This window comes from Microbacterium sp. LMI1x-1-1.1, from assembly GCF_040676205.1.
GTDB classification, from domain to species: domain Bacteria; phylum Actinomycetota; class Actinomycetes; order Actinomycetales; family Microbacteriaceae; genus Microbacterium; species Microbacterium aquilitoris.
This window is the reverse complement of record NZ_JBEGHM010000001.1, coordinates 443,084-661,985: the sequence shown is the minus strand read 5'-3', so window position 1 is coordinate 661,985 and position 218,902 is coordinate 443,084. Positions and strand designations below refer to the sequence as shown.

Annotated in this window: 232 protein-coding genes and 3 tRNA genes (2 of these 235 cut by a window edge); 115 read left to right on the top strand and 120 right to left on the bottom strand. The window is 69.5% G+C overall.

Annotated features, from left to right (window positions below):
• The 3 genes from MRBLMI1x_RS03300 to MRBLMI1x_RS03290 form a co-directional block, all read right to left on the bottom strand.
• On the bottom strand, positions 1-2,208 hold the 5' portion of the coding sequence (locus MRBLMI1x_RS03300) for an efflux RND transporter permease subunit (RefSeq protein WP_363456004.1). Its footprint begins 1,083 nt before the window's first position; the window shows 2,208 of its 3,291 coding nt (coding positions 1-2,208); its start codon is at positions 2,206-2,208; its stop codon lies beyond the left edge, outside the window.
• 88 nt (positions 2,209-2,296) lie between these two features.
• Positions 2,297-3,259, bottom strand: coding sequence for a DNA topoisomerase IB (locus MRBLMI1x_RS03295; RefSeq protein WP_026302957.1), 963 nt, complete (start codon positions 3,257-3,259; stop codon positions 2,297-2,299).
• A 1-nt stretch (position 3,260) separates the two neighbouring features.
• Entirely contained in the window at positions 3,261-3,530 is a 270-nt protein-coding gene (locus tag MRBLMI1x_RS03290; RefSeq protein WP_336125536.1) for a DUF7218 family protein, read from the bottom strand.
• A 185-nt stretch (positions 3,531-3,715) separates the two neighbouring features.
• Here MRBLMI1x_RS03290 and MRBLMI1x_RS03285 point away from each other — a divergent pair, with 185 nt between their 5' ends.
• Positions 3,716-3,874, top strand: a complete 159-nt coding sequence (locus tag MRBLMI1x_RS03285; protein ID WP_018187927.1) for a hypothetical protein — start codon at positions 3,716-3,718, stop codon at positions 3,872-3,874.
• Positions 3,875-3,981: 107 nt separating this feature from the next.
• On the opposite strand, the gene MRBLMI1x_RS03280 is transcribed toward MRBLMI1x_RS03285, so the two are convergent.
• Complete coding sequence (locus tag MRBLMI1x_RS03280) at positions 3,982-4,737, bottom strand: MerR family transcriptional regulator (RefSeq protein ID WP_363455999.1); 756 nt, start codon at positions 4,735-4,737, stop codon at positions 3,982-3,984.
• Between the two features lie 137 nt (positions 4,738-4,874).
• On the opposite strand from MRBLMI1x_RS03280, the gene MRBLMI1x_RS03275 reads away from it, so the two are divergent.
• Both MRBLMI1x_RS03275 and MRBLMI1x_RS03270 read left to right on the top strand, forming a co-directional pair.
• Positions 4,875-5,726, top strand: a complete 852-nt coding sequence (locus tag MRBLMI1x_RS03275; protein WP_363455996.1) for a DUF4097 family beta strand repeat-containing protein — start codon at positions 4,875-4,877, stop codon at positions 5,724-5,726.
• Between the two features lies 1 nt (position 5,727).
• Positions 5,728-6,330, top strand: a complete 603-nt coding sequence (locus MRBLMI1x_RS03270) for a PadR family transcriptional regulator (protein ID WP_363455993.1) — start codon at positions 5,728-5,730, stop codon at positions 6,328-6,330.
• Here MRBLMI1x_RS03270 and MRBLMI1x_RS03265 read toward each other — a convergent pair whose 3' ends face one another.
• Positions 6,331-6,891 carry a universal stress protein gene (locus MRBLMI1x_RS03265; protein WP_363455990.1) on the bottom strand — a complete coding sequence of 187 codons (561 nt, stop codon included), beginning with the start codon at positions 6,889-6,891 and terminating at the stop codon, positions 6,331-6,333. It lies immediately after the preceding gene.
• Between the two features lie 146 nt (positions 6,892-7,037).
• Here MRBLMI1x_RS03265 and MRBLMI1x_RS03260 point away from each other — a divergent pair, with 146 nt between their 5' ends.
• Positions 7,038-7,247, top strand: a complete 210-nt coding sequence (locus MRBLMI1x_RS03260) for a DUF3073 family protein (protein ID WP_311858544.1) — start codon at positions 7,038-7,040, stop codon at positions 7,245-7,247.
• 16 nt (positions 7,248-7,263) lie between these two features.
• On the opposite strand, the gene MRBLMI1x_RS03255 is transcribed toward MRBLMI1x_RS03260, so the two are convergent.
• From MRBLMI1x_RS03255 to purM, 3 genes are read right to left on the bottom strand one after another with little or no spacing between them, the layout of a single operon-like run.
• The gene (locus tag MRBLMI1x_RS03255) at positions 7,264-8,499 is read right to left on the bottom strand and encodes an MFS transporter (RefSeq protein WP_018187921.1); all 1,236 of its coding nucleotides are present in this window, start codon (positions 8,497-8,499) and stop codon (positions 7,264-7,266) included.
• 18 nt (positions 8,500-8,517) lie between these two features.
• Positions 8,518-9,981 (bottom strand): amidophosphoribosyltransferase, encoded by a 1,464-nt coding sequence (gene purF, locus MRBLMI1x_RS03250; RefSeq protein ID WP_020097678.1) that lies wholly within the window; start codon positions 9,979-9,981, stop codon positions 8,518-8,520.
• 9 nt (positions 9,982-9,990) lie between these two features.
• Entirely contained in the window at positions 9,991-11,109 is a 1,119-nt protein-coding gene (gene purM, locus MRBLMI1x_RS03245; protein WP_363455984.1) for a phosphoribosylformylglycinamidine cyclo-ligase, read from the bottom strand.
• A 79-nt stretch (positions 11,110-11,188) separates the two neighbouring features.
• Between purM and MRBLMI1x_RS03240 the strand changes: the two genes are divergently transcribed.
• On the top strand, positions 11,189-11,797 hold the full coding sequence (locus MRBLMI1x_RS03240; RefSeq protein WP_363455981.1) for a zinc-binding alcohol dehydrogenase: 609 nt from the start codon (positions 11,189-11,191) through the stop codon (positions 11,795-11,797).
• Here the strand turns inward: MRBLMI1x_RS03240 and MRBLMI1x_RS03235 are convergent, their stop codons facing one another.
• From MRBLMI1x_RS03235 to MRBLMI1x_RS03225, 3 genes are read right to left on the bottom strand one after another with little or no spacing between them, the layout of a single operon-like run.
• Positions 11,798-12,115 carry a potassium transporter Trk gene (locus MRBLMI1x_RS03235; RefSeq protein ID WP_363455978.1) on the bottom strand — a complete coding sequence of 106 codons (318 nt, stop codon included), beginning with the start codon at positions 12,113-12,115 and terminating at the stop codon, positions 11,798-11,800.
• A gap of 22 nt (positions 12,116-12,137) precedes the next feature.
• Positions 12,138-12,890 carry an HtaA domain-containing protein gene (locus tag MRBLMI1x_RS03230; protein ID WP_363455975.1) on the bottom strand — a complete coding sequence of 251 codons (753 nt, stop codon included), beginning with the start codon at positions 12,888-12,890 and terminating at the stop codon, positions 12,138-12,140.
• 48 nt (positions 12,891-12,938) lie between these two features.
• Positions 12,939-13,292 (bottom strand): sterol carrier family protein, encoded by a 354-nt coding sequence (locus tag MRBLMI1x_RS03225; protein WP_018187915.1) that lies wholly within the window; start codon positions 13,290-13,292, stop codon positions 12,939-12,941.
• A gap of 44 nt (positions 13,293-13,336) precedes the next feature.
• Here MRBLMI1x_RS03225 and purD point away from each other — a divergent pair, with 44 nt between their 5' ends.
• Entirely contained in the window at positions 13,337-14,608 is a 1,272-nt protein-coding gene (gene purD / locus MRBLMI1x_RS03220) for a phosphoribosylamine--glycine ligase (protein WP_363455971.1), read from the top strand.
• A 7-nt stretch (positions 14,609-14,615) separates the two neighbouring features.
• Here the strand turns inward: purD and MRBLMI1x_RS03215 are convergent, their stop codons facing one another.
• The 3 genes from MRBLMI1x_RS03215 to MRBLMI1x_RS03205 form a co-directional block, all read right to left on the bottom strand.
• A complete protein-coding gene (locus MRBLMI1x_RS03215) occupies positions 14,616-16,106 on the bottom strand; it encodes an MFS transporter (RefSeq protein WP_018187913.1) in 1,491 nt (496 codons plus the stop codon).
• Positions 16,103-16,726 carry a PadR family transcriptional regulator gene (locus tag MRBLMI1x_RS03210; RefSeq protein WP_018187912.1) on the bottom strand — a complete coding sequence of 208 codons (624 nt, stop codon included), beginning with the start codon at positions 16,724-16,726 and terminating at the stop codon, positions 16,103-16,105. The genes MRBLMI1x_RS03215 and MRBLMI1x_RS03210 overlap by 4 nt, the downstream gene beginning before the upstream one ends.
• A gap of 64 nt (positions 16,727-16,790) precedes the next feature.
• Positions 16,791-17,339 (bottom strand): hypothetical protein, encoded by a 549-nt coding sequence (locus MRBLMI1x_RS03205; RefSeq protein ID WP_363455966.1) that lies wholly within the window; start codon positions 17,337-17,339, stop codon positions 16,791-16,793.
• On the opposite strand from MRBLMI1x_RS03205, the gene MRBLMI1x_RS03200 reads away from it, so the two are divergent.
• The 3 genes from MRBLMI1x_RS03200 to MRBLMI1x_RS03190 all read left to right on the top strand — a co-directional run bounded on the left by MRBLMI1x_RS03200 (position 17,338) and on the right by MRBLMI1x_RS03190 (position 20,621).
• On the top strand, positions 17,338-18,273 hold the full coding sequence (locus MRBLMI1x_RS03200) for a phosphoribosylaminoimidazolesuccinocarboxamide synthase (RefSeq protein ID WP_363455963.1): 936 nt from the start codon (positions 17,338-17,340) through the stop codon (positions 18,271-18,273). The genes MRBLMI1x_RS03205 and MRBLMI1x_RS03200 overlap by 2 nt on opposite strands.
• Before the next feature lie 78 nt (positions 18,274-18,351).
• On the top strand, positions 18,352-19,710 hold the full coding sequence (locus tag MRBLMI1x_RS03195) for a uracil-xanthine permease family protein (RefSeq protein WP_020097670.1): 1,359 nt from the start codon (positions 18,352-18,354) through the stop codon (positions 19,708-19,710).
• 38 nt (positions 19,711-19,748) lie between these two features.
• Positions 19,749-20,621, top strand: coding sequence for a VOC family protein (locus MRBLMI1x_RS03190; RefSeq protein ID WP_363455959.1), 873 nt, complete (start codon positions 19,749-19,751; stop codon positions 20,619-20,621).
• A 37-nt stretch (positions 20,622-20,658) separates the two neighbouring features.
• Here the strand turns inward: MRBLMI1x_RS03190 and MRBLMI1x_RS03185 are convergent, their stop codons facing one another.
• From MRBLMI1x_RS03185 to MRBLMI1x_RS03165, 5 genes are all read right to left on the bottom strand, one after another.
• Positions 20,659-21,693 (bottom strand): LacI family DNA-binding transcriptional regulator, encoded by a 1,035-nt coding sequence (locus tag MRBLMI1x_RS03185; RefSeq protein WP_018187907.1) that lies wholly within the window; start codon positions 21,691-21,693, stop codon positions 20,659-20,661.
• A complete protein-coding gene (locus tag MRBLMI1x_RS03180) occupies positions 21,690-23,135 on the bottom strand; it encodes a GH1 family beta-glucosidase (protein WP_363455955.1) in 1,446 nt (481 codons plus the stop codon). Before MRBLMI1x_RS03180 ends, MRBLMI1x_RS03185 begins: the two co-directional genes overlap by 4 nt.
• Positions 23,136-23,178: 43 nt before the next feature.
• Positions 23,179-24,096, bottom strand: a complete 918-nt coding sequence (locus MRBLMI1x_RS03175; RefSeq protein ID WP_018187905.1) for a carbohydrate ABC transporter permease — start codon at positions 24,094-24,096, stop codon at positions 23,179-23,181.
• The gene (locus tag MRBLMI1x_RS03170) at positions 24,093-25,121 is read right to left on the bottom strand and encodes a carbohydrate ABC transporter permease (RefSeq protein ID WP_363455951.1); all 1,029 of its coding nucleotides are present in this window, start codon (positions 25,119-25,121) and stop codon (positions 24,093-24,095) included. The genes MRBLMI1x_RS03175 and MRBLMI1x_RS03170 overlap by 4 nt, the downstream gene beginning before the upstream one ends.
• 79 nt (positions 25,122-25,200) lie before the next feature.
• Positions 25,201-26,475: an ABC transporter substrate-binding protein gene (locus MRBLMI1x_RS03165; RefSeq protein WP_363455948.1), complete on the bottom strand. Its 1,275-nt coding sequence runs from the start codon at positions 26,473-26,475 to the stop codon at positions 25,201-25,203.
• 230 nt (positions 26,476-26,705) lie between these two features.
• Here MRBLMI1x_RS03165 and purS point away from each other — a divergent pair, with 230 nt between their 5' ends.
• Both purS and purQ read left to right on the top strand, forming a co-directional pair.
• Positions 26,706-26,951, top strand: coding sequence for a phosphoribosylformylglycinamidine synthase subunit PurS (purS, locus tag MRBLMI1x_RS03160; protein WP_018187902.1), 246 nt, complete (start codon positions 26,706-26,708; stop codon positions 26,949-26,951).
• Positions 26,948-27,655: a phosphoribosylformylglycinamidine synthase subunit PurQ gene (purQ, locus tag MRBLMI1x_RS03155; RefSeq protein WP_116227857.1), complete on the top strand. Its 708-nt coding sequence runs from the start codon at positions 26,948-26,950 to the stop codon at positions 27,653-27,655. Before purS ends, purQ begins: the two co-directional genes overlap by 4 nt.
• A gap of 6 nt (positions 27,656-27,661) precedes the next feature.
• Here the strand turns inward: purQ and MRBLMI1x_RS03150 are convergent, their stop codons facing one another.
• Positions 27,662-30,208 (bottom strand): excinuclease ABC subunit UvrA, encoded by a 2,547-nt coding sequence (locus tag MRBLMI1x_RS03150; RefSeq protein ID WP_363455943.1) that lies wholly within the window; start codon positions 30,206-30,208, stop codon positions 27,662-27,664.
• A gap of 68 nt (positions 30,209-30,276) precedes the next feature.
• Here MRBLMI1x_RS03150 and MRBLMI1x_RS03145 point away from each other — a divergent pair, with 68 nt between their 5' ends.
• Complete coding sequence (locus tag MRBLMI1x_RS03145) at positions 30,277-31,194, top strand: 2-hydroxyacid dehydrogenase (protein ID WP_363455940.1); 918 nt, start codon at positions 30,277-30,279, stop codon at positions 31,192-31,194.
• Here the strand turns inward: MRBLMI1x_RS03145 and MRBLMI1x_RS03140 are convergent, their stop codons facing one another.
• On the bottom strand, positions 31,195-31,713 hold the full coding sequence (locus tag MRBLMI1x_RS03140; RefSeq protein ID WP_018187898.1) for an adenine phosphoribosyltransferase: 519 nt from the start codon (positions 31,711-31,713) through the stop codon (positions 31,195-31,197).
• Positions 31,714-31,777: 64 nt separating this feature from the next.
• On the opposite strand from MRBLMI1x_RS03140, the gene MRBLMI1x_RS03135 reads away from it, so the two are divergent.
• Genes MRBLMI1x_RS03135 through MRBLMI1x_RS03120 form a run of 4 tightly spaced genes read left to right on the top strand, consistent with a single transcriptional unit; the run spans position 31,778 to position 36,515 of the window.
• Positions 31,778-33,451, top strand: coding sequence for a glycoside hydrolase family 13 protein (locus MRBLMI1x_RS03135; protein ID WP_363455936.1), 1,674 nt, complete (start codon positions 31,778-31,780; stop codon positions 33,449-33,451).
• Between the two features lies 1 nt (position 33,452).
• Positions 33,453-34,478, top strand: coding sequence for a LacI family DNA-binding transcriptional regulator (locus MRBLMI1x_RS03130; protein ID WP_363455933.1), 1,026 nt, complete (start codon positions 33,453-33,455; stop codon positions 34,476-34,478).
• Positions 34,479-34,488: 10 nt separating this feature from the next.
• Positions 34,489-35,703, top strand: a complete 1,215-nt coding sequence (locus MRBLMI1x_RS03125; RefSeq protein WP_363455930.1) for an amidohydrolase — start codon at positions 34,489-34,491, stop codon at positions 35,701-35,703.
• A complete protein-coding gene (locus MRBLMI1x_RS03120) occupies positions 35,700-36,515 on the top strand; it encodes a hypothetical protein (protein ID WP_018187894.1) in 816 nt (271 codons plus the stop codon). Before MRBLMI1x_RS03125 ends, MRBLMI1x_RS03120 begins: the two co-directional genes overlap by 4 nt.
• Here MRBLMI1x_RS03120 and MRBLMI1x_RS03115 read toward each other — a convergent pair.
• Complete coding sequence (locus MRBLMI1x_RS03115) at positions 36,509-37,573, bottom strand: VanZ family protein (RefSeq protein WP_363455927.1); 1,065 nt, start codon at positions 37,571-37,573, stop codon at positions 36,509-36,511. The two genes, MRBLMI1x_RS03120 and MRBLMI1x_RS03115, sit on opposite strands and share 7 nt — an antisense overlap.
• Positions 37,574-37,635: 62 nt before the next feature.
• Between MRBLMI1x_RS03115 and MRBLMI1x_RS03110 the strand changes: the two genes are divergently transcribed.
• The 4 genes from MRBLMI1x_RS03110 to sufU are packed head-to-tail and all read left to right on the top strand — an operon-like array spanning position 37,636 to position 42,273.
• Entirely contained in the window at positions 37,636-39,687 is a 2,052-nt protein-coding gene (locus tag MRBLMI1x_RS03110) for an APC family permease (protein WP_018187892.1), read from the top strand.
• A 35-nt stretch (positions 39,688-39,722) separates the two neighbouring features.
• Entirely contained in the window at positions 39,723-40,469 is a 747-nt protein-coding gene (locus MRBLMI1x_RS03105) for a hypothetical protein (RefSeq protein ID WP_363455923.1), read from the top strand.
• A 50-nt stretch (positions 40,470-40,519) separates the two neighbouring features.
• Positions 40,520-41,815 carry a SufS family cysteine desulfurase gene (locus tag MRBLMI1x_RS03100; RefSeq protein ID WP_363455920.1) on the top strand — a complete coding sequence of 432 codons (1,296 nt, stop codon included), beginning with the start codon at positions 40,520-40,522 and terminating at the stop codon, positions 41,813-41,815.
• Positions 41,812-42,273: a Fe-S cluster assembly sulfur transfer protein SufU gene (sufU, locus tag MRBLMI1x_RS03095; protein ID WP_018187890.1), complete on the top strand. Its 462-nt coding sequence runs from the start codon at positions 41,812-41,814 to the stop codon at positions 42,271-42,273. Before MRBLMI1x_RS03100 ends, sufU begins: the two co-directional genes overlap by 4 nt.
• A gap of 33 nt (positions 42,274-42,306) precedes the next feature.
• Here the strand turns inward: sufU and MRBLMI1x_RS03090 are convergent, their stop codons facing one another.
• The 4 genes from MRBLMI1x_RS03090 to MRBLMI1x_RS03075 form a co-directional block, all read right to left on the bottom strand.
• Positions 42,307-43,275 (bottom strand): SRPBCC family protein, encoded by a 969-nt coding sequence (locus MRBLMI1x_RS03090; protein WP_363455915.1) that lies wholly within the window; start codon positions 43,273-43,275, stop codon positions 42,307-42,309.
• Positions 43,276-43,297: 22 nt separating this feature from the next.
• Entirely contained in the window at positions 43,298-43,639 is a 342-nt protein-coding gene (locus tag MRBLMI1x_RS03085) for an ArsR/SmtB family transcription factor (protein WP_363455912.1), read from the bottom strand.
• 61 nt (positions 43,640-43,700) lie between these two features.
• Entirely contained in the window at positions 43,701-43,994 is a 294-nt protein-coding gene (locus tag MRBLMI1x_RS03080; RefSeq protein WP_363455909.1) for a metal-sensitive transcriptional regulator, read from the bottom strand.
• A gap of 577 nt (positions 43,995-44,571) precedes the next feature.
• Positions 44,572-44,928, bottom strand: coding sequence for a hypothetical protein (locus tag MRBLMI1x_RS03075; protein WP_363455906.1), 357 nt, complete (start codon positions 44,926-44,928; stop codon positions 44,572-44,574).
• A 158-nt stretch (positions 44,929-45,086) separates the two neighbouring features.
• Between MRBLMI1x_RS03075 and MRBLMI1x_RS03070 the strand changes: the two genes are divergently transcribed.
• Positions 45,087-46,409: an HNH endonuclease gene (locus tag MRBLMI1x_RS03070; RefSeq protein ID WP_363455903.1), complete on the top strand. Its 1,323-nt coding sequence runs from the start codon at positions 45,087-45,089 to the stop codon at positions 46,407-46,409.
• A gap of 16 nt (positions 46,410-46,425) precedes the next feature.
• Here MRBLMI1x_RS03070 and MRBLMI1x_RS03065 read toward each other — a convergent pair whose 3' ends face one another.
• Positions 46,426-46,764 (bottom strand): TraR/DksA family transcriptional regulator, encoded by a 339-nt coding sequence (locus tag MRBLMI1x_RS03065; protein ID WP_363455900.1) that lies wholly within the window; start codon positions 46,762-46,764, stop codon positions 46,426-46,428.
• Between the two features lie 98 nt (positions 46,765-46,862).
• Between MRBLMI1x_RS03065 and MRBLMI1x_RS03060 the strand changes: the two genes are divergently transcribed.
• Positions 46,863-47,057: a hypothetical protein gene (locus MRBLMI1x_RS03060; protein WP_363455897.1), complete on the top strand. Its 195-nt coding sequence runs from the start codon at positions 46,863-46,865 to the stop codon at positions 47,055-47,057.
• Here MRBLMI1x_RS03060 and MRBLMI1x_RS03055 read toward each other — a convergent pair.
• Together MRBLMI1x_RS03055 and MRBLMI1x_RS03050 are read right to left on the bottom strand one after the other, a co-directional pair.
• Positions 47,045-47,587 (bottom strand): septum formation family protein, encoded by a 543-nt coding sequence (locus tag MRBLMI1x_RS03055; protein WP_363455894.1) that lies wholly within the window; start codon positions 47,585-47,587, stop codon positions 47,045-47,047. The genes MRBLMI1x_RS03060 and MRBLMI1x_RS03055 overlap by 13 nt on opposite strands.
• Positions 47,588-47,638: 51 nt before the next feature.
• Positions 47,639-48,226, bottom strand: a complete 588-nt coding sequence (locus MRBLMI1x_RS03050; RefSeq protein WP_363455891.1) for a septum formation family protein — start codon at positions 48,224-48,226, stop codon at positions 47,639-47,641.
• A gap of 137 nt (positions 48,227-48,363) precedes the next feature.
• Here MRBLMI1x_RS03050 and purL point away from each other — a divergent pair, with 137 nt between their 5' ends.
• The 3 genes from purL to MRBLMI1x_RS03035 are packed head-to-tail and all read left to right on the top strand — an operon-like array spanning position 48,364 to position 51,568.
• Positions 48,364-50,697 carry a phosphoribosylformylglycinamidine synthase subunit PurL gene (gene purL / locus MRBLMI1x_RS03045; protein WP_363455887.1) on the top strand — a complete coding sequence of 778 codons (2,334 nt, stop codon included), beginning with the start codon at positions 48,364-48,366 and terminating at the stop codon, positions 50,695-50,697.
• Positions 50,694-50,828: a hypothetical protein gene (locus tag MRBLMI1x_RS03040; protein WP_018187880.1), complete on the top strand. Its 135-nt coding sequence runs from the start codon at positions 50,694-50,696 to the stop codon at positions 50,826-50,828. The genes purL and MRBLMI1x_RS03040 overlap by 4 nt, the downstream gene beginning before the upstream one ends.
• Positions 50,829-50,836: 8 nt before the next feature.
• Positions 50,837-51,568 carry a YqjF family protein gene (locus tag MRBLMI1x_RS03035; RefSeq protein ID WP_363455884.1) on the top strand — a complete coding sequence of 244 codons (732 nt, stop codon included), beginning with the start codon at positions 50,837-50,839 and terminating at the stop codon, positions 51,566-51,568.
• Positions 51,569-51,574: 6 nt separating this feature from the next.
• Here MRBLMI1x_RS03035 and MRBLMI1x_RS03030 read toward each other — a convergent pair whose 3' ends face one another.
• Complete coding sequence (locus MRBLMI1x_RS03030; RefSeq protein ID WP_363455881.1) at positions 51,575-51,973, bottom strand: DUF4259 domain-containing protein; 399 nt, start codon at positions 51,971-51,973, stop codon at positions 51,575-51,577.
• A gap of 83 nt (positions 51,974-52,056) precedes the next feature.
• Between MRBLMI1x_RS03030 and MRBLMI1x_RS03025 the strand changes: the two genes are divergently transcribed.
• Together MRBLMI1x_RS03025 and MRBLMI1x_RS03020 are read left to right on the top strand one after the other, a co-directional pair.
• Positions 52,057-52,923 (top strand): hypothetical protein, encoded by an 867-nt coding sequence (locus tag MRBLMI1x_RS03025; protein ID WP_018187877.1) that lies wholly within the window; start codon positions 52,057-52,059, stop codon positions 52,921-52,923.
• Between the two features lie 10 nt (positions 52,924-52,933).
• Entirely contained in the window at positions 52,934-53,686 is a 753-nt protein-coding gene (locus tag MRBLMI1x_RS03020; protein ID WP_018187876.1) for a hypothetical protein, read from the top strand.
• Between the two features lie 13 nt (positions 53,687-53,699).
• On the opposite strand, the gene MRBLMI1x_RS03015 is transcribed toward MRBLMI1x_RS03020, so the two are convergent.
• Genes MRBLMI1x_RS03015 through MRBLMI1x_RS03005 form a run of 3 tightly spaced genes read right to left on the bottom strand, consistent with a single transcriptional unit; the run spans position 53,700 to position 56,896 of the window.
• A complete protein-coding gene (locus MRBLMI1x_RS03015; protein WP_020097649.1) occupies positions 53,700-54,620 on the bottom strand; it encodes a glycine betaine ABC transporter substrate-binding protein in 921 nt (306 codons plus the stop codon).
• Between the two features lie 51 nt (positions 54,621-54,671).
• Complete coding sequence (locus tag MRBLMI1x_RS03010) at positions 54,672-55,598, bottom strand: ABC transporter permease (RefSeq protein WP_311868657.1); 927 nt, start codon at positions 55,596-55,598, stop codon at positions 54,672-54,674.
• Complete coding sequence (locus MRBLMI1x_RS03005) at positions 55,598-56,896, bottom strand: quaternary amine ABC transporter ATP-binding protein (protein ID WP_363455876.1); 1,299 nt, start codon at positions 56,894-56,896, stop codon at positions 55,598-55,600. Before MRBLMI1x_RS03005 ends, MRBLMI1x_RS03010 begins: the two co-directional genes overlap by 1 nt.
• 380 nt (positions 56,897-57,276) lie before the next feature.
• Here MRBLMI1x_RS03005 and MRBLMI1x_RS03000 point away from each other — a divergent pair, with 380 nt between their 5' ends.
• From MRBLMI1x_RS03000 to MRBLMI1x_RS02980, 5 genes are all read left to right on the top strand, one after another.
• Entirely contained in the window at positions 57,277-58,443 is a 1,167-nt protein-coding gene (locus MRBLMI1x_RS03000; RefSeq protein ID WP_363455873.1) for a MalY/PatB family protein, read from the top strand.
• Positions 58,444-58,585: 142 nt separating this feature from the next.
• Positions 58,586-58,963 carry a GntR family transcriptional regulator gene (locus tag MRBLMI1x_RS02995; RefSeq protein WP_116227837.1) on the top strand — a complete coding sequence of 126 codons (378 nt, stop codon included), beginning with the start codon at positions 58,586-58,588 and terminating at the stop codon, positions 58,961-58,963.
• The gene (locus MRBLMI1x_RS02990; RefSeq protein WP_363455870.1) at positions 58,960-59,856 is read left to right on the top strand and encodes an ABC transporter ATP-binding protein; all 897 of its coding nucleotides are present in this window, start codon (positions 58,960-58,962) and stop codon (positions 59,854-59,856) included. Before MRBLMI1x_RS02995 ends, MRBLMI1x_RS02990 begins: the two co-directional genes overlap by 4 nt.
• Positions 59,853-60,551, top strand: a complete 699-nt coding sequence (locus MRBLMI1x_RS02985; RefSeq protein WP_363455867.1) for a hypothetical protein — start codon at positions 59,853-59,855, stop codon at positions 60,549-60,551. The genes MRBLMI1x_RS02990 and MRBLMI1x_RS02985 overlap by 4 nt, the downstream gene beginning before the upstream one ends.
• A 96-nt stretch (positions 60,552-60,647) precedes the next feature.
• Positions 60,648-62,549, top strand: coding sequence for an alpha-amylase family protein (locus tag MRBLMI1x_RS02980; RefSeq protein WP_363455865.1), 1,902 nt, complete (start codon positions 60,648-60,650; stop codon positions 62,547-62,549).
• Positions 62,550-62,644: 95 nt separating this feature from the next.
• Here MRBLMI1x_RS02980 and MRBLMI1x_RS02975 read toward each other — a convergent pair whose 3' ends face one another.
• From MRBLMI1x_RS02975 to MRBLMI1x_RS02925, 11 genes are read right to left on the bottom strand one after another with little or no spacing between them, the layout of a single operon-like run.
• The gene (locus MRBLMI1x_RS02975) at positions 62,645-62,935 is read right to left on the bottom strand and encodes a chorismate mutase (RefSeq protein ID WP_018187867.1); all 291 of its coding nucleotides are present in this window, start codon (positions 62,933-62,935) and stop codon (positions 62,645-62,647) included.
• A 41-nt stretch (positions 62,936-62,976) separates the two neighbouring features.
• A complete protein-coding gene (locus tag MRBLMI1x_RS02970; RefSeq protein WP_363455861.1) occupies positions 62,977-64,518 on the bottom strand; it encodes an alpha-L-fucosidase in 1,542 nt (513 codons plus the stop codon).
• A gap of 53 nt (positions 64,519-64,571) precedes the next feature.
• The gene (locus MRBLMI1x_RS02965; RefSeq protein ID WP_363455858.1) at positions 64,572-65,336 is read right to left on the bottom strand and encodes a ComEA family DNA-binding protein; all 765 of its coding nucleotides are present in this window, start codon (positions 65,334-65,336) and stop codon (positions 64,572-64,574) included.
• The gene (locus tag MRBLMI1x_RS02960; protein ID WP_363455855.1) at positions 65,333-65,839 is read right to left on the bottom strand and encodes a hypothetical protein; all 507 of its coding nucleotides are present in this window, start codon (positions 65,837-65,839) and stop codon (positions 65,333-65,335) included. Before MRBLMI1x_RS02960 ends, MRBLMI1x_RS02965 begins: the two co-directional genes overlap by 4 nt.
• The gene (locus tag MRBLMI1x_RS02955; protein ID WP_363455852.1) at positions 65,836-66,573 is read right to left on the bottom strand and encodes a 4Fe-4S single cluster domain-containing protein; all 738 of its coding nucleotides are present in this window, start codon (positions 66,571-66,573) and stop codon (positions 65,836-65,838) included. Before MRBLMI1x_RS02955 ends, MRBLMI1x_RS02960 begins: the two co-directional genes overlap by 4 nt.
• The gene (locus MRBLMI1x_RS02950; protein WP_018187862.1) at positions 66,570-66,776 is read right to left on the bottom strand and encodes a DUF2997 domain-containing protein; all 207 of its coding nucleotides are present in this window, start codon (positions 66,774-66,776) and stop codon (positions 66,570-66,572) included. Before MRBLMI1x_RS02950 ends, MRBLMI1x_RS02955 begins: the two co-directional genes overlap by 4 nt.
• 32 nt (positions 66,777-66,808) lie before the next feature.
• Positions 66,809-68,428 (bottom strand): AAA family ATPase, encoded by a 1,620-nt coding sequence (locus MRBLMI1x_RS02945; protein WP_018187861.1) that lies wholly within the window; start codon positions 68,426-68,428, stop codon positions 66,809-66,811.
• Positions 68,429-68,451: 23 nt separating this feature from the next.
• Complete coding sequence (locus MRBLMI1x_RS02940; RefSeq protein ID WP_018187860.1) at positions 68,452-69,213, bottom strand: hypothetical protein; 762 nt, start codon at positions 69,211-69,213, stop codon at positions 68,452-68,454.
• Positions 69,210-70,019 carry a hypothetical protein gene (locus tag MRBLMI1x_RS02935; protein ID WP_363455847.1) on the bottom strand — a complete coding sequence of 270 codons (810 nt, stop codon included), beginning with the start codon at positions 70,017-70,019 and terminating at the stop codon, positions 69,210-69,212. The genes MRBLMI1x_RS02940 and MRBLMI1x_RS02935 overlap by 4 nt, the downstream gene beginning before the upstream one ends.
• A gap of 37 nt (positions 70,020-70,056) precedes the next feature.
• Entirely contained in the window at positions 70,057-71,178 is a 1,122-nt protein-coding gene (locus MRBLMI1x_RS02930) for a lactonase family protein (protein ID WP_363455844.1), read from the bottom strand.
• Positions 71,179-71,181: 3 nt separating this feature from the next.
• On the bottom strand, positions 71,182-72,468 hold the full coding sequence (locus MRBLMI1x_RS02925) for an adenylosuccinate synthase (RefSeq protein WP_018187857.1): 1,287 nt from the start codon (positions 72,466-72,468) through the stop codon (positions 71,182-71,184).
• A 106-nt stretch (positions 72,469-72,574) separates the two neighbouring features.
• Here MRBLMI1x_RS02925 and MRBLMI1x_RS02920 point away from each other — a divergent pair, with 106 nt between their 5' ends.
• The 3 genes from MRBLMI1x_RS02920 to MRBLMI1x_RS02910 are packed head-to-tail and all read left to right on the top strand — an operon-like array spanning position 72,575 to position 74,588.
• The gene (locus MRBLMI1x_RS02920; protein ID WP_363455839.1) at positions 72,575-72,913 is read left to right on the top strand and encodes a PadR family transcriptional regulator; all 339 of its coding nucleotides are present in this window, start codon (positions 72,575-72,577) and stop codon (positions 72,911-72,913) included.
• Positions 72,910-73,851: a hypothetical protein gene (locus MRBLMI1x_RS02915; RefSeq protein ID WP_363455836.1), complete on the top strand. Its 942-nt coding sequence runs from the start codon at positions 72,910-72,912 to the stop codon at positions 73,849-73,851. Before MRBLMI1x_RS02920 ends, MRBLMI1x_RS02915 begins: the two co-directional genes overlap by 4 nt.
• 29 nt (positions 73,852-73,880) lie before the next feature.
• A complete protein-coding gene (locus tag MRBLMI1x_RS02910; RefSeq protein ID WP_363455833.1) occupies positions 73,881-74,588 on the top strand; it encodes a Pr6Pr family membrane protein in 708 nt (235 codons plus the stop codon).
• An 8-nt stretch (positions 74,589-74,596) separates the two neighbouring features.
• Here MRBLMI1x_RS02910 and MRBLMI1x_RS02905 read toward each other — a convergent pair whose 3' ends face one another.
• From MRBLMI1x_RS02905 to MRBLMI1x_RS02880, 6 genes are all read right to left on the bottom strand, one after another.
• Entirely contained in the window at positions 74,597-75,604 is a 1,008-nt protein-coding gene (locus MRBLMI1x_RS02905; RefSeq protein ID WP_311858475.1) for a LacI family DNA-binding transcriptional regulator, read from the bottom strand.
• Entirely contained in the window at positions 75,601-77,124 is a 1,524-nt protein-coding gene (locus MRBLMI1x_RS02900; protein ID WP_363457799.1) for a sugar ABC transporter ATP-binding protein, read from the bottom strand. The genes MRBLMI1x_RS02905 and MRBLMI1x_RS02900 overlap by 4 nt, the downstream gene beginning before the upstream one ends.
• A 49-nt stretch (positions 77,125-77,173) precedes the next feature.
• Positions 77,174-78,202 (bottom strand): ABC transporter permease subunit, encoded by a 1,029-nt coding sequence (locus MRBLMI1x_RS02895; protein WP_020097628.1) that lies wholly within the window; start codon positions 78,200-78,202, stop codon positions 77,174-77,176.
• The gene (locus MRBLMI1x_RS02890; protein WP_363455829.1) at positions 78,199-79,248 is read right to left on the bottom strand and encodes an ABC transporter permease; all 1,050 of its coding nucleotides are present in this window, start codon (positions 79,246-79,248) and stop codon (positions 78,199-78,201) included. Before MRBLMI1x_RS02890 ends, MRBLMI1x_RS02895 begins: the two co-directional genes overlap by 4 nt.
• The gene (locus MRBLMI1x_RS02885) at positions 79,245-80,837 is read right to left on the bottom strand and encodes a sugar ABC transporter ATP-binding protein (RefSeq protein WP_363455826.1); all 1,593 of its coding nucleotides are present in this window, start codon (positions 80,835-80,837) and stop codon (positions 79,245-79,247) included. Before MRBLMI1x_RS02885 ends, MRBLMI1x_RS02890 begins: the two co-directional genes overlap by 4 nt.
• 93 nt (positions 80,838-80,930) lie before the next feature.
• Entirely contained in the window at positions 80,931-81,914 is a 984-nt protein-coding gene (locus tag MRBLMI1x_RS02880) for an ABC transporter substrate-binding protein (RefSeq protein ID WP_363455823.1), read from the bottom strand.
• Positions 81,915-82,256: 342 nt separating this feature from the next.
• On the opposite strand from MRBLMI1x_RS02880, the gene argG reads away from it, so the two are divergent.
• The 4 genes from argG to MRBLMI1x_RS02860 are packed head-to-tail and all read left to right on the top strand — an operon-like array spanning position 82,257 to position 86,938.
• Positions 82,257-83,687 carry an argininosuccinate synthase gene (gene argG / locus MRBLMI1x_RS02875; RefSeq protein WP_018187847.1) on the top strand — a complete coding sequence of 477 codons (1,431 nt, stop codon included), beginning with the start codon at positions 82,257-82,259 and terminating at the stop codon, positions 83,685-83,687.
• 52 nt (positions 83,688-83,739) lie between these two features.
• Complete coding sequence (locus MRBLMI1x_RS02870) at positions 83,740-84,351, top strand: TetR/AcrR family transcriptional regulator (protein WP_018187846.1); 612 nt, start codon at positions 83,740-83,742, stop codon at positions 84,349-84,351.
• Entirely contained in the window at positions 84,348-85,046 is a 699-nt protein-coding gene (locus MRBLMI1x_RS02865) for a hypothetical protein (RefSeq protein ID WP_116227818.1), read from the top strand. Before MRBLMI1x_RS02870 ends, MRBLMI1x_RS02865 begins: the two co-directional genes overlap by 4 nt.
• Positions 85,043-86,938 (top strand): YhgE/Pip domain-containing protein, encoded by a 1,896-nt coding sequence (locus MRBLMI1x_RS02860; protein WP_363455818.1) that lies wholly within the window; start codon positions 85,043-85,045, stop codon positions 86,936-86,938. The genes MRBLMI1x_RS02865 and MRBLMI1x_RS02860 overlap by 4 nt, the downstream gene beginning before the upstream one ends.
• Positions 86,939-86,941: 3 nt before the next feature.
• On the opposite strand, the gene mnhG is transcribed toward MRBLMI1x_RS02860, so the two are convergent.
• The 7 genes from mnhG to MRBLMI1x_RS02825 form a co-directional block, all read right to left on the bottom strand.
• Positions 86,942-87,298: a monovalent cation/H(+) antiporter subunit G gene (mnhG, locus tag MRBLMI1x_RS02855; RefSeq protein WP_018187843.1), complete on the bottom strand. Its 357-nt coding sequence runs from the start codon at positions 87,296-87,298 to the stop codon at positions 86,942-86,944.
• Positions 87,295-87,570 carry a monovalent cation/H+ antiporter complex subunit F gene (locus MRBLMI1x_RS02850; protein ID WP_018187842.1) on the bottom strand — a complete coding sequence of 92 codons (276 nt, stop codon included), beginning with the start codon at positions 87,568-87,570 and terminating at the stop codon, positions 87,295-87,297. Before MRBLMI1x_RS02850 ends, mnhG begins: the two co-directional genes overlap by 4 nt.
• Positions 87,567-88,157 (bottom strand): Na+/H+ antiporter subunit E, encoded by a 591-nt coding sequence (locus MRBLMI1x_RS02845; RefSeq protein WP_336125433.1) that lies wholly within the window; start codon positions 88,155-88,157, stop codon positions 87,567-87,569. The genes MRBLMI1x_RS02850 and MRBLMI1x_RS02845 overlap by 4 nt, the downstream gene beginning before the upstream one ends.
• Complete coding sequence (locus MRBLMI1x_RS02840) at positions 88,147-89,718, bottom strand: Na+/H+ antiporter subunit D (protein ID WP_116227816.1); 1,572 nt, start codon at positions 89,716-89,718, stop codon at positions 88,147-88,149. The genes MRBLMI1x_RS02845 and MRBLMI1x_RS02840 overlap by 11 nt, the downstream gene beginning before the upstream one ends.
• Positions 89,715-90,236: a Na(+)/H(+) antiporter subunit C gene (locus tag MRBLMI1x_RS02835; protein WP_363455813.1), complete on the bottom strand. Its 522-nt coding sequence runs from the start codon at positions 90,234-90,236 to the stop codon at positions 89,715-89,717. Before MRBLMI1x_RS02835 ends, MRBLMI1x_RS02840 begins: the two co-directional genes overlap by 4 nt.
• Positions 90,233-93,148 carry a Na+/H+ antiporter subunit A gene (locus tag MRBLMI1x_RS02830; RefSeq protein ID WP_363455810.1) on the bottom strand — a complete coding sequence of 972 codons (2,916 nt, stop codon included), beginning with the start codon at positions 93,146-93,148 and terminating at the stop codon, positions 90,233-90,235. The genes MRBLMI1x_RS02835 and MRBLMI1x_RS02830 overlap by 4 nt, the downstream gene beginning before the upstream one ends.
• Before the next feature lie 81 nt (positions 93,149-93,229).
• Positions 93,230-94,270, bottom strand: a complete 1,041-nt coding sequence (locus tag MRBLMI1x_RS02825; RefSeq protein WP_363455807.1) for a LacI family DNA-binding transcriptional regulator — start codon at positions 94,268-94,270, stop codon at positions 93,230-93,232.
• Between the two features lie 67 nt (positions 94,271-94,337).
• Here MRBLMI1x_RS02825 and MRBLMI1x_RS02820 point away from each other — a divergent pair, with 67 nt between their 5' ends.
• Positions 94,338-95,552, top strand: coding sequence for an MFS transporter (locus MRBLMI1x_RS02820; RefSeq protein WP_363455804.1), 1,215 nt, complete (start codon positions 94,338-94,340; stop codon positions 95,550-95,552).
• A 6-nt stretch (positions 95,553-95,558) separates the two neighbouring features.
• On the opposite strand, the gene nucS is transcribed toward MRBLMI1x_RS02820, so the two are convergent.
• On the bottom strand, positions 95,559-96,245 hold the full coding sequence (nucS, locus tag MRBLMI1x_RS02815) for an endonuclease NucS (RefSeq protein ID WP_065571979.1): 687 nt from the start codon (positions 96,243-96,245) through the stop codon (positions 95,559-95,561).
• Positions 96,246-96,289: 44 nt separating this feature from the next.
• Between nucS and MRBLMI1x_RS02810 the strand changes: the two genes are divergently transcribed.
• Positions 96,290-96,967: an HAD hydrolase-like protein gene (locus tag MRBLMI1x_RS02810; protein ID WP_363455800.1), complete on the top strand. Its 678-nt coding sequence runs from the start codon at positions 96,290-96,292 to the stop codon at positions 96,965-96,967.
• A gap of 4 nt (positions 96,968-96,971) precedes the next feature.
• Here MRBLMI1x_RS02810 and MRBLMI1x_RS02805 read toward each other — a convergent pair whose 3' ends face one another.
• On the bottom strand, positions 96,972-97,178 hold the full coding sequence (locus MRBLMI1x_RS02805) for a cold-shock protein (RefSeq protein WP_018187833.1): 207 nt from the start codon (positions 97,176-97,178) through the stop codon (positions 96,972-96,974).
• Positions 97,179-97,363: 185 nt separating this feature from the next.
• Between MRBLMI1x_RS02805 and MRBLMI1x_RS02800 the strand changes: the two genes are divergently transcribed.
• From MRBLMI1x_RS02800 to MRBLMI1x_RS02790, 3 genes are read left to right on the top strand one after another with little or no spacing between them, the layout of a single operon-like run.
• Positions 97,364-99,019, top strand: a complete 1,656-nt coding sequence (locus tag MRBLMI1x_RS02800; RefSeq protein ID WP_363455795.1) for an FAD-dependent oxidoreductase — start codon at positions 97,364-97,366, stop codon at positions 99,017-99,019.
• A gap of 9 nt (positions 99,020-99,028) precedes the next feature.
• Positions 99,029-99,424: a VOC family protein gene (locus tag MRBLMI1x_RS02795; protein WP_336125421.1), complete on the top strand. Its 396-nt coding sequence runs from the start codon at positions 99,029-99,031 to the stop codon at positions 99,422-99,424.
• 38 nt (positions 99,425-99,462) lie between these two features.
• On the top strand, positions 99,463-99,834 hold the full coding sequence (locus MRBLMI1x_RS02790; RefSeq protein ID WP_018187830.1) for a VOC family protein: 372 nt from the start codon (positions 99,463-99,465) through the stop codon (positions 99,832-99,834).
• A gap of 14 nt (positions 99,835-99,848) precedes the next feature.
• Here the strand turns inward: MRBLMI1x_RS02790 and MRBLMI1x_RS02785 are convergent, their stop codons facing one another.
• Both MRBLMI1x_RS02785 and MRBLMI1x_RS02780 read right to left on the bottom strand, forming a co-directional pair.
• Positions 99,849-100,880 (bottom strand): FUSC family protein, encoded by a 1,032-nt coding sequence (locus MRBLMI1x_RS02785; protein WP_363455790.1) that lies wholly within the window; start codon positions 100,878-100,880, stop codon positions 99,849-99,851.
• 77 nt (positions 100,881-100,957) lie between these two features.
• Positions 100,958-102,433 carry a DHA2 family efflux MFS transporter permease subunit gene (locus tag MRBLMI1x_RS02780; RefSeq protein WP_363455787.1) on the bottom strand — a complete coding sequence of 492 codons (1,476 nt, stop codon included), beginning with the start codon at positions 102,431-102,433 and terminating at the stop codon, positions 100,958-100,960.
• Between the two features lie 110 nt (positions 102,434-102,543).
• On the opposite strand from MRBLMI1x_RS02780, the gene MRBLMI1x_RS02775 reads away from it, so the two are divergent.
• Positions 102,544-103,209 carry a TetR family transcriptional regulator gene (locus MRBLMI1x_RS02775; RefSeq protein ID WP_363455784.1) on the top strand — a complete coding sequence of 222 codons (666 nt, stop codon included), beginning with the start codon at positions 102,544-102,546 and terminating at the stop codon, positions 103,207-103,209.
• Between the two features lie 68 nt (positions 103,210-103,277).
• Here the strand turns inward: MRBLMI1x_RS02775 and MRBLMI1x_RS02770 are convergent.
• Positions 103,278-103,361 (bottom strand) — tRNA-Leu (locus MRBLMI1x_RS02770).
• Positions 103,362-103,504: 143 nt separating this feature from the next.
• Between MRBLMI1x_RS02770 and MRBLMI1x_RS02765 the strand changes: the two genes are divergently transcribed.
• The 7 genes from MRBLMI1x_RS02765 to pknB all read left to right on the top strand — a co-directional run bounded on the left by MRBLMI1x_RS02765 (position 103,505) and on the right by pknB (position 112,456).
• Positions 103,505-104,236 (top strand): DUF3662 and FHA domain-containing protein, encoded by a 732-nt coding sequence (locus tag MRBLMI1x_RS02765; RefSeq protein WP_363455781.1) that lies wholly within the window; start codon positions 103,505-103,507, stop codon positions 104,234-104,236.
• Positions 104,233-104,769 (top strand): FHA domain-containing protein FhaB/FipA, encoded by a 537-nt coding sequence (locus MRBLMI1x_RS02760; protein ID WP_311858455.1) that lies wholly within the window; start codon positions 104,233-104,235, stop codon positions 104,767-104,769. Before MRBLMI1x_RS02765 ends, MRBLMI1x_RS02760 begins: the two co-directional genes overlap by 4 nt.
• Before the next feature lie 12 nt (positions 104,770-104,781).
• Complete coding sequence (locus MRBLMI1x_RS02755; protein WP_018187824.1) at positions 104,782-106,011, top strand: PP2C family protein-serine/threonine phosphatase; 1,230 nt, start codon at positions 104,782-104,784, stop codon at positions 106,009-106,011.
• Positions 106,008-107,384, top strand: coding sequence for an FtsW/RodA/SpoVE family cell cycle protein (locus tag MRBLMI1x_RS02750; RefSeq protein WP_020097615.1), 1,377 nt, complete (start codon positions 106,008-106,010; stop codon positions 107,382-107,384). The genes MRBLMI1x_RS02755 and MRBLMI1x_RS02750 overlap by 4 nt, the downstream gene beginning before the upstream one ends.
• Positions 107,381-108,835: a peptidoglycan D,D-transpeptidase FtsI family protein gene (locus MRBLMI1x_RS02745; protein WP_020097614.1), complete on the top strand. Its 1,455-nt coding sequence runs from the start codon at positions 107,381-107,383 to the stop codon at positions 108,833-108,835. Before MRBLMI1x_RS02750 ends, MRBLMI1x_RS02745 begins: the two co-directional genes overlap by 4 nt.
• Entirely contained in the window at positions 108,832-110,670 is a 1,839-nt protein-coding gene (locus tag MRBLMI1x_RS02740) for a protein kinase domain-containing protein (RefSeq protein WP_363455774.1), read from the top strand. Before MRBLMI1x_RS02745 ends, MRBLMI1x_RS02740 begins: the two co-directional genes overlap by 4 nt.
• 88 nt (positions 110,671-110,758) lie before the next feature.
• Positions 110,759-112,456 carry a Stk1 family PASTA domain-containing Ser/Thr kinase gene (gene pknB / locus MRBLMI1x_RS02735; protein WP_336126442.1) on the top strand — a complete coding sequence of 566 codons (1,698 nt, stop codon included), beginning with the start codon at positions 110,759-110,761 and terminating at the stop codon, positions 112,454-112,456.
• A 10-nt stretch (positions 112,457-112,466) separates the two neighbouring features.
• On the opposite strand, the gene MRBLMI1x_RS02730 is transcribed toward pknB, so the two are convergent.
• From MRBLMI1x_RS02730 to MRBLMI1x_RS02720, 3 genes are read right to left on the bottom strand one after another with little or no spacing between them, the layout of a single operon-like run.
• On the bottom strand, positions 112,467-113,105 hold the full coding sequence (locus MRBLMI1x_RS02730; RefSeq protein WP_363455771.1) for an anthranilate synthase component II: 639 nt from the start codon (positions 113,103-113,105) through the stop codon (positions 112,467-112,469).
• Positions 113,102-113,269 carry a hypothetical protein gene (locus tag MRBLMI1x_RS02725; RefSeq protein WP_020097610.1) on the bottom strand — a complete coding sequence of 56 codons (168 nt, stop codon included), beginning with the start codon at positions 113,267-113,269 and terminating at the stop codon, positions 113,102-113,104. The genes MRBLMI1x_RS02730 and MRBLMI1x_RS02725 overlap by 4 nt, the downstream gene beginning before the upstream one ends.
• Complete coding sequence (locus tag MRBLMI1x_RS02720; RefSeq protein ID WP_363455767.1) at positions 113,269-114,054, bottom strand: class E sortase; 786 nt, start codon at positions 114,052-114,054, stop codon at positions 113,269-113,271. Before MRBLMI1x_RS02720 ends, MRBLMI1x_RS02725 begins: the two co-directional genes overlap by 1 nt.
• A gap of 55 nt (positions 114,055-114,109) precedes the next feature.
• On the opposite strand from MRBLMI1x_RS02720, the gene MRBLMI1x_RS02715 reads away from it, so the two are divergent.
• Entirely contained in the window at positions 114,110-114,346 is a 237-nt protein-coding gene (locus MRBLMI1x_RS02715; RefSeq protein ID WP_018187816.1) for a cell division protein CrgA, read from the top strand.
• 73 nt (positions 114,347-114,419) lie between these two features.
• On the opposite strand, the gene MRBLMI1x_RS02710 is transcribed toward MRBLMI1x_RS02715, so the two are convergent.
• Together MRBLMI1x_RS02710 and MRBLMI1x_RS02705 are read right to left on the bottom strand one after the other, a co-directional pair.
• Positions 114,420-115,295 (bottom strand): rhomboid family intramembrane serine protease, encoded by an 876-nt coding sequence (locus MRBLMI1x_RS02710; protein ID WP_363455763.1) that lies wholly within the window; start codon positions 115,293-115,295, stop codon positions 114,420-114,422.
• Positions 115,296-115,302: 7 nt separating this feature from the next.
• Positions 115,303-115,860: a peptidylprolyl isomerase gene (locus MRBLMI1x_RS02705; protein WP_018187813.1), complete on the bottom strand. Its 558-nt coding sequence runs from the start codon at positions 115,858-115,860 to the stop codon at positions 115,303-115,305.
• A gap of 100 nt (positions 115,861-115,960) precedes the next feature.
• On the opposite strand from MRBLMI1x_RS02705, the gene MRBLMI1x_RS02700 reads away from it, so the two are divergent.
• The 3 genes from MRBLMI1x_RS02700 (at position 115,961) to MRBLMI1x_RS02690 (ending at position 117,744) form a co-directional block, all read left to right on the top strand.
• Positions 115,961-116,527 carry a hypothetical protein gene (locus tag MRBLMI1x_RS02700; RefSeq protein ID WP_018187812.1) on the top strand — a complete coding sequence of 189 codons (567 nt, stop codon included), beginning with the start codon at positions 115,961-115,963 and terminating at the stop codon, positions 116,525-116,527.
• Complete coding sequence (locus MRBLMI1x_RS02695) at positions 116,520-117,017, top strand: aminoacyl-tRNA deacylase (RefSeq protein ID WP_414685563.1); 498 nt, start codon at positions 116,520-116,522, stop codon at positions 117,015-117,017. Before MRBLMI1x_RS02700 ends, MRBLMI1x_RS02695 begins: the two co-directional genes overlap by 8 nt.
• 73 nt (positions 117,018-117,090) lie before the next feature.
• A complete protein-coding gene (locus MRBLMI1x_RS02690) occupies positions 117,091-117,744 on the top strand; it encodes a hypothetical protein (protein ID WP_018187810.1) in 654 nt (217 codons plus the stop codon).
• Between the two features lie 16 nt (positions 117,745-117,760).
• Here the strand turns inward: MRBLMI1x_RS02690 and MRBLMI1x_RS02685 are convergent, their stop codons facing one another.
• The 3 genes from MRBLMI1x_RS02685 to MRBLMI1x_RS02675 all read right to left on the bottom strand — a co-directional run bounded on the left by MRBLMI1x_RS02685 (position 117,761) and on the right by MRBLMI1x_RS02675 (position 118,637).
• Positions 117,761-118,180, bottom strand: coding sequence for an NUDIX hydrolase (locus tag MRBLMI1x_RS02685; protein ID WP_363455753.1), 420 nt, complete (start codon positions 118,178-118,180; stop codon positions 117,761-117,763).
• Between the two features lie 296 nt (positions 118,181-118,476).
• Positions 118,477-118,549 (bottom strand) — tRNA-Ala (locus MRBLMI1x_RS02680).
• A gap of 14 nt (positions 118,550-118,563) precedes the next feature.
• A tRNA-Ile gene (locus MRBLMI1x_RS02675) sits at positions 118,564-118,637 on the bottom strand.
• 114 nt (positions 118,638-118,751) lie between these two features.
• Between MRBLMI1x_RS02675 and MRBLMI1x_RS02670 the strand changes: the two genes are divergently transcribed.
• Positions 118,752-119,462 carry a VIT1/CCC1 transporter family protein gene (locus MRBLMI1x_RS02670; protein WP_363455750.1) on the top strand — a complete coding sequence of 237 codons (711 nt, stop codon included), beginning with the start codon at positions 118,752-118,754 and terminating at the stop codon, positions 119,460-119,462.
• Positions 119,463-119,483: 21 nt separating this feature from the next.
• On the opposite strand, the gene MRBLMI1x_RS02665 is transcribed toward MRBLMI1x_RS02670, so the two are convergent.
• From MRBLMI1x_RS02665 to dnaA, 7 genes are all read right to left on the bottom strand, one after another.
• Positions 119,484-119,891, bottom strand: coding sequence for a DUF3566 domain-containing protein (locus MRBLMI1x_RS02665; RefSeq protein ID WP_018187807.1), 408 nt, complete (start codon positions 119,889-119,891; stop codon positions 119,484-119,486).
• Complete coding sequence (gyrA, locus tag MRBLMI1x_RS02660; RefSeq protein ID WP_020097606.1) at positions 119,888-122,464, bottom strand: DNA gyrase subunit A; 2,577 nt, start codon at positions 122,462-122,464, stop codon at positions 119,888-119,890. The genes MRBLMI1x_RS02665 and gyrA overlap by 4 nt, the downstream gene beginning before the upstream one ends.
• A gap of 54 nt (positions 122,465-122,518) precedes the next feature.
• Positions 122,519-124,561, bottom strand: a complete 2,043-nt coding sequence (gyrB, locus tag MRBLMI1x_RS02655) for a DNA topoisomerase (ATP-hydrolyzing) subunit B (protein WP_026302949.1) — start codon at positions 124,559-124,561, stop codon at positions 122,519-122,521.
• 124 nt (positions 124,562-124,685) lie between these two features.
• Positions 124,686-125,180 (bottom strand): DUF721 domain-containing protein, encoded by a 495-nt coding sequence (locus MRBLMI1x_RS02650; RefSeq protein ID WP_018187804.1) that lies wholly within the window; start codon positions 125,178-125,180, stop codon positions 124,686-124,688.
• Entirely contained in the window at positions 125,167-126,333 is a 1,167-nt protein-coding gene (gene recF, locus MRBLMI1x_RS02645) for a DNA replication/repair protein RecF (protein ID WP_018187803.1), read from the bottom strand. The genes MRBLMI1x_RS02650 and recF overlap by 14 nt, the downstream gene beginning before the upstream one ends.
• Positions 126,334-126,387: 54 nt before the next feature.
• Positions 126,388-127,530 carry a DNA polymerase III subunit beta gene (gene dnaN, locus MRBLMI1x_RS02640; protein WP_018187802.1) on the bottom strand — a complete coding sequence of 381 codons (1,143 nt, stop codon included), beginning with the start codon at positions 127,528-127,530 and terminating at the stop codon, positions 126,388-126,390.
• A gap of 452 nt (positions 127,531-127,982) precedes the next feature.
• Positions 127,983-129,407, bottom strand: coding sequence for a chromosomal replication initiator protein DnaA (gene dnaA / locus MRBLMI1x_RS02635; RefSeq protein ID WP_018187801.1), 1,425 nt, complete (start codon positions 129,405-129,407; stop codon positions 127,983-127,985).
• Between the two features lie 304 nt (positions 129,408-129,711).
• Between dnaA and rpmH the strand changes: the two genes are divergently transcribed.
• The 10 genes from rpmH (at position 129,712) to MRBLMI1x_RS02585 (ending at position 136,342) form a co-directional block, all read left to right on the top strand.
• The gene (gene rpmH / locus MRBLMI1x_RS02630) at positions 129,712-129,849 is read left to right on the top strand and encodes a 50S ribosomal protein L34 (protein WP_026302947.1); all 138 of its coding nucleotides are present in this window, start codon (positions 129,712-129,714) and stop codon (positions 129,847-129,849) included.
• A 9-nt stretch (positions 129,850-129,858) separates the two neighbouring features.
• Entirely contained in the window at positions 129,859-130,197 is a 339-nt protein-coding gene (rnpA, locus tag MRBLMI1x_RS02625) for a ribonuclease P protein component (protein ID WP_026302946.1), read from the top strand.
• A gap of 41 nt (positions 130,198-130,238) precedes the next feature.
• Entirely contained in the window at positions 130,239-130,550 is a 312-nt protein-coding gene (gene yidD / locus MRBLMI1x_RS02620) for a membrane protein insertion efficiency factor YidD (RefSeq protein ID WP_018187798.1), read from the top strand.
• Positions 130,551-130,556: 6 nt separating this feature from the next.
• Positions 130,557-131,654: a membrane protein insertase YidC gene (yidC, locus tag MRBLMI1x_RS02615; RefSeq protein ID WP_363457795.1), complete on the top strand. Its 1,098-nt coding sequence runs from the start codon at positions 130,557-130,559 to the stop codon at positions 131,652-131,654.
• An 18-nt stretch (positions 131,655-131,672) separates the two neighbouring features.
• Entirely contained in the window at positions 131,673-132,179 is a 507-nt protein-coding gene (locus tag MRBLMI1x_RS02610) for a protein jag (RefSeq protein ID WP_363455739.1), read from the top strand.
• Positions 132,145-132,816: a 16S rRNA (guanine(527)-N(7))-methyltransferase RsmG gene (rsmG, locus tag MRBLMI1x_RS02605; protein WP_363455736.1), complete on the top strand. Its 672-nt coding sequence runs from the start codon at positions 132,145-132,147 to the stop codon at positions 132,814-132,816. The genes MRBLMI1x_RS02610 and rsmG overlap by 35 nt, the downstream gene beginning before the upstream one ends.
• Positions 132,817-132,985: 169 nt before the next feature.
• A complete protein-coding gene (locus MRBLMI1x_RS02600; protein ID WP_363455733.1) occupies positions 132,986-133,915 on the top strand; it encodes a ParA family protein in 930 nt (309 codons plus the stop codon).
• Positions 133,915-134,898 carry a ParB/RepB/Spo0J family partition protein gene (locus MRBLMI1x_RS02595; RefSeq protein ID WP_028497429.1) on the top strand — a complete coding sequence of 328 codons (984 nt, stop codon included), beginning with the start codon at positions 133,915-133,917 and terminating at the stop codon, positions 134,896-134,898. Before MRBLMI1x_RS02600 ends, MRBLMI1x_RS02595 begins: the two co-directional genes overlap by 1 nt.
• Before the next feature lie 50 nt (positions 134,899-134,948).
• Positions 134,949-135,284, top strand: a complete 336-nt coding sequence (locus MRBLMI1x_RS02590; RefSeq protein WP_018187792.1) for a hypothetical protein — start codon at positions 134,949-134,951, stop codon at positions 135,282-135,284.
• A gap of 50 nt (positions 135,285-135,334) precedes the next feature.
• The gene (locus MRBLMI1x_RS02585) at positions 135,335-136,342 is read left to right on the top strand and encodes a hypothetical protein (protein ID WP_363455728.1); all 1,008 of its coding nucleotides are present in this window, start codon (positions 135,335-135,337) and stop codon (positions 136,340-136,342) included.
• 62 nt (positions 136,343-136,404) lie between these two features.
• Here the strand turns inward: MRBLMI1x_RS02585 and trxA are convergent, their stop codons facing one another.
• The 4 genes from trxA to MRBLMI1x_RS02565 all read right to left on the bottom strand — a co-directional run bounded on the left by trxA (position 136,405) and on the right by MRBLMI1x_RS02565 (position 141,599).
• Positions 136,405-136,728 (bottom strand): thioredoxin, encoded by a 324-nt coding sequence (gene trxA / locus MRBLMI1x_RS02580; protein WP_018187790.1) that lies wholly within the window; start codon positions 136,726-136,728, stop codon positions 136,405-136,407.
• 74 nt (positions 136,729-136,802) lie between these two features.
• Positions 136,803-137,801: a thioredoxin-disulfide reductase gene (trxB, locus tag MRBLMI1x_RS02575; protein ID WP_020097599.1), complete on the bottom strand. Its 999-nt coding sequence runs from the start codon at positions 137,799-137,801 to the stop codon at positions 136,803-136,805.
• Positions 137,802-137,883: 82 nt separating this feature from the next.
• Positions 137,884-139,500 carry a murein biosynthesis integral membrane protein MurJ gene (gene murJ, locus MRBLMI1x_RS02570; protein ID WP_018187788.1) on the bottom strand — a complete coding sequence of 539 codons (1,617 nt, stop codon included), beginning with the start codon at positions 139,498-139,500 and terminating at the stop codon, positions 137,884-137,886.
• A complete protein-coding gene (locus MRBLMI1x_RS02565) occupies positions 139,500-141,599 on the bottom strand; it encodes a DUF6049 family protein (protein WP_363455721.1) in 2,100 nt (699 codons plus the stop codon). The genes murJ and MRBLMI1x_RS02565 overlap by 1 nt, the downstream gene beginning before the upstream one ends.
• 79 nt (positions 141,600-141,678) lie before the next feature.
• Here MRBLMI1x_RS02565 and MRBLMI1x_RS02560 point away from each other — a divergent pair, with 79 nt between their 5' ends.
• Together MRBLMI1x_RS02560 and MRBLMI1x_RS02555 are read left to right on the top strand one after the other, a co-directional pair.
• The gene (locus MRBLMI1x_RS02560; protein ID WP_363455718.1) at positions 141,679-143,202 is read left to right on the top strand and encodes a DUF7059 domain-containing protein; all 1,524 of its coding nucleotides are present in this window, start codon (positions 141,679-141,681) and stop codon (positions 143,200-143,202) included.
• A gap of 66 nt (positions 143,203-143,268) precedes the next feature.
• Positions 143,269-144,696 carry a CCA tRNA nucleotidyltransferase gene (locus MRBLMI1x_RS02555; RefSeq protein ID WP_363455715.1) on the top strand — a complete coding sequence of 476 codons (1,428 nt, stop codon included), beginning with the start codon at positions 143,269-143,271 and terminating at the stop codon, positions 144,694-144,696.
• 1 nt (position 144,697) lies between these two features.
• Here MRBLMI1x_RS02555 and MRBLMI1x_RS02550 read toward each other — a convergent pair whose 3' ends face one another.
• The 4 genes from MRBLMI1x_RS02550 to MRBLMI1x_RS02535 all read right to left on the bottom strand — a co-directional run bounded on the left by MRBLMI1x_RS02550 (position 144,698) and on the right by MRBLMI1x_RS02535 (position 146,589).
• A complete protein-coding gene (locus MRBLMI1x_RS02550; protein ID WP_018187784.1) occupies positions 144,698-144,898 on the bottom strand; it encodes a helix-turn-helix transcriptional regulator in 201 nt (66 codons plus the stop codon).
• Positions 144,899-144,900: 2 nt separating this feature from the next.
• Positions 144,901-145,377, bottom strand: a complete 477-nt coding sequence (locus tag MRBLMI1x_RS02545; RefSeq protein WP_336125384.1) for a hypothetical protein — start codon at positions 145,375-145,377, stop codon at positions 144,901-144,903.
• A 78-nt stretch (positions 145,378-145,455) separates the two neighbouring features.
• Positions 145,456-145,848, bottom strand: coding sequence for a DUF6992 family protein (locus MRBLMI1x_RS02540; RefSeq protein ID WP_363455710.1), 393 nt, complete (start codon positions 145,846-145,848; stop codon positions 145,456-145,458).
• Between the two features lie 93 nt (positions 145,849-145,941).
• Entirely contained in the window at positions 145,942-146,589 is a 648-nt protein-coding gene (locus MRBLMI1x_RS02535) for an FMN-dependent NADH-azoreductase (protein WP_363455707.1), read from the bottom strand.
• A 72-nt stretch (positions 146,590-146,661) separates the two neighbouring features.
• Between MRBLMI1x_RS02535 and MRBLMI1x_RS02530 the strand changes: the two genes are divergently transcribed.
• From MRBLMI1x_RS02530 to MRBLMI1x_RS02515, 4 genes are all read left to right on the top strand, one after another.
• Positions 146,662-146,991 carry a winged helix-turn-helix transcriptional regulator gene (locus tag MRBLMI1x_RS02530; protein WP_018187780.1) on the top strand — a complete coding sequence of 110 codons (330 nt, stop codon included), beginning with the start codon at positions 146,662-146,664 and terminating at the stop codon, positions 146,989-146,991.
• A 68-nt stretch (positions 146,992-147,059) separates the two neighbouring features.
• Entirely contained in the window at positions 147,060-148,370 is a 1,311-nt protein-coding gene (locus tag MRBLMI1x_RS02525; RefSeq protein ID WP_363455703.1) for a helix-turn-helix domain-containing protein, read from the top strand.
• 226 nt (positions 148,371-148,596) lie between these two features.
• The gene (locus MRBLMI1x_RS02520) at positions 148,597-150,147 is read left to right on the top strand and encodes an aldehyde dehydrogenase family protein (RefSeq protein ID WP_026302942.1); all 1,551 of its coding nucleotides are present in this window, start codon (positions 148,597-148,599) and stop codon (positions 150,145-150,147) included.
• Positions 150,148-150,158: 11 nt separating this feature from the next.
• The gene (locus MRBLMI1x_RS02515) at positions 150,159-150,545 is read left to right on the top strand and encodes a DUF779 domain-containing protein (RefSeq protein ID WP_363455699.1); all 387 of its coding nucleotides are present in this window, start codon (positions 150,159-150,161) and stop codon (positions 150,543-150,545) included.
• Between the two features lie 51 nt (positions 150,546-150,596).
• On the opposite strand, the gene MRBLMI1x_RS02510 is transcribed toward MRBLMI1x_RS02515, so the two are convergent.
• Positions 150,597-151,139 (bottom strand): hypothetical protein, encoded by a 543-nt coding sequence (locus tag MRBLMI1x_RS02510; RefSeq protein WP_018187776.1) that lies wholly within the window; start codon positions 151,137-151,139, stop codon positions 150,597-150,599.
• Positions 151,140-151,337: 198 nt separating this feature from the next.
• On the opposite strand from MRBLMI1x_RS02510, the gene MRBLMI1x_RS02505 reads away from it, so the two are divergent.
• The 5 genes from MRBLMI1x_RS02505 to MRBLMI1x_RS02485 all read left to right on the top strand — a co-directional run bounded on the left by MRBLMI1x_RS02505 (position 151,338) and on the right by MRBLMI1x_RS02485 (position 157,148).
• Positions 151,338-152,315: a glycosyltransferase family 2 protein gene (locus MRBLMI1x_RS02505; protein WP_231370911.1), complete on the top strand. Its 978-nt coding sequence runs from the start codon at positions 151,338-151,340 to the stop codon at positions 152,313-152,315.
• Entirely contained in the window at positions 152,312-153,664 is a 1,353-nt protein-coding gene (locus MRBLMI1x_RS02500) for a polysialyltransferase family glycosyltransferase (RefSeq protein ID WP_363455694.1), read from the top strand. The genes MRBLMI1x_RS02505 and MRBLMI1x_RS02500 overlap by 4 nt, the downstream gene beginning before the upstream one ends.
• Positions 153,661-154,827, top strand: a complete 1,167-nt coding sequence (locus MRBLMI1x_RS02495; RefSeq protein WP_363455691.1) for an acylneuraminate cytidylyltransferase — start codon at positions 153,661-153,663, stop codon at positions 154,825-154,827. The genes MRBLMI1x_RS02500 and MRBLMI1x_RS02495 overlap by 4 nt, the downstream gene beginning before the upstream one ends.
• Before the next feature lie 105 nt (positions 154,828-154,932).
• Positions 154,933-155,805 (top strand): N-acetylneuraminate synthase family protein, encoded by an 873-nt coding sequence (locus MRBLMI1x_RS02490; protein ID WP_363455688.1) that lies wholly within the window; start codon positions 154,933-154,935, stop codon positions 155,803-155,805.
• On the top strand, positions 155,802-157,148 hold the full coding sequence (locus MRBLMI1x_RS02485; protein ID WP_363455685.1) for a DUF6716 putative glycosyltransferase: 1,347 nt from the start codon (positions 155,802-155,804) through the stop codon (positions 157,146-157,148). Before MRBLMI1x_RS02490 ends, MRBLMI1x_RS02485 begins: the two co-directional genes overlap by 4 nt.
• On the opposite strand, the gene MRBLMI1x_RS02480 is transcribed toward MRBLMI1x_RS02485, so the two are convergent.
• On the bottom strand, positions 157,138-158,310 hold the full coding sequence (locus MRBLMI1x_RS02480; protein WP_363455683.1) for a hypothetical protein: 1,173 nt from the start codon (positions 158,308-158,310) through the stop codon (positions 157,138-157,140). The two genes, MRBLMI1x_RS02485 and MRBLMI1x_RS02480, sit on opposite strands and share 11 nt — an antisense overlap.
• An 87-nt stretch (positions 158,311-158,397) precedes the next feature.
• Positions 158,398-158,862 (bottom strand): VOC family protein, encoded by a 465-nt coding sequence (locus MRBLMI1x_RS02475; protein ID WP_363455680.1) that lies wholly within the window; start codon positions 158,860-158,862, stop codon positions 158,398-158,400.
• 90 nt (positions 158,863-158,952) lie between these two features.
• Between MRBLMI1x_RS02475 and MRBLMI1x_RS02470 the strand changes: the two genes are divergently transcribed.
• The 5 genes from MRBLMI1x_RS02470 to rplI all read left to right on the top strand — a co-directional run bounded on the left by MRBLMI1x_RS02470 (position 158,953) and on the right by rplI (position 161,689).
• A complete protein-coding gene (locus MRBLMI1x_RS02470; protein ID WP_363455677.1) occupies positions 158,953-159,906 on the top strand; it encodes a helix-turn-helix transcriptional regulator in 954 nt (317 codons plus the stop codon).
• A gap of 112 nt (positions 159,907-160,018) precedes the next feature.
• A complete protein-coding gene (gene rpsF / locus MRBLMI1x_RS02465; protein ID WP_018187768.1) occupies positions 160,019-160,384 on the top strand; it encodes a 30S ribosomal protein S6 in 366 nt (121 codons plus the stop codon).
• Positions 160,385-160,389: 5 nt separating this feature from the next.
• Positions 160,390-160,917, top strand: a complete 528-nt coding sequence (locus MRBLMI1x_RS02460) for a single-stranded DNA-binding protein (protein ID WP_018187767.1) — start codon at positions 160,390-160,392, stop codon at positions 160,915-160,917.
• Between the two features lie 53 nt (positions 160,918-160,970).
• Positions 160,971-161,225: a 30S ribosomal protein S18 gene (gene rpsR, locus MRBLMI1x_RS02455; protein WP_005054609.1), complete on the top strand. Its 255-nt coding sequence runs from the start codon at positions 160,971-160,973 to the stop codon at positions 161,223-161,225.
• Between the two features lie 11 nt (positions 161,226-161,236).
• The gene (rplI, locus tag MRBLMI1x_RS02450; RefSeq protein ID WP_018187766.1) at positions 161,237-161,689 is read left to right on the top strand and encodes a 50S ribosomal protein L9; all 453 of its coding nucleotides are present in this window, start codon (positions 161,237-161,239) and stop codon (positions 161,687-161,689) included.
• A gap of 257 nt (positions 161,690-161,946) precedes the next feature.
• On the opposite strand, the gene MRBLMI1x_RS02445 is transcribed toward rplI, so the two are convergent.
• Together MRBLMI1x_RS02445 and MRBLMI1x_RS02440 are read right to left on the bottom strand one after the other, a co-directional pair.
• A complete protein-coding gene (locus MRBLMI1x_RS02445) occupies positions 161,947-163,593 on the bottom strand; it encodes an LPXTG cell wall anchor domain-containing protein (protein ID WP_363455672.1) in 1,647 nt (548 codons plus the stop codon).
• 96 nt (positions 163,594-163,689) lie between these two features.
• On the bottom strand, positions 163,690-164,835 hold the full coding sequence (locus MRBLMI1x_RS02440) for a hypothetical protein (protein ID WP_363455669.1): 1,146 nt from the start codon (positions 164,833-164,835) through the stop codon (positions 163,690-163,692).
• Between the two features lie 439 nt (positions 164,836-165,274).
• Here MRBLMI1x_RS02440 and dnaB point away from each other — a divergent pair, with 439 nt between their 5' ends.
• Both dnaB and MRBLMI1x_RS02430 read left to right on the top strand, forming a co-directional pair.
• The gene (gene dnaB / locus MRBLMI1x_RS02435; RefSeq protein ID WP_018187763.1) at positions 165,275-166,645 is read left to right on the top strand and encodes a replicative DNA helicase; all 1,371 of its coding nucleotides are present in this window, start codon (positions 165,275-165,277) and stop codon (positions 166,643-166,645) included.
• A gap of 146 nt (positions 166,646-166,791) precedes the next feature.
• Positions 166,792-167,007, top strand: a complete 216-nt coding sequence (locus MRBLMI1x_RS02430) for a hypothetical protein (RefSeq protein WP_363455666.1) — start codon at positions 166,792-166,794, stop codon at positions 167,005-167,007.
• A gap of 50 nt (positions 167,008-167,057) precedes the next feature.
• Here the strand turns inward: MRBLMI1x_RS02430 and MRBLMI1x_RS02425 are convergent, their stop codons facing one another.
• The 3 genes from MRBLMI1x_RS02425 to MRBLMI1x_RS02415 are packed head-to-tail and all read right to left on the bottom strand — an operon-like array spanning position 167,058 to position 170,847.
• The gene (locus MRBLMI1x_RS02425) at positions 167,058-168,722 is read right to left on the bottom strand and encodes an ADP-ribosylglycohydrolase family protein (RefSeq protein ID WP_363457792.1); all 1,665 of its coding nucleotides are present in this window, start codon (positions 168,720-168,722) and stop codon (positions 167,058-167,060) included.
• A gap of 32 nt (positions 168,723-168,754) precedes the next feature.
• Positions 168,755-169,456, bottom strand: coding sequence for a DarT ssDNA thymidine ADP-ribosyltransferase family protein (locus MRBLMI1x_RS02420; protein ID WP_363455663.1), 702 nt, complete (start codon positions 169,454-169,456; stop codon positions 168,755-168,757).
• The gene (locus MRBLMI1x_RS02415; protein ID WP_363455660.1) at positions 169,453-170,847 is read right to left on the bottom strand and encodes a 3'-5' exonuclease; all 1,395 of its coding nucleotides are present in this window, start codon (positions 170,845-170,847) and stop codon (positions 169,453-169,455) included. Before MRBLMI1x_RS02415 ends, MRBLMI1x_RS02420 begins: the two co-directional genes overlap by 4 nt.
• Before the next feature lie 481 nt (positions 170,848-171,328).
• Between MRBLMI1x_RS02415 and MRBLMI1x_RS02410 the strand changes: the two genes are divergently transcribed.
• The 3 genes from MRBLMI1x_RS02410 to MRBLMI1x_RS02400 are packed head-to-tail and all read left to right on the top strand — an operon-like array spanning position 171,329 to position 174,561.
• Entirely contained in the window at positions 171,329-173,290 is a 1,962-nt protein-coding gene (locus MRBLMI1x_RS02410) for an MDR family MFS transporter (RefSeq protein WP_363457789.1), read from the top strand.
• A 46-nt stretch (positions 173,291-173,336) separates the two neighbouring features.
• Entirely contained in the window at positions 173,337-173,963 is a 627-nt protein-coding gene (locus MRBLMI1x_RS02405; RefSeq protein ID WP_363455657.1) for a hypothetical protein, read from the top strand.
• A 25-nt stretch (positions 173,964-173,988) separates the two neighbouring features.
• Entirely contained in the window at positions 173,989-174,561 is a 573-nt protein-coding gene (locus MRBLMI1x_RS02400; protein WP_363455655.1) for a dihydrofolate reductase family protein, read from the top strand.
• 6 nt (positions 174,562-174,567) lie between these two features.
• On the opposite strand, the gene MRBLMI1x_RS02395 is transcribed toward MRBLMI1x_RS02400, so the two are convergent.
• The 9 genes from MRBLMI1x_RS02395 to MRBLMI1x_RS02355 all read right to left on the bottom strand — a co-directional run bounded on the left by MRBLMI1x_RS02395 (position 174,568) and on the right by MRBLMI1x_RS02355 (position 183,050).
• Positions 174,568-175,956: a phytoene desaturase family protein gene (locus MRBLMI1x_RS02395; RefSeq protein ID WP_363455652.1), complete on the bottom strand. Its 1,389-nt coding sequence runs from the start codon at positions 175,954-175,956 to the stop codon at positions 174,568-174,570.
• A complete protein-coding gene (locus MRBLMI1x_RS02390; protein ID WP_026302960.1) occupies positions 175,953-176,840 on the bottom strand; it encodes a UbiA family prenyltransferase in 888 nt (295 codons plus the stop codon). Before MRBLMI1x_RS02390 ends, MRBLMI1x_RS02395 begins: the two co-directional genes overlap by 4 nt.
• 241 nt (positions 176,841-177,081) lie before the next feature.
• Positions 177,082-177,999, bottom strand: coding sequence for an NmrA family NAD(P)-binding protein (locus MRBLMI1x_RS02385; RefSeq protein ID WP_363455649.1), 918 nt, complete (start codon positions 177,997-177,999; stop codon positions 177,082-177,084).
• Positions 177,996-178,547 (bottom strand): MarR family winged helix-turn-helix transcriptional regulator, encoded by a 552-nt coding sequence (locus MRBLMI1x_RS02380; RefSeq protein WP_256335328.1) that lies wholly within the window; start codon positions 178,545-178,547, stop codon positions 177,996-177,998. The genes MRBLMI1x_RS02385 and MRBLMI1x_RS02380 overlap by 4 nt, the downstream gene beginning before the upstream one ends.
• Positions 178,548-178,606: 59 nt before the next feature.
• Positions 178,607-179,188 (bottom strand): class I SAM-dependent methyltransferase, encoded by a 582-nt coding sequence (locus MRBLMI1x_RS02375; RefSeq protein WP_363455646.1) that lies wholly within the window; start codon positions 179,186-179,188, stop codon positions 178,607-178,609.
• A gap of 188 nt (positions 179,189-179,376) precedes the next feature.
• Positions 179,377-179,871, bottom strand: a complete 495-nt coding sequence (locus MRBLMI1x_RS02370; RefSeq protein ID WP_363455643.1) for a gluconokinase — start codon at positions 179,869-179,871, stop codon at positions 179,377-179,379.
• Positions 179,868-180,890 (bottom strand): L-idonate 5-dehydrogenase, encoded by a 1,023-nt coding sequence (locus MRBLMI1x_RS02365; RefSeq protein ID WP_363455640.1) that lies wholly within the window; start codon positions 180,888-180,890, stop codon positions 179,868-179,870. The genes MRBLMI1x_RS02370 and MRBLMI1x_RS02365 overlap by 4 nt, the downstream gene beginning before the upstream one ends.
• Positions 180,891-180,907: 17 nt before the next feature.
• Positions 180,908-181,675: an SDR family oxidoreductase gene (locus tag MRBLMI1x_RS02360; protein ID WP_020098341.1), complete on the bottom strand. Its 768-nt coding sequence runs from the start codon at positions 181,673-181,675 to the stop codon at positions 180,908-180,910.
• Positions 181,668-183,050, bottom strand: coding sequence for a GntP family permease (locus MRBLMI1x_RS02355; RefSeq protein ID WP_116227766.1), 1,383 nt, complete (start codon positions 183,048-183,050; stop codon positions 181,668-181,670). The genes MRBLMI1x_RS02360 and MRBLMI1x_RS02355 overlap by 8 nt, the downstream gene beginning before the upstream one ends.
• Positions 183,051-183,188: 138 nt before the next feature.
• Here MRBLMI1x_RS02355 and MRBLMI1x_RS02350 point away from each other — a divergent pair, with 138 nt between their 5' ends.
• From MRBLMI1x_RS02350 to MRBLMI1x_RS02325, 6 genes are all read left to right on the top strand, one after another.
• Positions 183,189-183,893: a FadR/GntR family transcriptional regulator gene (locus tag MRBLMI1x_RS02350; protein ID WP_363455636.1), complete on the top strand. Its 705-nt coding sequence runs from the start codon at positions 183,189-183,191 to the stop codon at positions 183,891-183,893.
• Positions 183,894-184,100: 207 nt separating this feature from the next.
• A complete protein-coding gene (locus MRBLMI1x_RS02345; RefSeq protein ID WP_018187744.1) occupies positions 184,101-184,382 on the top strand; it encodes a metal-sensitive transcriptional regulator in 282 nt (93 codons plus the stop codon).
• Between the two features lie 19 nt (positions 184,383-184,401).
• Positions 184,402-184,683, top strand: a complete 282-nt coding sequence (locus MRBLMI1x_RS02340; RefSeq protein ID WP_018187743.1) for a heavy-metal-associated domain-containing protein — start codon at positions 184,402-184,404, stop codon at positions 184,681-184,683.
• Positions 184,680-186,857: a heavy metal translocating P-type ATPase gene (locus tag MRBLMI1x_RS02335; RefSeq protein WP_363455631.1), complete on the top strand. Its 2,178-nt coding sequence runs from the start codon at positions 184,680-184,682 to the stop codon at positions 186,855-186,857. Before MRBLMI1x_RS02340 ends, MRBLMI1x_RS02335 begins: the two co-directional genes overlap by 4 nt.
• A gap of 262 nt (positions 186,858-187,119) precedes the next feature.
• Positions 187,120-187,632: a GNAT family N-acetyltransferase gene (locus MRBLMI1x_RS02330; protein WP_363455628.1), complete on the top strand. Its 513-nt coding sequence runs from the start codon at positions 187,120-187,122 to the stop codon at positions 187,630-187,632.
• Positions 187,625-188,137, top strand: a complete 513-nt coding sequence (locus tag MRBLMI1x_RS02325) for a tetratricopeptide repeat protein (RefSeq protein ID WP_363455625.1) — start codon at positions 187,625-187,627, stop codon at positions 188,135-188,137. The genes MRBLMI1x_RS02330 and MRBLMI1x_RS02325 overlap by 8 nt, the downstream gene beginning before the upstream one ends.
• Here MRBLMI1x_RS02325 and MRBLMI1x_RS02320 read toward each other — a convergent pair.
• From MRBLMI1x_RS02320 to MRBLMI1x_RS02310, 3 genes are all read right to left on the bottom strand, one after another.
• A complete protein-coding gene (locus MRBLMI1x_RS02320; protein ID WP_363455622.1) occupies positions 188,134-189,420 on the bottom strand; it encodes an MFS transporter in 1,287 nt (428 codons plus the stop codon). The two genes, MRBLMI1x_RS02325 and MRBLMI1x_RS02320, sit on opposite strands and share 4 nt — an antisense overlap.
• Before the next feature lie 40 nt (positions 189,421-189,460).
• Entirely contained in the window at positions 189,461-189,844 is a 384-nt protein-coding gene (locus MRBLMI1x_RS02315; protein ID WP_018187738.1) for a cytidine deaminase family protein, read from the bottom strand.
• Between the two features lie 92 nt (positions 189,845-189,936).
• Positions 189,937-190,578, bottom strand: coding sequence for a GNAT family N-acetyltransferase (locus tag MRBLMI1x_RS02310; protein ID WP_363455618.1), 642 nt, complete (start codon positions 190,576-190,578; stop codon positions 189,937-189,939).
• Between the two features lie 75 nt (positions 190,579-190,653).
• On the opposite strand from MRBLMI1x_RS02310, the gene MRBLMI1x_RS02305 reads away from it, so the two are divergent.
• Complete coding sequence (locus MRBLMI1x_RS02305) at positions 190,654-191,289, top strand: VanZ family protein (RefSeq protein ID WP_363455615.1); 636 nt, start codon at positions 190,654-190,656, stop codon at positions 191,287-191,289.
• 73 nt (positions 191,290-191,362) lie between these two features.
• Here the strand turns inward: MRBLMI1x_RS02305 and MRBLMI1x_RS02300 are convergent, their stop codons facing one another.
• Both MRBLMI1x_RS02300 and MRBLMI1x_RS02295 read right to left on the bottom strand, forming a co-directional pair.
• Positions 191,363-191,533, bottom strand: a complete 171-nt coding sequence (locus MRBLMI1x_RS02300; RefSeq protein WP_018187735.1) for a CsbD family protein — start codon at positions 191,531-191,533, stop codon at positions 191,363-191,365.
• A gap of 86 nt (positions 191,534-191,619) precedes the next feature.
• Positions 191,620-191,922, bottom strand: a complete 303-nt coding sequence (locus MRBLMI1x_RS02295) for a hypothetical protein (protein WP_363455611.1) — start codon at positions 191,920-191,922, stop codon at positions 191,620-191,622.
• 250 nt (positions 191,923-192,172) lie between these two features.
• Here MRBLMI1x_RS02295 and MRBLMI1x_RS02290 point away from each other — a divergent pair, with 250 nt between their 5' ends.
• A complete protein-coding gene (locus MRBLMI1x_RS02290) occupies positions 192,173-192,601 on the top strand; it encodes an SRPBCC family protein (RefSeq protein ID WP_018187733.1) in 429 nt (142 codons plus the stop codon).
• 79 nt (positions 192,602-192,680) lie between these two features.
• Positions 192,681-193,118: a hypothetical protein gene (locus tag MRBLMI1x_RS02285; protein ID WP_336125318.1), complete on the top strand. Its 438-nt coding sequence runs from the start codon at positions 192,681-192,683 to the stop codon at positions 193,116-193,118.
• Between the two features lie 7 nt (positions 193,119-193,125).
• Here MRBLMI1x_RS02285 and MRBLMI1x_RS02280 read toward each other — a convergent pair whose 3' ends face one another.
• On the bottom strand, positions 193,126-193,863 hold the full coding sequence (locus MRBLMI1x_RS02280) for an SDR family NAD(P)-dependent oxidoreductase (protein ID WP_363455607.1): 738 nt from the start codon (positions 193,861-193,863) through the stop codon (positions 193,126-193,128).
• 14 nt (positions 193,864-193,877) lie between these two features.
• Positions 193,878-195,428 (bottom strand): cryptochrome/photolyase family protein, encoded by a 1,551-nt coding sequence (locus MRBLMI1x_RS02275; RefSeq protein ID WP_363455604.1) that lies wholly within the window; start codon positions 195,426-195,428, stop codon positions 193,878-193,880.
• A 137-nt stretch (positions 195,429-195,565) separates the two neighbouring features.
• On the opposite strand from MRBLMI1x_RS02275, the gene MRBLMI1x_RS02270 reads away from it, so the two are divergent.
• The 5 genes from MRBLMI1x_RS02270 to MRBLMI1x_RS02250 are packed head-to-tail and all read left to right on the top strand — an operon-like array spanning position 195,566 to position 199,297.
• Positions 195,566-196,552: an aldo/keto reductase gene (locus tag MRBLMI1x_RS02270; protein WP_018187729.1), complete on the top strand. Its 987-nt coding sequence runs from the start codon at positions 195,566-195,568 to the stop codon at positions 196,550-196,552.
• Positions 196,553-196,604: 52 nt separating this feature from the next.
• A complete protein-coding gene (locus tag MRBLMI1x_RS02265; protein WP_363455601.1) occupies positions 196,605-197,597 on the top strand; it encodes an alpha/beta fold hydrolase in 993 nt (330 codons plus the stop codon).
• Between the two features lie 16 nt (positions 197,598-197,613).
• Positions 197,614-198,411: a DNA-formamidopyrimidine glycosylase family protein gene (locus MRBLMI1x_RS02260; RefSeq protein WP_363455598.1), complete on the top strand. Its 798-nt coding sequence runs from the start codon at positions 197,614-197,616 to the stop codon at positions 198,409-198,411.
• 57 nt (positions 198,412-198,468) lie between these two features.
• Positions 198,469-198,843, top strand: a complete 375-nt coding sequence (locus MRBLMI1x_RS02255; protein WP_018187726.1) for a DUF2256 and DUF3253 domain-containing protein — start codon at positions 198,469-198,471, stop codon at positions 198,841-198,843.
• A 1-nt stretch (position 198,844) separates the two neighbouring features.
• Positions 198,845-199,297: an MSMEG_6728 family protein gene (locus tag MRBLMI1x_RS02250; protein ID WP_020098359.1), complete on the top strand. Its 453-nt coding sequence runs from the start codon at positions 198,845-198,847 to the stop codon at positions 199,295-199,297.
• Position 199,298: 1 nt separating this feature from the next.
• On the opposite strand, the gene MRBLMI1x_RS02245 is transcribed toward MRBLMI1x_RS02250, so the two are convergent.
• The 4 genes from MRBLMI1x_RS02245 to MRBLMI1x_RS02230 form a co-directional block, all read right to left on the bottom strand.
• Positions 199,299-200,303: an adenosine deaminase gene (locus tag MRBLMI1x_RS02245; protein WP_363455594.1), complete on the bottom strand. Its 1,005-nt coding sequence runs from the start codon at positions 200,301-200,303 to the stop codon at positions 199,299-199,301.
• Between the two features lie 130 nt (positions 200,304-200,433).
• The gene (locus MRBLMI1x_RS02240) at positions 200,434-200,703 is read right to left on the bottom strand and encodes a GlsB/YeaQ/YmgE family stress response membrane protein (RefSeq protein ID WP_018187723.1); all 270 of its coding nucleotides are present in this window, start codon (positions 200,701-200,703) and stop codon (positions 200,434-200,436) included.
• Between the two features lie 48 nt (positions 200,704-200,751).
• Positions 200,752-200,967, bottom strand: coding sequence for a hypothetical protein (locus tag MRBLMI1x_RS02235; protein WP_363455591.1), 216 nt, complete (start codon positions 200,965-200,967; stop codon positions 200,752-200,754).
• Between the two features lie 2 nt (positions 200,968-200,969).
• On the bottom strand, positions 200,970-201,422 hold the full coding sequence (locus tag MRBLMI1x_RS02230; RefSeq protein ID WP_363455588.1) for an Asp23/Gls24 family envelope stress response protein: 453 nt from the start codon (positions 201,420-201,422) through the stop codon (positions 200,970-200,972).
• Between the two features lie 272 nt (positions 201,423-201,694).
• Here MRBLMI1x_RS02230 and nhaA point away from each other — a divergent pair, with 272 nt between their 5' ends.
• Positions 201,695-202,969, top strand: a complete 1,275-nt coding sequence (nhaA, locus tag MRBLMI1x_RS02225) for a Na+/H+ antiporter NhaA (RefSeq protein ID WP_363455585.1) — start codon at positions 201,695-201,697, stop codon at positions 202,967-202,969.
• Between the two features lie 8 nt (positions 202,970-202,977).
• Entirely contained in the window at positions 202,978-203,316 is a 339-nt protein-coding gene (locus MRBLMI1x_RS02220; protein WP_363455582.1) for a DUF6804 family protein, read from the top strand.
• Between the two features lies 1 nt (position 203,317).
• Here MRBLMI1x_RS02220 and MRBLMI1x_RS02215 read toward each other — a convergent pair whose 3' ends face one another.
• Genes MRBLMI1x_RS02215 through MRBLMI1x_RS02205 form a run of 3 tightly spaced genes read right to left on the bottom strand, consistent with a single transcriptional unit; the run spans position 203,318 to position 205,463 of the window.
• Entirely contained in the window at positions 203,318-203,707 is a 390-nt protein-coding gene (locus MRBLMI1x_RS02215) for a hypothetical protein (protein ID WP_018187718.1), read from the bottom strand.
• A 5-nt stretch (positions 203,708-203,712) separates the two neighbouring features.
• Positions 203,713-204,648, bottom strand: a complete 936-nt coding sequence (locus MRBLMI1x_RS02210) for an aldo/keto reductase (protein ID WP_363457785.1) — start codon at positions 204,646-204,648, stop codon at positions 203,713-203,715.
• The gene (locus tag MRBLMI1x_RS02205; RefSeq protein ID WP_363455579.1) at positions 204,648-205,463 is read right to left on the bottom strand and encodes an EI24 domain-containing protein; all 816 of its coding nucleotides are present in this window, start codon (positions 205,461-205,463) and stop codon (positions 204,648-204,650) included. Before MRBLMI1x_RS02205 ends, MRBLMI1x_RS02210 begins: the two co-directional genes overlap by 1 nt.
• Before the next feature lie 94 nt (positions 205,464-205,557).
• On the opposite strand from MRBLMI1x_RS02205, the gene MRBLMI1x_RS02200 reads away from it, so the two are divergent.
• The 4 genes from MRBLMI1x_RS02200 to MRBLMI1x_RS02185 are packed head-to-tail and all read left to right on the top strand — an operon-like array spanning position 205,558 to position 208,475.
• Positions 205,558-206,028, top strand: coding sequence for a DUF2975 domain-containing protein (locus tag MRBLMI1x_RS02200; RefSeq protein WP_363455576.1), 471 nt, complete (start codon positions 205,558-205,560; stop codon positions 206,026-206,028).
• Positions 206,029-206,084: 56 nt separating this feature from the next.
• Entirely contained in the window at positions 206,085-207,458 is a 1,374-nt protein-coding gene (locus MRBLMI1x_RS02195; protein WP_363455573.1) for an APC family permease, read from the top strand.
• A 34-nt stretch (positions 207,459-207,492) separates the two neighbouring features.
• A complete protein-coding gene (cmtR, locus tag MRBLMI1x_RS02190) occupies positions 207,493-207,828 on the top strand; it encodes a Cd(II)/Pb(II)-sensing metalloregulatory transcriptional regulator CmtR (protein ID WP_018187713.1) in 336 nt (111 codons plus the stop codon).
• Positions 207,810-208,475 (top strand): cation transporter, encoded by a 666-nt coding sequence (locus tag MRBLMI1x_RS02185; protein WP_363455568.1) that lies wholly within the window; start codon positions 207,810-207,812, stop codon positions 208,473-208,475. Before cmtR ends, MRBLMI1x_RS02185 begins: the two co-directional genes overlap by 19 nt.
• A gap of 10 nt (positions 208,476-208,485) precedes the next feature.
• Here MRBLMI1x_RS02185 and MRBLMI1x_RS02180 read toward each other — a convergent pair whose 3' ends face one another.
• Both MRBLMI1x_RS02180 and MRBLMI1x_RS02175 read right to left on the bottom strand, forming a co-directional pair.
• Positions 208,486-209,577: a sensor histidine kinase gene (locus MRBLMI1x_RS02180; RefSeq protein ID WP_363455565.1), complete on the bottom strand. Its 1,092-nt coding sequence runs from the start codon at positions 209,575-209,577 to the stop codon at positions 208,486-208,488.
• Complete coding sequence (locus MRBLMI1x_RS02175) at positions 209,574-210,239, bottom strand: response regulator transcription factor (RefSeq protein WP_020098373.1); 666 nt, start codon at positions 210,237-210,239, stop codon at positions 209,574-209,576. Before MRBLMI1x_RS02175 ends, MRBLMI1x_RS02180 begins: the two co-directional genes overlap by 4 nt.
• Positions 210,240-210,325: 86 nt before the next feature.
• On the opposite strand from MRBLMI1x_RS02175, the gene MRBLMI1x_RS02170 reads away from it, so the two are divergent.
• The gene (locus tag MRBLMI1x_RS02170) at positions 210,326-210,895 is read left to right on the top strand and encodes a M15 family metallopeptidase (protein ID WP_363455561.1); all 570 of its coding nucleotides are present in this window, start codon (positions 210,326-210,328) and stop codon (positions 210,893-210,895) included.
• 39 nt (positions 210,896-210,934) lie between these two features.
• Positions 210,935-212,185 (top strand): FAD-binding protein, encoded by a 1,251-nt coding sequence (locus MRBLMI1x_RS02165; protein WP_363455558.1) that lies wholly within the window; start codon positions 210,935-210,937, stop codon positions 212,183-212,185.
• An 89-nt stretch (positions 212,186-212,274) separates the two neighbouring features.
• Here the strand turns inward: MRBLMI1x_RS02165 and MRBLMI1x_RS02160 are convergent, their stop codons facing one another.
• Positions 212,275-213,591: an HNH endonuclease signature motif containing protein gene (locus tag MRBLMI1x_RS02160; protein ID WP_363455555.1), complete on the bottom strand. Its 1,317-nt coding sequence runs from the start codon at positions 213,589-213,591 to the stop codon at positions 212,275-212,277.
• 187 nt (positions 213,592-213,778) lie between these two features.
• Here MRBLMI1x_RS02160 and MRBLMI1x_RS02155 point away from each other — a divergent pair, with 187 nt between their 5' ends.
• Positions 213,779-214,336: an NUDIX domain-containing protein gene (locus tag MRBLMI1x_RS02155; RefSeq protein WP_363455553.1), complete on the top strand. Its 558-nt coding sequence runs from the start codon at positions 213,779-213,781 to the stop codon at positions 214,334-214,336.
• A gap of 3 nt (positions 214,337-214,339) precedes the next feature.
• Here the strand turns inward: MRBLMI1x_RS02155 and MRBLMI1x_RS02150 are convergent, their stop codons facing one another.
• Complete coding sequence (locus MRBLMI1x_RS02150; protein ID WP_020098378.1) at positions 214,340-214,582, bottom strand: hypothetical protein; 243 nt, start codon at positions 214,580-214,582, stop codon at positions 214,340-214,342.
• A gap of 201 nt (positions 214,583-214,783) precedes the next feature.
• Between MRBLMI1x_RS02150 and MRBLMI1x_RS02145 the strand changes: the two genes are divergently transcribed.
• The 4 genes from MRBLMI1x_RS02145 to MRBLMI1x_RS02130 form a co-directional block, all read left to right on the top strand.
• The gene (locus tag MRBLMI1x_RS02145; RefSeq protein ID WP_363455550.1) at positions 214,784-215,791 is read left to right on the top strand and encodes an SDR family oxidoreductase; all 1,008 of its coding nucleotides are present in this window, start codon (positions 214,784-214,786) and stop codon (positions 215,789-215,791) included.
• Positions 215,792-215,832: 41 nt separating this feature from the next.
• The gene (locus tag MRBLMI1x_RS02140) at positions 215,833-216,612 is read left to right on the top strand and encodes a thioesterase family protein (protein WP_018187703.1); all 780 of its coding nucleotides are present in this window, start codon (positions 215,833-215,835) and stop codon (positions 216,610-216,612) included.
• On the top strand, positions 216,609-217,469 hold the full coding sequence (locus MRBLMI1x_RS02135; RefSeq protein WP_363455546.1) for an SDR family oxidoreductase: 861 nt from the start codon (positions 216,609-216,611) through the stop codon (positions 217,467-217,469). The genes MRBLMI1x_RS02140 and MRBLMI1x_RS02135 overlap by 4 nt, the downstream gene beginning before the upstream one ends.
• A 349-nt stretch (positions 217,470-217,818) precedes the next feature.
• A protein-coding gene (locus tag MRBLMI1x_RS02130) for an FAD-binding dehydrogenase (protein ID WP_363455543.1) crosses the window boundary here: on the top strand, positions 217,819-218,902 show its 5' portion. Its footprint extends 569 nt past the window's final position; 1,084 of the gene's 1,653 nt are visible here — the first part of the coding sequence; the start codon lies at positions 217,819-217,821; the stop codon falls past the right edge of the window.

Here is a 218,902-nt window from a genome sequence, read left to right as displayed (position 1 = left end):
GACGAGACCGCCGACCGCGACCTCGGAGAGCCCGAGTTCCGCTGCCTTGTCGCGGTCGACGGCGACCGAGACGAAGGGGAGGGATGCCGACAGGTTCGAGTCGACCTGGTCGACGCCGTCGGCGTCCTTCAGCTGGGCGACCACCTTGTCGGTCGCGTCGCGGAGGACCCCGGCGTCGGGCGCCGTGATGTCGACCTCGATGTCGCTCGAGCCGAAGCCGCCCTGTGCAGCGGCGACGGTGACGTCACCGGCATCCTTCAGGTCGGCGACGGCCTTCTGCACGTCGGTCCGGATCTGCTCCTGATCGGCGTCGGGGTCGGTCGTGATCGAGTAGGTGATGCCCGTGCCGCCGCCCGAGAAGGCGTCGCGGAGCGCGGAACCTGAGGAGCCGATGGAGGTCTGGACGGTGTCGACGCCGTCGACGTCGAGGAGTACCGCTTCGACGCGCTTCGCGGCGGCGTCCTGGCTGCTGAGGCTCGCCGTCGCGCCGATGTTCTGGGTCACGGTGAACGTGTTCTGGCCCGAATCGCCCAGGAAGTTGACCTTCATGAGCGGCACGGCGAGGATCGTGCCGCCGAGTACGAGGACGGCGAGCAGCAGGGTGACGACGGAGTGGCGGAGCGTCCAGCGCAGCACCGGCAGGTACGACTTCTGCAGGCGGCTCGGCGGGGCGGTCGGGTCCTCGGGATCGACGACCCGGCCCGCGGTATCCAGGACCGGCTTTCCCGGCCGCAGGAACCAGTACGCGAGCACCGGGACGATCGTGAGCGCGACGAACAGCGAGGCGAGCATCGCGATGGTGACGGTCAGGGCGAACGGACGGAAGAGCTCGCCCGTGAGGTCGCCGACGAAGGCGATGGGGAGGAAGACGGCGACGGTCGTGAGAGTGGATGCCGTGATCGCCGCCGCGACCTCGCGCACCGCCAGGCGGATCGAGGCCAGCTTGTCGGCGTCGCCGACGTAGTGCCGCTTGATGTTCTCGATGACGACGATGGAGTCGTCGACGACGCGGCCGATCGCGATCGTGAGCGCGCCGAGCGTCAGGATGTTGAGCGAGTAGCCGAAGGCCTGGATGCCGATGAACGTGATGAGCACGCTCGTCGGGATCGAGATGGCGGTGACGAGGGTCGACCGCACCGACAGCAGGAAGATCAGGATGACGACGACCGCGAACGCGAGGCCGAGCAGGCCCTCCTGAGCGAGGGCCTCGATCGACTGCTCGATGTAGGGGGCCTGGTCGAACACGACCGTCACGGTCGCGCCGTTGCCGAGGTCGTCCTTGATCTTCGTGAGCGAATCGCGGACGAGGTGCGAGACGTCGACGGTGTTGGCGGCCGGCAGCTTCGTGATCGACACGGTGAGGGCGGGTTTGCCGTCGACGCGCGAGATCGAGGTGACCGGGTCGGTGTCGAGCACGACCGTGGCGACGTCGCCGACCGTGAGTGCGCCGGCGGCGATCTGGTCGGCGTTGGTCGGGACGAGCGGGAGTGCGGCGATGCCGTCGACGGAGTCGAGCTTCGTGCCCGTCTGCACCGTGAGGGTCTGGTCGCCCTCCGAAACCGTGCCGCCGGGGAAGAGTGTGCCGTTCTGGTCGAGCGCGTCGGTGATCGCCGTCTGGGTGTACCCGGCGGCCGCGAGCTTCTCCTGGTCGGGCGTGATCGTGACGCGGGACGTCCGGCCACCGACGATCTGGGCGGCCGCGACCCCGTCGAGGTCCTCGACGTCGGGGATGACCGCGTTCTCCAGGCGGTCCTGGACGGCGGCCTCGTCGTCGTACCCCGTCACGGCGAGCGAGATGACCGGGAGGTCGTCGGTCGAGAAGGCGAGGACGTTGGTGTCGAGGCCGTCAGGCAGCGAATCGATCCGGTTGATCGCCTGCAGGATCTTCTGCTCGGCCGTCGCGAGGTCGGTGCCGTACGCGAAGGATGCCTGGACGATCGACGCGTTCGTCGTGCTCGTCGACGATGTGGACTCGAGGTCGGGGACCGCCTGGATCGCCTGCTCGATGGGCGTCGACACATCGTTGTTGACGACGTCGGGTGAGGCACCCGGGTAGGTCGTCAGGATCGACAGCTGCGGCAGCTGGATCGGCGGGATCAGCTCCTGCTTGAGGCTCGTGAGAGCGAGGCCCCCGAAGATCGCGGCGACGATCGTGATGAGGGCGATGAGCGCACGGTTCTTGAGGCTCAGGACGGCGAGGTGAGACAACGAAGGCCCATTTCCACAGTGCAGGGGGCGGTGCGGGGATGCGCGCAAGTATCCCACGCGCCGCAGGGCCCGAGGCTGGGAGGGCGTGTCAGGACAGGATGAGCGTCCGGATGGCGGATTCGGGCGACACCGAGGTGTCGAGGAGGATGCCGCGACGGTACCGGTCGAACACGCGCGGATCGATGTACGAGCTGCGGGCGACCGAGGGGGTGTTGCCGAGCGCCTCGGCGGTCACCTTCACCGCGAGCACCTCGGCGCGCGCGAGTTCGCTCTTCTTCGTCGTGGGGCCGATCCGCGCGAGGGCGTCGGCCGCGGTGATCGTCCCGCGGAGCGTCCGGAAGTCCTTCGCCGTGAAGGTTCCGCCGGTCATGGATCGGACGTAGAGATTGACGTCGCGAGGGCTGAGAGCGACGCGCCGCCGCCCGCGCAGATAGGCGAGCAGCGGCGAGGCGGGCCGCCCGCCCACGAGCAGTTCGACGGCCGCTGCGAGGTCGACATCGTCGACCTCCATCTCCTGTCGCTGACCGCTCTTACCGGGGAAGCGGAGGGAGACCACAGTGCCCTCGACGACGGCGTCCCGGCGCAGGAGGGTCGTGAGTCCCCGGCTGCCGTGCTTCACGAGGTAGCGCTCGGCGCCCACGCGCGGCGCGGCGAGGTCGAGAAGCCGGAACGCGGCGGCGAGCACACGCTCCTGATCGATGTCCTGTCGGCGGAGCGATGTCGTCACCCGGCCGCGCGCTCGCGGCAGAGCCTCGGCGAGCTGCAGCGCACGCGCGTACTTGCCCTTGTCCCGACCCGCGGTCCACTGCGGGTGGTAGCGGTACTGCACCCGCCCCGCCTCGTCGACGCCGGTAGCCTGCACGTGGCCGTTCGCGTCGGCGCAGATCCACACGTCCTGCCAGGCCGGCGGCAGCACGAGGGCGCGGACCCGTTCGGCCTCCTCCTTCGGGAGGGGATTGCCGTCGGCATCCAGGTATCGGAACCCGGTGCCCGAACGCAGTCGGCGGTAGCCGAGGTCGACACCGGGCCGCACCCGCTTCAGGCGAGGCACGTCAGTGCGATCGGAGCATGTCGATGAGGTCGGCCTTGCGCGCCCGGGAGTACCCGCTGAGGCCGAGCTCCTTCGCTCGCGCACGAAGGTCGGCCACCGTCCAGTCCTCGTAGTCGCCGGCTGCGCCGCCGCGCTTCCCGACCGCCTTCCGGCCGTCGCGAGCCGCCGCGTTGGAGATGCGGGCGGCCTTCTCCTTCGAGGCACCGTCGGCGCGGAGCTCCTCGTAGAGCTCGGGGTCTTTCAGGCTGTTCGAGCCGCGTCCTGCCGGCATGGTGCATCCGCCTCACGTGTCGATCGCGGGTAAGGATCGCCCGCGTGCGGCCACGTTATGTCACCGCAGGGCCAACCTGTCAAGGGCCTGTGATCACCTGAAAGAACGCTGATAACAATGTCTAGACGCACACCCGCGTCACCCCCGCCCCGGCGGACAACGGAGACAAACAGAGGGAGCCTCCAATGAACCTCGCACTCATCATCATCATCGTGATCGCCATCGTTTTGGCGATCGTGGGTGGCATCACGGAAGGCCTCCAGTTCCTGCTGTGGGTCGCCATCATCGTTGGTGTCATCGCTCTGATCGCATTCTTGCTGCGAGTACTCCGCAAGAACGCCTGATCGTCTGACGCACTCCCCCAGGTGCGTCAGCGGCGCTCTCCCCCAGGAGCGCATCGAGGCCCCCTCCCGACCACGGTAGAGGGGGCCTCGTCACGTCCGGCATCCGATCACGCGCCGACGTGATGGCGGAGCGCCTCCCTGACGAAGGCTGCACCGGTGGCTCCGCCGTAGTTCGTCGCGAAACGGTCGTCCGCCACGTACATGTCGGCGAGCCCGAGGACGTAGCCGCGAACGTCTCCACCCTCGGATGCGGGTGTCCCCGGAATCGTGCGGAGCCACGCGACGTGCCGCGCCGCGAGCTCCTGCGCCTCATCGGAGTCGGGACGGATGCCGCGCTCCGCCGCGCGTGCCCATTCCTGGCCGAGCTGCGCCGTGTCGTCCTGCCACTGCTTCTTCTCGGCGGACGGCATCCCGCGCCACCAGGCGTCTGATCGTGCGTACGCGTCCGCGCCCCAGCGGTCGGTGACCTCCTGTCGGTGGGCGGTGTGATCGAAGCCGTCGAACATGGTCTCGGCCATGGGTTCCTCTCCTCTTCTTCTCGCGTCGAGGGTCGACGCGACGGCGGCGATCTGCCGCTCGATGCGATCCCGCTCGGATTCGAGCAGCTCGAGGTGGGCGCTCAGCGCCTGCTCCTCGGGGACGTCGTCGGCGAGCATCTCGGCGATGCGCGGCAGGCCGAGACCCCACTCGCGCAGCAGCAGGATGCGTTGCAGTCGACGCAGGGCGGCGGCGTCGTAGAACCGGTAGCCGCCCGACCCGACCCGCGTCGCCGGCAGCAGACCGACGTGGTCGTAGTGGCGGAGCGTTCGGCTCGTCGTCCCGGCGAGCCGGGCGAGCTGCTGGATCGACCATTCGCGCGTCATGGAGATCACGCTAAGAGTTGACGCCGCGTCAAGGTCAAGTGCGCACCGTCGCTGACCATCTCGACACTCGAGATATATCGTGTTATCGTCCTTCCAACGCGATATATCTTGATTCGCGCTCATTCGCAGGAGACAACATGACTCTCGAGAAGTGGCTGGTCCAGCCCGGGGAGACCCGCATCATCGACCTCGACGGCATCCGTCGACTCAAAGTGGGACTCGTCGGCGGTCAGATCGACGTCGTCGCCCATGACGAACCGGGCGTCCGCATCGAGGTGCACTCGGTCACGCAGAAGGAACTGCGCATCGAGGCTCAGGACGGCGCGATCGAGATCGACCACGCGCAGCTGCGCTGGGACAACTTCCTCACGTCCTTCCGCAACTTCGGCAGCGGCGGCCCTCAGGCCGAGATCAGCATCGCGGTCCCCCGGGACATCGCCCTCACCCTCGGCGTCGTGAGCGCGAGCGCACTCGTCGCCGGACTCACCTCCGACGCGAAGCTGAACACCGTCTCGGGCGACATCATCGTCGACGGTCTCACCGGCGACGTGACGGCGAACTCCGTCTCGGGCGACGTGCAGATGCGCGGGCTCACCGGGACGCTCAACGCCAATGCCGTCTCGGGCGCCGTCACCGCGGTCGGCACGATCCGCACCGCCTTCGCCGATACGGTCAGCGGAGCCGTCCTCATCGACTCCAGCGGCCCCACCCAGAACGTGTCGTTCAACACCGTGAGCGGAGCCGCGACTCTGCGCCTCGACGAGGCCGTGGCCGCGAAGTACACCCTCCGCACCGTCAGCGGAAAGCTCCACGTCGACGGCATCGACCGCTCGCAGAGCGGGATCGGCTCGAACTACACCGGAACCGTCGGCGAGCTCAGCGGCTCGTTCGCCGAGGTGCGCGCCAACACGGTGTCGGGCGACGTCACCGTCATCCGTCGGGTCACCGCCGCGATCTCCGACGACGCGCCCGTCGCCGAGGAGTACTGACATGCCCCCCGTCTTCTCGCACGGTGATCTGCGCCTCTACCTGCTGAGCCTGCTCGACGAGGCGCCTCGACACGGCTACGACCTCATGCAGGCGCTGTCGGACCGCACCGGAGGCACCTACACGCCGAGCGCCGGCACCGTCTACCCGCGCCTCTCGAAGCTCGAAGAGGAGGGGCTCGTCACGAAGACGGTGGACGGCCGCAAGACCGTCTACGAGATCACGGATGCCGGTCGCGCCGAAGTCTCGGCCCGTTCGGGTGATCTCGCCGGAATCGAAGCGGGTCTCGCCGACAGCGTGCGCCTCATCGCCGACGAGGTGCGTGCCGGTGTCCGCGAGGCCATGCGCAGCCTGCAGGCCGATCTCGCCGCGGCATCCCAGCCCTCGTCCTCTCCAACGCAGCCCGCGGCGCCGGATCCGCGCTCGGCCGCCCGTGAACAGGTGCGCCGCGCCGACGAGCTGCTGGCGGAGTTCCGTGCCGAGCTGCGCGCCGACCTCCGCAGTCATGTCGCGCGGGGCGGCGACCTCGCGGCATCCGTCATCGACGACCTCAAGGTCGCTCTCGACGACGCGGCCGAGGCCGTCCGCCGGGCGACGCGGGGCTGATCAGGCCCCGGGCCAGAGCTCCTCGGGCCAGGACTGCCGTTCGCGCCACGGGTCCTCGTCGTCCTTCACCGGTTCGCCGGTGGGGACGACGAGGACCGGTCGGGGCTGACGGTGAGCCAGCCGTGCAGCAACCGAGCCGGTGAAGAACTCCCGGATCGAGTCGCCGATCCCGCGCTTGCGGGTGCCCACGACGATCAGTCGCGCCTCGGTGCGGTCGGCGAGATCCTTCATCGCCAACGCCGGGTCCCCGGCGAGCATCTCGAGCTGCCACGCGATGTCGACGCCCTCGAGCGCACGTGCGGCCTCGTCGCGGAGCTGGGACTCGAGCGCCTCGCCGGGGACCGCGTCCAAGTTGATGGGCGCGGTGTGGACGTACCCGTCGGGGTCCTCGTAGGAGACGAATCGGGTGACATCGACGTGGACGGCGAGCAGCGACGCCCCGTGCAGCCGGGCGTAGTGGGCGGCCTCGCGCAGCACCCGGGACGGTTGCCGCGGCACGATCCCCACGATGACGGGCCGATGAGGGCGACGGGCGGTCGGCTGCGACGCGGCATCGGACATGGCAGATCACCTTCCTGCTCGCCGCCCGCGAGGGCGGTGGGAACGCTCCGTGGTACCCTGAATGCTACTCTTCCCGGCCTCTGCCGGACTGTGACTGCGTCGGGCTGCCGGACCAAGCCCGCACTCGTGAAATGAGGGGGTTACGCATGGGGCGTGGCCGTCAAAAGGCGAAGAACACCAAGATCGCCCGTGAGCTGAAGTACGACACCTACAGCTTGAACATCAACGCGCTCGAGCGGGAGCTCGGCGCGCCTGGTGACGAGCAGTACGAGGACAAGTGGGCCGATCAGTACGCCGATGAGGATGACGAGGACGACGAGTCCGAACCCTCCTCGCCGTCGCTCGAGAAGGCCTGACCTCCCCGGGTCGTACTCACCACGATCCGTGGCGCTGTTCCCACTCCTGTTCGACCGTCTTCCGTCGCGCGATCACGACGCCGGCCGGGAGTGCGAGCAGCGAGATCACGATGAGGATGACGAGGGGCGCCGTCCATGACCCGCTCGCGTCGTGCAGCAGCCCGATGCTCAGCGGGATGAACATCGTCACGCCGTAGCCGAGGCTCTGCGCGAATGCGCTGAGCGCGACGGTCGCATCGTGCGTGCGCGTGCGAAGACCCACCGAGGTCAGCACCAACGGGAACAGCAGCGGCAGCGTGCCCAGCAGCGACACCCACAACCAGGGGGCGGATGCCGGGGCCACCAGCAGCCCGCCCGCGCCGAGCACCCCGCACGCCGACGCGATGACGAACAGCGGCAGCACGATGTCGCGGCGTGCGACGAGCGCCGGCACGACGAGCGACGCCGGCAGACCGATCAGCGCGAACAGCGAGAGCAGGACGCCGGCGACCTGCGGGGTGACCCCCGCCGTGTCGACGAGGATCTTGGGCAGCCACGCGAACGACGTGTACGCGACAGCGCTCGATGCGAAGAACGTGGTGGCGAGCGCCCACGCGGTGGGGAGACGCCACATCCTCCCGAAGACACGGGTGCTGACCGGCGCGAGGTCGACGTCGGCGGCCGCCGCGAGCCGCCGGGCCTGGAGTGCCAGCACGATCCACGGCGCGAGCCCGGCCAGGGCGAAGACGGCCCAGAGCCCGAGCGAGACGCGCCAGCCCGCGGCATCCGCGATGGGCACCGCGATCAGCGGGGGCAGGAAGGTCGAGAGTGCCATGGTCGTCGTGTAGACGGTCGTGAGCAGGCCGATGCGGTCGGCGAAGTACTTCTTCACGAGCGCGGGCACGAGGACGTTGCCGACACCGACGCCGGCGAAGATCAGGGCCGACCCGAGGAGCAGCCCGGACGCGTCGATCGCTGCGGCCCGGGCGACGAGCCCGAGTCCGACGACCCCGAGCGCGACGAGGGTCGTGCGCTCCAAGCCGAAACGGCGCTCGAACCCCGAGGCGAGCAGACCGAACACCGCGAAGCAGAGCGGCGGCACGGTGCCGATGAGACCGAGGACGGCGGCGGGAAGGTCGAAGTCCTCGCCGATCGCATCGAACAGGGGCGACAGCGACGCGACCGCCGACCGTAGCGAGAACGCGAGCAGGACGATGCCGACGAGGGCGAGGATCCGACCCCGTCGCACGGCGATGAGATCGGAGGACGTCACCGATTCAGCCTAGGCGGCTCAGGACTCCTGCGTGCCCTCGACCCAGGCGAGGTACTCGTCACTCACGGTTCCCGTGACGTACCGGCCGTCGAAGCAGCTCATGTCGAGGTCTTCGACGTCGGGCGCGCCCTCGAGGATCGCCGCCTTGAGGTCGTCGATCTCCTGGTAGACGAGGTAGTCGCAGCCGAGTTCCTCGGCGATCTCGGGGATCGTCCGGTTGTAGGCGACGAGTTCGTGACGCGACGGCATGTTGATGCCGTAGACGTGGGGGAAGCGGATGGGCGGCGCGGCGGAGGCGAACGTCACCGACTTGGCCCCGGCATCCCGAGCCATCTGGATGATCTCCTTCGAGGTCGTGCCGCGCACGATCGAGTCGTCGATGAGGAGGACGTTCTTGCCCTTGAACTCGGTCGACATCGCATTGAGCTTCTGGCGCACGCTCTTCTTGCGGATCGCCTGCCCCGGCATGATGAACGTCCGGCCGATGTAGCGGTTCTTGTAGAAGCCCTCGCGGTACTCGATGCCGAGCTTGCGCGCGACCTGCATCGCGGCGGGACGAGACGAGTCGGGGATCGGCATGACGACGTCGATCGACCCCTCGGGGGTGTACTTCGCGATCGTGTCGGCGAGGCGCTCGCCCATGCGCAAACGCGCCTCGTAGACCGAGATGCCGTTCATGACCGAGTCGGGACGCGCGAGGTAGACGTACTCGAACGAGCACGGCACGAGCTGAGGGCTCGGCGCGACCTGCTGCGTGAACAGGTTTCCCTCGAGGTCGATGAACACGGCCTCGCCCGGCTCGACGTCGCGGACGACCTCGAAGCCGGCGTTCTCGAGGACGAGCGACTCGGAGGCGACCGTCCACTCGTACCGGCCGTTCTCGGCCTTCCGGGTGCCGAGGATCAGGGGGCGGATGCCGAAGGGATCACGGAAGGACAGCAGCCCGTAGCCGGCGATGAGGGCGATCGCGGCGTACGAGCCCTCGACGCGCTGGTGGACGCGCGTGACGGCCTCGAAGATCTGCTCGTGGTCGAGCTCGAGGCCCGAGATGACCTGCTGCAGCTCGTTCGCGAGGACGTTCACGAGCAGCTCGGTGTCGGAGCTCGTGTTGAGGTGACGACGGTCGGTGCGGAAGAGCTCCTCGGTGAGCTCGCGCGTGTTCGTCAGGTTGCCGTTGTGGACGAGGACGATGCCGTACGGGGCGTTGACGTAGAACGGCTGCGCCTCCTCCTCGTTCGAGGCGGTGCCCTTCGTCGCGTAGCGGACGTGGCCGAGGCCGATCGTGCCGAGCAGCGAGCGCATGTCGCGGGTGCGGAACGCCTCGCGGACCATGCCGCGGTTCTTCGCGATGTGGAAGATGCCGCTGGCCTCGGCGGTCGCGATGCCGGTCGAATCCTGCCCGCGGTGCTGCAGCAGCAGCAGGGCGTCGTAGACCTCTTGGTTGGCGGGTCCCTGAGCGACGACGCCGACGATTCCGCACATAGGTGTAGCTCAGTCCGTTTCTGCGTAGGAGCCGACCAGGCGCACTGCGCCCCCGTCGACGCCCTTCGCGCCCTGCTCGTAGTCGCCGGCGGGCAGCGTCGTGTCTGACACCGTCCCGACCTGCCAGGTGTGGATGCCCTCTGCAGAGAGGGTGGATGCCGCGGCTTCGGCGGTCTCGGCGGAGACGACTGCGAGGAAGCCGACGCCGAGGTTCCAGGTGCCCTCGGTCTGCTCGAGTGTCAGCCCGCCGATGTCGGCGAGGACGCGGAACACGGGTGACGGCGACCAGGTGGAGCGGTCGACGTCGACCCAGGTGCCGACCGGCAGCACGCGCGCGAGGTTGGCGGCGATGCCGCCGCCGGTCACGTGGCTGAGGGAGTGGATCGCCCGGGGGTGCGCGTCGATCGCGCGCAGCAGCGGCGACGTGTAGAGGCGCGTCGGCTCGAGGAGCTCCTCGCCCCACGTCCGGCCGAAGTCGGCGGCGTTGTCGCCGTAGCCGATGCCGGCGTTCGCGATGATGTGGCGGATGAGCGAGTAGCCGTTCGAGTGCGGGCCGCTCGAGGCGAGGGCCAGCACGACGTCGCCCGAACGCACGCGGTCGGCACCGAGGACGGCATCCGCTTCGACGACACCCGTCGCCGCGCCCGCGACGTCGTAGTCGTTGATGCCGAGGAGGCCGGGGTGCTCCGCCGTCTCGCCGCCGACGAGGGCTGTTCCGGTGGCGGAGCAGCCGTCGGCGATGCCGCGGACGATGTCGGCGATCCGCTCGGGGAAGACCTTGCCCGTCGCGATGTAGTCCGTCATGAAGAGGGGCTTCGCCCCGACCACGACGATGTCGTCGACGACCATGCCGACCAGGTCCTGGCCGATCGTGTCGTGCTTGTCGATCGCCTGCGCGATGGCGACCTTCGTGCCGACGCCGTCGGTCGAGGTCGCAAGCAGCGGCTTGGCGTAGCCGAGCAGAGCGGATGCGTCGAAGAGGCCGGCGAAGCCGCCCACACCCCCGAGGACCTCAGGGCCGTGGGTTCGACGGACGGCCGATTTCATCAACTCGACGGCGAGGTCTCCCGCCGCGGTGTCGACGCCGGCAGCGGAATAGGGATTGGTGGGGGTGGAGGCCACCCGCACAGCCTACCGGCCACCGGACAGGGTGATCCGCCATCGTCGCCACGGGACGCCGACCACAGGGGAGCCATAGGATGTCGCCATGAGCGGGGCTGAACGGCCCGAGTGGGTCGTACGGGAGGACGCGAGCGCGACGGTGATCGTCGCGCTGTTCGTGCGCCAGGCGCTCGGCATCCGCGCTCCCGAAGAGCTGCCGCACCTGCGGGGCGCTCCCGCCGCGCAGCCCGTCGACGACGATGACGCGGCGGTGCTGCAGCGGCAATGGCTCGCGTACTGGGCGATGTCGGTCGAGCCGCAGGCGCATCCCTCCCCCGTCCCGCTCGACCTGGTCGACGGGTTCGAGACGCTCGCCGTGCTGCCCGTCGAGGGGTTCGACGAGCTGCGGGCGGCCATGGCTCCGCTGGCGGGGGACGCCGTCGCCTACGCGAACTGGGCGAGCGAGCGATACGCCGCGCAGGCCCGGTCGGGGTCGGCCAGCAGCTACCGCGCCTATGCGAGCGCGATCGCCGAGCACGAGCGACGCGTCGGTCGGCGCGCGCACTCGTTCGAGCTCAACGTGCAGGTGCTCCCACTGACGCAGCGGGGCGTGTGGTGGATCGGTTCCCTCACGATCGCGGTCACCGACGGCCTGCGCGGCGACGTCGCGGCCTTCGACCCGGCGATCCAGCCGATCATCGCCGAACTCGCCTGATCAGTCGGACTCTTCGACGCGTTCCCGCTCGATGCGCACCGTCCGGTGTCGACGCGCAAGGACGCGGTCGAAAATCAGCGCGATGACGCCGCCGAGCGCGACTCCGGCGGGCACGCAGCCGAGCAGGAGGAAGCCGAACACCTGACTCTGCGAGTAGGTCGCGCCCGTGCTCTCGCTGATCTGACCGTCACCGAAGGCGAAGGTCAGGATGAGGGCGACGAGGATGCCGAGGGCAGCGCCGACGCCGAAGAAGGCGGCGAACTTGGGACTCCGACGCAGCTCAGCGGACTCGACGTGCGATTCGGAATGCTCGGCCATGCTCCCATTGTCCACCCGCGCCTCAGGGAAGCGGGTCGACGATCGGCTCGGGCTGCGCCGAGCGGGCGCTGTTGCGCTTTCGCCGCTGCACCGACCCGACGGCCAGCAGGGCGGCGAGAAGGGCCGCGATCCCCACCACGACGACCGGGACCAGGATGCCGGTGCCCCCGGCATCCGCTTCGTCACCGGCCGGCGCCACGGCGGGCTCGGCGGTCGTGCAGGTGGCGACGACGGTCAGGTCGAACGTGCCGGCGACTCCCGACCAGAGGACATCGCGGCCCTCGGCGGTCAACTCGGTCGCCGCGCCCACGCCGTCGAGGTTGACGGTGTCGCCCGACTCCGAGACCGCGGCGGCCCGCAGATCGACCGTCGCCAGCGGAGCCTGCGGCATCTGGTCGGCGCCCTCGGGTTGCACGTCGAAGAGGAGGGATCCCTGGTCGCCGTCGATGACGAGGGTCGGCGCGGAGAGGGTCGTCTTCACGCCGGCTGCACTCGTGTACGCGAGCGTGCCGTCGAAGCTGGCGCTGCCCGACGGAGCCACCGGCTCGAGCACGCCCGTGCCTTTGTCGAAGGTGAGGATCCCGTCAGCGGCAGCGAGGGACCCGCTCGCCTGCACGTCGGAGCCACCGGCATCCCACACCGCCGTCGCCTGCGAGACGGTGCACGTGCGGGGCGCGGCCTGGGCGGGGAGCGCGGTGACGGGGAGGAGAGCGGCCGCCAGTGCGATCACGAGGATCGCCGATCGCGCGTCCACCCCGAGGTGTCGTGCCTGCATGCGGTTCCTCTCCGCAGGCGATCGTACCGGCGGGCGGGTGCGGAGATGTCAGGGGCGGAGCGGCAGGAGCCCGTCGAGGTTGGCGCGCACGCCCGACGCGCGGACGGAGCCGGCCGTGACGGCGTCGGCCCAGGCGGTCTGGCCCGTCGCGAGCGCGATCCAGGTCGCGGCATCCGTCTCGATCACGTTCGGAGGGGTACCGCGCGTGTGGCGCGGTCCCTCGACCACCTGCACGGCACCGAAGGGAGGGACGCGCACTTCGACCGAGTTGCCGGGCGCCTTCTCGACGAGCAGTTGCAGCAGATAGCGGACGGCGGTGGCGAGGTCGGTGCGCGCCGCCCCGCCGGCGGCGACGGCGGCGAGCGCGTCGCGCCCGTCTCCGGTGGTGATGGTGCGGGCCATGGATGCCACCGTAACGCGCGGGCGGCGCTCGGTAGTCTGGCGGGGTGAAGATCCTGGTCCTCGGCTCGGGCGCGCGCGAGCACGCCATCATCCTCGCTCTGGTCGCCGAAGGCGCCGGGCACGAGATCTTCGCGGCCCCCGGCAACGCCGGCATCGCCGCCGACGCGACTCTCGTCGGGAACCTCGACCAGAACGACCCCGCGGCCGTCACCGCCTTTGCCAACGAGGAGCACATCGACCTCGTCGTGATCGGCCCCGAAGCGCCCCTCGTCGCGGGCGTCGCCGATGCACTGCGCGAGCGCGGCATCCCCGTCTTCGGACCTGGCAAGGCTGCCGCGCAGATGGAGGGGTCGAAGGCGTTCGCGAAGCGGATCATGGATGCCGCCGGTGTCCCGACCGGACGCGCGGCGCGCGCGCAGACCCGCGACGAGGTCGCCGCCGCGATCGACGAGTACGGCGCCCCCTACGTCGTGAAGGCCGACGGACTCGCTGCCGGCAAGGGCGTCATCGTCACGTCCGACCGCGAGGCGGCCCTCGCCCACGCCGACACGTACCTGCCGAGCGGCCCCGTGCTCGTCGAGGAGTTCCTCGCCGGTCCCGAGGTTTCGCTCTTCTTCCTGAGCGACGGTGACACCGTCCGCGCGCTCAGTCCCGCGCAGGACTTCAAGCGCGCGCTCGACGGCGATGAGGGCCCCAACACGGGCGGCATGGGTGCGTACTCGCCCCTCCCCTGGCTGACCGACCGCTTCGGCAGCGAAGAGGCGTTCGTCGCGCAGGTCACCGCCGAGGTCGCCGAACCCGTCATCCGTCAGCTGGATGCCGAGGGCACCCCGTTCATCGGACTGCTCTACGCCGGGCTCATCCTGACCGACGCCGGCGTGAAGGTCATCGAGTTCAACGCGCGCTTCGGCGACCCCGAGACCCAGGTCGTCCTCCCCCGGCTGACGACCCCGCTGTCGCGGCTGCTGCTCGCCGCCGCGAGCGGCACGCTCGAGTCGGAGCCCGCTCCCGAGTTCTCAGCCGAGGCAGCCGTCACCGTCGTGCTGGCCAGCGAGGGATACCCCGAGCAGCCGATCACGGGTCGCCCCCTCACGGGAACGGATGCCGCGGCATCCGTCGACGGCGTCCACCTCGCCCACGCGGCGACGAAGAGCGCCGACGGCGGACTCGTCGCGACCGGCGGCCGCGTCCTGAACGTCGTGGCCGTCGGCAAGGACCTCGCCGATGCGCGCGGCCGGGCGTACGCCGCCCTCGAGCAGATCTCGCTCGAGGGGGCGCACTACCGCCGCGACATCGCGCTCAGCGCCTCGAACTAGGCGAACCTCAGCGCTTCGCGAGGTGCGCCGGGCGGCGCAGGAACAGCACCAGCACGACGCCCACCGCGATGACGGCGGCCGGCAGCAGCATGGCCTGACCCATGGCGGTCGAGAATCCCTCGGCGACGGCGGGCGGCATCCCGCCACCGCCTCCGAAGTCGCCGCCGGCGGCATCTCCGGCACCGGGCAGGTTCGCCTCGAGGCGCGCCTGCATGACGGCGGCGATCGCGGCGGAGCCGATGACCGAACCGATCGTGCGCGTCGTGTTGTAGATGCCCGAACCGGCGCCCGCCTGCTTCGGCGGGAGGTTGCGGGTTGCGGTGGTCGCGAGCGGTCCCCACATGCCGGCGTTAGCGACGCCGATGATGGCCGAGGGGATGAGCAGCAGCAGGACGGGCGCCTCGGTGTTCATGAGGAGCACGTATCCGATGAGCCCGATCACCATGAGCGACAGGCCGGGAACGAGCAGCACGCGCGGGTCGACGCGATCGAGGATGCGACCCGCGAAGGGTGCGAGCACACCCGACAGCACCGCCATCGGGATGAGCAGCAGCGCCGACTCGGTCGGGGTGAGACCGCGGGCGAGCTGCGTGAAGAAAGCCATCGGCAGCGCCATGCTCGTGACGGTGAAACCGACGGCGGCGATCGCGAGGTTCGAGATCGCGAAGTTCCGGTCGCGGAACAGCTCGAGCGGCACGAGGGGTTCGCTTTTGGTGCGCGCCTGCGTCCACACGAAGACCGCGAGCACGGCAACGCCGGCGACGATCATGACCCAGACCCACGCGGCCCACTCGTAGTGCTGACCCTCCTGCAGTCCGAAGACGATGAGGAACAGGGCGACCGCGCTCAGGACCACGCCGAGGACGTCGAAGCGGTGCGGATGCGTCTCGAGCTGCGGGACGAGCCGCACGGCGAGGACGAAGGCGATGATGCCGACCGGGATGTTGACGAAGAAGATCCATTCCCAGCCGAAGCCGTCGACGAGCAGCCCGCCCGCGAGCGGTCCGACGAGGGTGGCGACACCGGCGGTCGCACCCCAGAGGCCCATGGCCGCTCCGCGCCGCTCGGCGGGGAAGGTGCGGGTGATGACGGCCATCGTCTGCGGCGTCATGAGCGCGGCGCCCAGGCCCTGCGCGGCGCGCGCGAGGATCAGCATCTCGAGCGAACCCGACAGGCCGCAGGCGAGCGAGGCGAGCGTGAAGATCGCGAGCCCGATGAGGTAGATGTTCTTCGGCCCGAACCGATCGCCGAGGCGTCCGGTGACCAGCAGCGGCACGGCGTACGTCAGGAGGTAGGCGGACGTGACCCACACGACGTTGTCGAGGTTGCTCGTCGACGGGTCGAGGGCCGCCTTGATGGCGGGGTTCGCGACCGAGACGATCGTGGTGTCGACGAGGATCATGAAGAACCCGAGGACGAGCGCCCAGAGGGCGGGCCACGGATTCGATGGGGCGGGGGGTGCGCCCGGCGTGCGGACGGTGGTCGTGCTCTCGCTCATGTGCGTGCGGATTCTCTCTGTGCCAGATAGCGGTCGGTGACGGGGATGTCGACGACACCCCAGACAGTGTCGGGACGACGGATGAACTCGACCGCTTCGTCGAGCCAGGCGATGTCGGCGGCGAGCAGGGCGGCCTGCCGGTGGACTTCGATGAGGAACTGGGGGTGGGACCCGTGCGCGATCGCGGACTCCCGGGCGTTCTCGTGAGCGTCGAAGGATGCCGCGAGCCGCCCGCGTCGCTCCGCCAGCAGCGCGATCACCTCGTCCCGGCCGAGGTTGTGCGCCTCGGTGAGCGCGATCCGGAACCGCTCGGGGTCGTCGATCGAGACCAGCTCGCGACGGATCCAGACGAGGAGCGCGGTGTCACCGGCATCCGTCAACGTGTACGTCGTGCGTTCGGGCCGGTTGCCGGCGCGGTCGCTGCCGACCTCGGCGATGTGGCCCTGCCGCTCGAGGCGGGCGACCGTGTGGTAGATCGTGCCGTGCGTCAGGGCGATCATGCGATCGGCTCGGCGCTCGCGCAGCAGGCGCACCATCTCGTAGGTGTGCATGTCGTCCTCGTGCAGCATCGCGAGGAGCATGATCGCGGTGGGGGTGAGCCGCGAGACGGCATCCGTCATGGGGCTCCCTCCGAGCGATTAGTCCATGTGGACTATACGCCTGTTCGGGACCACGCTGCAGTCGTCAGTCGGCCACGTGCAGGATGGCCCAGGCCCGATCCACGCCGTCGGTGATCGCCGTGATCTGGATGCCGACCATCCGATCGACGGTGATGCCCGTCAGACGCCCCGGGGCACCGCACCCCTGCGTGATGTTGACTGGCCCCTTGATCGTCACGGGCGGCTCGTCCTCGCCCGCCGCGGGACTCAGCGAGAGGGTGATGGTCGCGTCCCGCGGGATGCAATCGAACTCGAGGGTGTACTCCTGGCCGCGCACGGCGCTGGCCGCGACGTTCAGGGCCGTCTCAGGCTCGACGCCGACCGCGTCGCCGTTGAACACGAGGCGACTCGCCTCGAGCGGGCTCTCGACGGGGACCCCGTACGAAGGATCCGCCGGCGCCTCGGCCTGCGGGGACGCAGACGGGGACGGAGTCGAGGACGGCGACGGCGCGGACGACACCGGCATCGACGGACTCGGCGAGGGCGCCGCGTCGTCCACCCCCGTCGTGGAGATGCAGCCGCTCAGACCGAGCGACAGCGCGAGGGCGGTCAGGGCGAGGAGCGGGCGGCGCATGACGACAGGGTACGCACGGGCGCGCGCCGCCCGCGATAATGGCCGGGTGACGGATGCCGCGACTGCCCTGCCCGGATGGACCCACGTGTACTCGGGCAAGGTCCGGGACCTCTACCGCCCCGCCGACGGCACGGACGGACGGATGCTCGTGGTCGCCAGCGATCGCGTCAGCGCCTTCGACCAGGTGCTCGACCCCGGCATCCCGGGCAAGGGCGAGCTCCTCACGCGCTTGAGCCTGTGGTGGTTCGCTCAGCTCGCGGGTGCCGACGGCGGCCGGCCGATCCCGAATCATCTGATCGAGGGCGTCGAGCCGCCCGCCGAGGTCGCCGGCCGCGCCATGGTGGTCCGCGAACTCGACATGCAGCCGATCGAGTGCGTCGTGCGCGGGTACCTCACCGGGTCGGGGTGGGCCGAGTATCAGGCCGACGGCACGGTCTGCGGCATCCCGCTCCCTTCGGGCCTGCACAACGGGGATCGCCTGCCCGAGCCGATCTACACCCCCGCGTACAAGGCACCGCTCGGCGAGCACGACGAGAACATCTCGTTCGAGCGCAGCGTCGAGCTCGTCGGCGAGGCCCGCGCGGCCGCGCTGCGCGACGCGTCGCTCGAGATCTACCGCCGCGCCGCCGCCCTCGCCGAGGCGAAGGGACTGATCCTCGCCGACACGAAGTTCGAGTTCGGCTACGACGCCGACGGCGTCCTCACCCTCGCCGACGAGGTCCTCACGAGCGACTCGTCGCGGTACTGGGATGGCGAGACCTGGCGCACCGGCTCGACGCCGGCCGAACGCATGGCGAGCTTCGACAAGCAGATCGTCCGCGACTGGCTCGCGGCGAACTGGAACAAAGAGGGAACGCCTCCTGCCGTGCCGGCCGACGTCGTCGAGCAGACCGCGGCCAAGTATCGCGAACTCCTGGAACGCCTCACGTCCTGACAGCGTCGCTGCCGCACGTACAGCCTGCTCCCAGGTAGCCTGACCCCAGGCATCCCCCACCATCTGAGGAGCACGCGCATGCCCATCTGGACCCTTCACGGCGACGGACGCCGCGTCGCCCCCGGAGCCGTCGTCACCCCGAGCGAGCGTCTCGGCTGGGGCAGCACGATCGCGATCGGCGCACAGCACGTCGTGGCCATGTTCGGCGCGACGTTCCTGGTGCCGCTGCTGACCGGGTTCCCCGTCAGCACCACGCTGCTGTTCTCGGGACTCGGCACGCTCCTGTTCCTGCTCCTCACGCGCAACAAGCTGCCCAGCTACCTCGGCTCGTCGTTCGCGTTCATCGCGCCGATCACCGCCTTCGGCCCGGGCCAGGGCAAGCCGCTCGACAGCCCGGAGCAGATCGGCCAGGCGCTCGTCGGCGTGTTCGTCGCCGGCATCCTGCTCGCCGGCATCGGCTTCCTCGTGCAGGCGACGGGAACGCGGTGGCTCGAGAAGCTCATGCCGCCCGTCGTGTCGGGCGCGATCGTCGCCCTCATCGGTCTCAACCTCGCGCCGGCCGCGTGGAACAACTTCAAGACCGACGCCGTGCTCGCGACCATCACCCTGGTCGCGTGCATCCTGTTCGCGGTGCTGTTCCGCGGCATCCTCGGACGCGTCTCGATCTTCCTCGGCGTCGTCGTCGGTTACATCGCCGCGCTCATCATGGGCAAAGTCGACTTCTCGGGCGTCACCACGCTGATCGACCAGGGGCAGTGGATCGGCCTTCCGACCTTCCACCTGCCCTCCTTCGGCGATCCGGTCGCGTGGGGCCTCCTGCCGATGTTCCTGCCCGTCGTCCTCGTCCTCGTGGCCGAGAACGTCGGCCACGTGCGCGGCGTCGCGACCATGACCGGCGACCCCACGGTCAACAAGCGGACCGGCCGCGCCCTTCTCGCCGACGGCCTTGCGACGACCCTCGCCGGCGCGTTCGGCGGCTCGGGCACGACCACCTACGGCGAGAACATCGGCGTCATGGCCGCGACCCGCATCTACTCGACGGCGGCGTACTGGGTGGCCGGCATCATCGCCGTGCTGCTGTCGTTCTCGCCCGTCGTCGGTGCTGTGCTCTTCACGATCCCGAGCGGCGTGATCGGCGGCGTCACGACGGCGCTCTACGGCCTCATCGGCGTCATCGGCATCAAGATCTGGGTCGACAACCAGGTCGACTTCTCGCGCCCGGTCAACCAGTACACGGTCGCGGTCGCCTTCGTCATCGCGATCGCGAACTTCACGATGGACCTCGGTCAGCTGCAGTTCGGCGGTATCGTCCTCGGTACCGTGGCAGCGCTCGTGATCTATCACGCCGGCAATGCGATCGCCCGGGCCCGCAAGACCGGAGCGGATGACGGCGGTCCCATCGTCCCGATCGGACAGCTCGGCGGCGACCCGGACTGACGGGAACAACGCCGGTCGCGGCCGCGTTGCATATTCACATGAATACGTCCGCGCTCGACCGGCTCGCCCCCGCCACCTCGATGGGCGCGGTCACCTTGCTCGTCGGCGACCTCGACGGGATGACGCGGTACTACCGTGACGTCGTCACGCTCGCGGTGCTCGACGCGGCGGGCGACACCGTCACGCTGGGCCGCGCCGGGCGCCCGATCGTCGTCCTCCGTCACGAGCCGTCGCTCCGCCACGCACCCGCCGGCGCCGCGGGCCTGTTCCACACCGCGATCCTCTTCGAATCGCAGACGGCACTGGCCGCCGCGCTGTTCTCGCTCGCGCAGCACGCTCCGCAGTCGTTCACCGGCAGCGCCGACCACCTCGTGAGTCAGGCCTTCTATGCCACCGACCCCGAGGGCAACGGCATCGAGCTCTACTGGGACCGCGAGCGCACCGCCTGGTCGTGGACCCACGGCCAGGTCGAGATGGACACCCTCTACCTCGACCCCAATGCCTTCCTCCGCGAACACCTGACGGATGCCGCGACCCAGGGCGCGAGCGCCGATGATGCGGCATCCGTCGGTCACGTCCACCTCTCGGTCGGTGACGTGCGGACCGCGCGAGAGTTCTACGTCGACGCGCTCGGCTTCGACGTGACGGCCGAGCTCGGCGGCTCAGCGCTCTTCGTGAGCGCGGGCGGCTACCACCACCACATGGCGATGAACGTCTGGAACTCTCGCGGCGCGGGGCCGCGGATGCCCGCCCTCGGTCTCGGTCGGGTCGACCTGGCCCTGCCCGATCAGGACAGCCTCGGTGAGCTCGGCGAGCGCTTGAGTCACCACGGCGTGCAGATCGCCGACGACGGACGCACGGTGTCGTTCACCGACCCGTGGCGCAACGTCCTCCACGCCGCCGTCCGGTAGCCCGACGCGCAAGCCGGCGCGCCCGGCGCAGGAACCCTCAGGCGGACTCGCGGACCACGAGCTGCGTCTCGAGCAGCGTCTCGCGCGGCGGGAGACCGCCCGCCAACAAGGTCAGCAGCACGTCCGCCATGACCTCGCCCTGCTGGAGCGACGGCTGCCGCACCGTCGTCAGGGTCGGTGAGACCGACGTAGCGACCGGCGAATCGTCGTACCCGACGATCGCAACGTCCTCGGGGACGCGGAGTCCCGCACGAGCGAGCTCGACGAGGATCCCCCGCGCCATGAGGTCGCTCGCCGCGAAGAGGCCGTCGAACGCCGCACCGGAGTCGAGGATCCGCCGGACGGCCGCGGCCCCCGCCGCGGCGGTGAAGTCGCCGTCCTCGACCGCGACGGGCGCCAGGCCCGCGGCATCCAGCGCTTCGAGGAAGCCCGTCAGACGGTCGATGCCGCCGGGCATCGTCGTGGGGCCGGTGATCGTCGCGAGGCGGGTGCGGCCTTGGTCGAGCAGGTGCTGCGTCGCGAGCCGGCCACCCTCGACATTGTCGACGTCGACGTAGTAGTCCCGCTCCCGCTCCCGCACGGGACGGCCGCCGTAGACGACGGGCACGGCCGCGGCGATCCGGTCGATGAAGGCGTCGCTCGTGTGGTGCGAGACGATGATGGCGCCGTCGACGGCGCCGCTGCGGAGGTACTCCGTCGCCTTGTCGTTCGGATCATCGCTCGCGATGATCAGGTTGAGGACGTAGTCCGACTTCGAGACGCGCTTGTTGATGCCCGTCACGATGGCCGCGAAGAACGGGTCACCGAAGAACCGGGTCGTGTCCTCGGGGACGACGAGGGCGATCGCCATCGTCGCGCGGCTCGCCAGCGACCGCGCCGCGCGGTTGGGCACGTAGTTGAGCTCGTCGATCGCACGGCGGACGGCCTCGAGCGCGGCAGGGCTGACGGCCGTCGATCCGTTGACGACGCGCGAGACGGTGGACCGGGAGACCCCCGCCGCCGCGGCGACTTCTTCGATCGTCACCGGAGAGTGAAGGGTATCGGGCACGGCCACCTCGGAGAGTGCTGTCATTCGATCGCTCGGGCAGCGATGACCCGACGATACTCCAGAGCACTGTCCTTGAACGTCCGCTCCTGCGTGGCGTAGTCGACCCGGATCAGCCCGAACCTCTTGTCGTACCCCCACGCCCACTCGAAGTTGTCCATGAGTGACCAGTAGAAGTAGCCGCGCACGTCGACACCGGCGTCGGCGGCGTCGAGGATCGCCGCGAGGTGGCCGCGCAGGAACTCGACGCGGTCCGCGTCGTGCACCCGGACCTCGCCGCCCTCGACGACCCTCTCGTCGTCGTAGGCCGCGCCGTTCTCGGTCACGAACAGGGCGGTACCGGCATCCTTCGCGTACTCGTCCCACACCCGCTCGAGCAGCACCGTGAGCCCGGCGGGTTGCACCTCCCAGTGCATCGCCGTGCGAGGGAGTCCGCGCTCGTACCAGTGGATGCCGTCGCCCGCCGGCCACGGCGAACCCACCACGCGGTCGGTCGGCGCATCGCCCGGCAACGGCGGGTCGGCCGGGGCGGTGCCGCCGACGAACTCGCCGTGGTAGTAGTTGACGCCCAGCGCGTCGAGTGGCCGCGAGATCGTCTCGAGGTCGCCGTGATGGACGGATGCCTCGAACCGCGCGACGGCCTCGGGATCGACGGCGCGGATGTCCTCGACGATGTCGGCCGGGTAGCTCCCGCGGAAGATCGGATCGAGGAACCAACGGTTGAACTGGCCGTCGATCCGGCGTGCGGCGTCGACGTCCTCGGCCTTCGCCGGATCGGCCGCCTCGGCGACCGTGAGGTTCAGCGTGATGCCGAGGTTCAGCGCGGGATCGCGGCGGCGCAGCTCGTCGACCACGAGACCGTGTCCGCGCAGCAGGTGGTGGGATGCCAGCATCCCGTCACCGATGCTGAACCGGCCGGGGGCGTGGATCCCTCCCGTGTAGCTGAGGAACGACGAGCACCACGGCTCGTTGAGGGTCGTCCAATCGGTGACCCGGTCCCCCAGGGCGTCGTGCACCGAGAGTGCGTACTCCGCGAACCGCTCGCTCGTCTCGCGCGCCGTCCACCCGCCCTGCTCCTCGAGCGCCTGCGGCAGATCCCAGTGGTAGAGCGTGAGCCAGGGACGGATGCCCGCGCCCAGGAGCTCGTCGACGAGACGCTCGTAGAAGTCGATGCCCTTCGGGTTGACCGGGCCGCCGTCGGGACGCACGCGCGACCATGACGTCGAGAACCGATACGTGTCGAGGCCGAGCTCCTTCATGAGGGCGACGTCGCCACGGTAGCGGTGGTAGTGATCGCACGCGACGTCGCCGTTGTCGGCGCCGATGACGGCGCCCGGCACGCGGCTGAACGCGTCCCAGATCGACGCGGTACGACCTTCTTCGAAGGCGGCTCCCTCGATCTGGTAGGCGGCGGTCGCCGCTCCGAAGAGGAAGTCGGTCGGGAAAGGACGCGGGGTTCGAGCGGGCACGGGGGCAGAGTACTCCTGCGAAAGCACGTTCACGGGATGACCCTCAGCCCTTGACCGCGCCGGCCATGATGCCGCTGACGAGCTGCTTGCCGGCGAAGACGAACAGCAGGATCAGCGGCACGGTGGCCAGCAGGACACCGGCGAGGACGATCGAGTAGTCGACGAAGTAGTTCGCCTGCAGGAGCGACAGCGCGACCGGGAGGGTCGGGCTCTGCCGGTCGAGCACGATGAAGGGCCAGAAGAACTGGTTCCACGCCCCGACGAAGGTGAAGAGGAAGAGCATGGCCGCGGCGGGCCGCGCTGCGGTGACACCGACCGTCCAGAAGGTGCGGATCTGACTCGCGCCGTCGACGCGGGCCGCCTCGATGAGCTCATCGGGAACCGTCTGGCCGATGTACTGGGTCATCCAGAACACGCCGAAGGCGCTCGTGAGGGCCGGGATGATGATCGCGCCGATGGTGCCCGTCCAGCCGAGGTCGGCGAACAGGATGTACAGCGGCACGACGCCCAACTGCATCGGAACGGCCATGGTGGCCACGACGAAGGCGAGCAGGAACTTGCTGCCGCGGAAGCGCAGCTTCGCGAACGCCCAGCCTGCGAGCGTCGAGAAGACGACGACGGATGCCGCGATCAGCGTCGAGCTGAAGACCGAGTTCCACAGGGCCAGCCAGAAGTTGACGGCCGGGTCGTTCATGACCGAGAGGGCATTCGTCACGAAGTTCGCGCCGGGGATCCACGACATGTTCGGGTCGTTGATCGTGAACTGGTCACCCGAACCGATGAGGAACGACCAGTAGTAGGGGAAGATCGCCGACACGGCGACGACGCCGAGCCCGACGTAGACCCAGAAGCCGGCACGGACGCCGCGGATGCGGGTGGTGCGCTCCCCGCGCCGACGGCGGGCGGCGTTCGGGATGTTCTCTTCGACGATGGCCAGGGGCGGCTCGCTGACGGTGGTCATCGTGCGGTGTCCTTCCGTGCGCGGCGGGGCGTTCTCACGCCACGGCCGCCCTCGTCGCGGACGAGGCGGCGGGTGATGAGGAGGTTCGCGAGACCGATCACCACGATGATGATGAAGAGGATCCACGCAAGGGCGGCGGCGCGACCGAAATTGAACTCGCCCCAGCCGATGTTGTAGAGGTACAGCGTGATCGTCAGCCACTGCTGGGCGGGTCCGCCCTCGCCGGTGTTGTCGAACATGCGCGGCTCGTCGAAGATCTGCAGACCGCCGATCGTCGAGGTGATGATCACGAAGATGAGGGTCGGGCGGAGCGAGGGCAGCGTGATGCTGACGAACTGGCGGAACGCGCCGGCGCCGTCGACCGTGGCCGCCTCGTAGTACTCGCGCGGCACCGCCTGCATGGCCGCCAGCAGGATGAGGGCGTTGTAGCCGGTCCAGCGGAAGTTGACCATGGTGGCGATCGCGACGTGGCTCCAGAACGGGTCCTTGTGCCAGGCGATCGGGTCGAGCCCGATGGTGCTCAGCGCGTTGTTCACGAGGCCGTGGACGTCGCCGAACATGTTGCTGAAGATCAGGGCGACGGCGACGGGGGCCATGACGAACGGGAGCAGCACGCTCATCCGCCAGAACGTCTTGGCGCGGATGTTGCGGTCGAGCATCGCGGCGATGAACACCGCGAGCAGCAGCTGGGGGACGGTCGAGAGCAGGAAGATGCTGAAGGTGTTGCGGAGGGCGACCCAGAACTTCGGGTCGTTCAGGATCCAGGCGTACTGATCGAACCCGACGAAGGTGCCGGAGTTGCGGATCAGGTCCCACTCCTGGAACGAGATCACGGCGGTGAACCCGATCGGGAACAGGCCCACGATCGCGAACAGGATGAAGAACGGCGAGATGTAGAGGTAGGGCGAGACCTTCACGTCCCACCGGCTCAGCCGCTGGCGGAACGAGAGCACACGGATCGGACGACCCCCGGCGGCCGGGCGGTCCTCCACGGAGGTCTGTGGTCGGATGTCGGTGGTGGTCACGTGGCGTCTCCGTCGTGGTCGAGCGATGGGGGGGATGCCGGCCGCCGCAAGCGCGGCCGGCATCCCGGTCAGGGACGGATCAGAAGGCCTCGACCTCGGCGACCCAGGTCTTCCACGCGGCATCCTCGGACTCCGACTTGTCGAAGACGCGGTTCACGGCGTTCTGCAGCGCGTCGTGGTACTTGAAGTAGTTCGCGCTCTTGAACGGGAGGACCGTGACGGCCTCGGCGCGGTCGGCGCCGATCTGGCCGGTCTTCGCACCGTTGTAGTAGTCGTTCACGTACCCCTGCAGGTCTGCGTTCTCGTACGCGTCGACCTGGCTGGGGAAGGCTCCGACGTTCACGAACGCCTCGACCTGCTGCTCCGGTGCGGACAGCCACGCGGCGAGCTTCTGCGCTTCCTCGACGTGCTTTCCGTTGGCCGGGATGGTCAGGTACGAACCACCCCAGTTGCCGCCGCCGTTCGGGAACGTGTTGGCGATCTTCCAGTTCTTCTGGTCGGGTGCGTAGCCCGAGATGATGCCCTGCATCCAGCCGGGGCACAGCACGGTCGCGAAATCGTCGCCCTGGAAGGACGCGATCCAGTCGTCGCCCCACTGAGCGGAGTATGCCGAGTTGGGGACGGCGCGCTCGATGACGCTCTTGTAGGCGTCGGCGATCTCGGGGTTCGAGGTGGCGATGACGGAGCCGTCGGGCTTGTCGTAGGTGTACTCGATCTGGTTGACGATGCCCTGCAGGACCGAGTTCGCCGAGTCGATCATCGACTTGCCCGATGCTTCGCGGTACTTGTCGGCGACGTCGAAATAGTTGTTCCAGTCGCCGTCGAACAGCGCCTCGACCTCGGCGGGCTCGGACGGGAGGCCGGCGGCCTCGAAGAGGTCGGAGCGGTAGCAGATCGCCTGCGGACCGATGTCGGTTCCGTAGCCGATGAGGTTGCCCTCGGGGTCGGTCGCCGCCTTCTCCTTCCAGTCGAGCCAACGACCCTTGAGGTCGTCGGGGACGGGAGCGAGCAGGTCGGAGTACTGCATGGCCTCGCTGAGCCAGTCGACCTCGACGGCCTCGATGTCGGCGAGCCCGCCCTTGCCGAGCTTCTGGAAGAAGTTCTTGCGGGCGTCGCCGGACTCGGCCGCCTTGTTGTGGACGATCGTGACGCCCGGGTTGGCGTCCTCGTACTTCTGGAGGAACTCGTCGGTGTAGCCGAAGTTGTTGAAGGTCGCGATGGTCAGCGTGACCTTCTCGCCTTCGGCTCCGGTGCCGCCCTGGTCGCCGCCGCCGGCGCAGCCGGCGAGGACGAGAGCGGAAGTGGTGGCGACGCCGGCGATCAGACCGACGCGGCGCAGGGCGCGTGCGTTCACAGAACACTCCTTTGTGGTGTGGCGAGAGCGAGGTGCAGGGTCATCCCCATGGGAGCGCTCTCATCGAGTGGGTCTGACGCTATGGGATCGCTCCCACGACTGTCAAGGGAGCGCTCCCACCATCGCCATCACGGTTTGGTCACAGCACACGACGCCCGCGGACGGTGCGCTGCGTCCGCGGGCTCTAGACTGGTCGCGCACCCCTGCCCGCGACATCCCGGAGCTTTCTGATGCCCACCATCGTCGTCGACGTCATGCCCAAGGCCGAGCTTCTGGACCCGCAGGGGAAGGCCGTCTCCGGAGCGCTGCAGCGCCTCGGCCACGCCGGATTCGGGGACGTCCGCATCGGCAAGCGGTTCGAGCTCACCGTCGAGTCGGCCGACGAGCAGACCCTCGCCGCGGTCCGCACGATCGCCGAGGAGATCCTCTCGAACTCCGTGATCGAGGACGTCGTGGGCATCGAGGTCGTCGAGTGACCGTCCGCGTCGGGGTCATCACCTTCCCCGGCTCGCTGGACGACGGCGACGCGCGTCGCGCCGTCCGCCTCGCCGGCGCCGAGCCCGTCGCCCTCTGGCACGGCTCGCACGACCTCGAGGGCGTCGACGCCCTCGTCCTGCCCGGCGGCTTCAGCTACGGCGACTATCTGCGCGCCGGGGCGATCGCGGCGCTCGCGCCGATCATGTCCGAGGTGAAGGATGCCGCGGCCAAGGGCATGCCGATCCTCGGCATCTGCAACGGCTTCCAGATGCTCGTCGAGGCCCACCTCCTGCCGGGCGGCCTGATCCGCAACGCGCACCAGCAGTTCATCCGCCGCGACCAGCGCCTGGTGGTCGAGAACGCCGACACCGCCTGGACGAACGAATTCCGCCGCGGCCAGGAGATCGTCATCCCGCTCAAGAACGCCGACGGCGGCTACATCGCCTCCGACGAGACGCTCGCCCGCATCCAGGGCGAGAACCTCGTCGCGTTCCGGTACGCGGGCGTCAACCCGAACGGGTCGATGGACGACATCGCGGGACTCACGAACGAACGCGGCAACGTCGTCGGACTCATGCCGCACCCGGAGCACGCGATCGAGCCGGGCTTCGGCCCCGACACCGCCGCGGCGATGCGCTCCGGCGTGGACGGACTGCGCTTCTTCACCGCGGCCGTCTCGGCCGTGGTGCACTCCGCGGCCTGACCCGGCTCAGCCGCCGAGCCTGCGGGCGAGGTGCGGGCCCGTGCGGCTGTCGGGCGCTGCCGCGACGGCTTCGGGCGTCCCCTGCGCGACGATGCGACCTCCGGCATCCCCGCCAGACGGACCGAGGTCGATGACCCAGTCGGCCGCCGCGACGACGTCCATCTCGTGCTCGACCACGACGACGGTGTCGCCCGAATCGACGAGGGCGTGCAGCTGCGCGAGCAGCAGCCGGACGTCGGAGGGGTGCAGACCGGTCGTCGGCTCGTCGAGCAGGTACAGCGTGTGGCCGCGCCGCGCGCGCTGCAGCTCCGTCGCGAGCTTGATCCGCTGGGCCTCGCCGCCCGAGAGCTCGGTCGCCGGCTGGCCGAGGCGCAGGTAGCCGAGGCCGACGTCCTGCAGGGTCCGGAGACTCCGGGATGCCGCGGGCACCGCCGCGAGGAACGGTGCCGCCTCGTCGACCGTCATCCCGAGCACGTCGGCGATGTTCTTGCCGTCGTAGGTCACCTCGAGGGTCTCGGGGTTGTAACGCGCGCCGTGGCACGTCGGGCACCGGCCGTAGCTGCCGGGCAAAAAGAGGAGTTCGACCGAGACGTACCCCTCGCCGAGGCACGTCTCGCAGCGGCCGCCCGCGACGTTGAACGAGAACCGGCCGGGCGCGTAACCGCGTTCGCGTGCGAGGTCGGTCGCGGCGAACACGGTGCGGACGGCGTCGAACAGGCCCGTGTACGTCGCGAGGTTCGACCGCGGGGTCCGACCGATCGGCTTCTGGTCGACCCGCACGAGGCGGTCGACGCCGTCCATCCCGGTGACCGAGCCGACGCGCAGGGTGTCGGTCGACGACGACGGGAGCGTCGCCTCGGCGATGCGCTCGGACGGGTCGTCGGCGTCGAGCGCTGCGTCGTCGGCATCCGTCTCGTCGACGTCGCCGCGCACGTGCCGCTCGACCACCTGGCGGAGCACCCGACTCACCAGCGTCGACTTGCCCGAGCCCGAGACACCGGTCACCGCGGTGAACACGCCGAGGGGGATCTCCACGTCGAGGCCGTCGAGGTTGTGCAGCGAGACGCCCTGGAGCGAGAGGATGCCGGTGGCCTCCCTGCGCTCGCGGCGCACGGCTGCGCTCTCGTCGGGGAACAGGAACGGGCGCGTCGCCGAGTCCTCTACTCCGGCCAGGCCCGCGACCTCGCCGGAGTACAGGACGGCGCCGCCGGCCTCACCCGCGCCGGGACCGACGTCGACGATCCAGTCGGCGCGACGGACGACGTCCATGTTGTGCTCGACGACGAAGACCGAGTTGCCCGAGGCGCGGAGCTGCTCGAGCACGTCGAGGAGCGGAGCCGCGTCGTCGGGGTGGAGCCCCGCCGACGGCTCATCGAGGACGTAGACGACGCCGAACAGTCCCGACCTCAGCTGGGTCGCCAGGCGCAGCCGCTGCATCTCGCCGGGCGAGAGGGTCGTCGTCACCCGGCCGAGTCCGAGGTAGCCGAGACCCAGGTCGAGGAGCACCTGGATGCGGGCGACGAGGTCGGTCGTGATGGCCACGGCGACGTCGGTGCGCTCACCGGATGCGGTGGTCGGGAGGGCGGGTGCAGCATCCCGGATCCGCGTCGTCGGACGCAGGACCTCGGCGAGTTCGCGGATCGGCAGGGCGTTCAGCTCGGCGATCGAGTGCCCCGCGAACGTGACGGCGAGCGCCTCGCGGCGCAGGCCCGTGCCGCCGCAGAGCGGGCAGACGCCGGTGCGGACGAAGCCGAGCACGCGGCTGCGCATCGACGCGCTCTGCGAGTCGGCGAGGGTGTGGAAGACGAACTTCTTCGCGCTCCAGAACGTGCCCTTGTAGGGCTTCGCAACGCGGTCGCGCTGCGGCGTGATCTGCACCACGGGCTGCTCGTCGGTGAACAGGAGCCAGTCGCGGTCGGCCTGGTCGAGCTCGCGCCACGGGCGATCGACGTCGTAGCCGAGGGCGATCGTGATGTCGCGGAGGTTCTTGGCCTGCCACGCCCCCGGCCAGGCGGCGATCGCGCCGTCGCGGATGCTCAGCGACGGGTCGGGCACGAGGGTGTCCTCGGTCACGGTATGCGCGACGCCGACACCGTGGCACTCGGGGCAGGCGCCGGCGGCCGTGTTCGGCGAGAATGCGTCGGAGTCGAGGCGTGTCGTGAAACCGGCCGGGAAGGTGCCCGCGCGCGAGAACAGCATGCGCAGCGAGTTCGACAGGGTGGTGACGGTCCCCACGCTGGAGCGCGAACTCGGCGCGCCCCGCCGCTGCTGCAGTGCGACGGCCGGCGGGAGCCCCGTGATCGACTCGACGTGCGGGTCGTGACCCTGCTGGATCAGCCGCCGCGCGTACGGCGCGACCGACTCGAGGTACCGGCGCTGCGCCTCGGTGAAGATGGTGCCGAACGCGAGCGACGACTTGCCCGAGCCCGAGACGCCCGTGAAGGCGACGATCGCGTCGCGGGGGACGTCGACGTCGACGTGTCGCAGGTTGTTCTCGTTCGCCCCGCGCACGCGGACGAAGGCATCGGCGTCGCCGCGGGGGTTTTCAGGCATCGAACCAGCCTAGGTGTCCTGACCGCGACGCGGGCCGAGGCCCCGGGCCGGGCGATAGCCTCGAACGCATGGCTTCGATCAGCGTCAGCGTCCCCTCCGCCCGCCTCGCCGAGGACCTCTCGGACATCGAGGGGGCCGATGTGTTCGTCTGGAAGATGGATGCCCCCTCCCCCCGCCCGCGCATCGACGTCGTCGTCCCGCCGTACATGTCGAAGGGCAGCCCGCTCCCCCTGTTGGAGGGCGTCGAGGTCGGACTCGTGCAGGGGCAGGCGATCGGGTACGAGGGCATCGAGGACCGGCTGCCCGCCGGCTCGGTCTTCGCGAACGCGGCGACCGTGCACGAGGCGGCCACCGCCGAGCTCGCCGTCGCTCTCACGCTGACGGCGCAGCGCGGCATCGACCGGTTCGTCCGCGCCCAGGCGACGGGCGACTGGGCCCCCTTCCAGGCCACCGGACTCGCCGACCGGCGCGTCATGCTGCTCGGATACGGTGGCGTCGGCAAGGCGATCGCGGCGCGCCTCGCCCCCTTCGAGGTCGAACTGGTGCCGGTCGCCTCGAGCGCGCGCGACGAGGACGGTATCCGTGTGCACAGCGTCGACGAGCTACCGGAGCTGCTTCCGGACGTCGACATCGTCGTGGCCTCGCTCCCCGGCGGCGACCGGACGCGGCACATCATCGACGACGCGTTCCTCGCCGCTCTGCCCGACGGCGCCCTCGTCGTGAACGTGGGACGCGGGTCGCTGATCGACACGGACGCCCTCGTCGCCCACGTCCGCAGCCGCGGCATCCGTGCGGCCCTCGACGTCACCGACCCCGAGCCGCTGCCCGCGGATCACCCGCTCTGGACGCTCGACGGCGTCGTCATCGCGCCGCACGTCGGGGGCGCGACCGACGCGATGCACCCGCGGATCGTACGGTTGCTGCGTCGGCAGATCGGGCACCTGCTCGCGGGCGAGGAGCCCGAGAACGTCGTGATCCGGACCTGATCAGACGGTGAACACGCTGTGCACGGGACCGCAGACGGAGCGGCCCTCGAGCGCAGTGAGCTCCATCAGCACGGACGTACCGGCAAGGCTGTAGCCGAGCTGCTCGAGCAGCTGCTGTCCGGCGCGGAGCGTGCCGCCGGTGGCGAGGACGTCGTCGACGAGCAGGACGCGGGCGCCCGAGGAGAGGTCGTCCGTCATCTCGATCGTCGCGCTGCCGTACTCGAGGTCGTAGCTCACCGAGCCGGCGGGGCGCGGCAGCTTGCCCGCCTTGCGGATCGGGGCGAGACCCGTGCCCGAGGCGATCGCGATCGCGCCCGCCAGCAGGAAGCCGCGCGCCTCGACGCCGGCGACCACGTCGAACGAGCCGACGAACGGCTCGGCCATGGCCATCGCGATGGTGCGCAGCGCCGCCGGGTCGGCCAGCAGCGGCGAGATGTCGCGGAAGAGGATGCCGGGTTCGGGGAAGTCGGGGATCGTCGCGATGAGCGATTCGGCTCGGGCGAGTGCGTCGGGATTCACTGGGTCGAGAGTACTCGCCCTGCCTGATGCACCGTGCGCAAGCGCTTGCGCTAGGCTGGCGCGCATGACTTCGACCCCCTCCCCGACCGCCACGTCGACGCTGGCACCGATCGGCGAGAGCCGCCCCGGCGCCGAGTGGTGGCGCACCGCCGTCATCTACCAGATCTACCCCCGCTCCTTCGCGGATGCCTCGGGCGACGGCATCGGCGACCTGCCCGGCATCACGTCGCACCTCGACGACCTCGCCTCGCTCGGCGTCGACGCCGTGTGGCTGAGCCCCTTCTTCACCTCGCCGCAGAAGGATGCCGGCTACGACGTCGCCGACTACCGCGACGTCGACCCGCTCTTCGGCACCCTGGGCGACTTCGACGACATGCTCGAGGCGGCGCACACCCGCGGCATCCGGGTCATCATCGATCTCGTCCCGAACCACTCCTCCGACAAGCACGTCTGGTTCCAGCAGGCCCTCGCCGCCGCCCCCGGCAGCCCGGAGCGCGCCCGCTACATGTTCCGCGACGGCCAGGGCGAGAACGGCGAACTGCCGCCCAACAACTGGGAGTCCGTCTTCGGCGGTCCGGCCTGGACCCGCATCCCGGACGGCCAGTGGTACCTGCACCTGTTCGACAGCTCGCAGCCCGACTTCGACTGGAACAATCCCGAGGTGCGTGCCGCGTTCGAGAAGACGCTCCGCTTCTGGCTCGACCGCGGCGTCGACGGCTTCCGCGTCGACGTGGCGCACGGCCTCATCAAGGCCGACGGCCTGCCCGACTACACCCCGCCGGCCGAGGCCGACTCGATGGGCGGCGCCGAGCCGGTGCCCTACTGGGGCCAGGAGGGCGTCCACCAGGTGTGGCGCGAGTGGCACCGCGTGCTCGACGAGTACGAGGGCGACCGTGCGCTCTGCGCCGAGGCGTGGCTCCCGACCGTCGACGAGACCGCCAAGTGGGTCCGCTCCGACGAGATGCACCAGGCCTTCAACTTCCCCTATGCGATGAGCGAATGGGATGCCGCTCAGCTGCGCGAGATCATCAGCGAGTCCCTGCGCGCCTTCCCCGCCGTCGGGGCCCCGGCGACCTGGGTGCTCTCGAACCACGACGTCATCCGCCACGCGACCCGACTCGCGATGCCCGGCCACCCGCAGGGCCACGGCGTCGGGCCGAACACGCCCGGCAAGCCCGACCCGGCCGCAGGCCTGCGTCGCGCCCGCGCGGCGACGGCGCTCATGCTCGCCCTTCCCGGCTCGTCGTACCTGTACCAGGGCGAGGAGCTCGGCCTTCCCGAGGCGATGGAGCTGCCCGACGACGTCCGCGAGGACCCGACCTGGTTCCGCACGAACGGCGAGCGCTACGGGCGTGACGGATGCCGCGTCCCGCTGCCCTGGACCGCCGATCAGGGCGCGTTCGGCTTCAGCCCGACCGGCGAGAGCTGGCTGCCCCAGCCGGACGAGTGGACCGCTCTGGCCCGCGACGTGCAGGAGGACCAGCCGGATTCGACGCTGTGGCTGTACCGCACGCTCCTCGCGACCCGTCGCGCCCACGAGCTGGGTGCGGGATCACTCGAGTGGCTGGACGGCTACGGCGACGACGTCATCGCGTTCCGCAACGGCGACGTCACCGTCGTCGCCAACGTCGGCACGACCCCGGTCGCGCTCCCCAAGGGCACGCTGCTGGTCGAGAGCGACGCGTTCGCGGGTCGCGAGTTGCCGGCCGACACCACGGTGTGGATCGCCGCGGACTGACGTGACCGGCATCGACGACGTCGCCCGCGCCGCAGGCGTGTCGGCGGCGACCGTCTCCCGTGCGCTGAGCGGACGCGGGCGCATCTCGGATGCGACCCGCGCCCGCGTCCGCGCCGCCGCGGCCGACCTCGGCTACGTGGTGTCGGCCGCGGCATCCGCTCTCGCGACGGGCCGCGCCTCGAACGTCGGTGTCGTCGTGCCGCTGCTCGACCGGTGGTTCTTCGCCAACGTCCTCGACGGCATCGCGAGTCGCCTGGCGCCCGAGGGCTACGACATGACGCTGTACAGCATGAGCGACGACCGCGCGCAGCGCGACGGCGTGCTCGACACGTCGCTGCGCCGCGGCCGGGTCGACGGGCTCATCGTCCTGTCCGTCACGCTCGCCGATGACGAGGTGGACCGGATGCTGGCGCTCGAGCTGCCCGTGGTGGGTCTCAGCGCGACGACCTCGCGGTTCCCCGCCCTGCGCGTCGACGAGCTCGCCGTCGCCCGCGCCGCGACCGAGCACCTGCTGGGCCTCGGCCACCGGCGCATCGCCCACATCGGTGCGGGGTACGCGGGCGATCCGGGACTCGACATCCCGTCGCTGCGTCGTCACGGGTTCGCCTCGGCGATGGCGGATGCCGGCATCCCCGACGCCCCCTTCGCCGCCGCGGACTTCACGATCGAGGGCGGCCATCGCGCAGCGCTCGCCCTGCTGGAGCGCGACGATCCGCCGACGGCGATCTTCGCGGCATCCGACGAGATCGCCTTCGGCGCCCTCTTCGCCGCGCGCGACCGGGGCCTCGACGTGCCGGGGGACCTGTCGGTCGTCGGCGTCGACGGGCATGAGATGGGCGACTTCTTCGGTCTGACGACGGTCGCGCAGTTCCCGCACGAGCAGGGTGAGCGCGCAGCGAATGCCGTCCTCGCGGCCATCGACGGCCGCGACGAGATCGGCGATCTGGCCTTCCGGCTGGTCGAGCGCACCTCGACGAGCGCTCCCCGTGGAGGACTCGCTGAGGTAGCAGGCCGTCCCTCGCCGTAGGCTCGAAGGTATGCCCCTCGATCTCGAAGCGATCTACACCGATCTGCACCGGCACCCGGAACTCTCGTTCCAGGAGACCCGCACGGCCGGCGTCATCACGCGCGAGCTCGCAGCGCTCGGCCTCGACTACGAGGAGGGCGTCGGCCGCACCGGCGTCGTCACCGTGATCCGCAGCGGCGACGGCCCCGTCGTCTGGCTGCGCGCCGACATGGACGGCCTCCCCGTCCCCGAGCAGACCGGGCTCCCCTACGCGAGCACGGCCCGAGGCGTCGACCCCGCCGGGCAGGACGTCCCGGTCATGCACGCGTGCGGCCACGACATGCACGTGACGGCGATGCTGGGCGCGCTCGAGAAGCTGCAGGCGACCCGCGGCGAGTGGTCCGGCACGGTCGTCGCCGTCTTCCAGCCCGCCGAGGAGTACGGCGCCGGCGCGCAGGCGATGATCGCCGACGGCGTCCTCGACCGGTACCCGAAGCCCGACATCGTGCTCGGACAGCACCTCACCCCGTTGCCCGCCGGCACGATCGGTGTGCGCCCGGGCACGCAGATGGCGGCATCCGACGGCATCACCGTCACCCTCCACGGCCGCGGCGGACACGGCTCGCGCCCGCATTCGACGATCGACCCGATCGTCATGGCGGCGGCGACCGTCATGCGCCTGCAGACCGTCGTCTCGCGCGAAGTCGACCCCCGCGAGATGGCCGTCGTCACCGTCGGCTCGATCCACGCCGGCCTGAAGAACAACATCATCCCGGCCGAAGCGACCCTCGAGTTGAGCCTGCGCTACCCGGACGACGCGGCGCGGTCCGACATCCTCGCCCGCGTCGAGCGCGTCGTCCGCGCCGAGGCCGCGGCATCCGGCGCCGAGCAGGAGCCGACGATCACGACCCTCCACACCCTGCCGCCGACCATCAACGACGCGGACGCGACCGCCCGACTGACGGCGGCGATGGACCGCGCATTCGGCGAGGGGACGGTCGTCGACCCCGGCATGTTCACCGGCAGCGAGGACGTCTCGTGGTTCGCCCGCGAGGCCGGCGCCCCGCTCGTCTACTGGTTCTGGGGCGGTGTCGACCCGCAGCAGTACGCGGATGCCGCCGCTGCCGGCACGATCTCGCGCGACATCCCGACGAACCACTCCCCGTTCTTCGCCCCCGTTCTCCACCCGACCATCGAGCGCGGCGTCGACGCCCTGACCGTCGCCGCGCGGGAGTTCCTCACATGAGCAACGACGACTGGCTGCCCTTCGCCCCCCTCGACCCGCAGGAGCACCGCGAGCCCGAGCGCCGCGAGAACCCCAACCGGGTCCCGATGATCCTCGGCGCCGTCGCCGGCGTCCTGCTCGTCGCCGTCATCGTCGTCGTCAGCGTGTATCTCGTGCGCGCGACCGAGCCGACCACGGCGGCGCCCGCTCCGGCGCAGAGCTCGCAGTCCGCACCGCAGCCGGCACCCTCGACACCGCAGGACCCGCAGCCGTCGGAGACGCCCGCGCCGGAGCCTCCCGCCGCGGCATCCACCATCGCCCTGAACGGCTCGGGTTTCACGGTGAAGACCGCGGACGGCACGTTCACCCACACGTGGGCGGACGACTCTGGCCCGGCGATCGCCGCGTTGACCAAGGCCTTCGGCACGGCGCCGAAGGAGGACTTCGTCAACGGCGACGCAGAGAACTGGGCCTACGACATCTACGTGTGGCCCGGCTTCCGCTTGTACGACGTGTTCCTCGGCGACGGCGGCCGCTCGCGCAGCGAGGTCCCCGCACCGACGTGGGTCACCGTGACCTCCGGGCTGCCGCAGTCCGTCCAGGTGACGAACGAGTTCGGCGTCGCTGTGGGCGACACCCTCGACCAGGCGCGGAGCAAGGGTCCGTTCGACGAGTTCGCGCTCACCAACGGCCACGTGCGCCTCACCTTCGGCGAGGGCCGCGGCACGTTCTACAGCAACGGCAAGCGCGAGTTCAGCGCCTTCGTCGAGTCGGACGACGCGACGCAGAAGGTCGCGTCGATCACGTACACGTTCCGCGCCCGGGGTCAGTGAGCGACCGGCTCGCTCGCACGCGCGTCGACGAGCTGACGGCCGCTGATCAGTCCCGGTAGGCCCCGCCCTGCGGGCGTCGTGAACAGCAGCACGAGCCACGCCACGACGAACGCGACGACGAGGATGCCGCCGACGGCCCCGAGCTCGCCGAGCAGGAGGTAGCCGCCGATCCCGCCCGTGAAGCGGAGCAGGCGGCCCACCGGCTCGGGGAACCGCCCGCCGTCGTAGCGCAGCTCGACGCACAGATCGCCGACCGTGCGTCCCGTCGCGAGGGTCACGCCGAGCCAGACCACGATCGGCACCCATCCCGACGTGACGTCGGCGATGACCCCGTCCGACACGAGGTCCTCGCGTCGGAGCGCGAACTGCAGGAACAACTGCACGACCGTGCCCGCGGCCCCGGCCAGGATGGCCGCGCCCAGCACGTCGCAGACGGCGCCGAGGAGGCGACGTCCGCGCGTGACGGGGCGGGGAGCCCCGGCATCCGCTGCCTTCTCGACGCCGCGGAGCCGCGCCGGGACGATGAGCCCGAGCACCGACCCGATGAGGGCTCCGAGCGTGTTGGTCAGCAGGTCGCCGACGTCGAAGAGGCGGTAGCCGCACGGGAAGATCCCCCAGACGCCGGTGAGCTGGGTCGTCTCGATGAACAGCGACAGCACGAGTCCCGCCAGCACGCCGAGGACGACACCGCGACGCCCCACGACCCGGATGAGGAAGCCGAGGGGGACGAAGAGGAGGACGTTGAAGACAACCTGCAGCAGGCGGACGTCGGTGAGGGGCGACCCGTCGGCGAACGCCCCCACGACGTCGTCGACGGTCGGCGCGAGCGACAGGACTGCACCCGCGCACCGGTAATCGTCCGAGGCGGGGATCGGGAGGAGGGTGTAACTCCAGATCGCCAGGAAGTAGACGAGGGATGCCGCCCAGAACCCCAAACGGCCGACGCTGAGGCGGCCCCGGCGACGGTAGCTGAGGGCGACGACGGGCACGAAGAGGACCAGCCCCGCCACCGCGCCGAAGAGGATCGCGACGACCGCGGGGAAGACCTGTCCACTCATGGCGCGAGTCTAGGGAACACGGCGCGACCCGCCCGCGTTGCGGCGGGTTCGCGGGAGGCGTAATGTCGCCCGCCGTGACCACTGACAGCCGCGATCCGAACGCGGCCTCCTCCCCCGCCGTCAAACGGATGCTGATCGGTGAGCCGCTCGACTCCGAGAAGCTCGACGCGCAGCTGCTGCCGAAGAAGCGCGCGCTGCCGATCTTCGCCTCCGACGCGCTCTCGTCGGTGGCCTACGCACCGCAGGAACTGCTGATGATCCTGCTCATCGGCGGCACCGCGTTCATGGCCTTCGCGCCCCCGGTGGCTGCGGCCGTCGTCGTGCTCCTCATCGTCGTCGTGCTCAGCTACCGGCAGCTCATCAAGGCCTATCCGTCGGGCGGTGGCGACTACGAGGTCGCCCGCACCAACCTCGGCGAGAAGGCGGGTGTGGTCGTCGGGTCGGCGCTCCTCGTCGACTACGTCCTGACCGTCGCCGTCTCGGTGTCGTCGGGTGTCGACAACATCATCTCCGCGCTCCCCGTCCTCGACCCGTGGCGCGTCGAGCTCGCGGTGGGCTTCGTCATCCTGCTGGTCATCGTGAACCTGCGCGGCGTCCGCGAAGCCTCGCAGGCGTTCGCGATCCCGACGTACGTCTTCATCGGCTCGGTCGCCGTCATGATCGGCACCGGACTGTTCCGCTGGCTCATGGGCGACGCGCCCGTCGCGTCGAGCGCGGCATACACGGTCGAGCCCGAGAGCCTGTCGCAGGTCGCCTTCGTCCTGCTGCTACTGCGTGCCTTTTCGAGCGGATGCTCCGCCCTGACCGGTGTCGAGGCCGTGAGCAACGGCGTGCCCGCCTTCCGCGCCCCGAAGGTCAAGAACGCGCAGACGACCCTGGTGCTCATGGGCGGGATCGCGATCGTGCTCTTCGCCGGACTCACGACGCTCGCCCTGGTCGCGAACGTCCACTACGCCGAGAACCCGTGCTCGCTCATCGGGTTCGACTGCGCGTCGGGCCCCCAGCCGAGCCTCATGGCGCAGGTCGCCGCGGCGACGTTCGGCGGCGATTCGATCTTCTTCTTCATCATCCAGGCGGCGACGGCGTGCGTCCTGCTGCTCGCCGCCAACACGGCGTTCAACGGGTTCCCCCTGCTCGGCTCGGTCCTCGCCCGCGACAGCTACGCGCCGAAGGCGCTGAACTCGCGCGGCGACCGTCTGGTCTTCTCGAACGGGATGCTGATCCTCGGCGGTGCGGCCATCGCGATCCTCGTGGTCTTCCAGGCCAACCTGACGACCCTCATCCAGCTCTACATCATCGGTGTGTTCGTGTCGTTCTCCCTGGGCCAGATCGGCATGGTCCGCCACTGGCGGCGTGAACTGAAGCTGCTGAAGGGGAACACCCCCGAGCGGCGCGCGGCGTACTCGGGCCTCGTCATCAACACCGTCGGCGCGGCGTTCACCGTCGCGGTCCTCGCGATCGTGACGGTGACGAAGTTCACCCACGGTGCCTGGCTCGTCTTCCTCGCCATGCCCGTCCTCGCGTTCCTCATGATCGGCGTCAACCGGTACTACCGCGACGTCGAGCACGAGATCGAGATGGACGACACGGTCAAGTACGGCTCGTCGGGCGACCTCGCGATCATCCTGGTCGGCAAACTGCAGAAGCCCGTCGCGAAGGCGATCGACTACGCCCTCGCCGCCAAGCACGAGAAGACGCTCGCCGTCCACGTCGCGGTCACCTCCGACGACATCGCCGAGCTGAAGGCCGATTGGGAGTATCACCGGATGCCGGTGCCCCTCGTCGTCGTCGACTCGCCCTACCGTCACTACGCGTCTCCGCTGATCGGGTTCATCGAGAAGTACCGCGAGAAGCACGGGCCGTCGGTCGTCACCGTCTACCTGCCGCAGTACATCGTGGGCCACTGGTGGGAGACGCCGCTGCACAACCGTCGTGCGCGGCGCATCGCGCAGCAGCTGATGATGGTCCACGGCGTGACCGTGACCCTCGTGCCGTGGCTGCTCGACTCGTCCGAGATCGTCTACGGCCGGCGCTCGCGCCCGCTCCCCGGCGACGACCGCGGCGGCCGGATCGACCAGCGTCATTACGGTTTGGTAGAGCATTCCGACAACTGATGGAGTTATGACGGTCGCCCTGCCACGATGACGGAATGGCCGAGTCCCGCCGCCCCCGCAACCTCATCCCGCTGCTGACCTTGGCGGGCGCGCTCGCAATCGCCGCCGTCGTCGCGATCGTCCTCCTGATGAATCGGATGCCGGAACCCACTGCCGCCCCTGCGCCAGGGTCTCCGACGCCCGAGGCGTCCACTCCGTCCGTCACGCCCAGCCCGACGCCGACCGAGGCGGAGGAACCGACGGCGAACGAGGTCGCGCTGGGAGAGGAGGGCTTCACGATCGTCGCCGACGACGGGTCGGAGCTCTTCGCCTACGGCTGGCGCGACGATGCCGCAGGAGCGGTGTCCGCGCTCACCGACGCGTTCGGTTCGGAGCCGTCGGAGTCGGTCTACGAAGGCGACGGCACGCACTTCCCCGACTACACGTCGTACGAGTGGGACGGCTTCACCTACTTCGACATGATCCCGACCGAGGGCGGGAAGTCCCGGGACGAGTACTCCATCCCGTCGTACGTGAGGATGACGGGCCAGGCCGTGGACGGCGTCGCCGTGACGCCCGAGTTCGACCTGGCGATCGGCCTGACCGCCGACGAGGTCCGCGCCCTCGGACCGGACAAGGAGCTCGCGATGCCGGACGGCGAGCCGCGCTTCTTCTTCGCCATCGACCGCGCCGACGGGGCGGGGGAGAACGGAGAGCTCGACGGGTACTCACCCTGGGTCGACACCGACCCCGCGGACGAGACGGTCGTGTCCATCTCCTACCGTCCGTACTACGACTTCTGACCGACCGGGCCGGCCGACCCGGTGACCCGCCACCGGCGTAGCCTAGGGGGGTGACTTCTCCCGCCCTGTCCGAGCCCGCCACGCTCGACGCCACCCGGTTGCGCGAGGACTTCCCGATCCTCCAGCAGGAGGTCAACGGGCATCCGTTCGTGTACCTCGATTCCGCTGCGACGAGCCAGAAGCCGCGTCAGGTGCTGCAGGCCGAATACGATTTCCTGACCCGCAGCAATGCCGCCGTCCACCGCGGTGCGCACACGCTCGCCGCCGAGGCGACGGACCTGTTCGAGGATGCCCGGGCCGCCGTCGCGCGCTTCGTCGGCGCCCGCGAGGAGCAGCTCGCCTGGACGAGCGGTGCGACGCAGGGGCTCAACCTCGTGGCCTACTCGATCGGCAACGCGACGCTCGGGCGGGGGGCACCGGCATCCGCTCGGTTCGCGCTGCAGCCCGGCGACGAGATCGTCGCGACCGAGGCCGAGCACCACGCGAACCTCATCCCGTGGCAGGAGCTCGCCGCGCGCACCGGCGCCGTGCTGCGGCACATCCCCGTGCAGGACGACGGCCGGCTCGACCTGGATGCCGCCGCGCAGATCATCGGCGAGCGCACGCGGATCGTCGCGTTCTCGCACGTGTCGAACGTGCTCGGGATCGTGAACCCGGTCGCCGAGATCGTCGCCCTCGCGCAGGAGGTCGGCGCGCTGACGGTGCTCGACGCCTGCCAGTCGGCGCCGCACATGCGGCTCGACCTGCCCGCCATGGGCGTCGATCTCGCCGTGTTCAGCGGGCACAAGATGCTCGGCCCGTACGGCGTCGGCGGCCTGTACGGCCGCAGCGACGTGCTCGAGGCTCTGCCGCCGTTCCTCACCGGCGGGTCGATGATCACGACCGTGACGCTCGACGAGGCCGGCTACCTGCCGCCGCCGCAGCGGTTCGAGGCGGGCACGCAGCCGATCGGTCCCGCGATCGGCCTCGCGGCCGCCGTGTCGTACCTGGAGGATGCCGGCATCACCGCCGTCCACGCGCACGAGGCCCGGCTCGCGGCCCGGATGCGCGAAGGGCTCGTCGACATCCCCGGCATCCGTCTGCTCGGAGACGCCGAGGGCGCCGAGCGCGTGGGCCTCTGGAGCTTCGTCGTCGACGGCGTGCACGCGCACGACGCCGGCCAGTTCCTCGATGCGCAGGGCATCGCCGTCCGCGTCGGACACCACTGCGCCGCTCCCCTGCACCGACGGTTCGGCGTGACGGCATCCGTCCGCGCCTCGGCCGCCCTGTACAACACCGACGCCGATGTCGATGCCCTGATCGATGCCGTCAGCGGCATCCGGTCCTACTTCGGAGTGAACGAATGAACGGTCTCGACTCGCTGTACCAGGAGCTCATCCTGGACCACTCGAAGCACCCCCACGGGCAGGGCCTGACTCCGGAAGAGGGCCGCACGGCGAGCTCGCACCAGCACAACCCGATGTGCGGCGACGACATCACCCTGCGGGTGCGCGTCGACGAGGCCGGTGAGCGCATCGTCGACCTGTCGTGGGAGGGCTCGGGCTGCTCGATCTCGCAGGCGTCCGCGTCGATGCTCGCCGCGCTGATCGAGGAGGACGGCGGCGACGCCGGCCTGCCGCGCGAGGACGCCGTGAAGCTCATCGACGGGTTCCGCGAAGCGCTGCGCTCGCGCGGCACGATTCCGCTCGACGAGGAGACCTTCGCCGACGCCGCAGCGTTGTCGGGGGTGTCGAAGTTCTCGGCCCGCGTCAAGTGCGCGATGCTCGCGTGGGTCGCACTCGAGGACGCCCTCGCCCGGGCCTGAGCCGGCGGACGAGGGCGTCGTCTCGGAGGCGCGTCACGCCGCCTGCAGCACCTCGCGCTCGAGTCGAGCGTAGGACGCTTCCATGCCGTCGGCCATGCCGGTGGCGAGGATCATGTCGCGGGTCTCTTTGTCGGGGTACTCGATGAGGAGCGTCAGCAGCGTCGCGCCGTCCTCCTCGTAGAACTGCAGGTCGTTCGTCGTCGACGGACCCTCCATGCCGATCATCTTCTCGGTGCTGACCGAGCGGCGCGGCTCGTCGAGGAGCAGGGTCTCGCCCTCGAAGCCGAAGCGTGTCTCGGGTTGACCGTCCTGTTCCCACACCGTCCGATAGTGCTGGCCGACGACGCACTCGACCATCGACCACCCGTCGGGCCCCAGCATCCACTTCTTCATCAGGTCGGGATCGTTGTGAGCGCGCCACACGAGCTCGCGCGGACCGTCGACGAGGCGGGTGATGCGGACGTGGACGTCGTCGAGCAGCTCGACGTTCGTCCCCTTGCCCTGGAACCAGTCGCGCAGGTCGTGGAGCACGGTGTCGAGCTGGCTCATCGCCAGGCGCGACCCCTCGACGGCGCCCATCGCGACGACCTGCTCGAGCGCCTCGACCGAGGTGAAGTACGTGATGTTCGAGAGCCGCGAACCGGTCGCGGTCTCGTCGAACGAGAAGCGCATCCGCATGGACGGGAACTCGGCGAGCGGCTCGCCGTTCTCGTCGGCGAACGCGTCGAGGACCTCGAAGCCGCGGCCCTCGTCGATCGCGAGGAACTCCCACGTGCCGCGGGAGGTCTCGCCCGTCGGGCTCGTCATCGCGTAGTGCGCGTGACCGCCGACCGTGAAGTCGAAGGCGGTGAAGGTGGCCGGCCACCCTGGAGGGCCCCAGAACCGCTCGAGCTGTCGCGGCTGCGTGAACGCACGCCACAGCCGGCCGACGGGGGCGTCGACGTCGGCCGTGAGCGTCATGGTGAGGTTCTCGGTGTCGGTGGTGATGTCGGTGACGGGCATGTCTCACTCCTTCGTGGATCGGTCAGTGCTCGGGCTCGGCCAGCAGTGCGTCGAGTCGGTCGACGCGGGAGCGCCAGAGGTCTTCGTAGCGGCCGAGCAGCGCACGGGCGCGGGCGATCATGTCGGGGTCCGCTCGGACGAGACGCTCGCGGCCCTCGGCGCGCTTGACGACCAGTTCCGCCGCCTCCAGGACGGCGACGTGCTTCTGGACGGCTGCGAACGACATGTCGTAGTCCGCGGCGAGCGCGGAGACGGACTGCTCGCGTTCGAGCGTGCGACGCAGGATGTCGCGCCGCGTCGCCGTCGCCAGGGCGTGGAAGACGCGATCGATCTGATCATCGCTGAGCTCCGTTTGTGCAACCATTTGGTTGTACGTTAGAACAGCGGATGCCTCGCGTCAAGAGGTCCCGGTGTCGGCGGGCCGATCAGGCCAGGGAGAGGAAGAGCTTCTCCAGCTCATCGGGGTCCAGGTCGGCGGATCCGTCGGGGTCGGTCAGGCACTCCCGCAACGCCGTCGAGATGACAAGGAACCCGGCTCGATCGAGCGCTTTGGACACGGCGGCGAGCTGCTGGACGACGTCGCGGCACGAGGCATCCCCCTCGACCGCGGTGATCACTGCGGCGAGCTGGCCCTGCGCGCGCTTGAGGCGATTGACCACCTTGCGCTTCGCCTCGGCATCGTGCGTGTCCGGATCGCCGACCTGTGCAGCCTCATCCATGTCGGCATCCTCTCGTTCTCGTCGAAGTGCCACTCACTATACCCCCCTGGGTATTAGTTTGGAGGCTTCGGGCCGATGGTGCACGAAAGAGGTGGCCGTGTTCGTCGACCTCAGCCGCGGCATCCACGTCTCGCAGGACCTCCGGACATACGCGGATGTCGCGCCGGCGCGGACGGTCGAATGTGAGCAGCAGGCGCGGGTATCTCGCTCGCATCGGTTTTCCGCACCAGGCTGTCTTCGCGCGGAGCGAGGGTCAGTTGTGAGAGGGACTGTAAGACGAGGCATCCGTTCTCGCGCTGGTGCGCCGCGGAGCCAGCGTCCTCGAACCGGACCTCTGTGGGCACCTCAACCCGGAGCACCGGCGCACGCTCCGCCGCCTGTCGTGGATGAGGGCGGCACTCCTGCGGATGCCCGGGGTTCGGGCTCGTGGACGTGCCGCGCGGCGCCGCGTGCTGAGCCGACCGCGCAGATCAGCGCGGACGTCCACGGGTGCGCTGTGTGCGACGAGCGCGAGCTGCGGACTCGGGCCGTCTCGGCCGCAGACCCCGCGACGTGCGCGGCGTGCAACCCGTGAGGGTCAGGCGTCGCCCGTGATGCCCCATCGGTCGGTCGGAAATTGCCCGGTCTGAAGGTCCTCGATGGCGTCCAGCACCTCGCTGCGATCGAGCACGTACTCGCGGGGGTAGTCGATCGCCTGGTCTCCGACGGTCAGATCGATCGTGTCGTCATCGTCATCGTCGTCGTCCTCCGTCGCCGCAGCGGCCGGCGAGATCGCGTTGACGATGCGCGTTCCCGACGGGTTCTGCGCGGTGAGGACGTACCTGTCGGGCCCACCGCCGATCATGACCTCCCACTCGCCGATGCGGTGCGTGATGAGGGTGTTCGCGATGCCGTCGAGGTCGTCGAGCCCCCACGGGTCAGTCTCGTCCGTCACCCCGCCATTATGAGACGTCAGCCAGTGCGTCGCCATCGTGTTCTTCGGTGCGGGGCCTTTCACGGGTGAGACGTTTCTCATCTGCGGGCCTGTTCGCGGCGCGTGATCTCGTTGGTTTTCGGGGTCTCGATGTCGGAGGTTGGTGGCAGAGTGCAGGTATGACGGAAGCGATGGAAAACCCCGGTGGTGAGGCGTATCTCGCCACCATCGCGGGGATCGTTGCGGACGTCGAGGACGTTGCTGTCGAACTCGCTCGCGCACAGATCCGGGAGCTTCGAGTACTCGCCGCGGCGGGTCGGTTGGCCGAGGAGCAGGGCGCGCACCCGAACGCGAAAGTGACCCTCCACGACATGGTGCTGCGGTCGATCTCAGCCGAAGTCGCCGGGGCGATGCGGACCACCGACCGGACAGTGCAACGCCGCATCGGGGAAGCCCGGGTGACGATCGAGGGGTTCCCGGCGGCGGTGGCGGCGTGGGAGTCCGGCCGGATCGTGCGCGGGCATGTGAAGGCGATAGTCGAGACCGGGCTGAACCTGCCCGCAGAGTTATGGGCGGAGTTCGAGAAGGTCGCGATCGAACGGTGCGAAGGTGAGACACCGAACCGGGTTCGAGGTGAGCTGGAGATCCTCGCCCACCGGATGCATCCACGGACCTTCGCCGAACGGCACGAGGAGGCGGCCGCGGGGCGGTGCGTGCGGTTGATCCCCGGGCGGGACGGAATGTCGGACCTGATAGCGACCCTCCCAACCGTGATTGCTGAAGGGATCCACGACCGGCTGACGCAGCAGGCGCGGGCGATCATCGATACTCGGGACGATCGCAGCACGGGCGAGAACGCCGACGTCGCCGCGACCGATGCGCGCACCACCGATCAGGTCCGCGCGGACGTGTTCGCCGACCTTCTCCTCGCGGGGACACCAGCGCTTGATGACACTCGTGACACGAGCGCCGGGCCGCTAGGCGCGATCCGCGCGCGGGTTCAGGTGCTCGTGCCGGCCGCCACACTCGCCGGTGCCGACGACGGGCCGTGCGACCTGACCGGCCGCTCCCCCATCGATCCCGCAACCGCCCGCACGCTCGCCGGGGCGACGCAGATCTGGGAGCGCCTGTTCCACGACCCCACCACCGGAGTCACCGTCTCAACCGACTCCTACCGGGTGCCGTCCGGGATGCGCAGATTCCTGCAAGCCCGCGACCAGCACTGCCGGTTCCCCGGCTGCCGGGTCGCCGCGATCCGGTGCGAGGTCGACCACACCCACGATCATGCGCTCGGCGGGCGGACAGAACTGTCCAACCTCGCCCACCTATGCCAACGGCATCATTCGATGGAGCAGTTCACCGCCTGGAAAGTGCGACAACTGAAGGGTGGTGTCCTCGAATGGACCTCACCCCTCGGCAGGATCTATCGCGAAGACGCACCCACCCCGGCCGTCGCCTTCACACCTGCCGCCACATACCCCGGCGACCCCGCACCCTTCTGAACCGCTCCGCCGCGCCTCAGTCGAGAGACGCACACGCGACGCACATCGTCGCCTGCGGCCGAACCTCCAGCCGGGCCTCGGGGATCGGACGACCGCACCGTTCGCACACCCCGTAGGTGCCGGCATCCACTCGCGAGAGCGCCGCCGCGACCTGCGCCAGTTCGTCACGGGTCGACGAGCGCAACGCATCGACCCGCTGCCACTCCCCCGACAGTGTCGAACCCTCGGGGTCGTGCTCGTCGTCGGCCGTCGCATCCGATCGGTCGACGCGCAACGCCGCATCGTCGGCATCGAGCCGGGCCAACTGCGCCTGCAGCTCCCGCTCGCGCGCACGCAACCGCTCGATCGAATCCATCCGGTCAGCGTAGGCCTACCCACCGACCCGGCGACCGTCAAGACCGTCGCGGCACCGGCATCCGCCCTCCAGAGTGGGGTGCAACGGAAGGAGCCCTCATGGCTGACAACGACGGCACCACGCACGACGACCCCGAAGAGATGCCCGACACGGAGGAACTCGAGGAGCCCAGCGTCGCGAAGGAGCCCGGCGAGGAGCCGAAGGCCTCGACTCCGCAGGATGGCGAGCCCAGTCACCACGCCGTGGGCATCGGCGTCATCGACTCCGACCCGGACGACTCTCAGGACGACTGACGGCCGTCGTCGGCGGCGCTGCCCGTCACGCTCACGCCCTCGTCACCGATGAAGCACTGCACCATGCGGTCCTTATCGATGCCGTCCCACCCGCTCTCGGTCGGCGTGTAGAACGAGTACTCGAGTAGGGAGTCCTCCCAGGGTTGTCCGACGAAGTCTTCGAAAGCCGGCAGACAGCCCTCATCGGCCGCTGTCGCTGTCCCGTCCTCACCGGGATAGTCACCGGCGGGAAGCACGAACACGTGGTAGACCTCGTAGGTGTGCGGGTCGCCGCACGGGATCGCCCGCACGACGTACACCGAATCCTCCGTGGCCCGAGGATGCACGGCGTCCGATTCGTCGAAGCAATCCCCCGCGACGAGATCGAACACGTCGAGTTCACCGCCGACCGTGATCACGCCGGAGGTGTCACGGTAGACCGCGCCCGAAAGCTGGTAGAGCGCGGCTTCCGAGCAGCCGGACAGCAAGGGGACCGCGACGACCACCCCCACCGCTCCGAGCGCAAGCGAGCGTCGGCGATGTGTCGACATGGGTCCCCCAGGAGTACGCATCGAACTGATGGCGTCAGAGTATCGGAGCCGTCACGAGGCGGTGCGACCCGAGCCCTCCACGCTCCAAGAGATCGTCTCGTCGTCGTAGCCGACCGCGCATCGGACCAGCCGGTCGCCGTGCGCCCACGACTCGGCGACAGGCGGGTAGTACCAGTAGTCGAGGGTCGAATCCTCATACGATTCGCCGACGAAATCGTCGAACGCGTCATAACAGACCTCGTCCGCCGCCTCGCCGACCTCGTCGTCGCCGGGGAACTCCGCCGTCGGCGACATCGCATCGGGGAAGTGGGATGCCCCGAGGTCGCTCTTCGCGTACAACTCGAATGAGTGCGGATCGTCGCATGGGATGAGCAGGACCGGCCACGGGCCGTCGCCGGCCATCCCACCCTCGGCGTAGGGATCGTCGAAGCAGTCGCCCACTCCGAGGTATTGGAACGCCATGTCGTTGTCGGTGTCCTCCACCTCCACAGGCGGCTGCGGCGGCGCCTCCTGCGCCCGCACCATCGCGCCCGCGACCGCGAGCGCGACCTGACTGCATCCCGACAGCACGGGTGTCATCGCCACGGCGACGACGACGGCAGCGACGATGAGCCGGCGCCGCGAGTGACGTATCGACATGATTCCCCCAGGAGCGCTCGTCGAGCTGACGGCGTCAGCGTATCGGAGCGCGGCCCTCGCAGACACGACGGGATGCCGGTGCCCCGCCGATAGGATGAGGGCGTCCCCCGGCATCCCGAGTCTTGGAGCCCAGCCGCGTGAGCACCCCAGTCACCCCCTCCGTCGCAGACACCGTCGAGAACGCCATCGCCACGCCGGAGCGGGAGCAGCCCTACGGCGCCCTCGGCCTGAAGCCCGATGAGTACGACAAGATCCGCGAGATCCTCGGCCGGCGCCCCACCTCGGGCGAGCTGGCGATGTACTCCGTCATGTGGAGCGAGCACTGCTCCTACAAGTCCTCGAAGATCTACCTGCGCCGCTTCGGCCAGAAGGTCTCGGACGAGATGAAGGAACGGCTCATGGTCGGCATGGGCCAGAACGCCGGCGTCGTCGACGTGGGGGAGGGCTGGGCCGTCACCTTCAAGGTCGAGTCCCACAACCACCCGAGCTACATCGAGCCGTTCCAGGGCGCCGCGACCGGCGTCGGCGGCATCGTCCGCGACATCATCTCGATGGGCGCGCGCCCCGTCGCGGTCATGGACCAGCTGCGCTTCGGCGACATCGACGACCCCGACACCGCCCGCGTCGTGCACGGCGTCGTCAGCGGCATCAGCTTCTACGCGAACTGCCTCGGCCTGCCGAACATCGGCGGCGAGACCGTCTTCGACAAGGTCTACCAGGGCAACCCGCTCGTCAACGCGCTCGCGGTCGGCGTCCTCCGCCACGAGGACATCAAGCTCGCCAACGCCACCGGCGCCGGCAACAAGGTCGTCCTGTTCGGCGCCCGCACCGGCGGCGACGGCATCGGCGGCGCCTCGATCCTGGCGTCCGACACCTTCGCCGACGGCGGCCCCACCAAGCGTCCCGCCGTGCAGGTCGGCGACCCGTTCGCCGAGAAGGTGCTCATCGAGTGCTGCCTCGAGCTCTACCAGGGCGAGCTCGTCGAGGCCATCCAGGACCTCGGCGCCGCCGGAATCTCGTGCGCGACGAGCGAGCTGGCCGCCAACGGCGGCTCGGGCATGAAGGTCGACCTCGAGAAGGTGCTGCTGCGCGACCCGTCGCTCACGCCCGAGGAGATCCTCATGAGCGAGAGCCAGGAGCGCATGATGGCGATCGTCGCTCCCGAGAAGCTCGACGCGTTCCTCGCCGTCGTCCAGAAGTGGGATGTCGAGACGAGCGTCCTCGGCGAGGTCACCGGAGACGGCCGCCTGCAGATCTTCTGGCACGGCGAGCAGATCGTCGACGTCGACCCCTCGACCGTCGCGGTCGACGGCCCCGTCTACGAGCGTCCCGTCGCCTACCCGACCTGGATCGACGCGCTCCGCGAGGACTCCGCCGCGTCCCTCGAGCGCAGCGATGACCCCGAGGTGCTGCGCGAGCAGTTCCTGAAGCTCCTCGGCAGCCCGAACCTCGCCGACACGTCCTGGGTCACCAACCAGTACGACTACTACGTCATGGGCAACACGGCCCTCAGCTTCCCCGACGACGCCGGCATGATCCGCGTCGACGAGGAGTCGGGTCTCGGCTTCGCGATCGCAACCGACTGCAACGGCCGTTACTGCCAGCTCGACCCGTACGCGGGTGCGCAGCTCGCCCTCGCCGAGGCGTACCGCAACGTCGCCGTCACGGGCGCCGAGCCCACCGCCGTCACCGACTGCCTCAACTTCGGCAGCCCCGAGAACCCCGAGGTCATGTGGCAGTTCGGGCAGACCGTCGACGGTCTCGCCGACGCCTGCTTCGAACTCGGCGTCCCCGTCACGGGCGGCAACGTCAGCTTCTACAACCAGACCGGCGACCAGCCCATCTTCCCGACCCCCGTCGTGGGCGTGCTCGGCATCATGGACGACGTCTCGCGCCGCATCCCCAGCGGCTGGCAGGATGCTGGCGAGAACATCTACCTGCTCGGTACGACCTCCACCGAGCTCGACGGCTCGGCCTGGGCCGACACGATCCACGACCACCTCGGCGGTCGCCCGCCGAAGGTCGACCTCGCCGGCGAGAAGACCCTCGCGGGCCTGCTGCAGGCCGCGCGCGACGAGATGCTCGTCTCGAGCGCGCACGACCTGTCGGCCGGCGGCCTCGGTCAGGCTCTCGCCGAGGCGACGACCCGGTTCGGCGTCGGCGCCCGCGTGTGGCTCCGCGAGATCATGGAGCGCGACGGTGTGGATGCCGCGACCGCCCTGTTCAGCGAGTCGACCGGCCGCGTCATCGTGTCGGTGCCGCGCGAGGAGGACGTGAAGTTCCGGGGCCTTTGCGAGGGACGCGGCTACCCCGTGCTCCGCATCGGCGTGACCGACGACGCCGCCGAGGGCGAGCAGGCGGCCCTCGAGATCCAGGGTGTCTTCACCGTCCCCGTCGCCGAGCTCCGTCAGGTCTCGAAGGCGACGCTTCCCGCCGCCTTCGGAGCCATCGTCGACGAGGCCACCGCGTGAGCGACGACCCGGAATACGCCGACTTCGTCGGGCGCAAGCGCGCCCGCACGAAGGTGGTCGCGTGGACCGTCATCGTCGCGATGGTGCTCGTGGGCGGCGGCGCGACCGTCCTCACCCTGCTGTTCGGCTGACCCGGACCATGGATGCCACCGCGCCTGCCCTGCCGGGTCGCGCGGTGCTGCAGCAGCGCTGGAGCGGCGCCTGCTTCCTGCACTGGCGGGTCGATCCGGCACGGGTCGAACCCCACCTGCCGCCCGGAACTGAACCCGACCTCTTCGACGGGTCGGCGTGGGTCGGGCTGATTCCGTTCGTCCTCAGTGAGTTCCGCTTCCTGCCGCTGCGCCCGGTCCCCTTCGTCGGCCGGTTCGTCGAGATCAACGTCCGCACCTACGCGAAGGATGCCGACGGCCGCCGCGGCGTCGTCTTCCAGACCCTCGAGGCCGAGCACCTCCTGCCGGTCCTCGGCGCGCGTGCCGTCTTCGGCCTGCCGTACCGCTGGGCGAAGGCCGCGATGCGAACGGACGGCGACGCGCTCGAGTACGCCTCGCGGCGGCATCCGGGGTTCGGTGACCGGACGCGCACCCGCATCCGCGTCGTCCCGGGGACCGAGGTCGTCGACGACGATCTGAGCCGCTTCCTCACGGCACGCTGGGGCTTCCACGAGCGGCACCTCGGCCGCACGATCTGGGCCGCCAACGAGCACGAGCCGTGGCCGCTGGTGCGCGCCGAGGTCGAGCGTCTCGACGACGGCCTGCTGGCGGATGCCGGCTTCCCCGACCTCGCCGACCGCGCGCCGGACTCGGTGCTCGCGATGCCCGCACGGCATCCCGGCGTCGTCACGCGCTTCTCGGGCGCCCAGCGGGTGCGCTGACGCGCGTCAGGCGGGGAGCGCGTCCCGCAGCCGCGCGAGGGTCGCCCGCCAGTCGTCGATCTCGTCGGACTCATCCCAGAGTTCGGCGAGCTCGGAGTCGCCGCCGACCTTGTCGAGCGCGGCGCGCGCCAGTGCCACGACGGATGTCGGCGGCGCGCCGACCCGCGCGAGGAAGCCTTCCACCGACTCGGCGTCCTCCTCCTCCGAGAGCGGAAGACCGGAACCGTGTGCGACCACGGCGGCCGCCGCGACGGCGATGGCGTCGCGGTCCGCGTCGTCCTCATCACCCGCCGCGTAGCCCTGCAGGACGTCGGTGACGAAAGCCCACGAGTCCGCCTCGTCGAGTTCCCACGCCCAGTCCGCGGCGGTGTCGTTGCCGAACGGTTCCTCGCTCCATGTGCCCATGCGGCAGAGCGTAGCGAGCCCGAGCGACATCCCGACATCCGATCCCTGGGAACGCGACCATCCGTCGCGGCTAGCATGGCGGCATGCAGCTCTGGATCGTGGGGGTCGGAGCCGCGCTGGCGGAGTTCTGGTGGGTCGCACCCGCCGCCGCAGGTGCCGGCGCGGTCGGGTTCGTCGGCGTCCGCCGCGGCCGGACGACCCGCGCCCGGCGCCTCGGGCTCACGGCCGCCCAGCATGAGCTGCAGCAGGCCCGATCCGACGCGGTCAGCGCGCGCGCCGCAGCGCGCGTCGCGCAGGCGGAACTCACCCGCGCCGAGGCCGAACGCGCCGTCGGCCGCGCCCACCCCGACGACGTCCGCACCGCGCGGCGCGCACTCGAGACGGCGCAGCGCGCCAAAGCCGCGGCGATCGCGACCATCCGCGTCGCCCGCGCCCGCGTCGGCGCCGAGCGCGCCGCCGTCCCCGCCCGCGGCACCGACCCGAAGCACCTCCCCCTCGCGCGCCTCATGGCCGCGCACGACGCGATCGCCGCACGCTGGATGGAGTACGAGACGGATGCCGCCCGCCGCCTCGCCTTCCCCGCGCTCAGCGACGTGCGCGTCCCCGCCACGGCCGAGTTCCTGCGCCTCGAGGGAATCGCCCGCGAGCACCGCCCGGCATCCGCCACCGCCACCCTGACGCCCGAGCAGTTCTCGACCTACCGGGCTGCCGTCGACGACACCGGGCGCGCGTTCGCCGCCGCGGAGCAGGAGGCCTGGCGCCTCGCCGGACACCGACCCGACGACGCCCCCGCGGACCACTCGACCGCTGCCCGCTGGACGATCGTCGCGACCGAGGCGATCGCCCGCTCGGTGGACGGGATCTCGCGTGCCGCCGAGGGCGCGGCATCCGCTCTGGACGCCTACCGCTCACGGCGGGACGGTCGCGACCGCGACCAGCACCGCCCGTAAGGTGTAGCGAGTGACCGATTTCTGGCAATTCGCGGGCCACTACTGGTGGCTCGTGTTCCCGCTGTTCGGGCTCGCCTCCGCGGCGAGCGGATCGTTCGCCGCGTCGTCGAAGCGGCGACACAAGCAGCGCCTCGAGATCATGAAGGCCAAAGCCGAACTCACGGCGGCGCGCGCGGCGGCCAAGCGCGGCATCGGGTCGGCCTCCGCCGCCGAGATCGACGCCCCCTCGCAGTCCGTCGCGGACCAGGCCGACGACCTGCGCGCCGTCCACGACGAGGTCACGCACCGCTGGCTCGACTACGAGCTCGACGTCGCCAAGCTCATCGCGTTCCCGTCGATGAGCAACGGGCGCGACCCCCTCACCGCCGGGTTCCTCCGCGCCAAGAAGATCGCCGACCGCGCCCGCCCCGCCGACGGCTCGAAGCCCACGGCCGAGCAGGTCGCCGAGTACCGCCGGGCCGTCACCGACTTCGAGGTCGCCTTCGACCTCGCCGAGCGCGAAGCGCGTCGCACCCGTGACTCGGGACTGACGGATGCCGAGCGCAAACGGCTCGCGACGGCATCCCGCATGCTCGCCGTCGCCACCGATGACGCCGCGACGCCGGCGGAACGCCACCTCGCCTATCAGCGCGTTCGCGAGGAGATCGACGGGCTCATCGCCCTGTCGGATGAGGCGGTCGAGGTGCTCGAGAAGAAGGTCGCCCAGCCGCTGACCGAGCGCCCGAACGACAACGGGGACCCGGCCGAAGCCGGATCCCCGTGACCTCACCGACCGATCAGTCGGTGACGATCGTGTCGTAGGCGTCGGGGTTCTTCGTCAGCCACTCGTCGATGGCATCGGCGTACTTGCCCTCGCCGTACTTATTGACGACGGTGTCCTCGAGGCTCGCGTACTCCTCATCGTCCAGCTTGATGCCGGCGATGAGCTTCGCCGCCTCGGGGTTCTCCTCCTTGAAGCCGTCGGTCGCGAGGAAGTGCAGGGCCTCAGCCTCGCCCATCGCGCCCTTCGGGTCCTCGAGGTCCTTCAGGTTGTACTTGTCGTTGGCCCAGAACGGACGCCACGACGTCACGACGATGTCGCGCTGCGCGGCCTCGGCGCTGTCGAGCTCGGTGAGCATCGCCGCCGTCGACGACGTGACGAGCTGGTAGGTGTCCTCCAGCCCGTACTCGGGCAGCATCGACTCCTGCGTCTGCTTCGTCAGACCAGCGCCGGGCTCGATGCCGTAGATCTTGCCGCCGAAGCGGCTCGCGTTCGCCTTCAGCTCATCGATCGAGTCGATGTCGACGTAGTCGGGCACCGCGATCGTCAGCTTCGCGCCCTCGTAGTACGCACCGAGGTCCTCGATCTGGTCCTTGTACTGGTCCATGTAGGACTTGTGGGTCAGCTCGGGCCAGGCCGACGGGTAGATGTCGACGTCACCCTGCGCGAGACCGGCGTAGAGCGGTCCCGCCTCGGTGAGCTCCTGCATCTTGACCGTGTAGCCGACCTTCTCGAGCTGGTCCTGGAGCAGGTACGCGGTGCTGAGGCCGTCGGTCCACGAGGGCAGGTAGCCGAGCGTGATGGTGCCGAGGTCGCCCTCGCCACCCCCGTTGGATCCGCCGCCGTTCTCGACGTCGTTGCCGGTCGCGCAGCCGGCCAGGGCGAGGGATGCCGCAGCGCCGATCGCGAGGATGCCGGTCAGGTGTCGCTTGTTCATGTGTGCCTTCCGTATGTGATTGCTGGTTCCGTATCGAGCAGGTCAGGTGGGTCAGACGCCCACGGGCTCCGGTGCGGGAGTCGGGGTCGAGACGCGAGCGTCCTTCGGTGCGCGACGACGCGCGATCGCACCGAGCAGCGAGCCGCGCTGCGTCTTCAGAGCGCCGAGGGCTCCCGTCAGGCGGTCGAGGTAGACGGCGAGGATGACGACGCTGAGGCCGGCCTCGACGCCCTTGGCGATGTCGACGGTCGACATGGCCTGGACGATCTCCTTGCCGAGGCCGTCGGCGCCGGCGATACCGGCGATGACCGCCATCGACAGGGCCAGCATGATCAGCTGGTTGACGCCGGCCATGATGCTCGGCATCGCGAGCGGCAGCTGCACGCCGCGGAGGATCTGGCCCGGGGTCGCACCGAACGCGTGGCCGGCCTCGACCGTCTCGCTGTCGACGCCGCGGATGCCGAGCTCGGTCAGACGCACGCCCGGGGGCAGCGCGAAGATGACGGTCGCGACGACACCGGGCACGACGCCGATGCTGAAGAACACGATGGCGGGGATCAGGTAGACGAACGCCGGCATGCTCTGCATGAGGTCGAGCACGGGGCGGAGGATCGCGCTGAACGTGTCGTTGCGGGCCGCGGCGATGCCGAGGGGCACGGCGATGACGACGGCGATGATCGCCGCGACCAGGACGAGCGCGAGCGTCTGCATCGAGGTCACCCACTGGCCGACCCCGAGGATGAGGACGAAGCCGACGACCGTGCCGATCGCGAAGCGCCACGAACGGAGCACCCAGGCGAGCGCCGCGAAGATCACGATCACGGCGACGATGGGCAACGACAGGAGACCGTTCGCGAGCGCGTCGACGAACCAGCCGACGACGGCCGAGACACCGGACAGCAGCCAGCCGAGCGTGTCGCGGATCCACGCCACGCCTGCTTCGGCCCACTCACCGATCGGGATGCGGAAACCACCCATCAGCGCACCTCCTCCTTCTCGGTGGCCGGTCCGTCGACCGCGCCGCCGGCCAGTGCCTCATCGATCACGGAGCCGGGCACCGGGTCGAGGATCACGGGGATCTCCGTCGTCTCGGTCGTCGACGGGCCGAGCGCGGTGAGCAGCGTGATGCGCGGGATGACGCCGACGAGGCGACCCTCGGCATCCGTCACCGCGAGCGGCAGCGGCGACTCGGCAGCGGGGACGAAGAGGTCCATGAGGACGTCGTCCTGGCCGACGGCCTGCGGCACCGGCCGGAGCGCGGAGGCCAGCGAGCTCTCGCCGCGGCGGACCAGCTTGAGCGCGTCGCGGTCGCTCACCATGCCGATGAGCTTGCGGCTGCGGTCCGTCACGTAGACGGCGGCCATGCGGGCGTCGCGCATGGTGCGCAGAGCCCGGCGGGGGCCGGCGGCATCCGTCACCGAGACGGAACCCGGACGCTCCATGACGTTGGCGGCGGTGAGGACGCGAGCGCGGTCGACGTCCTGCACGAACTGCTCGACGTAGTCGTTGGCGGGGTCGGTGAGGATGTCCTCCGGCGTGCCGATCTGCACGATGCGGCCGTCCCGCATGACCGCGATCCGGTCGCCGAGGAACATCGCCTCGTTGAGGTCGTGCGTGATGAAGATGATCGTCTTCTGCAGCTTGTGCTGCAGCTCGAGCAGCTGCTCCTGCATCTCGCGACGGATGAGCGGGTCGAGCGCGCTGAACGCCTCGTCCATGAGCAGGATGTCGGTGTCGGCGGCGAGCGCACGGGCGATGCCGACGCGCTGCTGCATGCCTCCCGACAGGGCCGACGGCAGCTTGTCGCCCCAGCCCTCGAGGCCGACGAGCCCGAGGATCTCCTCGGCCTTCGCGAGCCGCTCGGCCTTGCCGACGCCCTGCAGTTCGAGCGGGTAGGCGACGTTCGCCGCCACCGTGCGGTGCGGCAGCAGCGCGAAGTGCTGGAACACCATGGCGATGCGCTCACGACGGATGCCGCGGAGCTTCGCGGCCGGGATGCCGGTGATCGGCTCGCCGTGCACGAGCACCTCTCCGCCGGTCGCGTCGTGCAGCCCGTTGAGCATGCGGATGATGGTGGACTTCCCCGAGCCCGACAGGCCCATGATCACGAAGATCTCGCCCCGCTCGACGCGGAAGCTCGCGTCGATGACGGCGGCGGTCCCGGCATCGCGGACCTGGTCTCGGGGTTCCCCGGCCTTCAGGCGCTTGACCGCCTGGCCGGGATTGCGTCCGAAGACTTTGAACAGATTCTTCGCTTCGACAGCGGCAGTTGTCACGTGCTTCCCTCGGCGGGCGCGCACGCGTCCGCATCGGTAGCGCCCGGGTGGCGATCACCGGCATCCGCACGAGCGAAACCTCACTCGAGTGCAGAGCTTCGGCGACGAACATCGGGTCCATCGCCCAGACCGCCGACCATACGTCCGCTCGTCACCACGCCCTGAGGCGCCGGCTCGAACGGCCGCGGACTGGTCGTCGAGGGCACGAGGCCCACGTTCGACGGTAACGAAGTCGGTTGACGTGGATCAAATCGAGCCACCCCCTTGACCTCCTCCCGAAGCGCGGATATCACGCGCGCGCACCCGCCGCGAGAGCACCCCGTCCACGCCCGCGGGGGTGCAGAGTGGAGGGAGTCCACCCGGAATGAGGAGCACCACGCATGAGCGATTTCGCCCGACGCATCGACGCCACGACGATCGACCACCTGAGGTCGACGGGCGCCACGAAGTGGTCGGCCGACGACGGGTCACTGGGTGCCTTCGTCGCCGAGATGGACTTCGGGATCGATCCCGCGATCACGGCGGCTCTCCACCGCGCGGTCGACGCCGGGTCGTTCGGGTACATGCCCAGGGGGATCAGCTCCGATCTGTCCGAGGCGACCGCCGAGTTCGTGGCGCGGCGGTACGGCTGGCAGGTCGCGGCATCCGACGTCCAGCCGGTTCCCGACGTGATCATGGGACTCGAGCTGGCCATGGAGCACTGCTCCGCGCCGGGCTCGAAGATCATCGTGCCCACGCCGTCGTACATGCCGTTCCTCTTCGTGCCCCCGATGCGCGGACGCGACGTCATCGAGGTGCCGCTCGCCGTCCGCGACGGGCGGTACGAGTTCGATCTCGATGCCCTGCAGCGCGCCTTCGACGACGGCGGGAACCTCCTGCTGCTCTGCAACCCCTACAACCCCGTCGGCCGCGTGTTCTCGCGGGACGAGCTGATCGCGATCTCGGAGGTTGTGGAACGCAACGGCGGGCGCGTCTTCTCCGACGAGATCTGGGCGCCTCTCGTCTACAGCGGATCGACCCACACCCCCTATGCGACGGTCTCCCGCGCCGCGGCCGCGCACACGATCACGGCGATGAGCGCCTCGAAGGCGTGGAACCTCCCCGGGCTCAAGTGCGCGCAGCTCGTGCTCACGAACGACGCCGACCGCGAGACCTGGGAGAGGCTCGGCCCGTTCGCCGGGCACGGAACCAGCAATCTCGGCGCCATCGCGAACGCCACGGCTTACCGCGAAGGCGACCCCTGGCTCGCCGACCTCGTGCCCTACCTCGAGCACAACCGCGACACCCTGCTCGACCTCGTCGCCGAGGAGATCCCCGACGCATGGATGCCGAAGCCCGAGGGGACGTACGTCGGGTGGATCGACCTCCGCGCGGCCGGGCTCGGCGATCGCCCCGCCGAGCTCCTCACCCGCGAAGCCGGCGTGGCGCTGACCGAGGGGTCGATGTGCGGCGTCGCCGGCACGGGTTTCACCCGGCTGATCTTCGCGACGCCGCGACCGATCCTGGAACAGATCGTGCGCCGGGTCGGCGCCGCCGTCCGGGGCTGATCCGGGGCTGACTTCTCTGACGACGAACCCCGCGGCACCCATCAGGGGTCGCGGGATTCGTCGCATCCGGCTGTTGACAGCGTCGAGGTTCAGTGGTTACCTACTCATGTAACTAACCAACGAACGAGAACGCGGAGTCGGAATGGTCGACGAAGGACGCCCGCTCTTCCTGCAGATCGCAGAGAGCGTCGAGGACTCGATCATCGACGGCAGCCTGTCCGAGCAGGAGCAGGCTCCGTCGACGAATGAGCTGGCGGCCTTCCACCGCATCAATCCGGCCACCGCGGCGAAGGGAATCGCGATGCTCACCGACAAAGGCGTCCTCGTGAAGCGCCGCGGCATCGGCATGTTCGTCGCCGACGGCGCTCGCGAGCTGCTCCTCACCGAACGGCGTTCGGCCTTCGCCGACCGCTACCTCGACCCCCTGATCGCCGAGGCACGCAAGCTCGGCCTCGGCCCCGATGACCTCGCGCGCCTGCTGACCGAGCGCGCCACGACCACGAAAGGAACGTCACGATGACCGCCGTCATCGAGGTGAAGAACCTCACCAAGCGTTACCGCGACACCACCGCCGTGGATGACATCTCGTTCACGATCGAGCGCGACGCCATCTATGGCCTCCTCGGCCGCAACGGCGCAGGCAAAACGACCGTGATGTCGATCCTCACGGCGCAGAACTTCGCCACCGCGGGCGATGTCCGCGTCTTCGGGGAGGCCCCCTACGAGAACGCCGCCGTCCTCAGTCGGATGTGCTTCGTGCGCGAGAGCCAGAAGTACCCCGACGACGCGACGCCGACGCACGCCTTCCGCATCGCCCGGCTGTTCTACCCGAATTGGGACCAGGGGGCCGCCGACCGGCTGATCCGCGAGTTCCGCCTGCCGATGAAGACGCGCATCAAGAAGCTCTCGCGCGGCCAGCTCTCGGCCGTCGGCGTCATCATCGGCATCGCCGCCCGCGCCGAGGTCACCTTCTTCGACGAGCCGTACCTGGGGTTGGATGCCGTCGCCCGCCAGATCTTCTACGACCGCCTCCTCGAGGACTACGCCGAGCACCCGCGCACGATCATCCTCTCCAGCCACTTGATCGACGAGGTCGCCAACCTCCTCGAGAAGGTCCTCGTCATCGACGCCGGCCGCATCGTCATGGACGAGGACACCGAGTCCATCCGGGGACGCGCGTCGACGATCGTCGGCGAGACCTCCGTGGTCGAGGAGTTCGTCGCGGGTCGCGAGGTCATCCACCGCGAGAGCCTCGGACGCACCACGAGCGCCACCCTCCTCGGCGCGCTGAGCTCCGAGGACCGCGCCGAGCTCTCGCTGGCGGGCCTCGACGTCCTGCCGGTCTCGCTGCAGCAGCTCATCGTGCGGCAGACGCAGAACGCCGTCCACACCGACGAAGGAGCACTCCGATGAACCGCACCCTCAACGTCGTGCGCATGCAGCTCGTCAACCGCGCCACCTTCATCTGGGTGCCGCTGATCGTGCTGGGCGGCACGCTCGCCATCAGTCTCCTCATCTTCGGCATGCTCTCGACGAGCGCCATCGACACCACGACGATGTTCGGCGGCGGAGCGCAGGCTCCGCTCTGGTACTTCCTGGCCGTGGGCGTCCAGGCACTCACCCTGAGCTTCCCGTTCTCGCAGGCCATGAGCGTGACGCGGCGAGAGTTCTACCTCGGCACGCTCCTGACCGCCGCGCTGACCTCCGTCGGTCTCGCTGTGATCTTCGTCATCGGCGGGTTCATCGAGCAGGCCACGCGCGGGTGGGGCATGAACGCCTACATGTTCCGCCTCACCTGGATCTGGTCGCAGGGGCCGCTCGTGGCAGGGCTGTTCTTCGCCGTCGTCGCGATGCTGTTCTTCGTCGTCGGCTTCTTCTTCGCGACCGTCTACAAGCGCTGGGGCAACCTCATCCTCACCGTCCTGCTGATCGGACTCGGGCTGGTCCTCGTCGGCGGCCTCTGGATCGTCGGACGGATGGATGCCTGGGGTCCGGTGTTCACCTGGTTCGGCTCGCTGACCCCGATCGCCCTGACGGGTGCACTCGTCCTCGTCACCGCCGCTCTGTCGGCCGTCTCGTACGGGACGCTCCGACGAGCCATCGCCTGAGGACGACACCCTCCGACGGCCGCGGCCGGGGATCGCCTGGCGCGATCCCCGGCCGCGATACGATTCGATCCACTCGACAGGGCGGTGGGGAGCACGATGGCACGTCTGACACCGGGTACGCAGAATGACAGGGATGCCGCCGTCGCCGCCGCATCCGCTGCGTCAGGCCGACCCGACCCGGAGTTCGACGCTCGCCTCGACGACGTGTTCCCCGTCCTGCACGGCCTGTTCCTGCAGCTCTACGGCGAGCGCGAGGACGGCCAGGAGGCCCTTGCCGACGTCATCGCCGCCGCCGCCGCGAGCTGGCGCGACCGCCCCGCCGATCTCAAGGCCCTCGACCGGCGACGCCTCGCCGACCCGTACTGGTTCCTGTCGGAGAAGATGCTTGGCGGCGTCTGCTACGTCGACCGCTACGCGGGGTCCCTCCGCGGCATCCGGGATCGCATCCCGTACTTCCAGGAGCTGGGTCTCACCTACCTGCACCTGATGCCGCTGTTCGATTCCCCCGAGGGCAACAACGACGGCGGCTACGCGGTGTCGAGCTACCGCGCGGTCGACGACCGCCTCGGCACGATGGAGGACCTCGCCGCCCTGTCGGCGGAGCTGCGCGGGGCGGGGATCTCGCTCGTCGTGGACTTCATCTTCAATCACACGAGCAACGAGCACGAGTGGGCGCAGAAGGCGATCGCCGGCGTCCCCGGGTACGAGGACTTCTACCTGATCTTCCCCGACCGCACGATGCCCGATCTCTACGAGCAGACGGTCCGCGAGATCTTCCCCGACGACCACCCCGGCGCGTTCGTGCAGCTGCCCGACGGCCGCTGGATCTGGGCGACGTTCTACCACTTCCAGTGGGACCTCAACTATGCGAACCCGGCGGTCTTCCGCGCCATGGCGGGCGAGATGCTGTTCCTCGCGAACCAGGGCGTCGAGGTGCTCCGCATGGACGCCGTCGCGTTCATCTGGAAGCGGCTCGGCACCACCTGTGAATCGCTTCCCGAGGCGCACCTGCTGCTGCAGGCGTTCAACCAGGTCCTCGCCCTCGGTGCCCCGTCGGTGCTCTTCAAATCCGAGGCCATCGTGCACCCGGACGAGGTCATCACCTACATCTCGCCCGACGAGTGCCAGCTCTCCTACAACCCGCTGCAGATGGCGCTCGGCTGGGAGGCGCTGGCGACCCGCGACGGACGCCTCCTGCAGAAGGCGCTCGACGAGCGGCACGCCCTGCCCGCCGGCACCGCGTGGGTGAACTACGTCCGCAGCCACGACGACATCGGCTGGACCTTCGCCGACGAGGATGCCGCGACCCTCGGCATCGACGGTTACTCGCACCGCCGGTTCCTCAACGACTTCTACGTGGGGCGCTTCGACGGCACGTTCTCGCGCGGCGTGCCGTTCCAGGAGAACCCGAAGACCGGCGACGCCCGCGTCGCGGGGACCACGGCGTCCCTCGCCGGCGTCGAGGCTGGCGACCCGGGCGGCGAGGACCGCGTCATCCTGGCGCATGCGCTCGCGCTGTCGACCGGCGGCATCCCTCTGCTCTATCTCGGTGACGAGCTCGGGCAGCTCAACGATCACTCGTACCTCGACGACCCCGCGCACGCCGGCGACAGCCGCTGGGTGCACCGTCCCGCAGCGGATGCCGCGGCGTTCGCCGCGCGGCACGACACCGCCACGGTCGCGGGGCGCATCCACGCCCGGCTCACCGCGCTCATCGCGGCCCGCCGCCGGACGCCCGAGTTCGCGGGCAATCCACTGACGCCGTTCCACACGCCGCATCCGTCGGTGGTCGGGTTCCAACGCGTCGGCGCCGGCGTCGTGCTCGTGCTCGCGAACGTGGGGGACGACGCGGTGACGGTCGGCCGAGAGACGCTCTCGGGGTTCGAGGCGACAGCGATCGACGTCGTCACGGATGCCGCCGTGGATCTGACCGACGGCCTCGAGCTCGCGCCGCACGGCGTCCGCTGGCTGCGGGTACAGCGTCAGCGGATGCAATAGATTCCGCGCGGCGCGCCGCGGCATCCCTCGCCTGATTGGCGTGTCGCCGCCGAAACTGTTGCATCCGCTGGCGGGTCGCGTCGAGGACCCGTCCGTCAGCGCTCTTCGGCGGCCTCGGTGTGGTGTCGGATGACCTCGGCGACGACGAAGTTGAACCACTTCTCGGCGAACTCGGGGTCGAGGTCCGCCTCTTCGGCGAGGCGTCGCAGGCGCGCGGTCTGCTGCTCCTCGCGCGAAGGATCGGATGCCGGCATGCCGTGCTCCGCCTTGAGGACGCCGACCTGCTTCGTGCAGCGGAATCGCTCGGCGAGCATGAACACGAGGGCGGCGTCGATGTTGTCGATGCTGGATCGCAGGGTCTGCAGCTGGACGTTCGGGTCGGTCATGATTCCTCCGGCGACGAGAGTACCGCGGTCGGTGATGAGACTCAGCCGTGCAGGAAGTCCTTGCGCGCCGGCTCGTGCACGGGCTCGAGCCAGAGCTTCACGACGACCCCGACGGCGGACGGCGGTGTCTCGGGCAGCGTGACGCGGAGGGCGTCGGCATCCTGGGTCCATTCGGCCGAGCCCGCGCCGAGCACCGTGAGCTCCGCGATGCGGCGTCCGAGCAGACCGCTCGAGCGTCCCCACGAGCGGATCGACGCGACGCCGTCCTCGGGCCAGCGGAGCACCGTCGCGTAGACGTAGTCGCCGGTGACGTCGGTGCGGGTCGTGAAGCGGACGTCCTCGGACGTGTACGGCGCGAACGCGTCGTCGATCATCGACCCCGCGACGACCTCGGTGGGTCCCTCGCCGGGGATGAGCCAGGGCCGGGTCCCGAAGATCGCCTCGCCGTTGACGGTGAGCCAGTCGCCGATCCCCTCGAGCATCTCGCGCTCGGCCGGGGCGATCGTGCCGTCGGCCTTCGGCCCGATGTTCAGCAGCAGGTTGCCGTTCTTTGCGACGACGTCGACGAGTTCGCCGATCAGGTCGTCGACGCTCTTGTAGTCGTGGTCCTCGATCCAGCCCCACGACGTCTTGCCGACCGAACTGTCGTTCTGCCACACGTCGGGGCGGATGCCGGGCATCGCCCCGCGTTCGATGTCGTAGACCGCGCTCCCCTCGGCGAACGCCGTCCACTTGTAGTTGATGACGACGCCGCGGCCCCACTCGGCCGCACGGTTGTAGTAATACGCCGCGAGCATGCGGATGTAGGGCTCGAAGGCGGGCTGCTCGAGCCACCAATCGAACCACAGCACCTGCGGCCGGTATTTGTCGATGATCTCGACGGTGCGCAGCAGCCAGTCCTCGAGGAAGAGCTCGTTCGGCGCGGTCTCCTCGCGCTGGGCGGGCCCGTACAGGTCGAAGAAGCGCGCATCGCGGACGTCGGAGTCGAACCGCATCCCGCCGTTCTGGAAGAACCAGTGCTCGGCACGGTGCGAGGAGGCCCCGCGCACCATCCACGCGTCGTCGACGGCCGTCATGAGGTCGCCGAACACGTCGCGTCTGGGCCCCATCTGGGCCGCGCTCCACCGCGACCGGTCGGTGTCGTACATCGCGAACCCGTCGTGGTGCTCGGCGACGGGCACGACGAACTGGGCGCCCGCGCGGCGGAACACCTCGGCCCACTCGGCCGGGTCGAAGCGGTCCATCGTGAACGAGGGGATGAAGTCCTTGTACCCGAACTGATCGTGCGGCCCGTAGGTCGCGCGGTGGTGCTCGAACGCGCGATCGGCTTCGAGGTACATCGTGCGCGAGTACCACTCGCCCTGGGCGGGGACCGAGGGGATGCCCCAGTGGATGAAGATCCCGAACTTCGCATCGCGGTACCAGAGCGGCGGTTCGTACGCCCGCAGCGATTCCCACGTCGCGTCGTACGGGCCGGCGTCGATGACGTCCTGCACCGCGGCGATCGCCGCCGAGTTGTCGCTGACGTCGACCCGAGGGGGGAGGGATGCCGGGTCGAGGGGCTCGAGAGGGGAGTCGGCCATGCCCCCGATCCTGGACCCCGCGCGACCGAATTGCAACGTTGGAAAAGCGTCGGTCAGAGATCCACCCGTCGGCCGAACCGGCGTTCGCCGCGGGGCCGGGGCGAGCAGGTCGCCACCGATCGCAGTCGGACGATCTCGTGCGGCTGCAGGCCGGCGGCCTCGCCGAAGTCCTCGAGCGAGGTGAACCCGCCGTTCTTGCCGCGCGTCCGCACGGCGCGACGTGCCTTGGTGCGGGAGAGGCCCGGCAGCTCGGCCAGCTCGTCCGCCGTCGCGTTCTGCACGTCGACGGGTTCGGCCGGCTCCGCCGTCTGCAGCAGGTCGGCGGACGACGCGCCGACCGAGGCGGCCAGGCGCGTCGCCTCGGTCGAGCGCGTCGGAGCCGCGGAGCGGGTCGAGGCCGCAGAGCGGGCCGAGCCGGAGGATGCCGCGGTCGTGGCGCGCTTCGAGGACCGCTGGGTGGATCGCCGTCCGCGCGAGCCGTGGGTCGATGTTCGCGCCGCTCCCCGCGACGTGCGGGCCTCCCACCGCGACCGCAGCCACCCGGGGTTCAGGATGAGTGCGAAGACGATGCCCCCGAGGTGGGCGACCGCGTTGACCATGCTGGTCAGCCCGCCCCAGAGCTCGGTGATCACGGAGATGTACAACAGCCCGCTCACGGCGGTCGCCACGAACGCGGCACGTCGACGAGAGACCAGCCCCACGATGAGGAAGCCGATCCACGCCGACCCCGGCCCGAAGAAGACGAGGAGGAGCCACGAACTGACGCCGAGCAGCCAGCCCCAGCTCGGCACCCCGCCGTCGCGGGCGGGCGTGCTCACGCGTAGTCCCGCACGTTCAGCACCATCGTCACGGTGTCATCCTCGTCGCGCGTCTCGGAGACGAGTTCGAACCCCGCCTGATCGGCGCGGGAGCGGATGCGCTCGGCGACCGCACGCTGTACGTGACGGGCGTAGGCGGCATCCACTCGCATCATGAGGGCGGTCGCCTCGGCCTCGGTCACCTCGTGGCCGTCGAGCCGCGACAGGTGGGCGCCCCAGACCCCGTCGTCGGTCCGCGACATGACGATCTCGACGCCGTCGATCGTCGCCGTCAGCACCCCGTCGACGAGCGCGGCATCCGCCCCGCCCAGGTCGGCGAGCGCGGCCGCGAGCAGGTCGGGGTCCTTCATGCGGGTCTGCACGGCGATCGGGACGGCCTCCGACTCGCCGCGGGGGCCGGACGTCGCCCGCGAGTTCAGGGCGATCGCGCCGAGGGCGCCCGTACCGCCGACGGCCGCGGCGGCGGCGAGGGCGGCGGGGAGGAGGATCAGCGAGATGCTCATCGGGAGGTTCCCTTTCTGATGGATGCCACGCGGTCACCGCGCACGCCCAGATCGTCCAGCAGGTCGGCGAGCGCGGCATCCGTCGCCCACCCGTTGACGGCGACGGCGCCGTCGGCGGAGATGCGCACTTCGAGGGCGTCCCGGCCGCCGTCGCGCGCGATGCGGTCGACCTCCGCGGCGTACCGGGGCGTGAGGGCGCGGATCGACTGGTTCTGCGACCCGATCCACGGCCGGCGCGTGTCGGGGAGGTCGGCGAGGTACGGTCCGTCGCACAGCAGGTCGGTCGCGGCGAGCAGGCGCGCGACGCCGTCGCGCTCCGCGGCCCAGGCCTGCAAACGGTCCAGCGTGTACCCCGAGAACGCCATGACGCCGAGTCCCGCGTCGCGGAACGCCTCGGCGACCGTGGCGAGCGCGTCGGCCTGATCGAACGGCTCGCCGCCGAGGAGTGTCACGCCGTCGGCGCCGGCGGCACGTGCGTCCTCGACCCACCGCGACGCGAGATCGGCGGGGTCATCGAGCAGCGCCCCCCGCTCGGCCCACATGTGCGGGTTGAAGCATCCGGGGCAGCGGACCGAACACCCCTGCACCCACACCGCCGCCCGCAGCCCCGGGCCCTCGGCCGCGGTGGCCGGCACGAAACGCGACCACCGCAGCGCTGCACCGCCGCGCGGGGGCGACGTCGTCCCGAGGAGGCTGCCCTCCCCGCCGACGCCGAGCGACTGGGTGACGATCACCGGTCCCGATCCTCCTGCACGAGGGAATCGGATGCCGCCGACGCGACGCGCGTGTAGTCCTCGGTGAACTGCGACGAGGCCGTTTCGGCGTCGAGCAGCGCCTCGAGCTGCTCGATGTAATCGAGGCACTCGGCCCCCGTCATCCCGAAGGTCTCGGCCGCGACCGACCCGTCGGAGCGCAACTGCACCACGAGCTTCTTCATGTCCGACTCCCGTTCCTGCGTGTCTCGACCGGTCAGTAGTCCACGGTACGACCGCCGCGACGCGACGACAGGGCCCCGTGGGTCTCCGTGCCGCTCGCGGTGACGTCGTGCGCGTCGAGGTCTTCGGTCCCGGTCGCGCCGACGGCGCGCTGGGCGGCCCAGGCGCGGATGCGCTGGACCTCCTCGGCCTGCGTGACCGCGAGAGGGATCATCGTCTCGACGACGCGGGTGACGACATCGGTGGTGATCGTCTTCCGGCCGCTGAAGCCCTCGTACAGGGCGGCGACCACGGCCTGCTCGATCTCGGCGCCCGAGTGGTTCTCGCTCGCGGCGACGAGGGCGGCGACGGCCGCCTCATCGTTCGCGATCGCGTCGAGCCCGTTGGCCGGGGTCGCGTGCGCGGCGAGCTGCAGCGACCAGATGACCTCGCGCTCGACGGTCGTGGGCAGGTCGACGAAGAAGATCTCGTCGAAGCGCCCCTTGCGCATGAACTCGGGCGGGAGGGCGTCGATGTTGTTCGCGGTCGCGACGACGAAGACGGGGTGCTTCTTCTCCTGCATCCAGGTCAGGAACGTGCCGAACACGCGTGCCGTCGTGCCCGAGTCTCCCTGCCCCGTGGTGTTCGAGAAGCCCTTCTCGATCTCGTCGACCCACAGGATGCAGGGGGCCACCGCCTCGGCGGTCGCGATGGCCGTCCGCAGGTTCTGCTCGCTCGAGCCGACGAGGCCCGAGAAGATCCGGCCGATGTCGAGCCGCAGCAGCGGCAGCCCCCACGAGGCCGCCGTCGCCTTCGCGGTCATCGACTTGCCGCAACCGGGGACGCCCGTGATCAGCACGCCCTTCGGCGAGGGCAGCCCGTACTCGTGTGCGCTCGGCAGCCACGACCCGTTGCGGCGCTCGAGCCAGCGCTTCAGGTTGTTGAGGCCGCCGACATCGTCGAGGTCGAGGTCGCCCGTGACGAACTCGAGCACGCCGGACTTGCGCACCACCTGGCGCTTCTCGTGCAGCACGACGCGGATGTCGTCGCCCGTCAGCTTGCCGTCGTTCACCATCGCCTGCGCGAAGGCGTTCTCGGCTTCGGCCATCGTGAGGCCGAGCGCGGCCTGGACGAGCGATTCCCGCGCTGCGTCGTCGGCGTCGACACGGATGTCACCCGAGTTGTTCTCGATCATCGTGTCGAGGAGATCGCGGATCTCCGCGGCGGTCGGCAACGGGAAGTCGAACAGGTGGGTCAGCTCGTCGAGCTCGGGCGGGATCACCCGCACCGGCGCCGTGACGACGAGCGTCCGCGACACGTCGCCGTGGCGGAACTCGAGTGCGGTCTCGCGCACCGTCCGCACGATCGCAGGGTCGCCCTGCCGGTGCTCGCCGCCGAAGTAGGCGTGCAGGTCGCAGAAGATGAAGACGCTCGGGTCGGTCACCCCCGCCGCGTGCTGCAGCGCCCGCGCGGGGTTCGTCGTGTTCGAGACGCTCTTGCCGTCAGGGTCGATGAGCCCGAGCGCCGACGTCCACGTCCAGACGCGGCGACGGTTGCGCTGGGCGTGCGCGGCATCCGTGATCGCGGCCACCGCCCGGACCTCCTCGGCCGTCTCGAGGTACAGCAGGGGCAGACGGGCCTTGAAGGCCGCATCCAGCGTGGCGTCGAAGGTCACGTCGGTTCCTTTTCGTGTGGTGGTCATGGTGAGTCGGATGCCGGTTCGTCGAAGCGGATCGTCCACTTCCCCGATCCCTCGTCGGAGTCGACGCGGAGGACGACCCGGTCGCTCGGCGGCCAGGACGATCTCGTGTCGACGGCGTCGAACCCCTGCACGACGTCGAGGGCGGCCTCGCCGGGGTAGACGGCCTCGACGCCGAAGAAACCGTCACCGGCGTAGACGAACCGCGCGCTGAGGGCCTCGCCGTCGTAGACGAGGAGGGCAGATCCCTCGCCCGACACCGTCGCACCGTCGACGGGCGTGGGAGTCTCGCGGGTGACCGTCGCGCTCCAGTCCGTCAGCCGAGGGGCGAACCAGAGACGGCTCGCGTCGTCGCCGGCCACGAACGTGAGCGACCGCGACCCGCTCACGAGGCCGATGTAAGCCGGACGATCGTCGGCGGTACTCGCGTCGGCGTCGATCTGCTGATGGATGCTGAGGTAGTCCTGCTGACCCTCGGTGAGCGGGCCGATCACCCAGACGTCGTCCCCCGCGGGGATGTCCAGATAGCGGGTGCCCGCGGCCCCGATCAGCGTGTCGCCGTCGCGACCGACCTCCTGCGCGGCGGGGTCCGCCCACGGGCGGTACTCGTACTCGTTCGGATCGTCGAGCAGCAACTCCCCCGTGGCGGGGTTGATGCCCACGAACGGCACGACGATGAACGCCAAGACGACCGCGACGACCGACCCCGCGAGGAACGTGATCGTCGAGAAGCGCCGGATCCGGGCATCCGCGGTCGTCATGGCGTCCCCTCCGGGGTCGGGGTCGGCGTGGATCCGGCGTTGGTCGCGAACTCGATCCGCCAGGCCGTGTCGTGCCAGGACTCGATGTAGAAGAGCACGAGCGGCGCGTCGCGCCAGGCGATCGACCGGTCGAACGGCGAATCCTCGGTGAGCGGTCGTTCGCTGCCGTGGGCGGTCACGGCCTGGATCGAGAGGTTGTCACCGCCGCGTGCGCTCACGCGCGCCGTCGTCGCGCCGCCGTCGTGGGTGAACATGAGGGTCTGCGAGCTCGAGAGGACGTCGTCGGCGCGCAGTCCCCGGTCGAAGCGCAGCGACGCCTCCCACGGCTCGTCGCCGGAGCCGTCGATCCACAGTTCGACGTCGGGCTGCTCGACGAGGATGACGATCTGACCGTCCCACAGCGTCGAGAAGCGGGGCGGCTCACCCCCCTCGCCCTCCGTGACGATGCGGCCATCGGCACCCGTGACCCAGACGGCGCTGACGCGGGTGTCTTCCGCGGGGGTGAGGACGATCGGGGTGTCGACGTCGAGACCCGTCAGCCGGATGACGGCGCCGTCCGGGCCGCGGTACGTGTCGGCGTCGCTCTCGTCCGCGACGACGGGATCAGGGTTCGTCCAGGGCGAGAGGGCGTAGTCGCCGCCACCCCCGCCGGCCCCGATCCGATCGAACTCGAAATCGCCGGCATCCGCGTACGCGAGACCGATGATGGCGGCGACGACGAGGCCGAGGGTCGAGACGAGCACGGTGAAGCCGTCGAGGTTGGGCCCCACGGACCTGCCCGCCCTCGTCCGTCCGCCCGCGCTCATGAACCCCTCCGAGCCGACACGTTACCGGGCCGCCGGATCACGCCGGAAAGGCTAGGAGGGCCGTCGGTGCCGGTGCTATTGTCCGGTGCCGCACGCGGCCCGGGACACCCGTCCGCTCGTCGATCGCGAGCGAGACGATCTCGTCGGCACGCTGACCTGCGACCAGCACGGTGTCACGGGCGACGACGTGGTGGCGGGGCCAGACGGTGCCGCACTCGGCGAGCGCGACGGGCTGCAGCATCTCGCCGCCGCCGCGCACCCGGACGGTCGCGATGGTGTCGCTCCCGCGCAGCCCCGCATAGAGGAACACGCCGTCCCGCGACATCGCGAGCTCGGCCCCGGCATCCCCCGGGTAGGCGCCGAGCTGCGCGCCGCCGACGAGCCGCCAGGATCCGGACGCGTCGGGGGCCAGGGCGAAGACCTCGCCGGAGTGCTCGGTCACGACGTAGATGTGCCCGCTCGGGTGCGGGCGCAGGTGCCGAGGCCCCGTCCCTGCCGGCAGGTCGAGGCGCTGTATCTCGCGGCCGCCGCGCCAGAAGCGCACGAGGTCGAGGCCGGTGTCGGTCGTCGCGACCAGTCCGCCGGGGAGGGATGCCGCCTGGTGCGCGTGCGAGGGTCGCGCCGACGAGTCGGGTGCAGCGTCGGGCTCGGGCTCGGTCTCGTCGGCGTAGGGCACGACGTCCGCGTACTCCGCGCCGACGGCTGCACGCAGGGCCCGAGCCGCCGCGGCGAGATCGGATGCCGGGTCGCCCGCGGCGGCATCCGTCCACCGTCGCGCGGCGCCGGGTCGCCCGTCGGCCGCCAGCGCAACCCGGACGACACCGCCGTCGCCGTAGCAGGAGACGATCAGCGCGTCCTCGAGCGCGAGGACGTGGCAGGGACTCTCGCCGACGGCGACCTCGGCACCGAGCGGAGCGTAGGCGGTGTCACCCGTGCGCCGGTAGGCGCGCACGGTGCCCCGGCCCTCGAGCGCCGCGTACACGACGTCGAGGGACGGATGCCGCGCGATCCACGACGGCGATTCCGCCGCGACGACGTCAGGGCCCACCCCGAGCGGACCGCTCGCGAGCGGGGAGTCGGGGCCACCGGCATCCAGCAGTCCGATGCCCGTCGCCGACCCGCCCATGTCGGCGGAGTACCCGCCGAGCAGGAACCGCACGGGTCAGTCGAGCAGGTCGTGGCGCACGATGACCGCGTCGCGCGCGGCGCCGACGCCGATCACCGAGATGCGCGTGCCGCTCATCTTCTCGAGCGCCAGCACGTAGTCCTGCGCGGTCTGCGGCAGGTCCTCGAAGGTGCGGGCGGTCGAGATGTCCTCATCCCAGCCGGGGAAGTTCTCGAGGATCGGCGTCGCGTGGTGGAAGTCGGTCTGGTTGACCGGAACCTCGTCGAACCGCTCGCCGTCGACGTCGTAGGCGACGCAGACGGGGATCTCCTTCAGCCCGGTGAGGATGTCGAGCTTGGTGAGCACGAGGTCGGTGATGCCGTTGATCCGCGTCGCGTACCGCGTGATCGGGGCGTCGTACCAGCCGACGCGGCGCGGACGGCCGGTCGTCGTGCCGAACTCGAAGCCGCGTGAGCGCAGGAAGTCGCCGTTCTCGTCGAAGAGCTCGGTCGGGAAGGGACCGGAGCCGACACGGGTCGTGTACGCCTTCACGATGCCGACGATGCGGTCGAGGCGGTTCGGACCGACACCCGAGCCGGTCGAGGCGCCGCCCGCCGTGGCGGACGACGACGTGACGAACGGGTACGTGCCGTGATCGATGTCGAGCATCGTGGCCTGGCCGCCCTCGAAGACGACGACGTCACCGGCATCCAGCGCCTTGCTGAGCATCAGCCCGGTGTCGGCGACCATCGGGCGCAGGCGCTCGGCGTACGAGAGCAGATCCTCGACGACCTCGTCGACCGTGATGGCGCGACGGTTGAAGACCTTCACCAGCAGGTGGTTCTTCTGATCGAGCGCGCCTTCGACCTTCTGGCGCAGGATGTTCTCGTCGAAGAGGTCCTGCACGCGGATGCCGGTGCGGTTGATCTTGTCGGCGTAGGTCGGGCCGATGCCGCGACCGGTCGTGCCGATCATCTTCTTGCCGAGGAAGCGCTCGGTCACCTTGTCGAGGGTGCGGTGGTACTGCGTGATGATGTGCGCACTCGCGCTGACCTTGAGCCGCGAGACGTCGAGGCCGCGGGCCTGCAGGGCGCCGAGCTCGGCGAAGAGCACCTCGAGGTCGATGACGACGCCGTTGCCGATGACGGCGTTGACGCCGGGCGACAAGATGCCGCTGGGCAGCAGGTGCAGGGCGTACTTCTCGTCGCCGATCACCACGGTGTGGCCGGCGTTGTTGCCGCCGTTGAACTTGACGACCCAGTCGGTGCGCTCACCCAGGAGGTCGGTGGCTTTGCCCTTGCCCTCGTCTCCCCATTGAACTCCGACGATCACGATGCCTGGCATGGGCTCTCCCCCGTTTATCGGACGGTTACACCCCATCCTATCGGGCCGGGTGTCGGGAGCCGACGGAGGGTGGCGGATACTCTGTCTGTCAGAGTATGGTCGCCCCATGACGCAGGAGATGCGGGAACCGACGTTCCTCATGCTGACGGCTCTGGCCGACGGCCCCAAGCACGGCTACGCGCTGATCGAAGAGGTCGACCGCGTCTCCCGCGGCCACGTCCGCCTGAAGGTCGCGACCCTCTACGCCGCCCTCGACCGCCTCGAGAAGGAGGGCACGATCCGCATCGCCCGCGAGGAGCGGGTGCAGGGGCGCGTCCGCCGGTACGTCGAACTCACCCCCAGCGGGGTCGATCTGCTCGCCGAGGAGGTCGCCCGACGCGAGGTGACCGTGGCGGAAGCCCGACGCCGCCTCGCGCTGCGCCCCGCGTTCGGAGGCGCCCTGTGACCACGATCGACGACACCCCCTGGCGCCGCGCGCTCCGCGCGTACCCCTCCTCGTGGCGCGACCGGCACGGCGAGGCCATGCTCGGCACGCTGCTCGACGAAGCCGAGGCGCGGGGACGAGACGAACCCTCCCGCGGCGAGCGCATCGCGCTGATGCGGAGCGGCCTCGCCGTCCGCATCCTGGGGTGGATGCCGCACCCCGCCCGCGAAGCCCTCGCCACGGCATCCGCGGCCACCGGGTTCGCCCTCGCCGTGATGTTCGCCGTGTTCAGCGGGTTCGGCGAACGCGTGGATTGGCGCCTCCCCGCCGAGGGACAGAACCTCGACCTGCAGGCGAGCCCGGGACTCGTGCCCGCCGGGCTGTGGGTGATCGCGTTCGTCCTGATCCTGTGCGGCGCCGCGCGGGCGGCGCGCATCGCCCTCGCGGCCACGGCCGTGGCCGGCGCCGGGGCGTTCGTCTACGCCCAGCTCGACCCGCTCGCCGGTCCCCGCGCGATCACGACGGTGACGATGACGGTCTTCGCCCTCCTCGCCCTGCTCGCCCCGGTCCGGGCCCGTCTCGCGGCGGCTGCGACCGCGGCGATGACGACCGGCATCCTCGTCTTCTTCCACCTCTTCTTCGAGGTGCCGCCCGGCAGCCCGTCGCGCGCGATCTGGCTGCGGGTCCTGACGGAGGAGTTCACCGGTTTCCTGGCAGGTGCCGTCTGGGTGCTCGCCCTCCTGGCGGCGATCGTGCGTGCTCGCGCCGTCGCCCGCAGCATCGGCGCCGCCGCGACGGTGTGGACGATCGTGTGGCTGATCCGGCTGACGATGTGGGACGTCGTCACCGGGATGCTGGGCCTTGCCGCTGTCCTCGCCGTCGTCGCGATCGGGGCCGGGATCTTCCGCGCGGGAGCCCGATGGGGACGCGGAACGCACCCGCGGGAAGGCGCCGCCTGAGGCGGCGCGGCGCGCGCTAGGGTTCGGTCATGCGTACCCGAACGTGGCCGACGGTGTGGTCGGCACTGAGGCTCGTCGCGGCGGCCACCATCACGGTCGCCGTCGTGGCCCAATTCATCACGACCGTCCGCACCGCGATCTCGCAGGACCGCGACGTCGCGACGACGATCGCCAACTTCTTCAGCTTCTTCACGATCCTGTCGAACATCGTCGGGGCCCTCGCCCTGTTGGCCGCTGTCGTCTGGTTCTGGATGCGGCCGCACCACGAGCAGCGCGAGCCGGCGGGGGTCGCGCTCGGACTCGCCGCCGCGACGAGCTACCTGTTCATCACGGGCGTCGTCTACAACCTGCTGCTGCGCGGCTATCCGACGTCGGATGATCACGTCGCCTGGGCGAACGAGATCGTGCACGTCGTCGCACCGCTGTTCCTGCTGCTCGACCTGTTCCTCGCCCCCACCCGTCGGGCCCTTCCATGGCGCGCGGTGATCGCGATCCTCGCCGTCCCGATCGCCTGGATCGGGTACACGCTCGTGCGCGGACCCCTCGTGATCGACCCGACCGACGGGGTGGCGTTCTGGTACCCCTATCCGTTCCTCGACCCGAACGGCATCAACGGGTGGGGCGGGGTCGGCGCGTACGTCGTCGGGATCTCGACAGCGTTCGTCGTCGTCGGTTCGCTCGTCGTCGGGGTCGGGCGCCTGCGCACCCGCGCGCCTCGGGTCCCCGCCCCGGCCTGAGCCGACGCTCAGCGGCGGGACGACTCCCGCACGATCAGGTGCGTCGGGAGCGGAGTGTCCTCGGTGAGGCCGTCGGGCTCTTCGACGGCGAGGAGCACCTTCTGCATCATCAGCTCGCCGAGGGCGCGGAAATCCTGCCGCACCGTCGTCAGCGGCGGCGAGAGGTAGGCCGCCTCGGGCACGTCGTCGAAGCCCACGACGGCGACGTCCTCCGGCACCTGCAGCCCTCGCGCGCGAAGGGCGGAGAGCAGGCCGATCGCCATGTGGTCGTTGCCCGCGAAGACCGCATCCCCTCGGGCGACGTCGAGGGTCCGGCCGATCTCGGCACCGCTGGCCGCCGTCCAGTCGCCGTGCGGCGGCTCCGCGACCGCGAGCTGACGCGCCGCGAGCTCGTCGCGCCAGCCTCGGATGCGTTCGATCGCGTCGGGATTGCGGGGCGGGCCCGCGATGTGGAGGATGCGGCGGTGCCCCAGCTCCGCGAGGTGCCGGACGGCCGCCCGCGCCCCCCGGTACTGGTCGATGGACACGAGCTGCGGGTGACGCCGCTGGGTCGCCGCCGCGGCGACCATCGGCACACCGAGGTCGAGCCCGCGCACGACCTCGAGGACACCCAGGTCCGTCACGACCAGGACGATCGCGTCGACGCGCTGGCGGAGCAGTCCCTCGACGACCGAGCGGATGCTGGCGGCATCCGTGTCGGGCGCGGTCACCGAGTCGACGGAGTACCGCTCCACGCGCGCGGCGACGTTGAAGTGCATGGCGATGGACGTCGGCCCGAAGTCCGCCGTGCCGGGGGTGACGAGGCCGATCGTCCGCGTGCGCTTGGTGACGAGCGCGCGGGCGGCCGGCGACGGGCTGTAGCGCAGTTGCGCCATCGCCTGCTCGACCCGGGCCCGCGTCGCGGGCCGCACGTTCGGCAGGTCGTTGAGGACCCGCGACACCGTCTGGTGCGAGACCCCCGCCAGACGCGCGACGTCGAAGATGTTCGCGGACTTCGCGCCGCGCTCGTCGCTCACGACTCGTCCTCGGGGCGGGCGACGAGCGCGAGCAGCGAGTCCACGGTCAACGAGTCGGCCGGGATCGTGTCGACGAGGCGGCCCGCGCGCATGACGGCGATGCGGTTCGAGACGCGCAGCACCTCTTCGAGCTCGGCCGAGATGAACAGCACCGACAGTCCGTTGTCGGCGAGGTCGGCGACGAGCCGCTGGATCTCGACCTTCGCTCCGACGTCGATGCCGCGGGTCGGCTCGTCGAGCACCAGGACGCGCGGTGACAGGGCGAGCAGCCGAGCGAGCAGCACCTTCTGCTGGTTGCCGCCCGACAGCGTGCCGGCCGGCCGGTCGGGGTCGGCGGGGCGGATGTCGAGAGCCTCGATCCAGCTCATCGCGAGCTCCCGGCGGCGCGCGCTGCCGAGCCGGTGCAGGATGCCGCGATCGGCCTGCAGCGCGAGGGTGATGTTGTCCTGCACGCTGAGCTCGCCGATGATCCCCTCGGTCCGGCGGTTCTCGGACGAGTAGACGATGCCCTGACCGATCGCCCGGCGCGGGGTCGGCAGGTGGGCGGGAGCACCACGGACCTCGAGGACACCGGCATCCGGTCGGTCCACGCCCGTGAGGGCACGCGCCAGTTCGCTGCGGCCCGACCCGAGCAGCCCCGCGAGCCCGACGACCTCGCCCTCGCCGATCGACACGGTCGCGTCGGTGAGCCCGGTACCCGAGGCGAGTCCCCGTCCGGCGAGCGCGACGGGGACGGATGCCGCGGCATCCTCCCTCTGGTGGACGTCCATCTCGTCGGCACCGCGACCCAGCATCTTCTCGACGAGGTCGATGCGCAGGAGCTCGGCGGGGACGTACTCGCCGATGAGGCGCCCGCCGCGGAGGACCGTGATGCGGTCGCAGATCTCGTAGACCTGGTCGAGGAAGTGCGAGACGAACAGCACCGCGACCCCGCGCACGGTCAGCTCGCGGATGACGCGGAAGAGCTCGGCGACCTCATCGAGGTCGAGGCTCGAGGTCGGTTCGTCGAGCACGACGACACGCGCGTCGACCGAGATCGCGCGGGCGATCGCGACGAGCTGCTGCACGGCGAGCGAATGACCTGACAGGCGCGTCCGCGGGTCGATGTCGAGTCCGAGGCCCTCGAGGATCGCCCCCGCTCGGCGATGGGTCTCACGCCAGTCGATCGCTCCGAAGCGTCGACTCTCGCGCCCCAGCAGCACGTTCTCGCCGACCGACAGGTTCGGGAGCAGATCGATCTCCTGGTAGACCGCGCTGATCCCGGCCGCGAGGGCATCGGCGGGCGAGGCGAAGTGCACCGGCTCTCCGCCGACGCGGATCGTCCCGGCGTCCGGGCGGAGCGCCCCCGTGATCGCCTTGATGAGCGTCGACTTGCCCGCCCCGTTCTCGCCCATGAGCGAGTGGACCTCGCCCGGCAGCAGCCGGAAGTCGACGGCGTCGAGCACCGTCTCGGCGCCGAAGCGAACGGTCGCGCCGGTCACTTCCACGACCGGCGCGACCGCTGCTTCGCGCGCATCCATACGGACCATCATGCCCGCGGTGAGCCTCCCCCGAGGTTCACGCCTGACATCACCGTGACGTTCGCGCCGTCCGCGCGACCAGCAGGCGCTGCACGACCACGAAGACGAGCAGCAGCGCGCCGATCGTGATGCGCGTCCAGGACTGGTCGACGCCGAGGAACGAGATCGCCGTCTTGATGGTGCCGTAGACGAACACGCCGATCATCGAGCCGAGCACGAACCCGCTGCCGCCCGTGAGCAGCGTGCCGCCGATCACCACCGCGGCGATGGTGTCGAGCTCGGTCCCGATGCCGTTCAGCGGGTAGGACGCCCCGGTGTACGCCGTGAAGACGACACCCGCGAGCCCCGCGCACACCCCGCTGATGACGTACGCCAGCAGCTTCGTCCGCACGACCGGCAGGCCCATGAGGCGTGCCGACTGCTCGTTGCCGCCGATCGCGTAGATCGTGCGTCCGAACCGGGTGAACTGCAGGATCAGGATGCCGACGACCACCACGACGAGCGCGAGGATGCCGGTCGGTGTCAGGTAGAAGCTGCCGGGGCCGCCCTGCATGCGGGTCGACTGGAGCCACAGGATCGCCGGCTCCTCGACGCGGATCGACGAGAGGCTCACCATGAACGCGAGCCCCCGCGCCGCGAACATCGCCGCGAGCGAGGCGATGAACGGCTGCACCCCGAAGTACTGCACGAGCACCCCGACGAACAGTCCCATCAGCGCACCGAGGACGAGCATGACCGGGATGACGATCGCGACCGGTGTGCCCTGGCTCAGCATGCTCGCCCCCAGCATCCCGGTGAACGCCATGACCGCGCCGACCGACAGGTCGATGCCGCCGGTGAGGATGACGAAGGTCATGCCGACCGCGAGGATCAGCAGGTACGCGTTGTCGAGCAGGAGCGCCGACAGCACACGCGGGGTGACGAAGTTGCCGAAGTAGGCCTGCGCCCCGATGAGCATCGCGACGAGGATGACGACGGCGGCGAACACGGGCACCCACGAGGCGTGCCGGCTGCGGAAGCGCTGGATCGTGTCGGCGAACCCGCCGGTGCGACCGAGGTCTGCGGTGACGGCGCTCACGAGGCCACCTCCACGGTGCGACGGCCGCCGCCTCGGACGGCATCGACCCCCTTCGCGACCAGCGACCGCGTTCGCGGGGACTGGACGAGCACGACGATGACGACGACGATCGCGAGGAACAGCGGGCTGACCGCCGGCGGGACGCCGAGGAAGGTGATCGTCGACTTCAGCGTCTGGATCGTGAAGACGCCGACGACGGTGCCCGCGATCGTGAACTTGCCGCCCATGAGGCTCGTGCCGCCGAGGACGACGGCGAGGATCGCGTCGAGCTCGATGTAGAGGCCCGCCGCGTTGGCGTCGGCCGCCATGATGTTCGACGAATAGAGGATGCCGGCGAATCCGGCGAGCAGGCCGCTCGCCGCGTACGCGCCCCAGATGATGCCGCGCGACCGCACGCCCGCGAGGCGGCTGGCCTCGGGGTTGATGCCGACGGCCTCGGTGAGGACGCCGAGCGCGGTGCGACGCTGCAGCACCGCGACGATGACGATCGCGACGACCGAGACGTAGAAGGCGAACGGCAGGCCCACCAGGTAGCCCTGCGCCATGAAGCGGTACGGCGCGCTCGTGATGGTCGTGATGAAGCCGCCCGTGATGAGGAGGGCGACACCGCGACCGGCGAGCATGAGCACGAGGGTCGCGATGATCGGCTGAACGCCGACGACCGCGACGAGGAAGCCGTTCCACACCCCCAGCAGCAGCGCCACGAAGACGGCGAGCGCGATCGCGATGAGCACGGTCGACAGGTCCCCCGGCGACGAGGAGTTCGAGATGACGGTCAGGGCCACCGCCCCCGAGACCGCCATGATGGCTCCCACCGAGAGGTCGATGCCGCGCGTCGCGATCACGAGCGTCATGCCGAGCGCGACGAGCATGAGCGGTGCGCTGTTGCGCAGGATGTCGAGCAGCGGGCCGTACAGCTGACCGTTCTGCACCGTGATCGAGATGAAGGACGGCCGCGCGATCGTGTTGACGATGACGAGCACGAGCAGTGCCGCGATCGGCCAGACGAGGCGGTGCGCCAGGAAGCGCTTGAGGGTCGGGTTCATGCCGCTGTCTCCGGGTTGAGGCGAGACGACGTCGTCTCGCCGGACTCTTGCGCGATGAGGGCGACCAGATCGTCGACCGTCACGTCGGTGGCGTCCAGTTCGCCGATCTTAGAACGGTCGCGCAGCACCACGATGCGCTGGGCGATGCGGACCACCTCCTCGAGCTCCGAGGAGATGAAGACGACCGAGAGGCCTTCCGCCGCCAGCTCGGTGACCTTGCGCTGGATGTCGGCCTTGGCGCCGACGTCGATGCCGCGCGTCGGCTCGTCGAGGATGATCAGCTGCGGCGCGGTGGCGAGCCATCGGGCGAGCAGCACCTTCTGCTGGTTGCCGCCCGAGAGGTTGCGCACGAGCGCGTTCGGGTCGGCGGGGCGGACGCCGAGCGCCGAGATGTACTCGGCGACGATGGCGTCCCGCTCGGTGCGGCCGATGGGACGCATGGCGCCCCGCTTGGCCTGGATGCCGAGCACGATGTTCTCGGCCACGGTGAGGTCGGCGATGATCCCCTCGGCGCGACGGTCCTCGCTCGAGAAGGCGATGCGCTTGTCGATCGCGTTCCGCGGGTTCGTGATGCGCGCGGCATCCCCCCGCACTTCGTGCGTACCGGCGTCGGCGCGGTCGGCGCCGTAGACGAGGCGGACGAGTTCGCTGCGGCCGGAGCCCAGCAGACCCGCGATGCCGACGACCTCGCCCTCGTACACCTCCATGTCGACGGGTTCGATGACGTTCTTGCGGCCGAGGCCCGCCACCCGCAGGACCGGGGTCGCGGTGCGGTCGATCTCGCGCTCGGACGCGCGCGAGAGAGCCTCGAGTTCGTCGAGCTGGCGGCCGATCATCTTCGCGATGAGTTCGCCGCGCGGCAGCTCGGCCGGCAGGTACTCCCCCACCAGCTGACCGTTGCGGAGGACCGTGAGGCGGTCGGAGATCTCGTAGACCTGGTCGAGGAAGTGCGTGACGAAGAGGATGGCGACGCCGCGGTCACGGAGACCCCGGACGACGGTGAAGAGCTGCTCGACCTCGCTGCGGTCGAGGCTCGAGGTCGGCTCGTCGAGGACGAGCACGCGGGCGTCGGCGACCGTCGCGCGGCTGATGGCGACGAGCTGCTGCACCGCGATGGAGTGCGACGACAGGGCCGAGCGCGGGTCGATGTCGAGCCCGAGGGCCGCGAGGTAGCGCGTCGCCTCGCGGTGGGTCGCGCGCCAGTCGATGAAGCCGGCCCGCCGCACCTCGCGGCCCAGCATGACGTTCTCACCGACCGACAGGTTCGTGCAGAGGTTGACCTCCTGGTAGACCGTGGAGATCCCGGATGCCTCTGCGTCGGCGGTCGAGCGGAAGACGCGCTGCTCGCCGGCGACCTCGATCGTCCCGCCGTTGATGGCGTAGACGCCCGTGAGCGCTTTGATGAGCGTCGATTTGCCGGCGCCGTTCTCGCCCATGAGGGTGTGGACCTCGCCGGCGCGGAGCGTCAGATCGACCCGGTCCAGCGCGAGGACCCCGGGGAACCGGATGGTGACGTCCCGCATCCGCACGACCTCGTCGTGCTGCGGGGCGGTGGCCGGCGAGGCCGGCGTGGCTGCGACATCGACCATGAGGCGCGCCTTTCCGTGATGACCGCCGGGGACCGGAATCCGGTCCCCGGCGGTGGTTCGGTGATCGTTGAGGATCGTGAGGGTGGCGATCGATCAGTAGGGGCGGGAGTCGAGGACCTCGGCGGCCTGCTCCTGCGTGAACGACTGGTCTTCGACGATCGTGCGCTTCTCGACCGACTTGCCGTCGACGACGGACTTGACGAGGTCGGCGGCCTTCTCTCCCAGGAGCGGGTTGCACTCGACGATGAAGTTGAACTCGCCGTTCGCCAGGGCGGTCATGCCGTCCTTCACCGCGTCGATGGTGACGATCTGGATGTCCTTGCCGGGGGTCAGACCTGCCGCCTTGATGGCGTCGAGAGCACCCAGGCCCATGTCGTCGTTGTGCGCGAAGAGGACGTTGATGTCCTTGCCGTACTTCTGGAGGTAGCCCTCCATGACCTTCTTGCCGCCGTCACGGGTGAAGTCACCCGTCTGCGAGTCGAGCACCTTCACGTCCGTGCCCTTGATGGCCTCGTCGAAGCCGGTGGCACGGTCGAGCGCGGCGGACGAACCCGTCGTGCCCTCGAGGACGACCAGGTTCGCGCCCTTGCCGTCGAAGTTCTCCTTGACCCACTCGCCCGCGGTGCGACCCTCCTGCTCGAAGTCGAGACCGACCCACGAGGCGTAGAGGTCGTCACTCGCCGAGACCGTGCGGTCTTCGAGGATCACCGGGATGCCGGCATCCTTCGCTTCCTTCAGGACGTCGTCCCAGCCGTCGACCGTGATCGGCGCGATGACGATGGCGTCGACGCCCTGGTTGATGAAGTTGCGGACGGCGGAGATCTGCGCCTCCTGCTTGTTGTCCGCCGCGTTGAACGTCAGCTTGAACCCGTTCTCCTCCGAGAACGCCTTCTTCATCGACTCGGTGTTGGCTGCGCGCCATCCGGACTCGCAACCGGTCTGTGCGAACCCGACCGTGATCAGGTCGCCGCCACCCCCGTTGCCCCCTGCGCCGGGTGCGCCGTTGCCCGCGCATCCGGTGACGACGAGTGCCAGTGCCCCCAGCATGGCCGCTGCTGCGAAAGCAGTCTTCTTCATCCCAAAACCTCCTTGTTCGGGTCCGGCTGACCGCCGGTGTTCCGGGCCGCCGTGGCCTCCGGTTGCTCGAATGTTAGCCTTCACATTTCTCGCGGCGCTAGATTGTGAGCGATAACATTTGCGTAACGCGGGTGCCACCACCGAAGGACATCCACGTCCCCCTCCGTCGCCCGCCTCCACGGATGTGAGCACTCACATCCGCCGTCGAGCGAACGGCGGAGATCCCGGCCGCCGCGCCGGGTCCCGGCATCCGCCCCACGGCGCGTCGGGCGGATCTCCGCCACACGGTCCCCCGCGTAACCGCGCCGATCGCGGCACGGCCCCCTCGATAGGATGGGGACCATGTCGAAGGTCCTTCAGTCCCTGCCCGTCGGCGAGCGCGTCGGCATCGCCTTCTCGGGGGGTCTAGACACCTCGGTCGCCGTCGCCTGGATGCGCGACAAGGGCGCCGTCCCCTTCACCTACACCGGCGACCTCGGTCAGTACGACGAGGACGACATCGCGTCGATCCCCGGCCGTGCCCTGCAGTACGGCGCCGAGGGCTCCCGCCTCATCGACTGCAAGCCGATGATGGTCGAGGAGGGCCTCGTCGCCCTCTCGTGCGGCGCCTTCCACATCCGCTCGGGCGGACGCACCTACTTCAACACCACCCCGATCGGCCGTGCCGTCACCGGCACGATGCTCGTCCGGGCCATGAAGGAGGACGGCGTCGACATCTGGGGCGACGGCTCCACCTACAAGGGCAACGACATCGAGCGGTTCTACCGCTACGGGCTGCTCGCCAACCCCGCCCTGCGCATCTACAAGCCGTGGCTGGATGCCGACTTCGTCACCGAGCTGGGCGGCCGCACCGAGATGAGCGAGTGGCTCGTCGCGCACGGCTTCCCGTACCGCGACTCGGTCGAGAAGGCGTACTCCACCGACGCGAACATCTGGGGCGCGACCCACGAGGCCAAGACCCTCGAGCACCTCGACGTCTCGCTCGAGATCGTCGAACCCATCATGGGCGTGCGCTTCTGGGACCCGGCCGTCGAGATCGAGACCGAGGACGTCTCGGTCACGTTCGAAGCCGGTCGCCCCGTCGCGATCAACGGTGTCGAGTACTCGGATGCCGTGGCTCTGGTCATGGCCGCGAACGAGATCGGCGGGCGCCACGGCCTCGGCATGAGCGACCAGATCGAGAACCGCATCATCGAGGCGAAGTCCCGCGGCATCTACGAGGCGCCGGGCATGGCGCTGCTGTTCATCGCGTACGAGCGCCTGGTCAACGGCATCCTCAACGAGGACACCCTCGCGACCTACCACGAGCAGGGTCGGCGCCTGGGCCGCCTCATGTACGAGGGCCGCTGGCTCGAGCCGCAGTCGTTCATGCTGCGCGAGTCGATCCAGCGCTGGGTCGGCTCCGCCATCAGCGGCACGGTGACGCTGCGCCTGCGCCGCGGCGAGGACTACACGATCCTGAACACCGAGAGCCGCAACCTCTCGTACTCCCCCGAGAAGCTCTCGATGGAGCGCGTCGGCGACGCCGCCTTCGGTCCCACCGACCGCATCGGGCAGCTCACGATGCGCAACCTCGACATCGCCGACTCCCGCGCGCGCCTCGAGCACTTCGTGTCGCTCGGCATGATCGGCGGCGCCACGGCCGAGCTCGTCGGCGAGCTCGAGCAGGGCGGCGCTGCGGCCATCACGGGGAACACCGGTGAGGTCGACGAGCTGGCGGGTGCCATCGACGAGTCGGGCGACTCGGCATCCTTCGACTTCGGCGCCGACTGAGAGGTCGCTGAATTAAGTTGCACACGACTGTGCAACTTCGTACGATCGTGGGGTGACCACGACCGCATCGCCGCGTCGTCCGCGAAAGGATGCCGCGTCGAACCGCGCCGACATCCTCGCGGCGGCGGCGGCCACCATCGCCCGCGACCCCCACGCCCCGATCGACGCCATCGCGCGCGCCGCAGGGCTCAGCCGACGCGCGCTCTACGGGCACTTCGACGACCGTGACGCGCTGCTGCGCGCCATGATCCTCGGCGGCGCGGAGCGGTTCAACGCCCTCGCCGACGGCGTCGACGACAGCGGTCCCGCCCCTCTCGCCCTCGCCCGCCTCGCCCTGGCGCTCTGGGACGGCGCAGCCGACGTGCAGTTCGCCGCGACCGTCGCCCTCGACGATTCGCACATCGAGGAGACCGCCGCGGTGCTGACCCCCGTCCGCCGCCGGGTGCTCGCGATCGTCACGCGGGGGCGCGACGAAGGCACGATCCGCACCGACATGCCCGCGGCCACGGTCGCCCGGCTCGTCGAAGAGGCGGCCCGCACCGTCATCACCCGGCTCGACACCGGCCGCCCCGAAGCCGCCTCGGTCGCGGTGCGGACGATCCTCGGGGTCGCCGGTCTCGGCTGGCGCGAAGCCGACGAGGTGCTGGAAGGAGCCCGCGCATGAAGATCGTGCTCGACGACGTCTCGAAGGGACGCAACGGCGGCGTCCTGCCGTCGACCCGGCTCGCCTTCGCCTCCGGCCGCGTCACCCTCACCACCGCCGAGACCGAGCAGCGGCCCTCCGTGCTCGGTCTCATCGCGAGCGGCCGCATGCGCCCCGCCACCGGAACCGTCACGATCGACGGCCGCCACAGCCCTCGCCGGATGCGGAAGGTCGTCGCGCTCGTCGACGCCCCCGACGTCAACGACCCAGCGCCCGACATCGCCGTCGTCGGCGTGGTGGAGGAGGAGCTGATGTTCGCCGGGCGCCGTGCCGATCCGCTCTCGGCGCGCCGGTGGCTCGACGACCACGGCTGGCGGACGCTCGCCCGCACGCCCATCGGACAGCTCGAGGCGGACGACCGCATCCGGATGCTGCTCGAACTCGCCGCCCTGCGCCGCGGGATCGAGGCGCTCGTCCTCGTCTCGCCCGACCGTCACGGCGGCGACCCGCGGCACTGGCAGCGCATCGCCGAGGACTTCGCCGCGCGCGGCTTCGCGGTCCTGGTCATCGCCGGCACCGCCGCCGCGACCGCGCTCGAGGCCGAACCGCCGGCCCCCCGCGGCCGCGTCGGCAGGCCCCGCATCCGGCCCACCTCGGCGCTTCGCCCCCGGCGCCGCCCGCTCACCCCCACGTCTACCGAAGGCATCCTCTCGTGAAGATCCCCGCTCTGTTCGCGGCCGAGCTGCGTCGCCTCACCTCGACGCGCATGCGGGTCATCGCACTGATCGCGCTCATCCTCGTGCCCGTCCTCTACGGCGGCCTGTACCTGTGGGCGAACCAGGACCCGTACGGAAACCTGTCGGAGGTGCCGGTCGCCCTCGTCGTGCAGGACGACGGCGCCTCGCTCAACGGCGCCGACCGCAACCTCGGCGACGAGGTCGCCGACTCGTTGATCGAGGACGGCAGCTTCGACTGGCATGAGGTGGATGCCGCCGGTGCCCACCGGGGCCTCGACGACGGCACTTTCGACTTCGCCGTCACACTGCCTGCCGACTTCACCTCCGCCGTCGCCTCCATCTCGTCGAAGGACCCGCGTCAGGCCGAGATCGACCTGACGACGAACGACGCTAACAACTACCTCGCCTCGACCATCGGGTCGCAGGCGGTCCAGCGGATCCGGACCACCGTCACGGAGAAGGTGGTCCGCGAGGCCGGCCTGACCATGCTCGACGCCCTGAACACCGTCCGCGTCAAGCTCATCGACGCCGCCGACGGCGCGGGAAAGCTCACCGACGGGCTCGGAAGCGCCGGTGACGGCGCCGACACCCTCGCCGACGGCGCCGGGACCCTCGCCGCGGGGACGTCGAAGCTCCGCACGGGCGCCGCGTCGCTCGCGTCGGGCGTCGACACGCTCTCGAGCGGCCTCTCCTCGCTCACGTCGGGCGCCGAGCAGGTCTCCGGAGGCACAGCGAAGCTGCGCAGTGTCGCCGACCGCGTGGGATCGGCCGCCGACCGCGTCTCGTCCGCCGTGCCGACCGTGCGCAAGGACCTCACGGCCGCCCTGAAGAAGCGCGGGCTCGACGACGCGCAGATCGCGGACGTCCTCGAGGTCGTCGATCCGATCGGCAGGCGGGTGGGTGAACTCGACTCCCGCGTCCAGCAGGCCGTCGCCCAGATCGACGCGCTCGACAACGGCGCCGCCCAGGTCGCCCGCGGCAGCGCGAAGCTCGCCGCGGGTGCCGCCACCGCGGCGACCGGAGCGCACACGCTCGCCGACGGCGTCGCGAGCGCCGACAGCGGTGCCCACAAGCTCAATGACGGGGCGCACACCCTGGCGACCGGCATCCACAAGCTCGACGACGGCGCGGCCACGCTGCGCGACGCCCTCCGCGCGGGTGCCGAGAAGCTCCCCGACGACAGCGCCGACACCCGCAAGGCGCAGGCCGCGACGCTCTCCGACCCGGTCGGGATCGCCGAGGACTCCCTCACCCAGGCGCAGAATTACGGCGCCGGTCTCGCGCCCTTCTTCGCCGCCCTCGCCGGCTGGATCGGCATCTACGCGCTCTTCCTCATCGTGAAGCCGATCTCGAAGCGGGCGGTCACGGCGCTCCGCTCCCCCATCCGCGTCACCCTCGCCGGCTGGCTGACGCCGGCCGCCCTCGGCGCGGTGCAGATGGTGTCGCTGTTCGGCGTGCTCTCGATCGCCCTGGGGTTCTCGTTCACGCATCCGCTGCCGACCCTCGGCATCCTGCTGCTCGCCTCGGCGACGTTCGCGGCGATCATCCTCGCGCTCAACGTCTGGCTGGGGTCGGTCGGCCAGTTCGTCGGACTCGTCCTCATGGTGCTGCAGCTCGTTACGGCCGGCGGCACGTTCCCGTGGCAGACGCTGCCGGCACCGCTCGCGGCGCTCCACCACGTGCTGCCGATGGGGTTCGTCGTCGACGCGATGCGGCAGGTGATGTACGGCGGTGTCGCCGGCAGGGCATGGACGGATGCGGCGGTCCTCGCGACGTGGCTGGTCGGCGCGCTGCTGGTCGCCATGGCCGGCGTGACCCGGATGACGTTCCGGCGCACCATGCGCGACCTGCAGCCGAGCCTCATCGGCTGAGGGTCAGCCGCCCGCTCCCGGCGGGGTCTCCTTCGCGTCGGCGAGTTCGTCGACGTGCAGGTTCCGGCGGTCGATCGTGCCGTTGCGGTACGCCTGCCGGCCGACCATGTGCGCCGACAGCGGTGCGGTCGCGAACTGGATGAGCAGCACCGGGACGAGGAAGGCGACGACCGGCCAGGACTGCAGCTCGAGTCCGACGGCGATCGCGATGAGCAACAGGCCGAGCACCTGCGGCTTGGTCGCGGCGTGCAGACGGGTCGGGACGTCGCGGAACCGCAGCAGACCGATCGCGGCAGTGAGGCAGAGGAGGGCCCCGGCGAGGATCAGCAGCAGCGACACGACGTGGAGGATCTCGGTCATCGGTCGACCTCCGAGTCGCGACGAGCGACGAAGCGGGCGATCGAGACCGACCCGAAGACGCCGACCGCGGCGACGATGAGGAGCACCGGCAGCGTGCGGGTGTGGTGGTTGATCGCCATCTCGGCCCCGAGGGCGCAGATGAGCAGCGTCAGCAGGACGTCCGAGGCGACGGCGCGGTCGAGGATCGACGGGCCGACGATGATGCGCCAAACCGTGAGCAGCGCGGCCACGCCGAAGACGGCGCTGATCACGACGATGAGGACGGCGGTCACGAGCGCTCTCCCTTCACGGAGGTCCGGACGTCCGCCTGGGATGCGCGGATGGCGCCGAGCTGGGCCCGCGACCCGACGGCCCGAACGAGCCGGGCCTCCCACCGCTGCACCAAGCGACGCTGCGCCTCGACCTCGGCATCCGTCGACGCTCCGAGGACGTGCAGGTACAGGATCCGTCGGTCACGGTCGGTCTCGAGGACGAGCGAGCCCGGGATGAGGGATGCCGTGACCCCGACGTGCGCCATGATCAGGTCGTCGTCGGTCACGAGCGGGACGGCGACGACCGAGACGCCGGGCTGACTGCGCGGCGAGACGACCTGCCACGCGACGACGAGGGAGCCCTTCACGACCGCGCCCAGGAACTGGAGCAGGAAGATGAGCAGCCACCACGGGTTGAGGCGTCCCGACAGTTCGACGGGGGGCAGACGGAAGACGCTCGTGACGAAGACGGCCACGACGACGCCGGTGAGGAAGGCGAGCACCGTGAACTGCCCCCACAGCAGCATCCAGAGGGCGATGAGCCACAGGAAGAACGGCAGCTGCCGCCAGATGCCGGTCAGCGCACTCCGTCGGATGTCAGTTCCCACCGTTCACCTCGTCCTGCAGCTGGGTGAGGCTCACGGGGTCCAACAGTGACGCTCCCATGCTCGCGCACAGGTGGTAGAGCGGCCCGGCGAAGACGGTGAGGGCGATCGTGACCGCGACCATGCCCGTCGTGGAGGCCGTCATGATCTTCGGGATGACGCGACGCTCGGTCTGCACACCGGCGGCGGGAGCGTCGTCGAGGTACGAGATGCGGTCGATGACGCCGGACTCCTCGTTCGCGTCCTCCTCCTCGCGCCAGAACGACAGGTTCCACGCGCGCATGAGGGCGTACAGGGTGAGGAGCGACGTCACGATCCCCGCGACGATCAGGGCGTACATGATCGGTGTGCCCACCGCGGCGGCCGCGTCGAACAGCGCGTACTTGCCGATGAAACCCGAGAAGGGCGGCAGGCCGCCGAGGTTGATCGCCGGGATGAAGTAGAGCACCGCCAGCAGGGGCGCTGCCCGCATGAGGCCCTTGACCTTGAGGATCGAGGTCGATCCCGCGCGACGCTCGACGAGCCCCACTGCGAGGAAGAGCGTCGTCTGCACGACGATGTGGTGGACCATGTAGTAGACCGTCGCGCCAAGCGATTCGGGCGTCGCGATCGCGAGCCCGAAGACCATGTACCCGATGTGACTCACGAGCGTGAACGACAGGATGCGCTTGAGTTCGGCCTGTGCGACGGCGCCGAGGATGCCGACGATCATGGTGGCGAGCGCGACGATCAGCAGCAGCTGATTCACGTCGTTGTCGCGGAAGATCTGCGTCTCGGTGCGGATCATCGCGTAGACGCCGACCTTGGTCAGCAATCCCGCGAACACCGCGGTGACGGGAGCCGGCGCGGTCGGGTACGAGTCGGGCAGCCAGAACGACAGCGGGAAGACGGCGGCCTTGATGCTGAAGGCCAGCAGCAGCATGAGGTGCAGGACGAGCTGCACCTCATCGGGGAGCTCCCCCATCCGGTCGGCCAGCTGCGCCATGTTGACCGTGCCGAGGGCGCCGTAGATCGCCGCGATCGCGGCGAGGAACAGGATCGACGAGACCAGCGAGACGACGATGTAGACGACGCCGGTGCGGATGCGGGACTCCGTCGACCCCAGCGTGATCAGCACGTACGAGGCGACGAGCAGGATCTCGAAGCCTACGTAGAGGTTGAAGAGATCACCGGCGATGAACGCGTTGAAGATGCCCGCGGCGAGGATCAGGTACGACGGGTGGAAGATCGAGACCGGCGTCTCCTCGTCGCCGTCGGCGGCACCCTGTCCGACGGAGAAGAGCAGGACCGCGAGGAGCACGATGCTCGAGACGAGCACGAGCAGTGCGGCCAGTCGGTCGACGTAGAGGACGATGCCGAACGGGATCGGCCACCCGCCGACCGAGACGGCCAGCGGCATCCCGCTCACGTCGACGTAGTAGAGCAGCACGGCGGCGATGGCGGCGGCCACGGTGAGGGTGACGATCGAGACGCCCACCTGCACGCGCCGGCGCCGACCGAAGATCAGCGCAATGCCCGCGCCGAGCAGCGGCAGGGTGACGAGGAGGGGGACGAGTGCGCTCACCGGTGGCCTCCCGGCTTGTCGAGGCCCGCGTCGTCGCGAAGTTCGGCGATGTCCTGCGCATGGAGGATCAGGATGGGGGAGGTCTCCGTCCCGATGAAGTCGGTCGTGGCGTCGTCATCCTCTTCGGTGATCTCGTCGTCCATCGTCTCCTCGTCGCGGGCGCCGCGCTCGCGCACCTCGCGGTCGGCCTCGTCATCGGCGACCGTGTCGGCCTGCCCGAGCTGCCACGACCGGTAGATCAGGGCGAGCAGGAAGGACGAGATCGCGAACGTGATGACGATGGCCGTCAGTGAGAGGGCCTGCGGAAGCGGATCGCTGAAGGTCTCGCCCTCGGTGGTGCTGCCGAAGAAGGGGGCGACGCCCGGCGCGCCCATGACGATCAGGAGGAAGAGATTGGCCGCGTTGCCCAGCAGCAGGAAGCCGATGAGGACGCGCGTGAGGCTGCGCTCGAGCATCGCGTAGACCCCGGCGGCGAACAGCGCACCCATGATGATGACGAGGACGAGCGAGACGGTCATGCGCTCACCCGATCCCGCTGCGCCTGCGTCTGGCGGTCGACCTCAGCGCCCAGTGAGCGCAGCACGTCGAGCACGAGACCGATGACGACCAGGTACACGCCGACGTCGAAGATCGTCGACGTGACGAACTCGACGTGACCGATGACCGGGATGTTCGCCTCCCAGAACGTGCTCGTGAGGGGTGCGGCGCCGAAGAAGAGCGGCACGATCGCGCACGACAGCGCGAGGACCATGCCCGCTCCCAGCAGCCGACCGGCATCCGTCGGCGCGGCCGCACCCAGCTCCCACCGCCCTCCCGCGACGTAGCGCATGACGAGGGCCATACCGGCGACCAGGCCGCCCGCGAATCCGCCGCCGGGCAGGTTGTGGCCGGCGAAGAGCAGATAGACCGACACGACGATGATCGAGTGGAAGAGGACGCGGACGATCACCTCGAGCAGCAGCGACCGGTTCTCGGGCTTCACCTTGAGCCCGCCCACGAGCCATGCCTGCCGGGTCGACCCCGGTGCGGTCGAGCGGGGGCGAGGACCGTCGGCCGTCTCGACGAGCGGGCGACGGCTGCGACCCGTGCTCGACGGGAGCGACGGCAGGACGCGGCTGTCGGAGCGGTTGGTGACGAACACGAGGGATGCCACGCCCGTCGCCGCGAGGATGAGCACCGACAGCTCGCCCATCGTGTCCCACCCGCGGAGGTCCACGAGGGTCACGTTGACGACGTTCTTGCCGTGCCCGATCTCGTAGGCGAGGTCGGGGAACGGGCCCGAGACCGGGTCGGCGACGCGTGCACCCGTCGCGATGAGGGCGACCGCCGCCATCGTGACGCCGACGCCGATGCCGATGACGGCGCGGACGACCGGGAGCACCGAGGCGTTGTGGTCTCCCAGGCGAGCCGGGATGCGGCGGAGGACGAGCGCGAACGCGATGAGCGTCACCGTCTCGACGAGGATCTGCGTGAGCGCGAGGTCCGGTGCACCGCTGGTCGCGAACAGCAGCACCATGCCGAGACCGGTCACCGAGACGAGCACGACGCCCGTGTAGCGCTTGCGCGCCCGGATCGCCACGATGCCCGCCAGGATCATGACGGGAGCGGCGAGCAGCTGCGCCGGGCTCTGCCAGGCGTCGACCGCGATGCGCCATTCGGTCGTCGCCGCCAGCGCGGTGGCCTCGGCAGCGATGAAGACGACGAAGATCGTGCCGACGTAGAAGGGCAGCGATCCGCGTTGGGTCAGCGACGTCGTCCAGACCGAGAGCTTCGCGATGCCGCGCAGCGCCAGGTTGTAGATGTCGTTCGCCGTGAACGGCAGCATGCGCGCCGAGAGCGGACGCCGCTGCGTCGCCCAGAAGAAGACTGCACCCAGCGCGATCGACCCCAGCGACAGGAAGAGCGCCGGTTCCCACCCGTGCCAGAGGGCGAGGTGGTACGCCGTGCCGTTGTCGTCGAGCGGGATGCCGTCGGCATAACCGGCGAGGGCCGAATCGAGCACGGGCGCCGCAAGGCCGGCGACCATCGTCAGACCGCTGAGGACGACCGGGGCCACGAGGAAGCCGATGGGCGGGTCGGGCCACTCGGTGCGCTCGCGCGGCGAGCCCGAGGCATCCTTCTTCGTCCAGAAGGCGCCCCACACGAAACGGATGCCGTACGCCGCCGTGAGCGCCGACCCGCCGAGGATGCCGATCAGCGGGATGAGGGCCGCGGGAGACGCGCCGCCCTCGAGGAAGGACGTGAGAGCCGCCTCCTTCGCGACGAAGCCGACCGTCGGGGCGACGCCGGCCATCGACGCGATCGCGATGATCGAGAACGTGGCGAGGGTCGGGGCCTGCCGCCCCACCCCCGACAACTCCGTGATGTCTCGGGTGCTGAGCTGCCGGTCGATCACGCCGACGATGAGGAACAACGCGGACTTGAAGAGGGCGTGGCCCACGAGCAGAGCGAGGCCGGCGAGCGCGCTGTTGCGTTCGCCGTAGCCGAGGACGACCGTCAGCATGCCGAGCTGGCTGACGGTGCCGAAGGCGAGGATGCGCTTGAGGTCGGATTCGCGGAGAGCCTGGAAGCCACCGAGCACCATCGTGAAGACCCCGAGGCCGATGACGATCGGGCGCCAGGGGTCGGTGTCGGCGAACGCGGGCGCGAACCGGGCGATGAGATAGATGCCGGCCTTCACCATGGCCGCCGCGTGCAGGTAGGCGCTGACCGGTGTCGGCGCGGCCATGGCGCCGGGCAGCCAGAAGTGGAACGGGAAGATGGCCGATTTGCTGAGGGCGCCCACCAGGAGCATGACGATCGCTGCATCCAGCGCGACCGCTTCGCCGCCCTGGAAGACGGGTCCGGTCTCGATCATCGTGGTGATGCTGGTCGTGCCGTAGAGGACGACGAGCATGACGACGCCGATCAGCATGACGAGTCCGCCGAGGGTCGTCACGAGCAGCGCTTGCAGGGCGGCGCGCCGGCTCGCGCCGCGGCGGTGATAGAACCCGATGAGCAGGTACGAGAGGACGCTCGTGACCTCCCACAGCATGATGAGCACGACGATGTCGTCGGTGAGCACGAGTCCGTACATCGCGCCGGCGAAGGCGAGGAGGACCGCGGAGAACGTCGCGAGGCCCTCGCGCTTGCCGGCGAAGTACCAGCGGCAGTAGATCATCACGAGCGCACCGACGCCGGTGACGATGAGCGCCATGACCCACGAGAGAACGTCCATCCGCATCGAGAGCTGGACGTCGAGATCGGGGATCCAGACGTATGTCTCGAACGGGATATCACCCGAGAGGACCTGCGGCGCCTGCATCGCCGTGTGGAGGAACGCCGCGATCGGCACGAGAGCGGCGACGAGGAAGGTGCGCGATCCCAACCGGGCGACGAGCGTCGGCAGAACCAGGGGGACGAGCGCGAACGCCGCGAGGAGGATCAGCAACCTGGCCTCCTCTGCGCAATCGGGGGTCGAGGATTTCAGTCTACCGGCTGAGGCAAAGGCGGCGCCCGGTTGCCTCTCAGGTCAGACCGTTAACGGACCGGTTGTGTTCCCCCGGCGGAATGTGCACGTCAGGGTGACCGATGCCGGATCCCGCCCGTCGAGCATCGCCACAACCGCCTCGCCCGCAGCGCGACCCTTCGCGAGGGAATCCTGCTCGAGGGTCGTGAGGGCGTACGGCGCGAGACCGTCGACCGTGATGCCGTCGAAACCGGTCACGCTGAGGTCCTCGGGCACACGCAGGCCGGCCTCTTCGGCTGCGCGGATGACTCCGGCTGCGAGCAGGTCGCTCTGCGCCATGATGGCGGTCGGTCGATCACCGGCGAGCAGGACCCGGCCCGCGGCGAGGCCCTCGTCGATCGAGCTCTCGCTGACCGCGTACGCCGGCGCGTCGGGGAAGACCGCTCGCGCGCCGCGCAGGCGGTCGCGGGTGACCTCGACGGTGATCAGGGCGGAATCGTCGATGAAGCCGCGGGCCCGCGTGGCGTCGGTGGACAGCGTGACGAGCGCCACGTCGTCGTGGCCCAGGGAGCGCACGTGCTCGGCCGCGGCGCGCTGCGCATCAACGTTGTCGAGCAGGACGCGGGGAACGTCGGATCCGGCATCCCCCTCGATCACGACGACCGGGATGCCCCGTCGACGGAGGACGTCGACCGAGGACTGCAGAATCTCGTTGCAGCCGAGCAGGATCGCCGCGTCGAGCGGGGCGGTCGTGAGCGTAGGGCCGGACTCGGCGGGCCCCTCGTCGGTGAGGAGCAGGATGCCGGCGCCGATAGGACCGAGCGCGTCGGTGAGGCCGTCCATCATGGCGGTCGTCACGGGGTCGCGGAACGCGACGCCGAGACGTTCGCGGAACAGCACCGCGACGACGCCGGCCCGGCCGGTGCGCAGGGAGGCGGCGCGAGGATCGGGGCCTGTATAGCCCAGCGCGTCGGCGGCCTGCATCACCTTCGCGCGGGTCGTGTCCGAGACGGCGACCTTGCCGCTGAAGACGACCGATGCCGTGGAGGCCGACACTCCGGCTTCGCGCGCGACATCCGAGATCGTCGCTCGGCGGCTGCTCATGTTTTCGATCGTAGCCGCCGGAATCCGTTTGTCGAATCGATTCGGAGATCCCGCTAGAGTGACCGTCATGACCCTCGAGCTCACCTCCGCACGCCTGTGGACCTGGCGTCTCGCCGTGTTCGCGATCTTCACCGCGAGCGGTCTGAGCATCGCCACGTGGGCGTCACGGGTTCCGTCCATCAAGGCGGCGCTCGACATCGACAACGCCACGATCGGGCTCCTGCTGCTCGGCATGGGTGCGGCCTCGATCATCGGCCTCTCGGTCTCCTCGATGATCGCGGCACGCATCGGTACCCGACGCGGCATGCTCGCGGTCATGCTCGTCCTGTCGGTAGGGCTCTTCCTCATCGGCGTCGGCACCGACGTCATCCCGTCGCTCCCCCTCGTCCTCATCGGGCTCGCCCTGTTCGGTTTCGGCAACGGCACCCTCGACGTCCTCATGAACGTCGACGGTGCCGCGATCGAGGTCGAGGTGAAGAAGACGATCCTGCCGCTGTTCCATGCGTTCTTCAGCCTCGGCACCGTGATCGGTGCCGGCATCGGCGCCTTGGCCGCGAGTGCGCGGCTCGCGGTGTTCCCCCACACCGCCGTGATCGCGATCTCGATCGTGGTCCTCGCATTCGTCGCCTTCCGCTACGTGCCGCACCGGGAGTTCGGTTCGCCCGAGGACGCACCCACGGGGTGGCGCAACCGACTCGCGACCGCACTGTCGGCGTGGCGCGAGCCGCGCACCTACGTCCTCGGTGTCGTCATGCTCGGCATGGCGTTCGCCGAAGGCGGCGCGAACGACTGGCTCGCCCTCGGCGTGAGCGAGGATCACAAGGGCGGTTTCGCGCTCGGCGCGGCAGCCCTGACGGTGTTCTCGATCGCCATGACGGTCGTGCGCGTCTTCGGCGGCCCGCTCGTCGACCGCTTCGGCCGGGTCGCGACGCTCCGGGTCCTCGCCGTGACGGCGGTGGCCGGCATCCTGCTGTTCATCCTGGCGCCGAACCTGCCGCTCGTGTTCGTCGGCGCGGCCCTGTGGGGCATCGGCGCCTCGCTCGGCTTCCCGCTCGGGATGTCGGCGGCGGCCGACGATCCGGCCCGCGCGGCGGCACGAGTGAGCGCGGCGGCGACGATCGGCTACGTCGCGTTCCTGTGCGGCCCGCCGGTCCTCGGCCTGATCAGCACGCACATCGGTCTGCTGAACACGCTGTTCATCATCGCGGCGCTGGTGGCCGCGTCAGGGTTCGCCTCCGGTGCGGCGAAGCCGCTGCCGGGCACGCGCGGCACCAGCCACTGACGGGGATCAGAAGAGGCGGGGCGCCCCTGACTCGATGCCCTTCATCTCGTCGTAGTCCAGGGTGACGCAGCGGATGCCGCGATCGGTCGCCAGGACCTTCGCCTGCGGCTTGATCTCCTGCGCAGCGAACACCCCTGTGACAGGGGCGAGGTGCGGGTCGCGCCCGAGAAGTTCGAGGTAGCGCGTCAGCTGCTCGACACCGTCGATGTCGCCGCGGCGCTTGACCTCGACCGCGATCGTGCCGCCTTCGGGGTTGCGCAGCAGGAGGTCGACCGGACCGATCGCCGTGGGGAACTCGCGTCGCACGAGAGTCAGGTTCTCGCCGATCACGCCGACCTGCTCGGCGAGCAGCCGCTGCAGGTCGGCCTCGACGCCGTCCTTCACGAGACCGGGATCGACGCCGAGTTCGTGCGACGAGTCGTGGAGCACCTCGTAGATGCGGATGGTGAGCTCGTCGCCGGTCTTGGCGTGGGTGACGCGCCACTTCTCGACGACGTCGATGTCGTCCTCGCCGGGCTCGATCACCGTCAGGGTGCACGGCGGGCTCATCCAGTTCAGCGGTTGGTGCTGGATGTCGCGGTGGAACGCGACCGTACCGTCCGCCTTCACCATGATGAGACGGGTGGCGGGGGGCAGATGCGTGTTCAGGCGACCGGTGTAGTCGACGGAGCAGCGGGCGATGACGAGACGCACGGCGACGAGCCTACCCGCGGCATCCGTCCCCGTAGGCTGGACGCATGACGACGAGCTCCCCCTGGTCCTGCATCCTCTGGGACGTGGACGGCACGATCGTCGACGCGTCCGTCGGCATCCTGAGCCGCCTCGACCGCTGCCTCACCCACTTCGGGTACGCGGCGCCGACGCGCGCGGAACTGGTCCACTGGATCGGTCCGCCGATGTACGACTCGTTCCAGAAGAACGTCGGGATGACGCCGGAACAGGCCACCGAGACGGTCGCCTACTACCGGGCTCTCGGCAAGGCCGACGGCTACACCGCGAACGTGGAGCTCTACCCGGGAGTCGGGGAGCTGATCGCGGATGTCGCGGCAGCCGGCATCGCGCAGGCGACCGCGAGCTCGAAGCCCGAGGTGCAGGTGGTCGCGCTCATGGAGCACTTCCGTCTGTCAGAGCACATGCAGGCCATGGCCGGTGCGACTCCGGACGAGATGACACTCGCCACGAAGGCGGACATCGTCGCCGAGGCACTGCGCCGCCTGAAGGCGGCGGGGGCGGACACGAGCCGCCCGGTCCTCATCGGAGACCGCCATCACGACGTCGACGGGGCCGCCGCGAACGGCGTCCCCGTCATTTTCGTACGGTGGGGCTTTAGTTGGCCCCACGAGAGTGAAGGGGCGCAGGCGGCGGTCGACACGATGGCCGAACTCCGCCGCCTGCTCCTCACTGCTGAGGTGTAAAACCTCAGACGGGGCGAATGTTCTCCGCCTGCAGGCCCTTAGGGCCCTGGGCGATGTCGAACTCGACTCGCTGGTTCTCTTCCAGCGAGCGGTAGCCCGAAGATTCGATGGCTGAGTAGTGGGCGAAGACGTCGGCGCCGCCTTCATCGGGGGCGATGAACCCGAAGCCCTTTTCCGAGTTGAACCACTTGACGGTACCGCTGACGCTCATGAACTGCCTTACTGATTGTTGCCGGCGACACGTCCGCCGGTCCTTCCCCAACCTAGCCCCCGCAACCTGTACAGTCACCCCCTCCGTAGGAAGGTGACACAAACGTTGCCCGCAAGACACCGATCGGTGACCAATATGACAAGCCCGCGACATGTCTTAATACCCCCCGGGGTATAGTCAGAGGTATGCGCACCATCATCATCGGTGGCGTCGCCGCCGGCATGTCCGCGGCGACCCGACTCCGCCGGCTCGACGAACACCGCGAGATCGTGGTCTTCGAGCGCGGCTCCTACGTCTCTTTCGCGAACTGCGGACTCCCCTATCACGTGGGCGGAGTGATCGAGGATCGCTCCTCGCTGCTGCTGCAGACACCGGCATCCCTCGCCGCGCGCTTCGCGCTGCAGGTCCGCGTCCGCCACGAGGTCGTCGCGATCGATGTGGCCGCGCGGACCGTCACCGTTCGCGACCTCGACGCCGGCGACGAGCGGGTCGAACCGTTCGACGACCTCGTCCTCGCTATGGGTGCGACGGCAGTCGATCGCCTCCCCGGTGACGGGATGCCTGTGGTCACCCTGCGCAGCGTCGAAGACGTCGACGCGATCACCGATGCCCTCGCCGATGTCGCGTCGCCTCGAGCGGTCGTCGCGGGGGCCGGGTTCATCGGCATCGAGGCGGTCGAGAACCTCGTCGCCCGCGGCGCGCACGTGACGCTCGTCCAGCGAGGACGCCAGGTGCTCAGCCCTCTCGACCCCGAGATGGTGTCGCCCGTCCATCGCGCACTCGCCGACGCCGGCGTCGACCTCCGCACCGGTGTCACGGTATCGAGCGTCGACACGGAGGCTGTCACGCTCTCCGACGGCACCCGGGTGCCCGCCGATCTGGTCGTCGACGCTCGCGGCGTCCGTCCCGACGTGCGGATCGCCGAGGCCGCCGGGATCGCGCTCGGGGCGACGGGCGGCATCGCCGTCGACGAGCGGCACCGCACGAACATCCCGGTGGTGTGGGCCGTCGGCGACGCGGTCGAGAAGACCGATCACCTCGACGGGCAGGCGACCCTCGTCACGATGGCGGGTCTCGCGAACCGCCACGGGCGCGCCGCAGCCGACGACATCGCCGGCGCACCCACCCCGGCCGTGACTCCCGCCCTCGGCACGACCATCGTCGGGGTGCTCGGTCTCACCGTCGGGCTCGTCGGCTGGAGCGAACGCCGACTCGTCGCGGCATCCCGGCCGCATCGGGTCGTTCACACGCATCCCTTCTCTCACGCGACCTACTACCCCGGCGCGGAGCAGATGGCGATGAAGCTCCTCATCGACCCCGAGACCGACCTCCTCCTCGGCGCTCAGATCGTCGGGCGGGCCGGCGTCGACAAGCGGCTCGACGTCCTGGCCGTCGCGATGACGACCGGGCTCACGGCATCCGCTCTGACCCAACTCGAACTCGCCTACGCACCGCAGTACGGGTCGGCGAAGGACGCGATCAACATGGCCGGGTACGTCGCCGAGAACCTGGCGACGGGCGCCGATCGCACGATCCAGTGGCACGAGGTGGATGCCGCCCGCGCGGCCGGCGCCGTCGTGGTCGACGTCCGCACGGCCGGCGAGCACGATGCCGGCTCGATCCCCGGCTCGATCCTGCTCCCGCTCGACGAGCTCCGCGAGCGGCACGGCGAGCTCCCCGCTGCGCCGCTCATCGTCCACTGCAAGGTGGGCCAGCGAGGACACACGGCCAGCCGCCTCCTGCAGCAGCTCGGTCACGACGTCCGCAACCTCGACGGCGGATGGCTCACGTGGACCGATGGCGTCGAGGCAGGGCTTCCGCGGAGAGGATCCGCCCAATAGCGTGACCGGATGACCGGACTCACTCCGTATCTCCACTTCCCCGGCGTCGCGCGCGATGCGCTCACCTTCTATCAGGAGGTCTTCGGCGGTGACCTGGTGCTGCACACCTTCGGAGATTTCGGACGGGAGGACGGGCCGAGCGACTTCATCGCGCACGGAATGCTGAGCGGGCGCGTCGAGCTGTTCGCCGCCGACGGTGTGCCGGGCGATCCGCCGCTGGAACTGCGCGGCGTCATGTTCTCTCTCCTGGGCACCACCGAGCCGGCGGAGCTCGAGACCTGGTTCGCGACGCTCGCCGACGGCGGCAGCGTCATCGATCCGCTGCAGCTGCGCGCGTGGGGCGACCATGACGGCACCGTGACCGACCGCTTCGGGGTCGCCTGGCTCATCGGTTATCAGGGCTGACCTGCTATCAGGGCGGACCAGGCCCCGGGCGCGTGAGTATGCTCGGCCGCGTGAGCGTACTAGGGATCGGCGGGCTCTTCTTCCGCAGTCGTCATCCGCAGGCACGGGCGGAGTGGTATCGCCGACACCTCGGCATCGATGCCGGCGCCGAAGGCCAGGGAGCCGTCTGGCAGCAGGATGCCGGGATGACCGTCTTCGCGCCGTTCTCCGCCGACAGCGACTACTTCGGGGCGGACCAGCCGTTCATGCTGAATCTTCGGGTGAGCGAGCTCGACGCCCTCGTCGCGCGTCTGGAGGGCGCCGGGGTCCCGGTCCAAACCCGCCCGGAGTGGGAGACGGAGTACGGCCGGTTCGTCCGGATCGTCGACCCGGAGGGACTCGAGATCGAACTGTGGGAGGCGCCCGGGTAGAGCCCGGCGCGAGATCAGCGGGCCGCCCGACGGCTCCGGACGAACGCCGAGACGACGGCGACGGCTGTTCCCGCAACGATGCCGATGAGCGTCTCCCCCAGTCGGTCGCTCAGCAGCACGCCGACGGTGGTCGGTGCCGCGAGCTGGACCATCAACAGCGCGAGCGGCGTGATGAAGATCATCGCGATTGCGTAGTTGCGACCCACGAACAGTTCGGCAGTCGCCTGCAGACCGACGGCGATCAGGATGACCCCGAGGGGAGGCACGCCCAGGGCGAGGATGGCTGCTGCCACCAGAACTCCGAGCGCGGTCCCGATGAGCCGCTGCAGTCCGCGGATGATGCGCGCCTTCACGTGCGGACCGCTCACCGCCGCGACCGCGCCGACCATCGCCCAGTACCAGTGGGAATCCAGGAGCAGAAGCCCCGCGATCCCGCCGAGGAGCGTCGCCACCGCCACCGTGACGGCCATCTCCGTGGCCACAGCGCCGACGGCGATGCAGTTCTTCGTTCGCGCCAGGCGCGGAAGCCCTCGGGCCGAGACTGCCTCGTACACGAGTGTGATGAGGATCGAGAAGACCACGGCCGCGAGACCCACAGCGAGGACGTCGATCAGCCGTGTGGCATCGGCGGGAACGGATGCCGTCGCCCCCGCGGCGAACACGATGAACAGCGCTCCCGGCGGATGCCACTGGGCCGAGTACGCGAGCAGGGTGACGACCGAGGCGACCGCCGACACGACGACGATCGCCCACGGCGCCGCCAGCTGGGCGACTGACGTGGCCGTGCCGATGAGCATGGCGGTGACCAGGACCGCGCCCGCGGCCGCCTGCATCCTGACGCGATCGCCGATCGGATCGGTGCGCCCGTAGAGCGAGGCGAAGGCTCCGAAACTCGCGTAGATGCTGAGATCGAGCCGGCCCATCGCGCAGAGGACGAGCAGGGGGACGCCGACGCTGATCGCGGCACGGATCGCCACCGTGTGATCGCGGTCGTAGGGTGCGACACGGATGACCCCGGTCCAGATCCGGCCACGCGATGCACCCACCTCAAGAGCCTACGCGCGACGGACGACCGTCTGAGGGCCCGAGCGTGAGAGGGAACCGGGCGATCCCCGGAACCTCCTCAGCGCACGGCGTCCTGTGCCTGCGACTCACTGACGGGCTTCCGCACGAACGCAGCCAGCACGACGGCCACGGATGCGACCACCGCGCCGACGAAGAAAGCGGTGTGCACGCCCGATGCGACGGCACCGACCGGATCGGCACCGGATGCCGCCGCGGCAGCGCCACCGACCGACATGAGGGTGATGAACAAGGCGGTACCGGCCGCTCCGGCGACCTGCTGCAGGGTGCTGACCGTTGCGCTGCCGTGCGAGTACAAGCGCTGCGGAAGGGATCCCAAAGCCGACGTGAGCAGCGGCGTGAAGACGAAGCCGAGACCCAGGTTCAGAGCCATGTGCACCGCGATGATCCAGGAGACCGACGTGCCTTCGCCGAAGGTCGTCATGCCCCACAGCGCCGCCGCCGCGACGACCATTCCGGGAAGGACCAGCGGCCGCGGTCCGAAGCGGTCGAAGAGCGACCCGACGACGGGAGCGATGATGCCCATCAGTACGCCGCCGGGCAGCAGCATGAGTCCGACGGTCAGGGTGTCGAGCGAGAGGACCTGCTGCAGGTAGATGGGCAGCAGGATCAGCGAGCCGAAGAGCGCCGACATGACCACGATGACGAGGACGACGGCGAGGCTGAACGAGCGCGACCGGAAGGTCCGCAGGTCGAGGAGAGCGGCATCCGTCCTCTGCAACACCAGCTGACGGACGACGAACGCGATGAGCGATGCCGCGCCGACGATCATCGGGATCCACACGGGAACCGGGGCGTGACCCGAAGCCGACTCGCCGATGGAGCTGAGTCCGAAGATGAGACCGCCGAAGCCCAGGGCCGACAGGACGACGGACGGGATGTCGAAACGCGCGTCCCTCGTCTCGGTGACGTTGCGCACCCACAGTGCGCCGAGGGCGATGGCGACGAGCGCGATCGGAAGGACCAGCCAGAACATCCACCGCCAGTCCAAGGCCGACAGGATGAGCCCCGAGACCGTGGGGCCGATCGCCGGTGCGACGGCGATCACGATGCTGATGACGCCCATCATCCGCCCGCGGTGCGTCGGAGGCACCACGTTGAGGACCGTGGTGAAGAGCAGCGGCATCATGATCGCGGTGCCCGACGCCTGGACGATGCGGCCGACCAGCAGCATCCCGAACCCCGGCGCCAGGGCCGCGATGAGCGTGCCGATCGCGAAAAGCGTCATCGCGGTGAAGAACACCTGGCGCACGGTGAAGCGTGCGAGGAGCGTCCCGGTCAGCGGGATGACGACCGCCATCGTGAGAAGGAAGCCTGTCGTCAGCCACTGCGCGGTGGCCGCCGTGATGTCGAGGTCGACCATCAGGCTCGGCAACGCGACGCCCATGATCGTCTCGTTGAGGATGACGACGAAGGCCGCGACGACGAGGAGCGCGATGACGGGTCCGGTCTTCGCGGGGGCTGCGGAGATCGTCGGGGAGGGCGCCGTGTCGGGGCGGGAGTCGCTGAGGGTCATGGGGCGCTTTCGAGGTCGGTGGGGACGGGTCGTCCTGGTCCATCATAAGTGACACTCACTGCCATTTTGGCGGTCAGTGCATATTTGACGATCAGTGCAACAATGATCGGATGAACGGGTATTCCCGCGGCGACGCGACTGGTGAGGAGCCCGCCCCCGGAGGTCTCCGCGAGCGGCGCCGCCGCGAGACGCAGCGCGAATTGTCGGATGCGGCGATCGACCTGTTCGAGAAGCACGGCGTCGGCGGGACGACCGTCGACGACATCGCGCGCCGCGCCGGCACCTCACCCCGGACGTTCTTCCGCTACTTCGCGACCAAAGAGGCGGCCGTCCTCCCCACGCCCGAGGAATCGGAGTCGATGCTGACCGCGGTGAGCGAGGCGATCGGCAGCGGCACACCGCTGCTGCGGGCACTCGAGAGCAGCTGGCTCGCGCAGATCGCCCAGTTCGACTCCCGACCGGATGAGCACGAGCGCGCGCTGCGCATCCGCCGCCTCATAGGCCACGAGCCGACCCTGCTCGCGCTCGCCCTCCGTACCGAGGCCGAACAGGTGGACGCTCTGACCGGAGTCGCCGTGGATGCCGCTGGCTCGGATCCCGACATCCTCACCGCCCGTGCAGCCATCGGGATCATCTTCTTCATCGTCCGGCTGGCCTTCGACGAGTGGGCCCGTCGTGCCGAGCTCGGCACCTCAGGCAGCGTCCGTGACATCTATCTCGAGATCCGCCGCAGCACTGCGGCGATGAGCGACCAGTTGGGCGACTCGCCCGCCTGACCCGGCGCCGCGAACGACGAAGCCGGTCGGGGTTCTCACCACCGACCGGCTTCGTGTCGCACTGTCTGTGCGCGAGGGGGGAGTTGAACCCCCACGCCCTTTCGGGCACTGGCACCTGAAGCCAGCGCGTCTGCCTATTCCGCCACTCGCGCGAACCCGTGTCGCCACGGGATCAACTTTCCGAGGATATCATGGCGCGAGCCCGCCGGAGAAACAGCCGCAGCCTTGTTCCCCAGACCCTGCCAGGGTCGACAACTAGCATGTGAGCACCGGTCCAGACTGCCTGAGGAGCCCCGTGGGACTACTTGACAGCTTCGAGAAGGGAATCGAGCGCGCCGTGAACGGTGCGTTCGCCAAGACCTTCCGCAGCGGTGTGCAGCCTGTCGAGATCGCCTCCGCACTGCGGGCCGAGCTCGACGCGAAGGCCGCCGTCGTCTCGCGCGACCGCATCCTCGTTCCCAACACACTGGTCGTCCGGCTCGCGCCGGCGGACCACGAACGCATGGGGACGCTGGGCCGTGCCCTGCACGACGAGCTGCTGCAGCTGGTCGAAGCCCACGCGAAGAGCCAGCAGTACAGCTTCGCCGGGCCCGTGTCGCTGCGGATCAACCCCGACGAGTCGCTCAGCACCGGTACGGTCCGCGTCGATTCCGCCTCCGCGAGCGTCGACGACGTCTCGTGGCACGGCGTCGTCGAGATCGACGGTACCCAGCACCCCCTCACGGCCAGCCGCACGGTCATCGGCCGGGGGACGGATGCCGACATCACGATCTCCGACGCCGGCACGAGCCGCCGGCACGTCGAGATCCTCTGGGACGGCCGTCGCGCCATGGTCCGCGATCTCGGCTCCACCAACGGAACGCAGCTCAACGGAGTGAAGGTCTCGGAGGCGGCCCTGGAGCCGGATTCCGTCGTCACCATCGGGCGCACGCGCATCACCTTCCGCGTCGTGGCGCAGGCCTCCCGCATCCCGCCGCGGCCGCAGGATCCCGCGACCCGCATGTTCGACATCGGAGGCCAGGCATGAGTGAACTGACACTCCTTCTGCTGCAGATCGGGTTCCTGATCCTGCTGTGGTTCTTCGTCTTCGCGGTGGTCTACTCGCTGCGCGCCGACCTGTTCGGCGTCAAGGTCCGCAAGATGCCCGAGCCCGTCGCCGCCGCGCCCGGCCCCGTGGCGACCGCGCCGGCCAACGCCGAGACGTCGATCGTCTCGCCGATCACCAGCCGGCCCGCCGCCCCCAGCGGGCCGCAGAAGGCTACCCGCACCACGGTCTCCCGCATCGTCATCACGAGCGGTCCGAAGGCGGGTCTCGAACTCCCCCTCGGCGACGAGCCCTTGACGATCGGCCGCTCGAGCGAATCTGGTCTCGTCATCCGCGATGACTACACCTCGAGCCACCACGCGCGCCTCGTCCTCTGGGGCGAGCAGTGGATGGTGCAGGACCTCGATTCCACCAACGGCACCTGGCACGACGGCGAGCGCGTCGCCTCTCCCGTCCCCGTGATCGTCGGAGCGCCCATCAAGGTCGGCGCCACGACGTTCGAGCTGCGGAAGTAACGGCCCGCACCGATGGTCTTCGAGGGTTCGAGCGCCGCGATCTCCCATACCGGGAAGGTCCGGTCCAACAATCAGGACTCGGGCTTCTCCGGCTCGAACCTGTTCGTCGTCGCCGACGGCATGGGAGGCCACGCCGGTGGCGACATCGCCTCGAGCATCGCCGTCCACCACCTCGAAGGCCTCGACCACGGCTTCCCGACTCCGGCCGAGGCCGAGCGCGAACTCCGCGAGTCGATCGTGGATGCGGCGCACGTCCTCGTCGACACGGTCGCCGAGCGTCCCGAGCTGGCCGGTATGGGAACGACGGTCAGCGCCGTCCTCATGGTCGACGAGTACGCCGTCATCGCCCACATCGGCGACTCGCGCGTCTACCTCTTCCGCGACGGCGTGCTCACTCAGATCACGACGGACCACACCTTCGTGCAGCGTCTCGTCGACTCGGGACGCATCACGCCCGAAGAAGCGCGGTACCACCCGCGGCGCTCCGTCCTCATGCGCGTCCTCGGCGACATGGGCACCGACCCCGAGGTCGACGCCTTCATCATGCAGACCCAGCCCGGCGACCGCTGGCTGATCTGCTCCGACGGTCTCTGCGGCGTCGTCGACGATGCGCAGACCGCCAAGGTCCTCCGGCAGGACCTCGCCCCAGGCCGCACCGCCGACATGCTCTTGAAGCTGGCGTTGGATGCCGGTGCCCCCGACAACGTCACGATCGTCCTCGTGGACGTGGGCGGGCGGCATCCGATGTACAGCGGGACCGCGACGATCGTCGGTTCCGCCGCGACGCCGAAGGGCATCGAGATCCCCGTCGCGCGACCGGCGCGTACCGGCTGGTTCCAGACCGGGCGCCAGGCGGCCAACGAGCCGAGCCACTTCGAGCCGGCGGCGGAGTACCTCGAGGAACTCATCGAGGAGGACCGCCGTCGTGCCCGGCGCCGTCGCGTCTGGTGGTTCGTCGGCTTCCTCGCGATCATCGCGGTCATCGCCGCCGGTGTGTTCGCCGGCTACGCCTGGACGCAGACGCGGTACTTCATCGGCGCCGACGACGACAGCGTCGTGATCTACCGGGGCATCCAGCAGGACATCGGCCCGATCTCACTGTCGACACCGTACGAGGACACGAACATCCTCCTCGCCGACCTGGACGCCCTCGAGCGGCAGTCGGTCGAGCAGACCATCTCCGCACGATCCCTCGCCGACGCGCAGGCGATCGTCGACAACCTCCGCCAGGGGACCCCATGACAGCCTCGGTAGAGACCGACACCACGGTCATCAAGGCACTGCGCAAACTGCGGATGCCGGCCACCCAGCGCAACCGCGAGCTGGGGCTGCTCCTGTTCGCCATCGTCGTGACGACCGTCGCGGTCATCCTCGTCCAGCTGGGCACCCGCGACCAAATCGACCCGACGTTCCTCTCGTACTGCGGCGGCCTGGCCGGACTCGCCTTCGCCATGCACATCGTCACCCGGATCTGCGCGCGCGACGCGGACCCGTTCGTCCTGCCGATTGCGACCCTGCTGACCGGTCTCGGGATCGCGATGATCTACCGCCTCGACATCGCAGAGGACCGTGCGGGCTGGGGATCGCTCGGTTTCCGTCAGCTCGTGTGGGCGGCAATCGCCATCGCCGGCGCGATCCTCATCGTCATCTTCCTCCGCAACTACCGCGTCCTCTTCCGCTACACCTACGTGTTCGGCCTCAGCGGCATCCTGCTGCTCCTGCTTCCCTTCGTGCCGGGGCTCGGCATCAAGGCCGGCGCGGACGTCTGGGTGTCGATCGGCGGCGTCTTCTCGTTCCAGCCCGGTGAACTGGCGAAGATCTGCCTCGCCGTCTTCTTCGCGGGGTACCTCGTGCGCACCCGCGAGGCGCTCAGCTCCGTCGGCACGAAGTTCCTCGGCATCACGTGGCCGAAGGCCCGCCAGCTCGGCCCCCTGCTGATCATCTGGGGGGTCTCGCTCGGGATCATCGTCCTGCAGCGCGACCTCGGCACCGGCATCCTGATCTTCGGGATGTTCATCGCGATGCTCTACGTCGCGACGGGCAAGGCCAGCTGGGCGATCCTCGGGGTCCTCCTCGCAGCGGGCGGCGCGATCGTCGCATCGCGGATCCTGCCCTACGTCGGGTCCCGCTTCTCGAACTGGCTCGACGCGTTCAACCCCGACTACATCAACGGCAGCAGCTACCAGCTCGTGTCGGGCATCTTCGGTCTCGCGCACGGCGGACTGATCGGCACCGGATGGGGCCTCGGCCGCCCCGACCTGACACCGCTCGCGCACAACGACTACATCCTGCCGAGCCTCGGTGAAGAGCTCGGCCTCGTCGGTGTGTTCGCGATCCTCGCGCTCTACATGGTGTTCGTGAGCCGCGGCATCCGCATCGGCATCGCCGGTCAGGACGACTTCGGCAAGCTCCTCGCGACCGGGCTCTCGTTCACGCTCGCCCTGCAGGTGTTCATCATGGTCGGCGGTGTCACCCGCGTCATCCCGCTCACGGGTCTGACCATGCCGTTCCTCGCGGCGGGCGGTTCGTCGCTCATCGCGAACTTCCTCATCATCGCGATCCTCCTCCGGATCTCGGATGCGGTTCGCTCCAGGCCCCGGGTGGTGATCGGATGACCAAGCAACTCCGCCGACTGAGCGTCGTCGTGCTCTTCATGTTCCTCAGCCTGTTCGCGGCGACGAGTGTCATCCAGGTGGCCCTCGCCGGTCAGCTCAACGAGAACCGGGAGAACCGCCGCACCCTGTACGACTCGTACGAGGTGCAGCGCGGCACGGTCTACGCGGGCAGCACGGCGATCGCCTCGTCGAAGCCGAGCGACGACGTCTACAGCTGGATCCGGACGTACCCGGATGCCGAGATGTGGGCACCCGTGACGGGGTTCATCAACCCCGTCCTCCGCTCGTCGACGGGCATGGAGTACGCCATGAACGCGGCCCTCGCCGGAACGGGAAGCCAGCAGTTCCTGACCCGTCTCGACCAGATCGTCAGCGGTCAGCCGGCGCGCGGATCGAACGTCCTCCTCTCGCTCGACCCGAAGGTCCAGAAGGTCGCCTACGACGCGCTCGACGGTCTCGAGGGCGCGGTCGTCGCGATGGAGCCCGACACCGGCCGCATCCTCGCGATGGCCACGAGCCCCAGCTACGACACGAACCTGCTCGCCTCGCACAACAGCTCGTCCGTGAACGCAGCGGATCAGAAGCTGCAGGCCGACCCGCTGCGTCCCCTCACCAACCGGGTGACGCGCGAGACCGAGCCCCCCGGGTCGACCTTCAAGCTCGTGGTCGCCTCGGCGGCGCTCGCGTCGGGCAAGTACACGCCGGACTCGACGTTCGACAACCCCGCCACCTTCACGCTCCCCGGAACGACGAACGTCCTGCACAACTTCGATCGCGGCACGTGCGGTCCGGGCGAGAAGACGACGCTCGAGACAGCCTTGCGGCTCAGCTGCAACATCCCCATGGCCGAGCTCGCGCTCGAACTCGGCACCGACGCGATCCGCGAGCAGGCGCAGAAGTTCGGGTTCAACTCGGCCTTCGAGATCCCGCTCGACGTGACCGCGTCCAGCTACCGCGAGGGCTTCGATGAGCCGCAGACCGCGCTGAGCGGCATCGGCCAGACGGATGTCCGCGCGACGCCGCTGCAGATGGCCATGGTCGCCGCGGGGATCGCGAACGACGGCGTCGTCATGAACCCGCGCATGGTCGACCGCGTCGTCGCGTCGGACCTGACGGTTCAGGACGAGCCCGCCGACACCGAGTTCGGCCGGGCCGTGTCGCCCGAGGTGGCCCAGACGATGACGCAGCTGATGATCGGCAATGTCAAAAACGGCGCCGCGTCGGGTGCGAGAATAGACGGAGTCGACGTCGCCGGGAAGACCGGAACGGCGGAGCACGATCCGGGGGACCCGTACACGCTGTGGTTCACCGGTTTCGCCCCCGCGGAGGACCCCAAGGTGGTCGTCACGGTGATGGTGGAGAACGGTGGTGGGCTCGGCCAGAACGGAACGAGCAACGGGATCGCGGCCCCGATCGCGAAGAAAGTGATTGAGGCGGTGCTGAGCGAATGAGACCGACGCAGGGTGTGAGCTTCGGCGGACGGTACGAACTGGCTTCGCGGATCGCGATCGGCGGCATGGGCGAGGTCTGGGAGGCCACCGACCACGTCATCGGGCGTACCGTCGCCATCAAGATCCTCAAAGACGAGTACATGGGCGACCCCGGGTTCCTCGAGCGTTTCCGCGCCGAGGCCCGCCACGCCGCGCTCGTCAACCACGAAGGCATCGCCAGCGTGTTCGACTACGGCGAGGAGAACGGCTCCGCGTTCCTCGTCATGGAACTCGTCCCCGGCGAAGCCCTGTCGACGATCCTTGAGCGCGAGGGCGCGCTGTCGACCGACAAGACGCTCGACATCGTCGCGCAGACCGCCTCGGCGCTGCAGGCCGCCCACGCCGCAGGCCTCGTCCACCGCGACATCAAGCCCGGCAACCTGCTCATCACGCCCGACGGTCGCGTGAAGATCACCGACTTCGGCATCGCGCGCATCGCCGATCAGGTGCCCCTCACCGCGACCGGTCAGGTCATGGGCACGGTCCAGTACCTCTCGCCCGAGCAGGCGTCGGGTCACGCGGCATCCCCCTCGACCGACATCTACTCGCTCGGCATCGTCGCGTACGAGCTGCTGGCCGGCCGACGCCCATTCACGGGCGAATCGCAGGTCGCGATCGCGATGGCGCAGATCAACGACACCCCGCCGCCGCTTCCCGACACGATCTCGGAGCCCGTGCAGCGCTTCGTGATGAGCATGATCGCGAAGAAGCCCGACGAGCGTCCGGCGTCGACCTCGGCCGTCGCCCGCGCGGCAGGTGCACTCCGCCGCGGCGATGTCGCCGGCGCGGCCGCAATCGTTCCGGCGATCGCCGGCGCCGTGTCACCGGATGCCTTCACGCAGCTCCTGACGTCCAACAACGGCACCGACGCGACGACCCGCCTGCTCCCCTCTGCGGGCGCGGCCGGAGCAGCCGCCGGCGTCGGCGCAGCCTCAGGCGTCGGAACCGGGACGGCCGCCCTCGCGACCGAGCAGCCCGCTCGCTCGCAGCCCGCCAAGAAGAAGCGCAGCCCGTGGACCTGGCCCCTCGTGGCCCTCATCGTCCTGCTGGCCGTCGTGCTGATCGGTGCCCTCGTCACCCTCTTCCAACCGACCGGCGAGACGGGACCGGCCACGCCGCCGCCCAGCAGCCCGGCCCCGGTCTCCAGCCCGCCGCCGTCCTCGCCGCCGCCGTCGACGCCCGCGGCGCCGACCTCGGCCGATCCCGAGTCCTTCGACATCGAGGGCAAGTCGTGCGAAGACGCGAGGCAGATCCTCAACGACAACGGATTCGCCAACGTCGTCTGCGAGCGCGGCGACCAGGCGAACACCGACGACCAGGTCGGCACGGTCTACAGCATCAACCCCACGGGCAACGTGCAGTTCGATCGTGAGATCACCCTGCTGTACTACGACAAGACGGCTCAGATGGAGACGCCCGCAGCGCCGAGCATCCAGGGCGGCAACGACGACGGAACCGTCACCGCCGGGTCGACCGTGCGGATCATGTGGGACAGCTACACCTGCCCCGCCGGCGCACCGCAGGCCACGAGCTACACGATGACCCTCTCGGGGGGCGTCTTCCAGAAGAACGGCGAGTCGACCGCGAGCTTCGCGATCGGCGACCGTCCGCAGGAGGTCGTCGTCGGCACGAACAGTCAGGCCCTTTCGGTCACCTACAACGTCACCTGCAACGGCGAGGGCACCGAACGGGTCTCGGGAGAGTCGTCGGAGGCTGCGGCATCCATCGTCCCCGCTCAGGAGGAGACCCCTCCCGCTGACGGTGGCGACGGCGGCGGCAACGGCAGCGACGGCTGATCACGACCGCATTCAGCGGGCTTTCGAACACGGTCGGATAGGCTGTCCGGGTTCCATTCCGGGGAGTGAAGTGTCCGTTACGTCACGCGTGCTGTCGGGCCGCTACCGAGTCGATGACCTCATCGGCCGGGGTGGCATGGCTTCCGTGTACCGCGGACAGGACCTGACCCTCGGTCGTCCGGTCGCCATCAAGATCCTCGAGGCCGACCTGGCCGCAGACAGCGCCTTCCGCACGCGGTTCCGGCTCGAGGCGCAGTCGGCGTCGCGCATGTCGCACCCCGCGATCGTCCGTGTCTACGACGCCGGCGAGGAGACGAGGACGGATGCCGCGGGCCAGCCGCATCCCGAGCCGTACATCGTCATGGAGCTCGTCACCGGGCACCTGCTGAAGGACATCATCAGCGACGGCCCGGTTCCGCTCGAGGACGCGCTGCGGTACACCGACGGCATCCTCGAGGCGCTCGAGTACTCGCATCGCGCCGGCGTCGTCCACCGCGACATCAAACCCGGCAACGTCATGGTGACGGATGCCGGTCAGGTGAAGGTCATGGACTTCGGCATCGCGCGCGCGGTGTCGGACTCGTCGTCGACGGTCGCCGAGACCACGGCGATCATCGGGACCGCGTCGTACTTCTCGCCCGAGATGGCCAAGGGCGACCCGGTCGACGCCCGCGCAGACATCTACTCGGCGGGGATCGTCCTGTACGAGCTGCTCACCGGGCAGCCGCCGTTCCGCGGCGAGAACCCGATCGCCGTCGCGTACCAGCACGTCTCCGAGGCTCCCGTTCCGCCGTCCGAGCTGGTCGACACCGTCCCGCGCTCGCTCGACGCCCTGGTGCTCCGCGCGCTCGCGAAGGATCCGTTCCAGCGTCCGCAGACGGCCGTCGCGTTCCGCGACGCCCTTGCGGCCGCGACCGGACGCAAGGCTCCGAGCAAGCGCCGCGTCGAATCGCTCAGCAACGAGCTCTACGGCCCCGATCCGAAGCAGGCCGCCGAGACGGCGCGGTCGCTGCGTCAGCTCACGAGCGACGACACGATGCGCCGCACCCAGTCGGGACCGCCGGTCGCGTGGGTGTGGGCGGGCATCGCGATGCTCGCGGTGCTGCTGGTCTCCGTCTTCATCTGGGTGAACACGCTCCGACCCGACGAGGGCACGGTCACACCCAACGCCCTGACGGTGCCCGACGTCGTCACCATGACCTGGGACCGCGCGGAGCAGGTGATCGACAAGGCCAAACTCGTTCCGCAGCAGGTCGACGAGACGAGCGCCGACGTGCCCGAAGGCGCCGTCGTCCGCACCGATCCCGTTGCAGGGACCACGGTCGCACCCGGCGAGCAGGTGACGGTCTACGTGTCGCAGGGCGTCGAGAAGGCAGCCGTCCCCGCGCTCGCGAATCTCACCGTCTCGGAGGTCACGTCCTCGCTCGAGCAGGCCGGCCTGAAGCTCGGCTCGATCACCCGGCGCAACGATCCGCGGCTGGCGGCCGACGTTGTGATCAGCGGGTCGGTGAACGGCGCCGCGGTGACCGACGGGCAGGAGATCCCGAAGGGGAGCGCGGTCGACCTGGTCGTCGCCACCGGCACGGTCACCGTCGAGGACTTCGCGCTCAACTACACGGTCGACAAGGCCGTTGAGATCCTCGAGTCCGACCAGTACAACCTCGATCCGGTGGTGCAGGAGGATCCGTCGTGCCCCGCGACCGACCCGCGGATGGTGAAGGTGCAGTCCGCGATCGGCGAGGTGCCGGTCGGGTCCGAGATCACCCTCACGACCTGCAGCGGCTGACCGCTCAGGCTCAGCCGACCGCCCGATGCGGGCTCAAGCGCGCACCCCGACGCGCGGCATCCGGCAGTCCGACGCCCTCCAGCCAGGTACCGAGCAGCTGGTAACCGCCTTCGGTGAGGACGCTCTCGGGGTGGAACTGCACCCCCTCGATCGGCAGTGACCGATGGGCCAGGCCCATGACGGTGCCGGAGTCGGTCCACGCCGTGACCCGCAGATCGACGGGCAGCGACGCGCGCCCCACGGCGAGCGAGTGGTACCGAGTGGCGGTGAACGGCCGCGGCAGACCCGAGAAGACACCGGAACCGTCGTGGTGCACGAGCGACGTCCGCCCGTGCATCAGATCGGCCGCATGCGAGACGACCCCGCCGAAGGCGACCGCGATCGCCTGGTGTCCCAGGCACACCCCGAGGAGCGGGGTGGCCGTGCTCGCGCACCGCTCCACGATGGCGATCGACGCGCCCGCACCCTCGGGGGTACCGGGACCGGGAGAGATGAGCACGGCGTCGGCTGCACCGACGCGGTCGACGGCATCGGCGGCATCCGACTCGACCATGTCGACCTCGGCCCCGAGCTCTGCGAGGTAGCCGATCAGGGTGTGGACGAAACTGTCATGGTTGTCGACGACCAGTACCCGGATGCCGCCGCTCACCCGCCGCCGCCGACGGTGGACTCCTCGCTGGGCCACACCGTCTGGAACACCCAGGGGAAGACGTAGAAGTAGAGCAGATACAAGATGATGGCCGCGAGGACCAGCAGGATCAGCACCCGTACCCACCACGGACCCGGGAGCACCCGCCACAATGCCGCGTACATCAGGCACCCACCCCGGCGGTCAGCGCGGCCGGCGGACCGGCGGCCGTGGGAGTGAACTCGTCGAAGACGGCGTAGGCGATGATGCGCTCCAGGGAGTTCAGCTTCGGCGCGCAGCTCGTGAGCGTCAGGTAACGACCGTTCGCGGCGACGCCTTCTTTGTTGGGGACAGGCAGGAGCACCTGGATCTGGGTGTCCTGCACGTATTCGAGGGACCGGAAGCGGTACGTGTACCAGCCGGCCTTGGTCTGGATGACGATGGCGTCGCCGATGACGAGCCGGTCGATCGGATCGAACGGCGCACCCGAGGTCCAGCGGTGCGCGGCGTAGACCGTGTTGCCCTCCGCGCCGGGCATGGCGGTGTCGGGGTAATGCCCGATCTCACCGCGGTCGAGGATGTCGGGGCGCGAGATGCCGGAGGCGATCTTGAACTGCCAGTCCTTGCCGAAGCGCGGCACCTTCATGATGCCGAACACCTCGGCGTGCTTCTGATCGCCCAGGATCGGGATCGCCGCCGGGTCGTCCGGCGCCGGCGTCGCGGGGGCCGAGGCGCCGGGGGTCGGGTCGCCCTCGGCGGCCCACTGATCAGCCAGCGCCTGCGCGGCCGCATGCTGTTCGCCCTGCACGATCGCGTCACCGATCCACGTGTGCCACGTGACGTAGAGGAGGGTCACGACACCCAGCGTCAGCAGGATCTCACCGACAACGCTCAGGACGGTGGTGCGTGGGCGAGGACGGTTCCGACGAGTGCGTCGGGTCTGGTGCTCCGTGGGCGAGGAGGCGGTCACGATCGGAGTTTAGCCAGCGCAGGCTGAAACAGGGCTGGCAGGTAGACTTCTCGCCATGGCACGTGGAGACAAGGACGAGGACCGACTGGTCCAGCCCGAGGGCGACGCCGCCCCCAACCCGGTCTGGTTCAAGCCGATCATGATCGGGCTGATGCTCATCGGCCTCGTCTGGATCATCGTCTTCTACCTGAGCGGCCAGGCCTTCCCGATCCCCGACATCGGTCCGTGGAACCTCGCGATCGGTTTCGGCATCGCCTTCGTCGGCTTCTTGATGACGACGCGCTGGCGCTGAGCCGCGGCATCCCACCGACAGGAATTACACCGGTGTGATTCATCCCCAGCCTGGGGATGAATCTGTGGATAACTCAGAGGTACAGCAGAGCCGGCACCGTTGCGGTCACCGCGACGAGACCCACACCGACAGCGACGAGCAGCGCTGCCTGCAACGGCTGACGCTTCTGCGCGCGCGTCCTCGAGAAGATAAACCCGATGAGCAGGCCCACCAGGCCGCCGCCGATGTGCGACTGCCAGGACACACCGGAGCCCACGAACGAGAAGACCAGGTTGATCCCGAGCAGGATCGCGATCGGCAGGATGTTCACGCCGAGGTTGCGACCGATGATCAGCATCGCGGTGAGAAGCCCCCACACGGCACCCGAGGCGCCGACGACGAAGGTACCCGGCGCGATGAGTGCGACCAGGGCAGAACCACCGATCGCGCTGAGTGCGTAGAGCGCGACGAAGCGCGCCTTGCCGAGCAGCGGCTCGAGACTCCGGCCGAGCGCCCACAGCGCCAACATGTTGAGCGCGACGTGGAAGGGGAGCGGGGTCGAATGGACGAAGGCGACCGTGAGCATCCGCCACGGCTCGTACGGCAGACCCGTCCCCGGCACCGAGTAAGCGGGCACGAACGCGAGCGCACTCGTGACCGTCCCTCCCACGACCGGGATGAGCTGCACGAGGTACATCGCGATCGTGAAGATGACGATCGCGTAGGTGACGACGGGGCGGTCGCTGCGCATCTTGCGCGCGAACCGCCCCGGCATCCGCTTCACCTCAGCCGACCGCGCCCCCTTCTGCTGCTCCGCCAGGCACTCCGGGCAGATGACGCCGACAGGAAGCGGCGTCTGGCACTCGGGGCAGATGGTGCGGAGGCACCGCTGGCAGAGCACGAAGCTCTTACGGTCGGGATGCCGGTAGCAGAAGTTGTCCGGATTGGTCCGGGGGTCGGCTGAGGTCACGAAGGGGTCAGGCCTCGGTGATGTCGATCGACGAGATCACGACGGGCTCGACCGGACGGTCCTGCGCTCCGGTCGGAACGGCGGCGATGGCGTCGACCACGGCGCGCGAGGCGTCGTCGGCGACCTCACCGAAGATCGTGTGCTTGCCGTTGAGCCACGGAGTCGGGTCGGTCGTGATGAAGAACTGCGAGCCGTTGGTGCCCTCGGCCTTGCCGGTGATGGCGTTGCGGCGGAGGCCCGCGTTCGCCATGGCGAGGAGGTAGGGCGTGCCGAAGGTCAGCTCGGGGCTGATCTCGTCGTCGAAGTTGTATCCGGGTCCGCCGACGCCCTGACCGAGCGGGTCGCCGCCCTGGATCATGAAGCCGGGGATGATGCGGTGGAAGATCACATCGGTGTACAGGGGGCCCTCGCCGGGCTTGCCCGTGGCGGGGTGCGTCCAGGCCTGGGATCCGTCGGCCAGACCGATGAAGTTCTTGACGGTGCGCGGCGCCTGATCGCCGAACAGGTTGACGACGATGTCGCCGTGGTTGGTGTGCAGTGTTGCGACAGCGGAGTGAATCGGCATACTCATCATCCTCTCACTTGCAACCCCCCGCGCCGCCTGAATGCGTCTGGCAGTATGGACCCACTACGTCCCCGGATGAACCCCGAAAAGGGAGGGCCCCGTGAGCCTCAACCGCAAGACCAAGAAGGAACTCCGCAAGCTGCAGAAGCAGGCTGCGAACCTGTGGGAGTCACAGCAGGTGCTCGTCGGTCAGGCCGGTGACGTCGCCCGCGAGGCGGGTCGCCAGCTCGGCAAGTACAACCACGACCACGTCGTGCCTGCCGCCAAGGACTCCTACGAGCGCTACGCCGCACCGTACGTCGACCGTGGCGTCGAGACCGGCCGCAAGGTGCTGAACGGCGCGATCGTTCCCGCCGCCGGCGCGGTCGTCGGCACCGCGATGTCGGTGTGGGATGTCGCCAACGACCAGCGCCACCGCCTCTCCAAGGGCAAGGGCCTGGGAGGGTTCGACGCCGACTCGTTCCGCAAGAATGCTGCCAAGGCCGGCAAGAAGGCCACCAAGAAGCTGTCGGTCCCCGAGAAGAAGGGCCTCGGCGCCGGTGGCGTCCTCGCCATCATCTTCGGTGTCGCCGCCACGGCCGGTGTCCTCTACGCCGCGTGGCAGACGCTTCGTGCTGACGACGAGCTGTGGGTGGCGGACGACCCGCTGCGCGCACCGGATGCGTGAATCCACGCCCGTACCGTCGGAGCGCGTCGCTGAAGCGGCGCGCTCCCGGTCTTTTTCGGTGGAGTTCGTGGCTCGTCCGGCGGCGGGGAGCCTCGACGAGGCCGCGGAGCTGCTCGGACTCGCGGCATCCGACATCGTCAAGACCCTCGTCGTGAAACGCAGCGACGACACGTACCTGTTCGCCCTCATCCCGGGGGACCGTGCCATCTCCTGGCCGAAGCTGCGCGCCGTCGTCGGGGTGAACAAGCTGCGACTCCCCGAACCCGAGCTGGCGCTTGCCGCGACGGGATTCGAGCGCGGGACCATCACACCGGTCGGCAGCACGACCGCCTGGCCTGTCTACGCCGATGCGAGCATCGTCGGCAAACGGATCGCGATGGGCGCCGGGGCGCACGGGTTCAGTCTCTTCGTCGACGCGGATGACCTCATCCGCTCCTATGACGCCGTCGTCGACGACATCTCGCAGCCGATGAGCGAACGACGGGCCTGACCCCTCTTTAGGGGACGCGGGGTGCCCGGCGCCAGCCTTTATCTTCAGCGGGGGCGTGCACCAGCATGAAGTCATGACTTCCGCCGTCTCGCGCAGCCTGTTACCCGCCCTCGCAGTGATCGTGACCGCGCTCACCCTGGTCGGTTGTTCCGGCGCTCCGACGGCGACGGGTCCGGCTGCCGGCACGACGGCGTCCCCGTCGGCGTCGCCGTCCTCCACTCCCACACCGACGGTGTCGGCAGAAGACGCCGCCTTCACGGCCGAGGTCACGGCGAAGCTGCCCGAGGCCGACATGGAGACGCTCATCCCGATGGTGCATCAGCTCTGCGAGGACCTGTACGACGACGACAAGGGCTACATCTTGGGGTACGGGGTCTTCAACGACAAGATCCGGAAGCAGTACGGCGAAGACGCGGTCGACATCATCGTGACGCCCGCCGTCGAGACGTATTGTCCGGGAGACGAGCCCAAGCTCGTCGAGGCCTTCAAGCAGTACACGGCCAAGGAATTCCCCGACGTCGACATCACCAAGGCCCTCGCGATCTCGCGGGAGTTGTGCGCAGATCTGGAGACTCTGCCGATGAAGGATGCGATCGACAACTTCATCGTCACGGCCGGCACATTCCTCGACAGCGAGAGCGCGTCCGGGATGGTCGGGATGGGGCCGGTCACGTTCTGCCCCGAGCGCGTGGACGACGTGCTCGCCTACATCAAGACGATTCAGTGACCCGACCGGGTCGCGGTCAGGCGACCAGGCCCGCCATCCGCATCGCCGTGTCGACGAGCCCGACCCGGGTGAGGGAGGGGACGTCGCGGACGGGGAACCATGCGGCCTCGTCCGTCGAGCCGTCCTCTTCATTCCGGAGCGCGCCACCGACGACGTGCGCGCGGTAGACGATCCGCAGCGCCTGGATCGGTCCGCTGCCGTGGAATCGGTCCTTCTCGGCGATCACCTGCGAGTCCGTCCCCAGGATGCCGTCGAGTTCCACGTGGAACCCCGTCTCCTCCAGGACCTCCCGCACCGCGGCATCCATCGGATCCTCACCGGGATCCAATCCGCCGCCCGGCATCGTCCACGCCGGACGCGTGGGGCTGTTCCAATGGGCGAGAAGAATGCGGTCTCCGTCGGTGATGACGGCGTAGGCAGCGACGCGGATGTCCACGCGTTCACCCTAGTGGGAGCGGATGCCGGTGGGCGCGCGACTGCCTGGAGCGCGGGCTCCCCAGCCACGCGCCCCAGGCGAATGTCGCGAACATGCTCCGCGTCCCCCGCGGGAGCCTGTGCTCATCGAAGGATCCGAGATTCGGGTCATCGGTTCTTTCGGCGACACGATCATCGTCGCCGCCTCGCCGCAACGAAGGCGCAAGGCCACCGCAAGAAAGCCGCAAGATCCGGCAACGAAACGATCACAGAACGACAGAACGCCGGCATCCGATGCGGATTCCGGCGTTCGTACTGTGGAGCCTAGGAGATTCGAACTCCTGACATCCTGCTTGCAAAGCAGGCGCTCTACCAACTGAGCTAAGGCCCCCGGTGCGGTGACGGTGGGGCTACCAGGACTTGAACCTGGGACCTCTTCATTATCAGTGAAGCGCTCTAACCGCCTGAGCTATAGCCCCGTCGTTGCCGGCTCACGCCTGCAACCTCCAAGACTTTACCCGACGATGGGCCTGTTTGACGAATCCGAGCGACGGGTGGGCCGCGGCATCCGCTCGTTCTGATTCACTGGGCTCATGAGCACGACGTTCCACACCGAACCGCAGGGAGCTGGCCTCGGGCAGCGACTCAACTGGCTGCGCGCCGGAGTGCTCGGAGCGAACGACGGGATCGTCTCCGTCGCGGCCGTCGCCGTCGGCGTCGCCGGCGCGACGACCGAGCTCGGTCCCATCATCACGGCCTCCTCGGCCGCGCTCGTCGGTGGGGCGATCTCGATGGCCCTCGGCGAGTACGTCTCGGTGAGCAGCCAGCGCGACACCGAGCGCGCCCTCATCGAGAAGGAGAAGCGCGAGCTCGCCGAGATGCCCGACCAGGAACTGGCGGAACTCGCGGAGCTGTACCGCGAGAAGGGACTGTCAGAGGAGACGGCACTCAAGGTGGCCGAAGAGCTCACCGCGCACGACGCGCTGGGCGCTCACCTGGACATCGAGCTCGGCATCGACCCGGACGACCTCACGAGCCCGTGGCAGGCCGCCGTGTCGTCGGCGATCGCGTTCACGCTGGGCGCCCTGCTGCCGTTCCTCGCGATCGTCCTCCCACCGGCGGAATGGCGCGTCCCGACGACGTTCGTCGCCGTGCTCATCGCGCTCGCGTTGACCGGGACGATTTCGGCCCGCCTCGGCGGCGCCGGCAAGCGTCGCGCCGTCACCCGCCTCGTCGTCGGCGGGGCGCTCGCCCTCGCCGTCACGTGGGCGCTGGGTCTGCTGCTGGGCACCTCCGTCGCGTGACGGGATGCCGCGGCATCCGACTCAGTTCGAGGTGAAGCCGACCAGCAGGCCGCCGGTGACCTTGACCATGAGGTTGTAGATCCCGGCCATGACCGCGCCCAGCACCGTCACGACGATGAGGTTGAGGATCGCCACGACGGCAGCAAACGCCATCACCTGCGGAAGGTTGATCACCGACGACAGGGTGAAGGAGTTCTCACCGTTGACGGCACCGAGGAGCTGGTCGACCTGGCCGATCAGGTTCGTCGAGCTGATCACGAGGTAGATCAGCAGAGTCGAGACCACCGTGACGATCGCGAGGGCGACCGCAGCCAGGAACGACAGCTTTACGGCCGACCAGAAGTCGACGTAGACGAGGCGGAGGCGGACCTGCTTGGCGGTCGTCCGGCTCGAGGACTTCTTGGCGAGTTTGTCGGCAACAGAGCTCATGCGTCACTCTCTTCGGTGGTCTCAGGAGCCGAGGCGGCTGCGGGATCGGCCGGGGCTTCCGCGTCGGCCACGGCTTCGGCCAGTCCACGCTCGCCGTTGCGGGCGATCGCGAGGATCCGGTCGTCGTCGTCGGGCCGGGCGAAGACCACGCCCATCGTGTCGCGGCCCTTGGCAGGCACCTCAGCAACGGCCGAGCGTACCACCTTGCCGCTGGCAAGAACCACGAGGACCTCGTCGTCCGCGCTGACGATCAGACCGCCGGCGAGCTCGCCGCGGTCGTCGTGCAGCTTGGCGACCTTGATGCCAAGGCCACCACGGCCCTGCACGCGGTATTGATCGACCGCCGTGCGCTTGGCGTACCCGCCCTGGGTGACGACGAAGACGAAGCCCTCATCACGGACGACGGATGCCGACAGCAGGCTGTCGCCGTCGCGGAAGGACATGCCCTTCACACCCTCCGTGGAGCGACCCATGGGACGCAGGGACTCGTCGCTCGCCGTGAAGCGCAGCGACATGCCGAGCCGCGAGACGAGCAGCAGGTCGTCGGTCGAGTCGACGAGCATCGCGCTGACGAGCTCGTCGCCGTTCTCCTCGTCCTGACCGCGCAGACGGATCGCGATGATGCCGCCCTGACGGTTGGTGTCGTATTCGGTGAGGGCCGTCTTCTTGATCTTGCCGTCGCGTGTGGCGAGCACGAGGTACTCGGCGGCGGCGTAGTCGCGGATGTCGAGGATCTGCGCGACGTCTTCACCCGGCTGGAGCGCCAGGAGGTTGGCGACGTGCTGACCCTTCGCGTCGCGCCCGCCCTCGGGGAGCTCGTAGCCCTTCGCGCGGTAGACGCGACCCTTGGTCGTGAAGAACAGGAGCCAGTGGTGCGTTGTCGACACGAAGAAGTGCTCGACGATGTCGTCGGCGCGCAGCTGCGCACCCTTCACTCCCTTGCCTCCGCGATGCTGCGAGCGGTAGTTGTCGCTGCGCGTGCGCTTGACGTACCCGTTGCGCGTGACGGTGACGACGATCTCCTCTTCGGGGATCAGGTCCTCCATCGACATGTCGCCGTCGTATCCGTGCAGGATGTGCGTGCGGCGCTCGTCGCCGAACTTCGCGACGATCTCGCCGAGCTCGTCGCCGATGATCGCGCTCTGGCGGTCGCGCGAGGCGAGGATGTCGTTGAGGTCGGCGATCTTGAGCTCGAGCTCGGTCGCCTCGTCGACGATCTTCTGGCGCTCGAGGGCCGCCAGTCGGCGCAGCTGCATCGTGAGGATCGCATCGGCCTGCGCGTCGTCGACGTCGAGGAGCGACTTCAGTCCCTCGCGCGCCTCGTCGACCGTGGGGGAGCGGCGGATGAGGGCGATGACCTCGTCGAGCGCATCGAGCGCCTTGAGGTACCCGCGCAGGATGTGCATGCGCTTCTCGGCCTCGCGCAACCGGTAGCGGGTGCGACGGACGATGACCTCGAACTGGTGCGTCAGCCAGTAGCTGATGAAACCGTCGATCGGCAGCGTGCGGGGCACGCCGTCGACGATCGCGAGCATGTTCGCGCCGAAGTTCTCCTGCAGCTGCGTGTGCTTGTACAGGTTGTTGAGGACGACCTTCGCGACGGCATCCCGCTTCAACACGATGACGAGCCGCTGACCCGTGCGGTCGCTCGTCTCGTCGCGGATGTCGGCGATGCCGCTGAGCTTGCCCTCGCGCACGAGTGCGGTGATCTTCGCCGCGACGTTGTCGGGGTTGACCTGGTACGGGAGCTCCGTGATCACCAGGCACGTGCGGTTCTGGATCTCCTCGACGTTCACAACGGCGCGCATCGTGATCGATCCGCGGCCGGTGCGGTACGCCTCGCGGATGCCCTTGGTGCCGAGGATCTGCGCACCGGTGGGGAAGTCGGGCCCGGGAATGCGCTCGATGAGCGCATCGAGGAGCTCTTCGCGAGAGGCATCCGGATTCTGCAGCGCCCACATCACGCCGTCGGCCACCTCGCGGAGGTTGTGCGGCGGGATGTTCGTGGCCATGCCGACCGCGATGCCGACCGAGCCGTTGACCAGCAGGTTCGGGAAGCGGGAGGGGAGGACGACCGGCTCGCGCGTGCGGCCGTCGTAGTTGTCCTCGAAGTCGACGGTGTCCTCGTCGATGTCGCGCACCATCTCGAGCGCGAGCTGAGCCATCTTCGTCTCGGTGTACCGCGGGGCGGCGGCACCCATGTTGCCGGGGGAGCCGAAGTTGCCCTGACCGTCGGCGAGCGGGTAGCGCAGCGACCACGGCTGGACGAGTCGGACGAGGGCGTCGTAGATCGCGCTGTCACCGTGCGGGTGGTACTGACCCATGACCTCGCCGACGACGCGAGCGCACTTCGAGTAGCTCTTGTCGGGACGGTAGCCGCCGTCGTACATGCCGTAGATGACACGGCGGTGGACGGGCTTGAGGCCGTCCTCGACGCGCGGCAGCGCACGCCCCACGATCACGCTCATCGCGTAGTCGAGGTAGCTCCGCTGCATCTCGACCTGGAGGTCGACCTGGTCGATGTTGCCGTGCTGGTAGCCGGCAGTCGGGTCGGGACGCTCTTCGTCAGCCATGTTCTCTCAGTCTTCGTTCGTCGTCGTGGGAGTGCAGGGGCGGATGCGGCGGACTCAGATGTCCAGGAACCGCACGTCCTTGGCGTTGCGCTGGATGAACCCGCGCCTCGCCTCGACGTCCTCGCCCATCAGCACGGAGAAGATCTCGTCGGCCGCCGCGGCGTCGTCGATGGTGACCTGACGCAGCGTGCGCGTCTCGGGGTCCATCGTCGTCTCCCACAGCTCCTTGGCGTTCATCTCGCCGAGACCCTTGTAGCGCTGCACGCCGTTGTCCTTCGGGATGCGGCGGCCCGCCGCCAGCCCGTCGCGCATCAGCGCGTCGCGCTCGGCGTCGCTGTAGACGTACTCGTGAGGAGCGTTCGACCACTTCAAGCGGTACAGCGGCGGCTGCGCCAGGTAGACGTAGCCGGCCTCGACGAGTCCGCGCATGTAGCGGAAGAGCAGCGTCAAGAGGAGGGTCGTGATGTGCTGGCCGTCGACGTCGGCATCGGCCATCAGGACGACCTTGTGGTACCGGGCCTTCGCGATGTCGAAGTCCGGGCCGATGCCGGCGCCGAACGCCTGGATCATCGCCTGGATCTCGGCGTTGCCGAGCGCTCGATCGAGGCGTGCCTTCTCGACGTTGAGGATCTTGCCGCGCAGCGACAGGATCGCCTGCCGCTCCGGGTCGCGACCCGAGACCGCCGAGCCGCCGGCGGAGTCGCCCTCCACGAGGAAGATCTCGCTGATCGACGGGTCCTTGCTCGTGCAGTCCTTGAGCTTCTCGGGCATGGATGCCGACTCGAAGACGCTCTTGCGACGCGCGGTCTCGCGCGCCTTGCGGGCGGCCATGCGCGCCGTCGCCGCTTCGATCGCCTTCGTGATGATGAGCTTGGCCTGCTGCGGGTTGCGGTCGAGCCAGTCCATGAGCTGGTCGCCGACGACCTTCTGCACGAAGGCCTTCGCCTCGGTGTTGCCGAGCTTGGTCTTCGTCTGGCCCTCGAACTGCGGCTCGGCGAGCTTCACGGAGATGACCGCGGTGAGTCCTTCGCGGATGTCCTCACCGGCGAGGTTCTCGTCCTTCTCCTTGAGAAGGCCCTTCTCCTTCGCGTAGCGGTTGATGTACATCGTCATCGCGGCGCGGAAACCCTCTTCGTGGGTACCGCCCTCGTGCGTGTTGATCGTGTTCGCGAAGGTGAAGACGTTCTCGGTGTATCCCGCGGTCCACTGCATCGCGAGCTCGAGCGAGATGTGGCGGACGGTGTCCTCGGACTCGATCTCGATGATCTCGTCGTTGATCACCTCGGCCTTGCGGACCTTGTTGAGGTACTCGACGTAATCGACGAGGCCGCGCTCGTACAGGAAGTCGTCGTGGCGCTGGGCCGTCTCGGACCCGCCCTCGGGCAGGTCGACGACGTCGAGGGCCTCGGGACGCTCGTCCGTGAGGGTGATGCGGAGGCCCTTGTTGAGGAACGCGGTCTGCTGGAAGCGTGTGCGCAGGGTGTTGTAGTCGAAGTCCGTCGCCTCGAAGATCGACCCGTCCGGCCAGAACGTGATGGTCGTGCCGGTCTTGTCGCTCTCCTCGCCCTTCGCCAACGGCGCCTCGGGCTTGCCGCCGCCTGAGAAGGTCTGACGCCACACGTGACCCTGGCGCGCGATCTCGACCTCGAACCGCGTCGACAGGGCGTTCACGACAGAGGAGCCGACGCCGTGGAGACCACCGGAGACCGCGTATCCGCCGCCACCGAACTTTCCGCCGGCGTGGAGGACGGTGAGCACGACCTCGACGGTCGACTTGCTCGGGTCGGACGAGTGCGGGTCGACGGGGATGCCGCGACCGTTGTCGACGACGCGGAGCCCGCCGTCTTCGAGGATCGTCACGTGGATCGTGTCGCAGTAGCCCGCGAGGGCTTCATCGACCGAGTTGTCGACGATTTCGTACACGAGGTGGTGGAGGCCGCGCTCACCGGTCGATCCGATGTACATGCCGGGCCGCTTGCGAACCGCTTCGAGACCCTCGAGCACCTGAATCTCGGAGGCGCCGTATTCGGCGGGAATCCGGGGTTCGGCGGGAGTTTCGGGTTCTTCGGGAACGGTGTCGGGGGTTTCTGACGTCATCGGTTTCGTGCGCTCCACATCCATCGTTCAGGCCTTCTCCCCAGTCTATCGGAAAGGGGGCGCGATGAGCGGCTGAACGGCGCTGTGAGCGCGTGAAAGCTTCCCGGATGGTGCGGGACGTGCCTCACCCGTAGGTATCGCGAGGGCCCCGCCCTGGAACGGCTCTGGGGCCCCATTTCCATGAGGGGACGTCCGGCCCCACGAAACGCACCGATTCGACGCCGGCCTCGGGGAATCGTCGGATGAGCTCCGTGACGATGGTCGACCGCATGAGGTGCAGGTTCTTCGCCCACGCCGTCGAATCGCACTGCACGGTGAGGACGCCGTCGCTGAGCGCGACGGGATCCGCGTGACGGGCGGTCTCCTCGCCGGCGACCTGGGCCCACTGGAGGACGAGGTCCTCCTTCGCGAGCTGCGCATCCCACCCGGACTGACGGGTCAGGTCCGCGAGCAGATCGCCGACCCCCTTCGGATCGCGTCCCGACGTGAACGGCTGGTTCTCGTCGTCGTCGTTCCGGCGGCGCTTGCGGCGCTTCTTGGCGGCCGACGGCTCGAGTCCGCGCAGGCGCATGTACGTCGCGACCGTCTCCGGGATGCCGGCGGGATCAGACATCGGCATCCGTCACGATCGTGCCCGCTTCGACTCGGACGGTCCGCACTCGGAGCGCTTCGGGGACGTCGCCTTCGACGGCGGCCGTCACGATGACCTGCTCGAAATCCGCCACCACGCCGGCCAGTCGCGCGCGTCGATCCGCGTCGAGTTCGGCGAAGACGTCGTCGAGGATGACGATCGGGTCGCCGAGCCGCAACTGGTCGCGTAGGAGCTGCGCGGACGACAACCGCAACGACAGTGCGGTCGACCACGATTCGCCGTGCGACGCGTAGCCCTTCACCGGCAGACCGCGCAGCCGAAGCAGGAGATCGTCACGGTGCGGCCCGACGAGCGTCACTCCACGCTCGAGCTCCTGCGAGCGCTTGGCGGTGAGTCCTGCGCGGAAGGATGCCGCGATCGCCTCGGCGCCGACGGCGGAACCGGCTTGTCCGACAGCGGATGCGTCGTCCTCGGGATCCGCGCCCTCGACGGTGAGCACCCACTCGAGCTTCGGGTCGTGATCCGCACCGGCGATCGCCTCGTAGGCGTCCCGCATGGGCTGCGCCAGATCCTCCGCCAGTCGCAGCCGAGCGAGGATGATCTCGGTGCCGAGCGAGATCAGTTTGTCGTCCCATACGTCGAGCGTCGTGAGCTGCTCGGCCTTGAGCCCACGGGCCCGCGCGGATTTCAGGAGCGCGGTTCGCTGCTTCAGCACGCGGTCGTAGTCGCCGAGCACGCCGCTCATGCGGGGCGAGCGTTGCACGAGCAACTGATCGGCGAACCTGCGGCGGGCCGACGGGTCACCTCGAACGATCTGCAGGTCCTCGGGCGCGAAGAGGACGACCTGCGCATAGCGCGGGAGTTCGGAGGTACGCACGGACGAGCCGTTGACACGCGCCTTGTTCGATCCGGAGCGGTTCAGCTGCGCTTCGAGCTGAATGCGCCGGTCGCCGTAGCCGAGACGCGCGCGGACGAAGGCGGCATCCGCTCCGTACCGGACCATCGGTGCATCCTGCGAGACGCGGTGCGAGCCGAGGGTGGCGAAATAACCGATCGCCTCGGCCAGGTTCGTCTTGCCCTGACCGTTCCGACCGACGAAGACGTTGGGGCCGGCGACGAGGCTCACTTCGGCCGACGCGTAATTGCGGAAGTCGACGAGACTCAGATGCTCCACGATCATCAGATCACCCTCCTTCGAGGCACCGACACGCCTCGAGGTGGACGGACGACGGGGTCAGCGCAGCAGCAGGTTCGGCTGCAGCAGGTACTTGAACGTCTCGGGCGTGCCCGAGGTCTGCGGCGTGATGAGAACCGGGCTGAGCTTGTTGGCGTTCTCGCTCGAGGTGAACGTCACACGCGTGAACTCGCTCTTCACCGCGCCGAGGGCCTCGAGCAGGTACTGCGGGTTCAGACCCAGCGTGACCTCGTCACCGGCGAGCGTCGCATCGACCGATTCGGTCGCGCGCGCCTGCTCGGTGCCGGCGGCATCCATCGACACACCCTCGTCGGAGAACGTGAAACGCAGCGGCGCGGAACGGTCGAGCACGAGCGAGACGCGACGGACGGCCTCGGCGAGGTCGGCGGTGTTGACGACGGCGTAGTGCTCGGTCTGCGCGGGAAAAAGCCGCCGGACCGGGGGGAAGTTGCCCTTGATCAGGAGCGACGTGACGGTCTTGTTGCCCGCCGTGAAGGCGATGATCTCGCGGTCGCCCGACCCCGAGAACGACACCTGGATGTCGCCGGAGTGGGCGAAGGTCTTGCCGACCTCGGTCAACGTGCGAGCCGGCACGAGTGCGGTGGTCGCCTCTTCGCGGGCGACGGCTCCGCTGTCGAAGTTGATCTCGCGGAGTGCGACGCGGTAGCGGTCGGTCGCGACGAGGCTCAGCTCGTTGCCCGTCACCTCGAGCTGGACGCCGGTGAGCACGGGGGTGACGTCATCACGGGATGCCGCGAAGGCGACCTGCGCGATCGCGGTCGAGAAGTCGTCGCCCGGGACGAGTCCGGATTCTCCCGACACCTCCGGGATCGCCGGGTATTCGGCCACCGGCATCGCCGACAGCGTGAAGCGCGCGGATCCGCAGGTCAGGACGATCTCACCGTCGGCATCCTGCGTGATCTGGATCGGGGCGTTGGGAAGACGGCTGGCGATCTCGGAGAGCAGGCGGCCGTGGACGAGGATCGTGCCCGGCTCGTCGACGGTGGCGTCGATACGGGTACGGGCGGATGCCTCGTAATCGAATGCGGCCAGCGAGAGGCCTTCGTCACTGGCCTCGATGAGGACACCAGCCAGGATCGGCTGAGGGTTCCGCTGCGGGAGCAGTTTCACGACGAACGACACGGCTTCGCTGAATACATCGCGGTTGACGTGGAACTTCACTGATGCTCCCTTGACGGCGAGATGGGCCCTCTCATGCTAGTGCCCACGAGGAGCGGGTCCGGAAGCACCGATGACGAGCCGTCGGCCGCCGACCGCTCCCCGTGGGTGTGATCGGATCTGGCTCTCATTAGATAGTTCTCTGTCTTCTTGTTAACAGTTGTGGAAACTGTGGATAAGTCGGTGGATCCCAGTCGTCGAGCCGGAACCACATCCGTGTAACTTGTGCAGAGACTGCGGAAACACGCGGGAGAACGTTGGGGCCGTCGATGCTCGGTTCAGACCGTCATCCACAGGTTGTCGCCGTTCGTTCACATTCGAGGGCCGCCACCGCACAGTTATCCACAGGCTTTCCACACTGTGGGAAACCGCATTGTGAGGGTCTGCCCGGAGGCGTGTCAAGTACGCCGGAACACTCGGGCGTGTGCGAGCTTCAGCGTGGGTGTGTGCGAGCGTCAGCGTGCCGAACGGCCGAGTTGCGAGGTGATCTCGGACACCTGGTTGTAGATCGAGCGCCGCTCCTTCATGAGCTCGCTGATCTTCTTGTAGGCGTACATCACCGTCGTGTGGTCCCGGTTGCCGAAGAGCTGACCGATCTTCGGCAACGACAGGCTCGTGCGCTCACGGCACAGGTACATGGCGATCTGGCGGGCGGTCGCGACCGACTGCGAGCGGCTCGAGCCGTAGAGGTCGTCCACCGTGAGGCGGAAGTACTGCGCTGTGGCGGAGATGATGTCGGTCGGCGAGATGACGTTCGCGTCATCCTGGTCGACGATGTCGCGGAGGACGGTCTGCGCGAGTGAGATGTCGAGGTTCGACCGGTTGAGACTCGCGAACGCCGAGACGCGGATGAGGGCGCCCTCGAGCTCGCGGATGTTGCTCGACACCTTCGTCGCGATGTACTCGAGCACTTCGTCGGGGACCTGCAGGCGTTCGGACTGCGCCTTCTTCCGGAGGATCGCGATACGGGTCTCGAGGTCGGGAGCCTGCACGTCGGTGATGAGGCCCCACTCGAAGCGGCTCCGCATCCGGTCCTCGAACCCGGTGAGGTGTCGCGGCGGCACATCGCTCGTGATCACGACCTGCTTGTCGTGGTCGTGCAGCTGGTTGAAGGTGTGGAAGAACGCCTCCTGCGTCTCGGCGCGACCCTGCAGGAACTGGATGTCGTCGATCAGGAGGATGTCGACATCCCGGTAGCGGGCCTGGAACGCGGAGGCGCGGTTGTTCACGATCGAGTTGATGAAGTCGTTCGTGAACTCCTCGCTCGAGACGTACCGGACCTTGATGCCCGTGTAGAGGTTGATGGCGTAATCGCCGATCGCGTGCAGCAGGTGGGTCTTCCCGAGCCCCGAGTCTCCGTAGATGAAGAGGGGGTTGTAGGCCTTGGCGGGCGCCTCGGCGACCGCGACGGCGGCGGCGTGGGCGAAGCGGTTGGACTGCCCGATGACGAAGCTGTCGAACGTGTACTTCGGGTTCAGTCGGGTGTCGTTGCGGGATGCCGGGGCCGCCTGCTCCGCGTAGTCGTCCGCTCCGGGCCGCGTCGGCGCCGAGGGTGTCGGCGCGAGCGCCGACTGGACGGGGACCGGGGCGGTGAGGTGCGCGTCACCCAGTTCGGGATTGACCACGACACGGAATGTGCTCGCCGCCGGCTCGGCATCCACCTGGGCGAGGGCCTCCATGATCGGCCCGCGCAGACGCTTGTTGAACTGACCCGCGGTCAGATCGTTCGGCACATCGAGGTAGAGGGTGCCGCTCATCACGCCCTGCGCGACGGCGAGGTTCACGAACCCGTGCAGCTGCGGTGTCACGCGGTCGTCCTGGGCCAGCACGTCGAGCACAGCGCTCCAGACGGGGACATCTGGAAGTTCGTGCTCGGACATGACCCTCCCGGGGTGTGGACAATGGTGTGTACGGGTCTGTGCACAACCTGTGGATAAGTGTCCGGATCACGCTAGTCATCAGGGCTCCGCAAGGCAAAACCCACTGTAGAACCGGCCCGCGTGTCGTCGCCAGGCCGCTTCCGGCATCGGTGGATAATGGCCGGTCGGCGTCCCGGTTTGGGATCTCAGGAATCTCGACGTATCCTAGGTCGGTTGACTTGCGCCTTTTCGGCGTGGGTCCCCCATGTACCTGTGTCCCCGGTCTCGAGCGTTCGGGTGACCCCGCCTTCCCGGAGTGATCTTCATGAGCAAGCGCACGTTCCAGCCCAACAACCGCCGCCGCGCCAAGAAGCACGGCTTCCGCGCCCGCATGCACACGCGCGCCGGCCGCGCCATCCTCTCGGCTCGTCGCGCCAAGGGGCGCACCGAGCTCTCGGCCTGACGCCACACGGTGCTGGCGCGCGGGAATCGCATCACCCGCGGGGCGGACTACCGTTCCGTCGTCCGCGGAGGTTCTCGCTGTGCGGCAGCGCACACCGTGACCCATGTGGTCAGCACGTCTGAGCAGCGCCCCCCACGCTTCGGCTTCATCGTGAGCAAGCGCGTGGGGGGCGCTGTCGTGCGCAATACCGTCCGGCGCCGCCTGAAAGCGATCTGCGCTGAGGCTCTCGCCGACGTGCGACCGGGTGCCGACGTGGTGATCCGCGTGCTGCCGTCAGCGGCATCCGCCGACTATTCGGATCTCCGAACCGAAGTGGTCCGGTGCCTCGAGCGGAAGGCCGCCGCGTGAGCTCCGCACCACTCCCCTCGTACACGCGAGGAGAAGCGGTGATGGATGCCGCGGCACTGCCGGCATCCGTTCTGCTTCTCCCCCGCAACGCCGTCATCGGTTTTTTGCACGGATACCGGGCCACCATCTCCCAGGTGTACGGCGATGTGTGCAAGTACTATCCCTCGTGTTCGGCCTACGCGCTCGGCGCGGTGCAACAGCACGGTGTGATCAAGGGCTCGGCTCTCGCAGCCTCCCGCCTCGCGCGATGCCACCCGTGGGCAGCGGGCGGCATCGACGACGTTCCCGCCCACACGCACTTCCGGCACGACCTGACTTCGCACGGCTTCGTCGTGCCCCGCAGAAAGGACTGATCCTTGGTGGATCTCTTCGCCGCCGCGGCGACCCTGCCTCCGCTTCCGAACCCGACGACCCCGAAACCGGGCGGACTGGACTTCTTCAGCACCATCCTCTGGCCCTTCAAGTTCGTCGTCGAGGCGATCCTCGTCTTCTGGCACTGGGTCTTCACGTCGATCGGGCTGCAGCCGGATGCCGGTCTGACCTGGGTTTTGTCCATCGTCGGCCTCGTCATCGTGGTGCGTGCCGCGCTGATCCCGCTCTTCGTTCGGCAGATCAAGAGCCAGCGGAAGATGATGGAACTCGCGCCCGAGATGCGCAAGATCCAGGAGCGCTACCGGGGTAAGCGCGACCAGCTCTCTCGCGAGGCCATGAGTCGCGAGACCATGGCGATGTACAAGAAGCACGGCACGTCACCGTTGTCGAGCTGTCTTCCCCTGCTCGTGCAGATGCCGATCCTCCTCGGCATGTTCTACACGCTCAGTGAGGTCAAGCGACACGCGGAGTGGGGCGTCGGCGGTACCGGGCTGCTCAACCCCATCCTGACGCGCGAGTTCTACAACGCCGAACTCTTCGGTGTGGCTCCGCTGCACGTCAACATGATCGATGCGATCAACACGAATCAGACGGCGACGGTCGTGATCCTTGTGATCCTCGTCATCCTGATGATCCTGTCGCAGTTCTTCACGCAGCTGCAGATCATCTCGAAGAACCTCTCCCCCGAGGCCAAGACCGGCCAGGCGTACCAGATGCAGCGCATCATGCTCTACGTCCTCCCCCTCGCCTTCATCTTCTCGGGTGTCTTCTTCCCCCTCGGCGTGGTCATGTACTGGTTCACGTCGAACATCTGGACCATGGTCCAGCAGTTCATCGTCATCCGTAACCTTCCGACGCCGGGCTCGGAGGCCGCCAAGGCCCGCGAGGAGCGCCTGGCCAAGAAGGGGAAGGCGCTCGACGCCACCGGCAAGGTCATCCCGATGGCCAAGTACGAGGCCGAGCAGCGGCGACTGCTCGAAGAGGCGGAGCGCGCGAAGGCGGCAGCCCCCAAGCGGCAGCAGCCCGTGAGCAAGAACCGTGCGAAGAAGCAGGCTCAGAAGGGCAAGCAGGACGGCACGTCCTGACGGAAGCGAAGGATCACGATGATGACGACCACTGAACAGAACCCCAGCGCGCGTCCTGAGCCCACCGTCGACGAGCTCGAGCAGGAAGGCGACATCGCGGCGGACTTCGTCGAGGGGATCCTCGACATCGCCGACATCGATGGCGACCTGACTCTCGACGTTCGCGCAGGCCGTGCCTACGTGTCGGTCGAGAACGAGCAGGCCGACGCACTGTCGCTGCTCGCCGACCCCGACACGGTCCAGGCTCTGCAGGAGCTCACCCGCATCGCCGTGCAGACGAAGACCGGACGCTTCTCGCGACTGATCCTCGACGTCGGCGGTTCTCGTGATGCGCGTCGCGGACAGTTGCAGAAGCTCGTCGAACGAGCGGTCGAACGTCTCGATGACGGTGCGTCGCAGGCATCCCTCCCGCCCATGTCCAGCTATGAGCGCAAGCTGATCCACGACATCGCCGCCGAGCACGGTCTGGTGTCGGAGTCGTACGGCGAGGGTGCAGACCGTCACACGGTTCTCCGTCGTGCCTGACGTTTCACGTGAAACACCCGAGGTCGAGCCGGCAGGCGCGGCATCCGTCTTCGGTGAGCGAATCGACCTGGCACGGCGGTTCACCGACGCGCTGATCGCGCAGGGTGAGGAGCGTGGGCTCATCGGCCCGCTCGAGCTCCCCCGCATCTGGACGCGTCACATTCTGAACAGTGCGGTTGCCGCACCCCTGTTCACGGCCGGCGCTCGAGTCGGTGACATCGGATCGGGTGCGGGACTGCCCGGCCTCGTGCTCGCGATCGCACGGCCGGATGTGCGCTGGGTTCTCGTCGAGCCGATGGAACGTCGTATCGCGTGGCTGACAGAGCAGACGAATGATCTGGATCTCGACAACGTCGAGATCGTTCGTGGCCGCGGCGAGGAGTGGGCGGAAGGTCCGGTTCTGGATGCCGTCACTGCACGCGCGGTCAGTGCGTTCCGCACCCTCATCCCGATCACTGCCCCGTTGGTCCGTGATGGCGGCGAGCTCATCCTTTTGAAGGGTGCGAATGCTGCGAATGAGATCACGGCGGCCGAGAAGGTGATCCGGAAGTTCCGGCTCTCCCACGTGCGGATCGAGCCGGTCGGCGATGCGGTTGTCGATGAGCCCACCCGCGTCATCCGCGCCACCGTGCGCTGACACGATGTTTCACGTGGAACATCACCGCCTGGCGCGGTGACTGGATTCCGTTTCACGTGAAACACACTCGGATCGAACCGGCTCGTTTCACGTGAAATATCATGACCGTCCGCGGTCGGGGGAGGCCTCGACTACAGTGGGATGGTCCTCGACACGACAGGAGTAACAGGTGCCGGATTCGGAGAACAAGACCTCTCCCGCACCCTTCTCTTTCGACGACAGCCCGATCGCGCGTGAACTCGCAGATCTCACGTCGCGTCGGAAAGCGCTGGCAGACGTGCACGTCGAGTTCGACGGCACGACCCGCGTCCTGACGGTGTCGAACCAGAAGGGTGGCGTGGGAAAGACCACGACCACCGTCAACCTCGCTGCGGGGCTGGCTTCAGTCGGCGCCCGTGTGCTCGTGATCGACCTGGATCCGCAGGGGAACGCCTCGACGGCACTCGGCATCCCGCACAGCGCCGACGTTGCGAGTATCTACGACGTCCTCATCGATGAGGAGCCGCTCGCCGACGTCATCCAGACGAGTCCGGAATCGCCCAACCTCCTGTGCGCGCCCTCCACGATCAACCTCGCGGGCGCCGAGATCGAGTTGGTGTCCAAGGTGGCACGCGAACACCGTCTGCGGACGGCTCTGGACACGTACCTGCGCGACAACCACGTGGATTTCATCTTCATCGACTGCCCGCCGTCGCTCGGACTCCTCACGATCAACGCCTTCACGGCTGCGACGGAGGTCCTCATCCCGATCCAGTGCGAGTATTACGCGCTCGAAGGACTGAGCCAGCTGCTCGGCAGTGTGACGATGATCCAGAAGCATCTGAACACGTCACTGCACCTGTCGACGATCCTGCTGACGATGTACGACGGTCGCACCCGCCTGGCACAGCAGGTGGCGGATGAAGTGCGCACACATTTCCCCGAGACGGTGCTCACCACGGTCATCCCGCGTTCGGTCCGCATCTCCGAGGCGCCGAGCTTCGGTCAGACAGTCATCGCCTATGACGGCCAGTCCATCGGTGCGGTCGCGTATCGCGAGGCCGCCGTCGAGATCGTTCGGCGCGGTCACCAGCAGAAATCAGACGAAGGAGCCCACTGATGGCTAAGAGAACCGGATTGGGCCGCGGCATCGGTGCCCTCATCCCCACCCAGGACTCCTCAGAAGCGCGACCCGTGGACGTGTTCTTCCCGGGCGCATCCCTGTCGGATGCCGCGGCGACGAAGACTGAGTCGGGGACGGATGCCGCCGCCGCATCGCCGGCCGATGACCTGGTGGCGGTCCCCGGTACGCGCCTCATCGAGGTCGATCCGAACGCCATCGTCCCGAACCCGCGTCAGCCGCGTACCAACTTCGATGCGGATGATCTCGCGGAGCTGGTCCACAGTGTTCGCGAGTTCGGTGTGCTCCAGCCCGTGGTCGTTCGCCGCAACGACGACGGTGAGTTCGAGCTCATCATGGGCGAGCGGCGCACGCGCGCTGCTCGCGAGGCAGGACTGACCGCGATTCCGGCTGTCCTGCGCGAGACGGAGGATGAGAACCTCCTTCGTGACGCGCTGTTGGAGAACCTCCACCGGTCCCAGCTGAATCCTCTGGAAGAGGCATCCGCGTATCAGCAGCTGCTCGAGGACTTCGGGATCACCCAGGAGGAGCTCGCGACGCGCATCGGACGATCGCGTCCGCAGATCAGCAACACGATCCGTCTGCTGAAGCTGCCGGTCCCGGTGCAGCAGCGTGTGGCCGCCGGTGTTCTCAGCGCGGGACATGCCCGCGCCATCCTGTCGGTCGAGGACACCGACACCATGGCCCGGCTCGCCGACAAGATCGTCAACGAGGATCTGTCGGTTCGCGCCGCCGAGGCGGCGGCTAAGACGATCGGCAACCGGGTGCGGCCGCTCCCGAAGGCGGGAACGCGTCGCGCGCACCTCGACGACGTGGCAGAGCGGCTGGGGGACCGACTCAACACCAAGGTGAAGATCTCGCTGTCTGCGCGAAAAGGGCAGATCAGCATTGATTTCGCCACCATCCAGGACCTGAACCGAATCCTCGGCGAACTGGGTGAAACGGAGTTCGGCGGAGCCTGATCCGCAGCTCAGCGGCCCTCCTTCCCAGGGGTCGAGCGTAGGCTGGATGAGTGAGTGACAGCCCGAACCTCCCTCGTCGCGCCAGCCTCGAGGTGTTGCGTGCCGAGGCCGCGGACGAGCTCTCTGTGCTCGTCGAAGAGCGTCTTCGCGACGGTGAGGATCCCTGGGCCTTCATGGAGGACCTCCCCACGGTCGACGAGTTGGTCGTCCTGACACTTCGGGCGGAGAACATCGCCTCCGACGGCGGTCAGCGGCCGACGCAGGCGCGCAATTACCGGGTTCTGCGCCAGATCGCGCTGGATTACCCTGCGCTGAGCCCGGCTGTGTGGCGACTACTCGGCAGCGAGCCACACCGCACCTGGGATCTGTCCGTCCGCGCGTCCTGACCGTTCCACGTGAAACATCGCCGTTCACCGGCGATACGTAGGCTTGGGCCGTGCCACGCGACATCCGGATCGCCTCTCTCGATATCCGAGCCTCCGATGACATCACGGTCGACGTCGTTGCCGATTCCCTCGCCCGTCGCGGTGTGCTCGGCGTGGTGGGTGTGGTGGCGGGGCGGACGGCCGCCCGGGCGGCGGTGAACGACGCCGGCGACGTCCTCGTCTCGATCGAGGGGCGACAGCCGACGGTGGAATCCGCCTCAGGAGTCGTCGAATCGCTCGCGGGCGAGTGGTCGGCGGACGTCACGCTCGAATCAGACGTGTGTTTCGTGGCGGCATCCGCTCGACCGGAGCCGACGCGCGACGCGGAGATGCCGCCGCGGCGGCGTGTGTACGTGATCGGCGGTGGCGTGACGGGGGACCCGGCGCGACGGCCTGATTTCGCCGCGCAACTCGAGGCCTCTGTCAGCGTCATCGCGATCGATGGGCGGTGGGTTCTGCAGGCACACGGGGAACCGCAGGACTACTGGCCGAGTGCGCAGCGTCCGGTCGTCGCCGTCACCGCTGTCGGCGATTCGCTGACGGTGGAGGTCTGGAGCCGCGACGCGATGCGCGGAGCGGTCGGGTCGCACGACGCTCAGATGCTCGGCATCCCGAATCTCACGTTCAGCTGGCAGGCGCGATGGCGACCGGTGTCCCGTGCACGCGGCCAGATCGCGAACATCGAACGGATGCTGGGGCGCGGCCGGCAGTCGTCGTCGAGCGCCCTCGGACGAACGGTCGACCGGGATGCCGCGCTCGCAGAACTCGGAGCGGAGCGGAACGAGATCGAGGAGACGCTCACGCGGGACAACGACGACGCACTGATCGACGCCGTTGTCGGAGCGTTCCGGCTGCCCACCGAGGTGGGCCGGATCGTTCGGGGGACCGTCGACATCGACGCTCTGCCCGGTGCCGAGCACGTCGAGCGAACTCCGGCCGGCCGGATGGTGTGGCGGCAGTTGCACCCGGCCCGCCGGGACTCGGTCTGGGCGCGATGGCGTCGGCGTTTCTCGCGTTGACCGGGTGAAACGACGAAGGACCCGGCGACCGGAGTCGCGCGGGTCCTTCGTGAAGCGGTGTCTCAGCCGATGTAGTCGGCGAGGTCCTGCTGAAGGGCGAACTTCGGCTTCGCACCGATGATCGTCTTCTCAACCTCACCCTTGTTGAAGACCTTCATCGCCGGGATCGACGTGATCTGGTACTGCATGGCGAGCTGCGGGTTCTCGTCGACGTTGAGCTTCAGAACCGTGATCTTCTCGGGGTTCTCGGTCTGGATCTCGTCGAGGATGGGCCCGACCATGCGACAGGGTCCGCACCACTCGGCCCAGAAGTCCACCAGAACGGGGCCTTCGGCGTCGATGACGTCCTGCTGCCAGGTGCTCTCGCTCGTTGCCTTGGCGGTCATATGTCTGTCTCCTTAGGGGTCGACACGATCGTGTCAGGTGGGAAAACGCGGCGGATGCCGGAATTGTTCCGCGGTCAGGCCGGGGTCGGCAGGCCGTCGATGATCGAGGCGTCCTCGGCCGGCGCCCCGGCGTCACCGCGGGCGGCGAGGTAGTGCTCGAGGTCGAGGGCGGCGACCGTACCGCTGCCGGCGGCGGTGACCGCCTGGCGGTAGGTCGGGTCGATGACGTCGCCGGCGGCGAAGACACCGGCGACCGACGTCTTCGAGGTGCGGCCGTCGACCCAGACCGTGCCGTGCTCGGTGATGTCGAGGACGTTGTGCACGAGGTGGGTGCGGGGGTCGTAGCCGATGGCGACGAACACGCCGTCGAGGGCCAGGTCGCGCTCGGAGCCGTCGACGGTGTCACGGAGGCGCACGCCGGTCACGGCATCCTCACCGAGCACGTCGATGACCTCGCTGTTCCAGACGAACTCGATCTTCTCGTTCGCCTTCGCGCGGTCCTGCATGATCTTCGAGGCGCGGAGCTCGCCGCGACGGTGGATCACGTAGACCTTCGAGGCGAACTTGGTGAGGAACGTCGCCTCTTCCATTGCGGAGTCGCCGCCGCCGACGACGGCGATGACCTTCTCGCGGAAGAAGAAGCCGTCGCACGTCGCACAGTACGAGACGCCGCGACCCGACAGACGGGTTTCGCCCTCGATGCCGATCTTGCGGGGAGCGGAGCCGGTGGCGAAGACGATGGCCTCAGCCTCGTGGGTCTCGCCGCGTCCGAGGGTGACGCTCTTGATGTCGCCGGAGACGTCGAGCGAGACGACGTCGTCGTAGACGACCTCGGCACCGAACTTCTCGGCCTGCTCCTGCATCTTGGCCATGAGGTCCGGGCCCATGACGCCCTCGGGGAACCCGGGGAAGTTCTCGACCTCGGTGGTGTTCATCAGCTCACCGCCGGCCTCGACCGAACTCGCCACCACGAGGGGCGACAGGTTCGCGCGGGCTGCGTAGATGGCCGCGGTGTACCCCGCGGGGCCCGAGCCGATGATGATGACCTTGCGCACGATGAATCCCTTCTCCATCGGGGCGAAATTCCTCGCCCCGACACGTCCAACCAATGCTAGTCGCGTGGCATTCCACGTCGCCTGGGGACGCGGGCCCGTGTCAGCGGCCGGGCAGGAAACGTCGGAGCGCGCGGCCCGCCGTGGCGAGCTCGGGAGTGCGGAACGCCGCGAGGATGGCGGCGTACACGACGAGGGTGGTGCCGCCGATGAGTGCGGCGCCGAGGAAGCCGAGGAAGCGGTCGGAGACGGTCCAGCCGTGCACGCCGCCGAAGAGAAGGAAGACGCCCCACCCGGCCGCCGCGGCGGGGACCGCCGCGAGCAGGAAGCGCAGGATGCCGCGGAACGCACCGCCGAGCCCGAGCGGGCCGATCTTGCGTCGCAGAAGTGACACGGCGAGAGCGAACTGCACGATGTTGGCGACGGACTGCCCGAGGGCGATGGCAACGGCGAGCCAGGTGAGCGGGAGGATGCCGGCACTCAGCAGGGCGGAGGCGGTCACGGCCGTAGCGATGACCATCGCGGCCTGCACCAGGGTGTAGAAGAACGGCGTGCGCGTGTCCTTCAGAGCGTAGAACGTGCGTTGGATGCCGAACTGGAACGACAAGGGCAGGAGAGCGACGAGATAGGCGCCGAGCACGAAGGCGAAGGCGATCGCCTTCTCGGGCGTAGGGGTGAACAGACGCGAGAGCGGCACGGCGGCGACGGACATGGCGGCGAGGATGCCGACCATGAAGATGCCGACCGTGCGGGTGAGGGAGGACAGGTCGGCGGTGACGGCATCCGTCCGTCCCTCTGCCACGTGCTCGCTGAGCTTCGTGTAGTAAGGCGTGCCCAGCGACAAAACGATCACGGAGAACGGGAGCATGAACAGCAGCCAGGCGTTCTGCAGGGTCGCTCCGGCGGCTGCGGGGCCCGACGCGGCGCCCACGATGTTGACCTGGAACGCCCCGGCGACCTGGCCGACGACGACCATGAGGAAGGTCCAGCCGGCCAGTCGGCCGATCTGGCGGAGACCGATGCCCCGCCACCGGAAGTCAGGCCGCACGTGGAGGCCTGCGCGTCGCCAGAACAGGAAGAGGATGCCGGCCTGCACGACGATGCCGAGGGTCGCGGTGCCACCCATCAACGCGATCATCCCCGCGGTCCAGCCCGTGGCGGCTTCGTACGTGCCGAAGAGCGCGATGAAGACACCGAAGCCGGCGATGGAGATCACGTTGTTCACGATCGGAGACCACGCGAACGGGCCGAAGACGCGGTTCGCATTGAGGATCTCGCCGACGAGCGCGTACAAGCCGTAGAAGAGCAGTTGCGGGAGGCACCAGTACGCGAGGGCGAGAGTCAGGGTCTTCGCCTCTTCCGTGAACTCGCCCGCGTAGATCTCGACCAGCAGGGGGGCGGCGATCACGGCGACCGCCGTGACGACCAGCAGGGCGAGCACGCCCAGCGTCAGGAGTTTCGACACGAAGGCGTCGCCCCGGTCGTCGTGGGTCTTCACCGCCTTGACGATCTGCGGGACGATCACCCCGGCGAGCAGGCCGGAGGAGATGAGCGCGAAGACGGAGTTCGGCAGCTGGTTCGCGATGGCGAAGGAGTCGGCCGCCTTCGCTCCGACGGTGCCTAGCGCGATGGTCAGGACGATGTTGCGGATGAGGCCGGTGATCCGGGACGCCATGGTCCCGGCGGCGACGGTGGCGCTCGCGCGGCCGAGGCCGGCCATCAGGCGGCCACCACCATCCGTCGGCGTCGTCGGATGGTGCGGACGACACCGAAGACGAGGAGGACGCTGACGAGGGCGCTGAGGATGATGACGGAGACCGCCTCCCATTCGGCACGCACCGAGACGCGGATCGTTTCACCGGGACCGATGTCGACACCGGCGCGGGTGCGCAGCTGGAGCTGGACCGAGGACTCGCCGCTGCCGACGAGGGCCGAGACGGGGATCGCGACGCGACTGGTCTGCTGGGCGCCGATCTCCACCTCGGTGCGGGATTCGATCACCAGGCGGGCGTCGCCCGGCGAGGCGAGCAGGTCGAGACGGGCCGGCCACGGCAGATCGTTGCGGACCGTGAAGACGAGCGGTGCGGACGAGCCCGCGAGGGTGATGGGACCGCCGGGGACGAGGGCGACGCCGTCGGTCCAGGTCGCGATGCGTTCGCGCTGCGTCTGGATCGCGGCATCCCACCCCTCACGATCACCGAGCCACGCGTTGCCGAGGAGTTGCAGCTCTGTCGCCCGTTCGGAGGAAGCGAGGAGCGAGGGATCCTCGAGGACGCCGGCGATGCGCGAGAGGCCGGTCTGCGCGTCGCGGAACTCGGTGATCACTGCGACGCGGTCGGCGTCGGGGGCGACGGAGGTCAGGGCGACGGCCGTCGGATCGGTGGCGAGCAGAGCGCCGAGGTCGGTGGTGGACCACGAGGGGAGCGCCGTCGCCGCGCGGATCGCGTCGCGGAGCGCCGCTTCGGAGCGGCCCGTCGCGCGATCCACGGTGACCAGGAGCGGGCCGGTGGGCGCCGTCAGTGCGGCGCGCGCTGTGTATTCCGCGAGGATGTCGGCACGTTCGGCGGCGTCTGCCGTGGTCGACGCCTGTGCGAGGAGCGACGAGAGCCCCTCGTCGTAGACGAGCAGATCGGCGCCTCCGGCGGTGGCGTGGGCCGCGGCATCCGATCCGACAACCGAGCTCGGCAGCAGCGTGACGGGGGTGTCGTCGGTGCCGGTCAAGGCGCCCAGGGCGGCGGCGGTCTCGGCGCCGGCCGTTCCGGTCGCGGGCCAGAACATGGAACCGCGATCGGCTCCGACGTCGAAGAGCTCGTCGAGAGTGGGCACCACGGGTGCGCCGGGAGTCGGGCTGGGGGCGGGCGTCGCTCCGCCGGCGCCGGTGTCGGCCTCGAAGTTCGCCGTGTCGAGGTACGCCGCGAACGAGGTCAAGCGCGCCGGGGCCGTCGCTCCCGCGCCGACCTGCGCGGCGAGGTCGGCATCGCCGTACTGCAGCGCGAAACGGTCGTTCGGAAGGGCCATCAACTCATCGAGCCACGTCACGGCATCGGCGGGCGCGGCCTTGCCGAGCGCGCGGATCGACGCGGTGATGGCGGGGTCGACGGCGAGGATCGCGTCGGTTCCGGAGACGGCGTCGAGCTGCTGCCGCAGATCGCCGTCCTCCGCCGTCAGTTCGCGAAGGGCATCGGCGCCGAGCGCGCCGGTCGCCTGCGGTCCTGCCGTGATCGGGACGACGACACCCGCACCGCGCACCGGCTCGCCCGTCCGCGGCACGACGACGACCGTCTGCGCGCGGAGGGTCTCGTCACCGGTGCGGTAGACGACACGAGCCGGGTAGACCCCGGGGCCGAGGTCCTGGACCGCGGGCTCGTCGGGGTCGACGGTGACCGACACCGAGGTCGACTGCTGTCCTGCGACGGCCGGCACGTCGGTCTCACCGACCGCGTCGAACGGCACCGCCGCCGCGCCGCGCTCGAGCCAGGAATCGACGGTGTCGCTGGTGGTCAGCGCGCGCGTGCCGATCTCGAACGTCGCCTGGCCGGCCGCGAGGGCGTCCGTGCCGGGGTTGCCGGCGGAGAGGGTGAGCGTGAGGGGGGCGGATGCCGAGAGCACACCGTCGTTCGCCGGCGCCAGGACCGCGGTGATCGCCTCGTCGTCGTCGGTACCGTCCACCGCGGCGAAGGCGGCAGGGGCGGGAGCAGCGAGGGCGATGGCCGCGCTCGCCGCGGTCGCCGCACGCAGCCAGCGCGGTCGGCGCGGCGGACGTCGGCCCGGAACAGGCGAGATGAAGGTCATGAAGAGGTCGATTCCCGTGCGATCCATGACCGCACCATCGGGAGCGATTCTAGGGTCACTGCCTGCAGAGCCCCTGATTGCGTGCGAGGGCCGGTTGAATGGGAGGGTGAGCGACTCCCGGCATCCCGACCCGTCTTCGATCGTCGCGCTCCGCGCGGACCTCGCCGCGGCGGGCTACACGGCTGACGCGGTGCGGGCGGCGTGGGGGGCGATCGCCGACGACGCGATCGGCCGCGGGCTGCTCGCTCCCGCCCGCCGGGGCCTCGCGGACCGCGCCGACGCGCTCGCGGTGCTGTGCCGACTCCTCTTCCTCGGTGACCCGGCGTCCGTCACCGACGTCGACGCCGCCCTGGCCACGGCCGGGGCGGCGGGCCTCGAGCGGCTGGGTCTCGTGCGGCTCGGCGCCGACACGGTCACCCCGACCGCGCTGCTGCGCCCGCAGGGGTACGCGGATGCCGGGGGTTCCGGTCAGTGGTGGATCGTGAGCGACCTCGACGAGGCGGCGCTCGGCGGCGCCCTGCCGACGGGACACGTGCTGGGGGTCGGAGGCGCCTCGCTCACGCTCGCGGGACTGCAGCTCGACACCCCCGCGCAGCGCGTGCTCGATTTGGGGACCGGATGCGGCATCCAGGCCCTGCGTGCTCGGCGGAGCGCACCGCGCGTCGTCGCCACGGACGTCTCGGAGCGCGCGCTGCAGTTCACCCTGCTCAATGCAGCCCTCAACGACGTCGACGGGGTCGAAGTGCGCCACGGCAGCCTGTTCGAACCGGTTGCCGGCGAGGAGTTCGACCGCGTCGTCTCGAATCCGCCGTTCGTCATCACGCCGCGCGTCGCCGGGGTGCCCGAGTACGAGTACCGCGATGCCGGTTTCGCGGGCGACGACCTCGTCGCCGCGTTCGTCTCGGGCGTGGGCGACGTCCTCGCCCCCGGCGGCACGGCGCAACTGCTCGGCAACTGGGAGTACCGGGAGGACGCCGACGGTCTCGAGCGCGTGCGGGCGTGGGTTGCGGCATCCGCTCACCCGCTCGACGCGTGGATCGTGGAACGCGAACGCCTCGACCCGCTCGCGTACGCGGAGCTGTGGGTGCGAGACGGCGGCACGACCCCCGGCAGCCCCGACTACGCGCGCCTGATCGACGCGTGGCTCGCCGACTTCGCGGAACGCGGCGTGACCTCGGTCTGGTTCGGGTACCTGCTGCTGCGGCGTACGCCGATCGGGATGCCGTCCCTCGCCCGCTACGAGCGGGTCACCCAGCCGGTGGGCGGGGCTCTCGGGACGCACCTCGGCGAGGCGCTCGCCGCGTGGGACCGGCTCGGACTGCTCGACGACGACGCGCTCGCCGACACGACCGTCATCGTGGGCCCGGACGTCACCGAGGCCCGTCACCACCGCCCGGGCGCGGAGGAGCCGTCGGTCATCGAGCTGCACCAGGGCGGCGGTTTCGGGCGCGTGCTGAACGTCGACCCCGCGCTCGCGGCCCTCGTGGGGGCATCCGACGGCGACCTGCCGCTGGGCGTGCTGATCGACGCGATCGCCGACCTGCTCGAGGTGGATGCCGGGGCTCTCCGCGCCGACCTGCTGCCGCGCGTGCGCGAGCTCGTGTTCACCGGGTTCCTGCGCTTGGTCTGACCGGCCGGCGCGCGGGGTGGGGCACACCCACCGGAGCCCCCGGCGACGCTCGGTAGGCTCGTAGGCATGCTGAACATGGCCGAGGGTCTCGCGCGCCTGGGCGCGCTCGCCGAGGCTCCCGTGTCGGCCGCGCTCGCCCGTGCGTTCGCGGATGCCGGGTACGAGCTCGCGATCGTCGGCGGACCCGTCCGCGACGCGCTGCTCGGCCGCAGGGTGAACGACCTCGACTACACGACGAACGCGCGCCCCGACGACATCCTGCGCATCGTGAAACCCCTCTCGACGGCGACGTGGGACATCGGTCGCGCGTTCGGCACGATCGGTGCGAAGGTCCGCGGCGAGCAGGTCGAGATCACGACGTACCGGGCCGACAGCTACGACGGCACGACCCGCAAGCCCACCGTCGAGTTCGGCGACACGCTCGAGCAAGACCTGGTCAGGCGTGATTTCACGGTCAACGCGATGGCGCTGCGGATCCCCGGTCCCTCCCTCGTCGACCCGACCGGCGGCGTCGAGGACCTCGTCGGCGAGTCGCTCCGCACCCCGACCGACCCCGACGTCAGCTTCGGCGACGACCCGCTCCGGATGCTGCGCGCCGCGCGCTTCGCGAGCCAGCTCGGCATGGACGTGCATCCGGCCACCCTCGAGGCCATGACCCGCCTGGCACCGAGCCTGTCGATCGTGAGCCCCGAGCGCGTGCAGGGCGAGCTGGTGAAGCTTCTCGCGACCGACGCGCCGGACCGCGGCATCCGTCTGCTCGTCGATACCGGCCTCATGGAACTGTTCCTGCCCGAGGTCCCCGCGTTGCGGCTCGAGGTCGACGAGCACCACCACCACAAGGACGTCTACGAGCACTCACTCACGGTGCTCGCGCAGGCGATCGACCTCGAGAGGCAGCGGCACCCGGGCGCGGCGCCTGACGTGACGCTGCGCCTCGCGGCGCTCCTGCACGACATCGGCAAGCCGGCGACGCGCAAGCTGGAGCCGGGCGGCGCCGTCAGCTTCCATCACCACGACGTCAAGGGCGCCCGCATGGCACGCAAGCGCCTGCAGGCCCTCAAGTTCGACGGCGCGACGACGGATGCCGTGTGTCAGCTCATCGAGCAGCACCTGCGCTTCTTCGGGTACGCCGAGGGCGCCTGGACCGATTCGGCCGTCCGACGCTACGTCCGCGACGCGGGTGAGCAGCTCGAACGGCTGCACATCCTCACGCGGGCAGACGTGACCACCCGGAACAAGCGCAAGGCGGGTCGGCTGCGCTCGGCCTACGACGACATCGAGACGCGGATCGCGCAGCTCGCCGAGCAGGAGCAGCTCGAGGCGATGCGCCCGGCGCTGGACGGCAACCGGATCCAGGAGGTCCTCGGCATCCGCCCCGGTCGCGAGGTGGGCGAGGCGTACCGGTTCCTGCTCGACATCCGCCTCGATGAGGGCGTCGTCGAGCCGGAGGTCGCCGAGCAGCGCCTGCGTGACTGGTGGGCCGCGCGAGCCTGACTCACTCGACGTCGTCGGGCTCGAACACGGCCTCGATCGACGCCTCGAACAGACGCGCGATGCGGAACGCGAGCGGCAGGCTCGGGTCGAATCGGCCGCGTTCGATCGAGATGATCGTCTGACGCGAGACGCCGAGCTCGTCCGCGAGGCGTTGCTGCGACCAGCCCCGGTCCTGTCGCAGCGCAGGCAGTGTGTTCCGCACCCTCAGCCCCGGCGCCGCGCGACGAGGTAGCGGACGGTGAAGCTGCCCATCGCGACGAGAAGGACGCCGATGAGGGCGATGAGCACGTCGATCCGGATGCCGGTGATGGCGAGGAACGCCGTGCCGAGCCCGACGATGAGGAGGATGTCCGAGAAGGCACCCTGCGCGGCCTTGTCGTACCAGGCGCCTTCGACGGACTCCTCGGGCCGGTCGATCGCGCCGCGCAGCGTGTTGCGATCGACCAGGAACGCCCAGACCAGGCCGACGAGCGCGGGGAGGGTGACGACCGTGAAGCCGATGCCCACGACGACGGGCGGGGTGGGGGCATCCCACATCGCGGCGGCGATGACGCCGACCAGGACGGCGAGGACGAGGCCGCCCGGGATCGCGATCGCCATCGCGGGAGTGCTGCTGCCGCCGCGGAGGCGTCCCCAGCGGGTGCGGTCGATGTTCGGCGCGGTCCCGTCGGTGTTCGTCATGATGCTCTCCCAGGTGTCAAGGTCCCTTTACTGTAAAGCAACCTTTACACGGCCGGGGCGAGCGGCGCAAGGGCCGTGTCAGAGGCGCCGGGCCGCCGTCAGGTCGATGACGAACAGGGCCGCGCCCTGGATGACGATCGCCAGGCCGTGTCCGCGGGCATCGGCCGCGCCCAGGCGACCGCCGAACGAAGGGGTCCGCGCGGCGAGGTGAGCGCCGGTCGCGACGTAGCCCACGTCGAGTGCCGCGTTCACGAGCAGGATGCGGCGCAGCATCCGTTTCTTCGGGACGGCCTGCTGCCGGCGGGTGAACGCCGCGAGACCCGCGTCGATGGCCCCCCACATCAGCGTCTGCACGCCGAACGCGCGGGTCCGGGGGACCAGCGCGAGCGCGCCGCCGACGAGGACGGATGCCGTGCCCCACCGGGTGAGGCGACGGACGACGGTGCCGGTGACGCTCTTCGCGGATGCCATGCGTCCATGATGCGGGAGCGGCGGCACCGTGGGGTCGTTCGCCCGTCACGATCTGCACCGCCGTGCGGCGAGTCGTGACGGGCGAGGGCCGTCTCAGGCGGCGCGGGATGCCGCGAGGGCACGACCGGCGTCGACCGCGGCCTGCTCCGCGCCGGCCTTGAGCTCGGCCGCGGCGTCGGTGAAGGCATCGAGCGCCGGATTGACGCCCACCAGTGTGAAGGGGCGGTGGACGACGGTGAGCTCGAGACCCCAGACGTCCTCGAACACGCGGCGGAGCCACCCGGTCGAGTGGTCCCAGCCCTCGCGCGGGCTGCCGGGCTCGTAGTTGCCGCCGAGGACGGTCACGAGGGTCGCCGGCTTGCCGCGCAGCGCCGTCCCCTGCGGGTCGATCCGGGGATCCGTGTAGGCGAGGTCGAACCAGGTCTTCACGTGCTGCGAGACGCCGTAGTTGTAGAGGGGCACGGTGAACAGCAGCGCATCGGCATCGATCAGCTCGTCAGCGAGACGCGTGCGGAGCGCGATCGCCTCACGCTGTCCGTCGGTCAGGTCCTCGACCGGCGTGAAGCCGGCGGTCACCGAGTCCCGCCACGCGGTCGCGACGATCGGGTCGGCGGCGACATCGCGCCGCACGACGGTGGAGGACGGGTGGGCGGCGAGCCACTCCGCCTCGACGAGGTCGCCGAGCTCGCGGCTGGCGGACGTGGCGGGCAGGATGCTGGCATCGAGACGGAACAGGGTCATGTGCTTCTCCGATCAGAGTGACTATGGAAAACATAGCGGCTTCGTGAACGCTAGCACGCCTACGATGTATCCATGGCCGATGATCACGACGCGCGACAGTGCGACGCCGCGGTCTCGCACGCGTTCTCGATCCTCGGCAAACGCTGGAACGGCATGATCCTCGACGTCCTCGGTGAGGGCGAGCTCTCGTTCTCGGGAGTGCGCCGTGCCGTCTCGGGCATCAGCGACGCCGTCCTGTCGGACCGACTCACCGAGCTCTCCGACGCCGGCCTGATCGCGCGCCAGGTCGAACCGGGCCCGCCGGTCGCGGTCACGTACGCGCTGACCGAGGCGGGGTGCCGCCTGGCACCGATCCTGACCCAGCTCGGCGAATGGGCAGACGGCAACCTCCTCCGTCGCTGAGCCTGTCGCCGCGCGGCAGCCCGACCTAGACTGGCCGGCATCGCTCCTTCGACGATGATCGGAGCCCCATGAGCTCGCCGTGGTCCGCACGGGTAGAGGTCGCCCCCGCCACCTCGCGCCTGCTGATCGAGCGCGCTCACGAAGAGCTCCTCGCGGGGAACACCGGGGATCCGCGTCTCGCCGACGTCCGTCCGCTGGTTCGCGAGTCGTGGCGTCGCTCGCTCGCCTCGGATGCCGCCGCCGAAGGCCTGCCGCGGCTCGACATGACCGCCGACGAACTCGAGGCGTACCGACGCGCGCACCCCCTGGCGGGTGTCATGGAGATGGTGCGCTCGCTGCTGCTCCCCGGCTCCGCAGAGGATTCCGGCGTCGTCGTCGCGGTCGGGGATGCCTCGGGCCGCCTCCTCTGGGTCGAGGGCGACCGCGGCATCCGCACGCTCACCGGCGACATGGGTTTCGTCGCGGGTGCGGATTGGGCCGAGGCATCCGTCGGCACCTCCGCGCCGGGAACGGCCCTCGCCCTCGACCGCGCCGTGCAGATCCGACAGGCGGAGCACTTCAACCGGTACGTGCAGCCGTGGTCGTGCACCGCTGCGCCTGTCCACGACCCCGAGACGCAGCGTCTGCTCGGCGTCATCGACGTCACCGGCGGGTCGGAGGCCGTGACCCCTCAGGCGCAGCTGCTCGTCGACGCCACGGCCCGCGCCATCGAGAGCGAACTGCTCGTCGGACGCCTGCGCTCCCGGGCGGCGACGCCCCGGCGCCGGCCGACGCGCCCCGCGACGTGCCCTCACGCGACCCTGCGGGTGCTCGGGCGCGACCGTGCCCTGCTCGAGACGGCCGGGGATGCCGCGGCATCCGTCGTCGAGCTCAGTGCCCGGCACGCCGAGATCCTGCTCATGCTCGCGACCCACCGGGAGGGGCTGTCGGCCGACGCCCTGGCGGGGCTCGTCTACGGCGAGCCGGCCGTCGAGACCCTGCGACCCGAGATGGTGCGGCTGCGGAAGGTGCTCGAGAAGCGCGCGCCTCACCTCGTGCCGCTGTCGCGCCCCTACCGGCTGCCCGCCGAGCTCGAGACCGACGTGCAGCACGTCGTGTCGCTCCTCGGGCGCGGTGCGCACCGGGTCGCGCTCGCCGCCTACCCGGGCGCCGTCCTGCCCGAGTCCGTCGCCCCCGGGGTGGACGCGCTCCGCGAATCCGTCCGCGCGACCCTGCGCGAGACGCTCCTCACCGAGGCGGGCGTGGACGTCCTCCTCGCCTACGCCGACACGGCCGAGGGATCCGAGGATGCCGAGGTGCTGCGCCTCTGCCTCGGGATGCTGCCGGCCCGGTCGCCGCGCCGCGCTGGCCTCGTCGCCCGCATCGAAGCGCTGGGCTGACGCGCTCCGCGGGGCTGGCGCGCTTGCGGGTGTCCGCGGATGCAAGGGATCCGACGCGACACGCCGGGATCGGATGCCGGGGCGCGGCGTGTCGCGCGAGATCTATTGCATCCGCGCGGTCGCCCCGCCCGGCCCGCGCAACCCGATGCAACCTCGGGCGGCGTAGCGTGCGGGCAATCCGATCCGCGGCGAGGACGCCGCATCCATGTCCGTCGAAGGAGACAGCATGACCATCGTCGAAGAGGGCGTCTCGAGCGCCTACGCCGCACCCGGCCAGCGGGGCTCGGTCGCCGAGTACCGTGCGCGGTACGGCCACTACATCGGGGGCGAGTTCGTCGAGCCCGTGAAGGGCCAGTACTTCGAGAACATCACCCCCGTCACCGGCAAGCCGTTCTGCGAGGTCGGCCGCGGCACCGTCGAGGACATCGACCGCGCCGTGGACGTCGCCTGGCAGGCGTTCGCGTCGTGGCGGAAGACGACGCCCGCCGAGCGCGCCGTCATCCTCAACAAGATCGCCGACCGCATCGAGCAGAACCTCGAGAAGATCGCCGTCGCCGAGACGTGGGAGAACGGCAAGCCCGTCCGCGAGACGCTGGCCGCCGACATCCCGCTCGCCGCCGACCACTTCCGCTACTTCGCGGGCGTCCTCCGTGCACAGGAGGGCACGCTCAGCCAGCTCGACGAGGACACGGTGGCCTATCACTTCCACGAGCCGCTGGGAGTGGTGGGGCAGATCATCCCCTGGAACTTCCCGATCCTCATGGCCACGTGGAAGCTCGCCCCCGCCCTCGCGGCGGGCAACTGCGTCGTGCTGAAGCCGGCCGAGCAGACCCCGGCATCCATCCTGTTCCTGTTCGAGATCATCGGCGACTTGCTGCCCGCGGGCGTCGTGAACATCGTCAACGGGTTCGGCATCGAAGCGGGCGCCCCGCTCGCCTCGCACAAGCGCATCCGCAAGATCGCGTTCACCGGTGAGACGACGACCGGGCGCCTCATCATGCAGTACGCCTCGCAGAACCTGATCCCCGTCACCCTCGAGCTCGGAGGCAAGAGCCCGAACCTGTTCTTCGAGGACGTCGCCAGCCGCACCGACGACGCGTACTACGACAAGGCGCTCGAGGGCTTCACGATGTTCGCCCTCAACCAGGGCGAGGTCTGCACGTGTCCGTCTCGGTCGCTCATCCAACGCTCGATCTACGACTCGTTCCTCTCGGACGGTCTCGAGCGCGTCGGCAAGGTCGTGCAGGGCAATCCCCTCGACCCGGCCACGATGATCGGAGCCCAGGCATCCAACGATCAGCTCGAGAAGATCCTCAGCTACATCGACATCGGCAAGCAGGGCGGCGCGAAACTGCTCACCGGCGGCGAGCGGGTCGACCTCGGCGGCGAGCTCAGCGGCGGGTACTACGTCGCGCCGACCGTGTTCGAGGGCACGAACGACATGCGCATCTTCCAGGAGGAGATCTTCGGCCCGGTGCTCTCGGTGACGAGCTTCGACGACTTCGACGACGCCATCTCGATCGCCAACGACACCCTGTACGGCCTCGGTGCGGGCGTCTGGAGCCGCTCCGGCGCCACCGCCTACCGTGCGGGACGGGCGATCGAGGCGGGTCGCGTCTGGACGAACACGTATCACCAGTACCCCGCGCACGCCGCGTTCGGCGGGTACAAGCAGTCCGGCATCGGTCGCGAGAACCACCTCAAGATGCTCGACCACTACCAGCAGACGAAGAACCTGCTCGTGTCCTACGCCGAGGGCGCGATGGGCTTCTTCTGAGCCGACACCCCATGACCGACACCACCTACAGCAGGGTCGCCGTCTCGGACGAGGCGGCGGCTCTGCTGCGCACCCTCACCGCGCAGCACGGACCCCTGATGTTCCATCAGTCCGGCGGATGCTGCGACGGCAGCAGTCCCATGTGCTTCCCGATCGGGATGTTCCTCACCGGACCGGGAGACGTGAAGCTCGGCGAGATCGACGCGGGCATCGACGATCCGATCGAGGTCTACATGTCGGCATCCCAGTTCGAGTACTGGAAATACACGCATCTCACGATCGACGTCGTGCCCGGGCGCGGCGCGGGGTTCAGCGTCGAAGGACCGACCGGGATGCGGTTCCTCATCCGATCCCGGATGCTGACCGCCGACGAGCTCGTCGCCTTCGGGCTCGCCTGACGCACGGCGCCCCCCGTCCGAGGGACGAGGGGCGCCGTGCGAACAGGGGACTCAGCCGTTGCAGGCTTCGCCGATCTTGCCTGCGGCGTCGGTGAACGCCGTGACGCCCGTGTTGATGTCGCCGGCGGCGGACTGCAGCGCAGCCTGGTCCTTGGCGTCGACCGCGTCGCTGATCTCGGCGAAGGTCTTCTCGAAGCTGCCCCAGGCCGTGGCGTACGCGTCGAACGCCTCGGAGACCTCGGGGTTGGTGATCTTGCCCGAGACGTCGTCGATCTTCCCGCCGATCTCGGAGAGGGTGTCGCGGACGGCGCTCGTGTCGCCGGACTGGATCGCGCTGTTGACCTCGCCGCTCGCGGCGTTGATCTCGCTCGACAGGTCGGTCATGTCGGACTGCAGGATGGAGCAGGCCTCGGCCGTGGTCTGGTCGCCGGTAGGCGCCTCGGCGTCAGCGGACGGGGACTGGGCGGCGGGAGCGGAGCTGACCGGCGCGGGGTTGGTGGTGGTGCCCGATTCGGCCGAGCCGCACCCGGTCAGGGCGAACAGTGCCAGCGTTGCGACGGCGAAGCCGGCGGAGATGGTGTGCGTACGTGACATGTGGGTCTCCTTGGTCTGCGGTGTGCGAGGACACGCACCATGACGACGCGCCCCCCGACGATCGACAACGGTAGCCGAGGAGTCCGAGCAGCTCGAACCGTGGACCGAGGGGTACTGCTGTGCTACGACGCGAACGAGGTCAGCGACCGTTCACCCGGGAGCAACCTCCCGGTCACGACCACTTGTTTGTATCGCGACGTGTCCTCTCCGATCGTGACCGTCATCCTTCCGGCGAAAGACGCGGGTCCCTACATCGGCACGACCGTCACGACTCTCGGACGCCAGTTCCAGGACCCCGGCCGGCTACGGCTGGTGGTCATCGACGACGGCTCGACGGACGACACCCGTGTGCAGGTCCAGCACTTCGCCCGCGACATGCCCCACGTGGAGATCATCTCCAATCCGCAGCCCGTCGGACTCGCCGCAGCCCGCAACCAGGGACTCGAGCGCGTGGACACCGAGTTCTTCTGCTTCGTCGACGGCGACGACTGGATGCATCCCGAGCGCCTCGAGAGCCTCATCGCCTCGATGCGCCGGCTGGAATGCGACTTCGTACGCACCGACCACGTGACCGACACGGACGGCCGCCGCCGGTTGATGAGGGCGCCGCACGCGTGGCGCGGACGGGCGGTGTCGCCGCGCGAGGCGATCCTGCCCGCGGACGAGACCACCATGGTCGACTACCCCTATGCCTGGGCGGGAATGTTCCATCGCCGCATCCTGGATCAGGGTCTCGCCCACTTCGAGCCCGGACTGTTCACGGCGGAGGACCGACCGTGGATCTGGCGGCTCCATCTGCGGGCGGCATCATTCGCCGTCGTCGACGCGCCCGCCATCCTGTACCGCCGCGGCGTCACGACCTCGCTGACCCAGGTCCTCGACCGCCGCCAACTCGACTTCCTCCCTGCCTTCGCCGAGGCGATCCGTGTCGTCGAAGACGACCACGACGCCGACAGGTTCCTGCCGAAGATCGCCACCACGACGATGTCGGTCTGCGCGTACCACCTGTTCCGCGCGCGGGCGATGTCGACCGCCGACCGCACGGCGCTGCGCAGCGGCATCCGCGATCTCCTCCGCGCCATTCCCGCGGACCAGATCGACCCCGCTCTGTCGCGCCTGTCGGATCGGCGACGCCGCATCCTTGCGCGCCTCGTGCGCGAGGTCCGCAGCGCATGACCCAGATCTTCGTCCTCAACTCGGCATACGGTCTCATGACGGCGGTGGCCGCGATGGATGCCGGTGCCCTCCCCGCCTCGTCGTCGGGTCGCATCCTGGTCGCCGTCAACGCCGCGATCATCCCCGAGGCCGGCGACGGCATCGTCGACGCCCCGCACCTGGCGGCGTTGCGGTCCCGGTTCGACCGCGTGATCGACCTCAACGAGCTGCTCGCGCCGGAGCGGCCGCCGCACTGGCGGGTCACCGTCGGCGAGGCGCCCGTGCTCGAGCGGCTGCTCCGACAGGCCTGGGGGATCGGCGACCACGCGGTCGAGCTGTTCCTGCAGAGCCCTCAGGTCGCGCCGTCGCGCGTGTTCATCGACGTCTTCATGGGCGCGCCCGTATCGATCGTCGGCGACGGTCTGATGACCTATTCGCCCATCCGCAACCGGTGGCCGCACACGGTCGCCGGTCGTGTGGTCGGCGTCGTCTACGCCGACACCGTCCCCGGGGTCGAGCCGCTGCTGTTCGCCGGCACCGACCGGTTGCCCGTCCCGGCGACGGCTCTCCGCGCCGTCGTCGACGAGGTGGCCGCCGCGACCGACGATCCCGCCATCGACGCGCTCGGCGATCTCGATCGGCCCGCGCTCGTCCTGGGCCAATACCTCTCGGCGCTGAAGCTCATCACCGCCGACGAGGAACTGCAGATGCAGTGCGACATGATCGACCGCGCGCTCGAGTGGACGCCCGGCGCGATCGTGTTCAAGCCGCATCCGTCCGCCGCACCCGCGCTGATCGACGACCTCGCCGCGCACGCGGAGAGTCGCGGCGTGCGGTTCACCGTGTTCCGCGGCGGCACCCCCGCCGAGGTCCTGGCGCTGCGAGCCCCGTTCGTCGGCGCGGTCGCGGGATTCTCGACCGCCCTCCCGACACTGCAGGCGCTGACCGGACTCCCCATCGCCGCCGTCGGCACCGAGCTGCTGCTGCAGCGGCTCACGCCCTATGAGAACGGCAACCGCATCCCGGTCACGATCATCGACGCGCTCACCCGCGCCGATTCGCCGTACCGGGGAGAGCGGATGCAGCACCTCGTCGACGCGGTCGGCTTCGCGATGCAGCCGGTGATCGCCGCGCACCTGCGCCCTCGCGCAGAGGAGTTCCTCACCGAGGCGCCCGCCGACGAGCGGCACCGCTACTTCGCCCGCACCCGGCTGAGCTCGCTCGGCCTGCCGGGCGGTGCCAGACCCGGACTGTTCGCCCGCGCCCTCGGGGCGCAGAGCGGCGCGAGTCGGATCACCGAGATCCAGCTCGCTCTTCGCGGCGCTCGCCGCCGCGGCAAGCGGGCCTGGAAGGCCCTTCGAGGAGGATGACCGTGGCAGGCACCGTCGAGACGATCGCGATCATTCCCGCCCGAGGTGGGTCGAAAGGGGTGCCGGGCAAGAACGTGGCGCGCGTGGGCGGGGTGCCGCTCGTCGTCCGTGCCGTGCGGGCGGCGCACGCGTCCGGAGCCGTCGACCTCGTCGTGGTCTCCACCGACGACGAGGCGATCGCCGCCGCCGCACGCGCCGCCGGCGCCCGTGTCATCGCCCGCCCGGCCGACATCTCGGGCGACACGGCGAGCTCCGAGAGTGCACTCCTGCACGCCCTCGACGTCCTCGCCGATGACGGCATCGCGCCGCGGGTGACGGCGTTCCTGCAGGCGACGAGCCCCTTCATCCCGGCCGACGCCCTGGGCGCCGGCATCGCAGCGGTTCGCGGCGGCAGCGCCGACAGCGCCTTCTCGGCACGGGAGAGCTACGAGTTCGTCTGGCGGCGGGATGCCGACGGCGCCGCATCCGCTCTCGGTCACGACGCGGCGCATCGTCCCCGCCGACAGGAGCGGGAGCCGCACTACGTCGAGACCGGCGCGTTCTACGTCTTCACGACCGACGGTTTCCGTCGCGCGCGGCACCGTTTCTTCGGCCGCACCGAGATCGTCGAAGTGCCCGAGGCGACGTCGATCGAGATCGACGACCCCGCCCAGCTGCGCACCGCCCAGGCGCTCGCTCACCTCGTGGCGCCCGCCGAGCCGATCGCCGCGACGGTGGTCGTGACGGACTTCGACGGTGTCCACACCGACGACTCCGCATGGGTGGATGCCGCCGGCACCGAGCACGTGAGGGTGAGCCGCTCCGACGGCATGGGCGTCGCGCTGTTGCGCCGTGCGGGGGTGCCGATCCTGATCCTCTCGACGGAGCAGAACGCCGTGGTGCGGGCGCGGGCCGAGAAGCTGCAGATCGAGGTCGTCCACGGCGTGGCGGACAAGGCATCCGTGCTGCGGCAGTGGGCGGCTGACCGCGGGGTCGACCTCGCCGACACGGCGTATCTCGGAAACGACGTGAACGACCTCGCCGCCATGGCGCTCGTCGGCTGGCCGGTCGCCGTCGCCGATGCGCAGCCCGAGGTCGTGGCGGCCGCACGCGTCGTCCTGACGCGCCGCGGTGGCCACGGTGCGGTGCGGGAACTCGCCGATCGTGTGCTCGCCGCGCGCTGACCGCACGCATCCGACAGTCAGTCGTCCGGTCCTCGCCATCGGGGGTTCATCCGTCATTCACGGTCGGAACCCACCCTGAGAGGAGTAACGACGAAAGGACTCGCCATGACGGTGACCATCGGAAACCACGTACTCGGCGGCGGACACCCCGTGTACGTCATCGCCGAGATCGGCCTCAACCACAACGGCGACGTCGAGCTCGCCAAGCGGCTGATCGACGTCGCCGCCGACGCCGGCGCGAACGCCGTCAAGTTCCAGAAGCGCACCCCTGAGATCGCCACTCCGGCGCACATGCGCGACACGATGCGCGAGACGCCGTGGGGCACCATGACCTACCTCGAGTACCGCTACCGCGTCGAGTTCGACCGCGACCAGTACGTCGAGATCGGCGACCACGCCACGATGCGCGGGCTGGACTGGTTCGCGTCGCCGTGGGACGTGCCGAGCGTCGACTTCCTCGAAGACCTCGGCGTCGTCGCCCACAAGGTCGCCTCCGCGAGCCTCACCGACATCGAGCTCCTCGAGGCCCTCCGGGCCACGGGCAAGCCGGTCATCCTGTCGACCGGGATGTCGACCATCGATCAGATCGACCGTGCGCTCGAGGTGCTCGGCACCGACCGCACCGTGCTGATGCACGCCACGTCGACCTACCCGATGGAGCCCGAAGAGGCGAACATCAAGATGATCGCCTCGCTCCGCGACCGGTACGCCGGCATCCCCGTCGGCTACTCCGGTCACGAGCGGGGCCTGCAGATCTCCCTCGCCGCCGTCGCTCTCGGCGCCGTCGCGGTGGAGCGTCACATCACTCTCGACCGCACGATGTGGGGCTCGGACCACGCGGCATCGCTCGAGCCGACCGGCCTCGAGCACCTGGTCCGCGACATCCGTGTCATCGAGACGGCTCTCGGAGATGGCGTCAAGCGCATCTACGACGGCGAGCTGGCTCCGATGGCGAAGCTGCGCCGCGTCCCGGCATGATCATGCGCGGTGACCGTCCGGGACGCCTGCGCGTCGTCGCGATCGCCGACGCCGACTCCTTCGTGAAGTGGTCGGCGGCGCTCATCGACTCCGCGCCGTCCGCCGATCCGCACCTGCTGCTCGTGCAGACCCCGCTCGTGGTGAGCGTGACGCAGGAGCATGCGGCGTTGGCGGGCACCGGCATCCGTCCCGAGGCGGTCACCCGCGTGGCCTACGACGACATCGCCGCCTGGCTGGCGAAGGACCGCCCCGACGTCGTCGTCATCGGCGGCCGCGGTCCGTTCGTGCGCCTCGTGATGCGTCAGATCGACCGGGTCACGCCGCGCCCGGTGGTCGTCTCGGGTCTGCCCGGGATGTCGATCCCGGCTCAGCGCGGTGCGGCGCTCTACCGCCGGCACTGCGACCTGATGGTCGTCCACTCGAAGCGCGAGCTGCGCGCGTTCCGGCAGCTGGCGGACCGGCTCGGGCTCACGATGCGCTTCGGTCTGGCCACCCTGCCGTTCGCCCGCCCCGCCCACGAGGCCATGGGCGGTACCGACCTCGTCTTCGCCGCGCAGGCGATCGTGCCGCGCGAGCCTGAGGAACGGCGCCAGCTCGCCGAGATCCTCCGCGCCGCAGCCCTCGCCGACCCGACCCGGCGCGTGGTCCTCAAGCTGCGCAGCCGGCCCGACCTCGGCGAGGCCGAGACGCACTTCGAGCGCACCGAACTGACCGATCTCCTGCGCGATCGGCCCGACAACCTCGTCTTCTCGCACGAGCCGATGTCTCGGGCGCTCGAGACCGCGGAAGGGCTCGTCACGGTCAGTTCCACGGCCGCGATCGAGGCGATGGCGATGGGCCTGCCCGTCATCGCGCTCACGACGTTCGGGGTCTCGAAGAACCACCTCAACACCGTCTTCAGTCGGAGCGGCGTGCAGGGGGGCGCCGACGATGTGATCGCTCGGCGGTTCCGGCATCCCCACACCGCATGGCTGGCCGACAACTACTTCCACGACGCGATCGAATCGACGTGGTGGTCGGACGTCGAACGGCTCGTCGACATGCGCCGCCGGGGTGCGCTCGCGCCGCGCGTCGTGCCGATCGCCCGCGGCGGGCGCCTTCACGAGGCGTGGCAGCGCAAGGCCGTCCTCGGCGCGGAAGATCACTCGGTTCTCGGAGCCGTCGCGCTCGCCGTCGGCGCCCCTCTCGTCTGGGGCATCCTGACGGCCCGCAAGGTGCTCGGCCGCCGCGGCGCCGAGTCGTGGTCCGACGCGGGCAGCGACATCACGGTGACGCCCGCGCGCTATCAGGACCCCATCGTGCGCCCGCGCCGATCCGTCCTGGCGACCGCCGTCATCGACTGAAGATCGCCCCGAACACCCCGCTCTGCAGCGCGAACCAGACGATCACGATCGCTCCGCCGATCAGGATGGTCGCCCACGGCACGGCCGTCTTCAGTCGGCGACCGCTCGGGGCGACGCCCGGCGGCGGGCGGAGCGCCTCGACCGGCGGCGCGAACGGGAGGGCGCCCGCCACCCCGTCGGGCGATGTTCCGCTCGCGGCGCCGCCGACGACACCGGATGCCGCTGCGCCGGCGGCGGGCATCGCCAACCGGTCGTCCCGCCACCGCTCCCACTGCGCGAGCTTGTCCATCAGTGCACCGACGACGGAGAACAGCCATCCCCACGTCCGCGGATCGAGGGTGGAGAAGTCGCGCTTGCCGTACAGGAACAGCCAGTCGTCGACGATCTCGACATCGAGCTGCGCGGCGTTGTCGATGAACCTCGCCATGATGTCGGGCGTGAAGAGGTAGAGCGCGTCCTGCTCGTAGCCCTCCGGGCAGTAGAGCGAGAAGTATTTGTCGAAGTCGCCCTCGAGGCTGAGCCGCTGGTGCTTGTCGAACGTCTGCGGCAGGTTCGTGCCCAGGAAGGTGTTGTTGCCCTCGGCATCCAGCACGATGTGGGGCAGCGGGGTGCCGAGACGTATCGCGACGTAGCCCCAGCGGTGGGTGGTGCGGTTCTTGCCCGACCCGGTCGTGTACCGGTAGTTCCCGAACTCGACCAGGCGGGGCTGCTCGCCGCGGAGGATGTCCGTCGCCGTGCGCGAACTGCCGAGCGAGAAGATCATCCCCGGCAGCGGCGGGTTGGATGCCTGCGGGTACCAGGTCATGCCGTTCGCCCGGGCGAACTGGTCGAGTCGGTACCAGCGCACGCCGCCGTTGCGGTACGCCTTCACGATGAGGGCGGTCAGGCCGGCGGCGATGAGGCCGACCACGAGGATGATCGCGATCGACCCGGCGCCCTCGGGCGGTGACCCCTCGAAGAACGGGGCGAACACGAGTCGGAAGACGAGGTTGACGACGACGAGGCCGAAGACCCCGACGACGGCGACGATGAGGCATCCCGCGGCCCAGCCGGCGGTCTTCGGCGCGCGTCCCGTCGACAGGAGGTGCTTGCGGTACGCCCGCGCCGTGGCCCCGTCGACGGGGTCGGTCAGAGGTCGCGCGTCGAAGGCGGGGGTGCTCATGCGGCCACGGTACCGAAAGCGCCACCCCGCGAGAGATCCTGCTCGCGGGGTGGCGTCGGGTGCACGTTCTGTGCCTGCGGCCGGGTGTCAGCCGGCGTGGGCCGCGCGCACGTCGACGACCCACGTCACGCCGAAGCGGTCGGTGAGCATGCCGAAGCCGGCGCTCCACGGCGACGCGGCGAGCGGCTCGATGACCGTCGCGCCGTCGGCGAGGGATTCCCAGCGCGCGGCGACCTCGTCGAGGGTGTCGCCCTGCAGCGAGACGAAGAAGGCGCGGTCGGTGATCGTGGCACCGTTCTCGCGGCGGGTCGATCCGGCCACGGCCTCGGCGCCCCGCGTCTCGCCCGGGACGTCGTACGCCATGAGGCGGAAGCCGTCCGCTGCGACGAGGATGCCGAACACGACCTTCTCGGCGCCGGGCGCCTCGGCGGGCATGCCGACCTGCGCGTACGTCGTCACCGAGACGGTGCCGTCGAACACGTCGCCGTAGAAGTCGAGCGCGGCGCGGGCGTCGCCGTGGAAGTTGAGGTGCGTGGTGGTGGAGAGGGTCATGGTGGTCCTTCGGTCGGTGGCTGTCTGCCGGAATCCACTCTTCGCCGCGTAGAGGACCGTTTCTGTCCGCTTCTCGAGCAGGATGGAGGAATGTCGTCGCCGTCGCACCGGATGCTGGATCTGCTGTCCGTCCTGCAGTCGCGCCGCGACTGGGGAGGCCAGGAACTCGCCGACCGGCTCGGGGTGACCGTCCGCACGGTCCGCCGGGACGTCGACCGGCTGCGGGAGCTCGGTTACGCGATCACGGCGGCGAAGGGCCCGTACGGCGGGTACCGACTGAGCCCGGGCGACGAACTGCCACCCCTTCTCTTCGACGACGAGCAGGCCGTGGCCATCGCCGTCGCGCTGCAGTCGGCATCCGGAGTCGACATCACGGATGCCGCGGCCCGAGCCCTCGCGACGCTGCGGCAGGTCATGCCGTCGCACCTGCGCCACCGCATCGACGGGATCCGGTTCGAGACGGGGCCGCCGGCCGAGCCGGTCGCGACCGCCGCGCTCGAAGCGGTGAGCGTCGCCGCACGCGAGCGCCGGACGCTCCGCTTCGACTACGGCGACGACGCCGATCGACCCGCCCGGCACGCGGAACCGCACGCCGTCGTCGCTCGGGACGGACGCTGGTACGTCGTCGCGTGGGACAGGGATGCCGCGGACTGGCGCATCCTCCGGCTCGACCGGCTGCGGCCCCGCCAGGGCGGCGGGGTCCCGTTCGAGCCGCGCGAGATCCCGACGGGGGATGCGCAGACGTATCTCGCGGCCAGGTTCAAGGGATCCGAGACGGCGGACCGGTGGCCCGTGACGGGAGAGATCGCCCTGCCGCTGCCGGCTCGGCGGATCGCGCCGTGGCTCGGCGACGCCGAGCTCGCGGAGCGCCCGGACGGCACGTGCGTCGTGCGGGTCGGGTCGTGGTCGTGGGCGGGGGTGCTCGCCTGGGCACTGCGGTTCGATGTGCCGTTCGAGGTCGTCGGCCCACCGGAGTTGGCCGCCGCGGCGGCGGAGGCGGGGAGCCGGATGGCGGCGTCCGTGGCCGGGCCGGTCATCCGCTAGACTGTTGTGGTTGTCCGTCTGCGCTCATGCGCGGAATCAGCGGACACGTGCATCAACCCTCCTGATGCCGGGAAATGCTCGGCATCCGTTCTAGTCCGAAGGAGGTGGGTTAGTGACGCACATCCACCAGTACGAACTCATGGTCATCCTCGACCCCGAGATCGACGAGCGCCAGGTCGCTCCCAAGCTCGACGGTTTCCTCAAGGTCATCACCGCAGACGGTGGCACCATTGACAACGTCGACGTCTGGGGCAAGCGCCGTCTCGCCTACGAGATCCAGAAGAAGAACGAGGGCATCTACGCCGTCGTCAACTTCACCGGCACGAGCGACGCGACGAAGGAGCTCGACCGTCAGCTCAAGCTGAACGAGCAGATCATGCGTACCAAGGTCCTCCGCGCCGAGGAGGCGATCGCTCAGGTCGCCGCCGAGAAGGAGCGCGCTGAGGCCAAGGCCGCCCGCAAGGCTGCGAAGGCCTAAGGCTCATGGCCGGCGAGACCATCATCACGGTCGTGGGAAACCTCACGGCGGACCCCGAGCTGCGCTACACGCAGAACGGCCTGCCCGTCGCGAACTTCACGATCGCATCGACGCCGCGCAGCTTCGACCGTCAAGCCAACGAGTGGAAGGACGGCGAAGCGCTGTTCATGCGCGCGTCGGTCTGGCGCGAGTTCGCTGAGCACGTCGCAGGCTCGCTCACCAAGGGCATGCGGGTCGTCGCGACCGGCCGCCTGAAGCAGCGCTCCTACCAGGACCGCGAAGGCAACAACCGCACGGCGATCGAGCTGGAGGTCGACGAGATCGGCCCCTCGCTCCGCTACGCGACCGCACAGGTCACCCGCGCCGCGTCCAGCGGTGGCAATGGTGGCGGCGGTGGCGGCAGCTTCGGCGGCGGTCAGCAGCAGTCGCGTCCGCAGGTGCAGGCAGACGAGCCCTGGGCGACGCCCGGGTCTTCGGCCCCTGACGCCTGGAGCGCGCCCGGGACGAGCTACGGCGACGACACCCCGTTCTGATTCGAATTCCGGATGCCGCGGGCTGCGGCATCCACCTCTCTTAAGGAAGACACATGGCTGGAAAGGCAACCGGCGATCGCCGCAAGCCGCGGAAGGGCGCGAAGAACGCCGCTCCCGCGAAGGCGATCCGCGTCGGCGTCATCGACTACAAGGATGTCGCGACGCTTCGCAAGTTCATCTCGGAGCGTGGAAAGATCCGCGCCCGTCGTATCACCGGAGTCTCGGTGCAGGAGCAGCGTCTGATCGCCAAGGCGATCAAGAACGCCCGTGAAATGGCGCTCCTGCCCTACGCCGGCGCTGGCCGGTAAGGAGTACCGACATGGCAAAGCTGATTCTCACGAACGAGGTCGCCGGGCTCGGTAGCGCAGGCGACGTCATCGAGGTCAAGAACGGGTACGCCCGTAACTACCTCATCCCCCAGGGCTTCGCTGTGGCCTGGACCCGCGGTGGCGAGAAGCAGGTGGCGTCTATCCGCGCCGCTCGCGAGTCCCGCGCGATCCACGACCACGAAGAGGCTGTGGCGCTCAAGAACACGCTCGAGTCGAACACGGTCAAGCTGGCCGTCAAGGCCGGCGCAGAAGGCCGTCTGTTCGGTTCGGTGAAGACCGCCGACGTGGCCGACGCCGTCAAGGCCGCTGGTTTCGGTGACCTCGACAAGCGCAAGATCCACATCACCTCGCCGATCAAGGCCGTGGGCGAGCACGAGGCGACCATTCGCCTGCGTGACGACCTCACCGCCGTGATCACCCTGCAGGTGGTCGCCGCCAAGTAACCCTGGCGCGCGGTTCGGATGCCGCGGTTCCCTCCCTTCGGGGCGGGGGCCGCGGCATCCGGCGTTTGGGGGCGTGTGTGCGGGCGCGCGGGTGTGTGCGGGTGTTCGCGTGTTTGCGGGTGTTCGCGGAGGCAAGGGTTTCGGGGCGACACGCCGGGCTGAGGGGCTCGGGGTGTCGCTCGCGATCTATTGCATCGGCGCACGGGTGGGACGGATGCCGCGGGTCGAGGCTCGCGGCATCCGCCCTCTCGGGGAGATCAGACGGTACGTCGCCGCAGAGTGAGCAGCGCTCCCGCCGCCATTAGGGCGACGGCCGCCAGCGGCAGCCAGGTCAGGGGGATGCCGCCGGTCTGAGCCAGTATGCTCGCCCCGTCGGTGTCGCTCGCGGCGGTCACGGGAGCCGTCGGAGCGGCGCCGGCGCCGGGGATCTGATCGTCTGTGCCGGTTCCGGGGGTGTCACCGGGGACGCTACCGGGGTCCGTCGGATCCGTGCCGGGAGCCGTGGGTTCCGTCCCGGGGTTCACCGGGTCCGTGGGGTCGGTCCCCGGGTCGACCGGGTCCGTCCCCGGGTCAACCGGGTCCGTTCCGGGGTCGACCGGGTCCGTTCCGGGGTCGACCGGGTCCGTTCCGGGGTCGACCGGGTCGGTACCCGGATCAACCGGATCCGTGCCCGGGTCGACCGGGGTCGTTCCGGGGCCGGTCACCGTGCTGTCGCCGATAATCGAGACCGCTGTGTCACCCACGGTGACCGGGATGCCGATCGGCGCCAGGATCTGCGTCCCACTGCCCACCCCGTTCTCGCCCGAGGTGGTCGGAACGCTGGGGTTCGTGGTGCCCGCACCGGGCGTTCCGACAGACCCGCCGCCGGTCGACGTGCTGTCGCCGATGACCGAGACAGCCGTGTCGTCGACGGTCACGGGGACCGCGATGGGGGCGACGACCTGCGTACCGGAGCCGATGCCGTCTGTCCCGTCCGTGGACGGTGCCGGAGCGGGCGCGGGTGCGGCGGGTGCGGCCGGGGCGGCGTTATCCGTCGACTCGGTCGTGCTGTCGCCGATGACCGAGATGGCCGTGTCGTCGACCGTCACCGGGGCGGTGACGGGGGCGACGACCTGGGTGCCGGAGCCGATGCCGTCCGTGCCGTCGGTCGAGGCCGACGGTGCGGGTGCGGCGGGTGACGCCGGGGCGGTGGCATCCGTGCTCTCGGTTGTGCTGTCGCCGATGACCGAGATAGCCGTGTCGTCGACGGTCACCGGGGCGGTGACGGGTGCGACGACCTGGGTGCCGGAGGCGGTGCCGTCCGTCCCGTCGGTCGAGGCTGACGGTGCGGGTGCGGCGGGTGCGGCCGGGGCGGTGGCATCCGTGCTCTCGGTTGTGCTGTCGCCGATGACCGAGATAGCCGTGTCGTCGACGGTCACCGGGGCGGTGACGGGTGCGACGACCTGGGTGCCGGAGGCGGTGCCGTTCGATCCGTCGTTCGAGGCTGACGGTGCGGGTGCGGCGGGCGCGGCCGAAGCGGCGGCATCCGTCGACTCGGTCGTGCTGTCGCCGATCACCGAGATCGCCGTGTCCTTCACGGTGACGGGAACGGAGACATCCACGATGGCCTGCGAGCCGGATGCCGTCCCGCTGGATCCGTCGGTGGACCCGGAAGTTCCGCCGGTCGACGCCGCGGGCGACGCGTCGGCATCCTTCGAGCTGGTGGACGAGTCGCCGAGGACCGAGATGGCGGTGTCGCCGACGCTGATGGGAACGTCGACATTCAGGAGCGCCTGGGTGCCCGAGAGCAGCCCGTCCTCGCCCGAGGTGGTGGATTCTGCGGCCTGCGCGGCCGCCGCACCGAAGAGCGTGATGCCTCCGGCGACGAGCGTACCCAGCAGGGCACGCGACAACATGGTGTTCATTTCGTTTCTCCTCAAGACATGACTGGGGATGGCGCCGAGGCGCCGTCACGCGGGGCGTGCGGATGCGTGCCGCGAAGGGGCGCGGCTCGCTCCCCGTCAGTCGGGAGAGACGTCGGTGTCGAAGAAGGGTGCGGGGAGCCCGTGCTCGTCGTTCGGCCGTCCTCGTCGTGCCCAGGCACGGTGCGCGACGGGTAGGCCGAACGGAAGCAGGGCCAGCAGCCCGGCAGCTCCTCCGGATGATGCAGAAGTCAGGGATCCGCTGGACGCCAAGGGTGCGCTGGGCGCGGGCGGGGCGGTATCGGGTGCGAGGGATGCCGGGGCCACTGCGACGGTCGCCGACAGGCCGTCCGCGACAGCCGTCGAGACGGCGTCAGCGAAGGCGGTGCGAGTCCAGGTGGCGGCGTTCACGGACGACGCGGATGCCGTGGGTCCCTGCGCGATGGAAGTCGCATCCGTCGCCGGCTGCCCCGCGGGGGCCGCCGAGGAGGGTTCAGCGGGGGTCGGCGGAAGCCCGACGCCGGGCGGAGTGGCCGTTCCGGCACTCGGCGGGATGATCACAGGGGCCACCGGTTCCGTCACGGGTGCGACCGCGTCGATGACCGGCGGGAGGACGGCGTCCACGATCGGCGTGACGACGGGCTGGGTGGCGTCGACGACCGGCTCGATGACCGGGCTCGTGGCATCCACCACCGGCGCCAGAACGTCTTCGGCGACGGGCGTGACGACGGCCTCGACGACCGGCTCGACGATGGCCGCGACCGGCGGGGCGATGGCATCCGTCACGGGCTCGACGATGGCTTCGGCTACCGGTTTGATGACGGGCGCGACGACCTTCTCGGTCACCGGCTGTACGACCTTCTCCGTCACAGGCTTGACGACCTTCTCGGCCACCGGTGTGACGACCTTCTCGGTCACCGGTGTGACGACCTTTTTGACGACCGGCTTCACAACCTTCTCGGTCACGGGCTTGACGACCTTGTCCGCAGCGGGAGTGACGACGGCGTCGGTCACCGGAGCGAGGATCTTGTCGGCGACCGGTTCGACGACGGCGCCGGTCGCCGGCGCCACCGCATCCTCGACGATCTTCGTGACCCCGCCGAGCAGCCCGTCGTCTTCGCGGTCGGCAGCGCGGGCGTGGGGGCCGTCGAACACGGTGAACAGAGCCGCCCACAGCAGAGCGAAGCAGAATCCGATCGCGGCGAGGAGGGTCCAGCGCACGAGCGCATGTCGTTGTTCGGGCACAGGTCACCTCCACGATGGATCTCATCGGACGCGAGCCGTGACGGCCGCGTCTGCGGGGTGCCTGGAGCACAAAAGCTACTCCGATCCTATGAATCTCACAAGAGCCGATCCGGATGTCTTCGTGTGCTCGAAACGTGCCGGGTTTCTCATTTGACAAATCGTCGATTCTGCACATGTGTGGGGATAACCCTGAACCTTCAAGCACCACTTGAGGTGGGATGCTCATCCACAGACTGTGGGAAACAAAACACCAGTTCAAGCGGGTTTTAGCCGATGCTCCACGCGGAGATTCCACGCGTTGTCCACAGGCCTTGTGCACAGGACCTGCGGCGTTTCGCGCACGTTGTCCACACAGTTATCCACAGGCCGGTTTGCGTGTGTCGGAACCCCTCCATAGCGTGTGCGAGGGCCTTCCAGCGGGCCCGGAAGAGGGGCTTGGATGTCGATTGCGGATCTGTCCGACGACCGGATCGGCGGAGCCCGAGGCCCCGAGAGGGTCCCTCCTCACGACATGCTCGCCGAGCAGAGCACCCTGGGCGGCATGCTCCTTTCGGGCGATGCGGTCGCCGACGTCATCGAGGCCCTCCGCGGCACCGACTTCTACGTGCCGAAGCACGAGCTGATCTTCGAGGCCGTCCTCTCGCTGTACTCCCACGGTGAACCGACCGACGTCGTCGCCGTCACGGACGAGCTGATCAAGACCGGCGATCTTCAGCGCGCCGGCGGTGCCGATTACCTGCACTCCCTCACGTCGATCGTCCCCACCGCGGCGAACGCGGCGTACTACGCATCGATCGTCCGGGAGCGTGCGCTGCTCCGCCGCCTCGTCGAAGCCGGCACCCGCATCGTCCAGATGGGCTACAACGGGCAGGGCGAGGCGCTCGACCTCGTCAACAACGCGCAGGCCGAGATCTACTCCGTCACCGGTGCGGAGCAGTCCGAGGACTACGTCCCGCTGCAGGTCGCCGTGGATGCCGCCGTCGAGGAGATCGAGGCGGCACGTGGCCGCGACGGTCAGATGACCGGCATCCCGACCGGCTTCGCCGCCCTCGACCAGCTCACCAACGGCCTGCACGGCGGTCAGATGGTCGTCGTCGCCGCTCGTCCCGCGATGGGTAAGTCGACGCTCGCGCTCGACTTCGCCCGCGCGGCCGCCATCAAGCACAACCGCCCGACCGTCTTCTTCTCGCTCGAGATGGGGCGCAGCGAGATCGCGATGCGACTCATGAGCGCCGAGGGTGCGGTGCCGCTGCAGAGCATGCGCAAGGGCATGCTCGACAGCCGCGACTGGACGACGATCGCCTCGACCCGTGGGCGCATCAACGACGCGCCGCTGTACATCGACGACAGCCCGAACATGACGCTCGTCGAGATCCGCGCGAAGTGCCGCAAGCTCAAGCAGCGCGTCGGGCTCGAGATGGTCGTCATCGACTACCTCCAGCTCATGACGAGCGGTAAGCGCGTCGAGTCGCGTCAGCAGGAGGTCTCGGAATTCTCCCGTGCGCTGAAGCTGCTGGCGAAGGAGCTGCAGGTCCCCGTCATCGCCCTGTCGCAGCTGAACCGTGGTGCCGAGCAGCGCGCCGACAAGAAGCCCGCCATCAGCGACCTGCGTGAGTCGGGCTCGATCGAGCAGGATGCCGACATCGTCATCCTGCTGCACCGCGAGGCCGCCTACGAGAAGGACAGCCCCCGCGCCGGCGAAGCCGACCTCATCGTCGCCAAGCACCGTAACGGCCCGACCGACACGGTCGTCGTCGCGTTCCAGGGACATTTCTCACGCTTCACCGACATGGCCGTCGGGATGGACTGAGCCGCTCTGCCGATTTCCGTGGGGGTGTGTCCCCCTCCGAACCGCCATCAGAATGTCGCAGGCAGACGCGTCATGATGGAACGCGATCGGCTGGATACCTTGAGTTCAAGGAGATGGAGCTAGATCGACTCGCCTAGGCGCGCGACGTGTACACGTCGTGGAAGCGGAGTGTGCAGAAGGCCGAGAAGTCCGTACGCGTATTCACGCCCTACTTCGACCGGACGCTCGACCGTCTCCTCGGGAACGCGCACCTGGGGTCCGGTGACATCGCGGTCGTCACGGATCTCTCCCCGGCGAGCGGCGCTCTCGAGTATCGCGGGCAGCTTCTCGCCGTCCGTGCCATACTGCGCCGCGGGATCTAAATGCGTTCGCTCGCGAGCCTGCACGCAAAGATTGTGCTCGTCGCGCCGAGCTAATCTTCGGTTGTCGCTTCTCGAATGCGAAGCTTGCGCCCGTCAGGGTCGCGCGCAAGAATCTCCGGGCCTGCCGGGCTAGTGGTGATGTCGGCGTCAAGTACGGACGCGGTGTAGCTCAAGTCCGTGCTCGTTAGTTCGAGCGTCGGTTCGTCCCCCGGAGTGACGCCCGCTCTCTCTCGTCGCATCAGAATGTATTCGGATAGCTCGAACTCGTCACCTTGAATCCTCAACTCTCGTCCCAAAACCATCGAATAGAAGCGGGCGGCTCGGCTGAGATCGCCGGTCCCGAATGCAACCCGAATTGCGACGGCGACACTCTGGTGTCGGGCGCGCTCAGGGAGGGGACGTTGCGGACCTGCGGCCGCGACATGGTCCGATTTGCGAATCGGGGTGTCGATCAGGACGGTTTGCCCGTCGCTCAGCGCCAAGCGAAGACGGATGAAACTGCTGTCGGGAAGTGCTCCCCGCTGGTCGACGACGAATTCGCGACCATCAGGAAAGCGACCGCGGTCGCCCACGTGCAGACCCGGCAGACGAGTCCGTAGTTGCCGCGCTGATTCTGCGACCCTTGTTCCATCCCAAAGGGCGCCCCCGCCGCGACGAGTCGTCAACATCTCGGCGAGAGACCGCAAATAATTGACATCCTGCACCGAGTTGAGCGGTCCGAGCCAGTGCGCGCCATGCACGGCGCCCAACATCCCTCCGACCATCGAGGCGAGCGTGTCCGTATCCGCATCCCGCGCAAACGCGGCGGCCAGGAGTCCGCTAAGCGGCCGAGCGGCTCCCCGGCTCGCAAGGTAAATCGCAGCAACTGCAGTTGTCGTTCCGGCGCCTCCAGCTGGCCCGATCGCCCCTATAGATTCGAGTACGACGCGGTCGTTCGCCATCGTTCCTCGACGAAGAGCTTGGTCGATGGAATTGAGGGCCCTGCTCACCTCATTGCAAGACGATGCCCAAGCGTCCTCAAACGCCGCGCCACCGAGTCCGTCTATGCCGTAATGACGGAGAGCATCGATCGCCCACTCGACGGAACGGATGCCCCGCCGTCCCGCCTCGATCAAGTCTCCATACTCGATCGTCTCTTCCGTCTGTAGAGCGAAGGCGAGCGTTGAAGCGTAGACCACCGCGCCGATGATTGCTCGGGGGTGTCCATGAGTCGACGCCGCGTCGGCTACGACGGCGCGCAGGGATGACTCGAGATCGGCGCCGGCGAGAACATGGGGCGCGACTCGCATCGCCGCGCCATTGCCGCCAGCCTGGTGATACCGCTCGACAGCTTCCCGCCCGCGGGCCCCGCCTCCCGGACGCCACGGAGCCCGCCCATCACTCCAGGTGCGCGCTGCTGCCAGCACCGCTCGCCCGCCTCCACGCTGGTATATCCGCCACGTCGGCAACTCGATCTGGGTGAAACGTGCGAACCAATCGTCGCCATACAGATATGCCCTCGAGACCGCGATAATCAACTGCGTGTCATCGCTATATTCGCCTGGCGCCACGGGATCGAGGTAGGTGCCAGTGAATCGACTTCCTCCGGTCCTCATCCACGCGCGGAAATTTGCCTTCGGCTCCATGCCCTGGCGCACTTTCTTCCCACCAACGATCCCACCTCGAAGCTCTTGAGGCCATCCGAGTGCGTCGCCGACGGCCGCGCCCACGAGCATCCCCTCTGCACGGCGCAGCTGTGTCGCCTCGTTCACACGCGCCCCCCGTTCAGGTCGAACACATCGATCTCCGCGCTCTGTCTCACCGCTCGGATGACCCGATTGGGGTCGAACATGTCGGGCGACACGAGCCACTCCACTTTCGTGGGGTCTTGGCCGAGGAATTCCAAGCGATCCATCTCGAGAAGCGCGTCCTCCGGGCTTTGAGTCACGATACCGATTGCCCCAGACAGCAGGATAGGGCCGGGGATGAGGAGCTCGGCCTGAATGTCGGTTGGACTCCGCTTGTTGTGGGACGAGGCTCTGGTGACGGTGCGGCTGTATCGCACAGTTGATGCATAGCACGCCTCGATCCCAGAAGCGCCTGGCACACGGGGCGCACCGGATTTGGCCGCGTTGTACGGAGAGAAAAGAGTTCCCATCGTTGCGGAGAGGTAGGGAGAGAAAGCGAACACCACCCAGTCGGGATACCCATCTGTGCGGGCACGCGCGTCGCGCAGGTAGTACGCGTTTGGGTACTCAATGCTGAAGCTCAGTTTGTCTAGATGGCCATCCGCGCGCACGGTATCGCTCGAGGCAAAGGTCATAAACGGATCGCCTCGCAGACTTTCGACGTCGCGAAGTGACTCCTCAGCGAGAATCCCGGGGAGGTTACGCGACTGCGTGAAATGCAGAAGACGTGTAACACCACGGTCCTCTACAAACCTCAATACGTCTGGATCGATGTCCGTCAATCTGTCACCACCGCCCACATCGGATCGGTTTGGGCGGGAAGCAGACTGGTGAGGGTGCCCGTGGAGCACGAGATGAGCAGCTCGGTCCTTGCCCTCGTAACCGCGACGTACAAGAGGCGTGATTCTCGCGCGAGCGCTTCGTCGACGCCGTAAGCGGCTACGGCGGCAGACTCAGGCATGAGCGAGGCATCCGCAAAAGGAACCGCGATCATCTCGAACTCCAGACCCTTGGCAGCGTAGAAAGTGCCGTAGTACACGCCCGGAGAGTCGTCCCACGGCGGCATGTCCTTTGAAAGGAGCCGAGCGCCGACGATTCCGCCAACCGCGCGCCGCGCCGCCTCGCGCCGCCGACCAAGCACCGCCACTCGCGCCGTTCTTCCGAACTGCTCGACCTGTGCCCGAACCTGCCGGAGCTCGTTCGCGGCGGTACTTGCCATATACAGAGTCGGTTTCGCGCCCGCCGCCCGACGTGGGGTCTTTGGCAACACAAGGTCGGGAGTGTCTTGAAAGTGGGGCATCTCAGCCATCGCAACTGCCACCGCGGCGATCTCCGGGGTGTTGCGGTAGTTCTCGGAGAACTCGTGAACCTTCGCGATGGTCAGTCCCGCGGCCTTCCAGGAAGTTCTCTGACCATAAATCTGCTGGGACTGGTCCATAAACACAGTTAGGGAGCCGCCTGGTTGAATCGCCTCAGCGAGCGAACGAAGGACCTCCGGTGGGAAATCTTGTGCCTCGTCAACGACGATGTGTCTGTACACGCGCTCGCGACCATCGGTCGCGAGCCCCGACCGAACGGCGGTAGCGAGAGTCCACCAGTCATAGGTATGTCCGCCGGCTGTCCGAATGCGCTCGTAGGCCTCGACGACCCGCCAAAGCGCTCGGCGCTGCCCTGGCTGAAGAGGTTCCTTCCGCCCAGCCCGTTCCACATTCAGGTAGTCGTCTAACGACGGAATGCCCATCCCTCCAATCCACTCAAGCTCGTCCATGAAGAACTCAAGCGGCCGGTCGAAAAAAACGTTCGGACGAAACTGCGTCCGAACTTCAGCGATTGCCTCCTTGAGGTATCCGGGAGCAGCGTCGCCAGAGATGGCATTGTGACCCATTCGACCCAGGCTTGCGAGATATCCGCGGGCGAACCTTGCGTATGTCTCGACCGTGACAGCGTCCGCCTGGCCGCCGGCGAGGTGTCGAAGGTAGTTCACGAGAGAGTTGTCGTGCGTGAGCAGGAGCGCCGGCCCGTGGTTGGGAGTCGCAGCGCGAACGAGGTAGCCCGCACGAAGCACCGCCATGACGGTCTTGCCAGAGCCGGCTGTGCCCTGGATGACCTGATGTCCGGCTGCGTCCAGGTATGCAACGTGGTGTTGCTGCCCAGTGAGCGGTGGAAGCGGCATCTTCGCCTCTCGAGTGGACGCCAACCGATGACGTTGTTGTGGGAGTCTGACCAGCCGAGCGTACTGTTGCGACGGCCGGGAGTGCGATGGTCAATGTGGGCGGTACTCCTGCATGGTTGGCGCGTGGCACGCCTCTTCCGGGCTTGCTCGTGGAGGTTCCCGCGGATCTCCGTCAGTTCGACACGCTTTTACCATCGAACATTCGGTATCCAGTGTCCCTTTCGGCCGCAAGCGCCGCGGACATCTCTGAGCTGTTCATAAACCCGCTCCGCGCAGGAAGACGCAAACGGAGCACGAAGAAAAGGGAATACGCGGCGGGCGGGCAGGCTTATAGTTGACCAAACACAACTTGTTCTGCCGGCCACTGCTGGCCCCCCGTCGCGCATGACCCGTCGCGCGGCATCCCTATCGGACTTCACCCCTTCGAGGAACCGTGACCACTGCTGCCGTGTCGAGCCCGACCACCCGAAGCACCCCGGTGATGACCCACCGCCAGATCCTGTTCGTCATCTTCGGGCTCATGGCGGGTATGTTCCTGTCTGCGCTCGACCAGACCGTCGTCGGCACCGCGATCCGCACGATCGGCGACGACCTCAACGGCCTCAGCCAGCAGGCATGGGTGACGACCGCGTACCTGATCGTGTCGACGATCTCGACGCCCATCTACGGCAAGCTCTCCGACATCTTCGGACGCCGGCCCCTCTTCATCATCGCGATCGCGATCTTCATCGTCGGCTCGGTCGCCGCGAGCTTCTCGACCTCGATGATCGAGCTTTCCGCCTTCCGCGCGATCCAGGGTCTCGGCGCCGGTGGTCTCATGTCGATGCCGCTGGCGATCATGGGCGACATCCTCGCCCCCCGCGAGCGCGCCAAGTACCAGGGCTACTTCCTGGCCGTCTTCGGTATCTCGTCGGTGATCGGCCCGCTCGTCGGCGGCCTGTTCGCCGGCTCGGGTGAGATCCTCTTCATCGCCGGCTGGCGCTGGGTCTTCCTGATCAACGTGCCGATCGGCCTCGTCGCACTGGCGGTCGTCCTGCGGTTCCTGCACATCCCGCGCCACCCGCACGGCGCGGTGCGCATCGACTGGTTCGGTGCGGCGGCGGTCATCATCGCGCTCGTCCCGCTGCTGCTCATCGCGGAGCAGGGTCGCGAGTGGGGCTGGACCTCGCCCATCGCCATCGCCTGCTACGTCGTCGGTGTGATCGGCATCGTCGCCTTCATCCTGATCGAGCGCGGCATGAAGGATGACGCGCTCATCCCGCTGAAGCTCTTCCGGTCGTCGACGTTCTCGATGGCGACGATCATCGGCGTCTTCGTCGGCTTCGCGATGTTCGGCGCGATGCTCACGCTGCCGCTCTACCTGCAGCTCGTGCTCGGCTCGACGCCCACCGAGAGCGGCATCCAGCTGCTGCCGATGATCCTGGGACTCATGATCTCGTCGATCGTCAGCGGTCAGATCATCGCCCGCACGGGCCACTACCGGATCTTCCCGACCATCGGCACCGCCTTCATGGTGCTGGGCTTCCTCACGCTGACGTTCGTCCGGTACGACTCCTCGTACTGGCACCTCGCCGGCGCGATGCTCCTCATCGGTCTCGGCCTCGGCCAGCTCATGCAGACCCTCACGATCGCCTCGCAGAACTCCGTCGGTCCCCGGGACATCGGCGTCGCCACCTCGGGGTCGACCTTCTTCCGTCAGATCGGTGGCACGCTCGGCACGGCCGTGCTGCTGTCGCTGCTGTTCACGCTCGTCCCGCTGAACCTGCAGACCAACTTCAAGGATCAGCAGTCGCTCTCCGACGCCCTCGACGCCGCCCTCGACCCGACGGTCGCGAGCGCACCGGCCAACGCCGGCATCATGTCGAAGGTCTACGACCCCTTCGTGGGCCAGCTCTCGGACGGCGCGCTCGACGGCGCGCAGAAGGGCGTCGACGAGGCGAAGGCCGCGGCTGCCGAAGCGGTCGCCCAGCAGGTCGCATCCGGGGCGATCCCCGCCGCCGCTCAGCAGCAGGCCACCGCCCAAGCCGAACAGCAGGCCATCGCGCAGGCGGGGGCGAAGGTCACCGAGCAGCTGCCCGTCGCGAAGGTGGCGGCCGACGGCACAGTGACCCTTGACTTCACGGATGCCGCCGCCCGCCGCGCCTTCGTCGACCAGGCGGTCCCGCAGATCATCGACGGGATGTCGAACTCGTCGGGCTCCTCCTTCGACGACAGCACGATGGACGACACCTCGTTCCTCAACGGTGCCGACCCGCGCCTGACGAAGCCGCTCCTGGTGTCGTTCAACCAGTCGACGGTGAGCGTGTACTGGGTGGCCATGGGCGTCGCCCTGATCGCCTTCATCCTGACGCTGTTCTTCCGCACTCCGCCGCTGCGTCAGAAGTCGGCGCTGCAGGAGTCGGCCGACGCCGAGCGTCAGCCCGAGCCGATCGCGCTCGGCTGACGTCGGCGGGATGCCGGGGGTCCACCCGAGTTCCTAGAGTGGGGGGATGAGCTCGCGAGGCGACCGCACCCCGTCGCCGGCCGTGCAGATCGTGATCGTGGTCCTCGCGGTGGGCGTCGGCGTTCCGGTCGGGATCGGCGCGTGGATCGGCGGCATCCTTCTCGCCGAGAACCTCGGGGTGCAGATCTCGCCGGAGCAGGTCTTCGCGTGGATCATCGCCGCTGTCGTCGGCGTCGTCCTCTGGCCCCTCTCGCTCCGCGCTGCACGGCGAGGGTTCTCGAAGACGACCGGCGCGGGTTCGGTGATTGCGGCGGCGGCGCGTGGCGAGCGAGCCCTCCGTGCGCTCGTCGTCATGGTGGGTGCCGTCGCGCTCGTGGCCCTCTGTGGACCGCGCGAGACGGCGAGCACGCTCGCCGCCGCGTGGGAGGCCCTCGCGATCGGTCGGCGCGAGAGCGGTCTCGTCATCCAGCTGCTCAGCCTCATCCTGGTGGCCATCCTCGCGACGCCGGTCGGCGTCTACACGCACCGCGCGGCCAAGAAGCTGTCTGCGGGCGACCCGCGCCGCCTCGTACTGCAGGAGCGCGAAGCATGGACCCTGGCCGCCGCCACCGCGTGGACGACCTCGCTCATGCTCGGCCTCATCCTGGCCATCGCCATCCTGCTCTGGCTCTGACACACAGACCCCCGAAGGAGACATCATGCGCAACCTCGTCTACTACGTCGCCGTGAGCATCGACGGCTGCATCGCCGACGAGAACGGCGGGTACGACGCCTTCCTCGTCGAGGGCGACCACAACTCCGTCATCTTCGGCGAGTATGCCGACGCCCTGCCCGGGCACGTGCAGCGGGCGGTCGGCATCCACCCCACGAACACGACGTTCGACACCGTGATCATGGGCTGGAACACCCTGATTCCCGCATTGGATGCCGGGATCACGAGCCCGTATCCGCACCTCCGGCAGGTGGTCGCCAGCCGTCGGGAGCGCGAGGTCGATCCGTCGGTCACCCTGACGAACGATCCAGTGGCGACCGTCCGGTCCCTCAAGCAGGAGGACGGCGCCGACATCTGGCTCTGCGGTGGGGGAGAGCTCGCCGGAGCCCTGCTGCCCGAAATCGACCGCCTCGTGCTGAAGCGGCATCCGGTGGCTCTGGGCTCCGGCATCCGCTTGTTCGGTGAGGCCGCCCCCGCGGAGTACCCCTTCACGCGGACGCGCGTGCGCGAGTTCGCCTCGGGCGTTGCGATCGAGGAGTACGCCCGCCGCGCGGGCTGACGAGGGTCAGGCGGGATGCCGCCGGAGCAGCTTCTCGGCCACCATCATCGCTCCGCCGAGCACGGCCGGAATGCCGCCGCCCGGGTGCACCGAGGCGCCGACCCGCCACAACCACGGCCGCCGGAGGTCGTGGTGCGCAGGCTGGTGGAAGGGACCGCTCATCCACAGCGGGTGCGCGGCGCCGTACAGGGCGCCGTGGCGCTCGCCGAAGGTACCGAAGTAGGCGGGGTCGAGGACCGCGGCATCCGTCATCGAATCGGTGAGCAGCTCGTCGAGGCCCATCGTGCGGGAGATCCGTTCGACCTCGCGCCGCACGAACGGGTGCTCGAGGCTGTACCCCGACCCGTCGGCCGGCGCGGTCAGCAGCACGGCGAGCGTGCTCCGATCGTTCGGGTAGACCTGACCGGCGCGGTAGAGGTTGACGAACGCCATCGTGTCGGCGGGCTCATCGCCCGCGGCGAGGCTGCGGTGCAGGGCGTCGGGCTTCGTGGGGAGGATGACGCTGTGCGCGGCGATCCGCTCGGGCAGCGGCTCGCGGAGCGCGCCGTAGATCGCCACCGCGGAGCACGACAGGGCGCCCGGGGTGCGCCGCCGCCCGCCGAGCAGGTCATTCACCCGGTCCGCGTCGAGCGCGCTCACGACGATGTCGGCCGCGAACGAGCCGCCCGCCGTCGTCACCCGTCCACGCTCGATGCGCGTCACGGTCTCGCCGGTGCGGATGTCGACGCCCGCGGCATCCGCCATACGCTCCAGCGCGAGCGGTATCTCGTATACGCCGCCGCGGGGAACCCACACACCGGATGCCGCCATGACGGCCGGCATGCTCGCGTAGAGCGCGGGGGTGCGCTCGGGCGGGACGCCGGCGTTGAGCGTGTGGATGGCGATGATCTCGCGGAGGCCGTCGGGCATCCACGTGAGGCTGTCGAGGTACGCGCGGGTGCTCAGCCGCGGTCCGTAGACCGCGAGCAGCCGGCGCAGCGCCGGGAGCGACCGTCGGTCGAGCGGATCGGCGACGAGGAGCGCGGTCACGTCGTCGGCGAGGGGCGCGTGCTCGTCGCTGAACCGCTTCCACGCCGGGTACCAGGGGTGCTCCGGCGGCACGGGGAGGGTGACCTCCTCGCCGTCGTAGTAATAGCGGCCGACCTCGGGGAGCCGCTCCAGCTCGATCGCGCGGGGGTCGGTGCCGAGGCGTGCGCACAGCTCGTGCCACACGCCCGGGAAGGTCACGAGCGAGGGGCCGGAGTCGATGCGCTCGCCGTCGACCTCGAGCCGGCGGCTCTTGCCACCGACCGTCGCAGCCCGCTCGAGCAGGGTCACGTCGTGTCCGGCCTGGGCGAGCAGAGCGGATGCCGCCAGGCCCCCGAGACCTGCCCCAATGACGACGATGCGGCTCATCCGTACACCTCGAAGAACATCTTCGTCAGCTGCAGCCCGCTCGCGACCGAGCCGGCGACGTAGGGGAAGGCGATCGACACCGGGTACAGGCGACGCCCGGTCGCGGGGGTGGGGCGCAGCAGCATCCACACGACGAGGACGCCCGCGATCGCGAGGTTGAGAGCTGCGACCGGGATGCTGACGAGGGCGAACAGGACGGTGGACGCCAGCCACCAGCATCCGCTCCACACCGCCGTGCCGCGAGGCCCGAGAAGCACGGCAGTCGTCCGGATGCCGGCCTCGCGATCCTCGTCGATGTCCTGCACCGCGTCGTAGGCGTGCTTCGCGACGCTCCACGCGAGGAGGCCGATGACGGCGGGCCAGAGCGGCGGCTCGCCGAGCGCGACCGGGACGATCAGCAGGGGCAGGCCGTAGGCGGCGTTGCTGAGGGAATCGAGGAACGGCCGCTGCTTGAACCGCAGCGGAGGCGCCGAGTAGAAGACGAAGACCAGCGTGTAGAGGAGGATCAGCCCGACGGCCGCGGGCGGGTAGGCGATGAGGAACCAGACGAGGAACGGCACGTTCGTGATCGCGACGGCCCAGACGATCAGCCGCACCTCGCGCGGCTCGATCCGAGCGCCCTCGATCGAGCCCTTCCGCGGGTTCAGCGCGTCGGTCTCCTGGTCGAAGATGTCGTTCACGCCGTAGATCAGCAGGTTGAACGGCAGCGTCAGCCACAGGAGGAGCGGGATCGCCGCGGCATCCAGCAACTGCCCCGTGAGCCACATGCCGAGCACACCGGTGCCGATCGTGTTGATCCAGAGGACCGGGCGCGAGATGTGGACCAGACGGCCGAGCGTCGACCACGCCGAGGCGCGGCGAGTCGGAGCGGGCTGATGGTCGATGGCGGGACTCCTCGGGTGGCGACGGCGCGGACGACCGTGTCCCGCGATTGTATGCGGCGGGGGTGCCGCACCGGCGGCTCTCGCGCCGGGGTTGCTCGCCTGTCGCGACGTGCGAAGGCGCGCGGCGTGTTGTGACAGGGGAGTGGGGGTCAGGGGCGCGGCGCTCGCTGCCCTGTCGCGATGTGCGGAGGCGCGCGGCGTGTTGTGACAGGGGAGCGCGGGATGCCGCGTGGAGCGGGGGTCAGGCTGCGGGGGCTCCCGTGCCCGTGAGCCAGGGCTTCAGGATGTCGCGGGCCGTCGTCCAGCTCTGACGTCCATAGCGCTCGTTGTCCACGTGGCGCAGTTCGCCCTCGCCGCTGAACATGCTCACGAAGTACTGCATCCCCTGCCAGGCGGGGAACGTCTCGTCAGGGTCGCGCGAGAGGCGTCGTCCCACCGCGGCCATCGCCGAGAGCGTCCTCGTCGTGCCCGCCCACTGCAGTTTGAAGGTCTCGCCACTGAGCTCGGAGGCGAGCTCCGCCACCTGGCGGGCGGTGATCCGGTCGCCGGCGACCTCGACGACGCGAGGGGCGTCCGCATCGAGGGCGACCAGGGCGACGGTCCGGGCGGTGTCGTCCTTCGTGGTGACGTCGAGCACCTGGTCGGCCGACGACCAGAACAGCACGCGTTTGCGATCGCGGAGGATCATCGGTGCCTGACCGGCGAGCAGTTCGGTGAACATGCCGTTCAGCACCGACGTCGCCTGGATCGGCGCCGCGTCGAGGTCCGCGGCGAACTCGCGGCGCAGCTCGAGGTTGCGGTTGGTCCCCGGGGTGAGGCGCCGGTAGTCGGCGGAGTAGTCCGACGGGAGGAAACGGGGCGCGCCGGCCGCGACCGCTGCGGCGAGGAGTGCGCGCTGCGCGTCGACGATGACCGGACGGATGCCGCTGACCGCCGAGACGACGACGTCGACACCGGATGCCGCGGCCACGAGCGCGTCGTGGTCCGCGTAGTCGGCGGTCACGACCTCGACCCGCGAGTCGTCGCCGAATCGGTCGGCGGCGGTTGAGGTTCCGGGGCGGGTCAGCACCCGGAGCTGGACGTCGTGGGACAGGAGCTCGCGGGAGATGCGGCTGCCGATGTCGCCGGTTGCGCCGGCGACGAGAACGGTGGTAGTCACGAGGGGGTCCTGTCTGTGGGGGTGGAGGTTCCGCGGCGCGAGCGCTCGGGCGCGGCGACGGGGTGTTCGAAGTCCGGGTCGGTGCGCGCCGCGTCGGCGGCGACGGCGACACGGGCGAGGAGGGTCCGGAGCGTCGCGCGCTCATCGGGGTCGAGCGTGCCGAGCAGGCGGTCCTCCGCCTGGCGGAGCTGTGCACGCGCGGTGTCGAGGGTGGCGCGGCCCGCGTCGGTCGGATGGACGTGGCGCACGCGTCGATCGGTCGGCGCCGGCCTGCGCGAGACGAGGCCCTCCGCTTCGAGCGCGTCGAGCAGGTACGTCATCTGCGTCTTGTCGATCCCGAGGCGCTGGGCCAGCTGCAGCTGCGACGAGGGTTCCTCGGTCGTGATCGCGACCAGCACCTGATACCCGCGCGGACCCTGCGGCATCGCGCTCACCGCTTCGGTCCCCAGGCGCGTGAACGTCTGGAAGGTGAGGGGCAGGGCCCAGCCCAGCTCGGTCTCGATGCCGCCGGCATCCCAGTCGATCTCGGATGATTCTGTGTCGATCACGTCGCAACCGTACATTTGCAAGATCGTCTTCTGCAAATACGATCTTGCGACCGACTGAATCAGAGGCGACGGGCGATGATGTCGAAGACGTGCCAGTGCTTCGGCCCCCGACCCGACGGGCCGTCCCTCTCGCGTTCGCTGAGTTCGACGATCTGCCATTGCGCAAGAAGGTCCGCAACCTCGCTCGCCGAGTGTGTGAGCACGTCGTCGCGCGCAGCCCAATCGTCGCGATGTCCGAAGAGCTGACCCGCGAAGACGCCACCCGGGCAAAGCGCCGCAGTGATCAGCGTCCAGATGTGGGCGAATTCGGTCGCGCGAGCGAACGGAAGCGAATAGCTTGCGAGGACGAGATCGGCATCCGGCAACTCGTCGAGATGCTCGAACGACGCATCCCGCGTATCGAGACGCGGTGATGCGTCCGCACGTGCCGCGATGCGCTCCCGCAGTCCGGGTGTCGCGTCGACGGACACGACCTTCCAGCCCCGATCAAGGAGGAATCGCGAGTCGACGCCGTCCCCGGCACCGAGGTCGATCGCCGTCCCTACGCGGCTCACGTGTTCGAGAGCCGCAACGAGGTGGGGCCGTGGCGCCCGGCCCGCCGCAGCGGAGTAGTACTGCTGCCAGTCGCTCGCCTCCGCCATCGGGCCATTCTCGCGCGGCGCGCTGCTCTCGGGCGCAGCATCCGCTCGCCTGTCACGAAGTGCGCGGGCGCGCGGCGTGTTGTGACAGGAGAAGCGGGCGCGACCGCGCGGCACCCCCTCGTCTGTCGCGAAGTGCGCGGGCGGGCGGCGTGTTGTGACAGGGGAACGGGATGCCCCCGGGGGCGCCCCTAGGCGACGTCGAGCGCGATGCGGGCGCGGCGCGCGACGTCGAGGATGCGCCCGACGTTCTCGACCGCGACGCCTGGTTCGTTCGCCCCGAGGTGCTCGAGGGTCGCGAGCTGCGAGGCCAGGAGCGCAGGCGGCATGAAGTGCTGACGCGACCGCATCCGACGGTCCAGCTCCTCGGGCGAGACGACCAACTCGACGAAGCGCACGTCGGGAGCGGCGGCGCGGATCCGGTCGCGGTAGCGCCGCGCGAGGGCGGAGCATGCGACGACGAGGCCCGGCGCCTCGGCGAGGGTCTGTCCGACGATGTCGAGCCAGGGCGCGCGATCATCGTCGTCGAGCGGGTGACCCGCTTCCATCTTCTCGACGTTGGCAGCGGGGTGCAGATCGTCCGCATCGACGAAGTCCACGCCGAGGTCGACAGCGAGGGCCGCGCCGACGGCGGTCTTGCCCGATCCGCTCGGACCCATGACGACGACGCGCGGTGCAGTGCTCACGATTCCACCTTCGCAGAGTTCATAGCGACGACGACCTTGCTGCTTTCGGCGGAGCGCCGTGCGGTCTCGAACGCGTCGACGGCCGCGTCGGGGCGGAACTCGTGGGTGATGACGGCCTCGATCTCGGGGCGACGCCGCAGGACCTCGATCGCCTCGTCGATCTCGTCGAGGAAGCGGAAGGCGCCCGTGAGCGTCGCCTCCTTGGAGATGAGCGGGGCGATGTTCACGCCGACCGGCTGGTTCGGCAGCATCCCGATCTGCACGATGGTGCCTCGACGGCGCACGGCGGCGATCGCGGACGACACCGCGGGTGCGGCACCGGAGCACTCGAGGATCACGTCGTAGGCGTCGGAGGGGATCTCTTCCTCACCCACGCGCCAGACGGCATCGGCCCCGAGCGCCCGTGCGCGCTCCAGCGGCTCGGGCAGCAGGTCGGTGATCTCGACGCTCGCCGCTCCCGCCTCCTGCGCGGCGACGACGGCGAGGAGCCCGATCGGACCGGCGCCGCACACGAGCACGCGCGCACCGGCGAGGGAGCCGGCGCGGCCGGCGCCGTGCAGGGCGACGGCGAGCGGCTCGGCCAGGACGGCGCGGCGCACGGGCAGGTCGGCGGGCAGGGTCCGGATCATGCCGGCATCCACCACCAGGTACTCGCTCATCGCGCCCTGCGTGTGCGGGGTCGTCGCGGCGCTGCCGAGGTAGCTGCCGCCGGGGCGCAGGTGCGGCTCGACGGGAATGGGCCCCTCGGGACCGAAGCGGGCAGGATGCACCGTCACCGGCGTGCCGGGTGCGAAGCGGCCGTCGGGGTCGAGGTCGACCCAGCCCGACAGCTCGTGCCCGGGAACGAGCGGCTCCGTCACCACGAACGCGCCGTTCGCGCCCTCGGAGTAATAGTGCAGGTCGGATCCGCAGATGCCCACGTATGCCACCCGCACGCGGACCTGCCCCGCGTCGGGCTCGGGGACGGGATGGTCCGCCACCGTGAGGTCGAGCTTGCCGCCGATGACGACTGCGTCCATGTGTGTCTCTCCTCGGATCAGACGACCGCGGTCATGCCGCCGTCGACGAACAGGTTCTGGCCGTTCACGAAGTCGCTCGCCGCCGAGGCCAGGAACACGAGCGGTCCGCGCAGCTCCGCGACGTCACCCCAGCGGCCGGCCGGGGTGCGCTGGGCGACCCAGTCCGAGAAGTCCGCGTCCGCGACGAGCGCCGCGTTCATCTCGGTGGCGAAGTACCCCGGCGACAGCGTGTTGACCTGGATGCCGTGGCGCGCCAGATCCGCGGCCATCCCGCGACTGAGCTGAGCGATACCGCCTTTGCTCGCGGCGTACGGCGCGATGGTCTGACGCCCGAGCAGCGACTGGACGGAGGCGATGTTGATGATCTTGCCCGAGCCGCGCGCGATCATGCCGGGCGCGACGAAGCGCGACACGTAGAACGCGCTCGACAGGTTGCTCGAGATGACGGCATCCCAGTCCGCGACGGGGAACTCCGCGAAGGGCGCCCGTCGCTGGATACCGGCGTTGTTGACGAGGATGTCGGGTGTCCCGACCCGCTCGACGAGCTCACCGATCGCCGTCTCGACAGCCGCGGCATCCGTCACGTCGAACAGGGTCGTTTCAGGACGGACGCCGGTGCGCTCGGCGATCGCGTCGGCGCTGCGGCCGACCGCCTCGGCGTCGCGGCCATGCACGATGACGCGGGCGCCCGCCTCGGCGAGACCGACGGCGAGGCTCTGGCCGAGCCCTCGCGACGATCCCGTCACGAGGGCCAGGCGGCCGGTGAGGTCGAAGACGTCAGACAAGGGACACCGCGCCGAAGATGCCGAGCACGATGAGGAAACCGACGACCGATTCGATGGCCTGCTGCACGGTCCAGGTCTTGAGCGTCGTCTTGACGTCCATGCCCATGAGGCGACCGACGAGCCAGAAGCCGGAGTCGTTGACGTGACCGGCGAAGACCGAGCCGGCGGCGGTGGCGAGCACGATGCAGGCGACCTGCAGCGGGTTGAAGCCGCCGGAGACCACGGCCGGGGCGACGAGGCCCGCGGCGGTCACGAGGGCGACCGTGGCCGAACCCTGCGCCACGCGGAGGAGGACGGCGATGATGTAGGCGGCGAAGATGACCGGCACACCGATCGAGGCGAGAGAGTCCGAGAGCGCGTCGCCGATGCCCGAGGCGCGAAGGACTCCGCCGAACATGCCACCGGCGCCGGTGATGAGGACGACCGAGCAGATCGGCCCCAGCGAGGACTCGACGATCTTGTCTAGAGCGCTGCCGCCGACACCGCGGCGGGTGCCGAGGACGAACAGGGCGACGAGCACCGCGATGAGCAGGGCGACCTGGCTCGTTCCGATGAGGCCGAGCGCCTGCACCCAGACGGCGGTGCCGTCGACGGCTCCGGACGAGACGAGCGCGGCGGAACCGGTGTTGAGGAGGATCAGGACCAGCGGGATGGCGATGACGCCGATGACGGTGCCGGCCTTCGGCGGGTTCGTGGGCTCGACGTCCTCGCCGAACAGGCGCGGAATAGCGAGCGGGATGCGGCGGTCGATGAAGCGCGCCCAGAGGTAACCACTGAGGTACCAGGTGGGGATCGCGACGACGAGACCGATGAGCAGGACGAGGCCGAGGTTGGCGCCGTAGGTCTCGCTGGCCGTGATGGGGCCGGGGTGCGGCGGCACGAAGACGTGCATGACCGAGAAGGCGGCGGCGGCCGAGATGCCGTAGAGCAGCATGTGCTTGCCGCCGATGCGCCGGGCCACCGCGAAGATGATCGGCAGCATGACGACGAGGCCGGCGTCGAAGAACATCGGGAAGCCCATGAGGAGCGACGCGACGCTGAGGGCGATCGCGGCTCGCTTCTCGCCGAAGACCGAGACCATCTTCTCGGCGAGCACGCGGGCGCCACCCGAGCTCTCGATGAGGGCGCCGAGCATCGCTCCGAAACCGACGAGGAGCGCGACCGTGCCCACCGTGGAACTGAAGCTGTCGATCAGCACCTTGCCGATGCTGCCGATGGGGATGCCGGTGGCCAGCGCCGTGAGCAGCGAGACCAGCACCAGCACGATGAACGCGTGCAGGCGCACCTTGATGATGAGCAGGAGGATCAGGGCGACCGCTCCGGCCGCGATCAGGAGGAGCGGTAGCGCTCCGAGTGTTTGCGTCCACTCATCCATGGGTGTGTTCTCCAGTGAATCGTCCCGGTGCCGGGGCCATTCCCGGCAGCGAGCCCACGGTGCCACATAAGTAGTACCTTTCGCAAGCGAATGATCGTACTTTTCGCGGTAGCGTGAGCATCGCTACGAAGGACACCGATGCCCACGCCTGCCACCACCGCATCCCACGCTCACATCGTCGAGACCCTCGGCCGGAGGATCGTCGGCGGTGAGCTGCCGCCCGGAACCGGGCTGACCCTCGCCGGTCTCGAGGAGTCGTTCACTGCATCGCGGACGGTCGTGCGCGAAGCGGTCCGGGTCCTCGAAGCGCACGGGCTGCTGACCTCGCGTCGCCGCGTCGGGCTCGTCGTCCGTCCGCAGGCGGAGTGGGACATCCTCAACGCGGACATCATCGAGTGGTCGCTCGACAGTCCGCGCCGGCGCGACGTGCTGATCGAGCTGACCGACCTGCGCGTCGCCGTCGAACCCGTCGCCGCCCGGCTGGCCGCGGAACGGGCGGGGGATGCCGAGCGCGACGAGCTCGTGCGGTGGGCGACGCTGCTCAGCGACCTCGGAAATCAGGGACTCGGTGACTCGGACGAGTACCTCGACGCCGACATCGCGTATCACCGGCTTCTGCTGAAAGCCTCGGGCAACGCCCTGTTCGAGAAGCTCGGCGACCCCATCGCCGAGATCCTGCGCGGCCGATCGGTGCGAGGGCTGACGCCCGGGATGCCGCGGGTCGGCACCCTCGAGGCCCACCTCGCGACGGCCCAGGCGATCCGCGACGGCCGCGGTGCCGACGCGGAGGCCTCGGCCCGGGAGCACCTGACCCTCGTCTCCGGCGAGGTCGAGGAAGTCTGACTCGCACAGGCCGCCGTGGTCGGCGCTCGCCCGTCGCGATGTGCGGGGCCACGCGGCGTGTTGTGACAGGGGAGGGCGTGGCGGGGTTGGCCGTCGGTGCTCGCCTGTCGCGATGTGTGGGGCTGCGCGGCGTGTCGTGACAGGGGAGGGATGCCGCGCGGCGCCGGCTGCTTGACGCGTATACCCTAGGGGGGTACCGTATTCAGCATGAACGGATACGACGCGAACAAGGACGATCTGCAGAAGCGGCTGCGCCGCGTCGAAGGCCAGGTTCGCGGCATCGCGCGCATGGTCGACGAGGACAAGTACTGCATCGACATCCTCACGCAGGTCTCCGCCGCGACGAAGGCGCTCGAGACCGTCGCGCTCTCGCTGTTGTCCGACCACCTCAGCCACTGCGTCGCCGAGGCGAGTGCCGAAGGCGGCCAGGTCGCCGCCGACAAGATCCGCGAGGCGAACGACGCGATCGCGCGTCTCGTCCGCTCCTGAAACCCGGAGGTAGAACACCATGACCGACCGCATCCAGCTCGGACTCACCGACGTCTCCGCGTCCGCCGCAGCCCCGGCATCCGCTGTCAACGAAGAACTCCTCGTCACCGGGATGACCTGCGCGCACTGCGTCGCGAGCGTTCGTGAAGAGCTCTCCGAGATCGACGGTGTCGAGGCTGTGTCCGTCGACCTCGTCGCCGGCGGCACCTCGCACGTCACCGTGCACAGCGCGACCCCCCTCGACGACGACGCCCTGACCGCCGCCATCGAGGAGGCCGGATACACCCGGGTGTCGGCGTGAGCACCACCGACGTCGAGCTCGACATCTCGGGGATGACCTGTGCCTCGTGCGCCACCCGCATCGAGCGGAAACTCAACAAGCTCCCCGGCGTCGAGGCATCCGTCAACTACGCCACCGAGAAGGCGCGGGTCCGTGCCGAGGGTGTCGAGACAGCGCAGCTCATCGCGGCCGTCGAGGCCGCGGGGTACGCCGCGACCGTACCCACGCCCGAGCCGGAAGCTGCCGAGTCCGAGGACGAGACGAAGCCCCTCCGACAGCGGCTGCTGATCAGCACCGCCCTGTCGCTGCCCGTTGCGCTGATGTCGATGATCCCCGCGCTGCAGTTCGAGAACTGGCAGTGGCTCGCGCTGACCCTCGCCGCCCCCGTCGCGGTCTGGGGCGCGTGGCCGTTCCACCGGGCCGCCGCCGTCAACCTGCGCCACGGCGCGGCGACGATGGACACCCTCATCAGCCTCGGAGTGATCGCCTCGTTCGGCTGGTCCCTCTACGCGCTCTTCTTCGGCGGCGCCGGCATGCCCGGCATGACCATGACCTTCACGCTGGTGGGTGCGCCGCGGGCGGGCGGGCACGAGATCTACCTCGAGGTCGCCGCGCTCGTGACGGTCTTCATCCTCGCGGGCCGCTACATCGAGGCCCGCGCGAAGCGGGCGTCGTCCGAGGCGCTGCGCGCGCTCCTCGAACTCGGGGCGACGGATGCCGCGAAGCTGCACGACGGTGTCGAGACGCGCGTTCCCGTCTCACAGCTCGTCGTCGGCGACACGGTCGTCGTGCGACCGGGTGAGAAGATCCCGTCGGACGGCCTCGTCACCGCAGGGCTCAGCAGCATCGACGCGAGCATGCTCACGGGTGAGTCGATGCCCGTCGAGGTCGCCGAAGGGTCCCGCGTCGTCGGCGCGACGATCAACGTCGACGGGCGCCTCGAGGTGCAGATCACCCGCGTCGGTGCCGACACCGAACTGGCGCGGATGCGGCGGCTAATGGAGGAGGCGCAGACCGGCAAGGCCGAGGTGCAGCGCCTCGCCGACCGGGTCTCGGCGGTCTTCGTGCCCGTCGTGATCGGGCTCGCGCTCGCCGCCCTCGTCGGCTGGACGATCGCCGGTGCGCCGTGGGAGCTCGCCTTCACCGCGGCCGTCGCGACGCTCATCATCGCGTGCCCGTGTGCGCTCGGACTCGCGACCCCGACCGCCCTGCTGGTGGGGACCGGACGCGGGTCGCAGCTCGGCATCCTGATCCGCGGACCTCAGGTGCTCGAGCAGACGCGCACCGTCGACATGATCGTGCTCGACAAGACCGGCACCGTCACGACCGGACGCATGAGCGTCACCGAAGTGCTGCCTGCGGGCGTGTCCCGCGATGAGCTTCTTGCGGTCGCTGCGGCAGTGGAGTCGGGGTCGGAGCACCCGGTCGCCCGCGCGATCGTCGCGGCATCGGCCCCGGGGAGTGTCGAGTTGTTCCAGTCGCACGCCGGGTTCGGTGTGCAGGGCGTCATCGACGGCGCGGCCGTCGTCGCGGGCCGGCCGTCGTGGCTGGCCGAGCAGTGGGCCGTCGCCGTGCCCGCGGATCTGCCCGAGGGGACGGTCGTCGCGGTCGCGCGCGACGGCGCATACCTCGGTGCGATCGTCGTGGCCGACACGGTGAAGGACTCGAGCGCCGCGGCGATCGCCCGGTTCCGCGAGCTCGGGCTCGAGCCGATCCTGTTGACCGGCGACACGGCCTCATCGGCAGCGCGGGTCGCCGCCGACGTCGGGATCTCCCGCGTCGAAGCCGGCGTGACTCCGGCGGGCAAGCTCGACGCGATCCGTCGCCTGCAGGGTGAGGGCCGGGTCGTCGCGATGGTCGGTGACGGCGTCAACGACGCCGCGGCGCTCGCCGCTGCCGACCTCGGCATCGCGATGGGCGGCGGAACGGATGCGGCGATCGCGGCATCCGACATCACCGTCGTCTCGGGCGACCTCACCGTCGTCGCCGATGCGGTGCGCCTCGCGCGGCGGACCCTGGGCGTCATCAAGGGCAACCTGTTCTGGGCGTTCGCGTACAACGTCGCCGCGATCCCGCTCGCGATGGCGGCGCTGCTGAACCCGCTCGTCGCCGCGGCCGCCATGGCGCTGTCATCCGTGTTCGTGGTGACGAACAGCCTGCGTCTGCGCGGGTTCCAGGGGGTCGGGCGGGGCTGAGCGTGTGCTCGGCGCGCGGGCGTCGCGCCCGTTCGCGGATGCAATAGTTCGAGCGCGACACGCCGGGCCGCGGCATCCCTCACCGGGGTGTCGCCCCGGATCTCTTGCATTCGTTGACAGGGTGGCGGGCGGGAAGCGTCGAGGGAAATGTTCACCGATGCAATGGATGCCGAGCGACACGCCGCACTCCGGCATCCATCACCCGCGTGTCGCTTCGGATCTCTTGCATCGGCGGACGCCGAAGCGCGTGGAGGTGCAAGCGATGATGGAGCTGATGCTCGCGAACAGCCACGTCCTCCTCACCCCGATCACTCCTGACATCGCCCGCCGGATCATCGATCGCACCGAGCAACCGGGTGACGACTGGCATCCCGACTACCCGTTCGTCGACGAACTCGACCCGTTGGCCGCGCTGGCGGCCTCGGAACCGTCGGAGACTCCGTTCACGATGTACGCGATCCGGCGTCCTGATGACCGCGTCGCCGTCGGCGGATTCGGGTTCTTCGGGCCGCCCGATGCGAGCGGCGCGGTCGAATTCGGTTACGGCCTGATACCCGCGGCACGAGGGTATGGGCTCGCATCTGCCGCGGTCATGCTCGCCCTGCATCACGCCGGGCAGTGGGGTGCGCTTCGCGCGAAGGCCGACACCGAACGCACCAACGCGGCATCCCGCCGGGTGCTCGAGAAAGCAGGGCTTCACGAGGTCGGCCGACGTGGGGACCTCGTGTTCTTCGAACGCGCCCTCGGCACCGTGACACGATCGGATCATGACTGACGCCGTATACGCCGAGCTCGATCGACTGCTGGCCGCACGCGATCGCGACGACATGGCGCCGACACTGGCGGCTCTGAAAGTCATCCACGACGAGCATCCGACGGACGCGCGGGTGCTCTACGAGTACGCGGGCGCGCACGATACGGCCGGTCAGGAACAAGCGGCTGCCGAGCTCTACGCACAGGCTCTCGCGGCTGACCTCGAGGGAGATGTTCGTCGCCGTTGTCTCCTGCAGTACGGCAGCACGCTGCGCAACCTCGGTCGGCTCGATGAGTCGATCGCGCTTTTCGCCGCGGCACGGGACGAGTTTCCGGATGCCGCATCCCTCGCCGTCTTCGAGGCGATCACGCTGCACGCGGCGGGGCACGTGCACGCCGCGCTCGGATCGCTCCTCGATGTGATCGCCAGCTACGTCGACTCTCCCGAGCTCGAGCGCTACAAGCCGGCGATCCGCGGCAACGCCGCCTATCTGCGCGACCTGGACGCGGGAGAATCCGCCGGCTAGACCCCGGCCTCGCCGTGGCGCGCGTTCCGCAGCGGCGAGAACACGATCACCAACGCAGCGACGGCGAAGACCGCGGCCGCGACGCCGAGGCTGGCCGCGTACCCGAGCCAGGTGGCGAGCACCCCGGCGCCGAGGGCACCGAAGAAGAAGACGATGCGGTTCGTCGTGCGGATCGTCGCGTTCATGCGGCCCTGGATCGCATCGGGCGCGATCGCCTGACGATACGAGATGTCGTTCGCATCCTCGACGCCCATCGCCAGGCCGAAGAGGAACTGCGCGATCGACACGATCACGAGGAGCACCGTCATGGTCGTCGCGCTGCTGAGAGGGACGACCGCCAGGAGCAGCCACGGCACGACCGTCAGGCTGCGGCCGACGAGGATCGCCCGCCCGGCTCCGATCCGCTCGCCGACGGCGGGCGCGATGATCGCGCCGAGGAAGCCGCCGACCCCGCCGACGGCCACCGCGATGCCGTAGGCCCAGGCCGGCATCCCCAGTTCTCGGAGCGCGAAGACGGCGAACACGGTCGCCACGATGCTGTTGCCGAGGAACCAGACGTGCACCGACAGCGCCAGCGGGCGAAGCGTTTTGTGCCGGTACGTGAAGCGCATGCCTTCGACGATGTCGTGACCGATGTGACGACCCGCCCTGCGGGGAGCGGGCGCGGACTCGGTGACCCGGATGCGGGACTGGAGAACGGCCGACACCGCATGGATGACGGCCTCGAACACGAAGATGAGAGGCGCGCCGACGAGGGTGAGGAGTGCGCCCCCGGCAGCAGGGCCCGCCGTCCCCGCGACGGTCTCGCTCTGGCCGAGTCTCGCGTTCGCCGACACGAGGGACGACCGGGGGACGATCTGCGGCACGAACGGCTGCTCCGCCGACTGGGCGAACAGGGTCAGGACTCCGAGCGTGAGCATGATCGCCGCGAGCGACCAGAAGTCGAGGTGGCCGAGCAGCAGCAGGACCGGGATCAGCGCGAAGACGACCGCGCGGCCGATGCTCGTCAGCACCAGCGTGCGCTGCCGGTTCCAACGATCCATCAGCGCTCCGATGATGAACCCGAGAAAGAGGTACGGCGCGACGCCCAGCGCGTTCAGGATGCCGATCTGCGCCGGCGTCGCCGCGACCACCGTGACGATGAGCACTTGGAACGCGACGTTCGCGATGGCCGACCCGAACGCGCGGATGGTCGTCGCCGTCCAGAAGAGTCGGAACGCCGCGATGCGCAGGACCTCGGTTCGGCCTTCGCCGGACGATCCCGGCGGGCCCGCGTTGCGCATGGTGCGACCCTATCCGCGCGGGTGGGCGGGTGATGCGCGGTCAGCGGAAGTAAGCATCCGGGAGCAGTTCGCCGACCGGCCGCATCACGGGACCGTCGGCAGTGGGGATGGCGACCAGGATGTCCGGGTGCTGGTCGAGCAGGACCTGACGGCACCGGCCGCATGGTGGGATCAGGCCGCGCCCACCGTCGCCGGCCGCAGCGATGGCGAGGAGTCGCGGTGCCCCAGCGGTCGCCGCGACGCCGAGAGCGACCAACTCTGCGCAGGGCCCGCCGGTGAAGTGGAAGACGTTCACGGCCTCGTGGACGCGACCGTCGATGTCGATCACGGCGGCGGCGACGGTGTGGTTCGCGTTCTCCCCCAGCGTGCGGGCACGGGCCTCAGCCGCGGCGATGACCTGTTGGTCAGGTTCAGAGGGTCGCATGGAGGGCAACTGTAGTGTGCGCTGGGTCTTGTCATCGCTGGTGCGCAGGTTCGGACGACACACACCTTGTCGACCTAGGCGGCGGCGTCCGCTCAATGCACGGCGCTGGCGGGTCGGAGGGTCGCGCCCATCTGCACGCGCCGCCCGTAGCGGTCGAGTCCGAGGCGTGCCTCGACCTCGACGAGGGAGCGGTGGAACGCGGTCGAGGGCTCCTCCTCGGCGAAGCCCACCGTCGCGTAGAACGGTGCGTTCCACGGCACGTCCGCAAACGTCCGGAGCGTGATCCGCGAATGCCCGCGTTCACCGGCGTGACGCTTCGCGGCCTCCGTCAGGGCCCGGCCCAGGCCCCGCCGCGCGAACGCCGGACTGACGGACAGCTGCTCCAGGTGGCACGCGTCGTCGATCTCCAGAACGTGCACGAAGCCCACGACGTCCTCGTCGACCTCCGCGACGAGAACGAACCCCAGGTCCGTGATGCGCTCCGCACCCGGGGGCGCCGGCGACCATGCATCGGGTTCGAGCCGGTCGATCAGGAGACGGTCCGCGTCGTTCTCGATCCGTTCGATCGAGGTCGCGTCCGCCGTGGTTGCGAACCTGATGCGTGGCGACACCTGACCAACGTACAAGTAGGCGGCATCCGGGGTCATGGTCGGAAGCCCGCGAAGCCAGCCTGTCGAGGTGATCTTCCGGCCCCGCCGGTGATGGATGCCGGGGCGCGGCGTGTCGCGCGGCATCCATTGCATCCGTGCACAGCCGCACGCTCAGCACGCCGGCCAGGAGCCCGCGTTCGACACGGATAGAGTCCCGGAGTGTCCACAAACCCGTTCGGCGAAGTTCCTGTCCTGCCGGTGGCGATTCCGCTCGGCGTCGCACTGTTCGTCCTGCTGATCGCCGTGCTGGCGCGGCGGAAGAAGCTCACATGGGCTCGCGCCGTGACAGCTCTCGTCGTCGCGGTCTACGCCGCCGGGATCTTCGCCAACACGATCTTCCCGATCTACCTGACCCCGGTTGACAGCGGTGAGCCGTGGACCCCGAAGCTTGCGCTGGTGCCCTTCTACGACTACGAGGTCGACGACGCGCTCATGAACATCGCGGTCTTCGCACCGCTGGGAGTTCTGATTCCGCTCCTCGTGCGCCGCGCGTCCTGGGCGAAAGTTGTGCTCATCGCCGTCTCGATCAGCCTGGGGATCGAGTTCCTGCAGCTCGCGGCGCAAGCCTTCTTCGCCGGCGGTCACATCGCCGACGTCAACGACCTGATGTGGAACACCGTCGGAGGCATCGTCGGGTACGGGGTCTACCTGGTCGCTCTGCGGATCCCCGGATTGTCCGCGCTCGTTCGCCTGTTCCGGTGGCACGAAAGTCCGGCTTCGGATTCAGCGTTGGGCGCACACGGTGTCGGCGGACCCACGCCCTCGAGATCACCTGCGAAAACGGACGCCTCTTAGTCACCGCGGCTGCGAAAACGTGAAGGCCCCACCGGCTGACCGGCGGGGCCTTCACACATTCAGTCCACCTGGCTTACTTGAACGCGTCCTTGACGTTCTCGCCGGCCTTCTTGAGGTTCGCTTCGCGCTGGTCGGCTTCGCCCTCGCGGCGAAGGTCCTCGTCATTGCGGTGCTCGCCCAGGGCTTCCTTCGCCTTGCCGGCGATGTCCTGCGCAGCGTTCTTGATCTTGTCGTCGAGACCCATGGCACACTCCTCAGTTCGTGGGATCCCAGGATCCGACTCGCGACGATTCCACTCAACCGCTTGATTTCGGCGCCGATTGGTGAGAGTCACAACTCGCGCCGCCGACTCGCCGTCGCCTCGTAGGCGTGCAGCCACACGAGGTCGAACTCCTCGCGGGTGATCCGGCCTCGCACGAGGTCCTGCTCCGCGTGGTCGAGCTCGTCGGCCTGCTGTTGGATGCGGTGGGCCACATCCAACGCCGACGGCGAGAACATCGCCTGCTTCGCGGTGGATGCGCGACCGATGAGGCGGCAGTGCTCCCACTGGATGGGGAGGTCGTGGGTGGTCCGATGCCGCGACGGCGGGCATCCTGCGTGTGCGGGTGGGCGAGGTCGCCGGTCATCACGCACGGCGTCCCTTCGAGCTCGGCCAGGCGCGTCAGCGACACACCCGCCACGGTCACATCGCGCACCTCCGCGACCGTGTGCTCGGGCCATGCCCGCCGTTCGATCGGATCGGGGATGCTGCGTCGCAGCGAGGGGAGGACCGTGGTCAACGTCATGAGCACAGTCCTAAGCGCTCGCCGAGGCCCGCGGAACAGGTCCGAACGGAACCCATACGGCCGGCCCGCGCGTCGCATCGGGCACCTAGGGTGAGGGGATGTTCACCGTCACCGAGTCCGTCACCATCGACCGCCCGGTGACCGAGGTGTTCGACTTCTTCACCGAGGGCCGCGCCCGCTGGGACGAGTCCGTCATCTCCGAGGAGCTCACCTCATCGCCGCCCGTCGGCGTCGGGTCGACTCTCCACACGCGGATGCGGGCGGTCGGCCGCGAGGTCGACTTCGACTGGCGCGTCACGGCCTACGACCCCGGTGCGCGGATGGCGGTGACCAGCACGAGCGGGATCATGGCCACGTCCTCCGACCTGCAGTTCGCCGACGCGAACGGCGCGACCGTCGTCGCCGTGCGCATCGACGCCGAGCCGACCGGGATCATGCGCCTCGCGGAGCCGATGATCGCCGACTCGATTCGCTCGACGCTGTCGACGTCGCTCACGCGCGCGAAGCGGATGCTCGAAAGCTCCTGACCCGGCGTCATCCTCTCGGCTGACACGGATGCCTCTCCAGGCCGACGCCCCGCGCGCGACGACTGCGTAGACAGGAAGCATGAAGCGCACACTCGCCGCCCTGTCCCTCGTCCTCGCCGCCGCCGGGCTCACGACCGCCTGCGCGCCGGGGAGTAGTGACGTCGAAGACCACGTCGTGAAGGCAGTGAGCGAAGGCCCGTCCGTCCCGGTCGCAGACCTGGTCGACGACGCGGACGCGAAGCGGTTCACGATCGTGTGCCCGTACGAGCTGCCCGCGGATGTCGCGACCCGCCTCGGCGTCTCGGCGAAGGACCTCCCCGATCTGTCGAAACGCGACGACGCGCAGGCGCTCGTCGCCGTGACGGCGAACGGCGTCGATGCGGCCGAGTTCCGACGCGAACGCGTCGACCTCTGCTCCTCGGAGGGGCCGTGGCCGGTGTACGAGAAAACGGACACGGCCACCGTCGCCGTCACGCGGAACGAGGACGACGTCTACATCGTCACCCGAGCGAGCTGACGGCCTGTCACTTCACGAGCGGACGCACCGTCGTGAAGCCGCCGTCGACAGGGATCACCTGACCGGTGATGCGACCGGCATCCGTCGACAGCAGCCAGTCCATGACGGCCGCGACATCCTCGGCAGTCTGCACACCACCGAGCGGGTACTGCTTCTCGGCGCCCTCGCGCTGCATCGGCACGCTCAGCATGCCGGCGGTCATCGGGGTGTCGGTCACGCCCGGGGCGACCGCGTTGACACGGATGCCGCGCGCGGCATACGTGGCGGCGGCGCTGCGCACGAGCGCCTCGACGCCTCCCTTTGCGGCGGCGATCGCCTCGTGGTTGGCGACGCCGATGCGGGCGACGACCGAACTCGCGAACACAGCGGCACCCGGCTTCTTACCCGTCGCCTCGAGCCAGGCCTGCAGGATCCAGATGCTGCTCTCGAGGTTCACGCGCAGGATGTCGCGCGCGGCGTCGGCCTTCGTCCGATGCAGCGGGGTGATGAGCGTGCTGCCGACCGCGTGCGCGAGCCACGCCGGTGCGTCACCCAACTCGGACCGGCAGCCCTCGAGCGCCGCGGCGGCACCCTCGGGCGTCGTCACGTCGGCTTCGATGTGCGCGTCCGCATCGACGGAGGCGAGGGATGCGGCATCCCGCCCCACGGCGGCGACGCGCAGACCGCGCGCCCGCAGCCGTGCGACGAGGGCGCTTCCGACGCCACCACGGGCGCCGGTCACGAGGGCGATGTCGGTCGAGGTCATGATGCTCTCCTTGCTCAGGTGTGCGGAACCGCGATGTCGCCGCGCCGGATCGCGTCGGCGCGCTCACGGATGCCGGTGATCTCGTCGTCGTCGAGGCGCGACACGTTCTTCACCTGCAGTGACATGCGGTGATTGGCGGCGAGGGGCTCCTCGTGCCGGATGAGGTAGTCCCAGTAAAGGGTGGTGAAGGGGCACGCGTCGTCGCCTACCCGCTTGGCAGGGTCGAACGGGCACGTCTTGCAGTAGGGGCTCATGCGGTCGATGTACTTGCCGGTAGCGGCATACGGTTTGCTGCCCATCAACCCGCCGTCGGCGTATTGGCTCATCCCGAGCGTGTTCGGAAGTTCCGCCCACTCGACCGCGTCGACGTAGACCGCGAGGTACCAGGCGTGGACCTCCTTCGGATCGACGCCGAGCAGCATCGCGTACAGCCCGGTGACCATGAGCCGCTGGATGTGGTGCGCGTACCCGTTCTCGAGCGTCGTGCCGATCGCGTCCTGCAGGCACGCCATCGCCGTGTCGCCGGTCCAGTAGAAGTCGGGGAGCGGTTCGAACGCTTCGAACGCGTTCCGCTCGAGATACCCGGGCATCTGCGTCCAGTAGATGCCGCGGACGTACTCGCGCCACCCGAGGATCTGTCGGATGAAGCCCTCGACGGCAGGCAACGGCGCCTTCTTGTCGCGGTAGGCCGCCTCCGCCGCGGCGACGACCTCGCGCGGGTTCAGCATCTTCAGGTTCAACGACGACGACAGGTGCGCGTGCCAGAGCCACGGCTCGCCCGGCCACATCGCATCCTGCGTCTCGCCGAACCCGGGCAGGCGTTCCTCGATGAACACGTCGAGCGCCTCGAGCGCCTGCGCACGGGTGACCGGCCACGCGAACGAGTCGAGCGAGCCGGGGTGGTCGGCGAACCTCTTGTCGACGAGGGCGATGACCTCGCGGGTGGTCTCGTCGGGGTCGAACCGAGCGCGCGGGGGAACCAGCCCCGGTCCCTGCTTCGGGAACGCCTTGCGGTTGTCGGCGTCGTAGTTCCACGCACCGCCGACAGGCTGGCCACGGGTCGTCATCAGCACGTCGTGCTTCTTGCGCATCTCGCGGTAGAAGTACTCCATCCGCAGCGAAGTGCGGCCCTCGGCGTGCGCGGCGAACTCGGCGACGGTGCTGAAGAAGTGGCGGTCCTCACGGATGTCCAACGGGATTCCGCTGTGCTCGGCCACTTCGCGCAGCGCTTCGCGCACCCGCCACTCGCCGGGCTCCGTCACGACGAGCCGCTCGGGCTTCAGCTTGGTCACGTCGGCCGCGAGCTGGTCGGCCAGCGAGTCCTTCGTGGACCGGGCGTCGAGCTTCGCGTAGTGGAGGGGACGCCCGGCCTCCGTCAGCTCAGCGGCGAAGTGCCGCATGGACGCGAGGAAGACGGCGGTGCGCTGCTTCGTGCTCCAGACGTGCTCGGATTCGCCGGCGACCTCAGCCATCCAGACGGCATCCTGATCGGGGTCGAAGTCGTCGAACGCGCTCGAGTCGTGATCGAGCTGATCGCCCAGCACGATGACGAGGTGTCGCAGCATGGCGCCAGCGTAGGAAGAGGGTCGGACGGTTCCCAGCGCTTGTGTGCGCGACGGGGCTGCGCTAGCGGAGGGGTGTTCTGCCAGGGACTCCCTCGTCCGGGTCGCGGGGCTTAGCGTCGAGGGCAGGAGGTTGACACATGCACACCAGGACACTTGGACAGGACCTGCAGGTCTCGGCGATCGGGCTCGGAGCGATGGGGATGTCGCAGAGCTACGGACCCAACCCCGGCGACCGCAGCGAGATGATCGCGGTACTCCGTTCGGCGCTCGACGCGGGCGTCACATTCTTCGACACGGCCGAGGTCTACGGCCCGTACGTCAACGAGGAGCTCGTCGGCGAGGCCCTCGAACCGGTGCGCGACCAGGTCGTCATCGCGACGAAATTCGGGTGGGACATCCAGAACGGCCAGTCGGTCGGACTCGACAGCCGTCCGGAGCAGATCCGTCGCGTCGCCGACGCCTCGTTGCGCAGGCTCCGAACCGACACGCTCGACCTCTTCTACCAGCACCGGGTCGACCCGGACGTGCCCATCGCCGACGTCGCGGGGACGGTCGGCGAGCTCGTCGCCGAGGGGAAGGTGCGTCACTTCGGGCTGTCCGAGGCTTCCGCCGCGACGATCCGCGCCGCGCACGCCGTGTTCCCGGTGACCGCTGTCCAGAGCGAATACTCGTTGTGGACCCGCGACCCCGAGGTCGAGGTTCTGCCGACCCTGGCCGAACTCGGGATCGGCTTCGTGCCGTTCAGCCCGCTGGGCAAAGGATTCCTCACGGGAACGGTCAGCACCGACACCGCGTTCGACGACGGTGACATCCGGCGCCGGGTGCCGCGTTTCGAGGCGGAGAACCTGGCCGCGAACCAGGCGCTGGTCGATCACGTGAAGGTCCTCGCCGAGGCGAAGGATGCCGCGCCCGGCCAGATCGCGCTGGCGTGGTTGCTCGCGCAGCATCCGTCGATCGTCCCCATCCCCGGCACGCGGCGCACGTCGCGCATCCGCGAGAACGCCGCCGCGACCGAGGTGGCGCTGTCGGCGGATGAGCTAGCCGACCTCGACGGCCTCGCGCAGCGGGTCGGCGTCGCCGGCGACCGCTACAACGCGACCCTCATGGAGTACGTGAACCGCTGAGCGACGGCGGCCTGCGGCGCGCGGCACCGACGCGGGCTGGCATCCTGGGTGCATGCCCGCGACCGAGGATGCCCCCGACGTCGACGTCGAGCACGTCGGACGCGGCACCCACCGCACGCGGGTGACGCGCGTCGAGACCACGGCCGGCGACGGCGGACGGCCGTTCGTCCTCGTGGCCGGTGTCGGCGTCGCGGCGACGTACTTCGAGTTCCTCGCGCCCTCGCTCGCCGAGCACGGCGACGTCTTCGCGCTCGACCTGCCCGGCTTCGCAGGGATGCCGCGGCCCGGCGACCAGCCCACGGCCGAGTTCTTCGCAGACCGGGTCGAAGAGGTCCTCGACCACTACGGCCTCGATGATCCTGTCGTCATCGGTCATTCGATGGGCACGCAGGTCGTCACCGAGGTGCTGATCCGGCGGCCGCAGGTGCGTCACGCCGTCCTGGTGAGCCCCGTCGTCAACGACCAGGAGTCGTCACTCCCGATCGTCGCGCTCCGCTTCGCCCAGTCCGCGACGCGCGAGACGTTCCACCTCGCGATGACGGCGCTGTCGGCCTACGTCCTCTGCGGCTTCGTCTACTTCATGCAGGTGCTGCCGCACATGCTCCGATACCGGTTGGTCGAGCGGATGCCGCGGGTCGAGGCATCCGTCCTGTTCATCCGCGGCGAGTACGACGCGACGTCGCCGCGCCGGTTCCATTCGCGGCTGGTCGCGGCCGCGCAGAACGCGCGCCGCTGGGAGATCCGCGGTGCGGCGCACTCGATCATCAACGCGCACGCCGTCGGCGCGGCCGAGCTCGTCGTGACCCACGCGAACGACACGTTGCCGCCGAAGGGACGGATGCCGGCCGAGGAGGCCGCCGTCCCGCCACCGCCGCACGCGGGCATCGGCGTGGTCTGGAGCGCGATGCGCGAACGCGCCGCCGAATGGTGGTCGGCCGCGCGCCGTGACGAGGACGGCGTCGAACGCGCGAAGGAACGGCATGCCCGCATCCTGTGGCGCGTGTACTCCCGCGCACGCCAGGACCCGCGCCGCGAGGTGCGCTGAGGCGCGAGGGGGACGGATGCCCGAGGGCGACAGCGTGTACCGGTTGCGGGAGCGGCTGGCCGCGGCATCCGTCGGGCACGTCGTCGGTGCAGGCGAGCTGCGTTCCGGCGCGGCGGCGGGCACAGCGCTCGCCGGAGCGCGGATCACCTCGTACGACACGCACGGCAAGCACCTGCTGACCCGCTTCGACACCGGGCGGACGCTGCACATGCACCTGCGGATGCAGGGCAGCTGGACGGTGACCCGGCCGGGGCGCCGCACCCCTTCCCGAGAGGATCACCGGGTTCGCGTCCGGATGCGGCTCGACGACGGGTCGACGCTGTGGGGCATCGACCTGCCCGTCGTCGAACTCGTCGCGACTGCTGACGAGGGTGCGCTGCTCGGGTACCTCGGTCCCGATCCGCTGCGCGACGACTGGGATGCCGCCGAAGCCGTCCGCCGCCTTTCGGTACGGCCCGAGCGGCCCCTCGTCGCCGCGCTCCTCGACCAGCGCAACATGGCAGGACTCGGCAACCTGTGGGTCAACGAGACCGCGTTCCTCTCGGGGGTTCATCCGTTCGCGCCGATCGCGTCGGCCGACCTCGGGCCGCTCGTCGAGCGGGCAGCCCGGATGCTGCGGATCTCGGCCACCGTGCCGGGCATGTACCAGGTGACGACCGGCTCGACGCGGAAGGGCGAATCGCACTGGGTCGTCGGTCGCGCCGGGCGCCCGTGCCTACGGTGCGGCACCCGGATCCTCGTGCGCGACGAGGTCGCGAACGACCCCGAGCGCCGCCGCACGTGGTGGTGCCCGCGCTGTCAGCCTGATGCGTGACGGTGCGGCATCCGCAACCCCTTCGTCCGCGCCGGTCGGGCGACGTAGCGTCGCGGCATGGCTTCCACCCCTGCACCCAAGACGTGCGCCTCGTGCGGACGCGAGATCCAGTGGCGCAAGAAGTGGGAGAAGAACTGGGACGACGTGAAGTACTGCTCCGACGCGTGCCGGAAGCGCGGCATCCGTCCTGTCGACGAGAAGCTCACGGCGTCGATCCGCGATCTGCTCGATGCGCGCGCGGCGTCGGCGACGATCTGCCCGTCCGAGGCGGCGCGGGCCGTCGGCGGTGAGGACTGGCGCGACCTCATGGAACCCGCTCGTCGGGCGGCGCGCCGCCTGGTCGCGATCGGCGAGGTCGAGATCACTCAGCGGGGTCAGGTCGTCGATCCGTCGACCGCGAAGGGACCGATCCGCATCCGGAAGGCACGCTGACGTGCAGACCTTCGTCCCGTTCGACGACCTCGCCCGCGGCATGGCGGCGCTCGACACGAAGCGGCTCGGCAAGCAGCGCGTCGAGACGCTGCAGGTGATGCGCGCGCTCACGATTCCGGACTACGGCTGGCGACACCATCCGGCCGTAAAGATGTGGCGCGGGCACCGAGCCGCGCTCATGGTCTACCAGGACCTCACGGTCGATGAATGGATGCGGCGCGGCTTCGCCGACACGACCCGCGCCTCGACCCTGGCGACCCTCGACGAGATCCCAGAGGACGGCGCCGAGTACCGGTCCGGAACGGTGCGGATGCCGTCGTGGTTCGGCCGCGAGGACGTCCACCGCTCGCACCGCTCGAACCTGCTGCGGAAAGACCTGGAGTACTACCGGGCCCAGGGATTCGACGATCCCGATGACCTGCCGTACGTCTGGCCGAAGGCCGAGGCGGACTGACTCAGGCGGATGCCGCCCACTCCCGCACCTGTGCGAGGAGGTCCGCTTTGCGCCCGGCATCCGCGAAGGACGCCTCGATCGAGTTCGCGGCGAGCTGCGCCAGCTCGGCCGTGTCGAAGCCGAGCGAGGCGACGGCGGCGTAGTTGTCGCCGATGTATCCGCCGAAGTAGGAGGGATCGTCGGAGTTGATCGTCACGACGACGCCGGCATCGACGAGCTCGCGCAGGGGGTGGGCGCTGAGCTCGGGCACGGCCCGCAGGCGCACGTTCGAGAGCGGGCAGACCGTCAGCGCGACGCGGTGCTCGGCGAGGTGCGCGAGCAGCTCGGGCTCGTCGATCGAGCGGATGCCGTGGTCCACCCGCTCGACCTCGAGCAGGCGCAGCGCCTCCCACACGTACGCGGCCGGTGCCTCCTCGCCGGCGTGGGCGACGCGACGCAGTCCCAGCTGGGCGGCCCGGCGGAAGACGCCCTCGAACAGCGACGGCGGGTAGCCGACCTCCGCGGAGTCCAGGCCGATGCCGAGCAGCTCGTGCGCACGTGGCGCGATCTCATCGAGAAGGGCTTCGGCCGACGCAACCGGGTGGTCGCGGACGATGCAGACGATCAGCCCGCCGGTGATGCCGAACCGCTCCCGCCCGATGTCGAGCCCGGCGCGGAGCCCGTCGATGACGACGTCGACCGGCACGCCGTTGACGGCGTGGACCTGCGGGTCGAAGAACATCTCGACGTGACGGACACCGTCGGCCGCGGCCCGCTCGAGATAGGCGGTCGCGAGGTCGGTAAAGTCCTGCTCGGTTCGCAGCACCGCCATGCACGCGTAGTACAGGTCGAGGAACGACTGCAGATCCTCGAAGTCGTAGCGGCGCCGCAGATCGTCGACGTCCGCGAACGGCAGGGTCACGCCGTTGCGCTCGGCGAGAGCGAACGCAAGTTCCGGCTCGAGCGTGCCCTCGATGTGCAGGTGCAGCTCGGCCTTCGGGAGGGTGCGCAGATCAGGGCTCGTCACGGGGAGCCATCGTACGCACCCGCGTGAGGTGAAGACGGTCCGTCCCCGGCCCCGGATAAGACGGAAGGGTGCGGAGGCGGCGAGTCGGCCGTCTTCCGCACCCTTCCAGGTACTCAGCTCTGTGAGCCGATCAGCGCTTGGCGCCCTTTCGGCCGACGAGCGCGCCGTAGATCAGCAGCACGATGAGCGAGCCGCCGATGGCGAGCAGCCACGTCGACAGCGAGAAGAACTCGTTCAGGTTGACGTTGAAGATCAGCCCGCCGAGCCAACCGCCGAGCAGCGCGCCGACGATGCCGAGCAGCAGCGTGACGAACCACCCGCCGCCCTGCTTGCCCGGCAGGATCAGCTTCGCGATGGCCCCCGCGAGCAGACCGAGGATGAGGAAACCGAAAAACCCCATGATGACTCCTTAGTGATGGTGAATCGGATACCGCTGGAACGGATGCCGTCAGTTCAGTCGCTTGCGCACGTCGTGCGCCACGTCCTTGACGGCGGCCGCAACCTTCTTCGCTTTCCGTTCGCGGTCCTTCTTGGCCTTGCGCTCATCGCGCAACCGTACGAGCTGGTGGGGCACCGATTCGGACTTCTTCACGGTCACCGACCGGCTGCCGATCACGTAGGCCGCGAACGCGATCGCGCCGAGGATCAGGATCTTGTTGCGCATGGTCAGGCGACGCGCGACTCGGTCTGCTCGTCCTCATCGTCGGCGATGTGGACGTCGTGGATCTCGACGTTGACCTCGACGACGTCGAGTCCCGTCAGTCGCTCGATGGCGCCGGCGACCGAGGCGCGGACCTCGTCGGCGACGCGTCCGATCGGCGCGGGGTACTCGACGACGACCTTCAGGTCGGCGGCGGCCTGCGTCTCGCCGACCTCGACCTTGACGCCCTGCGTCAGGTCGGTCGCGTTCACGGCCTCCCGGATCGCGCCGAGGGCACGAGCCCCGCCGCCGCCGAGCGCGTAGACGCCGCTGACCTCGCGAGCGGCGATGCCGGCCACCTTGGCCACGACGCCGTCGGCGATCGTGATCCGGCCGGCGACCGTCTGGTCGTCCTGGTGACGGGTGGATGCCGCACGGTCGACGCGCGTGGCGGGGGTGGTCGTCGTCTTCTCAGCCATGGAAGTGTCCCTACTGTGTGCTCTGTGCCGCGCCGTGCCGAAGGGGCCGTGCGGGAGGGCGTCCCAATCCGCCCTCACTGATGAGAGGGCCGGAACGCAAGGAACGTCACAAAAAAGTCGCCGGGGATACCCTCGATGTATGACGACCCTGGCGTGCTGCGGAATCGAGCACACCGTGTCGTCGTTTGTCGGCTGTCCGCCGTCCGCGTCCTGAGGCACCCCTCCCACCACGTCTCAGCGACCCCCCGATCCCCCGCGGAAAGCGATCCGTCATGTCCTCTTTTTCTTCCTCTCACACGGCACCGCACGAGATCTGGCGCGGGATCCGCCAGACCGTCCGCACCGACACCTTCGGCGGCATCCTGCTGCTGGCCGCCACGGTCGCGGCCCTCGTCCTCGCCAACTCGCCCCTCGCGGACTGGTACGTGGGCGTCCGCGAGACCTCGTTCGGCCCCGAAGCCCTCCACCTCGACCTCACTGTCGCGCACTGGGCAGCGGACGGCCTGCTCGCGATCTTCTTCTTCGTCGTCGGCCTCGAGCTGAAGGAGGAGATCGTGGCCGGGCGTCTGCGGTCGCCGCGTGTCGCCGCCGTCCCCGTCATCGGCGCGCTCGGCGGCGTCATCGTCCCGGCGCTCATCTTCACCGCCTTCACCGCGGCTGTCCCCGGCGACGCCGTGCGCGGCTGGGCGATCCCCACTGCGACCGACATCGCCTTCGCGATCGCGGTCTTCGCCGTCGTCGCGAAGGGCTTGCCTCCCGCGCTGCGCGTGTTCTTGCTCACCCTCGCCGTCGTCGACGACCTCTTCGCGATCACCATCATCGCCACCGTCTACACCGACGACCTGCAGCCGATCTGGCTCGCGGCCGCAGTCGTCCCGCTGGTGCTGTTCGCCCTGGCGGTGCGGCGCGGCATCCGTCACTGGTGGGTGCTGATGCCGCTCGCGATCGTCACGTGGGGCTTCGTGCACGCATCGGGCGTGCACGCGACCATCGCCGGTGTGATCCTCGCCTTCATGGTCCCCGCGACGGTGACGCCGCGGGCCCGCGTGCAGGTGGGGACGGATGCCGACGGTTCCCCGATCCACGATGCGTTGACGGCGCACTTCGCCGACCGCTTCGGGCCGATCTCGACCCTGGTCGCGCTGCCGATCTTCGCCTTCTTCTCGGCGGGCGTCACGGTCGGCGGTTGGGAGGGGCTGACGGCGGCCTTCGCCGATCCGGTGACCCTCGGCATCCTGGTCGGCCTCGTCCTCGGCAAGCCGATCGGCATCCTGCTCGCGGTGTTCCTGCTGACGCGCATCCCCGCGGTCCGGCGGACGTTCGAGCTGCGGTGGGGTGACATGGTGGGCGTCGGCCTGCTCGCCGGCATCGGGTTCACCGTCGCGCTGCTCGTGGGCGAACTCTCGTACGGGGTCGGATCGCTCGAAGACGAGCACGCGAAGATCGGCATCCTCGCCGGGTCGGTCGTCGCCGCGATCCTCGGCGGCGTCGTGCTCGCCTGGCGGGCCCGACGGGTGCGTCAGACTGGAACCACACCCCCGTCCTGAGGAGCCCCGTGAGCCGCACGCAGCCGACGCCCGCGATGTACCAGCGCAACGCCCTCGCGCCGAGCCTGCTTGCCGCGGCGGTGCTGTTCGTCGCGCCGGCGCTGCTCGAGAGCGACTGGTTCCTCACGGTGCGCTTCGTCGCGACGATCTTCGCGATCATCATCGGGTGGTTCGCGTTCCAGGCGAAGCACTGGTGGTGGGTGCCGGTGATGCTCGCCATCGCGGTGGTCTGGAACCCGATCTTCCCGTTCGAGTTCTCGGGTCAGATCTGGAGCGCCGCTCAGGTCGCTGCCGCGTTCGTCTTGATCGGCGCCGGGGCGACGATCAAGACACCGCGCGAGGTCTGAGTCAGCGGAGGTCGAGCGTGACACCCGGGTGACCGGCGAACACCTCGAGCACGCGGTCGAAGTACGTCGCCCCCGTACCGGCGAGCAGGTCGTCGAGTTGCCGTTGCAGGTCGTCCGCGCGGAAGGTCCCCGGCTGCGCGAGCTTTCCGCGGAGCCACCGCTCGGTCTCGGCGACACCGAGCGCGTCGCGGCTGTGCGCGGCATCCCGCCAGACGATCCGGACGGCGTCATCCTCCGCCAGCGCCCCGTACCCGCCGTAGAGCAGGTCGTCGAGCGCGTCGAGACTGGCGCCGAGCTGCCAGTCCTCTCCGGTCATGAAGAGGCGGTTCAGTTCGACGTAGAGATCCGGGATGCCGCCGATGCGGCCACCCTCGATGACGTACTCGGCCACGCGGCTCAGGGGACCTTGTGCCCTGCCGCGGTGATGAGGCCATACCACTCGGGTCGGGTGAGGGGGATGTCCGAACCGGCGGCGGCATCCGCGACGCGCTGGGGATTCGTGGTGCCGAGCACGACCTGCATGTGCGCGGGATGCCGGGTGATCCAGGCGGTCGCGATCGCGGTCGGCGTCACGTCGTACTTCGCGGCCAGGCGGTCCATCATCTCGTTCAGCTCGGGGTACTCGGGCGCGCCGAAGATGACGCCGTCGAAGAAGTTCTTCTGGAACGGCGACCAGGCCTGCAGCGTGATGCCACTGATGCGCGAGTAGTCGACGAGGCCGCCGCCGTCACGGGTGATGGAGTCGTCCTCGCCCGCCATGTTCGACGCGAGGCCCTGCGCGACGATCGTCGAGTGCGTGATCGACAACTGCACCTGGTTGGCGACGATCGGCTGGGTCACTGCCGTCTTGAGCAGGTCGATCTGCCGCGGCGTGTGGTTCGAGACGCCGAAGGCGCGCACCTTGCCCGACGACTCGAGGTGGTCGAACGCGCGCGCGACCTCCTCGGGCTCGACGAGCGCGTCGGGACGGTGGAGGAGCAGCACGTCGAGTCGGTCGGTGCCGAGGGCCTGCAGGGACTCCTCGGCAGACGTCACGATGTGCTCGTACGAGTGGTCGAAGTGCCAGTCGTCGGCGACGATGCCGGTCTTGGTCTGCAGCGTGATCTCGTCGCGCTCCGCCGGGCTGAGGTCGAGCGCCTCGGCGAAGCGGCGCTCGCAGCCGTGGCGGCTGCTGCCGTAGAGGTCGGCGTGGTCGAAGAAGTCGACGCCGGCGGCGCGGCACGCGTCGTAGAGCGCGCGGATGGCCTCGTCGGACATCTCCTCGATGCGCATCATCCCGGCGACGACGTTGGGGACCTGGCGATCGGTGGGACCGAAGGGGACGCGGCGCATCATGCTCCGTTTCTGCGCCCGGCGGGCGCGGTCGAGGGGTCGGTGCGGCCGACGGCGGCGCTCGCGTCGAGCAGGGTGCGCGCCAGGACGGTCGAGCCGGCGACGGCGGCGGGCATCGCGAGGACGGCGCCGAGCGGCACGAGGAAGCAGAGCTGGGTCGCGACGCCGAATCCGAGCACCCGCGCGCGGTTGTCCTTGCGCAGGGCCCGGCGGGCCGCGGCATCCAGTCCCCGGGCGACCAGCGCACGCGAGGTGAGTTCGTCGGCGAGCAGCCAGCCCGTGAGGAAGGCGGCGACGACAGCGCCGAGCGCGGTGCCGACGAGCGGGATGAGGCCGATGAGGCCGGCGACGATCGCCGCGACCAGGCCGCGGAGGATGAGGCCGATGCTGTCGCCGACCGAGCGCCAGAACCCGTAGTCCGACTCGGGCGGAGCGTCACCGAGGTGCCCCTCGACGGAGCGCCAGATGCGCTCGTAGAAAGGGTCGCCGACCAGCAGGGTCAGCGCGGTGAACGAGACGACCGCGAGGACGATCGCCCCGCCGAGGATGGCCGCGCCGATGCCGAACCGCACGAGACCCGCGAAGACCTCGGACCACGTGTCGGCGAATCCGGTCAGGGCGGTGACGATGTCGCCGAGGAACACAGCGAGCGTGATGATCCCGCCGAGCAGCAGCGCGCCGACGATCGCCGCGGGGATCAGTCCGAGCGCCATCGCACCGGGCAGGCGCCCCCAGAACGCGAAGCCGCGGCCCAGGTCGCCGACGCCGCGGAAGAACGAGGCGAGCGGATGCCGCGGGGCGGCGGGTGTGGTCATGTCCCCATCCTGCCGTGTCGCCGCGACGCGCGGTCTCGACACGGAGCGCTGTTTATCGATATACATGGATCGAATAACGATAGATGGAGGACGCATGATCGCACTCGCGAAAGCAGGGGCCGGCTTCGTCTTCACCGTGATCGTCATTCTGCAGGTGTGGGTCGTGCCGGACATCGTCGACGTCGTCGTGGGCTGGGTGCCGGAGCTCGTCGGGCTTCGGGATGCCGGTGTGGTGCTCACCGGCATCCTGTCGCTCTGCGTCCTGGCCGCCCTCGTCTGTCTCTGGCGGCTCCTCACCCGCGCCGACCACGGGCGGCTCTTCGAGGACGGCGCCGTCCTCGGGGTCGACGCTCTGATCGGATGCGTCGCCGCGGCGATGATCGTGGTCGTCGTCGGCTGCGGGGTGGCCTTCGCCGCGGGGGCGGGGAACCGTGCCGTGCTGCTGCTGACCGGCCTGGCGATGGTCGCCGGGCTCGGCGTCGCGCTGATCCTCGGAGGGCTGCGCGAGGTGCTCAGACAGGCGGTTCTGCTGCAGGATCAGGTCGCGGCGGGCGCGCACGCATGAGAGAACCCGCCGGGGAAGGGGTTGCATCGCAGGCGCATGTTCGTTGAAGTGGTGCGATGACAAACGACACCTCGGCTCCACCCGCTCAGGAGAAGCCCGGTCTGAAGCGTGCGGTCGGCACCTGGCTGCTCTTCGCTTTCATCGTCGGAGACACCCTCGGCGCGGGCATCTACACACTCGTCGGCACGATGTCGAAGGACGTCGGCGGCGTCATCTGGCTGCCCCTGCTCATCGCCCTCGTCGTCGCCCTCCTGACGGCGGGCACCTACGCCGAGCTGATCACGAAGTACCCCCACGCCGGCGGCGCGGCGCGCTACGTCGACAAGGCGTTCGGTCGCCCGTTCCTGTCGTTCCTCATCGGCTTCCTCATGATGGCGTCCGGCATCACGACCGCGGCGGCCCTCGCGAACGCGTTCGCGGGCGACTACTTCGCGGCGCTGTTCAACCTCCCGCCGATCCCCGTCGCCCTCGGTTTCATCGTCGTGCTGACGCTGATCAACCTGCGCGGCGTGAAGGAGTCCCTCGCCGCGAACATGGTCGCGGCGATGATCGAGGTCACCGGCCTCATCATCATCATCGTCATCGCCGGGATCGTCTTCGGCAGCGGTGGAGGCGAGCCCTCGCGCATCTTCGAGTTCGCGCCCGATGTGGCTCCGCTGCAGGGCGCGTTCGCGGCATCCATCGTCGCGTTCTTCTCGTTCCTCGGCTTCGAGGCCGCGGCCAACATGGCTGAAGAGGTCAAGAACCCGACGCGGTCCTACCCGCGGGCTCTGTTCGGTGCGATCCTCACGGCTGCCGTCGTGTACCTGCTCATCGCCGTGGGCGCTGTCATCGTGGTCGACCCGAACGTCCTCGGGGCGTCGTCGGCTCCTCTGCTGGAGGTCGTGAAGGCGAGCGGCGCGGCCCTGCCGCCGTGGCTGTTCAGCGTCATCGCGCTGATCGCGATCGCGAACGGTGCGCTGCTGTTCATGGTCATGGCGAGCCGCGTCGGGTACGGCCTTGCCGAGTCGGGCCTGCTGCCCCACGCCTTCGGCAAGGTCCTTCCGAAGCGTCAGACGCCGTGGGTCTCGATCATCGTGGTCGCCGGTGTGACGATGCTGCTCAGCGTGATCGGCGACATCGGGACGCTCGCGAACACGACGGTGCTGCTGCTTCTGCTGGTCTTCATCTCGGCGAACGTCAGTGTCCTCGTGCTGAAGAAGGACAAGGTCGAGCACTCGCACTTCTCCGTCCCGCGCATCGTGCCGATCCTCGCGATCATCGCGTCGATCGTGCTGCTCACCCAGCAGGAGGGTCCGGTCTGGCTCGGCACCGCGGTGTACGTCGTGGTCGGCGCCGTCCTGTTCTTCTTCGCGCGCGCCGGACGCCGTCGCGGCGACCGCAAGATCGCCGAGCGGACGGGTGCCATCCCCACGGTGGGCGGTCGGTGACTGAAAGGGTCAGCACGTGCTGTATAGTCAGCGTGTGCTGACCCTTTCGTCTCGTCTCGACGTCATGAATCGCCTGGGGCGCGCGATGGCCGACCCGTCGCGGTCCCGCATCCTGCTGTCACTCCTGGAGCGACCCGGCTACCCCGCCGATCTCGCCCGCGACCTCGAGCTCACGCGGACCAATGTGTCCAACCACCTCGCATGCCTGCGCGGCTGTGGCCTCGTCGTCGCGACGCCCGAGGGTCGGCGCACGCGGTACGACATCGCCGATCCGCATCTGACCGCCGGGCTCGCTCAGCTGCTCGACGCTGTCGTGGCGGTCGACGCCGGCGAAGAGTGCGCGATCGACGGATGCCGGTGTTGCGGGTGACGGCTCTCGCTGAGGCGCCCCGGAGAGAGCTGCTGCGCCGCCGCATCCGCTGGATCGTCGCCGCCACGATCGCGTACAACCTCATCGAGGCCGTGGTCGCGGTGACGGCCGGGACGATCGCCTCGTCCGCCGCGCTGATCGGTTTCGGGCTCGACTCGACCATCGAGGTGCTGTCGGCGGCCGCGGTGGCGTGGCAGTTCACGCGGCGCGACCCGGAGCGCTGGGAACGGGGGACACTGCGGGTTATCGCGGTCGCTTTCTTCGCTCTCGCGACCTACGTCACCGTGTCGTCGGTGACGGCGCTGGTCCTTCGCAGCGAACCCGACATCTCTCCGATCGGGATCGTGCTCACGGCGGTGAGTGTGCTCGTCATGCCGTTCCTCTCGCTCGCCGAGCGTCGCGCCGGCAGGGAGCTGGGTTCAGCGACGGCGGTGGCGGATTCCAGACAGACCCTCATCTGCACCTATCTCTCGGCCGCGGTCCTCGTCGGGCTCGTGGTGAACGCCGCATTCGACTGGTGGTGGGCGGATGCCGTCGCCGGCCTGATCATCGCGGTGTTCGCGGTGCGCGAGGGCGTCGAGGCGTGGCGCGGTGACGCGTGCGCGACGTCGGTGGGGATGCTGCTGGAGGACGAGCACGACCACTGATCCGGTCTCGTCAGCTCGACGGTCGGACGCCTGCGGGCACTCGCACGGTTGCGCGCAGTCCCCCCGTCGACCGCGCCGCGAGCGTCAACTCGCCCCCGTGAGCTCCGACGATCGCGCTGACGATCGCCAATCCGAGCCCGTTCCGCTCATGATCGGACCGGCGGATGCGGGCTGTGCCGCGCTGGAACGGTTCGGCGAGCGTAGCGACCGCGGCCGGGTCGAGTCTCACGCCGCCGTTCTCGACGATCAGGACCGCGGCACCGCTATCGCGGTGAGTGGAGACCGTCACAGGTTCAGCCGCATCGCCGTGGATCAGAGCGTTCTGCAGGAGGTTCAGCACAACCTGTCCGAGCAGGCCGGCCGACCCGGACACGGTCGTCTCGTCGCCGCGGACGATCAACTCGACGCCCCGGGCTTCGGCGAGAGGCAGCAGGGTTTCGACGGCGTCCTCTGCGAGCAGAGACAGATCGACGGATGCCTGGGGGAACCCGCCCCGGTCCGCACGCCCGAGGAGCAGCAGCCCCTCGACCAGTTCGACGCCGCGCTCGTTGACTGCGGTGAGGCGGTCGAGGAGATCATCGACGTCACGATCGGGGTCCGACCGGGCGACGTCGAGCAGGGTCCGCGTGATCGCGAGCGGAGTGCGCAGCTCGTGGGATGCGTTGGTCGCGAACCGTCGCTGCTCCTCGACCTGCGATTCGATGCGCTGCAGCATCCCGTCGAAGGAATCCGCGAGCTCGCGGAACTCGTCTCGCCGACCTTTCATCCGGACGCGCGTCGACAGGTCCCCGGTGTCGGCTCGCCGCGTCGCCTGCGTCAGCAGGCGCAGCGGCGCGAGCATCCGCCCAGCGAGGAACCAACCGCCGACGGCACCGGTGACCAGCAGGGCGATCATCGCCGCTCCGGCAGGTGGTGCGAACGCGCGAAGCAGGTCGCGCTGACTGGGGGCGAAACCGGTGCCGGTGAACAGAGGCTCGTCGGGAACGTAGCGAAGCAGGAACAGCCACACGATGGTGAGGATGAGCGCGCCCGCGACGAGGACGAGCGCTACGTAGCTCAGGGTGAGCTTGATGCGGGCGCTGAGTCCAGGCGGCCGCGTCACGCGGACGCCTCGATGCGATACCCGACGCCCTGCTCGGTGACGATCAGCCACGGCTCGCCGAGTCGTTTGCGGAGCGCCGACACGGTGATGCGCACGGCGTTGGTGAAGGGGTCGGCGTTCGCGTCCCAGGCCTGCTCGAGCAGGGACTCCGCGCTGACGACCCCGCCCTCGGCCGCGACGAGAACGTCGAGCACGGCGAACTGCTTGCGCGTGAGCGCGACGTAACGACCGTCCCGATAGACCTCGCGCCGGAACGGGTCGACGCGGAGCCCGCCGTACTCCCGAACGGGGGGCCGCACCGACGCGCGGCGCCGGTCGAGGGCGCGCAGGCGGAGGACGAGCTCACGAAGCTCGAACGGTTTGGTGAGGTAGTCGTCGGCTCCGAGCTCGAACCCGGACTCCTTGTCGTCGAGGCGGTCCGCGGCCGTCAGCATGAGGATCGGCATCCCGCTGCCGGAGTCGACGATCGAGCGGGCGACCTCATCTCCGGATGGCCCCGGGATGTCGCGGTCGAGGATCGCGATGTCATACGAGCCCACGGCGAGGAGCTCGAGCGCCGTGTCACCGTCGCCGGCGATGTCGGCCGCGATCGCCTCGAGGCGCAGACCGTCGCGGATGGCTTCCGCCATCAGGGGTTCGTCCTCGACGATCAGCACACGCACGTGTCGATCGTACGAAGCCGGCCGTATCGCCGGCGTATTGATTTCCGCGTACGCCCTCGCAACACCGCGACCCGTGGGATGGGGGCATGAGATCCACGGCCCTTCTTGCTCCGCTCGTGTTCGTGCTTGCCGTCGTCGTCGGGACGGCGGGATGCGCCGCCGCGGGGTCGGGCGGAAGCACCGGCATCCGTCCCGTCCTCTCGCCGATCGACCAGGGAGAGGTCCCCGACGACACGACCGTCTACGACACGGACGTCCCTGCCGTCGCCCGGCTCGACGGCGACCTGCGCGCTGCCCTGACCGCGGCATCCGACCGGGCGGCGGGCGAGGACATCACGCTCCGGATCAACAGCGGGTGGCGCTCGCCGGAGATGCAGGAACGTCTGCTGCGCGACGCCGTCTCGACGTACGGGTCGCTCGACGAGGCATCGCGCTGGGTGGCGACTCCCGAGACGTCGGCGCACGTGTCGGGCGACGCCGTGGACGTGGGCCCGTTCGACGGCGCCTACTGGCTCGATCTTCACGGGGCCGAGTTCGGCCTGTGCCGGACGTACGTCAACGAACCCTGGCACTTCGAGCTCCGCCCCGATGCGCCGATGGTCGGATGCCCGGACCAGTACCTCGATCCGACCGAGGATCCGCGGATGGCGGGATGATCCGATCCGGGTCGCGCGCGCAGCCGTAGGCTGGCTCGCATGAGCGACGGCGCAGGCGAGAACTGGTCCCGGAACATCCGCTACTCGGCTGAGCGGTTCGTCGCGCCGCGGACGGTCGACGAACTGCGCGAGGTGGTCGCCGCATCCGATTCGGTGAAGGCGCTGGGCTCGCGTCACTCGTTCACACGCATCGCCGATACGGCGGGGACGTTGGTGTCGACGGCTGAGCTCGACCTTCCGATCCGAGTGGATGCCGCGCAGAAGCGGGTGCGCGTCGGCGGCGGCGTTCGCTACGGAGAGCTGGCGCAGGAGCTCGACCGGCAGGGGTGGGCGCTCGCGAACCTGGCGTCGCTGCCGCACATCTCGGTCGCCGGCGCCGTCAGCACGGGCACGCACGGGTCGGGCGTGGGCAACCGCTCGCTCGCCGCGGCGGTGACAGGCCTCGAGCTGGTCACTTCGACGGGCGAGCTGGTTCAGCTGACCGAACGCGACGACGCGCTCGCGGGGGCCGTCGTCGGTCTCGGCGCACTCGGGATCGTGACGACCGTCGAACTCGCGATCGAGCCGTCGTACGAGGTCTCGCAGACGGTCTACGAGAACGTGCCGCTCGAAGCGGTCCGCAAGAACTTCGACGTCATCGCCGGTTCGGCGTACAGCGTCTCGTTCTTCACGACGTTCCGCGAGGACATGTACGTCGACCAGGTGTGGTGCAAGGAGCGGACGGATGCCGCGGCGACCCCGATCCCCGCGGCGCTGCGCGATCGCGAGGCGTCGGGCGCCCGGCATCCGCTCCCCGGTGTCTCTGCCGCGTCGTGCACCGTGCAGGGCGGGAAGGCGGGGCGCTGGCTCGACCGTCTGCCGCACTTCAAGCTGGAGTTCACGCCGTCGAACGGCGAGGAACTGCAGTCGGAGTTCCTGTTGCCGTTCGCCGACGCGGTGGCCGCGTTCGACGCGGTGCGAGAGCTGAAGGATCGGCTGAAGCCCGTCCTTCAGGTGTGCGAGGTGCGCACGATCGCCGGCGACGACCTGTGGCTCTCGCCCAGCTCGGGCCGAGACTCGGTCGCGTTCCACTTCACCTGGACCGACGACGAGGCCGGGGTGGCCGAGGTGCTGCCCGAGCTCGAGGCCGCGCTGGCGCCCTTCGGTGCCCGGCCGCACTGGGGCAAGGTCTTCACCCCGCGCGATCCCGCGGAGCTGTACCCGCGGTGGGCGGAGTTCGTCCAGCTGCAGCGGGCGCTGGATCCTCGCGGTGCGTTCGTGAACGACTACCTCCGCGCGGTCGGACTGTAGGGCGGGCGGGGCGCTCCTGGCTCGTCGCTCGCGGCGCGAGGCTCAGGGTCGTGTGTTCGTGGTCGTGGATCGCACGGGATCGGCGTCAGTCAAAAGGGCGCCGGGTCGCCGGGCGTTGTGGCGGCAGCGTTGAAGGCGACGGCCGGGGTGGGTGCGTCTTCTCTGTAGGTCCTGCCGAGGGGTGAGGTCCATTCGAGGACTCCACCCGACAGTTGTCGGACTCTCCAGGCGGTGAATTGCTTCATCGAATGATGTCTCTGGCACAGATGCGCGAGGTTGGAGAGTTCCGTCCGCCCGCCCAGCGCGTAGTCGTGCGTGTGGTCGACTTCGCAGCGGATCGCGGCGACCCGGCATCCGGGGAACCGGCAATGCTGGTCCCGGGCTTGCAGGAACCGTCGCATCCCGGACGGGACACGGTACGAATCCGTCGACACGGTGACTCCGGTGGTCGGGTCGTGGAACAGGCGCTCCCATGTGTGCGTCGCACCGGCGAGAAGGCGGGCGGTGGCCGGGTCGATGGGCGAGCGGCCGGCAAGATCGCACGGACCGTCGTCCGCTCCGGTGAGTGTCGCCGCAGGGACGAGCACTTGCACGCGGGCGCAGATCGCGCCCAACGGCCCGGCGGTCGTGTCGCGGGTGTCGTCCAACGCCGGTGTGCCGGCGAGGAGCAGGTCGGCGAACACGTCGGCCCGGACCTGATCGGTGGTGCGCGCGTCGGTCGCGACGACCTCCGAGTTCGCGGCGCGTTCGTCCCTCGTGTCGACGATCGCCCGCGCCTGCTGCGTGAGCCGATCGTGGATCCCCTCCGCAATCACGGTCGGGAGAGTCGCGATCAGATCCGACATCCCCTCCCGCCCCGGGATCAACCGCACGCACCGCCCCGCCGCGGCCTCTTCGTGCCTTTCCGCGAACGATCGCGGGTGCATCCGGTGCGCGAGGATTTCCAGCTCACCTCGCACCCGGTTCGGCGTCTCGCCTTCGCACCGTTCGATCGCAATGGCTTCGAACTCAGCCCACAACTCGGCCGGCAGGTTCACCCCAGCGTCGACGATCGCCCTCACATGCCCCTGCACGATCCGGCCGGCCTCCCACGCGGCTACCGCCGCGGGGAACCCTTCGATCGTCACCCGGGCCTCGCCGATCCGACGCTGCACGGTGCGGTCGGTGGTCCGCATCGCCCCGGCGACTTCGGCCGAGATAGACCGCAGCACCATGTCGTGCAGGGTCACTCTCGCGTTCGAGTGCGCGCCCTGTTCCTCCGCCAACCGGCCCGCGGCAGCGAGCGTACGGAGCTGCGCGATCTGCACGGCGGCCATCCGCCGCTCCACGTCCTCGACGTCCGCGACGATCCCCGCGATGGCGGCGAGATACGCATCGCCACCGGGGGTTTCCATCGCTTCCGCCATACCTGCACTCTCGCACCAACCTCCGACACCCAGACCCTGAAAACCGCCGGAATCCACGCTCCGGCGACACCTTGCAGATGAGAGATCGTTCATCTTCGGAGGCGTTGCGGTACCGAGCACCTCGTCGACGCAGACCCCTGTCTTTGCGGCATCCTGAAACCACCCCACGAGCGCTCCCAGAGGACCGATGCCCCACCTCCGCACCCGACCCGGCGACCACGACGCGACGGTCAGCTTCTTCATCGTCCGCACCGACGGCCCGGAAGCGCGCCTGACCTACCACCTGCACCTCAAGGCGCAGAAGCTCATGATGTTCGGCGGACATATCGAGCGCGACGAGACACCCTGGGCCGCGGTGCTGCGCGAGCTCGTCGAGGAGTCCGGCTACCAGCCGTCGCAGGTGCGCGTCCTGCAGCCGCGCGTCCGGATCAGGCAGGTGACGGATGCCGCGGCCCACCCGGTCCCCGTGATGTCGTCCACCGCCTGCACCTCCGCCGAACCGGCACACTTCCACACCGATCTGCTCTACGCCCTCGTCACCGACGAGGAGCCGGTGGGCGCACCGGATGCCGGTGAATCCACCGATATCCGCGTGGTCACGCGCAGCGAACTCGACCGCATCCCCGACGAGGACATCGTGGAGATGTGGCGCGAGGCCGGACGGTTCATCCTCGACGAGATCCTCGACGCCTGGGAACCCGTTGCGATGGCCGACTACCCGGTCGCCGCGCCGCTCGTCGGCTGAGCGTCAGGCCTCGTCCGTCTCGACGTCGCCGTTCGCGATGGCGTCGGCGTAGGTGCGCAGGTCCGGACCCGGCTCCCAATCGATGAACTTGTCCTTCAGCGTGCCGGTCAATGCCGCGAAGGCCTCGTCCGAGGTCATCGCGCCCGACCCCGCGAGGTCCACGACGGCCTCCCGTAGGACGCGGTCGGCGTCGTCGAGGATCTTGCCGCGTGCTTCGTCGTTCCATCGGATCTCTGAGCTCTTCATGCCGGGACGGTAGCCCGCCGGCAGACACCGCAATCCGGGGTTGCGCTCCTACGCACGATGCGCTTGCGCTCCGTACCCCATCGCCGCACCCCTGGCAACCGCATACCTCGTACCCGGCCAAGGCCGAAGGATGGCCGAAGCGGTCGAAGCTCGACTCCTCGGGTGGATCTGCCCGGTCGGGCTCCCGCAGGAGGAGTCGCCGTGAGCAGCACCACATCCCGAGGCGTCGCCGTCGTCACCGGCGGCAGTGCAGGACTCGGCCGCTCGATCGTCCGCGAGCTCGCCGACCGCGGCTGGGACGTCGCCGTCCTCGCCCGCGGCCGTGACGGGGTGGATGCCGCCACCGCCGAGGTCCGTGCGAAGGGACGCCGCGCCCACGGCATCTCGGTCGACGTCGCCGACCACGCCGCGCTCGACGCAGCCGCATCCGAGGTCGAAGCGGAGCTCGGTGAGATCGACCTGTGGGTCAACAACGTCATGACGGGGTCGATCGCCCCGTTCCTCGACACCACCCCCGAGGACTACGAGCGGGCGACGCAGGTCACCTACCTCGGCACGGTCAACGGCACCCGTTCCGCACTCCGACGGATGCGTGCGCGCGACCGCGGGCACATCATCCAGATCGGCTCGGCTCTCGCCCACCGCGGCATCCCGCTCCAGGCGGCCTACTGCGGCTCGAAGCACGCCGTCCACGGATTCACCGACTCGGTCGTCTCGGAACTCACCCACGAGAACAGCGCCGTCGCCGTCTCGATCGTCGACATGCCCGCGCTGAACACGACCCAGTTCGGCTGGGTGAAGTCGCCCTTCTCGAAGCACCCGCAGCCGGTCCCGCCGATCTATCAGCCCGAGGTCGGAGCGCGCGCCGTCGGCGACGTCGCCGACAAGCCCCGCCGCCGCACCTGGGTGGGGGAGTCGACCGTCGGACTCGTCCTCGGCACCCGCGTCGCGGGCCGTTTCATGGACTGGTACCTCGCCAAGAACGCCTGGGAGGGCCAGTTCGCCGACGACAAGGGCTCGTCGACGACACCGCCGAACCTGTACGAACCGGTTCCCGGCGATCACGGAGCCCACGGCGCATTCGACGACCGGGCGCGCGGCGAGAGCATCCAGACCCGCGCGCTGCGGCACCGGCCCGAGCTGTACTCCGCGGCATCCGTCGCCGTCGTCGCGGCACTCGCCGGGGTCGTGAAGCTGCTGCGGCGCTGAGTCCTCCCGGGCCGCGCAGGCCCCGGGTAGCATCCGTACTCGTGCCCGCCTATTTCGAACGAACCGACGTCACCAGATTCCAGCCGACGACATTCACCGGCGGAGCCTGGAACGTCACCGAGCAGCACGTCGCCCCGCCGATCGGCCTGCTCGCCCACGCGATCGAGGTCGATCACGCGGCGCGCAGCCCGCAGCCGATGCAGCTCTCGCGGCTGTCGGTGGACATCCTCGGGGTGATCCCGATCGACGAGGTCGAGGTGACCTGCAGGGTGCTGCGCCCGGGGCGGAGCATCGAGCTCGTCGAGGCGACCCTCGCGCAGGCGGGCCGGCCGGCCCTGAGCGCACGCGCCTGGCTGATGCACACGCGCGACACCGACGCGCTCGCCGGATCCGCGCACCCCGCGATGCCGCCGCGCGACGCGATCGAGCGCGTCGACCCCTCGTCGGCCTGGCCCGGTGAGTTCATCGCCACGGTGGGTGAGGTGCGCCGCAGGCAGGAGGCCCCCGGTCGCGCGTGGACGTGGATCCTCCCCGCCGTGCCGCTCCTCGAGGGCGAGGCCGTATCGACGACCGCGCGCCTCGTCTCGCTCATCGACATCGCCAACGGTGTCACCCCACGCGCCGACCCCCGCGACGTCGCCTTCCCGAACCTCGACCTCACCCTGCACCTCGTGCGGCAGCCCGAGGACGGCTGGATCGGTTTCGACACCACGGTCACCTTCGGCGCGACCGGCCTCGGTATGACCCATACGGTCCTCCACGACGAACGCGGCGTCGTCGGCTCCGTCGTCCAATCCCTCACCGTGAGGCCGCACCGATGACCCTCCCCCTCGCAGGAAAGAACGCCCTCGTCACGGGCGTCTCGCGCCGTCGCGGCATCGGCTTCGCGGTCGCCTCCCGCCTCGCCGAGCTCGGCGCGAGCGTCTTCGTGCAGCACTGGCGGCCGCACGACCTCGATCAGCCGTGGGGCGGGGACGACCTCGATGCGGTGCGCGGCGGCATCCGCTCTTCCCTCGTCGGCGACGCGAGCTTCGGCGACGTTGAGGCGGATCTGACGGATGCCGATACGGTCCCCGGTCTCATCGACGCCGCATCCGCGCTCACCGGGCGCCTCGACATCCTCGTGTGCAACCACGCCAAGAGCGGCGACGACGGCAGCATCCTCGACATGACCGCCGACCGGCTCGACGCGTTCTGGGAGACGAACACCCGCTCGACGCTGCTGCTCACCGCCGAGTTCGCCCGCCGTCTGGCGCCGCCGCAGTCGGGTCAGCGGCGCCCGGGCGATGCGATCGAGGGCGCGAAACCGTACGCCGAGCCGACCGGTCGCGTGTTTTGGATGACCTCGGGGCAGGGCCACGGCGCGATGCGCGGCGAGGTCGCGTACGCGACGAGCAAGGCGGCGCTCGCAGGCATCACCCGCACGGTCGCGGCGGAACTGCTCGAACTCGGGATCGTCCTGAACACCGTCAACCCGGGCCCCGTCAACACGGGCTACATGGACCCCGACACCGCCGACCGCGACACCTCCGCGCTCGAGGAGTGGCTCGGATCGACGCCGTTCGGCCGGGTCGGCGTTCCGACCGATCCCGCCGCGCTCATCGGCTGGCTGTCGACCACCGAGGGCGCCTGGATCGTCGGGCAGGTGCTCACCAGCGACGGCGGCTTCAGCCTGTAAGGCGACATCCGCACGACGCCTGGTGCAGGAGTCGCCTCACCTGGGCTCGCAGGCATCACCCGCACCTCGAGTCGTGCATTCGTCACCGAGACCTGGCGCGAGCACGGCCGATGTGGTGTGTTCGGCGTCGGACGCTGCGGGGACTCGTCCGTTCCGGGGCAGTCGTTCTGCGAGTCGTACACGACGACGTTCGCGGGTTTCCGCATGGACGTGTGGCCCTGGCTCATCGCCGTCGTCGCCATCGTGCTGGTGGCCGCCGTCATCGCGGTCCGTCGCCGCGGCGACCCGGCGGCTTAGAGTCTCTTCAGCACCCGTCACCGACGATGGGTGCGGCGGAGGAGACGCACGCATGACAACGGATGCCGCGGACGCGATCGTCGTCGGAGCGGGACTCGCGGGGCTGGTCGCCGCCTCCGAGCTCCTCGACGCCGGCAAGCGTGTCCTCATCGTCGAGCAGGAGCCCGAGGCGAGCTTCGGCGGGCAGGCGTGGTGGTCGTTCGGCGGCCTGTTCCTCGTCGATTCGCCCGAGCAGCGGCGCCTCGGGGTGAAGGACTCGCTCGAGCTCGCCCGGCAGGACTGGTTCGGCTCCGCCGGCTTCGACCGGCCCGAGGACCGCTGGCCGCGCGCGTGGGCCGAGGCGTACCTCGAGTTCGCCGCGGGTGAGAAGCGGGCATGGCTGCGTGAGCGCGGCATCCGCTTCTTCCCCGTCGTCGGCTGGGCCGAGCGCGGCGGCGATCGCGCGACGGCGCACGGCAACTCCGTGCCGCGGTTCCACATCACGTGGGGCACCGGGCCCGGCGTCCTCGAACCCTTCGTCCGCCGCGTGCTCGCGGGTGTCGCAACCGGTCGCGCCCGCATCGCCTTCCGGCACCGGGTCGACCGGCTCGAGGTCGAGGGCGGCGCGGTCGTCGGCGTGAGCGGCGCGGTCCTCGCCCCCGACACCGCTGAGCGCGGCGCCCCGAGCAACCGCGACGAGACGGGCGAGTTCTCGTTCCGCGCCGGCGCGGTGCTCGTCTCGAGCGGCGGCATCGGCGGCAACCACGACCTGGTCCGCGCGCAGTGGCCCGCCCGCATGGGGCGTGCGCCCGAGACGATGCTCTCCGGCGTTCCCGCGCACGTCGACGGACGGATGCTGGGGGTCGCCGAGACCGCCGGAGCCCACCTCATCAACGGCGACCGCATGTGGCACTACGTCGAGGGCATCCAGAACCACAGCCCGGTGTGGCCGCGCCACGGCATCCGCATCCTGCCGGGTCCCTCATCACTGTGGCTGGATGCCACCGGTCACCGCCTGCCCACCCCGCTGTTCCCGGGCTTCGACACGATCGGCACGCTCGAACACATCGTGCGGGGAGGCCACGACCACAGCTGGTTCGTGCTCAACCAGGCGATCCTGAAGAAGGAGTTCGCGCTGTCGGGCAGCGAGCAGAACC

Excerpts from the sequence above, each read along its gene's own strand:
- MRBLMI1x_RS02290 (WP_018187733.1), top strand. The coding sequence starts at position 192,173 with ATGTTCACCGTCACCGAGTCCGTCACCATCGACCGCCCGGTGACCGAG.
- MRBLMI1x_RS03115 (WP_363455927.1), bottom strand. The coding sequence starts at position 37,573 with ATGAGTGGACAGGTCTTCCCCGCGGTCGTCGCGATCCTCTTCGGCGCG.
- MRBLMI1x_RS02805 (WP_018187833.1), bottom strand. The coding sequence starts at position 97,178 with ATGAGCGTCAGCGGTACCGTCAAGTGGTTCAACTCGGAAAAGGGCTTC.
- MRBLMI1x_RS02950 (WP_018187862.1), bottom strand. The coding sequence starts at position 66,776 with ATGAAGAAGCTCGTGGTGCAGTTGCGCTCCGACGGGTCGGTCGCGGCC.
- argG (WP_018187847.1), top strand. The coding sequence starts at position 82,257 with ATGTCGAAGGTCCTTCAGTCCCTGCCCGTCGGCGAGCGCGTCGGCATC.
- MRBLMI1x_RS02865 (WP_116227818.1), top strand. The coding sequence starts at position 84,348 with ATGAAGATCGTGCTCGACGACGTCTCGAAGGGACGCAACGGCGGCGTC.
- MRBLMI1x_RS02150 (WP_020098378.1), bottom strand. The coding sequence starts at position 214,582 with ATGAAGAGCTCAGAGATCCGATGGAACGACGAAGCACGCGGCAAGATC.
- MRBLMI1x_RS02165 (WP_363455558.1), top strand. The coding sequence starts at position 210,935 with ATGAGCGACGGCGCAGGCGAGAACTGGTCCCGGAACATCCGCTACTCG.
- MRBLMI1x_RS02470 (WP_363455677.1), top strand. The coding sequence starts at position 158,953 with ATGTCGTCGCCGTCGCACCGGATGCTGGATCTGCTGTCCGTCCTGCAG.
- MRBLMI1x_RS03015 (WP_020097649.1), bottom strand. The coding sequence starts at position 54,620 with ATGAACAAGCGACACCTGACCGGCATCCTCGCGATCGGCGCTGCGGCA.
- nhaA (WP_363455585.1), top strand. The coding sequence starts at position 201,695 with ATGTCCTCTTTTTCTTCCTCTCACACGGCACCGCACGAGATCTGGCGC.
- MRBLMI1x_RS02285 (WP_336125318.1), top strand. The coding sequence starts at position 192,681 with ATGAAGCGCACACTCGCCGCCCTGTCCCTCGTCCTCGCCGCCGCCGGG.
- MRBLMI1x_RS02415 (WP_363455660.1), bottom strand. The coding sequence starts at position 170,847 with ATGCCGCTTCCACCGCTCACTGGGCAGCAACACCACGTTGCATACCTG.
- MRBLMI1x_RS03120 (WP_018187894.1), top strand. The coding sequence starts at position 35,700 with ATGAGCAACGACGACTGGCTGCCCTTCGCCCCCCTCGACCCGCAGGAG.
- MRBLMI1x_RS02490 (WP_363455688.1), top strand. The coding sequence starts at position 154,933 with ATGACGGTGACCATCGGAAACCACGTACTCGGCGGCGGACACCCCGTG.
- MRBLMI1x_RS03275 (WP_363455996.1), top strand. The coding sequence starts at position 4,875 with ATGACTCTCGAGAAGTGGCTGGTCCAGCCCGGGGAGACCCGCATCATC.
- MRBLMI1x_RS02365 (WP_363455640.1), bottom strand. The coding sequence starts at position 180,890 with ATGGACGCAGTCGTCATCGGCGGCAAGCTCGACCTCACGGTGGCGGAC.
- MRBLMI1x_RS02460 (WP_018187767.1), top strand. The coding sequence starts at position 160,390 with ATGGCCGGCGAGACCATCATCACGGTCGTGGGAAACCTCACGGCGGAC.
- MRBLMI1x_RS02280 (WP_363455607.1), bottom strand. The coding sequence starts at position 193,863 with ATGACCTCGACCGACATCGCCCTCGTGACCGGCGCCCGTGGTGGCGTC.
- MRBLMI1x_RS02925 (WP_018187857.1), bottom strand. The coding sequence starts at position 72,468 with ATGCCAGGCATCGTGATCGTCGGAGTTCAATGGGGAGACGAGGGCAAG.
- MRBLMI1x_RS02990 (WP_363455870.1), top strand. The coding sequence starts at position 58,960 with ATGACCGCCGTCATCGAGGTGAAGAACCTCACCAAGCGTTACCGCGAC.
- MRBLMI1x_RS02525 (WP_363455703.1), top strand. The coding sequence starts at position 147,060 with ATGAGCTCGCCGTGGTCCGCACGGGTAGAGGTCGCCCCCGCCACCTCG.
- gyrB (WP_026302949.1), bottom strand. The coding sequence starts at position 124,561 with ATGACGTCAGAAACCCCCGACACCGTTCCCGAAGAACCCGAAACTCCC.
- MRBLMI1x_RS02320 (WP_363455622.1), bottom strand. The coding sequence starts at position 189,420 with ATGCGCAACGCGGGCCCGCCGGGATCGTCCGGCGAAGGCCGAACCGAG.
- MRBLMI1x_RS02670 (WP_363455750.1), top strand. The coding sequence starts at position 118,752 with ATGAGCACGACGTTCCACACCGAACCGCAGGGAGCTGGCCTCGGGCAG.
- rpsR (WP_005054609.1), top strand. The coding sequence starts at position 160,971 with ATGGCTGGAAAGGCAACCGGCGATCGCCGCAAGCCGCGGAAGGGCGCG.
- MRBLMI1x_RS02500 (WP_363455694.1), top strand. The coding sequence starts at position 152,312 with ATGACCCAGATCTTCGTCCTCAACTCGGCATACGGTCTCATGACGGCG.
- MRBLMI1x_RS03200 (WP_363455963.1), top strand. The coding sequence starts at position 17,338 with ATGACGACAGGGTACGCACGGGCGCGCGCCGCCCGCGATAATGGCCGG.
- MRBLMI1x_RS03025 (WP_018187877.1), top strand. The coding sequence starts at position 52,057 with ATGCAGCTCTGGATCGTGGGGGTCGGAGCCGCGCTGGCGGAGTTCTGG.
- MRBLMI1x_RS02495 (WP_363455691.1), top strand. The coding sequence starts at position 153,661 with ATGACCGTGGCAGGCACCGTCGAGACGATCGCGATCATTCCCGCCCGA.
- MRBLMI1x_RS03225 (WP_018187915.1), bottom strand. The coding sequence starts at position 13,292 with ATGGCCCGCACCATCACCACCGGAGACGGGCGCGACGCGCTCGCCGCC.
- MRBLMI1x_RS02340 (WP_018187743.1), top strand. The coding sequence starts at position 184,402 with ATGACCGACCGCATCCAGCTCGGACTCACCGACGTCTCCGCGTCCGCC.
- MRBLMI1x_RS02820 (WP_363455804.1), top strand. The coding sequence starts at position 94,338 with ATGACCCTCGAGCTCACCTCCGCACGCCTGTGGACCTGGCGTCTCGCC.
- MRBLMI1x_RS03035 (WP_363455884.1), top strand. The coding sequence starts at position 50,837 with ATGGATGCCACCGCGCCTGCCCTGCCGGGTCGCGCGGTGCTGCAGCAG.
- MRBLMI1x_RS02185 (WP_363455568.1), top strand. The coding sequence starts at position 207,810 with ATGCCGGTGTTGCGGGTGACGGCTCTCGCTGAGGCGCCCCGGAGAGAG.
- MRBLMI1x_RS03010 (WP_311868657.1), bottom strand. The coding sequence starts at position 55,598 with ATGGGTGGTTTCCGCATCCCGATCGGTGAGTGGGCCGAAGCAGGCGTG.
- dnaB (WP_018187763.1), top strand. The coding sequence starts at position 165,275 with ATGTCGATTGCGGATCTGTCCGACGACCGGATCGGCGGAGCCCGAGGC.
- MRBLMI1x_RS03290 (WP_336125536.1), bottom strand. The coding sequence starts at position 3,530 with ATGCCGGCAGGACGCGGCTCGAACAGCCTGAAAGACCCCGAGCTCTAC.
- MRBLMI1x_RS03150 (WP_363455943.1), bottom strand. The coding sequence starts at position 30,208 with ATGCCTGAAAACCCCCGCGGCGACGCCGATGCCTTCGTCCGCGTGCGC.
- MRBLMI1x_RS02695 (WP_414685563.1), top strand. The coding sequence starts at position 116,520 with ATGCGTGAATCCACGCCCGTACCGTCGGAGCGCGTCGCTGAAGCGGCG.
- MRBLMI1x_RS02835 (WP_363455813.1), bottom strand. The coding sequence starts at position 90,236 with ATGACCGTCTCGCTCGTCCTCGTCATCATCATGGGTGCGCTGTTCGCC.
- MRBLMI1x_RS02935 (WP_363455847.1), bottom strand. The coding sequence starts at position 70,019 with ATGAGCGCGGGCGGACGGACGAGGGCGGGCAGGTCCGTGGGGCCCAAC.
- gyrA (WP_020097606.1), bottom strand. The coding sequence starts at position 122,464 with ATGGCTGACGAAGAGCGTCCCGACCCGACTGCCGGCTACCAGCACGGC.
- MRBLMI1x_RS03090 (WP_363455915.1), bottom strand. The coding sequence starts at position 43,275 with ATGCCCGTCACCGACATCACCACCGACACCGAGAACCTCACCATGACG.
- sufU (WP_018187890.1), top strand. The coding sequence starts at position 41,812 with ATGAACGGTCTCGACTCGCTGTACCAGGAGCTCATCCTGGACCACTCG.
- MRBLMI1x_RS02980 (WP_363455865.1), top strand. The coding sequence starts at position 60,648 with ATGGCACGTCTGACACCGGGTACGCAGAATGACAGGGATGCCGCCGTC.
- MRBLMI1x_RS02135 (WP_363455546.1), top strand. The coding sequence starts at position 216,609 with ATGACCCTCCCCCTCGCAGGAAAGAACGCCCTCGTCACGGGCGTCTCG.
- MRBLMI1x_RS03230 (WP_363455975.1), bottom strand. The coding sequence starts at position 12,890 with ATGCAGGCACGACACCTCGGGGTGGACGCGCGATCGGCGATCCTCGTG.
- MRBLMI1x_RS02800 (WP_363455795.1), top strand. The coding sequence starts at position 97,364 with ATGCGCACCATCATCATCGGTGGCGTCGCCGCCGGCATGTCCGCGGCG.
- MRBLMI1x_RS02540 (WP_363455710.1), bottom strand. The coding sequence starts at position 145,848 with ATGGCATCCGCGAAGAGCGTCACCGGCACCGTCGTCCGTCGCCTCACC.
- MRBLMI1x_RS02355 (WP_116227766.1), bottom strand. The coding sequence starts at position 183,050 with ATGGATGAGTGGACGCAAACACTCGGAGCGCTACCGCTCCTCCTGATC.
- MRBLMI1x_RS02790 (WP_018187830.1), top strand. The coding sequence starts at position 99,463 with ATGCTCGGCCGCGTGAGCGTACTAGGGATCGGCGGGCTCTTCTTCCGC.
- MRBLMI1x_RS02750 (WP_020097615.1), top strand. The coding sequence starts at position 106,008 with ATGACAGCCTCGGTAGAGACCGACACCACGGTCATCAAGGCACTGCGC.
- MRBLMI1x_RS02890 (WP_363455829.1), bottom strand. The coding sequence starts at position 79,248 with ATGAACCCGACCCTCAAGCGCTTCCTGGCGCACCGCCTCGTCTGGCCG.
- trxA (WP_018187790.1), bottom strand. The coding sequence starts at position 136,728 with ATGACCGCCAAGGCAACGAGCGAGAGCACCTGGCAGCAGGACGTCATC.
- trxB (WP_020097599.1), bottom strand. The coding sequence starts at position 137,801 with ATGGAGAAGGGATTCATCGTGCGCAAGGTCATCATCATCGGCTCGGGC.
- MRBLMI1x_RS03265 (WP_363455990.1), bottom strand. The coding sequence starts at position 6,891 with ATGTCCGATGCCGCGTCGCAGCCGACCGCCCGTCGCCCTCATCGGCCC.
- MRBLMI1x_RS03030 (WP_363455881.1), bottom strand. The coding sequence starts at position 51,973 with ATGGGCACATGGAGCGAGGAACCGTTCGGCAACGACACCGCCGCGGAC.
- MRBLMI1x_RS02375 (WP_363455646.1), bottom strand. The coding sequence starts at position 179,188 with ATGGCGGAGGCGAGCGACTGGCAGCAGTACTACTCCGCTGCGGCGGGC.
- MRBLMI1x_RS02545 (WP_336125384.1), bottom strand. The coding sequence starts at position 145,377 with ATGACGAACACCGACGGGACCGCGCCGAACATCGACCGCACCCGCTGG.
- MRBLMI1x_RS02745 (WP_020097614.1), top strand. The coding sequence starts at position 107,381 with ATGACCAAGCAACTCCGCCGACTGAGCGTCGTCGTGCTCTTCATGTTC.
- MRBLMI1x_RS02155 (WP_363455553.1), top strand. The coding sequence starts at position 213,779 with ATGCCCCACCTCCGCACCCGACCCGGCGACCACGACGCGACGGTCAGC.
- MRBLMI1x_RS02665 (WP_018187807.1), bottom strand. The coding sequence starts at position 119,891 with ATGAGCTCTGTTGCCGACAAACTCGCCAAGAAGTCCTCGAGCCGGACG.
- MRBLMI1x_RS02480 (WP_363455683.1), bottom strand. The coding sequence starts at position 158,310 with ATGAGCACCCCCGCCTTCGACGCGCGACCTCTGACCGACCCCGTCGAC.
- MRBLMI1x_RS03085 (WP_363455912.1), bottom strand. The coding sequence starts at position 43,639 with ATGGTTGCACAAACGGAGCTCAGCGATGATCAGATCGATCGCGTCTTC.
- MRBLMI1x_RS02650 (WP_018187804.1), bottom strand. The coding sequence starts at position 125,180 with ATGCCGATGTCTGATCCCGCCGGCATCCCGGAGACGGTCGCGACGTAC.
- MRBLMI1x_RS02760 (WP_311858455.1), top strand. The coding sequence starts at position 104,233 with ATGAGTGAACTGACACTCCTTCTGCTGCAGATCGGGTTCCTGATCCTG.
- MRBLMI1x_RS02715 (WP_018187816.1), top strand. The coding sequence starts at position 114,110 with ATGGCACGTGGAGACAAGGACGAGGACCGACTGGTCCAGCCCGAGGGC.
- MRBLMI1x_RS02535 (WP_363455707.1), bottom strand. The coding sequence starts at position 146,589 with ATGACCCTGTTCCGTCTCGATGCCAGCATCCTGCCCGCCACGTCCGCC.
- MRBLMI1x_RS02975 (WP_018187867.1), bottom strand. The coding sequence starts at position 62,935 with ATGACCGACCCGAACGTCCAGCTGCAGACCCTGCGATCCAGCATCGAC.
- MRBLMI1x_RS03060 (WP_363455897.1), top strand. The coding sequence starts at position 46,863 with ATGGCTGACAACGACGGCACCACGCACGACGACCCCGAAGAGATGCCC.
- MRBLMI1x_RS03235 (WP_363455978.1), bottom strand. The coding sequence starts at position 12,115 with ATGGCCGAGCATTCCGAATCGCACGTCGAGTCCGCTGAGCTGCGTCGG.
- MRBLMI1x_RS03190 (WP_363455959.1), top strand. The coding sequence starts at position 19,749 with ATGAATACGTCCGCGCTCGACCGGCTCGCCCCCGCCACCTCGATGGGC.
- MRBLMI1x_RS03210 (WP_018187912.1), bottom strand. The coding sequence starts at position 16,726 with ATGACGGATGCCGTCTCGCGGCTCACCCCCACCGCGATCATGCTCCTC.
- MRBLMI1x_RS02705 (WP_018187813.1), bottom strand. The coding sequence starts at position 115,860 with ATGCCGATTCACTCCGCTGTCGCAACACTGCACACCAACCACGGCGAC.
- MRBLMI1x_RS02940 (WP_018187860.1), bottom strand. The coding sequence starts at position 69,213 with ATGACGACCGCGGATGCCCGGATCCGGCGCTTCTCGACGATCACGTTC.
- MRBLMI1x_RS02270 (WP_018187729.1), top strand. The coding sequence starts at position 195,566 with ATGCACACCAGGACACTTGGACAGGACCTGCAGGTCTCGGCGATCGGG.
- MRBLMI1x_RS02825 (WP_363455807.1), bottom strand. The coding sequence starts at position 94,270 with ATGAGCAGCCGCCGAGCGACGATCTCGGATGTCGCGCGCGAAGCCGGA.
- MRBLMI1x_RS03280 (WP_363455999.1), bottom strand. The coding sequence starts at position 4,737 with ATGACGCGCGAATGGTCGATCCAGCAGCTCGCCCGGCTCGCCGGGACG.
- MRBLMI1x_RS02810 (WP_363455800.1), top strand. The coding sequence starts at position 96,290 with ATGACGACGAGCTCCCCCTGGTCCTGCATCCTCTGGGACGTGGACGGC.
- MRBLMI1x_RS03000 (WP_363455873.1), top strand. The coding sequence starts at position 57,277 with ATGAGCGATTTCGCCCGACGCATCGACGCCACGACGATCGACCACCTG.
- rpmH (WP_026302947.1), top strand. The coding sequence starts at position 129,712 with ATGAGCAAGCGCACGTTCCAGCCCAACAACCGCCGCCGCGCCAAGAAG.
- MRBLMI1x_RS02315 (WP_018187738.1), bottom strand. The coding sequence starts at position 189,844 with ATGCGACCCTCTGAACCTGACCAACAGGTCATCGCCGCGGCTGAGGCC.
- MRBLMI1x_RS02755 (WP_018187824.1), top strand. The coding sequence starts at position 104,782 with ATGGTCTTCGAGGGTTCGAGCGCCGCGATCTCCCATACCGGGAAGGTC.
- MRBLMI1x_RS03195 (WP_020097670.1), top strand. The coding sequence starts at position 18,352 with ATGCCCATCTGGACCCTTCACGGCGACGGACGCCGCGTCGCCCCCGGA.
- MRBLMI1x_RS02485 (WP_363455685.1), top strand. The coding sequence starts at position 155,802 with ATGATCATGCGCGGTGACCGTCCGGGACGCCTGCGCGTCGTCGCGATC.
- MRBLMI1x_RS02240 (WP_018187723.1), bottom strand. The coding sequence starts at position 200,703 with ATGGGGTTTTTCGGTTTCCTCATCCTCGGTCTGCTCGCGGGGGCCATC.
- MRBLMI1x_RS02960 (WP_363455855.1), bottom strand. The coding sequence starts at position 65,839 with ATGAGCATCTCGCTGATCCTCCTCCCCGCCGCCCTCGCCGCCGCCGCG.
- MRBLMI1x_RS02275 (WP_363455604.1), bottom strand. The coding sequence starts at position 195,428 with ATGCTGCGACACCTCGTCATCGTGCTGGGCGATCAGCTCGATCACGAC.
- MRBLMI1x_RS02610 (WP_363455739.1), top strand. The coding sequence starts at position 131,673 with ATGATGACGACCACTGAACAGAACCCCAGCGCGCGTCCTGAGCCCACC.
- MRBLMI1x_RS02400 (WP_363455655.1), top strand. The coding sequence starts at position 173,989 with ATGCGCAACCTCGTCTACTACGTCGCCGTGAGCATCGACGGCTGCATC.
- MRBLMI1x_RS02425 (WP_363457792.1), bottom strand. The coding sequence starts at position 168,722 with ATGCTCGTGGGCGCGGCCGTCGGCGACGCACTCGGATGGCCTCAAGAG.
- MRBLMI1x_RS02345 (WP_018187744.1), top strand. The coding sequence starts at position 184,101 with ATGAACGGATACGACGCGAACAAGGACGATCTGCAGAAGCGGCTGCGC.
- rplI (WP_018187766.1), top strand. The coding sequence starts at position 161,237 with ATGGCAAAGCTGATTCTCACGAACGAGGTCGCCGGGCTCGGTAGCGCA.
- MRBLMI1x_RS03205 (WP_363455966.1), bottom strand. The coding sequence starts at position 17,339 with ATGCGCCGCCCGCTCCTCGCCCTGACCGCCCTCGCGCTGTCGCTCGGT.
- MRBLMI1x_RS02300 (WP_018187735.1), bottom strand. The coding sequence starts at position 191,533 with ATGGGTCTCGACGACAAGATCAAGAACGCTGCGCAGGACATCGCCGGC.
- MRBLMI1x_RS02160 (WP_363455555.1), bottom strand. The coding sequence starts at position 213,591 with ATGGCGGAAGCGATGGAAACCCCCGGTGGCGATGCGTATCTCGCCGCC.
- MRBLMI1x_RS02235 (WP_363455591.1), bottom strand. The coding sequence starts at position 200,967 with ATGCGCAACAAGATCCTGATCCTCGGCGCGATCGCGTTCGCGGCCTAC.
- MRBLMI1x_RS02405 (WP_363455657.1), top strand. The coding sequence starts at position 173,337 with ATGAGCTCGCGAGGCGACCGCACCCCGTCGCCGGCCGTGCAGATCGTG.
- MRBLMI1x_RS02195 (WP_363455573.1), top strand. The coding sequence starts at position 206,085 with ATGACAAACGACACCTCGGCTCCACCCGCTCAGGAGAAGCCCGGTCTG.
- recF (WP_018187803.1), bottom strand. The coding sequence starts at position 126,333 with ATGATCGTGGAGCATCTGAGTCTCGTCGACTTCCGCAATTACGCGTCG.
- MRBLMI1x_RS02565 (WP_363455721.1), bottom strand. The coding sequence starts at position 141,599 with ATGGATCGCACGGGAATCGACCTCTTCATGACCTTCATCTCGCCTGTT.
- mnhG (WP_018187843.1), bottom strand. The coding sequence starts at position 87,298 with ATGACCGAGATCCTCCACGTCGTGTCGCTGCTGCTGATCCTCGCCGGG.
- MRBLMI1x_RS03105 (WP_363455923.1), top strand. The coding sequence starts at position 39,723 with ATGGCCGAGTCCCGCCGCCCCCGCAACCTCATCCCGCTGCTGACCTTG.
- MRBLMI1x_RS03175 (WP_018187905.1), bottom strand. The coding sequence starts at position 24,096 with ATGACCACCGTCAGCGAGCCGCCCCTGGCCATCGTCGAAGAGAACATC.
- MRBLMI1x_RS03260 (WP_311858544.1), top strand. The coding sequence starts at position 7,038 with ATGGGGCGTGGCCGTCAAAAGGCGAAGAACACCAAGATCGCCCGTGAG.
- MRBLMI1x_RS02260 (WP_363455598.1), top strand. The coding sequence starts at position 197,614 with ATGCCCGAGGGCGACAGCGTGTACCGGTTGCGGGAGCGGCTGGCCGCG.
- MRBLMI1x_RS02880 (WP_363455823.1), bottom strand. The coding sequence starts at position 81,914 with ATGAAGAAGACTGCTTTCGCAGCAGCGGCCATGCTGGGGGCACTGGCA.
- MRBLMI1x_RS03055 (WP_363455894.1), bottom strand. The coding sequence starts at position 47,587 with ATGTCGACACATCGCCGACGCTCGCTTGCGCTCGGAGCGGTGGGGGTG.
- MRBLMI1x_RS02900 (WP_363457799.1), bottom strand. The coding sequence starts at position 77,124 with ATGGATGCGCGCGAAGCAGCGGTCGCGCCGGTCGTGGAAGTGACCGGC.
- MRBLMI1x_RS03125 (WP_363455930.1), top strand. The coding sequence starts at position 34,489 with ATGCCCCTCGATCTCGAAGCGATCTACACCGATCTGCACCGGCACCCG.
- MRBLMI1x_RS02555 (WP_363455715.1), top strand. The coding sequence starts at position 143,269 with ATGCTGAACATGGCCGAGGGTCTCGCGCGCCTGGGCGCGCTCGCCGAG.
- MRBLMI1x_RS02795 (WP_336125421.1), top strand. The coding sequence starts at position 99,029 with ATGACCGGACTCACTCCGTATCTCCACTTCCCCGGCGTCGCGCGCGAT.
- MRBLMI1x_RS02970 (WP_363455861.1), bottom strand. The coding sequence starts at position 64,518 with ATGGCCGACTCCCCTCTCGAGCCCCTCGACCCGGCATCCCTCCCCCCT.
- MRBLMI1x_RS02885 (WP_363455826.1), bottom strand. The coding sequence starts at position 80,837 with ATGGTCGATGTCGCAGCCACGCCGGCCTCGCCGGCCACCGCCCCGCAG.
- purF (WP_020097678.1), bottom strand. The coding sequence starts at position 9,981 with ATGTGCGGAATCGTCGGCGTCGTCGCTCAGGGACCCGCCAACCAAGAG.
- MRBLMI1x_RS02690 (WP_018187810.1), top strand. The coding sequence starts at position 117,091 with ATGACTTCCGCCGTCTCGCGCAGCCTGTTACCCGCCCTCGCAGTGATC.
- murJ (WP_018187788.1), bottom strand. The coding sequence starts at position 139,500 with ATGGCCGGCCTCGGCCGCGCGAGCGCCACCGTCGCCGCCGGGACCATG.
- MRBLMI1x_RS02475 (WP_363455680.1), bottom strand. The coding sequence starts at position 158,862 with ATGACCCTCTCCACCACCACGCACCTCAACTTCCACGGCGACGCCCGC.
- MRBLMI1x_RS02200 (WP_363455576.1), top strand. The coding sequence starts at position 205,558 with ATGATCGCACTCGCGAAAGCAGGGGCCGGCTTCGTCTTCACCGTGATC.
- MRBLMI1x_RS02445 (WP_363455672.1), bottom strand. The coding sequence starts at position 163,593 with ATGAACACCATGTTGTCGCGTGCCCTGCTGGGTACGCTCGTCGCCGGA.
- MRBLMI1x_RS02210 (WP_363457785.1), bottom strand. The coding sequence starts at position 204,648 with ATGCGCCGCGTCCCCTTCGGTCCCACCGATCGCCAGGTCCCCAACGTC.
- MRBLMI1x_RS02775 (WP_363455784.1), top strand. The coding sequence starts at position 102,544 with ATGAACGGGTATTCCCGCGGCGACGCGACTGGTGAGGAGCCCGCCCCC.
- MRBLMI1x_RS02330 (WP_363455628.1), top strand. The coding sequence starts at position 187,120 with ATGATGGAGCTGATGCTCGCGAACAGCCACGTCCTCCTCACCCCGATC.
- MRBLMI1x_RS03135 (WP_363455936.1), top strand. The coding sequence starts at position 31,778 with ATGACTTCGACCCCCTCCCCGACCGCCACGTCGACGCTGGCACCGATC.
- MRBLMI1x_RS02920 (WP_363455839.1), top strand. The coding sequence starts at position 72,575 with ATGACGCAGGAGATGCGGGAACCGACGTTCCTCATGCTGACGGCTCTG.
- MRBLMI1x_RS03215 (WP_018187913.1), bottom strand. The coding sequence starts at position 16,106 with ATGAGCGAGAGCACGACCACCGTCCGCACGCCGGGCGCACCCCCCGCC.
- MRBLMI1x_RS02985 (WP_363455867.1), top strand. The coding sequence starts at position 59,853 with ATGAACCGCACCCTCAACGTCGTGCGCATGCAGCTCGTCAACCGCGCC.
- MRBLMI1x_RS02350 (WP_363455636.1), top strand. The coding sequence starts at position 183,189 with ATGCCCACGCCTGCCACCACCGCATCCCACGCTCACATCGTCGAGACC.
- MRBLMI1x_RS02995 (WP_116227837.1), top strand. The coding sequence starts at position 58,586 with ATGGTCGACGAAGGACGCCCGCTCTTCCTGCAGATCGCAGAGAGCGTC.
- MRBLMI1x_RS02725 (WP_020097610.1), bottom strand. The coding sequence starts at position 113,269 with ATGTACGCGGCATTGTGGCGGGTGCTCCCGGGTCCGTGGTGGGTACGG.
- MRBLMI1x_RS02255 (WP_018187726.1), top strand. The coding sequence starts at position 198,469 with ATGGCTTCCACCCCTGCACCCAAGACGTGCGCCTCGTGCGGACGCGAG.
- MRBLMI1x_RS03070 (WP_363455903.1), top strand. The coding sequence starts at position 45,087 with ATGACGGAAGCGATGGAAAACCCCGGTGGTGAGGCGTATCTCGCCACC.
- MRBLMI1x_RS02910 (WP_363455833.1), top strand. The coding sequence starts at position 73,881 with ATGCGTACCCGAACGTGGCCGACGGTGTGGTCGGCACTGAGGCTCGTC.
- MRBLMI1x_RS02780 (WP_363455787.1), bottom strand. The coding sequence starts at position 102,433 with ATGACCCTCAGCGACTCCCGCCCCGACACGGCGCCCTCCCCGACGATC.
- MRBLMI1x_RS02595 (WP_028497429.1), top strand. The coding sequence starts at position 133,915 with ATGGCTAAGAGAACCGGATTGGGCCGCGGCATCGGTGCCCTCATCCCC.
- MRBLMI1x_RS02310 (WP_363455618.1), bottom strand. The coding sequence starts at position 190,578 with ATGCCGCGCGACACGCCGCGCCCCGGCATCCATCACCGGCGGGGCCGG.
- MRBLMI1x_RS02530 (WP_018187780.1), top strand. The coding sequence starts at position 146,662 with ATGGCCGATGATCACGACGCGCGACAGTGCGACGCCGCGGTCTCGCAC.
- MRBLMI1x_RS02520 (WP_026302942.1), top strand. The coding sequence starts at position 148,597 with ATGACCATCGTCGAAGAGGGCGTCTCGAGCGCCTACGCCGCACCCGGC.
- MRBLMI1x_RS03285 (WP_018187927.1), top strand. The coding sequence starts at position 3,716 with ATGAACCTCGCACTCATCATCATCATCGTGATCGCCATCGTTTTGGCG.
- MRBLMI1x_RS03065 (WP_363455900.1), bottom strand. The coding sequence starts at position 46,764 with ATGGATTCGATCGAGCGGTTGCGTGCGCGCGAGCGGGAGCTGCAGGCG.
- MRBLMI1x_RS02515 (WP_363455699.1), top strand. The coding sequence starts at position 150,159 with ATGACCGACACCACCTACAGCAGGGTCGCCGTCTCGGACGAGGCGGCG.
- MRBLMI1x_RS02230 (WP_363455588.1), bottom strand. The coding sequence starts at position 201,422 with ATGGCTGAGAAGACGACGACCACCCCCGCCACGCGCGTCGACCGTGCG.
- MRBLMI1x_RS02205 (WP_363455579.1), bottom strand. The coding sequence starts at position 205,463 with ATGACCACACCCGCCGCCCCGCGGCATCCGCTCGCCTCGTTCTTCCGC.
- yidD (WP_018187798.1), top strand. The coding sequence starts at position 130,239 with ATGGATGCCGCGGCACTGCCGGCATCCGTTCTGCTTCTCCCCCGCAAC.
- MRBLMI1x_RS03145 (WP_363455940.1), top strand. The coding sequence starts at position 30,277 with ATGGCTTCGATCAGCGTCAGCGTCCCCTCCGCCCGCCTCGCCGAGGAC.
- MRBLMI1x_RS02170 (WP_363455561.1), top strand. The coding sequence starts at position 210,326 with ATGAGATCCACGGCCCTTCTTGCTCCGCTCGTGTTCGTGCTTGCCGTC.
- MRBLMI1x_RS02325 (WP_363455625.1), top strand. The coding sequence starts at position 187,625 with ATGACTGACGCCGTATACGCCGAGCTCGATCGACTGCTGGCCGCACGC.
- MRBLMI1x_RS03270 (WP_363455993.1), top strand. The coding sequence starts at position 5,728 with ATGCCCCCCGTCTTCTCGCACGGTGATCTGCGCCTCTACCTGCTGAGC.
- MRBLMI1x_RS02395 (WP_363455652.1), bottom strand. The coding sequence starts at position 175,956 with ATGAGCCGCATCGTCGTCATTGGGGCAGGTCTCGGGGGCCTGGCGGCA.
- purS (WP_018187902.1), top strand. The coding sequence starts at position 26,706 with ATGCCCACCATCGTCGTCGACGTCATGCCCAAGGCCGAGCTTCTGGAC.
- MRBLMI1x_RS02265 (WP_363455601.1), top strand. The coding sequence starts at position 196,605 with ATGCCCGCGACCGAGGATGCCCCCGACGTCGACGTCGAGCACGTCGGA.
- MRBLMI1x_RS03240 (WP_363455981.1), top strand. The coding sequence starts at position 11,189 with ATGAGCGGGGCTGAACGGCCCGAGTGGGTCGTACGGGAGGACGCGAGC.
- MRBLMI1x_RS03080 (WP_363455909.1), bottom strand. The coding sequence starts at position 43,994 with ATGGATGAGGCTGCACAGGTCGGCGATCCGGACACGCACGATGCCGAG.
- MRBLMI1x_RS02740 (WP_363455774.1), top strand. The coding sequence starts at position 108,832 with ATGAGACCGACGCAGGGTGTGAGCTTCGGCGGACGGTACGAACTGGCT.
- dnaA (WP_018187801.1), bottom strand. The coding sequence starts at position 129,407 with ATGTCCGAGCACGAACTTCCAGATGTCCCCGTCTGGAGCGCTGTGCTC.
- MRBLMI1x_RS02510 (WP_018187776.1), bottom strand. The coding sequence starts at position 151,139 with ATGTCACGTACGCACACCATCTCCGCCGGCTTCGCCGTCGCAACGCTG.
- MRBLMI1x_RS03110 (WP_018187892.1), top strand. The coding sequence starts at position 37,636 with ATGTCGCCCGCCGTGACCACTGACAGCCGCGATCCGAACGCGGCCTCC.
- MRBLMI1x_RS02410 (WP_363457789.1), top strand. The coding sequence starts at position 171,329 with ATGACCCACCGCCAGATCCTGTTCGTCATCTTCGGGCTCATGGCGGGT.
- MRBLMI1x_RS03185 (WP_018187907.1), bottom strand. The coding sequence starts at position 21,693 with ATGACAGCACTCTCCGAGGTGGCCGTGCCCGATACCCTTCACTCTCCG.
- MRBLMI1x_RS03050 (WP_363455891.1), bottom strand. The coding sequence starts at position 48,226 with ATGTCGATACGTCACTCGCGGCGCCGGCTCATCGTCGCTGCCGTCGTC.